Source organism: Burkholderia sp. AU33545 (genome assembly GCF_020419685.1).
Lineage (GTDB): Bacteria > Pseudomonadota > Gammaproteobacteria > Burkholderiales > Burkholderiaceae > Burkholderia > Burkholderia diffusa.
This window is the reverse complement of sequence record NZ_JAIZRQ010000003.1, coordinates 461374-692059: the sequence shown is the minus strand read 5'-3', so window position 1 is coordinate 692059 and position 230686 is coordinate 461374. Positions and strand designations below refer to the sequence as shown.

185 protein-coding genes and 5 pseudogenes (2 of these 190 running past the window's edge) are annotated in these 230686 nt (G+C 67.1%); 90 read left to right on the top strand and 100 right to left on the bottom strand.

All coding sequences use genetic code 11. The features are described from left to right. A pseudogene (locus LGM71_RS13105) lies at positions 1-256 on the top strand (LysR family transcriptional regulator) (it extends 725 nt beyond the left edge of the window). 67 nt (positions 257-323) lie between these two features. On the opposite strand, the gene LGM71_RS13100 reads toward LGM71_RS13105, so the two are convergent. Next, complete coding sequence (locus tag LGM71_RS13100) at positions 324-1655, bottom strand: acyl-CoA dehydrogenase family protein (RefSeq protein WP_226115049.1); 1332 nt, start codon at positions 1653-1655, stop codon at positions 324-326. A 435-nt stretch (positions 1656-2090) separates the two neighbouring features. Between LGM71_RS13100 and LGM71_RS13095 the strand changes: the two genes are divergently transcribed. From LGM71_RS13095 to LGM71_RS13060, 8 genes are all read left to right on the top strand, one after another. After that, positions 2091-3176: an LLM class flavin-dependent oxidoreductase gene (locus LGM71_RS13095; protein ID WP_151051935.1), complete on the top strand. Its 1086-nt coding sequence runs from the start codon at positions 2091-2093 to the stop codon at positions 3174-3176. A 20-nt stretch (positions 3177-3196) separates the two neighbouring features. After that, on the top strand, positions 3197-4042 hold the full coding sequence (locus tag LGM71_RS13090) for a class II aldolase/adducin family protein (RefSeq protein ID WP_151051937.1): 846 nt from the start codon (positions 3197-3199) through the stop codon (positions 4040-4042). 36 nt (positions 4043-4078) lie between these two features. Then, positions 4079-5113: an ABC transporter substrate-binding protein gene (locus LGM71_RS13085; protein ID WP_226115048.1), complete on the top strand. Its 1035-nt coding sequence runs from the start codon at positions 4079-4081 to the stop codon at positions 5111-5113. A 4-nt stretch (positions 5114-5117) separates the two neighbouring features. After that, positions 5118-6212: an ABC transporter permease gene (locus LGM71_RS13080; protein ID WP_226115047.1), complete on the top strand. Its 1095-nt coding sequence runs from the start codon at positions 5118-5120 to the stop codon at positions 6210-6212. Next, the gene (locus tag LGM71_RS13075) at positions 6206-7030 is read left to right on the top strand and encodes an ABC transporter ATP-binding protein (RefSeq protein WP_226115046.1); all 825 of its coding nucleotides are present in this window, start codon (positions 6206-6208) and stop codon (positions 7028-7030) included. The genes LGM71_RS13080 and LGM71_RS13075 overlap by 7 nt, the downstream gene beginning before the upstream one ends. A 50-nt stretch (positions 7031-7080) precedes the next feature. Beyond that, entirely contained in the window at positions 7081-8262 is a 1182-nt protein-coding gene (locus tag LGM71_RS13070; RefSeq protein ID WP_226115045.1) for a c-type cytochrome, read from the top strand. A gap of 38 nt (positions 8263-8300) precedes the next feature. Next, on the top strand, positions 8301-9260 hold the full coding sequence (locus LGM71_RS13065) for an ABC transporter substrate-binding protein (protein WP_124900716.1): 960 nt from the start codon (positions 8301-8303) through the stop codon (positions 9258-9260). A gap of 97 nt (positions 9261-9357) precedes the next feature. Next, entirely contained in the window at positions 9358-10224 is an 867-nt protein-coding gene (locus LGM71_RS13060; protein ID WP_226115044.1) for an MOSC domain-containing protein, read from the top strand. Positions 10225-10312: 88 nt separating this feature from the next. Here LGM71_RS13060 and LGM71_RS13055 read toward each other — a convergent pair whose 3' ends face one another. Together LGM71_RS13055 and LGM71_RS13050 are read right to left on the bottom strand one after the other, a co-directional pair. After that, entirely contained in the window at positions 10313-11710 is a 1398-nt protein-coding gene (locus LGM71_RS13055; RefSeq protein ID WP_226115153.1) for a sensor histidine kinase, read from the bottom strand. 127 nt (positions 11711-11837) lie between these two features. Then, a complete protein-coding gene (locus LGM71_RS13050) occupies positions 11838-12512 on the bottom strand; it encodes a response regulator (RefSeq protein ID WP_059599296.1) in 675 nt (224 codons plus the stop codon). Between the two features lie 125 nt (positions 12513-12637). Between LGM71_RS13050 and LGM71_RS13045 the strand changes: the two genes are divergently transcribed. The 4 genes from LGM71_RS13045 to LGM71_RS13030 all read left to right on the top strand — a co-directional run bounded on the left by LGM71_RS13045 (position 12638) and on the right by LGM71_RS13030 (position 17891). Further along, the gene (locus tag LGM71_RS13045; RefSeq protein ID WP_059599295.1) at positions 12638-13738 is read left to right on the top strand and encodes an ABC transporter substrate-binding protein; all 1101 of its coding nucleotides are present in this window, start codon (positions 12638-12640) and stop codon (positions 13736-13738) included. A 108-nt stretch (positions 13739-13846) separates the two neighbouring features. Further along, positions 13847-15619 (top strand): ABC transporter permease, encoded by a 1773-nt coding sequence (locus LGM71_RS13040; protein WP_059679647.1) that lies wholly within the window; start codon positions 13847-13849, stop codon positions 15617-15619. Continuing rightward, entirely contained in the window at positions 15612-16679 is a 1068-nt protein-coding gene (locus tag LGM71_RS13035) for an ABC transporter ATP-binding protein (protein WP_226115043.1), read from the top strand. Before LGM71_RS13040 ends, LGM71_RS13035 begins: the two co-directional genes overlap by 8 nt. Before the next feature lie 138 nt (positions 16680-16817). Further along, the gene (locus LGM71_RS13030; protein ID WP_059599292.1) at positions 16818-17891 is read left to right on the top strand and encodes a porin; all 1074 of its coding nucleotides are present in this window, start codon (positions 16818-16820) and stop codon (positions 17889-17891) included. 306 nt (positions 17892-18197) lie between these two features. Here LGM71_RS13030 and LGM71_RS13020 read toward each other — a convergent pair whose 3' ends face one another. Then, positions 18198-18449, bottom strand: coding sequence for a hypothetical protein (locus LGM71_RS13020; protein WP_124900711.1), 252 nt, complete (start codon positions 18447-18449; stop codon positions 18198-18200). A gap of 95 nt (positions 18450-18544) precedes the next feature. On the opposite strand from LGM71_RS13020, the gene LGM71_RS13015 reads away from it, so the two are divergent. Beyond that, positions 18545-19336, top strand: coding sequence for an AraC family transcriptional regulator (locus LGM71_RS13015; protein ID WP_226115042.1), 792 nt, complete (start codon positions 18545-18547; stop codon positions 19334-19336). Between the two features lie 80 nt (positions 19337-19416). Here the strand turns inward: LGM71_RS13015 and hpaI are convergent, their stop codons facing one another. The 7 genes from hpaI to LGM71_RS12980 form a co-directional block, all read right to left on the bottom strand. After that, positions 19417-20223 carry a 4-hydroxy-2-oxoheptanedioate aldolase gene (gene hpaI, locus LGM71_RS13010; protein ID WP_226115041.1) on the bottom strand — a complete coding sequence of 269 codons (807 nt, stop codon included), beginning with the start codon at positions 20221-20223 and terminating at the stop codon, positions 19417-19419. 10 nt (positions 20224-20233) lie between these two features. Beyond that, positions 20234-21037, bottom strand: coding sequence for a 2-oxo-hept-4-ene-1,7-dioate hydratase (hpaH, locus tag LGM71_RS13005; RefSeq protein ID WP_059599288.1), 804 nt, complete (start codon positions 21035-21037; stop codon positions 20234-20236). A 20-nt stretch (positions 21038-21057) separates the two neighbouring features. Further along, positions 21058-21450, bottom strand: a complete 393-nt coding sequence (locus LGM71_RS13000; RefSeq protein ID WP_226115040.1) for a 5-carboxymethyl-2-hydroxymuconate Delta-isomerase — start codon at positions 21448-21450, stop codon at positions 21058-21060. 29 nt (positions 21451-21479) lie between these two features. Further along, complete coding sequence (hpaD, locus tag LGM71_RS12995) at positions 21480-22328, bottom strand: 3,4-dihydroxyphenylacetate 2,3-dioxygenase (protein ID WP_124900709.1); 849 nt, start codon at positions 22326-22328, stop codon at positions 21480-21482. 64 nt (positions 22329-22392) lie between these two features. Then, positions 22393-23856 carry a 5-carboxymethyl-2-hydroxymuconate semialdehyde dehydrogenase gene (gene hpaE / locus LGM71_RS12990; protein WP_059599285.1) on the bottom strand — a complete coding sequence of 488 codons (1464 nt, stop codon included), beginning with the start codon at positions 23854-23856 and terminating at the stop codon, positions 22393-22395. A gap of 26 nt (positions 23857-23882) precedes the next feature. Continuing rightward, a complete protein-coding gene (locus LGM71_RS12985) occupies positions 23883-24647 on the bottom strand; it encodes a fumarylacetoacetate hydrolase family protein (protein WP_226115039.1) in 765 nt (254 codons plus the stop codon). Further along, a complete protein-coding gene (locus LGM71_RS12980; RefSeq protein WP_226115038.1) occupies positions 24644-25333 on the bottom strand; it encodes a fumarylacetoacetate hydrolase family protein in 690 nt (229 codons plus the stop codon). Before LGM71_RS12980 ends, LGM71_RS12985 begins: the two co-directional genes overlap by 4 nt. A gap of 160 nt (positions 25334-25493) precedes the next feature. Between LGM71_RS12980 and hpaR the strand changes: the two genes are divergently transcribed. After that, the gene (gene hpaR / locus LGM71_RS12975; protein ID WP_059599282.1) at positions 25494-25934 is read left to right on the top strand and encodes a homoprotocatechuate degradation operon regulator HpaR; all 441 of its coding nucleotides are present in this window, start codon (positions 25494-25496) and stop codon (positions 25932-25934) included. A 78-nt stretch (positions 25935-26012) separates the two neighbouring features. Here the strand turns inward: hpaR and LGM71_RS12970 are convergent, their stop codons facing one another. Further along, positions 26013-27212 (bottom strand): SDR family oxidoreductase, encoded by a 1200-nt coding sequence (locus tag LGM71_RS12970; RefSeq protein WP_124623699.1) that lies wholly within the window; start codon positions 27210-27212, stop codon positions 26013-26015. Between the two features lie 649 nt (positions 27213-27861). Here LGM71_RS12970 and LGM71_RS12965 point away from each other — a divergent pair. Both LGM71_RS12965 and LGM71_RS12960 read left to right on the top strand, forming a co-directional pair. After that, the gene (locus LGM71_RS12965; RefSeq protein ID WP_124900705.1) at positions 27862-28209 is read left to right on the top strand and encodes a DUF3564 family protein; all 348 of its coding nucleotides are present in this window, start codon (positions 27862-27864) and stop codon (positions 28207-28209) included. A gap of 375 nt (positions 28210-28584) precedes the next feature. Then, entirely contained in the window at positions 28585-30477 is a 1893-nt protein-coding gene (locus LGM71_RS12960) for a peptidoglycan D,D-transpeptidase FtsI family protein (protein WP_226115037.1), read from the top strand. 130 nt (positions 30478-30607) lie between these two features. On the opposite strand, the gene LGM71_RS12955 is transcribed toward LGM71_RS12960, so the two are convergent. The 4 genes from LGM71_RS12955 to LGM71_RS12940 form a co-directional block, all read right to left on the bottom strand. Next, a complete protein-coding gene (locus LGM71_RS12955; protein WP_174906663.1) occupies positions 30608-32329 on the bottom strand; it encodes a cation:proton antiporter in 1722 nt (573 codons plus the stop codon). Between the two features lie 208 nt (positions 32330-32537). Continuing rightward, positions 32538-33962 carry a cytochrome c gene (locus tag LGM71_RS12950; protein ID WP_226115036.1) on the bottom strand — a complete coding sequence of 475 codons (1425 nt, stop codon included), beginning with the start codon at positions 33960-33962 and terminating at the stop codon, positions 32538-32540. Beyond that, positions 33959-35737 (bottom strand): GMC family oxidoreductase, encoded by a 1779-nt coding sequence (locus tag LGM71_RS12945; protein ID WP_226115035.1) that lies wholly within the window; start codon positions 35735-35737, stop codon positions 33959-33961. Before LGM71_RS12945 ends, LGM71_RS12950 begins: the two co-directional genes overlap by 4 nt. Continuing rightward, positions 35737-36474, bottom strand: coding sequence for a gluconate 2-dehydrogenase subunit 3 family protein (locus LGM71_RS12940; RefSeq protein ID WP_124623685.1), 738 nt, complete (start codon positions 36472-36474; stop codon positions 35737-35739). The genes LGM71_RS12945 and LGM71_RS12940 overlap by 1 nt, the downstream gene beginning before the upstream one ends. Before the next feature lie 6 nt (positions 36475-36480). On the opposite strand from LGM71_RS12940, the gene LGM71_RS12935 reads away from it, so the two are divergent. Next, positions 36481-36840: a hypothetical protein gene (locus LGM71_RS12935; RefSeq protein ID WP_226115034.1), complete on the top strand. Its 360-nt coding sequence runs from the start codon at positions 36481-36483 to the stop codon at positions 36838-36840. Positions 36841-37074: 234 nt separating this feature from the next. On the opposite strand, the gene LGM71_RS12930 is transcribed toward LGM71_RS12935, so the two are convergent. Further along, positions 37075-37488 carry a DUF3995 domain-containing protein gene (locus LGM71_RS12930; protein ID WP_226115033.1) on the bottom strand — a complete coding sequence of 138 codons (414 nt, stop codon included), beginning with the start codon at positions 37486-37488 and terminating at the stop codon, positions 37075-37077. Positions 37489-37811: 323 nt separating this feature from the next. On the opposite strand from LGM71_RS12930, the gene ald reads away from it, so the two are divergent. Next, complete coding sequence (gene ald, locus LGM71_RS12925; protein ID WP_059599332.1) at positions 37812-38927, top strand: alanine dehydrogenase; 1116 nt, start codon at positions 37812-37814, stop codon at positions 38925-38927. Between the two features lie 15 nt (positions 38928-38942). Here ald and polX read toward each other — a convergent pair whose 3' ends face one another. After that, positions 38943-40709 carry a DNA polymerase/3'-5' exonuclease PolX gene (gene polX, locus LGM71_RS12920; protein ID WP_226115032.1) on the bottom strand — a complete coding sequence of 589 codons (1767 nt, stop codon included), beginning with the start codon at positions 40707-40709 and terminating at the stop codon, positions 38943-38945. A gap of 169 nt (positions 40710-40878) precedes the next feature. Next, positions 40879-41271: a TraR/DksA family transcriptional regulator gene (locus tag LGM71_RS12915; RefSeq protein WP_226115031.1), complete on the bottom strand. Its 393-nt coding sequence runs from the start codon at positions 41269-41271 to the stop codon at positions 40879-40881. A 343-nt stretch (positions 41272-41614) separates the two neighbouring features. Between LGM71_RS12915 and LGM71_RS12910 the strand changes: the two genes are divergently transcribed. Further along, positions 41615-41788 (top strand): hypothetical protein, encoded by a 174-nt coding sequence (locus LGM71_RS12910; RefSeq protein ID WP_170296460.1) that lies wholly within the window; start codon positions 41615-41617, stop codon positions 41786-41788. Positions 41789-41870: 82 nt separating this feature from the next. On the opposite strand, the gene LGM71_RS12905 is transcribed toward LGM71_RS12910, so the two are convergent. Both LGM71_RS12905 and LGM71_RS12900 read right to left on the bottom strand, forming a co-directional pair. Next, positions 41871-43262 (bottom strand): undecaprenyl-phosphate glucose phosphotransferase, encoded by a 1392-nt coding sequence (locus tag LGM71_RS12905; protein WP_226115030.1) that lies wholly within the window; start codon positions 43260-43262, stop codon positions 41871-41873. Positions 43263-43294: 32 nt separating this feature from the next. Then, entirely contained in the window at positions 43295-44077 is a 783-nt protein-coding gene (locus tag LGM71_RS12900) for a Crp/Fnr family transcriptional regulator (protein WP_226115029.1), read from the bottom strand. A gap of 915 nt (positions 44078-44992) precedes the next feature. Here LGM71_RS12900 and LGM71_RS12895 point away from each other — a divergent pair. The 6 genes from LGM71_RS12895 (at position 44993) to LGM71_RS12870 (ending at position 51879) form a co-directional block, all read left to right on the top strand. After that, positions 44993-45775 carry a Crp/Fnr family transcriptional regulator gene (locus LGM71_RS12895; protein ID WP_174906653.1) on the top strand — a complete coding sequence of 261 codons (783 nt, stop codon included), beginning with the start codon at positions 44993-44995 and terminating at the stop codon, positions 45773-45775. Positions 45776-45943: 168 nt separating this feature from the next. Further along, positions 45944-46195 (top strand): acyl carrier protein, encoded by a 252-nt coding sequence (locus LGM71_RS12890; RefSeq protein ID WP_047903457.1) that lies wholly within the window; start codon positions 45944-45946, stop codon positions 46193-46195. Beyond that, positions 46192-47388: an acyl-CoA dehydrogenase family protein gene (locus LGM71_RS12885; RefSeq protein ID WP_226115028.1), complete on the top strand. Its 1197-nt coding sequence runs from the start codon at positions 46192-46194 to the stop codon at positions 47386-47388. Before LGM71_RS12890 ends, LGM71_RS12885 begins: the two co-directional genes overlap by 4 nt. Beyond that, entirely contained in the window at positions 47385-48356 is a 972-nt protein-coding gene (locus LGM71_RS12880; protein ID WP_059599267.1) for an amino acid--[acyl-carrier-protein] ligase, read from the top strand. The genes LGM71_RS12885 and LGM71_RS12880 overlap by 4 nt, the downstream gene beginning before the upstream one ends. Further along, complete coding sequence (locus tag LGM71_RS12875; protein ID WP_059599266.1) at positions 48353-49408, top strand: DUF1839 family protein; 1056 nt, start codon at positions 48353-48355, stop codon at positions 49406-49408. Before LGM71_RS12880 ends, LGM71_RS12875 begins: the two co-directional genes overlap by 4 nt. After that, entirely contained in the window at positions 49408-51879 is a 2472-nt protein-coding gene (locus LGM71_RS12870) for a glycoside hydrolase family 2 protein (RefSeq protein ID WP_226115027.1), read from the top strand. The genes LGM71_RS12875 and LGM71_RS12870 overlap by 1 nt, the downstream gene beginning before the upstream one ends. Positions 51880-51923: 44 nt before the next feature. Here LGM71_RS12870 and LGM71_RS12865 read toward each other — a convergent pair whose 3' ends face one another. Next, positions 51924-53315 carry a sigma-54 dependent transcriptional regulator gene (locus LGM71_RS12865; protein WP_059599264.1) on the bottom strand — a complete coding sequence of 464 codons (1392 nt, stop codon included), beginning with the start codon at positions 53313-53315 and terminating at the stop codon, positions 51924-51926. Between the two features lie 1298 nt (positions 53316-54613). Between LGM71_RS12865 and LGM71_RS12860 the strand changes: the two genes are divergently transcribed. Further along, positions 54614-55198 (top strand): drug:proton antiporter, encoded by a 585-nt coding sequence (locus LGM71_RS12860; protein ID WP_124900895.1) that lies wholly within the window; start codon positions 54614-54616, stop codon positions 55196-55198. Next, a complete protein-coding gene (locus tag LGM71_RS12855; protein ID WP_226115026.1) occupies positions 55195-56769 on the top strand; it encodes a mannose-1-phosphate guanylyltransferase/mannose-6-phosphate isomerase in 1575 nt (524 codons plus the stop codon). Before LGM71_RS12860 ends, LGM71_RS12855 begins: the two co-directional genes overlap by 4 nt. Before the next feature lie 114 nt (positions 56770-56883). On the opposite strand, the gene LGM71_RS12850 is transcribed toward LGM71_RS12855, so the two are convergent. Then, positions 56884-58173: a nitrous oxide reductase family maturation protein NosD gene (locus tag LGM71_RS12850; protein ID WP_226115025.1), complete on the bottom strand. Its 1290-nt coding sequence runs from the start codon at positions 58171-58173 to the stop codon at positions 56884-56886. 428 nt (positions 58174-58601) lie between these two features. Here LGM71_RS12850 and LGM71_RS12845 point away from each other — a divergent pair, with 428 nt between their 5' ends. The 3 genes from LGM71_RS12845 to LGM71_RS12835 all read left to right on the top strand — a co-directional run bounded on the left by LGM71_RS12845 (position 58602) and on the right by LGM71_RS12835 (position 62366). Next, positions 58602-59651 (top strand): glycosyltransferase family 2 protein, encoded by a 1050-nt coding sequence (locus LGM71_RS12845; RefSeq protein WP_226115024.1) that lies wholly within the window; start codon positions 58602-58604, stop codon positions 59649-59651. A gap of 459 nt (positions 59652-60110) precedes the next feature. Further along, positions 60111-61259, top strand: coding sequence for a glycosyltransferase (locus LGM71_RS12840; RefSeq protein ID WP_226115023.1), 1149 nt, complete (start codon positions 60111-60113; stop codon positions 61257-61259). A gap of 27 nt (positions 61260-61286) precedes the next feature. After that, entirely contained in the window at positions 61287-62366 is a 1080-nt protein-coding gene (locus LGM71_RS12835; protein ID WP_124900681.1) for a glycosyltransferase family 4 protein, read from the top strand. 140 nt (positions 62367-62506) lie between these two features. Here the strand turns inward: LGM71_RS12835 and LGM71_RS12830 are convergent, their stop codons facing one another. The 4 genes from LGM71_RS12830 to LGM71_RS12815 form a co-directional block, all read right to left on the bottom strand. Continuing rightward, positions 62507-63676 (bottom strand): acyltransferase family protein, encoded by a 1170-nt coding sequence (locus tag LGM71_RS12830; RefSeq protein ID WP_226115022.1) that lies wholly within the window; start codon positions 63674-63676, stop codon positions 62507-62509. A gap of 87 nt (positions 63677-63763) precedes the next feature. Next, positions 63764-65104: an oligosaccharide repeat unit polymerase gene (locus LGM71_RS12825; RefSeq protein WP_413226876.1), complete on the bottom strand. Its 1341-nt coding sequence runs from the start codon at positions 65102-65104 to the stop codon at positions 63764-63766. Continuing rightward, entirely contained in the window at positions 65101-67374 is a 2274-nt protein-coding gene (locus tag LGM71_RS12820; RefSeq protein WP_226115021.1) for a polysaccharide biosynthesis tyrosine autokinase, read from the bottom strand. The genes LGM71_RS12825 and LGM71_RS12820 overlap by 4 nt, the downstream gene beginning before the upstream one ends. Positions 67375-67432: 58 nt before the next feature. Continuing rightward, on the bottom strand, positions 67433-68659 hold the full coding sequence (locus LGM71_RS12815) for a polysaccharide biosynthesis/export family protein (protein WP_226115020.1): 1227 nt from the start codon (positions 68657-68659) through the stop codon (positions 67433-67435). Positions 68660-68786: 127 nt separating this feature from the next. On the opposite strand from LGM71_RS12815, the gene LGM71_RS12810 reads away from it, so the two are divergent. Beyond that, entirely contained in the window at positions 68787-69206 is a 420-nt protein-coding gene (locus LGM71_RS12810; protein WP_226115019.1) for a hypothetical protein, read from the top strand. Positions 69207-69367: 161 nt separating this feature from the next. Here the strand turns inward: LGM71_RS12810 and LGM71_RS12805 are convergent, their stop codons facing one another. After that, positions 69368-71224, bottom strand: coding sequence for a serine aminopeptidase domain-containing protein (locus LGM71_RS12805; protein WP_226115018.1), 1857 nt, complete (start codon positions 71222-71224; stop codon positions 69368-69370). Between the two features lie 579 nt (positions 71225-71803). On the opposite strand from LGM71_RS12805, the gene LGM71_RS12800 reads away from it, so the two are divergent. Further along, the gene (locus LGM71_RS12800) at positions 71804-73063 is read left to right on the top strand and encodes an oligosaccharide flippase family protein (protein ID WP_151048812.1); all 1260 of its coding nucleotides are present in this window, start codon (positions 71804-71806) and stop codon (positions 73061-73063) included. A 500-nt stretch (positions 73064-73563) separates the two neighbouring features. Then, positions 73564-75765, top strand: coding sequence for a glycoside hydrolase family 3 C-terminal domain-containing protein (locus LGM71_RS12795; RefSeq protein WP_226115017.1), 2202 nt, complete (start codon positions 73564-73566; stop codon positions 75763-75765). 273 nt (positions 75766-76038) lie between these two features. On the opposite strand, the pseudogene LGM71_RS33160 reads toward LGM71_RS12795, so the two are convergent. After that, positions 76039-76278: pseudogene (locus LGM71_RS33160) on the bottom strand (DUF4865 family protein); the annotation flags it as partial. A 222-nt stretch (positions 76279-76500) separates the two neighbouring features. Here LGM71_RS33160 and LGM71_RS12785 point away from each other — a divergent pair. Then, positions 76501-77106 carry an IMPACT family protein gene (locus tag LGM71_RS12785; RefSeq protein WP_264160507.1) on the top strand — a complete coding sequence of 202 codons (606 nt, stop codon included), beginning with the start codon at positions 76501-76503 and terminating at the stop codon, positions 77104-77106. Positions 77107-77200: 94 nt separating this feature from the next. Here the strand turns inward: LGM71_RS12785 and ppk2 are convergent, their stop codons facing one another. Further along, a complete protein-coding gene (ppk2, locus tag LGM71_RS12780; protein ID WP_059599253.1) occupies positions 77201-78151 on the bottom strand; it encodes a polyphosphate kinase 2 in 951 nt (316 codons plus the stop codon). Positions 78152-78367: 216 nt separating this feature from the next. Here ppk2 and LGM71_RS12775 point away from each other — a divergent pair. After that, positions 78368-78727, top strand: a pseudogene (locus tag LGM71_RS12775) (hypothetical protein); the annotation flags it as partial. A gap of 74 nt (positions 78728-78801) precedes the next feature. On the opposite strand, the gene ggt reads toward LGM71_RS12775, so the two are convergent. Then, complete coding sequence (gene ggt, locus LGM71_RS12770) at positions 78802-80523, bottom strand: gamma-glutamyltransferase (RefSeq protein WP_226115016.1); 1722 nt, start codon at positions 80521-80523, stop codon at positions 78802-78804. A 398-nt stretch (positions 80524-80921) separates the two neighbouring features. Here ggt and LGM71_RS12765 point away from each other — a divergent pair, with 398 nt between their 5' ends. The 3 genes from LGM71_RS12765 (at position 80922) to LGM71_RS12755 (ending at position 87624) form a co-directional block, all read left to right on the top strand. Further along, positions 80922-81446, top strand: a complete 525-nt coding sequence (locus LGM71_RS12765) for a metal-dependent hydrolase (protein ID WP_059599250.1) — start codon at positions 80922-80924, stop codon at positions 81444-81446. A gap of 272 nt (positions 81447-81718) precedes the next feature. Then, positions 81719-86218 carry a DEAD/DEAH box helicase gene (locus LGM71_RS12760; protein WP_226115015.1) on the top strand — a complete coding sequence of 1500 codons (4500 nt, stop codon included), beginning with the start codon at positions 81719-81721 and terminating at the stop codon, positions 86216-86218. Positions 86219-86349: 131 nt separating this feature from the next. Continuing rightward, positions 86350-87624 carry an APC family permease gene (locus LGM71_RS12755; RefSeq protein WP_226115014.1) on the top strand — a complete coding sequence of 425 codons (1275 nt, stop codon included), beginning with the start codon at positions 86350-86352 and terminating at the stop codon, positions 87622-87624. Positions 87625-87708: 84 nt separating this feature from the next. On the opposite strand, the gene LGM71_RS12750 is transcribed toward LGM71_RS12755, so the two are convergent. From LGM71_RS12750 to LGM71_RS12735, 4 genes and pseudogenes are all read right to left on the bottom strand, one after another. Further along, complete coding sequence (locus LGM71_RS12750; RefSeq protein ID WP_059466239.1) at positions 87709-88005, bottom strand: XRE family transcriptional regulator; 297 nt, start codon at positions 88003-88005, stop codon at positions 87709-87711. Positions 88006-88075: 70 nt separating this feature from the next. Further along, positions 88076-88435: a type II toxin-antitoxin system RelE/ParE family toxin gene (locus LGM71_RS12745; protein ID WP_059598893.1), complete on the bottom strand. Its 360-nt coding sequence runs from the start codon at positions 88433-88435 to the stop codon at positions 88076-88078. 134 nt (positions 88436-88569) lie between these two features. Next, a complete protein-coding gene (pcaQ, locus tag LGM71_RS12740; RefSeq protein ID WP_226115013.1) occupies positions 88570-89556 on the bottom strand; it encodes a pca operon transcription factor PcaQ in 987 nt (328 codons plus the stop codon). 77 nt (positions 89557-89633) lie between these two features. Further along, a pseudogene (locus LGM71_RS12735) lies at positions 89634-89735 on the bottom strand (transcriptional regulator); the annotation flags it as partial. On the opposite strand from LGM71_RS12735, the pseudogene LGM71_RS33290 reads away from it, so the two are divergent. The 3 genes and pseudogenes from LGM71_RS33290 to pcaG form a co-directional block, all read left to right on the top strand. After that, positions 89719-89982: pseudogene (locus LGM71_RS33290) on the top strand (hypothetical protein); the annotation flags it as partial. The pseudogenes LGM71_RS12735 and LGM71_RS33290 sit on opposite strands and share 17 nt — an antisense overlap. 291 nt (positions 89983-90273) lie before the next feature. Further along, positions 90274-90981 (top strand): protocatechuate 3,4-dioxygenase subunit beta, encoded by a 708-nt coding sequence (pcaH, locus tag LGM71_RS12725; protein WP_059525082.1) that lies wholly within the window; start codon positions 90274-90276, stop codon positions 90979-90981. 3 nt (positions 90982-90984) lie between these two features. Further along, positions 90985-91578 (top strand): protocatechuate 3,4-dioxygenase subunit alpha, encoded by a 594-nt coding sequence (pcaG, locus tag LGM71_RS12720; protein WP_226115012.1) that lies wholly within the window; start codon positions 90985-90987, stop codon positions 91576-91578. Positions 91579-92040: 462 nt separating this feature from the next. Here the strand turns inward: pcaG and LGM71_RS12715 are convergent, their stop codons facing one another. From LGM71_RS12715 to LGM71_RS12675, 9 genes are all read right to left on the bottom strand, one after another. After that, the gene (locus tag LGM71_RS12715; protein WP_226115011.1) at positions 92041-92820 is read right to left on the bottom strand and encodes an AraC family transcriptional regulator; all 780 of its coding nucleotides are present in this window, start codon (positions 92818-92820) and stop codon (positions 92041-92043) included. Positions 92821-93047: 227 nt separating this feature from the next. After that, the gene (locus LGM71_RS12710) at positions 93048-93875 is read right to left on the bottom strand and encodes a M55 family metallopeptidase (protein ID WP_151048900.1); all 828 of its coding nucleotides are present in this window, start codon (positions 93873-93875) and stop codon (positions 93048-93050) included. Further along, positions 93872-94954 (bottom strand): P1 family peptidase, encoded by a 1083-nt coding sequence (locus LGM71_RS12705; RefSeq protein WP_226115010.1) that lies wholly within the window; start codon positions 94952-94954, stop codon positions 93872-93874. Before LGM71_RS12705 ends, LGM71_RS12710 begins: the two co-directional genes overlap by 4 nt. Continuing rightward, positions 94954-95847, bottom strand: a complete 894-nt coding sequence (gene gsiD, locus LGM71_RS12700; protein WP_059598882.1) for a glutathione ABC transporter permease GsiD — start codon at positions 95845-95847, stop codon at positions 94954-94956. Before gsiD ends, LGM71_RS12705 begins: the two co-directional genes overlap by 1 nt. Positions 95848-95854: 7 nt before the next feature. After that, on the bottom strand, positions 95855-96775 hold the full coding sequence (gene gsiC / locus LGM71_RS12695) for a glutathione ABC transporter permease GsiC (RefSeq protein ID WP_124628683.1): 921 nt from the start codon (positions 96773-96775) through the stop codon (positions 95855-95857). A 67-nt stretch (positions 96776-96842) separates the two neighbouring features. Then, the gene (gene gsiB / locus LGM71_RS12690) at positions 96843-98405 is read right to left on the bottom strand and encodes a glutathione ABC transporter substrate-binding protein GsiB (protein WP_124628685.1); all 1563 of its coding nucleotides are present in this window, start codon (positions 98403-98405) and stop codon (positions 96843-96845) included. 129 nt (positions 98406-98534) lie between these two features. Then, positions 98535-100448 carry a dipeptide ABC transporter ATP-binding protein gene (locus LGM71_RS12685; protein ID WP_226115009.1) on the bottom strand — a complete coding sequence of 638 codons (1914 nt, stop codon included), beginning with the start codon at positions 100446-100448 and terminating at the stop codon, positions 98535-98537. A gap of 27 nt (positions 100449-100475) precedes the next feature. Further along, on the bottom strand, positions 100476-101462 hold the full coding sequence (locus tag LGM71_RS12680; RefSeq protein ID WP_059598879.1) for an isoaspartyl peptidase/L-asparaginase family protein: 987 nt from the start codon (positions 101460-101462) through the stop codon (positions 100476-100478). After that, positions 101459-102409, bottom strand: coding sequence for a MurR/RpiR family transcriptional regulator (locus LGM71_RS12675; RefSeq protein WP_226115008.1), 951 nt, complete (start codon positions 102407-102409; stop codon positions 101459-101461). Before LGM71_RS12675 ends, LGM71_RS12680 begins: the two co-directional genes overlap by 4 nt. Positions 102410-102859: 450 nt before the next feature. Here LGM71_RS12675 and LGM71_RS12670 point away from each other — a divergent pair, with 450 nt between their 5' ends. From LGM71_RS12670 to LGM71_RS12650, 5 genes are all read left to right on the top strand, one after another. Continuing rightward, positions 102860-104131 (top strand): MFS transporter, encoded by a 1272-nt coding sequence (locus LGM71_RS12670; RefSeq protein WP_059598877.1) that lies wholly within the window; start codon positions 102860-102862, stop codon positions 104129-104131. Positions 104132-104158: 27 nt separating this feature from the next. Beyond that, the gene (locus LGM71_RS12665; RefSeq protein WP_226115007.1) at positions 104159-106579 is read left to right on the top strand and encodes a glycoside hydrolase family 31 protein; all 2421 of its coding nucleotides are present in this window, start codon (positions 104159-104161) and stop codon (positions 106577-106579) included. Positions 106580-106699: 120 nt separating this feature from the next. Further along, on the top strand, positions 106700-107887 hold the full coding sequence (locus LGM71_RS12660) for a porin (protein WP_059679084.1): 1188 nt from the start codon (positions 106700-106702) through the stop codon (positions 107885-107887). A 283-nt stretch (positions 107888-108170) separates the two neighbouring features. Then, positions 108171-110192, top strand: a complete 2022-nt coding sequence (locus tag LGM71_RS12655; RefSeq protein WP_226115006.1) for a BCCT family transporter — start codon at positions 108171-108173, stop codon at positions 110190-110192. Positions 110193-110250: 58 nt separating this feature from the next. Beyond that, on the top strand, positions 110251-110562 hold the full coding sequence (locus LGM71_RS12650; protein WP_226115005.1) for a hypothetical protein: 312 nt from the start codon (positions 110251-110253) through the stop codon (positions 110560-110562). Between the two features lie 90 nt (positions 110563-110652). Here the strand turns inward: LGM71_RS12650 and LGM71_RS12645 are convergent, their stop codons facing one another. Next, positions 110653-111501: a class I SAM-dependent methyltransferase gene (locus LGM71_RS12645; RefSeq protein WP_226115004.1), complete on the bottom strand. Its 849-nt coding sequence runs from the start codon at positions 111499-111501 to the stop codon at positions 110653-110655. A gap of 181 nt (positions 111502-111682) precedes the next feature. Here LGM71_RS12645 and LGM71_RS12640 point away from each other — a divergent pair, with 181 nt between their 5' ends. The 3 genes from LGM71_RS12640 to LGM71_RS12630 all read left to right on the top strand — a co-directional run bounded on the left by LGM71_RS12640 (position 111683) and on the right by LGM71_RS12630 (position 115016). Then, positions 111683-113146, top strand: a complete 1464-nt coding sequence (locus tag LGM71_RS12640) for a metallophosphoesterase family protein (RefSeq protein WP_226115003.1) — start codon at positions 111683-111685, stop codon at positions 113144-113146. A gap of 56 nt (positions 113147-113202) precedes the next feature. Then, positions 113203-114642: a cytochrome-c peroxidase gene (locus LGM71_RS12635; protein WP_413226878.1), complete on the top strand. Its 1440-nt coding sequence runs from the start codon at positions 113203-113205 to the stop codon at positions 114640-114642. Between the two features lie 98 nt (positions 114643-114740). Next, complete coding sequence (locus LGM71_RS12630; RefSeq protein ID WP_057928306.1) at positions 114741-115016, top strand: hypothetical protein; 276 nt, start codon at positions 114741-114743, stop codon at positions 115014-115016. Between the two features lie 144 nt (positions 115017-115160). Here the strand turns inward: LGM71_RS12630 and LGM71_RS12625 are convergent, their stop codons facing one another. Further along, positions 115161-116654, bottom strand: a complete 1494-nt coding sequence (locus LGM71_RS12625; RefSeq protein WP_413226875.1) for a PLP-dependent aminotransferase family protein — start codon at positions 116652-116654, stop codon at positions 115161-115163. A gap of 194 nt (positions 116655-116848) precedes the next feature. Here LGM71_RS12625 and LGM71_RS12620 point away from each other — a divergent pair, with 194 nt between their 5' ends. Further along, complete coding sequence (locus LGM71_RS12620) at positions 116849-117199, top strand: hypothetical protein (RefSeq protein WP_226115001.1); 351 nt, start codon at positions 116849-116851, stop codon at positions 117197-117199. Positions 117200-117343: 144 nt separating this feature from the next. Here the strand turns inward: LGM71_RS12620 and LGM71_RS12615 are convergent, their stop codons facing one another. The 8 genes from LGM71_RS12615 to gtdA form a co-directional block, all read right to left on the bottom strand. Beyond that, positions 117344-117766, bottom strand: a complete 423-nt coding sequence (locus LGM71_RS12615) for a DUF6691 family protein (protein ID WP_124628712.1) — start codon at positions 117764-117766, stop codon at positions 117344-117346. A gap of 1 nt (position 117767) precedes the next feature. Continuing rightward, positions 117768-118202 (bottom strand): YeeE/YedE family protein, encoded by a 435-nt coding sequence (locus LGM71_RS12610; protein ID WP_226115000.1) that lies wholly within the window; start codon positions 118200-118202, stop codon positions 117768-117770. Next, positions 118192-118542, bottom strand: a complete 351-nt coding sequence (locus LGM71_RS12605; RefSeq protein WP_124628716.1) for an ArsR/SmtB family transcription factor — start codon at positions 118540-118542, stop codon at positions 118192-118194. Before LGM71_RS12605 ends, LGM71_RS12610 begins: the two co-directional genes overlap by 11 nt. Positions 118543-118664: 122 nt before the next feature. After that, a complete protein-coding gene (locus LGM71_RS12600) occupies positions 118665-120026 on the bottom strand; it encodes an MFS transporter (RefSeq protein ID WP_226114999.1) in 1362 nt (453 codons plus the stop codon). Positions 120027-120102: 76 nt separating this feature from the next. Continuing rightward, positions 120103-121311, bottom strand: coding sequence for a 3-hydroxybenzoate 6-monooxygenase (locus LGM71_RS12595; protein WP_226114998.1), 1209 nt, complete (start codon positions 121309-121311; stop codon positions 120103-120105). A 19-nt stretch (positions 121312-121330) separates the two neighbouring features. Continuing rightward, positions 121331-121972: a maleylacetoacetate isomerase gene (gene maiA, locus LGM71_RS12590; protein ID WP_226114997.1), complete on the bottom strand. Its 642-nt coding sequence runs from the start codon at positions 121970-121972 to the stop codon at positions 121331-121333. A gap of 34 nt (positions 121973-122006) precedes the next feature. Further along, entirely contained in the window at positions 122007-122705 is a 699-nt protein-coding gene (locus tag LGM71_RS12585) for a fumarylacetoacetate hydrolase family protein (RefSeq protein ID WP_226114996.1), read from the bottom strand. 108 nt (positions 122706-122813) lie between these two features. After that, the gene (gtdA, locus tag LGM71_RS12580) at positions 122814-123860 is read right to left on the bottom strand and encodes a gentisate 1,2-dioxygenase (RefSeq protein ID WP_226114995.1); all 1047 of its coding nucleotides are present in this window, start codon (positions 123858-123860) and stop codon (positions 122814-122816) included. A gap of 164 nt (positions 123861-124024) precedes the next feature. Here gtdA and LGM71_RS12575 point away from each other — a divergent pair, with 164 nt between their 5' ends. Beyond that, positions 124025-124969, top strand: a complete 945-nt coding sequence (locus tag LGM71_RS12575) for a LysR substrate-binding domain-containing protein (protein WP_059607839.1) — start codon at positions 124025-124027, stop codon at positions 124967-124969. 46 nt (positions 124970-125015) lie between these two features. Here the strand turns inward: LGM71_RS12575 and LGM71_RS12570 are convergent, their stop codons facing one another. Genes LGM71_RS12570 through LGM71_RS12555 form a run of 4 tightly spaced genes read right to left on the bottom strand, consistent with a single transcriptional unit; the run spans position 125016 to position 128570 of the window. Continuing rightward, positions 125016-126284 (bottom strand): FAD/NAD(P)-binding oxidoreductase, encoded by a 1269-nt coding sequence (locus LGM71_RS12570; RefSeq protein ID WP_226114994.1) that lies wholly within the window; start codon positions 126282-126284, stop codon positions 125016-125018. Next, positions 126281-126514, bottom strand: coding sequence for a 2Fe-2S iron-sulfur cluster-binding protein (locus LGM71_RS12565; protein ID WP_011658575.1), 234 nt, complete (start codon positions 126512-126514; stop codon positions 126281-126283). The genes LGM71_RS12570 and LGM71_RS12565 overlap by 4 nt, the downstream gene beginning before the upstream one ends. Further along, positions 126511-127641 (bottom strand): NAD(P)/FAD-dependent oxidoreductase, encoded by a 1131-nt coding sequence (locus tag LGM71_RS12560; RefSeq protein ID WP_151051760.1) that lies wholly within the window; start codon positions 127639-127641, stop codon positions 126511-126513. Before LGM71_RS12560 ends, LGM71_RS12565 begins: the two co-directional genes overlap by 4 nt. Next, the gene (locus LGM71_RS12555) at positions 127638-128570 is read right to left on the bottom strand and encodes a 4-hydroxyproline epimerase (protein WP_226115150.1); all 933 of its coding nucleotides are present in this window, start codon (positions 128568-128570) and stop codon (positions 127638-127640) included. The genes LGM71_RS12560 and LGM71_RS12555 overlap by 4 nt, the downstream gene beginning before the upstream one ends. Positions 128571-128818: 248 nt before the next feature. Here LGM71_RS12555 and LGM71_RS33155 point away from each other — a divergent pair, with 248 nt between their 5' ends. The 5 genes from LGM71_RS33155 to ilvD all read left to right on the top strand — a co-directional run bounded on the left by LGM71_RS33155 (position 128819) and on the right by ilvD (position 135608). Then, entirely contained in the window at positions 128819-128941 is a 123-nt protein-coding gene (locus tag LGM71_RS33155) for a hypothetical protein (protein ID WP_257792068.1), read from the top strand. A 237-nt stretch (positions 128942-129178) separates the two neighbouring features. Continuing rightward, positions 129179-130804, top strand: coding sequence for an APC family permease (locus LGM71_RS12550; protein ID WP_059607834.1), 1626 nt, complete (start codon positions 129179-129181; stop codon positions 130802-130804). A gap of 71 nt (positions 130805-130875) precedes the next feature. Next, the gene (locus LGM71_RS12545; protein ID WP_226114993.1) at positions 130876-132468 is read left to right on the top strand and encodes an aldehyde dehydrogenase (NADP(+)); all 1593 of its coding nucleotides are present in this window, start codon (positions 130876-130878) and stop codon (positions 132466-132468) included. Continuing rightward, entirely contained in the window at positions 132461-133483 is a 1023-nt protein-coding gene (locus LGM71_RS12540; protein WP_226114992.1) for an Ldh family oxidoreductase, read from the top strand. The genes LGM71_RS12545 and LGM71_RS12540 overlap by 8 nt, the downstream gene beginning before the upstream one ends. Before the next feature lie 265 nt (positions 133484-133748). Further along, complete coding sequence (ilvD, locus tag LGM71_RS12535) at positions 133749-135608, top strand: dihydroxy-acid dehydratase (RefSeq protein WP_174906604.1); 1860 nt, start codon at positions 133749-133751, stop codon at positions 135606-135608. A gap of 116 nt (positions 135609-135724) precedes the next feature. Here ilvD and LGM71_RS12530 read toward each other — a convergent pair whose 3' ends face one another. Then, positions 135725-136543, bottom strand: coding sequence for an SH3 domain-containing protein (locus tag LGM71_RS12530; RefSeq protein WP_226114991.1), 819 nt, complete (start codon positions 136541-136543; stop codon positions 135725-135727). Positions 136544-136576: 33 nt separating this feature from the next. After that, positions 136577-137002 carry a hypothetical protein gene (locus LGM71_RS12525; RefSeq protein WP_226114990.1) on the bottom strand — a complete coding sequence of 142 codons (426 nt, stop codon included), beginning with the start codon at positions 137000-137002 and terminating at the stop codon, positions 136577-136579. A gap of 309 nt (positions 137003-137311) precedes the next feature. Here LGM71_RS12525 and LGM71_RS12520 point away from each other — a divergent pair, with 309 nt between their 5' ends. Beyond that, the gene (locus LGM71_RS12520; RefSeq protein WP_226114989.1) at positions 137312-138874 is read left to right on the top strand and encodes a sigma-70 family RNA polymerase sigma factor; all 1563 of its coding nucleotides are present in this window, start codon (positions 137312-137314) and stop codon (positions 138872-138874) included. 186 nt (positions 138875-139060) lie between these two features. Continuing rightward, positions 139061-139939, top strand: a complete 879-nt coding sequence (locus LGM71_RS12515) for a helix-hairpin-helix domain-containing protein (RefSeq protein WP_059607829.1) — start codon at positions 139061-139063, stop codon at positions 139937-139939. An 87-nt stretch (positions 139940-140026) separates the two neighbouring features. Here the strand turns inward: LGM71_RS12515 and LGM71_RS12510 are convergent, their stop codons facing one another. Together LGM71_RS12510 and LGM71_RS12505 are read right to left on the bottom strand one after the other, a co-directional pair. Further along, positions 140027-140452 (bottom strand): helix-turn-helix domain-containing protein, encoded by a 426-nt coding sequence (locus tag LGM71_RS12510; protein ID WP_124628742.1) that lies wholly within the window; start codon positions 140450-140452, stop codon positions 140027-140029. Between the two features lie 172 nt (positions 140453-140624). After that, complete coding sequence (locus tag LGM71_RS12505) at positions 140625-141065, bottom strand: MarR family winged helix-turn-helix transcriptional regulator (protein ID WP_059466290.1); 441 nt, start codon at positions 141063-141065, stop codon at positions 140625-140627. 134 nt (positions 141066-141199) lie between these two features. On the opposite strand from LGM71_RS12505, the gene LGM71_RS12500 reads away from it, so the two are divergent. Beyond that, positions 141200-142735 carry an MDR family MFS transporter gene (locus LGM71_RS12500; protein WP_226114988.1) on the top strand — a complete coding sequence of 512 codons (1536 nt, stop codon included), beginning with the start codon at positions 141200-141202 and terminating at the stop codon, positions 142733-142735. Between the two features lie 37 nt (positions 142736-142772). On the opposite strand, the gene LGM71_RS12495 is transcribed toward LGM71_RS12500, so the two are convergent. Next, positions 142773-144287 carry an acetyl-CoA hydrolase/transferase family protein gene (locus LGM71_RS12495; protein ID WP_059607826.1) on the bottom strand — a complete coding sequence of 505 codons (1515 nt, stop codon included), beginning with the start codon at positions 144285-144287 and terminating at the stop codon, positions 142773-142775. Between the two features lie 626 nt (positions 144288-144913). Here LGM71_RS12495 and LGM71_RS12490 point away from each other — a divergent pair. The 8 genes from LGM71_RS12490 to LGM71_RS12455 all read left to right on the top strand — a co-directional run bounded on the left by LGM71_RS12490 (position 144914) and on the right by LGM71_RS12455 (position 155139). Then, positions 144914-145681, top strand: a complete 768-nt coding sequence (locus LGM71_RS12490) for a CDP-alcohol phosphatidyltransferase family protein (protein ID WP_226115149.1) — start codon at positions 144914-144916, stop codon at positions 145679-145681. After that, a complete protein-coding gene (locus tag LGM71_RS12485; protein ID WP_226114987.1) occupies positions 145678-146487 on the top strand; it encodes a 2OG-Fe(II) oxygenase in 810 nt (269 codons plus the stop codon). Before LGM71_RS12490 ends, LGM71_RS12485 begins: the two co-directional genes overlap by 4 nt. Then, positions 146484-147485, top strand: a complete 1002-nt coding sequence (locus LGM71_RS12480) for an HpnL family protein (RefSeq protein ID WP_124900600.1) — start codon at positions 146484-146486, stop codon at positions 147483-147485. Before LGM71_RS12485 ends, LGM71_RS12480 begins: the two co-directional genes overlap by 4 nt. A gap of 36 nt (positions 147486-147521) precedes the next feature. Beyond that, on the top strand, positions 147522-148289 hold the full coding sequence (locus tag LGM71_RS12475) for an NTP transferase domain-containing protein (RefSeq protein ID WP_226114986.1): 768 nt from the start codon (positions 147522-147524) through the stop codon (positions 148287-148289). Next, complete coding sequence (gene aepX / locus LGM71_RS12470) at positions 148286-149971, top strand: phosphoenolpyruvate mutase (protein ID WP_226114985.1); 1686 nt, start codon at positions 148286-148288, stop codon at positions 149969-149971. Before LGM71_RS12475 ends, aepX begins: the two co-directional genes overlap by 4 nt. Further along, positions 149968-151149, top strand: a complete 1182-nt coding sequence (gene aepY, locus LGM71_RS12465; protein WP_124628754.1) for a phosphonopyruvate decarboxylase — start codon at positions 149968-149970, stop codon at positions 151147-151149. The genes aepX and aepY overlap by 4 nt, the downstream gene beginning before the upstream one ends. Beyond that, positions 151149-152213 carry a 2-aminoethylphosphonate aminotransferase gene (locus tag LGM71_RS12460; protein WP_226114984.1) on the top strand — a complete coding sequence of 355 codons (1065 nt, stop codon included), beginning with the start codon at positions 151149-151151 and terminating at the stop codon, positions 152211-152213. Before aepY ends, LGM71_RS12460 begins: the two co-directional genes overlap by 1 nt. Positions 152214-152625: 412 nt before the next feature. After that, the gene (locus LGM71_RS12455) at positions 152626-155139 is read left to right on the top strand and encodes an EAL domain-containing protein (RefSeq protein ID WP_226114983.1); all 2514 of its coding nucleotides are present in this window, start codon (positions 152626-152628) and stop codon (positions 155137-155139) included. Positions 155140-155178: 39 nt separating this feature from the next. Here the strand turns inward: LGM71_RS12455 and LGM71_RS12450 are convergent, their stop codons facing one another. Beyond that, positions 155179-155562 (bottom strand): hypothetical protein, encoded by a 384-nt coding sequence (locus LGM71_RS12450; RefSeq protein WP_059684678.1) that lies wholly within the window; start codon positions 155560-155562, stop codon positions 155179-155181. 767 nt (positions 155563-156329) lie between these two features. On the opposite strand from LGM71_RS12450, the gene LGM71_RS12445 reads away from it, so the two are divergent. Both LGM71_RS12445 and LGM71_RS12440 read left to right on the top strand, forming a co-directional pair. After that, complete coding sequence (locus LGM71_RS12445) at positions 156330-157823, top strand: TIR domain-containing protein (protein WP_226114982.1); 1494 nt, start codon at positions 156330-156332, stop codon at positions 157821-157823. A 270-nt stretch (positions 157824-158093) separates the two neighbouring features. Further along, complete coding sequence (locus LGM71_RS12440) at positions 158094-158909, top strand: multidrug ABC transporter ATPase (protein WP_226114981.1); 816 nt, start codon at positions 158094-158096, stop codon at positions 158907-158909. A 28-nt stretch (positions 158910-158937) separates the two neighbouring features. On the opposite strand, the gene LGM71_RS12435 is transcribed toward LGM71_RS12440, so the two are convergent. Next, positions 158938-160089 carry an acyltransferase family protein gene (locus LGM71_RS12435; RefSeq protein ID WP_226114980.1) on the bottom strand — a complete coding sequence of 384 codons (1152 nt, stop codon included), beginning with the start codon at positions 160087-160089 and terminating at the stop codon, positions 158938-158940. 354 nt (positions 160090-160443) lie between these two features. Here LGM71_RS12435 and pip point away from each other — a divergent pair, with 354 nt between their 5' ends. Beyond that, positions 160444-161376 carry a prolyl aminopeptidase gene (gene pip / locus LGM71_RS12430; RefSeq protein ID WP_226114979.1) on the top strand — a complete coding sequence of 311 codons (933 nt, stop codon included), beginning with the start codon at positions 160444-160446 and terminating at the stop codon, positions 161374-161376. A 59-nt stretch (positions 161377-161435) separates the two neighbouring features. On the opposite strand, the gene LGM71_RS12425 is transcribed toward pip, so the two are convergent. From LGM71_RS12425 to LGM71_RS12395, 7 genes are all read right to left on the bottom strand, one after another. Then, positions 161436-161708 (bottom strand): hypothetical protein, encoded by a 273-nt coding sequence (locus LGM71_RS12425; protein WP_059607812.1) that lies wholly within the window; start codon positions 161706-161708, stop codon positions 161436-161438. A gap of 197 nt (positions 161709-161905) precedes the next feature. Next, positions 161906-162946, bottom strand: coding sequence for a transglutaminase family protein (locus LGM71_RS12420; RefSeq protein ID WP_124628768.1), 1041 nt, complete (start codon positions 162944-162946; stop codon positions 161906-161908). After that, positions 162940-165546 (bottom strand): circularly permuted type 2 ATP-grasp protein, encoded by a 2607-nt coding sequence (locus tag LGM71_RS12415; RefSeq protein ID WP_226115148.1) that lies wholly within the window; start codon positions 165544-165546, stop codon positions 162940-162942. Before LGM71_RS12415 ends, LGM71_RS12420 begins: the two co-directional genes overlap by 7 nt. A 203-nt stretch (positions 165547-165749) precedes the next feature. Next, on the bottom strand, positions 165750-169184 hold the full coding sequence (locus LGM71_RS12410; protein ID WP_226114978.1) for a DUF2126 domain-containing protein: 3435 nt from the start codon (positions 169182-169184) through the stop codon (positions 165750-165752). 93 nt (positions 169185-169277) lie between these two features. Next, the gene (locus LGM71_RS12405) at positions 169278-170252 is read right to left on the bottom strand and encodes a transglutaminase family protein (RefSeq protein WP_059607809.1); all 975 of its coding nucleotides are present in this window, start codon (positions 170250-170252) and stop codon (positions 169278-169280) included. An 8-nt stretch (positions 170253-170260) separates the two neighbouring features. Further along, the gene (locus tag LGM71_RS12400; protein ID WP_151052104.1) at positions 170261-171202 is read right to left on the bottom strand and encodes an alpha-E domain-containing protein; all 942 of its coding nucleotides are present in this window, start codon (positions 171200-171202) and stop codon (positions 170261-170263) included. Between the two features lie 64 nt (positions 171203-171266). Next, a complete protein-coding gene (locus tag LGM71_RS12395) occupies positions 171267-172682 on the bottom strand; it encodes a circularly permuted type 2 ATP-grasp protein (RefSeq protein WP_059679130.1) in 1416 nt (471 codons plus the stop codon). Between the two features lie 793 nt (positions 172683-173475). Between LGM71_RS12395 and LGM71_RS12390 the strand changes: the two genes are divergently transcribed. From LGM71_RS12390 to LGM71_RS12345, 10 genes are all read left to right on the top strand, one after another. Next, a complete protein-coding gene (locus LGM71_RS12390) occupies positions 173476-174453 on the top strand; it encodes a LysR substrate-binding domain-containing protein (protein ID WP_124628774.1) in 978 nt (325 codons plus the stop codon). 651 nt (positions 174454-175104) lie between these two features. Further along, positions 175105-175527, top strand: coding sequence for a hypothetical protein (locus tag LGM71_RS12385; RefSeq protein WP_124628277.1), 423 nt, complete (start codon positions 175105-175107; stop codon positions 175525-175527). A gap of 75 nt (positions 175528-175602) precedes the next feature. Beyond that, a complete protein-coding gene (locus LGM71_RS12380; RefSeq protein ID WP_226114977.1) occupies positions 175603-176340 on the top strand; it encodes a hypothetical protein in 738 nt (245 codons plus the stop codon). A 55-nt stretch (positions 176341-176395) separates the two neighbouring features. Then, entirely contained in the window at positions 176396-179203 is a 2808-nt protein-coding gene (gene pgaA, locus LGM71_RS12375; RefSeq protein WP_226114976.1) for a poly-beta-1,6 N-acetyl-D-glucosamine export porin PgaA, read from the top strand. Positions 179204-179217: 14 nt separating this feature from the next. Beyond that, positions 179218-181311 (top strand): poly-beta-1,6-N-acetyl-D-glucosamine N-deacetylase PgaB, encoded by a 2094-nt coding sequence (pgaB, locus tag LGM71_RS12370; RefSeq protein WP_226114975.1) that lies wholly within the window; start codon positions 179218-179220, stop codon positions 181309-181311. Next, positions 181308-182579 (top strand): poly-beta-1,6-N-acetyl-D-glucosamine synthase, encoded by a 1272-nt coding sequence (pgaC, locus tag LGM71_RS12365; RefSeq protein WP_124900570.1) that lies wholly within the window; start codon positions 181308-181310, stop codon positions 182577-182579. Before pgaB ends, pgaC begins: the two co-directional genes overlap by 4 nt. Continuing rightward, the gene (locus LGM71_RS12360) at positions 182557-183045 is read left to right on the top strand and encodes a Biofilm PGA synthesis auxiliary protein PgaD (RefSeq protein ID WP_226114974.1); all 489 of its coding nucleotides are present in this window, start codon (positions 182557-182559) and stop codon (positions 183043-183045) included. The genes pgaC and LGM71_RS12360 overlap by 23 nt, the downstream gene beginning before the upstream one ends. Positions 183046-183163: 118 nt before the next feature. Next, entirely contained in the window at positions 183164-184987 is a 1824-nt protein-coding gene (gene glmS, locus LGM71_RS12355) for a glutamine--fructose-6-phosphate transaminase (isomerizing) (RefSeq protein WP_151050335.1), read from the top strand. Beyond that, a complete protein-coding gene (locus LGM71_RS12350) occupies positions 184987-186285 on the top strand; it encodes a hypothetical protein (RefSeq protein WP_226115147.1) in 1299 nt (432 codons plus the stop codon). Before glmS ends, LGM71_RS12350 begins: the two co-directional genes overlap by 1 nt. A 261-nt stretch (positions 186286-186546) precedes the next feature. After that, positions 186547-187383, top strand: coding sequence for a c-type cytochrome (locus LGM71_RS12345; protein WP_226114973.1), 837 nt, complete (start codon positions 186547-186549; stop codon positions 187381-187383). A 117-nt stretch (positions 187384-187500) separates the two neighbouring features. On the opposite strand, the gene LGM71_RS12340 is transcribed toward LGM71_RS12345, so the two are convergent. From LGM71_RS12340 to LGM71_RS12325, 4 genes are all read right to left on the bottom strand, one after another. Continuing rightward, the gene (locus tag LGM71_RS12340) at positions 187501-188310 is read right to left on the bottom strand and encodes a DUF6708 domain-containing protein (RefSeq protein WP_226114972.1); all 810 of its coding nucleotides are present in this window, start codon (positions 188308-188310) and stop codon (positions 187501-187503) included. 250 nt (positions 188311-188560) lie between these two features. Continuing rightward, positions 188561-189397 (bottom strand): DUF6708 domain-containing protein, encoded by an 837-nt coding sequence (locus tag LGM71_RS12335; RefSeq protein WP_226114971.1) that lies wholly within the window; start codon positions 189395-189397, stop codon positions 188561-188563. A 250-nt stretch (positions 189398-189647) separates the two neighbouring features. Next, on the bottom strand, positions 189648-190472 hold the full coding sequence (locus tag LGM71_RS12330; protein ID WP_226114970.1) for a DUF6708 domain-containing protein: 825 nt from the start codon (positions 190470-190472) through the stop codon (positions 189648-189650). Continuing rightward, positions 190472-193660 carry a T6SS effector BTH_I2691 family protein gene (locus LGM71_RS12325; RefSeq protein ID WP_226114969.1) on the bottom strand — a complete coding sequence of 1063 codons (3189 nt, stop codon included), beginning with the start codon at positions 193658-193660 and terminating at the stop codon, positions 190472-190474. The genes LGM71_RS12330 and LGM71_RS12325 overlap by 1 nt, the downstream gene beginning before the upstream one ends. An 866-nt stretch (positions 193661-194526) precedes the next feature. On the opposite strand from LGM71_RS12325, the gene LGM71_RS12320 reads away from it, so the two are divergent. After that, positions 194527-195006 (top strand): GNAT family N-acetyltransferase, encoded by a 480-nt coding sequence (locus tag LGM71_RS12320; protein WP_226114968.1) that lies wholly within the window; start codon positions 194527-194529, stop codon positions 195004-195006. A gap of 27 nt (positions 195007-195033) precedes the next feature. On the opposite strand, the gene LGM71_RS12315 is transcribed toward LGM71_RS12320, so the two are convergent. Genes LGM71_RS12315 through LGM71_RS12305 form a run of 3 tightly spaced genes read right to left on the bottom strand, consistent with a single transcriptional unit; the run spans position 195034 to position 198000 of the window. After that, complete coding sequence (locus LGM71_RS12315) at positions 195034-196284, bottom strand: Zn-dependent hydrolase (protein WP_226114967.1); 1251 nt, start codon at positions 196282-196284, stop codon at positions 195034-195036. Beyond that, positions 196277-196816, bottom strand: a complete 540-nt coding sequence (locus LGM71_RS12310) for an L-2-amino-thiazoline-4-carboxylic acid hydrolase (protein WP_226114966.1) — start codon at positions 196814-196816, stop codon at positions 196277-196279. The genes LGM71_RS12315 and LGM71_RS12310 overlap by 8 nt, the downstream gene beginning before the upstream one ends. Before the next feature lie 17 nt (positions 196817-196833). Then, complete coding sequence (locus LGM71_RS12305) at positions 196834-198000, bottom strand: branched-chain amino acid ABC transporter substrate-binding protein (protein ID WP_226114965.1); 1167 nt, start codon at positions 197998-198000, stop codon at positions 196834-196836. A 177-nt stretch (positions 198001-198177) separates the two neighbouring features. On the opposite strand from LGM71_RS12305, the gene LGM71_RS12300 reads away from it, so the two are divergent. After that, on the top strand, positions 198178-199071 hold the full coding sequence (locus tag LGM71_RS12300) for a LysR substrate-binding domain-containing protein (protein ID WP_226114964.1): 894 nt from the start codon (positions 198178-198180) through the stop codon (positions 199069-199071). A 215-nt stretch (positions 199072-199286) separates the two neighbouring features. On the opposite strand, the gene LGM71_RS12295 is transcribed toward LGM71_RS12300, so the two are convergent. From LGM71_RS12295 to LGM71_RS12285, 3 genes are read right to left on the bottom strand one after another with little or no spacing between them, the layout of a single operon-like run. Beyond that, a complete protein-coding gene (locus LGM71_RS12295; protein ID WP_226114963.1) occupies positions 199287-199988 on the bottom strand; it encodes an aspartate/glutamate racemase family protein in 702 nt (233 codons plus the stop codon). 10 nt (positions 199989-199998) lie between these two features. Next, positions 199999-201303 (bottom strand): dicarboxylate/amino acid:cation symporter, encoded by a 1305-nt coding sequence (locus LGM71_RS12290; protein WP_124900556.1) that lies wholly within the window; start codon positions 201301-201303, stop codon positions 199999-200001. 1 nt (position 201304) lies between these two features. Further along, positions 201305-202261, bottom strand: coding sequence for an ABC transporter substrate-binding protein (locus tag LGM71_RS12285; RefSeq protein WP_226114962.1), 957 nt, complete (start codon positions 202259-202261; stop codon positions 201305-201307). Between the two features lie 320 nt (positions 202262-202581). On the opposite strand from LGM71_RS12285, the gene ahpC reads away from it, so the two are divergent. Both ahpC and ahpF read left to right on the top strand, forming a co-directional pair. Beyond that, positions 202582-203145 (top strand): alkyl hydroperoxide reductase subunit C, encoded by a 564-nt coding sequence (gene ahpC, locus LGM71_RS12280; RefSeq protein WP_059607791.1) that lies wholly within the window; start codon positions 202582-202584, stop codon positions 203143-203145. A gap of 125 nt (positions 203146-203270) precedes the next feature. Continuing rightward, entirely contained in the window at positions 203271-204869 is a 1599-nt protein-coding gene (gene ahpF / locus LGM71_RS12275; protein WP_226114961.1) for an alkyl hydroperoxide reductase subunit F, read from the top strand. Positions 204870-204983: 114 nt separating this feature from the next. Here the strand turns inward: ahpF and LGM71_RS12270 are convergent, their stop codons facing one another. From LGM71_RS12270 to LGM71_RS12235, 8 genes are all read right to left on the bottom strand, one after another. Next, positions 204984-205796 (bottom strand): extensin, encoded by an 813-nt coding sequence (locus tag LGM71_RS12270; RefSeq protein ID WP_226114960.1) that lies wholly within the window; start codon positions 205794-205796, stop codon positions 204984-204986. Positions 205797-206219: 423 nt separating this feature from the next. Then, entirely contained in the window at positions 206220-206774 is a 555-nt protein-coding gene (locus LGM71_RS12265) for a carboxymuconolactone decarboxylase family protein (protein WP_059679148.1), read from the bottom strand. Between the two features lie 25 nt (positions 206775-206799). Beyond that, the gene (locus LGM71_RS12260) at positions 206800-208134 is read right to left on the bottom strand and encodes an aspartate aminotransferase family protein (RefSeq protein WP_226114959.1); all 1335 of its coding nucleotides are present in this window, start codon (positions 208132-208134) and stop codon (positions 206800-206802) included. Between the two features lie 15 nt (positions 208135-208149). Then, a complete protein-coding gene (locus tag LGM71_RS12255) occupies positions 208150-209199 on the bottom strand; it encodes a C45 family autoproteolytic acyltransferase/hydolase (RefSeq protein WP_226114958.1) in 1050 nt (349 codons plus the stop codon). A gap of 20 nt (positions 209200-209219) precedes the next feature. Then, positions 209220-209948 carry a glutamine ABC transporter ATP-binding protein GlnQ gene (gene glnQ / locus LGM71_RS12250; RefSeq protein ID WP_059237091.1) on the bottom strand — a complete coding sequence of 243 codons (729 nt, stop codon included), beginning with the start codon at positions 209946-209948 and terminating at the stop codon, positions 209220-209222. Next, the gene (gene glnP, locus LGM71_RS12245; RefSeq protein WP_174919890.1) at positions 209945-210652 is read right to left on the bottom strand and encodes a glutamine ABC transporter permease GlnP; all 708 of its coding nucleotides are present in this window, start codon (positions 210650-210652) and stop codon (positions 209945-209947) included. The genes glnQ and glnP overlap by 4 nt, the downstream gene beginning before the upstream one ends. 15 nt (positions 210653-210667) lie before the next feature. Next, a complete protein-coding gene (gene glnH, locus LGM71_RS12240) occupies positions 210668-211420 on the bottom strand; it encodes a glutamine ABC transporter substrate-binding protein GlnH (RefSeq protein ID WP_059507215.1) in 753 nt (250 codons plus the stop codon). 673 nt (positions 211421-212093) lie between these two features. Continuing rightward, positions 212094-212465, bottom strand: coding sequence for an MAPEG family protein (locus LGM71_RS12235; protein ID WP_175815064.1), 372 nt, complete (start codon positions 212463-212465; stop codon positions 212094-212096). Between the two features lie 303 nt (positions 212466-212768). Here LGM71_RS12235 and alr point away from each other — a divergent pair, with 303 nt between their 5' ends. Next, complete coding sequence (alr, locus tag LGM71_RS12230) at positions 212769-213890, top strand: alanine racemase (RefSeq protein ID WP_226114957.1); 1122 nt, start codon at positions 212769-212771, stop codon at positions 213888-213890. Between the two features lie 168 nt (positions 213891-214058). Here the strand turns inward: alr and LGM71_RS12225 are convergent, their stop codons facing one another. From LGM71_RS12225 to LGM71_RS12200, 6 genes are all read right to left on the bottom strand, one after another. After that, positions 214059-214853 carry an enoyl-CoA hydratase gene (locus tag LGM71_RS12225; protein ID WP_059607781.1) on the bottom strand — a complete coding sequence of 265 codons (795 nt, stop codon included), beginning with the start codon at positions 214851-214853 and terminating at the stop codon, positions 214059-214061. Between the two features lie 232 nt (positions 214854-215085). Continuing rightward, positions 215086-215451, bottom strand: coding sequence for a response regulator (locus LGM71_RS12220; RefSeq protein ID WP_059607780.1), 366 nt, complete (start codon positions 215449-215451; stop codon positions 215086-215088). Positions 215452-215492: 41 nt separating this feature from the next. Next, positions 215493-216461 carry a chemotaxis protein CheX gene (locus LGM71_RS12215; protein ID WP_226114956.1) on the bottom strand — a complete coding sequence of 323 codons (969 nt, stop codon included), beginning with the start codon at positions 216459-216461 and terminating at the stop codon, positions 215493-215495. A gap of 22 nt (positions 216462-216483) precedes the next feature. Further along, a complete protein-coding gene (locus LGM71_RS12210; RefSeq protein WP_226114955.1) occupies positions 216484-217068 on the bottom strand; it encodes a hypothetical protein in 585 nt (194 codons plus the stop codon). Next, a complete protein-coding gene (locus tag LGM71_RS12205) occupies positions 217065-217805 on the bottom strand; it encodes a methyl-accepting chemotaxis protein (protein WP_175815056.1) in 741 nt (246 codons plus the stop codon). The genes LGM71_RS12210 and LGM71_RS12205 overlap by 4 nt, the downstream gene beginning before the upstream one ends. A 2-nt stretch (positions 217806-217807) precedes the next feature. Continuing rightward, the gene (locus LGM71_RS12200; RefSeq protein ID WP_226114954.1) at positions 217808-220201 is read right to left on the bottom strand and encodes an MCP four helix bundle domain-containing protein; all 2394 of its coding nucleotides are present in this window, start codon (positions 220199-220201) and stop codon (positions 217808-217810) included. Between the two features lie 57 nt (positions 220202-220258). Between LGM71_RS12200 and LGM71_RS12195 the strand changes: the two genes are divergently transcribed. Together LGM71_RS12195 and LGM71_RS12190 are read left to right on the top strand one after the other, a co-directional pair. Further along, positions 220259-220471, top strand: a complete 213-nt coding sequence (locus LGM71_RS12195; RefSeq protein ID WP_226114953.1) for a hypothetical protein — start codon at positions 220259-220261, stop codon at positions 220469-220471. A gap of 218 nt (positions 220472-220689) precedes the next feature. Then, positions 220690-221379, top strand: coding sequence for an alpha/beta hydrolase (locus tag LGM71_RS12190; protein ID WP_226114952.1), 690 nt, complete (start codon positions 220690-220692; stop codon positions 221377-221379). 33 nt (positions 221380-221412) lie between these two features. Here the strand turns inward: LGM71_RS12190 and LGM71_RS12185 are convergent, their stop codons facing one another. After that, entirely contained in the window at positions 221413-222918 is a 1506-nt protein-coding gene (locus LGM71_RS12185; protein ID WP_226114951.1) for an amino acid permease, read from the bottom strand. A 113-nt stretch (positions 222919-223031) separates the two neighbouring features. Beyond that, positions 223032-224438 (bottom strand): aspartate ammonia-lyase, encoded by a 1407-nt coding sequence (aspA, locus tag LGM71_RS12180; protein ID WP_124900526.1) that lies wholly within the window; start codon positions 224436-224438, stop codon positions 223032-223034. A 154-nt stretch (positions 224439-224592) separates the two neighbouring features. Here aspA and LGM71_RS12175 point away from each other — a divergent pair, with 154 nt between their 5' ends. Beyond that, a complete protein-coding gene (locus LGM71_RS12175; RefSeq protein WP_226114950.1) occupies positions 224593-225567 on the top strand; it encodes a LysR family transcriptional regulator in 975 nt (324 codons plus the stop codon). An 81-nt stretch (positions 225568-225648) separates the two neighbouring features. Here LGM71_RS12175 and LGM71_RS12170 read toward each other — a convergent pair whose 3' ends face one another. Beyond that, entirely contained in the window at positions 225649-226713 is a 1065-nt protein-coding gene (locus LGM71_RS12170) for an asparaginase (protein ID WP_226114949.1), read from the bottom strand. Positions 226714-227036: 323 nt separating this feature from the next. On the opposite strand from LGM71_RS12170, the gene LGM71_RS12165 reads away from it, so the two are divergent. Then, a complete protein-coding gene (locus LGM71_RS12165) occupies positions 227037-229274 on the top strand; it encodes a TonB-dependent receptor (protein ID WP_226114948.1) in 2238 nt (745 codons plus the stop codon). Positions 229275-229319: 45 nt separating this feature from the next. Here LGM71_RS12165 and phnY read toward each other — a convergent pair whose 3' ends face one another. Next, a protein-coding gene (gene phnY, locus LGM71_RS12160) for a phosphonoacetaldehyde dehydrogenase (protein ID WP_226114947.1) crosses the window boundary here: on the bottom strand, positions 229320-230686 show its 3' portion. 88 nt of this gene lie beyond the right edge of the window; the window shows 1367 of its 1455 coding nt (coding positions 89-1455); its start codon lies off the right edge, out of view; its stop codon occupies positions 229320-229322.

The following is a 230686-nucleotide window of genomic DNA, read 5'->3' as shown; positions in this document are numbered from 1 at the left end:
TCGCGACCTGCAGTTGCAGAGCGTCGCGAACGGCATCGGCATCGGGCTGATGCCGATGCCGCTCGTCGAAGGCAGCCCGCTGCGCGATGCGGTCGACATCGTGCCGCTCGCCGATTTCAAGCCGCAGATCGATCTGTGGCTGCTGCACCGGCAGGACGCCGCACGCTTCGCGGCGCCGCTCGCGACCGTGGGCGCGCATGCGCGCGCGGCATTCGCACTGCCCGCGGATGCCGCCGCGCACGACGAAGCCGCTTGAGCTTGACCAAGGAGTGCGACGCCGGCACCGCGGTGTCCCGTTTGCGCCGACCGTCATGCGGCCCCGCTCACGCACCGCTTCGACCGGAAACCGGTGCGCCGCGTGACGTCCCGCCAGCCTCCGCGCTGGCGTTCTCGGTTGCGCTTCGCGCCGCGGCGTCGAGCGCGGCACGCCCGGCGGCGACCGCGATCGCATCGTCCTGCGGCGTATGCACGCGGCTGCACAGCACGTCGCGATAATGACGTTCGAGCGGATTGTGGCGGCTCAGCCCGTGATTGCCCGACAGCTTCAACGCGTGCTCGACCGTGCGGATCGCCTGCTCCGTCACGGTTCGCTTGACGAGGCCGCTCGTCGTCACCGTCGGTGCGTCGCCCGCATCGGTGCGCGCGATGTGCTCGTCGAGCAGCACGCGGTTCGTGTGCAACCACCCTTCGATCTCGCCGACGGCCTCCTGCATGCGCGGCAGCGTCGCGAGCGGAGCCCCTAGCCCGCTCGGCGCGCGTGTCGTCGCGAACTCGAGCAGCCAGTCGCGTGACGCGCGCGCCACCGCATCGTAGAGACTGCCGAGCAACGCGACCATCCACGCCTGCTGGTCAGCCTGCGCGTCGATATCCGCATGGCTCGCGGCCGATACGGCCCACGCATCGGGCGCGCGCACGTCCACCGCATGATCGGCTGGCAGCCGCACGTCGTCGAACACGACCTCGTGGCTGCCCGATGCGCGCAGGCCCAGGTGGTTCCAGCTTTCGATCACGCGGATGCCTGCGTCGTCCTCCACATCGCGCTCGCGCGGCACGAGGAATACGCCGACACGCGGCTCGGGTTCGTCGGTGCGTGCCCATACGGCGAGCCAGCGCAGCGCCGGAATGCCGGTGCTGTACAGCTTGTGGCCGGACAGCCGCCAGCCGTCGCCGTCGCGACGCGCAATCGTTTCGGGCAGGCCGCCGCGCGACGGCGAACCGAGCGCCGGTTCGACGCGCAACGCGTTGATCAGCGCGCCTTCAGCCACCGCACTGTCGAACACCGCACGCCGCACGTGCGCGGGCCAGCGGTTGTCCGCACGGCCGAGCGCGCGATGCTGCAGATACGTCATCGTCAGCACCAGCGCAGTCGCGGGATCGGCGCGCGCGACGGCGGCCACGATCCGGCTCGCCTGCGCCAGCGTCGCGCCCGCGCCGCCATGCTCGCGCGGCACGACCTGCGCGATCAGCCCGGCGCGATGCAGTCGCGCGAAGTTCTCGTGCGGGAAGCGGCCGTCGACGTCGTTGCGGGCGGCGTCCGCGGCGAGTTCGGGAGCAAGACGCTCGAGCAGCGCCGCGACGCGCGCATCGTCGGCAGGCAGATGGCGCAGCGACGATTGCGGCGGTAGCGGCGAGGAAGCAGCAAGTCTGGCGGACATCGGTACGGGTTCCCTCGGTGACTGGATAGCGGGGTAGCTGGGTAACGCAACAGCGGCAATGGCGGAGATCGATTGGAGGATGGCGTGGCGGCGCATGACGCCTGCGGCGATCGGTTGCGCACTCGCGTGCCGGTTCGCGGACGTTTGCCGCGAATGCGCACGCACGCATCGGCATTCGAACCGGACCGCACATCCCGGACCGCATGCGGATCCGGTTCCTGCCCGGCGCAACCGCCCCGCCCGGCACGCCCCTTTCAACACCATCGCGAGCCCACAGCGTATGCGCAATGCACACGCGGCCAAACCATGCAAATCTGATATTCAATTCGGGATTGATTATTTCCATTCCGCATGATCCCGGCGGTAATCTGCGCTCCATTCCCCCCCGCCGGCCGTTGCTGGCCGCGTGGGGCCGTCCTTGCATCGGAGACCCAGATGAGCGTCGAATTCATCGGCATGATCCAGAGCCAGAAGCAGTCGGAAATCCATCCGCCCGCCGGCCCCGTCGTCGACCCCGATTACGTGCGCGACTTCGCCCGCGCACATGAAACGGCCGGCTTCGACCGGATCCTCGTCCCGCACCACTCGACCGGCCCGTCCGCGACGCTGACGATCGCGTTCGCCGCCGCCGCGACCGAGCGCATCCACTTCATGCTCGCGCATCGGCCGGGCTTCACCGCGCCGACGCTCGCCGCGCGGCAGATCGCGACGCTAGATCAGTTCAGCCGCGGCCGGCTCGCCGTGCACTTCATCTCCGGCGGCTCGGACAGCGAGCAGCAGCGCGACGGCGACTTCCTCGACCACGACGCGCGCTACGCACGCACCGACGAATATCTCGGCATCCTGCGCCGCATCTGGACCGAAACGCAGCCGTTCGATCACGACGGCGCGCACTACCGCTTCACGCAGGGCTTTTCGGAGGTGAAGCCGTTTCAGCAGCCGCACGTGCCGATCTACTTCGGCGGCGCCTCGGAAGCGGCGCTGGAAGTCGCCGGCAAGCACGCGGACGTCTATGCGCTGTGGGGCGAATCGCTCGACCAGGTGCGCGACCTGACGACCCGCGTGCGCGCCGAAGCCGCGAAGCACGGCCGGCAGGTGCGCTTCTCCGTGTCGTTCCGGCCGATCCTCGCGGCGACCGAAGACGAAGCATGGGCGCGCGCGCACCGGATCCTCGACGAAACGCGCCGCGTGCGCGAAGCAGCCGGCCTCGGCACCGGCGGCCCGCAGCAAAGCGAAGGCGCGCGGCGCCTGCTTGCCGCGGCCGAACGCGGCTCGCGCGTCGACAAGCGGCTGTGGACCGAGATCGCGAAGCTCACCGGCGCACGCTCGAATTCGACCGCGCTGGTCGGCACGCCCGAACAGGTCGCCGACGCGCTGCTCGACTACTACGACCTCGGCGTGACGACGTTCCTGATCCGCGGCTTCGATCCGCTCGAAGACGCAATCGACTACGGTCGCGAACTGATTCCGCGCGTGCGCAGCGCCGTCGCGGCACGCGACGCGGCACGCCGCGCGGCCTGACCCAAAGGGAGACGCCGACCATGTCCGCCGTCCTGGCTTCGTCATCGCCCGCACGCACCGCGTCGGGCCTCGTCCTCGCCGACACGCCGCGCCAGCATTTCTGGTTCGACCCGCCCGCGCCGCGCGTCGACGTCGCCGCCGAGCGCCGCCACCGGCAGGAGCGGCTCGCGGCCGCGTTCCGCCTGTTCGCGCGCTTCGGTTTCGCGTCGGGCCTCGCCGGCCACATCACCGCGCGCGACCCCGAACTGCCCGACCACTTCTGGGTAAATCCGCTCGGCGTGCATTTCTCGCGGATCAAGGTATCGGACCTGCTGCTCGTCAACGCACGCGGTGAAACCGCGATCGGCAACCGGCCGCTGAACAAGGCCGCGTTCGCGATCCACGCGGCGATTCACGACGCGCATCCGCACATCGTCGCCGCCGCGCACACGCATTCGACCTACGGCAAGGCATGGTCGACGCTCGGCCGCCCGCTCGATCCACTGACGCAGGACGCGTGCGTGTTCTACGAGGATCACGCGCTGTTCGACGACTTCACGGGCATGGTCGTCGACACGAGCGAAGGCGCACGGATCGCGGGCGCGCTCGCGAAGCCCGACGGCACCACGCACAAGGGCGTGATCCTGAAGAACCACGGCATCCTGACGGCTGGCCCGACGGTCGAGGCCGCCGCGTGGTGGTACATCGCGCTCGACAACGCCGCGCACACGCAGTTGCTGGCCGAAGCGGCCGGCGCGCCGCAACCGATCGACCACGCGACCGCGCGACACACGCACGGCCAGATCGGTGGCCCCGACGGCGCATTGCACGCGTTCGACAGCCTGTTCGCAGGCGTCGTCGCCGATGAACCCGACCTGCTCGACTGAACGCCCTTGCGCACGACCGGAACCGGAGACCACACGATGACCGATACCACCGCCCCCGCGCCGACCGGCGCCCATGACGACAAGCGCCGCCGGCTGCTGCGCGCGGCCGGCGCCGCCGCGCTCGCCGCGCCGGCGATCACGCTGGGCCGCAACGCATGGTCCGCGCCGCCGCTGAAGAAGCTCACGTTCGCGTGGAACCAGAACGCGTTCTGCCTGACGCCGATCGTCGTCGCGCAGGAGAACGGCTTCTTCGAGAAGAACGGACTGAAGGTCGAGCTGATCAATTACAGCGGATCGACCGATCAGTTGCTCGAATCGATCGCGACCGGCAAGGCCGACGCGGCGGTCGGGATGATCCACCGCTGGCTGAAGCCGCTCGAAGCCGGCTTCGACGTGAAGATCATCGGCAGCTCGCACGGCGGCTGCGTGCGGCTGCTCGGCGCGAAGGCGGCCGGCGTGACGACGCTGCAGGCGCTGAAGGGCAAGACGGTCGGCGTCAGCGATCTCGCGGCGCCCGGCAAGCACTTCTTCTCGATCCTGCTCGCGAAGAACGGCATCGATCCCGAACGCGACATCACTTGGCGGCAGTATCCGGCCGATCTGCTCGGCGTCGCGGTCGACAAGGGCGAGATCCAGGCGATCGCCGACGGCGACCCGAATCTCTATCTCCTCGAGAAGCGCAGCAACGGCGCGTATACGGAACTTGCGACGAACCTGTCCGGCGAATACGCGCGCAAGGTGTGCTGCGTGATCGGCGCGCGCGGCGACCTCGTGCGCAACGACCGGCCGGCGGCCGCCGCACTCGCGCGCTCGATCGTGCAGGCAACCGAATACACGCACGACAACCCGAATGAAGCCGCGAAGGCGTTCGCGAAGTATTCGCCGAAGATCAATCCCGAAGACCTGCGCAAGCTGTACGCGACGCTGACCTACACGCACCACCCGACCAACGTCGACCTGCAGCAGGAAATCGCGTTCTACGCGGACGATTTCCGCCGGATCAGCGTGCTGAAGAAGAGCACCGACCCGCAGCGCTTCGCACATCAGGTCTATGCGAACGTGCTGGGGTGACGCGATGTCGACGATCGAACACGCGTCCGCCGCGCGAACGGCATCCGCAACGAACAGCACCGCCACCGCGATGGCCACGCCCCGCGCAGCATGCACGGCTTGCGACGCGACGCTCGCGGCCGAAGCCCGCCGCGCGCGTACCTGGCCGACCGGCATCGTCGCGGCGCTCGCGTGGGCCGCGCTCGGCGCGGTGACTTACGTGTGGCCGAACCGCGTCGTCGGTTTCACCGACTGGGCATACACCGACACGTTCGGCATCGCCGCGTGGGCGATCGCCGCGCTGCTGCTGGTCGCCGCGACGCTTGGCCATCGCGTGCCGGCCACGCGCCTGCGGCTTGCACGCGTGCGCCCGGCCGGCCCGTGGCTCGTCGCACTGCCGCTCGTGCTTGCCGCGTGGGAAATCGTCACGGCCAAGACCGGCTGGCTGCCGACGCCGTTCTTCGCGCCGCCGCAGGCCTTGATCGAGGTCTACGTCGACGACTGGCCGCGCCTCGCCGGCAGCGCCGCCAATACGCTGAAGCTGCTTTCGCTCGGGTTCGCGTACGGCGTGGCGGTCGGGTTCGCGGTCGGCGTATCGATCGGCTGGTCGCGTCGCATCGGCTACTGGGTGCATCCGGTGCTGCGCGTGCTCGGCCCGGTGCCGGCCACCGCGCTGCTGCCGCTCACGTTCTACTTCTTCCCGACGAGCTATTCGGCCGCTGCGTTCCTGATCGCGCTGTCGACCGGCTTCCCGGTCGCGGTGCTGACGTGGTCGGGGGTCGCGAGCGTGAACCGGCAGTACTACGACGTCGCGCGCACGCTCGGCGCGAACGCGCGCTTCCTGGTGCTGCGCGTCGCGATTCCCGCCGCGCTGCCGCATGTGTTCGTCGGCATCTTCATGGGGCTGAGCGCATCGTTCACGGTGCTCGTCGTCGCCGAGATGATGGGCGTCAAGTCGGGGCTCGGCTGGTACCTGAGCTGGGCGCAGGGCTGGGCATCGTACGTGAACATGTATGCGGCGCTGATCGTGATGGCGCTGCTGTTTTCCGGGCTGATCGCGCTGCTGTTCGCGGTGCGCGACCGTGTGCTCGCATGGCAGAAAGGAACCGTCAAATGGTGAGCGCCGCCGCTCTCGAATCGTCCGTCTCCACGGCACCCGTCACGCCCGATGCCACGACGGCGCGCGGCGCGCGCATCGACATCCGCCGCGTGAGCCATGCGTTTGACGGCCCCGGCGGCCCGCTGCCGGTGCTCGACGACGTCACGCTGTCGGTCGCGGCCGGCGAATTCGTCGCGCTGCTCGGCCCGAGCGGCTGCGGAAAATCGACGCTGCTGCGGCTCGTCGCGGGCCTCGACGCCGCGCGACAAGGCGCAATCGTGCAGGACGGCGTGCCGATCGAAAGGCCCGATCCGTCGCGCATCGTCGTGTTCCAGGATCCGACGCTCTACCCGTGGCGCCGCGTGCGCGCGAACGTCGCGCTCGGCCTCGAGGCGCGTGGCGTGACGCGCACCGCGCAGCATCGCGTCGACGATGCGCTCGCGCGCGTCGGACTTCAGGAATTCTCGAACGTGTTTCCGCATCAGCTGTCGGGCGGGATGGCGCAGCGTGTCGCGCTCGCCCGCGCACTCGTCAACGATCCGCGCCTGCTGATCCTCGACGAGCCGCTCGGCAAGCTCGATTCGCTGACGCGGTTGACGATGCAGGCCGAATTGACCGCGCTGTGGCAACGCGACGGGTTCTCCGCGCTGCTCGTCACGCACGATGTCGAGGAAGCGCTGTTTCTCGCGCAGCGCGTGATCGTGTTCGGGCCGCGTCCCGCACGGATCGTCGCGGAACTGCGTGTCGACCTGCCCTATCCGCGCCATCGCGGCGACCCGCGTCTCGCCGAACTGCGCCACGAAGCGCTGCGGCATCTCGGACTCGATTCGAGCTGGTAGATGCCGGGTGCCGCCAGCGGGATGGCCCGCGCACGGCAAAGGCCGCGCCGATGAATGCACCGCCGTTCGCCGACTGGGCGCTCGTGTTCCTGCAACTGCTGTATCGCGCGCCGATCGCGTTCGCCCGGGCACTGCATGCGGCCGGCCTGACCGGGGACGCCGACGGACAGGCCGCGTGGCCCTGGGCGCATCGGATCGCGCTTGAAACGCTGCGCATCGATGCCGGGCTCACGCGACAGCTTGCGTTCGCCTGCGCGGCAACCGCGCTCGCCGTGGCGCTGGCGTGCATCGCGCTCGTTTCGCGCAAGTGGCGAGCGGCGTCGGCAATCGCCGCAGTGGCCGTCGCGTGGTTCGCGCCGTGGCCACCGGCGTCGCTGTGGCTCGCGCCCGCGGTGCCGACCAGTTTCCAGCTCAACGCCGCGCCGCTTTCCGTCGCGAACATGATGCGCGGTGCGCACCTGTATGCGCGGCATTGCGCGGCGTGTCACGGCGCGGACGGCCGCGGCGAAGGACCGCTCGCGGCAACGCTCGCGCATTGGCCGCCGACCTTCGCGGGCGCGCTGCTTGCCCGCCGGCTCGAAGGCGAACTGTACTGGCGCGTGCGGCACGGTACGCACGACGCGCGCGGCGCGTCGTCGATGCCGGGCTTTGCCGCGACGCTCGGCCCCGGCGACACGTGGGCCGTGCTCGCTTACCTGAAGGCGCTGTCGGCCGGCAGCGGCGCGCAGGCGGAAGGTGCATGGCCCGTGCCCGTTCCGCTGCCAGCGCTCGACGTGCGTTGCGGCAGCGCCGCGCCGCAGCCGCTCGAGCGCTGGCGCGAAGGCCAGCGCGTGCGCATCGTTGCGCTCGCGCCGGGCAGCGCGCCGCCGACGGAGGATCCGCGCTGGCAGACGCTGCTCGTCATCGCCGGCGACACGCCCGCGCCACCGGCAACCGGCTCGCGCGCGAACTGCGTCGCGTCGACGCCCGGTGCATGGCAAGCGTTCGCGACGATCGCCGGCGTGTCGCCCGCGACGTTCGGCGGCACGCAACTGCTTGCCGACCGGCGCGGCTGGCTGCGGGCGCGCGCGTTGCCTGGCAGCGCGGGCTGGTCGGCCGACGATTTGTTGTGCCGCTCGGACGCGACCGCACGGCCTTCCGCCGCCCCCGCGAACGTCGATCCGCTGACCGCGCTGCTGCTGCGTGTGGACGCTGAACCGGTGCGCGACGTGCAGGCCGGGCTTGCGCATTGAATCTCTGAACCGTTTCCTCCAATCGACCGAACTTCACGATGAATCCGACCCGACGCCACTTCCTCGCGCAAGCGAGCGCCCTCGCCGCCGCCACCGTCGGCGTGGCTCCGACCGCATTGCACGCGCAATCGGGAACGCGACCGCTGCTGCGTGCCGGCGACCAAAAGGGCGGGCTGCGCGCGCTGCTCGAAGCAGCCGGCGAACTGAACGGCCTCGCTTACGACATCGCATGGACCGAATTCCCGGCCGCCGCGCCACTGGCCGAAGCGCTGAACGCGGCGGCCGTCGACTGCGGACCGATCGGCGACGCGCCGGTGATCTTCGCGCTCGCATCGGGTGCGCGCATCAAGGTGATCGGCGCGAACCGGTCCGACCCGTACGGCACCGCCTTGCTCGTGCGGCCCGATGCGACGCTGAAGGACGCCGCCGACCTGAAAGGCAAGCGCATCGGCACCACGCGCGGCTCGATCGGCCATTTCGTCACGCTGAAGGCGCTCGAAGCCGCAGCCCTGCCGCCCGATGCCGTATCGTTCCGCTTCCTGCCGCCGGCCGACACGATGCTTGCGCTCGCAACCGGTTCGATCGACGCGTGGGCGACGTGGGAACCCTATACCGCGCTCGCCGAAACGAGCGGCCGCGCACGCGTGCTCGTCAACGGCCGCGGCCTGTGGTCGGGCCTCAGCTACGTCGCGGCAACCGACGCGGCGATCGCATCGAAGCGCGACGTGCTGCGCGACTTCCTGCAACGCGTCGTGCGCGCGCAGGCCTGGTCGTACCGGCACGTCGACGCGTATTCCGCGACGCTCGCGCGCATCGTCGGCATCCCGCCGGCTGCCGCGAAGCTGCAGTTCGAGCGCCGCAACACGCGGTGGCTGCCGATCGACGCGACGGTGATCGCCGGGCAACAACGCACGGCCGACTTCTACCTGAAGGCCGGGCTGCTGCGCCAGCCGCTCGACGTGCGCACGACCTTCGACCTCGGCTTTCCGCTGGCGTGACCGGCCGCGCGGCGCGGCGGCCTGCAACCGCCCAAACGGCTTTCGCATGATCTGGCACAATCGCGATTCGACCATCCCGCCTTCGTCAGCCAGCGTCATGCCAGCCATCTCCGAACTCTTCGTCTATCCGATCAAATCCTGCGCCGGCATCGCGCTGTCGCGCGCACAGCTGCTCGAAACGGGCCTCGCGTACGACCGCCACTGGCTGATCACCACCCCGGACGGGATGATGATCACGCAGCGCACGCACCCGCGCCTCGCGCTGATCCGCACCGCGCTCGAGCACGATGCGCTGGTGCTGAATGCGCCGGGCATGCCCGAGATCCGTACGCCGCTCGACGGCGATGCAACACCCGCCACGCCGAAGATGGCCGCGACCGTCTGGCGCGACACCGTCGACGCGATCGACACGGGCGCCGAGACGGCCGCGTGGCTCACCGAATTCCTCGGCATGCCGTTGAAGCTCGCGCGCTTCGGTGCCGAGTCGCGCCGTGGCTGCAACCGCAAATGGACCGGCGACATCGATACGCACACGCAGTTCGCGGACGGCTACCCGCTGCTCGTGATCGGCCAGTCGTCGCTCGACGACCTGAACGCGAAGCTCGTCGCGAAAGGCGCGCCGGCGATTCCGATGAACCGCTTCCGCCCGAACATCGTCGTGTCGGATCTCGATGCGTACGAAGAGGATTTCGTCGAGCATCTCGACGCGGAAGGTGCGACGCGCGTGCGGTTGCGCCTCGTGAAGCTGTGCACGCGCTGCCCGATGCCGACGATCGACCAGATGACCGGCGCGCCGGATCCGGCATGGCCGCACGAGCCGACCGACACGATGCAGACCTATCGCGCGCATCCGAACTACGACGACGCGCTGACATTCGGCATCAACGCAATCGTCGTCGAAGGCGCGGGCGCGTGGCTCGAAGTCGGGCAGTCGCTCGAAGCGGAGATCGGGTTCGGCGACTGAGGGGACCGGTCGAAGCGGCGGACGGCATATCGTTTCCGTCGCCGCCCTCCGCCGCCATTCACCTCGGTTGCGTCGATCGCCGCGACTGCTACTGCGCCGCCCGAACCGTCGGCAGCATCACCGTCACGATCAGCCCGCCGCCCGCCGCATCGGAGAGCGTCACGCTGCCCTGATGCACGCGCGCGATTTCCCGCACGATCGACAACCCGAGCCCGGTGCCTTCGACCGTCTGCGTCTTGCTGCCACGATGGAAGCGCTCGAACACCGCGTCGCGCTCACCCGCCGGAATGCCCGGCCCGTTGTCGATCACGTCGAGCCGCGCGTGCTCGCCGTCGCGCGACACGCGCACCGTGATTACCGCGCGGTCGCCCGAATAACGGATCGCGTTGTCGATCAGGTTGCCGATCATTTCGCCGAGCAGGTCCGGTTGACCGTGCACGTCGACGTCGGCCTCGTGCTCGAAGCCGAGATCGATGTCGCGCGCCCGCGCCACCGGCGACCAGTCGAGCGTCACGCTGCGCGCCAGCCGATGCAACGCGACCGGCTGGTGCGCGACCGCAAGGCCGCTGTCCGAATCGAGCCGCGACAGCGACAGCAGTTGCTGGATGATCTTCGCGGCCTGCCGCACCGCGCCGTTCACGCGCCGCAAGTGCACGTTCACGCGCGGCTGCTCGTCCGGCCGCAATGCCAGTTCGACGCCGGCCTGCACCGCCGCGAGCGGCGTCTTCAGCTGATGGGCCGCGTCCGCGAAGAAACGCCGCCGCGCGACCTGCATCTGCTGCGTGCGGCCGATGTACTGGTTGATCGACTCGACGAGCGGCGCGAGCTCGCTCGGCATGCCGCCGGTGTCGAGCGGCGTCGGATCGCCGTCGGTACGCGCGGCGACCTTCGCGGACAACCGGTTCAATGGCCGCAGCCCGCGCCCGACGCCGAGCCACACGATCCCGAGCGCGAGCACGACAAGCAGTCCTTCCTGCAGCAGCGAGCCCATCAGGATTTCGCGCGCGAGCGCCTGGCGTCCCTCGATCGTTTCGCCGACCATCACCCACACGATGCGCGTCTGCGCGGTCGGCACGTCGTGCACCGGCACACGCAACGCGGCCATGCGCAGCTGCTCGCCGCGATAGACGACGTTGTAATAGCGCGTGACGAACAGCGCGCCGTCACCCGGCGGCAGCGGCAGGTCCGGATAGCCGGTGATCGTGTGCCCGTTGTCCTCGCGGATCAGGTAGTAGATCTTGCCGCCGTCGCCCGACTCGAACATCTCGAGCGCGAGATACGGCAGGTCGACCTCGATCTCACCGTCGTTGAGCCGGACGCCTTCGCGGATCGACTTCAGCGACGACGACAGCGTGCGGTCGAACGCGACGTGCGCGGCGCTCATCGCGCGCTGGTACGTGAGCCACGAGTCGAGCGCGAGCAGCCCGAGCAGCGGCAGCAGCAGCCACAGCGCGACTTGCGTGCGCAGGTTCGGTCGGCGGATCATCATGTCTCCCGCCGGGCCGCCCCAGGCACGGCATGCGCCCCCCCGGAAGGCAGCGGACGCGTCGATCCGGCATTGCGCTTCAGCGCGCACTCCGGTCCCGTGCAAAGCCAGCGAGCGTGGGATGGGTTCATCCGGCGGCCTTCGCTTCGAGCAGATACCCGAGCCCCCGCAGCGTGACGATCGCGACGCCGGTGTTTTCCAGCTTCTTGCGCAGCCGGTACACGTAGATCTCGATCGCGTCCGCGTTGACCGACTCGTCGAGCCCGAAGATTTTCTCCGACAGCGTCTCCTTGTTGATCGCGCGACCGTTGCGCAGGATCAGCACCTCCAGCACCGAGCGCTCGCGCGGCGTGAGCGGCAGCGCTTCGCCGGCGAGATGGAAGCTGCGGTCGATACTGTCATACGAAAGCGGCCCGCATGCGACCCGCGAATGCTCGTGGCCGAGGCTGCGCCGGATCAGCGCGCGGGCACGCGCCTCCAGCTCGGTCAGTTCGAACGGCTTCGCGAGATAGTCGTCGGCCCCGAGATCGAGCCCCTTCACGCGGTCCTCGACCGAGCCGTGCGCGGTCAGGATCAGCACCGGCACGGGATTGCGGCGCGCGCGCAACCGCCGCAGCACCTCGAGCCCGTCGAGCTTCGGCAGCCCGAGATCGAGGATCACCAGCGCGTAGTCCTGCGTGCGCAGCACGTGATCCGCCGCCTCCCCGTCCGCCATGTGATCGACCGCGAAGCGCGCGGCGCTCAGCGCGTCGTTCAGCGACTGCGCCAGGTTCGGGTTGTCTTCTACGAGCAGCACACGCATGGGGACCTCGGGAAATCCATGACACAAAGGACGCTATTGTGAACCGAAATGAAAGCAGGCTGAAAGTGCCTCGCAATTAACATCCGCGTCACTCGAACAACACACACGCATCACTGGAGGAAGACATGCCGTTTGCACCGAAGCAGCTCACCGCCGCGCTGGCGATCGTCCTGGGCACCGCCGCCGGCGCCGCCGTCGCGCAGGTCCCGGCCGGGTATCCGGGTAACTACCAAGGCGTCGTCGACGCCGCGAAGAAGGAAGGCAAGCTGATCGTCTACTCGACGACTGACACGGGCCTCGTGCGCCCGCTGATCAAGGACTTCGAAAGCCTGTACGGCGTGAAGGTCGAATACAACGACATGAACAGCACCGAGCTGTACAACCGCTACATCAGCGAGAACGCGGCGAGCAGCACGAGTGCCGACGTGCTGTGGAGCTCGGCGATGGACCTGCAGGTCAAGCTCGTCAACGACGGCCTGATGGCGTCGTACGATTCGCCCGAAAGCGCGAACGTGCCGCAATGGGCGCAATACCAGAAGCAGGCGTACGGCACGACGTTCGAGCCGCTCGCGATCGTCTACAACAAGCGCCTGATCCCCGAGAACGAGGTGCCGAAGACGCGCGCCGACCTGATCAAGCTGCTCACCACGCAGGCCGACAAGTTCAAGGGCAAGGTCACGACCTACGACATCGAAAAGTCGGGCGTCGGCTTCAACTACCTGACGCAGGACGCGCACGTGAACGAGAAGGTCACGTGGGAGCTCGTGAAGGCGATCGGCGCGACCGGCCCGAAGCTGCAGTCGAGCACCGGCGCGATGATGGAGCGCATTTCGTCCGGAGAGAACCTGATCGGCTACAACATCATCGGCTCGTATGCGTACGCGAAGGCGAAGAAGGACAAGTCGATCGGCTACGTGTTTCCGAAGGACTACACACAAGTCGTGAGCCGCCTGGCTACGATCTCGAAGAAGGCGAAGAACCCGAACGCCGCGAAGCTGTGGGTCGACTACCTGCTGTCGCAGCGCGGCCAGACGCTGATCGCGAATCAGGCGAACCTGTACGCGATCCGTGCGGACGTGACCGGCGAAACGTCGGCCGCGAGCCTCACGAAGGAACTCGGCGATTCGCTGAAGCCGATCCAGATCGGCACCGGCCTGCTCGTCTATCTCGACCAGTCGAAGCGGCTTGCGTTCCTGAAGCAATGGCAGCAGGCGATCAAGCGCTGATCCGCTGAGCAGCTGACCACGGGGCGCCCGCGGCGCATCGCGCGGGCGCCCCCTTCCCCTTACCGACTTCCTAGAGGCGGCCATCCGGATGGCCGCAGGGGCGAACTCATGCTTTCAACCAGCACACGGGCAACGGCGCCGGCCGTTCCGCCCACCACCGGCCCGGGCGGCGCGATCCCCGCGCTGCCGGCCAACAGCCTGCAGCCGCTCGCCGGCATGCTGCGCTGGATCGTCGTCGCGGTGCTCACCGTCGCGGTCGCGCTGCCGCTCGGCTTCATCCTGTTCCAGAGCCTGTTGTCCGCGCCGTTCTTCGACGCGAACAAGACGCTCGGCATCGAGGGTTTCCGCTTCATCTTCACCGACCCGGACTTCTGGTCGGCCGTAAAGAACTCGTTCATCATCGCCGGCGGGATGCTGTTCATCTCGATCCCGCTCGGCGGCATTCTCGCGTTCCTGATGGTACGCACCGACCTGCCCGGCCGCCGCTGGCTCGAACCGCTGCTGCTCACGCCCGTGTTCGTGTCGCCGATGGTGCTCGCGTTCGGCTACGTGGTCGCCGCCGGCCCGGTCGGCTTCTACTCGGTGTGGTTCAAGGAACTGTTCGGGGTGCAGAACGTACCCTGGAACGTCTACTCGATCTTCGCGATCACGGTGATCGTCGGCCTCACGCACGTTCCGCACGTTTACCTGTACTCGTCGGCCGCGCTGCGCAACCTCGGCTCGGACGTCGAGGAAGCCGCGCGCGTGACGGGTGCCCGCCCGTTCCGCGTCGCGCTCGACGTGAGCCTGCCGATGACGATGCCCGCACTGCTGTTCGCCGGCGTGCTCGTGTTCTTCCTCGGCTTCGAGGTGTTCGGGCTGCCGCTCGTGCTGGGCGATCCAGAAGGCCACCTCGTGCTCGCGACCTACCTGTACAAGCTGACCAACAAGCTCGGCGTGCCGTCGTATCACCTGATGGCCGCGGTCGCGGTGTGCATCGTCGCGATCACGTTCCCGCTCGTGCTGCTGCAGCGCCGCCTGCTGAAGACCGCGAACCGTTTCGTCACCGTGAAGGGCAAGGCCGGCCGCGCGACGGTGCTGCCGCTCGGCGTATGGCGCTGGGTTGCGCTCGCGATCGTCGCGCTGTGGCTGATGCTGACGGTGATCGTGCCGATCTCGGGCATCGTGTTGCGCGCATTCGTGACCAACTGGGGCGAAGGCGTCGCGCTCGCCGAAGTGCTGACGCTGTCGAACTTCATCGAGCTGTTCGAGCAGGACAACCTCGTGCGCGCGATCATCAACACGCTCGGCATCGGCGTGATCGGCGGCGCGCTCGCGATCGGCTTCTACTCGCTCGTCGCGTTCGCCGGCCATCGCCGCCCCGACTGGGCGACCAAGCTGCTCGACTACCTCGTGCTGCTGCCGCGTGCGGTGCCCGGCCTGCTCGCCGGTCTCGCGTTCCTTTGGATCTTCCTGTTCGTCCCGGGCCTGCGCGAGCTGAAGAACTCGATGTGGAGCATCTGGATCGCGTACACGGTCGTGTGGCTCGCATACGGGATGCGGCTCATTCAAAGCGCGCTGCTGCAGGTCGGCCCCGAGCTCGAGGAAGCCGGCCGCAGCGTCGGCGCGACGCGCAGCCGCGTGTCGCTCGACGTGACGCTGCCGCTCGTGCGTTTCGGCCTGCTCGCCGCGTGGCTCCTGATCTTCATGATCTTCGAGCGCGAATACTCGACCGCCGTCTACTTGCTGTCGCCCGGCACCGAAGTGATCGGCGCGCTGCTCGTGTCGCTATGGGCGACCGGCGCCGTCGACCAGGTTGCCGCGCTCTCTGTCATCAACATCGCGATGGTCGGCGCCGGTCTCGGCGTGGCCCTGCGCTTCGGAGTGAAACTTCATGGATAAGCTCATCGTCGACGACCTGCATCTCAGCTACGGCGCCAACCCGATCCTCAAGGGCGTGTCGTTCGAACTGAAGGCTGGCGAAGTCGTGTGCCTGCTCGGCGCATCGGGAAGCGGCAAGACCACGCTGCTGCGCGCGGTGGCCGGCCTCGAACAGCCGTCCGACGGCCGCATCCAGCTCGACGACCGCGTGTTCTTCGACGGCGCGCAGCGCGTCGATCTGCCGGTCGAACAGCGTTCGCTCGGCCTCGTGTTCCAGTCGTACGCGCTGTGGCCGCATCGCACCGTGGCCGAGAACGTCGGCTACGGGCTCAAGCTGCGCCGCGTGGCGCCCGCCGAACAGAAGCGCCGCGTGCAGACCGCGCTCGACCAGCTCGGCCTCGGCCATCTCGCTGAACGCTTTCCGCATCAGCTGTCGGGCGGCCAGCAGCAGCGCGTCGCGATCGCACGCGCGCTCGTCTACAACCCGCCGGTGATTCTGCTCGACGAGCCGCTGTCGAACCTCGACGCGAAGCTGCGCGAGGAAGCGCGTGCATGGCTGCGCGAGCTGATCGTGTCGCTCGGGCTGTCGGCGCTCTGCGTGACCCACGACCAGACCGAGGCGATGGCGATGTCCGACCGCATCCTGCTGCTGCGCAACGGCCGCATCGAACAGGAAGGCACGCCGGCCGAGCTCTACGGCGCGCCGCGCTCGCTTTACACGGCCGAGTTCATGGGCAGCAACAACCGCATCGACGCACGCGTCGCCGCCGTCGACGGCGAACGTGTGACGCTCGCCGGCGACGGCTGGGAACTGCAGGCGCTGGCCCGCGACGCGTTCGCACCGGGCCAGGACGTGCAGGCCGTGATCCGCCTCGAACGCGTGCAGGTCGCCGACGGCCCGGGCGCGAACCGGCTGCAGGCCGATCTCGTCACGTCGATGTATCTCGGCGATCGCTGGGAATACCTGTTCCATTGCGGCGAAATGCGCCTGCGCGCGTTCGGCCACGTGCCGCGCGCGGCCGGCAAGCACTGGATCGAATTCCCGACCAACGACTGCTGGGCGTTCGCGAAAGCGGACTGACCCGCGCGGCGGCCTGCGCGCCGTCGCGCACGTCGAGCAAGGCAATGACCGGCTGGCCCGGCGAACGCTTTCCGGCGTTGGCCGCGACCGCGTCACACCCGTTTCACCCAACCCACAATAAACCAGGAGACACCGTCAATGAAATTTCGTGCAGCACTCCTCACCAGCTCGGCCGCCGCGGCCTGCATCGCCGCGCCGGCCGTGCACGCGCAGTCGTCGGTCACGATGTACGGGATCATGGATGCCGGCATCGAATACACGAACCATGCGGCACCGGAAGGCGGCAGTTCCGTCAAGCTGAAGTCGGGCAACAAGAATACGTCGCGCTGGGGCCTGCGCGGCGTCGAGGATCTCGGCGGCGGGCTGAAAGCCGTGTTCCGCCTCGAAAGCGGCATCGATCTCGCGAACGGAGCGTTCGACGACGGCCCCGACTCGATCTTCGCGCGCCGCGCGACGGTCGGCCTGAAAGGAAAATGGGGCGAGCTGACGCTCGGCCGCAACTACACCGTCACCTACGACTACATGCTGCCGTTCGACCCGATGGGTTACGCGCAGAACTACTCGTGGGCGACGTCGTCGATGGCGACGGGTGGCCGCAAGGACGGCATGTTCACGCGCTCGTCGAACGCGGTGCGCTACGACGGTGAATTCAGCGGCGTGAAGTTCGGCGCGATGTACGGCTTCGGCAACGTGCCGGGCAGCGTGAAGACCAGCTCGAAATACGACTTCGCGCTCGGCTACGAGACCGGCCCGTTCGCGGCAGTGCTGACGTTCGACCGGCAGAACGGCGCGGCCGACAGCGTCACGCCGGCCGATACCGTCAACTACATCCAGGGCATCCACGCGGGCCTGAGCTACGACTTCGGCAACCTTAAAACGATGGCCGGCTATCGCAACTACAAGCGCACGTTTCGCACCACTGCGGCGAACCAGTTGAGCGACACGTACTGGGTCGGCGGGTCGTACCAGTTCACACCGACGTTCTCGCTGATCGCCGCTGTCTATCACCAGAACGTCAAGGGCGGCAGCGATGCAGATCCGACGTTGGTGTCGGTGCGCGCGAATTACGCGCTGTCGAAGCGCACGGTGCTGTATGCGGCAGGCGCGTTTGCGATCGCGAAGCATGACCAGAAGGTCGGCGTTTCGCGCGATTTCGCGGGCTACGGCACGACGCAGGTCGGCGTGACGGCCGGGATTCAGCAGCGGTTCTGAGTCTGACGGCGGGCGGCGGCGCAGACGTTGCGCGCCGCGTCGCCGGGCCTCGACTGGCCGCCCCGCCCCTGGTTGTTGCACGAAACGCAGCCGGCGGTCATCGGGCGTCGCTTTCTCCGCGGCAACCAGCAGCGCCTGCGCGCTGCTCCCCCACAGACAGTCGAGCACGACATCCGCGCCTGTGCGGAAATGTGGCGCGAGCGCCCGCGCCGAGCAATGACGGGGCGCTCGCCGGCGCCCGTTACGACTGCTGCTTTCACCGTGGCTCCTTCAATCGGGGATCTCGATCGACGGTTCCGGTGCGCGTCAGCGTGCGTTCAGCCACGCGCGCAGCGCCGGATCGCGAACTTCCAGCACGTCGAACAGGCCAAGCGCGCGTAAGGCGGGCAATGCATCGATCGTGTCGACTTCCGCGCGCGCCCGGTCGGCGGGCGCGGCGTTCGGGTCGGTCAGCACCCGCGCGTTAACCAGGAACGCACCAACCGTGCCCTTGCGGATCGTCGTTCCGTCGGCCTCGATCCGGTCGGCATGGTCGGGAAGCATCTGTTCGGCTCGCATCGTGTCGTACTCCGGTTGTCATCGATGGCCGCAGTGTAGGCGCGCGAATCCGGCCGATCTCCGGTATAACGGCCATTCGATACCGATATCCGGCCATGTCCGATCCACTCCTGCCCGCCCGATTCGTCACGTCCGACGACGGCCCGTTCGTCGTCGCTGCCGTCATGTCGCAACGCGACCCGCGCGTGACGCCATCCCACTCGCATGCGCGCGGGCAGCTCGTCGGCGCGCTGAGCGGGCTGCTGACGATCGGCCTCGACGATCAGGACTGGGTCGTGCCGGCGATCCATGCGATCTGGATTCCGCCGCACTGCCGGCATTCGTTGCGTTCGTTCGGGCCGATTGCCGGCTGGTCGGCGTTCGTCGCCGAAGCGCGCTGCGCGGTACTGCCGGGCACCCCGCGCGCGATCCGCACGACGCCGCTGCTGCGCGAAGCCGTGCAGCGCGCGGCGAGTTGGGGGAATGCGGACCTGGATGCCGCGCAGACGCGGATCGCCGATGTGATCCTCGATGAAATCGCGTCGTCGGAGGTCGAGGCGCTGGGGCTGGTGCGGCCGCGGGATCCGCAGCTGATGAGGATCACCGATGCGCTTGCCGCGGATCTCGCGGACAACCGGCGGCTCGAGGAATGGGCCGAATGGGCCGGGATCAGCGCGCGGACGATGAGCCGTCGCTTCGTCGCGGAGACGGGGCTCACGTTCGCCCGGTGGCGTCAGCAGGCCAGGCTGCTGCGGGCGCTGGAGAGCATTGCCGACGGCGTGCCGGTGACGACGATCGCGCTCGATCTCGGGTACGACAATGTGAGCGCGTTCATCGACATGTTCAAGCGTGCGTTGGGGACGACGCCGGGGAGGTATATGGAAACAGGGCGACGCGGAGACGAATGAGCGCGGCCCTTGGCAAATGGGAAACCATGGGACGGAAGGCAAGCGTCCGGTAGACTGAAAACGCCTGCCGCCGTCATTCGTCAATACGTCCCATCCCCCTTCTTCGCCGCCTCGCCGCCGTTCCCCTTGAATCGCGCCGCCAGTCGCTCCGCACTCCGCGACAGCAGCGTTGTATCCACGCCGACCGCAACAAACAACGCCCCAGCTTCGAGGTACCGACGCGCCGCCGCCTCGTCCGCGCTGAGAATGCCCGGCGCCTTCCCTGCCGCCTTGATCGCCCGGATCGCGCCGTCGATCGCAGCCTGCACATCGGGATGCCCCGGATTGCCGAGATGCCCGAGATCGGCAGCGAGGTCCGCCGGCCCGATGAACACGCCATCGACGCCGTCGACCCGCGCAATCGCGTCGATCGCATCGAGCCCGGCGCGCGTCTCGACCTGTACGAGCACGGCCATCTCGTCGTTCGCGCGATGCAGGTAGTCCCCAACGCGATTCCAACGCGACGCGCGCGCAAGCGCACTGCCGACCCCGCGAATCCCGTGCGGAGGATAACGCGTCGCGGCCACCGCCGCGCACGCTTCATCGGCACTCTGCACCATCGGCACGAGTAAGGTCTGCGCGCCGAGGTCGAGCACCTGCTTGACGATCACCGGATCGTTCCACGGCACCCGCACGACCGCATGTGACGGATACGGCGCGATCGCCTGCAACTGCGCGAGAATCGTCGGCACCGTGTTCGGCGCATGCTCGCCGTCGATCAGCAGCCAGTCGAACCCTGCGCCGGCGACGACTTCGGCGCTGTACGGATTCGCGAGCCCGAGCCACAGCCCGATCTGCGCATCGCCGCGCGCGAGCGCGCGCTTGAAGACATTCGGCGGAATCTGCATCGCGCGCCCCTCACTCGAAATGGCACTGGATCGTCCCGAGCGGACCGTAGTCGACGCTGAACGTGTCGCCCGGCCGCGCCGCGCACGGTCGCGTGAACGAGCCGCCCAGCACGATCTGCCCCGGCTCGAGCGCGACGCCGAAACGCGCCAGCCGATTGGCGAGCCACGCGACGCCATTGGCCGGATGGTTCAACACGCCGGCCGCGACCCCCGTTTCCTCGACCACGCCGTTGCGCGACATGATCGCCGCGACCCAGCGCAGGTCGACGTCCTGCGGCCGCACCGGGCGCCCGCCGATCACGACGCCCGCATTGGCCGCGTTGTCGGCGATCGTGTCGAACACCTTGCGCGGCCGCTTCGTGTCGGGGTCGATCGATTGGCTGCGTGCGTCGATGATCTCGAGCGCGGGCACCACGTAGTCGACCGCGTCGTACACGTCGAAGATCGTGCAGTTCGGGCCGGCAAGCCGCTTGCCGAGCACGAATGCGAGTTCGACCTCGACGCGCGGCACGATGAAGCGCCCGGTCGGAATCGTGCCGCCGTCGTCGAAGAACATGTCGTCGAGCAGCGCACCGTAATCGGGTTCGTCGATCTGCGACGTGTTCTGCATCGCCTTCGACGTAAGGCCGATCTTGTGCCCTTTCAGCGTGCGGCCTTCCGCAAGCTTGAGGTTCACCCACGCGCGCTGGATCGCATAGGCGTCGTCGATCGTGATGTCGGGATGGTCGAGCGAGATCTGGCGGATCTGCGTGCGCGCGCGCTCGGCGTCGTGCAGGCGTCGGGCGAGCTGATCGATGAGGGCAGGTTCGAGCATGGTCGGATCGGGAATGGGGTTCAGCCGGCCCGCTTGTAGCGGGCATGGATGTTGTTGTGCTTGTACGAGCCGCTTTCGCTGAACTCGGTGAGCTCCATCGACAACGCGAGGTAACGTTTAGCGTACAGTTCGGCGAAATGCGCCTTGATCGCGTCGAACAAGGCGTCGCACGCGGCCTTCTTGATTTCGTCGCTGCGACCCGAGCCGATCTTCAGCGTTACGTGGACGAACGCGTCGTCCTCGGTGCCGTCCGCGACGCAGTAGTCCTGCAGCTCGATCGCACGCGAGCGGATGCCGCCCGTAGGGAACACGCCGCCCTGCGCGATCAGCGTCGCGTTGATCGTGCGCAGCAGCGCGGGAATGCGCGCGTCGTCGCGGATGTTCGCGGTGTACTCGACGACGATGTGTGGCATGGCAACGCTCCTGATAGGTGATGAGGCGCTCAGGCGAGCGGGAAGATCGCGTTGATCTGCCCGGTGCCGGAGCTCGCGAAATAGTCGGTGACGATCTCGACGGGCTTGTCGTAGCGATCCCAGCCGAGCAGGCCGAGCAGCATCGCCGTGTCGTGCATGCCGCCTTCGCCGTGGCAATGCGTGTTGTATTCGGGCAGCATCGCGCAGAAGGTCCTGAAATCGCCCTGCTTCCACAGCTCGACCACGCGCAGGTCGACCTGCCGGAAGAATTCGCGGCTGATCTGGTGGATCGATTCCTCGGGGCTGCCGTTGTCATTGAAGCGGTGCGACAGCGAACCGCTCGCGAGGAATGCGACATTCGAATCGCTCTTGCCGATCGCCTCGAGCAGCGCCTCGCCGAAGCGCCGGCTTTCGTCGAGCGTGTGCCACATGCACCAGCCCGCGATCGACACGACCTTGAAGTGCTGGTCGCCGTTCATGTAGCGCATCGGCACGAGCGTGCCGTATTCGAGTTCGAGGCTGTCGATCTCGTGCGCACGCGTCGCGATGCCGCGCGCGCTGGCCGTCTCGGCGATCAGGCGGCCGAGCGCCGGGTTGCCCGGATACGCGTACTCCATGTCGCGGATGAAATGCGGCAGTTCGTTGCTGGTATACGTGCCCGCGAACCGCGCATTGCAGTTCACGTGATACCCGGCGTTGACGAGCCAGTGCACGTCCGACACGACGATCGTGTCGACGCCGAGCGCGCGGCAGCGCTCACCGATCAACTGATGGCCGCGGATCGCCGCTTCGCGGCAGCCATGATGCCTGCCGGGCAACTCCGACAGGTACATCGACGGCACGTGCGTGATCTTCGCGGCGAGGGACAGTTTGCCCATCGTTAAGTCTCCGTATCGTTCTGGCGTTCTGGCGGTATTCCTGCGGCGAAACGACCCGCGCCAGTTACACGCCCCAGCGGGGAATGTGATGCGAACCCATCGAGATGCACACGTTCTTGATCTCCGCGAACACCTCGAAGCTGTACTCGCCGCCCTCGCGGCCGGTGCCCGACTCCTTCACCCCGCCGAACGGCTGGCGCAGGTCGCGCACGTTCTGGCTGTTCACGAACACCATCCCGGCCTCGATACCGCGCGCGAGGCGATGCACCTTGCCGACGTCCTGCGTCCAGATGTACGACGCGAGCCCGTAGGACGTGTCGTTGGCGAGCCGCAGACCTTCTTCCTCGTCCTCGAACGGGATCAGGCACGCGACCGGTCCGAAGATTTCCTCTTGCGCGATGCGCATCCGGTTGTCGACGTCCGCGAACACGGTCGGGCGCACGAAGTTGCCGTTGCGCAGATGCTCGGCGAGACCGGCCGGCTTGTCCGCGCCGCCTGCCACCACGCGCGCGCCTTCCTGCTCGCCGATCCGGATATACCCGGTCACCTTCTCCCAGTGCTGGCGCGTGATCATCGCGCCGAGCTGCGTCGCCGGGTCGGACGGGTCGCCGACCACCAGGTTGTTCGCGCGGCGCGCGAATTCCTGCACGAAGCGATCGTAGATCGTGCGCTGCACGAAGATCCGCGAGCCTGCGGTACAACGCTCGCCGTTGATCGAGAAGATCGTGAACAGCGACGCGTCGAGCGCGCGGTCGAAATCGGCATCGTCGAAAATCAGCACCGGCGACTTGCCGCCAAGCTCCATCGAATACTTCTTCAGGCCCGCGCGCTCCATGATCCGCTTGCCCGTGACCGTGCCGCCCGTAAACGACACCGCGCGCACGTCCGGATGGCGCACCAGCGCGTCGCCTGCGGTCGCGCCGTAGCCCTGCACGACGTTCAGCACACCCGGCGGAATGCCAGCCTCGAGCGCGAGCCGGCCGAGCTGGTCGGCCGTCAGCGGCGACAGCTCCGACATCTTCAGCACGGCCGTGTTGCCGAGCGCGAGACACGGCGCCGTCTTCCACGTCGCGGTCATGAACGGCACGTTCCACGGTGACACCAGCGCGCACACGCCGACCGGCTGGTACAGCGTGTAGTTCAGCATCTGGTCGTCGACCGGATACGTGCGGCCGTTCATCTGCACGCACACTTCCGCGAAGAAGTTGAAGTTCTCGGACGCGCGCGGAATCAGCTGCTTGCTCGTCTGTGCGATCGGCAGGCCCGTGTCCTGCGTCTCGAGCGCGGCGAGCATCGGCACGTTCTTCTCGATCAGCTCGCCGAGCTTGCGCATCAGCTTCGCGCGCTCCTTGGCGGGTGTGTTCGCCCATTTCGGGAACGCTTCCTTCGCCGCGCGCACGGCCGCGTCGACTTCGGCTTCGCCGGCCGATGCGACGTCGGTGATCACGTCGCCCGTCGCGGGATTCAGCGTCGTGAAGGTCTCGCGGCTCTCGACTTCGCGGCCGTCGATCCAGTGCTTGATGGTCATGTGCTCTCCTTCCTTGGGCGACGGGCTCAGCCGGCGCGATAGTAGTCTGCTTCGCCGATGATCGTGTTTACGAGCCGGCCGATCCCTTCGATTTCGGTCACCACCTCGTCGCCCGGCTTCGTGTCGGCCAACCCTTCCGGCGTGCCGGTCAGGATCAGGTCGCCCGGCGAGAGCGTCATGAAACCGCTGATGTGCTCGATCAGCGCGGGTACGTCGAAGATCATGTCGCGCGTGCTGCCGCGCTGCGTCTCCCGGCCGTTCACCGTCGTGCGCAGCGTGAGGCCGCCCGCATCGCCGATCTCGTCGCGGCTGACGAGCCAGGGCCCGAGCGGCGTGCAGGTGTCGCGGTTCTTCACGCGCAGGTTCGGGCGGTAGTAGTTTTCGAGGTAATCGCGGATCGCGTAGTCGTTCGCGACCGTGTAGCCGGCAACGTAGTCGATTGCCCGCGCCCGGCTCACGTTGCGCGCCGGGCGGCCGATCACGACGGCCAGCTCGCACTCGTAGTGCATGTGCGTCGCGTCCGCCGGGCGCACGGTGCGCGACCGATGACCGATGAACGTGTTCGGCCCCTTCAGGAAAATCAGCGGCTCGCTCGGTGCCTTGAACGCGAGTTCCTTCGCGTGGTCCGCGTAGTTGAGGCCGAGCGCGAACGTCGTGCGCGGCGCGACGGGCGGCAGCCACGTCACCGCGTCCTCGGCGATCACGCGCCCCGTGTCGAGGCGGATCGCGCCGTCGCTGGCCGGTTCGGCCGCATGCAGTGCGCCGTTGTAGATCACGCGCGCCGTCTTCATCGTGCTTCCTCCGCAATCAACGTATGCCGCAACGTGCCGATGCCGGCAGCGGTAATCTCCACCACGCTTCCCGCGCGGGCAAGCGGTGCGCCACCCGCGACGCCGAGCAGCAGCACGTCGCCCGCGTCGAACGACATGAACGCCGTCACGTCGGCAATCAGCTCGCGCACCGGGCGGATCAGTGTGGCGGTCGATGCGGACACCGCGGTGCTGCCGTCGATCCGTACCGTCAGGCCGATCGCGTCGATGTCGCCGAGCGCAGCAGCCGGCACGATCGCCGGGCCCAACGGGCAGAAACCGTCGCGACATTTGAAGCGCACGGCCGGACGGTAGTAATCGCGGTGCGGAACCGACACGTCGCTCGCGAGCGTGTAGCCGTGCACGTAGTCGAGCGCCTGCGCGGCCGGCACGCGCGTCGCACGCCGCGAGAACACGACGGCCACCGACGCGCCGATCTCCAACGCATCGATGCCCGCCGGCACCACGACGGCCGCGCCGTCGGCCGCATGCGTGTTGGCCGGTTTGATGTAAAGGATCGGTGCCTGCGGCGGACGGCCGTAAGGCGGCGCGTGAACGGCGTCGCCGAGCGCGTCGAGTGCGGCGCGCTCGTTGAGCAGCGCACCGTAGACGGTACCGATGGCGACCGGCAGCGGCAGTGCCGCGGCGGTCATGCAGGACAGCTCCATGCGTCATTCCCCTGCCGCGCGTCGCGGCGCATCGTCAATACTTAACATCTTAAGTAAACAATCGAACGCTCGCAACCTCGATTACCCTGACACACGAAATTCATTCCCACCGGCTGTTAAGATTGATGCGTCCCCGTCCTCTGCCCCTCTACCCACCCCGATGAACCGTACGCTCGACCATCGCAACCTGGCCATGCTGCTGCTCGAGGCCCGCGAAACGCTGATGTGCCTGTTCCGGCCCATTCTCAAGGAATTCGCGCTGACCGAACAGCAATGGCGGATCATTCGCGTGCTCGACGGCGAGCCGGCGCACGCGCTCGAAGCGGGACAGATCGCGCGCCGCTGCTGCATCCTGAGCCCAAGCCTCACGGGCGTGCTGGAACGCATGGAGCGCGACGGCCTGATTACGCGCACCCGCGCGCAGGAAGATCAGCGCAGGCTGCTGGTGAGCCTGACGCCGCAAAGCAGGAAACTGGTCACGGAAATCGGTCCGCGCATCGACGAGCAATATCGTCAGCTTGAAGCGCGTTTCGGCCAGGACGGCCTGGACGACATCTACCGGGCGCTCGACCGGCTGATCGAACTCGGCAGCGCGTCGTAGGGCCTGCCGCCGCCGGACCGCCGCGAGCGGCGACGAACCGGCCCCCGGGAATCGGCAGGCCCCGCATCGCGCGGGCCGTCAGTGCAGCGCGCCGCGCATCAGTTCTGTCACCGCGACGCCGCGCGACGTGCGCATGCATTCCTCGACGTAATCGATGAACGGCAGCGGCTCGAAATCGATTTCGTCGCGCACGCGGTGGTTGTCGAACACGCGATCGACCATCGCGAACTCCGCGCACCGCTGCAACGCGCGGCCGATCACGCGTTCGAGCGCCGGATCGGACCGCCCGAGCACATCGCGCACCACGAGCGGCAGTTCGGCCGGCGCACAGGCCGCGTAGCGCGGCGCGCCCGTCATGCCGGCCGCCTCGTCCATCGCGCGCACGATCTGCGCGACCTGCGGCGCCTCGTCGCCGGCCGACACGTGGTACACGTCGTGCATCAGCGTCGGCTTCACGGCCAGCAGCATCGTCGCGCGCGCGACATCGTCGACCGACACGATGTCGATGCGCGTCATCGGCCGCGCGGTAAAGCGCCGCGCCGCGTGCGCGACGCGGAACATCCAGAACGAATTCGGTGCGGGCCGCGTGCCGAGCACCGTATGACCGACGACGTGCGACGGACGCACGACGACGAGCGGCAGCCCGAGCGCGCGCAGGCGCTGCTCCGTTTCGGCCTTCGCTTGCAGGTAGTCCGCCGCGAGCACCGCGCCGTGCAACCCGTCGCCGCCCTGCGCCGCGTCGCCCGCCGACGCCTCGTACACGATCCCGCCGCGGCCCGCGTGCGCATAGGCGGTGCCGACGTACACGAAACGCTGCAGCTGCGGCGCGTGCGCGAACCGCTCGGCAAAGCGCAGCGAATCGGCGATGTCGGCCTGCAGGTGCGAACCGTCGGCCGGCGACGCATGGCCCGCGCAATGGATCACGTGCGTCGCGCCGGCGAGACGCGACGCGTCGGTGCCCTGCCACACGTCGCCGAGCGCACCGACGACCACGTTCGCGTCGCCGAGACGCGATGCCCAGTACGGCGCGAGCCCCGCGCGCAACGCCGCTTCGCGCAAACGCGCGACCGCGTGGGCGCGATGCTCCGCACGAACGACACACACGATGCGCTCGAGCAACCCGGCGTTGACGAGCGCCGTCAGCACGGTGCTGCCGATGAAGCCGGTGGCGCCGGTGAGCACCAGCCGTCCGACGTTGGCCGCCGCAACCGGTGCGCTGGCCGGCGACACGAGGCTCGTGCGCCAGTTGAGCGACAACGCGGTTTTCCAGATCAGCACGATAGTCTCCTTCGAAGAATCGGCCGGACGCCGCGGCCGCCCCGGATCGCGGAGCGGCGCACGGCTGTCGGCCGGGCCGGGGCCGACGCTCGCCCCGGTTATCCCGATCGGGCTGCGGCCCGCGATCGCGTCGATCGCGTCTCTGGCACGAGGCGGCGGCGGCCCGCCACGGACAGGCGTCCGCGGCGCAGGATCGGAAGATCCAAGTGTGGGGCCTGATCGCCCGCAAGTCTGTCCTGAAAGTTTCGTGAAAGTGTGCGGATTTGTATGCGAAATGTCGGAGTGTGTCGTACCGGCCGGGCAGTCAAATCATCGAAACGTCCGGTCGGGCAGCATGCGAGGGCTTCCGTGGCAGGACGGCCGATGCGCGTCGGGCCCTCGCTTCGACGCGACACTTCGACGCGGCCTCTCCCGGGTCATCGCATGTCCGGGACACGCCAGGTTCCGGTCGCGGCGCGCGGATCATGCTGCGCTTGCGTTTGCGCGCTCCGTCACGATCGTGGCGGATCGTCAGACGTCGTTTCATCGGGAAACGCCTATTGGTGCAATTCGGATTTATTGCGGATTATCACTTGCGTTTCACGGCAGTCTATCTAGACTGGTCAAACCAAAACGGTCGAATGTGTCATTTTTTTCAGGAGACGATCCAATGCGCCTCACTATTCGGATTAATGGCAGCGAGTCGGCAACCCGTCACTCCTTCGCGGTGCTCTGGGTCGATACCGATGAGGGGCTGTGGTCACGCGAGGCACACCAGGGGATCGATCTTCCGAGCTGGGGCAAGGTCCGGGACGTGGAAGGCGCAATGGCCCTCTGCGCGGCCGACAGCGGGAATGCCGTATGCCAGTTGAAGGGGCTGTCGTTCAGCGCGACGCAGCGCGAGCAAGGTCCGGCTGTGCTCGCCGGCGAGCACCCCGACGGCGCATGGCGTCTGCAGGCGGTCGATCGTTCCACGGCGGAGTCGGAATATCATGAATTTATTTCCGTCGCGCGATAGGTATTTTTGACGGCAATCCTCTGCGGTTTTCGGGTTTATTCCAGTTTCCGCGATATTCATTTAGATATTCACGAATAACGGCGCCTCTCTTCGAGGCGCCTTTTTATTTTCCGGACCCTTAATTAATCGGGGCCGGGTTAATCGAACCGCGGCGGCGGTAACGCTCCGCCCATCCCTCCCGGCTCCGTCGGCACAACTACGTCAGGCCGCATTTGCCATTTCGCCGCGCTCCCCTTCTTCGGACCGTGCCCGGACGGAAACGCAAACCTTTTATGGGGCCGAAACATACTTTCCTCACATGATGTTTACTCATTTATTACAATCGCATTATTCCAACTGACTTGCCGCCGTCCGGCGGCCCGACCCGGCCCTTGCATGAGCGCGAAAAAGAAGACCCATCCCGCCGATCCATACGCCGCCGCGACCAAGCATCCGATGCTCGCGTCGCGCCTGCCGATGTGGCGCTCGAAGCTGGTCGTGATCATGGTGTCCCTCGGTTTCGCCGCGCTGATCGGACGCGCCTTCTGGGTGCAGGTCGCGAACCAGGATTTCTACGTCGGGCAAGGCCAGAAGCGCTACCAGCGCACGATCGAGCTCGACGCGATGCGCGGGCGCATCGTCGACCGCAACGGCGCGATGCTCGCGGTCAGCCTGTCGACGTATGAAATCTGGGCGAATCCGAAACAGGTCGCCGAAATCGACTATCCGCAGATCGCGAAGCTGCTCGACATGCCGCTCGCGGAAGTGAAGCGCCGCCTGCGCAACGACCGCACGTTCGTGCTGCTCAAGCGGCAGATCGACGCCGACACCGCGAGCCGGCTCGACAAGCTCGAGATCGACGGCATCACGCAGATCGCCGACTCGAAGCGCTTCTATCCGGAGGGCGAATCGGCCGCGCACGTAGTCGGCTTCACCAACGTCGAGGACAAGGGCCAGGAAGGCGTCGAGCTCGCGGCGAACGGGCGGCTGTCGGGTACCTCCGGGCAGCGCGAGGTGATCCGCGACCGGCTCGGCCGCATCGTGTCCGACACGCGTCCGCTCGTGCCCGCGCAGCACGGCGCGACGATCGAACTGACGATCGACCGGCGGATCCAGCAGCTCGCGTTCAGCCAGCTCAAGGCCGCAGTGCTCGAGAACAACGCAATAGCCGGCAGCGTGGTCGTGCTCGACGCGCAGAACGGCGAAATCCTCGCGCTCGCGAACTACCCGACCTTCGACCCGAACGACCGCGCCCGGCTGACGGGCCAGCAGCTGCGCAACCGCGCGGTGATCGACACGTTCGAGCCGGGTTCGACGATCAAGCCGCTCGTCGTCGCGCTGTCGATCGACGAGCGCAAGGTCACGCCGAACACGATCATCAACACATCGCCCGGCACCTACAAGATCGGCCCGGCCGTGATCCACGACACGTCGAACCACGGCTCGCTGACCGTCTCGCAGGCGCTGCAGAAGTCGAGCAACGTCGCGCTCGCGAAGCTGGCGCTGAACCTGCCCGCCGAAACGATCTGGAACAAGTACCAGGAATACGGGATCGGCCGCGCGCCGGAGCTGACATTCCCGGGCGTCGCGTCGGGCCGCCTGCGCGGCTACAAGCGCTGGCGGCCGATCGAGCAGGCGACGATGGCGTACGGCTACGGGCTGTCGATGTCGCTGCTGCAGATCGCGCAGACCTACACCGCCTACGCGGGCGACGGCACGCTGCACCCGGTGTCGCTGCTGAAGAACGGCTCCGACCCGCAGACGATCAATGCCCATCGCGGCCACCGCGTGACGTCGCCGCAAACCGCGGCGGCGATCCGCGCGATGCTCGAGTCGGCCGTCGGCGAAGGCGGCACGGGGCGCCGCGCGCGCGTCGACGGCTACCGGATCGGCGGCAAGACGGGCACGGCGCGCAAGCAGGTCGGCGCGACCTATGCGAAGGGCAAGTACCGCGCATTGTTCGCGGGGATGGCGCCGATGAGCAACCCGCGCCTGATCGTCGCGGTGATGATCGACGAGCCACGCGGCAAGGGCTATTACGGCGGCACGGTGGCCGGCCCGGTGTTCTCGTCGGTCACGAGCGGCTCGCTGCAGTTGCTCGGCGTGCCGCCCGACGCACCGGTCGAGCCGACGCCGAATGCGCCGGTCAAGGCCGCACCGCAGAAGACCGTCGCGGCGCCGAAGACCACGGCGCAATCGAAGACGGCGGGCGAGCAGAAAGCATCGGCCCCCGTGAAAACGGCCGCGCAATCCGGCGCGGCCGTACCGGCGAAGGCGGCGGCAGGCTGAAGCCGCCAGGGCGCACTCGGCGCCGCGCGAGGCGAAAAGGTCGACTGTTCGCTGTGCCGAATTCCCGGCACGCCCGCTTTCCGCTGGCCGACACTATCCCGCCACCCGCGCGACCCCGGCCGCGCGACCGTCAGTGCGCGTGCGCATCCGCCACCGGCTTCACCATCCTGCCGAGCACGTGCTCGGTCATTCCGCGCGCGAGTTCGCTCTCGCCCATGAATACGGTGCCGACACCCTCGCTCGACAGCAACGCGGCCTCGTCGCTGCTGTTCGTGCACAGCACGACCTCCAGCATCGGGTTCAGTGTGCGCGAGATCTCGACGATCTGCCGCACGTCGAATACGTCCGGCAGCGTGACGACCAGCATCCCGGCGCGCGCGATATGCGCCTGCACGAGCACGACCGGCTCGATCGCGTCGCCCGACACGGCGGCGACGCCGTCCGCGCGCAGCTTTTCGACGAGCTCGCGATTCTGCTCGACGACGACATACGCGATGCCGCGCTCGTCCAGCGCATGCGCGATCCGCGTGCCGACCTTGCCGTAGCCGACGATCACGACCTGCCCGGTCAGGTGCGTCTGCGGCGTGGACATCGGCAGCGCGGCGAGCGGATCGTCGCGTGCCTCGAGCTTGCGCGCGAACGCCGAATGCTTGCGGATCCACGCGAGCGCCGGATCGATCATCGCGAACAGCAGCGTGTTCATCGCGATCGAGATCAGCGCGACCGCGAGGATCAGGCTCTGCCCTTCGGCCGACAGCAGCCCGAGCGCGCGACCGAGCCCCGCGAGAATGAACGAGAATTCGCCGATCTGCGCGAGGCCCGCGCCGACCGTCAGCGCGGTGTTCAGCGGATAGCGGAATGCGATCACGAGCGCGACCGCCGCGAGCGTCTTGCCGATCAGGACGATCGCCGCGACTTCGATCACGTGCAGCGGCTCGGTGAGCAGCACCGTCGGATCGAACAGCATCCCGACCGAAATGAAGAACAGCACCGAGAACGCGTCGCGCAGCGGCAGCGTCTCGTCGGCCGCGCGCCGGCTGAACTCCGACTCGCGCATCATCATCCCGGCGAAGAACGCGCCGAGCGCGAACGACACGTCGAAGAGCTTCGCCGCGCCGAACGCGATGCCGACCGCCGCGGCGATCATGCACAGCGTGAACAGCTCGCGCGAACCGGTGCGCGCGACGAGCCACAGGATGCGCGGGAACACGCGCTTGCCGACCACGAGCATCAGTGCGATGAACGCGGCGACCTTCAGCATCGTGACGCCGAGCGTGCCCCACACGCTACCGCCGGCCGCGTGCGCATCGCCGGGCGGCGTGCCGCCGAGCAGCCCCGCGACGGGCGGCAGCAGCACGAGCACCAGCACCATCACGAGATCCTCGACGACGAGCCAGCCGACCGCAATGCGCCCATTCACCGTCTCGACGAGGCCGCGCCCCTCGAGCGCCCGCAGCAGCACGACCGTGCTCGCGACCGACAGCGCGAGCCCGAACACGAGCGCCGCACCGAGGCTCCAGCCCCACGTGAGCGCGAGCCCGCCGCCGAGCAACGTTGCGACGGTAATCTGGACGACGGCCCCCGGCAGTGCGATCTTGCGCACCGCGAGCAGATCGCCGAGCGAGAAATGCAGGCCGACACCGAACATCAGCAGCATCACGCCGACTTCCGCGAGCTGCTGCGCGAGCGACAGGTCGCCGACGAAACCGGGCGTGCCGGGGCCGATCACGATCCCGGCGAGCAGATAGCCGACGAGCGGCGGCATTTTCAGCAGTGACGCGAGGTAACCGAAGATCATCGCGAGACCGAAACCGGCCGCGAGCAACGCAATCAGGCTAACGTCATGAGGCATCCCCCCTCCCGAGTTCTTGTAACTATTTAGTAAGGTTCAAGAATGGAAGGATAAGGGATGAGATGGAAAAATGGCGGGCCACCGCGAAAAATTCACGCGGTGGCCCGCCATTGCGGGGGTACTACCCCGGGCAGCCGGAACGCGCCCCACGCGCCGGCCGGCGGCGCGGCGGATCGATCGGGCGGCGACCGGCGTCCCGCCGCGTGCGTCAGCGCGACGCCTGCGGGAACCGCGCGCCCGGCGGCGGCTCCGGCCGCGTCGACGGCGTGCTCTTGCGCACCTTCGCGACCTGCGCGGCCGTGATCGCCGTGCCCATATTGCCCCAGCTCGTGCGCACGAAGTTCGACACGTCCGCGACTTCCTGGTCCGACAGGCGCCAGCCGAACGGGGGCATCGTGAAGGTCGACGGTGCAGTGTGCGTCCCCTGCAGCGCGCTGCCCTCCAGCACGACGTGGATCAGCGACGTCGGATCCTCGCCCTGCACGACCGGGTTGCCGGCGAGCGCCGGGAACACGCGCGTGTAGCCGTGGCCGTCGCTGCGGTGGCACGCCATGCAGTTGTCACGATAGACGGCGGCGCCCGGCTTGCTCGCGTCGCCGGTCTGCAGCGCCTTCGCCGCGGCCGCGTCGTACATGTGCGGCTGCTCGCCCTGCGCGCGCGGCGGCAGCGTCTTGAGGTAGCGCGCGATCGCGGTCAGGTCGTTGTCGCTCAAGTGCTGCATGCTGTGGCCGACCACGTCCGTCATCCCGCCGAACGCGGCCGTGCGCAGCGTGCGGCCGGTCTTCAGGAACTGCACGATCTCGGATTCGCTCCACGTGCCGAGCCCGGTGCGCGGCTCGCCGCGCAGGCTCGTCGGCACCCAGCCGTCGATCGCCGCGCCGCCGGCCAGGAAGTCGAGGCCGCCCGCATCGGTCAGCGCGCGCTCCTGCATCGTCGCCGCACGCGGCGTGTGGCACGCGCCGCAATGACCGAGACCCTGCACGAGATACGCGCCGCGCGCGACCACCGGATCGGTGTACGACGCCGCATCGAACGGCTTCGGCGCCGGCGCGAACATCTTGCGCCAGAACATCAGCGGCCAGCGCATCGACAGGGGCCAAACGATGTCGACCGCGCGGTTCTCGCGTTCGACCGGCGTGACGCCGTGCATGAAGTACGCATACAGCGCCTTCACGTCGTCGTCGCTCAGGCGCGCGTAGGACGGGTACGGCATCGCCGGGTACATCGTGTCGCCGTTCTTGCGGACGCCCTCGCGCACCGCGCGAGTGAAGTCGTCGAGCGTCCAGCCGCCGAGGCCCGTCTTCGGGTCCGGCGTGATGTTGGTCGAATAGATCGCGCCGATCGGCGTGTCGAACTTCAGCCCGCCCGCGAACGGCTTGCCGCCGCTCGCAGTGTGGCATGCGATGCAGTCGCCCGCGCGGGCAAGATATTCGCCTCGCTTGACGAGGTTCGCGTCGGCCGATTGTGCCGCCGGTGCCGCCGTCGGGCCCGAAGCCGCAGCCGGCCCCGCCGGTTGCGCGAAGGCCGCCCCGCCCGCGAGACCGATCGCCGCCCATGCCGTGCCGATCGCCAGTGCGCGCCGCAGCGGGGAAATTCGGCGCGCGGCGTTGTGGTGGTTCACTGTCCTCTTCATGCGGTCACCAGCGGAGCGGGATTTTTCAGGTATTGCTCGCGGATCGCGCGTGCCGACCAGTAGGCCAGCGCCGCGATGATCCCGGTCGGGTTGTAGCCGATGCCTTGCGGCAGCGCCGACGCGCCCATCACGAACACGTTGTGCACGTCCCAGCATTGCAGGTAGCGGTTCAGCACGCTCGTCTTCGGATCGGTGCCCATGATCGCGCCGCCCACCAGGTGCGTCGTCTGGTATGCGCGCGAATCGAAGTGCTTGCCGAACTCGCGCGTCGACACGCCGATCGCCTTCGGCCCCATCGCCTCCGCGATCTTCTTCATCTGCCCGGTCACGTACTGCGCCATCTTGATGTCGTTGTCCTTCCAGTCGAAGGTCATCCGCAAGAGCGGCTGGCCGTACGAATCGCGATAGGTCGGATCGAGGTCGAGGTAGACATCGCGGTACGACATGTTCGTGCCGTGCGCATCCATCGAGATCGTGTGCGCATAGTTGTCCTTCACGGCCTTCTTCCACGCGGCGCCCCATTGCGGCGTGCCCGGCGGCGTCGCAATGCCGCTGATCGGCTTCACGCCGGCCTGGTTCACCCAAAGCGGCGAACCGCCGACGAAGCCGAGCGGGCCATGGTCGAAGTTGTCCGCGTTGAAGTCGTCCACCGCGACGCCGTTGCCGCCCGCGCCGATGAACGGGTTCGTGAAGGTGTCCTTGTCGAAGAACGCCTTGATCGTCGACAGGTTCTGGTACGCGAAATTGCGGCCCACCACGCCTTCGCCCGAGATCGGGTCGTACGGCTTGCCGATACCCGACAGCAGCAGCAGGTGCACGTTGTGATACTGGAACGCCGCGACGATCACGAGATCGGCCGGCTGGTGCACTTCACGGCCGGCCGGGTCGACGTAGGTGACACCCGTCGCACGCTTCTTCGTGTCGTCGAGGTCCACGCGCAACACGTGGCACTTCGAGCGCAGCTCGAAGTTCGGCGCCTGCTTCAGCGCCGGCAGGATGTTCAGGTTCGGCGACGCCTTCGAGTACATGTAGCACGCGTAGCCGCTGCAGTAGCCGCAGAAGTTGCAGGGGCCCATCTGCACGCCGTACGGGTTGGTGTATGGGCCCGACGTATTCGCCGACGGCAGCCGGTACGGATGCAGGCCGAGCGACTTGGCCGCGTCGAAGAAGCGCTGCGCCGAATAGGTGTTGAACTGCGCGGGCAGCGGGAAGTTGTCGCTGCGGTTCGCTTCGAACACGTTGCCGTCGCCGACCACCTTGCCGCCGACCTTGTACGCCTGCCCCGACGTGCCGAACACCTTCTCGGCGAAGTCGAAATGCGGCTCGAGCTCGTCGTAGGTCACGCCCGTGTCCTGGATCGTCATCCCTTCCGGGATGAACTTCTTGCCGTAGCGCTCTTCGTAGTGGCTGCGCAGGCGCAGCTCTTCCGGCGTGATCCGGAAATGCACGCCCGACCAGTGCAGCCCCGCGCCGCCGACGCCCTCGCCCGGCAGGAACGCGGCGAGCTGCCGGTACGGCAGCGCGGTGTCCTGCACGCCGTGGCGGATCGACACGGTCGTCTTCGACAGGTCGAGGAAGAGCTTCTTGCGGACGTTGTAGGTCAGCTCGTCGATCGTGTTCGGATACGCGCCGTCCGGGTAGGTGTCGCGATACTCGCCGCGCTCGAGCGCGACGACGTTCAGGCCCGCTTCGGTCAGTTCCTTCGCGAGAATCGCGCCCGTCCAGCCGAAGCCGACGATCACCGCATCGACATGCGGCTTTTTCTCTGCGGCCATCAGCTGCGCTCCCCGTTGATCGAGACGGGGCCGTACGGGTACGGCTTGCCGTTCTGGTTGACGAAATCCATGAAGTCGGCGCGCGCGCCCGGAAAACCGATCATCTTCCACGCGGCCATGTCGTGATTGCCGCCGTGCACCGGATCGCAGAAGTAGCCTTCGCGCGTGTTCTGCAGCAACTGGCCGAAGAACACGGCGGACGGCACGTCGTCGATCTGCGCGCCGCCTTTTTCGAGTGCGCCGAGCACGGTGTCGCGAGTCGGCGCGTCGAGATCGGCGAACACCTTGCCATGGGCCTTTTCGCAATAGCGGTTGACCGCCGCGATGCCGAGCCGGTAGATGTCGCGTGGCACGAGCTTGAGCTGGTAGCCGAGCTCGGGCACGCCCTGCTGGAACGGCCCCTGCATGTACCACGTCGCGCCGTGTGCGTACGGGGTTTCCATCTGGCGGTCGATGAATTCGGGCACGCCGGATTCGAGCGCGCCGGGGCCTTCGGCGTCGGCCGGGATCAACCGGTCGACGGCGGCCTGGACGAACGCCCACTCCTTCGCATCGAAGAAGGTCGGCTTGTACGGCGCGCGTTCGCCGCCGGCCGGCGCGGTGGAGGCATTGCCGGCCGTGGTCGAGGACGACGACGAGCGCAGGTCGCAACCGGCGACCGACGCGATCGGCACGAGCGCGACCGACGTGCGCAGGAAGCGGCGACGCGAATTGGGTTTGTCGGGTGGCGTGGACATGGTCGGATGGTGATCGTTGTGGAACGTGGTTCGGGGCCCGCATTCCGCATGCGGCATGCCCGGCACGGCAGCCTTGCCGCACGCGGCCGGCCGTCCTGTTCTAGCGGCGTTGCGAACAACCTCGATGCGGGCGCACGCCACGCGCTGCGCGGTGGCGCCGTCATGCAGCCGCGCAGCGCGCCGGTTCCGGCGCGCTGCGGGTTCGACCTCTTTGCGGGTCTGATCATCGGGCAGATACCGGCTTACCGCCCGCATCTGCCCTTCATCGCCATGGCCCTGTTCAACTTAGACGCCGCGCTTGCCGACGGCAAGCGCATCGTGCACGACCCTCATTCCGGGCCCGACGACAAACGCCGCGAATTATAAATGGAACCGGTTCCATTTCCAAAGGGTTCAATGCAATTCATTACATCGAAAACCGCAACAATGAGGAAATCGTTTTCCGGAATGTGCAAGAGCCGTGGCGCGGGTCGTGTCGACGCTCACCACGGTGGCGCGATGCGCGGGCTTCGCCCACTCCGCGCGTTCGATCGCGACGCCGCGACGGGCGTCAGGGCGCCGCGCGCTGCAAACTGGCTGCCGCGCCAGGCGCGGCGCTCATCACGACCACAGCATCGACGCGATCGACAACGAGAGCGCCACGCACAGCGGCGAGTAACACAGGCTGTCCATCTGCGCGAAACGCGACCCGCGCACCCGCTTGAAGAAGCCGACGTAGCGGAAATCGCCGACCGCGCGCACCGCAAAGATCAATGCGAGCGCAACGATCGCGAGCGCGATCGCGCCGGGATACAGGTTCGGCCACAGCCAGCCGGCGCGCGACGCCACCGCGCATGCGCCGGCCAGCAACGCCGTCGCGACGGCGAGCGTGCCGAGCATGGTCGGCCGCAGGAGCGGTACCCCATCCTGTTCCGGAATGGCCGCACGCTTGCCGAACCGTCCGCCGAACGCCCAGTAGACTTGAACGATTGCAATCGCACAAAGCGTCGGCACGCTGAAATACGCGCCGCTCATCTCGGTAAGGTTCCTTGTCTCATCGTATCGTGATCCAGCCGGAACGGCTCCGGCAGCACGCGGCTCCGTTCCGCGCAACACGAGACGATACCCAAACCACGTGCCGCATGCATTGCGACGTCCGGTCGCAATACGCCACGCCGCGTGCTGCGATGCAATGCGCGCGCACCGTCGCACCGGCCGCCGCTTGACTTCCCTCCGGGCACCACTACCCTTTTATTCCAGTACGGCACTCGAACCGTGCATGCGCAGCGGTCGCATACGTGCCGTTCGCCGGCGCGCTCGGGCACGACAACAATGACGAATACCCATGGAGGCGACTCATGCTGATCGGTGTGCCGAAGGAGATCAAGAATCACGAGTACCGCGTCGGCCTCACGCCGGCCGGCACACGCGAACTCACGCGTCATGGCCATGGCGTGCTCGTGCAGCGCGGCGCGGGCACCGCGATCGGTCTGCACGACGACGACTACACGGCCGCAGGCGCGACATTGTGCGACGACGCGCGCGACGTCTTCGCGCGCGCCGACATGATCATCAAGGTCAAGGAGCCGCAGGCGGCCGAGTGCGCGATGCTGCGGCGCGGACAGATTCTTTATACGTATCTGCATCTCGCGCCCGATCCCCAGCAGGCGGCCGCGCTGGTGAAGTCCGGCGCGGTGTGCATCGCGTACGAGACCGTGACGGGCCCCGGCGGCGGGCTGCCACTGCTCGCGCCGATGAGCGAGGTCGCGGGACGCATGTCGATCCAGGTCGCGGCGACGCACCTCGAAAGCCCGCGGGGCGGCCGCGGCGTGCTGATGGCCGGCGTGCCCGGCGTGCCGGCCGCGCACGTCGTGGTGCTCGGCGCAGGCGTGGTGGGCACCGGTGCGCTGCAGATGGCGGTCGGCCTCGGCGCACGCGTCACCGTGCTCGACACGAACGTGGGCCGGCTGCGCCAGCTCGACCTGGTCTTCGCGAACCGGATCGCGACCGTCTGTTCGAACGCGCACACGATCGACGAAGCCGTGCGCGACGCCGACGTCGTGATCGGCGCGGTGCTCGTGCCGGGCGCGTCGGCGCCGCGGCTCGTCACGCGCGACATGATCGCGACGATGCGCACGGGTGCCGTCGTCGTCGACGTCGCGATCGACCAGGGCGGCTGCTTCGAGACATCGCATGCAACGACACATGCGCAGCCGACCTTCGTCGTCGACGGCGTCGTGCACTACTGCGTCGCGAACATGCCCGGCGCGGTCGCGCGCACGTCGACGTTCGCGTTGAACAATGCGACGCTCGGCCATGCGCTCGCGCTCGCCGACAAGGGCTGGAAACGCGCGATGGCCGACGATCCCCATCTGCGCGCGGGCCTCAACGTGTGCGACGGCCGCATCACCTACGAGGCCGTCGCGCTGGCGCTCGGCCTGCCGTACGTGCCAGCGGAAGACGTGCTGGCCTGACTTCGGCGTGCGCCGTCACGCGCCCTTCGGGCGGCCGCGCTTCGACGCCCCGCTCGCGTGCATCGTGCGCGCCAGCAGCGGCCGCAGTTGCGCGAGCGTGCGCGTGTTGAGCACGTCGTGCCGCGTGAGCCAACCACGCCGCGCCTGGCCGATACCGTATCCGAGGTTGTCCAGATCGTCGGCGCAACGTGCGTCCGAGCCGATCGCCACGGCGACACCGGCTTTCGCGGCCTCGCGGCACCAGACGTCCGGCAGATCGAGCCGTCGCGGGTCGCCATCGAGTTCGACGAAGCAGCGGCGCGCGGCGGCTGCGGCGAGCACACGCGGCACGTCGAGTTCGCATGCGTCGCGTTCGCCGAGCAGCCGGCCGGTCGGATGCGCGAGGATCGTGAAATACGGATGATCCATCGCACGCAGGATTCGCCCGGTCTGCGCGTCGCCTGTCAGGTCGAAGCCGTCGCGCACCGCGCCGACGACGAGGTCGAGGCGCCCAAGCACGTCGTCGGGCACGTCGAGACTGCCGTCTTCGCGAATGCCGGCCTCGACGCCCTTCAACAGCACGAAGTCGTCGAATGACGCGTTGAGGCGGTCGATCTCGTCGATCTGCCGCACGAGCCAGTCGCCATCGGCTCGGCCACCTTGCGTATCCGGTGCGCGATCGGTGACGGCCAGATACGCGAGCCCGCGGGCCCGGGCCGCATCCGCCATTGCGCGCAGGCTGTCGCGCCCGGCCGACGCCTTGGTATGCGCATGCAGATCGCCATGAACGTGCCTGCGCTCGACCAGCGCCGGCAGCGTGCCCGCGCGCGACGCGTCGATCTCGCCGCGGTCCTCGCGCAACTCGGGCGGCACCCAGTGAAGACCGATCGCCTCGTAGACGGATGCCTCCGTCGCGCCCGCGATCCGCTCGTCGCCGCGGAATACGCCGTATTCGTTGATCTTCAGGCCGCCGGCCTGCGCGATCCTGCGCAGGGCGATGTTGTGCGCCTTCGATCCCGTGAAATAGACGAGCGCGGCACCGAACGCGTCGGCATCGACGACGCGCAGGTCCACCTGCAGCCCGTTGCCGAGCATGACGCCCGAACGCGTCTTGCCGTTCGCGAGTACGCGCGCGACTTCACCGTAGCCGACGAACGCATCGGCCACCGCGGCCGGATCGCGCGCCGTCACGAGGATGTCGAGGTCGCCGACCGTCTCGCGGTTGCGGCGAAAACTGCCCGCCGGCACCGCTTCCCCGACGCCGGCCACCTTGCGCAGACGCTCGAGCAACGGCATCAGCGATTGCGCGGCATCCGGCAGCAGGAAGCGTTGCGGCTCGCGCTTCAGGCGGTCGTCGATCGCGTCGAGGAGATGGGCTTCGGTCTTCGCGCCGAAACCCGGCAGCGCGCGCACGTGCCCGCTCTTCGCTTCGACGCGTAGCTGTTCGAGCGACTCGACGTGCAGTGCGTCATGCAGCGCCTTGACTCGTTTCGCGCCGAGCCCCGGCACGTCGAGCAGTTCGACGATCGCGCGCGGCAGCGCATGGCGTAGCGTTTGCTGCAGTTCGCAGGTGCCGGTCGAGGCGATCTCGCGCAGCTTAGCCGCGAGATCGGCACCGATCGATGGAATCCGGCCGAGATCGCCGCCGCTCGCGAGCATCGCCGGAATGTCGCGCCCGTAATCGGCAATCGTCCGTGCCGCGTTGCGATAGGCGCGCACCCTGAACGGGTTGGCGCCCTGGATCTCGAGCATATCGGCGATTTCGGCGAAGACGGCCGCACACTCGGCATTGTGGATCGGCATGGTCGGCGTGGCTCCCTCCCACGTGGATGGCGCCGTGCGCTGGTGCGGCGGCCTCTGCCCGCCCGGCGCCGCATGTCGACGACGGCGGGCGCCCGTTGATCATCCTGCACCGATTGCCCGTGTCATGTCGCGCGACGCATGCGGCCTGCGCGGCTCCTGCGCCGATACATCAGAGCGATGCGCGCGGCGTCGTCGCGTAGCGACGCTCGTACAGGGACTGGCAATGCGTGCAACGCTCGGCAGTCGGGCGCGCGAGCAGCCGCTCGTAGCCGACCGGCGCATCGCAATCGATGCATTCGCCGTAGCTGCCGTCGCGGATGCGCTGCTGCGCGCGCCCGATCGCACGCAACTCGGCCAGCTTCATCCCGATCAGCGCGTGATCCATGTCGACGAACAGATCGGCGTTCGCCTCGTCGCCCTCGTCCGGCGCCGCGCCGGCGAGCTCCGCATAGGACTCCGACGCGCGCTGGTCCTCGCTCGTGCGGATGTTCGCCCGCAACGCCAGCTCGCTCTCGGTCAGGCGCCGCTGCAGCGTCTGCCGTTGTTCTCGATCGAGCGCCATCGCCGTCTCTCCTTTTCCGGGTTCCGCGCAAAGCGCATGCGGCGCGCGGTTGTCGCGCCGGTGCGCGGCGGGCCGGAACGCCCGGCTCGCCGCGCCCGGATGCGCGCCCGGCCGCACGAAGCGCCGGACGCATTCGACGCAGCATAAACCCAATGCACACGCATGTGTTGACCGTCGTCAGCGGCCGCACCATGCGCGCGAAAAACCGGGGACCGACGCGATAATCCGGCACGCCCGCATTCGTCTGACGCAGCCGCCGTTGAGGTCGATCAATCCCCTGTAAAAAGTTGCGACATAGATTGAAAGCATGCGCGGTGAATCCGCGGTTTTCCGGGAGAACGTCATGTTGTTCGGCGTCGTCATCTGGGTGGCCCTTGCGGCCCTGTTCCCGACGATGGTCGTGCCGACGATCCAGCACGCCATCCAGCCGTCGAGCGCGCAAGCCGCGCCCGATGCCAGCCCCGCCGTCACGCCCACCGCGTCGCCGGCGGCCGCTCAGCCGCCGTCGGACGGTTGACGCGCGGTTTCAGGTGCGCCGTTGCGTGGAGCATCGCATCGACGACGAAGGAACCGCGCATAATACTTCGCAATCCTGTTCATCAAAATGCATTACGCCCGACGAAGCCACGAACGACCGTCATCAGGATGATCTTCATGTCGAACCAGAAGCTCCAGTTCTGCATGTAGAACAGATCGAACTTCACACGCGCGGCCATCGCCTCGACCTTGCGCGTCTCGCCGCGATAGCCGTTCACCTGCGCCCACCCGGTGATCCCCGGCCGTACGCGATAGCGATACATGTAGCAGTCGACCAGTTGCCGGTAGAAGTCGTCGTGTTCGATCGCATGCGGACGCGGGCCGACCACCGACATCTGGCCGAACAACACGTTGAAGAACTGGGGCAGCTCGTCGAGCGACGTGCGCCGCAGGAACGCGCCGACAGGCGTGATGCGCGCGTCGTTGCGCGACGCCTGCCGCACGACACCGGGCTGTGCGCGATGCTCGCGCATCGTCCTGAACTTGAGGATATGAAACTCGCGACCGTCGGCACCCTTGCGGCGCTGCCTGAACAAGACAGGGCCCGGCGACGACAGCTTCACGGCGACCGCCAGCGCCGCAAGCAGCGGCAGCAGCGGGATCAGCACGGCGACCGCGAACATCCGGTCGAACGCGAACTTCGCCCACAGTTCCGGCGCGGAACGCGGCGTGGTCGCGAGGTTGATTGCCGGCATGCCGAGCACATCGGTCGCGGATCGCTCGACGACCGCCATCTGCCGCACGTCAGGCAACAGTCGCAACTCGACGAACTCGTCGCGCAATTCGCGCACGATGCGCTGAATGCGCGACTCGTGCGACATCGGCAGCGTGAGCCACACTTCGTCGATCTCGCCGCCGCGGATCATGCGCCGCAGCGCGCCCCAGTCGCCGATCACCGGGACGCCGCCGATTCCGTCGGCGGCTGCCGAGGCCGGCGCGTCGTCGTCGAACACGCAGGCCGCCGCGAACGGGCCGGCAGGCTCGCGCTGCATGCGCTCGATCGCCACCCGTCCGTAAGCGGTCGCGCCGACGATCGCGACCCGCCGCTGCCGCGCGCGCGGATCGCCCCGCCTGATCGCCAGCGCGCACAGTGCCAGCCTGCCAAGCAGCAGTGCCGCGTCGCCGGACAGCACCGTCCGCGCAATCCAGCGCGTCGTGACCGTGCCGCCGCGGTTCATGATCCACATCGTGCCAGCCACCGTCAGCATGCCCGCGCACACAACGGCGATCATCGTGCGCGTCAGCACGGTGCCGCTGTCATGCGACGATGCCGCGCTGCGCAACAAGCGCACACTGCGCGGCAACAGCGCAACCGTCAACGCGCACAGCAATGCAATCGCGCCGCGCTGAGCGTCCGACAGATCGCGCCATGCGAGTCCCATCACCGCCTGCGCGGAGAGCGCGCCTGCCAGCACGAGCGCGGCATCGGCCGCGGCAATCGCGGCGCGCCGCATCGTATTCGCTCCACCCGCCATCGCATGCATCGTCACGCACCGTGCGCGGGGAATCCGCCGTGCACGTCGTACATGCGCGGTCGCACCGGCATCGATCGCACGCCGGCACGCGTGCCGAGCAGCCGGCGATAGTCCGCACGAATCAGCTCGTAGCACTCGCACGCCTGGCGCTCGAGGCTGTCGCGATCGAGCACCGTGATGCGGCCGCGACGCTGACGAATCAGCCCGGCTTCCTGCAGGTTGCCGGCTGCTTCCGTCACCCCCTCGCGACGCACGCCGAGCATGTTCGCGATCGTCTGCTGCGTGACGGTCAGTTCGTCGCCGTCGATCCGGTCATGCGCGAGCAGCAGCCAGCGGCTCAACTGCTCGCTGACCGAGTGATGGCGGTTGCACAACGCGCTGCGCGAAATCTGCGCCATCATCGCCTGGCAGTAGTTCAACAACAGCCGATACGTCGCCGGCGAACGTTCGAATTCCGCGCGCATCACGCAGGTCGGCACACGGTAGGCCATCCCGCCGATACGGACTTCGATGCGGTTCGATACCGAGGTGCCGCCGACGAGCGTCGCCAGGCCGACCACACCTTCGCGGCCGACCACGGCAACCTCGACCATCGCGCCGTCTTCCATCAGGTGCTGCACCGACATCATGGCGGTCGTCGGGAAATGCAGATGGCGCATCGGTTCCCCGACACGGTCGAGCATGCCGGCCTTGATCCTGACCAGTTCGAGGTGCGGTGCGATGGCACGGATGCTGTCCTCAGGGAGGGCATCGAGGATGGCATTCGCCGAGTAGCTCGAGTGAAGATGAAGCATGTCTGTATCCCATTTGTCTTCCGCGCCGCATGCAGCTGCGTCGGCGGAACTCGTTATCGTGATGCGCGTCCGGATGGCGACGCGGGTTGCGGCCCACAACCCTCCACCCAATCGACCTGCGGCTTCACGCCGCCGGATCGAATCGGGCGTCCCGTTTCGATGCGCCCATCTCAATAAGCGATTTACGTGCCAATACCCGCCTCATCCTTAATATATAAATGACCAGCGATTTAGCCCCGCCGAATTACCAACTGAAAACTGTCAAAAGCGTCTCATTTTCGGACACCCTCTGCCACAGTGGAGACAGGAAGCGATTCGACTGATCAATGATCACCGAGTGCGCGGCGGCGCCAGCAGCGGCGCGCGAAGCTTATCGTTCAAATACTTACGGGCCGTTTTCAATTGTTTCCGTGATGTCTCGCATGGCGCCTGGGCGGTTCACGGCACCTCGAATGATCGTTTGAAACTGTCTCAAATATGAATCGACACATTAATTTACGGCTTTGTAAGCGAACGCACATAAAAGATGTAACCACATGATTTAATTGATAAATTTACAACTTCAATCCCGATTGTCAAATAATGCTAGATGCATTCTTAATGTTTTACATGTACGATACCCGTCACTTCTCGATTGATTCCGGATCGACATCGAATTCTCGACTTATCCGTCGATCCATATCAACGCGATTAACTCTTCAGAGCATGATCTTCAAATCCATATAACATTTTCATTTACGTTGAATCGTCAAACTTTGTGAAGTGACGTAGTGCGCAATTTATCGAATTCAATTGCGTGCTAGCCTTTTCCCGCCATCGTCATTCGAATTTCGACGAACACAAATCCGCACGCGCGTGCTAAATCCCCGGGGATGCCGCCGCGCGACGTGCGACCGCCCCCTACGAGGATGCGCCGTGACCCACCAGGCCAATGACGCCGTCGCCCACGCGAACGGCATGATCGAGCTCTCCCACAGCTTCGACGCCAACCGGTTCCTCGCGGCCCTCGACCGCGAGGAACGCGCCACGCTGATTGCCAATCTTCAGCTCGTTCACCTGAAATCGGGCCAGGTGCTGTGCGAGCCCGGCGAAACGCTCGCCGCGGTTTACCTGCCCGTCACGACGGCGATTTCGCTGCAGTACGTTTCGTCCGGCGGCATGACGCTGGAAGTTGCCGAGATCGGCAGCGAGAGCGTCGTATGCGACGACGTGATCGGCGGCAGCGGCCGGATGCCGTGCCGTGCCGTCGCATGTCGCGACGGCTTCGTCTACCGGCTGGACCGACGCATCTTCGCCGCCGCTTTCGATGCGTCGCCGGTGATTCGCCATCTGGTGTTTGTCTGCGTGCGGCTGCTGATGGCCCAGGTATCGCAGATCACGTTCTGCAGCCGCCATCACGTGCTCAAACATCAGTTATGCAGATGGTTCCTGCTTGCCTACGACCGGTCGCGCAGCATCGAGATCCAGGTCACCCACAGCATGCTCGCGCAGATGCTCGGCGTGCGGCGCGAGACGGTCACGGACGCAGCCGGCGAGATTCAGAAACTCGGCCTGATTCGACAGTACCGGAGCTCGATCGAGCTTGCCGATCTTGCGGGCCTCGAGAAAATGTCGTGCGGCTGCCGCGCAATCGTGCGCGACGAGATGAAGCGCATCCTGTCGGCCGACTCGAGCGTGACCGCCGCGGCACGCGCGTGATGCGCACGCCGTTTCGGCGCACGCGTGCGATCCGAGTCAGCCGATTGTAGGGTGGCGTACAGAACGCCGTGCTTGCGAATGGTCTACTGATGCCGGACTGCCGGGGGGATGTCAGCGCGCTGCGCGCGTCCGACCGTGCGGACGACATCACACACGCCGGAGCAGCACGTGAAAAACGAAATCAGAACCATCCTCAAGCACGTTGCCCACCTCGAAGCCGCGATCGATTCGATCGGTGACGGGGACGACCTCTACGAAGCGGGCCTCTCCTCGCTCGACACGATCCAGTTGATGCTCGCGATCGAGAAGCAGTTCAACATCGAGATTCCCGACGAGATGCTGAACCGCAATCTGTTCCGCAGCATCGACGCGCTCGCGGACACGATCGCTACGCTGCAACGCTCCGAGCATTCCGCATGAGCGCGCTGCTTCCCGAACTCGCGGCCGACGACGATGCACGCCGGCTCGACGAGGCCGCGCGCGCGGTCGCGCAAATCGCCGCCCAGCACGCGGATGCGGTCGATCGCGACGCGCGCTGCCCCGTCGAAGCGATCGAGGCCATGCGCGCGCGCCGCCTGCTGAGCGCAATGGTCCCGGCCCACCTCGGCGGCGCCGGCGCATCGCTGGCCGACATCGTATCGGCATGCTCGATCCTCGGCCAGGCCTGCGCATCGTCGGCGATGGTGTTCGCGATGCACCAGATCCAGGTCGCCTGCATCGTCAATCACGCTGCCGACCAGGGCTGGCACAAGCTGTTCCTGCAGCAGCTCGTGCGCCATCAGTGGCTGCTCGCGTCGGCGACGTCGGAAGACGGCGTCGGCGGCAACCTGCGCGCGAGCCAGTGCGCGCTCGCGACCAACGGCGGCGAATTCCGGCTGCACAAGTCCGCTCCGACGATCTCGTACGGCGACTATGCGGACGGTATCCTCGCGACCGCGCGGCGCGACGCCGACGCGCCGGCTTCCGACCAGGTGCTCGTTACCCTGCTGCGCGACGGCTATACGCTCACGCGCCGCGGCGAATGGGACACGCTCGGCATGCGCGGAACGTGCAGCAACGGCTTCGTGCTCGACGCACACGGCGCGACCGAGCAATGCCTGCCCGTGCCGTTCGCGCAGATCGCCGAACAGACGATGGTGCCGGTTTCGCACATCCTGTGGGCGGCGGTGTGGATCGGCGTGGCCGGCGATGCGTTCCATCGCGCGCATCAGTTCTTCCGCGCGCAGGCGCGCCAGACTGACGGCGCGCCGTCGCCCGCGTCGCGGCGCATCGCCGAATCGCTTGCGCTGATGCAGGCGATGCAGGCCCGCGTCGACAACGTACTGCGCCTCTATGCCAGCGCGTCGCCCCGCTCGTGGTCGGCCGGCATGGCCTGGGCTGCCGAGATCAACACGCTGAAGACCTATGTGTCGTCGACCGCGCTCGAAGTCGCACAGCAGGCAATGATGATCTGCGGGATGGCCGGCTACAAGCACGGCACGCCGTTCAGCATCGGCCGCCATCTGCGCGACCTGCACGCGGCGCCGCTGATGATCAGCAACGACCGCATTGCCGCCAATACCGCGAGCTTGCTGCTCGCATTGCGTCCCGCGACGCTGGAGATCCATTCGTGAACGACCGCCTGTCCGTGCCCTCCGCCGCCACCCCGTCCGACGCGCCGCTCGACCGCGCGGGCGTCAATCCGCTGCGCGACGAGCTGATCGATGCGGGCCTGCTCGTGTCGACCGGCATCCAGGGCCTGTTCGGCCGCAGCGAACGGTTCGAGCGCGTCGTCGAGGCGCTCGACGCCTTCGTCACGCGCCTCGGCGCCGACCAGCAGGCCGAAGTGCTGCGCTTTCCGCCGGCGATGAGCCGCACCGAATTCGAGCGCAGCGAATACATGAAGAGCTTCCCGCAACTCGCGGGCAGCGTGCACGCGTTCTGCGGCGACGAACAGCGTCACCAGCGCGTGCTGCAGTGCCTCGACCGCGGCGAGGACTGGACCGAAAGCCAGAAGCCGACTTACGTCGTGATGACGCCGGCCGCCTGCTACCCGGTCTATCCGGTCGTCGCGCGCGCGGGTGCACTGCCTGACCACGGCCGCATCGTCGACGTGTTTTCGTATTGCTTCCGCCACGAGCCGTCGCTCGACCCGACCCGCATGCAGTTGTTCCGGATGCGTGAATACGTGCAGATCGGCACGCCCGAGCAGATCGTCGCGTTCCGCGCGACGTGGATGGAGCGCGGCACGCGGATGATCGAGGCGCTGCGCCTGCCGAACGCGATCGATCTCGCGAACGATCCGTTCTTCGGGCGCGGCGGCAAGATCGTCGCGAACAGCCAGCGCGAGCAGAACCTGAAGTTCGAGCTTCTGATCCCGATCGAGCACGACGATCGCCAGACCGCGTGCCTGAGCTTCAACTACCACATGGATCACTTCGGGTTGCTGTGGGACATCCGCACTGCAACGGGCGACGTCGCGCACACGGGCTGTGTCGGCTTCGGCCTCGAGCGGCTGACGCTCGCGCTGTTCCGTCATCATGGTTTCGACATCGACGCATGGCCTGCCGACGTTCGCGACGTGCTGTGGGGTACGCGATGAAATTCGTGTCCCGCGACGGCGAGGATGCGTCGTTCGAGGACGTGCGCCACCGCGCACGCCACTACCGGCCGCACCCGCTGCACAGTCAGGAGATGGTCTGGAAGCAGACCAACTGCTACGTCGACATGTGGCTCGAGGTGCTCCGGTGGTGGGGCCTCAATCCGTACGCGGCACTGCCGTTTACGATCGCACTCGATTTCGAGGGCGACCAGTTCACGTTCTTCAAGTTTCCGCACGACGAACTGGAGCGACTTTACGGAATCGTCGTACAGGAACACTCCATCTACGAGCCGCTCGACCAGCACATCGAGACGCAGGTCGCGCGCGGTCACCTGATGATCGTCGAAGTCGACGCATGGTTCCTGCCGGACACGCGCGGCAGCAGCTACCGCACGCAGCATACGAAGACGACGATCGGTATCGACGCGATCGATCGCACGCGCCGCCAGATCGGCTACTTCCACAACAGCGGCTATTACGTGGCCGAGGATATCGACTACGACGGCCTCGTCGGCGGCGGTTCGCCGATGCCGCTGCCGCCGTACGTCGAGTGCGCGAAGCGGCGTTTCGCGCCGCTTGACGAGCGCGCACTGTGCGAAGCCTCGCTCGCGTCGCTGCAGCGCCATCTGCGCCGCCTGCCGGTCGTCAATCCGGTCACGATGTTCCGGCGCCAGTTGCAGATCGATGCGAAATCACTCGCCGTCTCCCCGCTCGAACGGTTCCACGCGTACTCGTTCAATTCGGTGCGGCAACTCGGCGCGAACTTCGAACTGTTCGGCCACTACGCGCGCTGGCTGCAGGCAAGTGGCTGCGTCGGACCGTTCGCCGAGATTCGCATCGCCTGCGACCGCATCGCGTCCGAGGCGATGGTGCTTGAGTTCCGGCTGGCGCGGGCCTGCGCGCGCGGCAAGGAAGAGCGCGGCGACGCGACGCTCGAAGCGATCGAAGCGGCTTACGCCGACCTGATCGACTGCGCGCGGCAGATCACCCCGCCGCTTCAGCACGCGGCACCCGTTCGCGGCGACGCGGCCCCCGTGCCGCTGATGCGGTGATGCGCGCTCCAGCCGCGCTCGCGTGGTCGATGCTCGCCACGGCCGCGGGCGCCGCGCGCGGGCCACTCGATCTTCCCGCCGACGGCTGGGTCGCCGCCCCCGTCCCCGGCACGGTCGCGCAAGCGCTCGCGCTGGCCGGACGGCCCGACGACACGGCGTCGCTCGCCGAGCGCGACCACTGGTATCGCGTCGAACTGCATGGGCACGGGCCGCGCGTGTTGCGCTTTCACGGCCTCGCGACACTCGCCGAAGCATGGCTCGACGACACGCCGATCCTGCGCTCGGACAGCATGTTCGTCGCGCACGACGTGCCCGTGTCGCTCGACGGCACGCATCGGCTGACCGTCTGCTTCCGCGCCCTCGCGCCGCACCTGCGCGACGTGCGCGCACCGCGGCGTGCACGCTGGCGCACGCGCCTGGCCGAACCGGCGACGCTGCGCACCGTTCGCACGTCGCTGCTCGGGCACATGCCCGGCTGGTTTCCGCGCTGCGTGCCGACCGGACCGTGGCGGCCCGTCGACGTCCTCGATCCGGCCGACGGCCCCGTTCTCGTTCATTGCGACCTGCATGCGCGCATCGACGGCGACACCGGCTGGCTCGACGCGGAACTCGCGTTCGCCCGACCGCTGCCCGAGGCGTTCACGGCCCGGCTGTCGTGCGGCGAGCACCACGCGACACTCGAGCGCAGCGGCGTCAGCCGCCTGCACGCGAGCGTCGCGGTGCCGAACGTGCGCCGCTGGTGGCCGCACACGCACGGCGAACCGGTGCTCTATGACGTCGCATTACACATCGGCGCCGACCGACGATCGCTCGGCGCGACAGGCTTTCGCACGATCGAGCAGGACGCGGGCGACGACGGCAAAGGGTTCGGCGTGCGCGTGAACGGCGTACGCGTGTTCGCGCGCGGTGCTTGCTGGAGCAGCGCCGCGCCGCTCGCACTGCACGCGGACGACGCAACCTATGGCCGGCTGCTCGGACACGCGCGCGACGCAGGCTTCAACATGATTCGCGTCGGCGGAACGATGGCGTACGAGGCCGACGCATTCCACGCGTGGTGCGACCGGCTCGGACTGCTGGTCTGGCATGACTTCATGTTCGCGAACTTCGACTACGCGCTCGACGATCACGCGTTCGCGGACGCCGTCGATCGCGAAGTCGAACAGTTCCTCACGCGCCACCGTGCGTCGCCATCGCTCGCGGTGCTGTGCGGCGGCAGCGAGATCGCGCAGCAGGCCGCGATGTCGGGGCTCGGGCCGAAACAGCGCTTCCTCGCACTGACCGCCGAGCGCCTCGCCGGCCATGTGGCCAAGCGACGGCCCGACGCGCTTTACGTCCCCGACTCGCCCGACGGCGGCGTGCTGCCGTTCATGCCGCGCGAACGCGTATCGCACTACTATGGCGTCGGCGCGTACCTTCGCCCGCTCGACGACGCGCGTCGCGCCGACGTGCGCTTCGCAAGCGAATGCCTCGCGTTCGCGAACGTGCCGTGCGATGCGATGCTCGCAAGCCTCGGCTGGCCGGGCGTACACGAGCCGCGCTGGAAAGCGGCCGTGCCGCGCGATCCCGGCACGTCGTGGGATTTCGACGATATTCGCGATCACTATCTGCAGACGTTGTACGACGTGGCACCCGACCGCCTGCGGCGCGAGGACCCGTCGCGTTACTTCGAGCTGTCGCGCGCGGTAATCGCGGACCTGATGCGGGACACGTTCTCGGAATGGCGGCGCACCGGCTCACGCTGCGCGGGTGCGCTCGTCTGGCAGTTCCAGGACGTGATGGCGGGCGCCGGATGGGGCTTGCTCGATGCGACGCATCGGCCGAAATCGGCATGGTATGCGCTGCGCCAGGTACTTCAACCGGTGCAGGTCCTGCTCGTCGACGAAGGGCTGAACGGGCTCGACGTGCACGTGATCAACGAGCGGCCGGCGCCGCTGTCGGCAGCCGTCGAGCTGGTCGCGCTGCGCGACGGCCGCACGCCGGTCGCGCGGGCCGGCGGGCCGCTCCGGATCGCCGCGCACGGCACGGTGCGGCTCGATTCGGCCGAATTGCTCGGCCGCTTCTTCGACTGGACCTACGCGTATCGCTTCGGCCCGTGCGAGCACGATACCGTCGTCGCGACGCTGCGCGCCGAGGACGGCACGCTGCTGTCGCAGGCCTTCTACTTCCCGTCCCGCACGCACCCGGCCGTGTTCGCCCGCCGCGAACCCGGCATCGAGGCATGCGTGTCGCGCACCGGCGACACGTGGCACGTCGACATCGACACGCGCCACGTCGCGCGTCACGTGCAGATCGACGCACCGGGCTTCGTGCCGCGCGACGACTGGTTCGATCTCGCGCCCGGCACGCCGGCACGCGTCGCGCTCGTGCCGCAGGATAACGCCGGCGACCATCCGGCCGCCGGCGCGCCACCGACCGTCGAGATCCGCGCGGTCAACGCCGCACGCATCGTGCGCGCCGCGTTGGCCGGCTGACGCGACCGGACCACACACACGGTCGCACGGCCGCGCCGCACACGTCAGTCCGACGATCCCGTGCCGCGCGGCCGCTCGATTCCGTACGCTTCCATCCAGCGATAGAGTGTTGCACGCGACACACCGAGCTCGCGCGCGGAAGCGGCGACGCGTCCGCGCGTGCGCAGCAGCGCGGATTCGATCGCTTCACGTTCGATCGACTTGCGGATATCGGCAACGGACGGCGACGCGGCGTCGAGACAGTATTCGAGCTCGAGGTCCTGCGCGGTGATCAGGCGCCCTTCCGTCATCACGACCGCGCGCCGCACGCGGTTGATCAGTTCGCGGACATTGCCCGGCCAGTCGTGCTTGTAGAGCGCCGTGATCGCATCCGTCGAGAAGCCGCGCACACGATGGCGCGCGTCGCCACGAAAGCGTTCCAGCATGTGATGGGCGAGCAGCTCGATGTCCTTGCCGCGCGCACGCAGCGGCGGCTGATCGATGCGCATCACGCACAGACGGTGGAACAAGTCCGCGCGGAAACGCCCTTCTTCCATCGCTTCGCGCAGGTCGACGTGGGTCGCGGAGACGATCCGCACGTCGACCGGCACCGGATCGCTGCCGCCGAGGCGATGAATCGCGCCCTCCTGCAGGAAGCGCAGCAGGCTCGCCTGGCTCTCGTGCGGCAGGTCGCCGATTTCGTCGAGCAGCAACGTGCCGCCGTTCGCGGCCTCGACGTAGCCGATCCTGCGTGCGTTCGCGCCGGTAAACGCCCCGCGCTCGTAGCCGAACAGTTCCGATTGCAGCAGGTGGGGCGGGATCGCACCGCAGTTGACCGCGACGAACGGGCCGTTGCGCCGTTCCGAATGACGATGGATCGCGACGGCCGTCAGCTCCTTGCCGGTTCCCGTTTCGCCGAACACGAACACCGGTGCGTCGGTGCGCGCGAAGCGCCGCACCGTATCGAACAGCCGCAGCATCGCGCTACAGGTGCCGACGATGCCGTGCTCCCGCGATTCGAGGGCTTCGCGATCGCGCGCGAACAGGCATTCCATTCCGTACGCATGGCCGACCGTATCGGCGATTCTCTGGTGCGACGCGGGTAACGTGATGTAGTCGAAGCAATAGTCGCGCAACAGTGCGCGCACGTTCGGCGAGGCCGTCTGGCCGGTTTCGACGAGCGCGACCCATACGACATCGCGCATCGACGCGCAAGTCGACGCGATGCTGCCGATCGCGTCGGCGTGGCCGCCGCTCAGGTCGAGGATGCCGCAGGTGATTTCGCCGGAGGTGTCGCGCAATTCGTTTGCGTGTGCAACGACCGTCACTTTCCAGTCGCGCCGAGCAAGCTCCTTGCGCAGCATGACGGACGGCGACTGGGTCCAGTAAATCAGAGGACGCTGCACGGTAGTCCTCCCCCCGCCTGCGCTGTTATCGCGCGCTATTGGCATATTCATAACGAACCATCACTTTCTCCACTCCGCGAATCGTTCGCGTGCGCTGCGGTCGGCGGCGCATGGCCGCCTGTCCCTACTGCGTTTCCGCAGCTTTGGCGAAGATCGAAACTGCACAAGGCGAGAGCCCCCGGAGGTCGAGCCGGATGTTATCCGGCCTCGTTGTCATCGAACTCGAAGGGAACGCGCGGCCACGGGAGCCGAGGCGTTCCGGCTTTCATGCGACGCGCCGTCAGGCGGAGCACGTCGGCAAACGGAAATTTCGTCCGCATTTGCGTCGCGTCGTACACGACAGTCGCGCCCGATGCTGAACCGGATGGCCGCCAACCCGCTTCCGGAATGGTGACCTCATTTCATCTGCTCCTGAATTTACACCCCGTATCGAGATGGCCTTGTTACCAAAAGATAAATAACAATTCAGGCCATTACGCTGCCGCTCCGCCGTCGCGGCGCGCATTTAGCGACTCAGATTTGATTATCTACGACCATTCCTGTCAATCAGTGGCAAATCCCACTTTTCTGCAAGATCGGTGCCTCCCATTGCCCGCGATTCTCGCCTGAATCGCACCAAAAGTCCGGACAACATGTTTCGTGCGTCGGTAATCACGCGTCCAGCGCGACGCCGGCGTGACACATCGAACGCGGGTGAACCGGGCGCGCCCGTTACAACATCGTAACGAAGCGGCCGGCCGGATCGTCCGTCTCCTGTCGCGATGCAGCATGAGGTCCATGCCTGTCGCGCCATCTCCCGTCGCTGCCGGCATGCCGATGCGACAGGCTCGGCGCTGGCGCAAGCCCGCGCGCAGCGCCAAAAGAGTTGGGCAACGCGGAATGGCAAGTATGCGCGTGTTGGCCGGCGCGGCGAAATGATCGCGGCCAGATGAAGGATGCGCGCACCGCGAGGAAATCGGCGACGCGATAGACGGTGGCGTGCGAGCGACAGCCGATCGCGATGCGCGACCTGCCCGCCATGAACGATCTCAATCTTCAAGCAAGGCCCCCGGTCCTTCAATCTCGTTCGATGCGGACGACCTCGCTGCGCGTTTCGCAGCGGGCCGTCGCGATGCGTCAATTATGGGAAAGCCGCCATACGGCCACCGTGTGCTACCGCACATTGCCCCGATCGCGGCACGCCTTGCGCAGCCGGCATCGGCCCGGCGAAACAGGAGTAACGGGAGCGTGAGTACGCTTTCGAACAGACCGCCGCGCGCCGCATCCGCATCATGGATATCGTCGGGCCGCACGCAACGAACGCGTTGATGCGGCCCGGCGTGCTGAAGGCTTCACACGAGGACGGCATCATGGAATGGCATTGTTGTGAATTCGAACATCTGAGCGCCATCGATCTCTACGCAATCCTGCGCTCGCGAAACGCGGTGCTGGTGGTCGAGGACGCGTACACGCATCTCGACATCGACGGCAAGGATGCGCATGCGCTGCACGTGTTCGCGTGCATGCACAGGGGCGACACGACGGAAGTCGTCGCCTACGCGCGCGTGCTCCCCGGCGACGACGCGGATCCGGACGTCGTGATCGACAAGGTACTGACGAGCGAGGCATGTCGCGACGACAGCACCCTCGAGCAACTGATGCAGCGCGCGCTCACGGCCGCGCAAGCCGCATGGCCCGACGTGTCCGTGCGCACGCACGTGCCCGCACAGCGCCAGGCTTTCTACAAGCGTTTCGGATTCCGCAAGGCTTACGGCCCCTATCTGGAACAGGGTGTGCCGTTCGTCGGTCTCGTCCGGCCGGCAGGCCGCGCCGCCGGCGCGCTGCGCCAGCTCCTGTCGCGGAGCCTCTCCGCGCCGCGATCGCGAGACGAGGACGCGCGCGTCGACGGCTGCGCACACAACCGGCTGTCCGCCGATACCGGAGTCAATCGATGAGCGCCACCCTTCGCCCGGTTCCCGAACCGGAGCTGCCCTGCATCCTGCCCGTCATTCTCGCCGGCGGTTCGGGCACGCGCCTCTGGCCGTTGTCGCGAGAGCAGTATCCGAAGCAGTTGATCGAGCTGACCTCGAACGAATCGCCGCTGTCGTCGACCGCGCGCCGCCTGAACGGCATCGCGAACGCGGTACTCGGCGACACACTGCTGCTGGTATGCGGTGAACAGCATCGCATCATGAGCGCCGCTCAGGTGCTCGGGCGCGCGGCGCCTCCCCGTATCCTGCTCGAACCGGCCGCGCGCAATACGGCACCTGCGCTGACGCTCGCGGCGCTCGACGCCAGCGCGCTTGCGGACGACCCCATCCTCGTGGTCATGCCGGCCGATCATGTGATCGGTGACGTCGCCGCATTCCAGGAAACGATCGGACGCGCGGCGCGCTACGCACAGGAAGGCGCGATCGTCACCCTCGGCGTGCTGCCGCGCCGCGCGGAAACCGGCTACGGGTACATCCAGGTCGGCGAACCGCGCGCCGGGCGCCTCGGCGGACAAGGCGGCCATGCAATCGGGCGGTTCGTCGAGAAACCGAACGCCGCCCTCGCCGAACGCTACCTGCATTCGGGCGATTATTGGTGGAACAGCGGAATTTTCATCACGCGCGCATCGATCTGGCTGAAGGCGATCGGCGCGCTCGCACCCGACATCCATGCGGCCTGCGACGCGGCATGGCGCGCGGGCACCGCCGAGGACCCGTTCTTCCGAATCGACGCGGCGGCTTTCGACGCCTGTCCGTCCGATTCGATCGACTATGCGGTCATGGAACGCCTGGCGCAGAGCCCCGAACTCGGCATCGAAGGCATCGTGGTCCCGCTTTCCGCGGGCTGGTCGGACGTCGGCACCTGGGATGCGATCTGGGAAATCATGCCGAAGGACGATCAGGGCAACGTCGCGCGCGGCCCGATCGTGTTCGAGGATACGCAGGACAGTTTCGTGCGCTCGGAAGGCCGGCTGATCGCGTGCGTCGGGATGAAGGACGTCGTCGTGATCGAGACGCCCGATGCGGTGCTGGTCGCGAACAAGCACGACGTGCAGCGCGTGAAGAACATCGTCGCGCGCCTGAAGACCGAGCAGCGCCCGCAGGCAAGCGAACACCGCAAGGTGCAGCGGCCGTGGGGACACTACGATTCGATCGATCTCGGCGAGCGGTTCCAGGTGAAGCGGATCGTCGTCGAGCCCGGCAAGCGGCTGTCGCTGCAGATGCACTATCACCGTGCCGAGCACTGGATCGTCGTGCGCGGTACCGCGAAGGTCACGCGCGGCGACGAAACCTTTCTGCTCAGCGAGAACGAATCGACCTACATCGCCGTCGGCGAGGTCCACCGTCTCGAGAATCCCGGCCGGATTCCGCTCGAGATCATCGAGGTGCAGTCGGGTGACTATCTCGGCGAAGACGATATCGTGCGGTTCGACGATCTGTATGGGCGGCCGGTTGTCGAGACCGCCCCGCAGCGCGCGTCGCTCGCCTCGCGCGAACCGGACGAGGAAGTCGCGGAACGCGGCGTCATCCGGTAGGCGCGTGCCGATCGCGGCGGCGCACTCGACGATGACGAGCGCCGCCGCGCGATCAAGCGACGGCGGTCCGTTCACCGCGTGCCGCCGCAAACCGGCGTCCCACGCGACGCACCATCAGTCGATTCCGCCTTGCGACCAGCGTGCCTGCCTGACGGACTCGCGCACGCGCGGCAACAACGACGTATCCGCGCCGACCGCGTCACTCGCGGCCGACAGTGACTGAAGCGCGGCCGCACACGGCGTGCCCTTCGCTCGCCCTCCCGATGCCGTCGTCGGCCGGCCGGCCGCGCAATCGTGCGCAGGGTCGATCCGGACCGGCATTCCGCCGATCTCCGACAGTTGGTTGTCCGCAATACGTACGCCGGACACGTTTCCCCACAGACGAATGCCGTCGAATCGCGCGTGCGATACGCGGTTGCCGATCACGGTCACGCGCGAAACCGAACCCGACCACGTGCTGACCTCGATCGCCGCCTGCTGTGTGATCGGGCGCGGATCGGGCCGCCCCGTCGCGGTCTGGATATCCGCGATCGAGTTGCGCTCGATGCGGATGTCGGACGAGCCGGCGGTGCGGTTGCTGTCTTCCTGCGCGACGAGAATCCCCGAGCTCACCTGCACGTTGCGCACGATGTTGTTCGAGATGGTGACGTTCGCACCGCCGACCACCGTGATGCCCCGGCCCCACGGATTGCCCTCCAGCGAGTTGCCGGTAATCAGCACGTTACGCGTCAGCACGCCTTCCGCCAGGTAACTCACCACGGCGATCATGTCGTCGCCGGTGCCGCGCACGACGTTGCCTTGCACGAGCACGTTGTGCGAGCCGTGCGTCATGTGAATGCCGTCCGCCAGCGTCGACAGCACCTCGTTGCCGACGATCGCGACGTCCGCGCCGCCGAACACGAAGATGCCGGCTCCGGCGCCGCCGTCGACCACGTTGTCGAGCACCTGCACGCCGCGCCCCGTTACCTCGACCTTCGTCGACGCGGGCGTCGTGAGCCGCGTCGTGCCGGTTCCCGCGAGCCGGAAGCCGACGAGTGTCGTACCGTCGCCGCGCATCTCGATCGTCTGGTCGTCGGGAGTTGTCGCGATCAGCGTCGCGCCGTAGCCCGACAACACCACATTCGGCTGCCGCACGACCAGCGAGCGGCCGATCACGTACCGCCCCGGCGCGAATATCAGTCGCTGGCCCGGCTGCAATGCGTCCAGCGCACGTTGCAGCGTGTCGGTCTGATCCCCCGCGTCCGCGGCGGGACGAACGTACGCATCCGGTACGTTCGCATGAAGCGCGCCCGGTGCGGGTGTACCGACTGCCGCCACGGCACTACCCGGCCACGCCGGGCCGCCTGCCATGCACATGCCGGCGATCGCCGCGCATGCGAGAAACGGGCTTTGCGATCTACGCATATCGAATCTGCTCCCTCGAATGACTTCGTGCGCGTCGGCTGGCGCACCCGAACACGGCATGCCGGCCTGGTTGCCTGCCCGTGATACCGCCAAAAGCGGGCGATAAGATACGTTCGATTAGACCATTCGAAACAGCCGGGTTTCGGTGCGTCAACAGACCAATGCACCCCGCTCTCGCGGCGCGATCTCGCGTGCCGTTGACCATCGCGCTTCTCTTGAAGCGAATCGCAGAACGGTAGGCTCGCGAACCGACTGCCGATCGACGACGCGTATCATGGCCATCACGCGACGCGACCGTGCTACGGCATCGCCCAAAGGCACCGGCCGCACCCGATCCGGCGTCGTGGTCCCGACGTGCAGTGCGCCCGGGAGAGCACCACGCGCGCCGCACCCGGATCGCCCGCCCTTCGCTCGTTCAGCACCCGTTCATGACCGACCTGACCATCGCAATCTGCAACTACAATCATGGCGCGTACCTGCGCGACGCGATCGATTCGGCGCTCGCACAGACCGCCCACGATGTACGCGTGCTGGTTGTCGACGACGGCTCCACCGACGATTCGTGCGACATCATTCGCTCGTACGGCGAGCGCGTGACGGCGGTGTTTCAGGAGAATCGCGGTCAGGTCGCCGCATACAACCGCGCGCTCGAGCACGTCACGACGCGCTACGTCATTCTGCTCGACGCGGACGACCTGCTCTATGACGACGCAGCGACCCGCGTGCTGGCAGCGTTCGCGTCCGGCGATTTCGTGAAGGTGCATTTCCGGCTCGACGTGATCGCACGGGACGGTGCGATGACCGGGGCGAGCGTGCCGCAGTCAGCCGTCGACACCGATTGCGGCCGCCTGCTGCGCGCGGGCTGGCTGTACCCGTCGCCGCCCGCATCGGGCAACGCATATCGGGTCGATGCGCTCAAGCGCATCTTTCCGGTGCCCGTCACCCCGGACAACCTGCATGGCGCCGACTTCTACGCGATCTACGGCATCGCGTTGCTCGGCAACGTGCACATGATCGACGCAACGCTCGGCGGCTATCGCGTGCATCAGCAGCCGGATACGCGCCCGGCCGACGGCACGCCAGCCCTTGCCCTCACCAATTCGGAAGACGCCGCGACAGGCGCGCAGAAGGCTGAACGCCGGTGGTCGACGCTGCGCATGATCGCCGGCACGCGGCTGCACGAGGCGTTACCGATCGCGCCGCTCGACTTCGCGATCGAAAAGGCCCGCTTCGCCAGCACCCTATATCACGCGCCGCTCGTGCGGCGCTGGCGCTGGTTCCTGTGCGAATCCGGGCGCTACTGGCAAACCGTGCTCCGCAATCCGTTCTGGGGTCCTGCCAAGAAGGTAGCCGTCGCCGGGCTGTCACTCGCGTGCCTGCTGCCGTCAGCAACGCTCAGCAACCGCGCGATTCGCTACATCTCCAACCCTCTCGCACGCGTGCGCAAGTCACCCGGTCGTCGCGCCGACGCTCGATAGCAGCGCGGGACCCGCGCTTCCGGCGCCGAATCGCGCCTTCGGTAAGCCATCGCACCCAGTGGGTCGCGCATGCGCTGCACAATGATCCGGACCAGTGGATTCACGCGCACTGACCGGATTTCGCCGCGTTCTCGTCTCCAGTCGTCGTAGTCGAACGCCGGCATCCGATGTTCCGAGGAATCTCGCCGCCACGTAGAACGCGACACGGATGCTTCGTGCTGCATCGTGTTCGGTGCGCGCCGGCAACGTCTACCCGATGTTGCATCGGCTGAAATCACCGGGCCGCCTCGCCAGCTCACACATGCGACCGCGACAGCAGGATCCAATGGCCAAGACTGCCATGCATTTATCAATCAGGAATGCATAGTTTAACGAACCGGACACCGAGACCACACGATTTTCAGGCTGCTCATCGTCACGATGGGCGATGAACGTGCGATCGGATCGCTGGACCCGAAGATGACCAAAGAAAAGATCGTTCATATTGCCGAGGCATTTGGCGGCGGCGTGCTGTCGATGCTGACCCATCTCGCGAACCATGCCGCGGCAACCGGTGTCGACGTGACGGTGCTGCATTCGATCCGACCGGAAACCCCGACCGATTTTTCAACGCTGTTCCTGCCCGACGTGAAGCTCACGTACGTCGACATGGCGCGCGAGGTGAGCATCAAACAGGACCTGCGGAGCTTGCGTTCGCTGGTCCGTAACCTGCGCGACTGCAAGCCGACCGCGATTCATCTGCACTCGTCGAAGGCCGGCGTGCTGGGGCGAGTCGCCGCCCGGATCGCCGCCCCGGATGCGAGGGTCCTCTACTCGCCGCACGGACTCTCGTTCCTGCGCCGCGACGTATCGCGCATGAAGCAGTACGCCTACCTGAACTTCGAACGCATCGCGGCGCATATCGGCGGAACCATCGTCGCGTGCTCGGGCAGCGAACTCGCCGAGATCAGGGAAAAGGTCCGGGCGAAGTCGGCGGTCCTGGTGGAAAACGGCGTGAATGCGGCGGAGATTCCACCGCGTCGAACGCGCGACGATCACAAGGTCGTCATCGGGATGAGCGGTCGGGCGTCGTTCCAGAAGAATCATGAAGCATTCGTACGCCTCGCCGACGAGCTGCATGGCGCGGACGTCGAGTTTCTCTGGATCGGCGGCGACGCCGCCGAGATTCCGGATCCCGTCCAGCGCCGCACCGTCGTCTGCAGCGGCTGGGTAACTCGCGCTCGTGCGCTCGCGCTGACATCGGAACTGGACATCTACGTCCAGACTTCCCGCTGGGAAGGCATGCCGGTCGCGCTGATCGAAGCGCAGGTCGCCGGCATACCGGCCGTGGTGACGGACGTCGTGGGCAATCGCGACGTGGTGATTCACGGCGTGACCGGCTACGTCGCGTCGAACGCCGACGAGATGACCGCATATCTGAGCCTGCTCCGCGAGGACCGGCAGCTTCGCGAGGAAATGGGTGCGGCTGCCCGGCAGCGGGCGATTCAGCGATTTTCGATGAACGCGATCTTCCGTCAGTGGCACGGCCTTTACGGACTCGACACCGACGAGCCGCGTGTCGACACGCGCGACTTCAAGCCGGTTGTACCGGATCACGTCAAAGCCTGATTCCGATTTCGACATTCCCTTATCGACATGACCGCTTTCAAGAAATCGAAGCAACTCGTATACAACGGACGATTCACGACGCAGAAAACAACCGGCGTGCAACGCGTCGCGCGCGAACTGATCGCCGCACTGATCAAGTTTCAGCCGCAGGAGCCGGTGACCGTGCTGGTGCCGCCGCAGCCCGGCGTCGAGATAAGCGGCGCGAAGACGGTCAAGGTGGGGTTTTACAAGGGCGTGGTCTGGGAGCAACTGGTTCTCCCGTTGTTCGCGCGCCGCGGCTGCATCGTCAATCTCAGCAATTCGGCATCCATTTTCATCGGCAACCAGATCATCTACATGCACGACGCGGCGGTGTTCGACACGCCCGCGCATTTCTCCCGGCCGTTTCGCATGTGGTACCGGATCATGTTCTGGATTCTCGCGCGAACCTCCGTTTGCGTGCTGACCAACTCCAGTTTCTCGCGGGATCGCCTCGCGCATCACTGCGGCGTTTCCGCCGACAAGATCAGCGTCGTGCCACTTGGTGCGGACCATCTCGATGCCCTGGAACCGGACACGAGCGTGCTCGACAAGCACGCGCTGACGCCGGACCGGTTCGTGCTCGCGGTCAGCAGCATGAACCCTACCAAGAACTTCGGCCGGCTGATCGCGGCGTTCCGGCAGATCAACGATCCGTCCGTCGATCTCGTGATCGTCGGTATGCAAAACACCACCGTGTTCGGCAAGCAGGATCATCTCTCGGCGGCCGAACCGAACATCAAGTACGTGGGCTACATCAGCGACGAGCAACTGAAGGCGCTATACCAGAACGCGGCTTGCTTCCTTTACCCGTCGATCTATGAAGGCTTCGGGATACCGCCGCTCGAGGCGATGCGATATGGCTGTCCGGCGGTCGTCGGCAAATCGGCCGCACTGCCGGAAGTCTGTGCCGATGCGGCGCTGTACTGCGATCCGTATTCGCAGGACGATATCGCGCAGAAGTTGCGGAGCCTGCTCGATTCCGCTGAACTCAGGGCCGAGCTCAAACGTAAAGGAAGCCTGCACGCCGAGAAATATCGCTGGAGCCGAAGTGCCGAGATGATGAAGGAGATCTTCGAGTCACTGTAGGGCGATCGCGGCGTGTGGTCATCGGGAAAGGAACGGATCGACACGCCCTGCCCTCATGCGCTGCCCGGCGCCCCGGCCGAGACTCATGGTTTCATGCAGTCGCGCCACCGGCGGCCGGCACACTTGGCAAATCGGCACAGTTACGCGACGTTGACCGTGCTGCCGGCCGCTGCCCGTCGATTACCGAACAGGCGCTTGCCGAGATACGACCTGATCGGCTCCTCGACGAATTTCGCGAGGACGGCGGCGGCGACGATCGAAACGCCCGCGGCAAGAATCGCCGTTCTGACGACGTGGATGTCGCCATGCGGGGCATAAGCGAACACCAGCCTTCCGATCGGATAATGCACGCAATAGAGCGGGTACGAGATCCAGCCGAGGAATGCACTGATACGTGCAATCACCTTGCCGCTCGGAGCCAGCATGGCGCCCCGATAAACCAGCGCAGGCGCGATAAACATCAGCACGGCAAGCGCGTAGATTCCCTTGATCGACGTCGGAAACACGACCATCAGCAGGAAAGCGACAAACAGCATGTAGTCGTTCCTGACGAGCCCGGCGACAAACCAGTGCGGCCTGACCGGGAGCCCGGCGTCGTGCATCTTCCCAATCGCAACGCCCAGCAGGAACCCGTAGCCGACCCTGAAGAATCCGCCGATGAAGTTATCGGCCGACCACCCCTGATTCAGGATGACGGTCAGCTTGTCGTTGTCGAGGCCCACGAGCCACCCATACACGACGAAAGCGCCGAGACATGCATACGCCAGTCGCAGGAGATTCCGCGCATTCATCCTGAACGCCGCGATCAGGACGACACTCGCGAACAGCTCGAAGAACAGCGACCATGCAGGCGGATTCAGAGGAAACACCCCTGGGTCATCGACTGCCGGCAAGCCGTGATTCGCCGCGCCGACGAAGCCCGACACGGAGAAACGACCGAGATACGGAACGAGAAAATAGTTCTGCCCGGAAGCTGCGGCCAGGTTACCGAACGAAAACGCCGCCGACGAGTGGATACGCATGACGACGAGGCTCACGAGTCCGATCGTGAGCCCGATGCATATCATCGGATACAGGCGTATCACTCGTCGCTTCAAATACTCGCCCCACCACGATTCCTGACGCAGTCTTTCGCCGTAAGCCTGCGTCAGGATGAATCCACTCAGCATGAAAAAAACGTCCACCGAAAGATACGCGCTCTGCAGTATCGGAATCGGCAGATCCTGAAGGAAATGCATGAACATCACGCTGATTGCCGCAATGCCGCGCAACCCGTCCAGAATTTCAAACTTCTGCTTGTGAATAGCCATGAAAAGTGGTGGCTCCGGGAAATATTGGTTTTGGGACCCGGCAATCTACAAAGTGGTCGCATGCCCCGTACCGCACGACCCTTGCTGTTATCGCGACAACACTGGATCGATGTCCGCGGCGCGATTCTCGCGTGCCCGAGCCTTGGCGAACCAGTGGAATACGGCGATCAGCAGTACGACCGGCACGAAGTTCCGTCCGCTGAACAGGTTCGGGGTCCGCATGATTTCCATGACCGACACGAACAGTACCGCGTGTGCGCAGCACCAGAACCCGTTCCCGCTCCGCCAGCCCGCATAACTGCGGCCGACCACCCACCCGAGCACGAGTGCGTCGAGCAAACCGAACCAGCCCCACTCGTAGAAGTGAACGAAAATCCCCGACGGATTATTGAACTCCGGATCGGCGTAGCCGTTCAGGAACAGGTTGATGCTGTCTCCCGAGTCGAGCCACGGCTGCAACGTCGCGCCGATGACGGGGAAGCGCAGCAACCAGTCGAACGTGAACATCGGGTGGCCCTGGTCCCAGCCCAGCACACTCAGTATTCCCGCGCCGTTGTTCAACGACGTCGAGTAATACAGGCCGAGCCGTTCGAGCGCGAAATCAAACAGGTTGTCGTAGATGTTGACGTAATAGGCTTCCCACGACCGGTTGTACTCGTTCGCGATGAACAGCCCGAACAGCAGCGGGATCGCCGCATACGGGCCGAACATCAACAACCGCGAATACCTGCCGCCGAGCCGGAATCGCACGACCATGAGCGCAAGCGGCATCACCATTTCGATCAGCGCAAGCCGCTCGGCGAAGATGAAGCTGCGCAGCAGCGTCAGCACCGCGAGCACGGCAAAGTAGATCTTGTAGCGATTCAGCCCCTTTACCGGTTTCCTGAACACGTAGAAATACAGGACAACGTACGGTGCGGTCGCCTGCGTGAACGTGCTGAGGCCCGTGATTCGCCCTTTCAGATCAAGCATGTCATATGCATTCGCTTCACCCCGGACGAACGCGACCAGCAGTGCAGGATGCGTGACGATGCCGCTCAGCAACAAGGCATAGCCGAACAACGCAAGAGCGAACACGAAATCGAGCACGCGAGGCGACAGTTCGACGGCGGCAGGCGGCGGCCCTCGTCGCGTGCGCGCTTCGGTCGTCGCGAGCCATGCCGCTGCCATCACCACCATCAGGAACAGCGCGCCGACGAACGTGTAGTAGCCGTCGAAGTAGATCCGCGCGATCGACTTCTGATCTCCCAGCAGGCTGAGCGACAGCAATCCGTACAACGGCAGGATGAACATCAGCACGAGGCGCGCCGGATCTTCCCACCAATAGCCCGTATAGCCGCCCGCGGCATCGCGCACGCGCGCCATCCTGCGCATCGTCGCGGGGCGCTGTCGCGGCCCGCCCCCTGCGCCGCCCGCTCGCCGGTTCATGACACCCGTTCCACCCGTTGCCGCGGCGCGATCACCCCCGCATACCCGGACGCGGCCTGATGCGTGTTCGTATCCGTATAGCCGTAGTCGTACCGTCCCGGCGCGCCCTTGTAATCGTTCAGGACCACGCCGCGCACGTCGATATGCGCGTGTTCGAGCCGTCGCGCGCTTTCGTCGAGCTCGGCGAGCGTAGTCACGCCGCTGCGCGCGACGAGGAACACGGTTCCCGCGAGGCGGCCGAGCACCAGCGCATCGGCCACCGGCAGCAACGGCGGTCCGTCGATCACGACCATGTCGTAGCGCGATGCGAGCTGCTCGATCAGTTCGGCGAGCGCGGGCTGCAGCAGCAGTTCGCCCGGATCGGGCACGACGCTGCCCATCGCGATGAAATCGAGACCCGGCACGACGCCGCGCTTGATCGCCTCGTCGAGACTGTGGGTGCCTGCCACCACGTCGGACAGGCCCGGTGCGCGGCTGTAGCGGAACCGCTCGTGCAGCGATCCCTTGCGCAGGTCGGCATCGATCAGCAGGACGCGTCGCTTCGCCGCGCCGACGAGCGACGCGATATTCGCGGCGACGAACGACTTGCCGACACCCGTCGTCGGCCCGGAGATCAGCACGACGGGATTCGACGCGTCCGGCATCGACAGTTGCAGCGCCGCGCGGAAATTGCGCAGGCTTTCGAGCGCCGCGTCCTGCACGGCAACCGGCGGAACCGGCGCGCTCGCGCCGCGCCGTCCGGCCTTCGGGCGCAACTCCGCTTGCGCCGCGACCGGGCTGTGCGGCACGGTCGCGAACACGGGCAGCCCCGTCGTCCATTCGATTTCCTCGGCATCGCCGATCGTGCCGACGATCCGCTGCCGGACGACCACGATCGCCGCGCCTGCCAGCAGGCCCACCAGCAGCAGGGCGATCACGGCGACCCCGCGATGCGGGCCGATCGGCTGCTCGGCGACCTTCGCCGTATCGACGATCCGCACGGTGCCGGTCTTGCTGGCCCGCGCGAGGATCATCTGCTGGCGCGTATTGAGCAGGTTCGTGTACAGCGCGGTGTCGACCGCCACATCGCGCTGCAGCTGCAGCACGCCCTGTTCAACGGCAGGCAGTTGCTGAATCTGCTTGCGCGTCGTGTCGAGCGAACGCTGCGCGTCGGAGAGCTGGGCATCGACGGCCACCACGGCCGGATGCTTCGGCATGAAGCGCGTCAGCAATTCCTCGCGCCGCTGCTGCAGCGTCTGCACGCGCGTCTCGATGTCGACCGACTGCTGGCGCAACGCCAGCGCCTCGTCGCTCGTATTGACCGTCCCGTGCGAGGCCCTGAATGCGTTGAAGCGGCTTTCCGCCTTTTCGAGCTGCGCCTTGAGCTGCGGCAACTGGGCGTCCATGAAGCGGATCAGCTTGTCGGCCGCCTCGGACTTGCGCTGCGTGTTCTGCGCGAGGTACGCGTCGCCGATCGCGTTCAGCACACGGCTGTCGTGCACGGGATCGGTGCCGTCGAGCGTCACGCCGACCATGTTCGACTGCTTGCCGCGCTCCGAGATCAACGCGTTCTTCTGCAGCCAGGCCGTCGCCTCCTCGTCGCTGTAGCGCGTCAGGTCGAAGCGTGCGCCGGGCTTGCCGGCCACGCCGCGAACGAAGATGTCGAGTGGCCCCTGCGCCGTCTCGACATGCAGCGGCTGCCCGATGCGCCCCTGCCATGCCGGGCCGGTTCGGCCGAACCAGCCGGTCCGTTGCAGCGTGTAGGCGCCGTCGTCACCGACGGTCAGTGCGAACCGCTTGCCGAGCAGGCGCTTGGGCACGTCGAAGGTCGGCACGTCGATGCGTTCGGCGCCGTACACGTAGCCGCCCGGCAACGGCGACGACACCCCGTCGGCCGCGTTCACGAACCGCCAGCCGATCAGCGGCAGATAGTGCGGCCGTGCGTCGACGGCCAGATTGGTGCTGTCGATCGCGCGATCGAGCACCGCGCGGGATTTCAGCACTTCGATCTCGGTCGACGCGTCCGTCTTCAGGTCGAACACCGACGACGGATCGCCGGTCGGCGACGTCGATTTCGAGTCGGTCGGGCTTTGCTCGACCTGGAACAGGATGTCGGTCCGGTAGACGGGGGCCGCACACAGCGCATACACGGCGCCGATGAACGCGCCCGCGAGCGCGGTACAGAGGATCAGGCGCCGGCCGCCGTAGAGCATGCCCCAGTAGCGGCGCACCGGATAGGACGGCCGCAGGGCGGGCCCGCTGTGCGGGTCGGGCAGGGTCGAAGAAGTCATACGGCATCAGTCCCGTAGGCGCGACGCGCGGTCGCGATGACGAAATGGGTCACGAGTGTCACGGCGAAATCGCCTTGGCCGTCAGCGCTCCCTGCGCGGACGACGGAATCAGCAGGTTGACGACGCGGCTCCAGCGCACCAGCGGCGACGCATCGACGAACACGACGTCGCGACGCTCGAGCGGGAACTGGTCGGCCAGCGCGAACGACGCGGGCGAACTGCCGTCGAGGTGGTACACCCGCGGACGGTTGTCCGGGCCGCGACGCACGACGAACACCTGGCGCGCGTCCGACGTGTACTGGCTCGCGCCGCCCGTGTCGCCGAGTGCTTCGCCGAGGCTCATCCGGCCGTCGGTCAGCGTCAGCGTCGCGGGCCGCGACACCTCGCCGAGCACGAACACCTTCGCGTCGCTCGCCGCGCGCACGCGCACGAGATCGCCGTCGCGCAGCAGGATGTTCGACGGGTTGACGCCCGCGGCGATCAGCGCCGGCAGGCTCACGTTCACGGTCTTGTCGCCGCGCGTGACCGAGACCTGCGAACGGTCGGCCGTCGGGGTGAAGCCGCCCGCGCGGTCGATCGCCTCGGGCAGCGTCATCGGCATGTCGTTGACGATCTGCAGGCCCGGCGTGCGCACCTCGCCATCGAGATAGACACGCTTGCTGCGATAGGTCTGCACGCGCAGCGCGATCTGCGGCTTGCGCACGTATTCGCCGAGCCGCTTCGTCAGCAGCGCGCGCGCCTGCGCCTCGGTCAACCCTGCCACGTGCACGAGTCCCGCATACGCGAACTGCACGTTGCCGTTGGCGTCGACCGTGTAGCCGGTCGCAACCGAACTGGCACCGACACCGTCGCCGCCGCCCGTCGTCTGCGTCGTCGGCAGGTTCAATTCGGGGTGGTCCCACACGACGATGCCGAGCACGTCGCCGGGGCCGATCGCGTATGGCTTCGGCTTGGCGAACAGCTGGCGGATTTCCGCGTCGACATTGGCATGCTGCCCCGCATGCTGTTGCGCGACGAATGCCGGCGTGATTTCGATCAGCTCCTCGCTCGACACGTTCTGTACGCCGTCGAGGCCACCCGCGCCCGACGCATCGGCGCTCACGCGCGCATTCGCGTCACGGTCGGCAGGCGCCCGATACGTCATGCCCGGCGACAGCGCACATGCGCTCAACGCGCACGCGGCCGCCGCGATCGCCATGCGCGACAGCCACGGTGCGCGACGGGTGCCGGCCACGCGTGGCCGCGGCGTCCCTGGCGTCGATTCGGGTTGCGTAGTGATTGACATCGTGCCCTTCCAAAACTGTGTGGTAACCCGCCGAACGCGGCGAGTTCCGGCATTACGCTTGCCGGCGCGGCTCGCATCGCGGTGCCGCGCCTCCCTCTACACCGCACGTCATTCCGTACGATTCGTCATGAACTGCTCTTCGTCGCTTTCGTCACTCGTCTGCATCGTCTCGGCCGGCATTGCCTGCGCCGTCAATGCGCAGACGTTGCCCGCCGTCCCGGCCGACGCGCCGGTGTTCGCATCGTCGGCGGGGCTTCCGCCGGCACCGCTGCAACGTTCCGCGCAAGCCGCCGCGACAAGCGACGCCGCCGATCCCGCTGCAACCGCCTCCGGGGCCGCGACGCCCGCCTTCGGGCGTCCCGCCGCCAGCGCAACCGTCCAGCCCGACACGCGCGCCCGTGGCATGCTGCGTCGGCCGCTCGTGCCGGGGCGGCCGCATCGCCCGCAAGTGGTCAGCGCACCCGCCGCCGACGTATGGCGCAGCGACAGGTTGTACGAGTCGCCCTACGCGAAGTCGCCCTATGAGCAACCGGGCGATCCGGACTGACGCATCCCGGCCGGTCATGCCGCGGCGTGACCGGCGATGACCGATACGGGATTGGACACCACGGCGAACGGCGCGTCTGTGAGGGACCCCACCGAACGCCGATCTTCATAGGTAACGGGGATCGCACCCCGAAGCGCCCGATGCGTGCGACGCAGCACGCATCACGACCGCCCGACCGACACGCTCGCGTACGATCGCGCGGCCGCGTCGGGTGCGGCCGGATCGGCGACGCGCGCGACCGGCCGGGCCGAGTCGCGGCCCAGCGCCTGCATGCACAGGTCGATCACGATGTCCGTGCCCACCGCGCCGTACACCGCATGGTCGACCTGCGGCTCGAGGTGCAGACGCACGTGACGCGAGCGCCGGAACGCGCACTCGATTGCGCCGAAGTGCCGCCGGACATCGTCGATGCCGGGATCGAGCGCGCCGTACACCAGCGTCGTCCATACATTGCGCTGCGCAAGCGCGTGCATCACGCCGCGTGGCGTGCCGATGCCCGGCTTCCAGCCGACGCGCGCGGCGAGTTCCTTCGCCGGCACGCTGACCCGCGCGATCGCATTCGCGGCCACTGCCCGCACGATCGGCCGAAGGTCGCGCCGTTCCCGCAGAAGACGCTTCCACTTCTGCCAGTCGCGCACCGACAGCCAGTAGCCGCGCACCGAGTTGTTCCGCTGCTTCTGCACCGACTCGAGCGAGAGCCCGGCCGGCCAGACGAAGCGGGCAAGATTGATCGCGATCACGCCGCCGAGCGACGGCGTCTTCACGGCCGCATGCAACGCGGCATAGGCGCCGGAACAAATGCCGGCCGCGGCGACCTCCGGGTGACCGAGGGCGCGCAGCCAGTCCGCGGCAGCGGCAACGTCGTCGCTCGACTGCGCCGAATACACGACGCCCGACTGATCGTCCAGCGCAGCGGGCCCGCTATCGCCGACGCCATGCACATCGATCCGCAGCGTCGTCACGCCGGCGCGTGCCAGCGTGCGCGCGAGGCGCACGCTGAAGCGCCCTTCGCCGCTGCGCGGATTCGTCGACGTGTTCGCGATCACGACAGCCGGCCCCACCGGATTCGCCGGCCGCGTGTCGGCGGGACGGCACAGCACGCCGACCAGCCGGTCCGGACCGACCGCGACGACCTGCTCGGTCATGTCGTGCAAGTCGAGCGCGACGGCCGATTCGCCATTCCACGTCGGATCCGCTCGCGACGGGGTCTCGACGCCAGTCGACCTACCCGGCGCGCGTTCGGCGATCCAGTTCGCGAGCGTGTCGATCGCCGCGAGCGGCAAGCGCGAGCGCGTGCCGTCCTGCATCGTCGTCGGCCATTCGCGGAACGGATCGCTCGCCACGTCCACGCCGCGCTCGAGCAACGCTTCACGCAATGCCGGCCCGTCGCCCTGATCCGGCTGGATCAGCAACATCGCGCCGGGCAACGTCGGCGCGTCGCGCACGACGTCGCACAGATCGACCGCCTTCAGCGCCTCGACGAAATCGGCGGGAAAGCGATGCCCGAGCACGTTCATGCACGGTTCGTCGCGATGCGCGACGCGAATTGCAGGCGACGTGGTATCGAGCCACTGGCGATGCACGAACGACAGCTCGCGCAGATAGGTGCGGCCGCGCACCACCGGTGCCAGCGCCACCACCGCGTCGACGTACGGCGCCGGGCGCGGGCCGACACCCGCGGCGGCCAGCATCGCGAACAGCGCGCCTGCGCGGATTCCGACCAGCGTCAGCGCGGTGACGCCAGCCTGATCGCGCAGCAGGTCGATCGCATCGTGAATGCTGGCGATGCTCGCGGCATGCCGACCGGCGTCGCGATCGTCGCCCGCCGAGTCGCCGGTGCACGGATAGCTGAATCGCAATACCGTGACGCCCTCGTGGGCCAGCCGCTCAGCGATCGCCCGCATGAGCTTGTGCGTCCACGAAGCCTCGTGACCCAGCGATTCGCACAGGATCACGCCTTGTTTCGTCTGTCCTTCGTGCAGCCACCCCACGCAGCTGCCGAACGTTATCGGCTTCAATCGGTACTCCTCGGATCGGTATTTGTTATCGGACGCGGACGCGCGTTCCGGCGGCTCCACCAGAATCGGCCACTCCACGATCATGTGACTGCGCTACCAGGCACGGCCTTCTGGCAACGGACCTTCGCCGCGCCCCTGCGCGACTTGTTCGACCTTCGCGATGCGTTGTCCTGGTCCCGCTGCCGGGGACGGCAGGTTGCCGGCCTGAGTCGTCGTCAAGCCTTTCCGCCACGAACCAAAACAGTCGTTCGATTAGAGCACTCGGCCCGAGTGTTCTTCGGTGCGCCAGCTTACAAATGCATTCATCACTGCAGCGATACAACGAGGCCCGCGCTGTCGCGATTCGCGCCGCCCATGCGTACCGAATCCTCGAAAGGTAGGCTCGCGAACACAGTCGTCCCGCTCGGCCCGTATCATGACCGCCATACGATGTGGCCGTGTCCGGCATCGCCGGACGAAGCCGGCGCCAGCCGGAACGGGCCGCGAACCCACGCAGCCGGGTCAGCGCCGACCGGCCGCGCGAGCGCACGGCGGCCCACACGCCGCCGCCCAGCGACACCCACGGCGCCGACCAAGCGAATGTCAAACCTCAAGAAGAATTTCCTGCTGCTGCTGACGCTGCAGATTTCGATGTATGCGGTGCCGCTGCTGATCGCACCGTTGCTCACGCATGCGCTCGGCCCGGAAGGCTACGGGCAGCTCGCGTTTTCGCTGGCGGTCATCGCGTACCTCACCAACTGCACGAGCTACAGTTTCGACCTGACCGCCACGCCGCGCATCGCGCTCGCCCGCGACGACCGTGCAGAACGCTCCCGCATCTTCTGGGCGACGCTGTATGCGCAGATCGGCATCGCGGTGATCTGTTTCATCGCGCTGGTCGGGCTGATCGTCCTCGTCGGCCGCTTCGGCGAGGACCGCGACCTGCTGCTGATCGGCTTCGGGATGGTGGCCGGCGTGGCGTTCACGCCGGGCTGGTATTTCCAGGGCATGGAGAAGTTGCGCGCGCTGAGCGTGATCCTGTTCATCGGCCGCATCCTGAGCCTGCCCGCGATGTTCGCGCTCGTGCACAGCCCGGCCGACATCGACCGCGCGATGATCGTCAACGCCGCCGTCCCGACGCTTTCCGCGCTCGTGCTGGCCGTCTATCTGTATGCCCAGCGCGAAATCGACTTCGTTCGCGTCGGCTTCGCCGACATCGCCGAATCGCTGAAAGGCGGCTGGCAGGTGTTCCTCGCATCAACGTCGATCGCGTTCTATGCGTCGACCAACACCGTGCTGCTCGGCTTCGTGTCGGGCAACGTCGCGGCCGGCTATTTCGCCGCCGGCGACAAGCTGATCCGCGCTGCGCTCAGCATGCTCCAGCCGCTGAAGGCTGCCACCTATCCGCGCATCAGCTATCTGATGCGGCATGCGCGAAACGACGCGTTTTCCTTCCTGCGCAAGCTGTTCGTCGTGCAGGTCGCGATGGTGCTCGGTATCTCGCTCGCGATCTTCTTCGGCGCGCCGCTCGCCGTGCGCATCCTGTACGGGCCTTCGTACGAACCGACGGTCCTGGTTCTGCGGTGGATGGCCTTCGTTCCATTCATGGCCGGGATGACCGACCTCTTCGGTGTGCAGACGATGCTGCCGCTCGGGATGAAGTCCGAATTCACGCGAGTGCTCATGTCATCGGGCATTCTGAACATCGTACTCGTGCCGGTGCTCGCGAAGTACTTCGCCGAAGTGGGCGCCGCCGCCGCCGTGCTGACGGCCGAGGCTGCCGTCGCCGCGGCGCTTGCAACCGTCGTCTATCGCGCCGGCATACCGATGCCCGGCAGTCCCGTCGCGCGGCGCGGCTAGCGCACCGTTCGTGCCACCCCGATTCCCCCCGAGGCGGCCGGAATCCGACGGCATTCCGTTCGATGCGCGCGCAACGAACCGCATCGCGCGGGCACGCACCTCCGCACCCACCTCCTCGCCAGACCCTCGCGCGCAGGTACTTCTTACTCCGCCGCACACGCCGGATCGGGAACGATGACCGTCTTTTCCCACGCCAAGCAATCGCATCGAAAAAAGATCGTACGTATCGGTAGAAACACCGATGCTGTAGTCAAACTACATTCGTACGATTGGTCGCTGCAGAGAATCGCTACATCCGATTCGGCAGTGTCTGACGGTCCGCGTCGCCGTCCGCGTTGTTCGATCGGGCCCAACCGGCCGTAACGATTCCCCGCCTGGCCTGGCATGCCGACGCGCAACCACCCTGCATCGCCAGCCGAATGCGTCCGGTGCGAATCCACCGGGCGTGCGCAGCTCCAGACATCATCCGAACAACGAGCAATACGATCATGGAGAGCAACATGCGGGACACACTCTGGCCGGCCGCCGTGCTGGCGGCGACCCTCTGCACCAGCGCCTATGCAGGCAACGCCGATTTCAATTCACAGGGCGACGCGGCCGACGCGTTCGCGTCTTCCGCCGTGCAGCGGCGCGCCGACCTCCTCGTGCGCAAGATGACGCTCGACGAGAAACTGCAGTTCATCCATTCGCAATACGAAATGTCGAAGGTGCCGAGCGGCGGCGCCGGCTACATCCAGGGTGTGCCCCGACTCGGCATTCCCGATCTCAACATGGTCGACTCGGCGACCGGCTCCGGCAGCACGTCGCTCGCGAGCACGACCTTCCCCGCGACGATCGCCGTCGCCGCGAGCTGGGATCGCCGCTTGTCGTACGACTACGGCAAGCAGGTCGCGATTCAGTTGCGCGCGCAAGGGTTCGGCATGGGTCTCGGCGGCGGCACCAACCTCGCGCGCGAGCCGCGCGGCGGCCGGCTGTTCGAGTATCTCGGCGAGGATCCGCTGCTCGCCGGCGACCTGCTCGCGGAGCGCACGCTCGCGACGCAGCGGCAGAAGGTCATCGCGACCATCAAGCACTATGCCGGCAACGAACAGGAGCATGTCCGGATGGGCGGCAACACGCAGATCGACGAGCGCACACTGCGCGAACTCTACCTGCTGCCGTTCGAGATCGCCGCGAAACGCGGGCAGCCCGGCAGCGTGATGTGCAGCTACAACCGCCTGAACGGCACGTACGCCTGCGAAAACAATCACCTGCTGAACGACGTGCTGAAGAACGAATGGGGCTTCCAGGGCCAGGTGCAATCCGACTGGGGCGCGACGCACAGCACGGCGGCCGCGATCAACGCCGGGCTCGACGAGGAAGAGGACGTCGGCCCGTCGGTCTACCTGACGCCAGCCGCCGTCAAGCAGGCAATCTCGAACGGCTCCGTGTCGACCGCCCGCCTCGACGACATGGTGCGCCGCAAGCTGGCCGTGATGATTCGCGTCGGTGTGATGGACGATCCGGCCAAGGGCGGCGGCGCGATCGATTTCGCGGCCGCGAACCGGTTCGCTCAGGGGGTCGCCGAGCAGTCGATCGTACTGCTGAAGAATGACGGCAACCAGTTGCCGCTGGCGGCCGCGGCGTTGTCGCGCATCGCCGTGATCGGCGGCCACGCCGACACGGCCGTGCTGTCGGGCGGCGGCTCGGGCAACACGCGCGATCCCGTGACGGGTTCATTCGCGGGCTGCGGCGGGCTGACGTTCGGGTCGTCGACGGGTTGCAGCTGGTGGCGCAATCCATGGCTCAAGGTCGACGTGCCGATTGTCGCGGCGATCCGCGCGCTCGCGCCGGCGGCACAGGTCACGTTCGCGGGCAACAGCGACCAGCAGTCGCCGTTCCGCGCGTACACGCAGCAGGAAATCGACCAGGCCGCGGCGCTCGCGGGCCGCTCGGATGTCGCGATCGTCGTGGTCGCGCAGCCGGCCGGCGAGGACTTCGGCGATCTGCAAAGCCTGAGCCTCGCGAACCCGTCGAACCAGGATGCGCTCGTCGAAGCCGTCGCGCGTGCGAATCCGCACACGATCGTCGTCGTCCAGAGCGGCAATCCGGTGCTGATGCCGTGGAAGGACAACGTGTCGGCGATCGTCGAGGCGTGGTATCCCGGCGAGGGCGGCGGCAAGGCCATCGCGAACGTGCTGTTCGGCGCGGTCAATCCGTCCGGCAAGCTGCCCGTCACGTTCCCGGCGCGCGACCAGGATTCGCCGACGTGGGGGCAAAACGGCGCGTTCGAGAACGATCCCGTCTATGCGGAGAAGCTGAACATGGGCTACCGCTGGTACGACGCGCGCAACATCAAGCCGATGTTCGAATTCGGCTATGGGCTGTCGTACACGCACTTCGCGTATTCGGGCCTGTCGGTGTCGCGGCAACGGGACGGTTCCTTGAGCGTCGCGTTTACCGTGCGCAATGACGGTCGCGTCGCCGGCGCGGAAACGCCGCAGGTCTATCTCGGCGTGCCGTACAAGGACGAACCGCCGAAGCGGCTGGTCGGCTGGGAAAAGATCCGGCTGAATCCGGGTGAGGCGCGGCATGTACGCGTGACCGTGTCGCCGCGGATGCAGAGCGTGTGGGACACGTCGCGCAACGGATGGAAGGTCGTGCCGGGCGGGACGGTGTATGTGGGCGCATCGTCGCGCGATATCCGGCTGCAGGGGAGCTGAGCCGCGGAAGTGATCGGAAGCGCCGCGCTCGTCAGTTGCGGCGCTTCCGCTTTCCGTACGCCGGGCACTCGCGCGCCCGACTGCAGCTTCCGCTATCGAAGCACCAGCGCCAGCAGCGTCGCGAGCGCGACGATCGACGCCACCACGTCCGCCAGATGCGCGGCAACCGCATCGGCACTCGCTCCGTTCGGGCGTCTCCAGCAACGGCCGCGGGAGATGCAGCACCTGATACACGGTGCCTGCGCCGCCGTCCTCCGGCTCGGGCTCCGACACGTGCGCCCGCGTCACCTTCCAGTGCGCCGGCTCGATGCTGACGGCGGTCGCCAAGACCCCCGGCTGAGCCGCCGGTTCGCGATTGCATGCAATCTCCCGTGCAAATGTCGCTTCGAGATCGGCATCCGCAGCGATGTCGACGGTCTCGAGTCGAACGAAGCCCGCCGTCGATGCACGCCCCTTGCGCGCGTCGAGCGCAACCTGGACCTCGATCGACGGCCGTCCGAAGCTGTCCGTCACGACCCGGAAGCCATTGTCCGTGCCGAATCCCGCTCCCTTTTCGGTGCGCGTCGCGAGAGGTTTCACCGCCGTCGCGCCCGCTCGCGGTATCCTTCGTCTGACGCCGCCGCGTGGCCGTCCCGTTCATCGGCCAGCCACGCGCATGCCGAACCATGCACCGCGTTCACCTCGGCCGCGACGGAAAGCGCCCGCAATGCGGGCAAGCCATTGCATGCCCCGTGCATGCCGACGACGATCAACGTGACTTACACCTTATCCGCTTCCCGTACAACCGAACTCGAAATCCGCAAGAGCCGCTTCATCGCATTCGCGATCCCCGTCGAGGACCGCGAAGCCGCAATGCAGGCGTTGCAGCGCCTGCGCGACGAGCACCCGACGGCCACCCACGTGTGCTGGGCGCTGCTTGCCGGCGGCCAGTCCGGCATGTCCGACGACGGCGAGCCGTCGGGCACCGCCGGCAGGCCGATCCTCGAAGTGCTGCGTCATCACGATCTCGACGGCGTGCTCGGCGCGGTCGTCCGCTACTACGGCGGCGTGAAGCTCGGTGCGGGCGGCCTGGTGCGCGCCTATACGGATGCGATCGCCTCGGCGCTGCTCGATGCCGAGCGCGTCGAACGCATTCGCCACGCGCGGTTCGCGATCGAAATCGGCTACCCGGACGAGGCACGCGTGCGCCGCTGGATCGAGCAGGCGGGTTACGAGCTGGTGGACAGCGCGTACGGGATGACGGTGAGGCTCGTGATCAAGCTGCCGGAAACGGCCGAGGCGGCGGCCAAGGCCGAGCTGTTCGATTTGACACAGGGGCGCTCAGGCTTCCCCGACCTGTGAAATTCCGGCAACCGAGCCGCATTCCCGATCCGGGGATGACGCGCGCCGCATTGCACGGCGCGCCTCAGTGGTCGACCCAGCCGGCCCGAACCGCTCAATAGACGTCAGGGACGATCATGCTGTCCGGCGTCGGACGGCGAATGTAGTCCTCATGGTGCTCGCGCTGCGGCAGATCGATCGTCGGCCGCGGCACCTCGTGATACGGCACCTGGGTCAGCAGGTGGTGGATGCAGTTCAATCGCGCGCGCTTCTTGTCGACCGCCTGTACGACCCACCACGGCGCCTCGGGAATATGCGTGCGCAGCATCATCTCTTCCTTCGCGGCCGTATACGCTTCCCAGCGACGGCGGCTCTCGAGGTCCATCGGGCTCAGCTTCCACTGCTTCAGCGGATCCTCGATCCGGCTCTGGAAGCGCAGCTCCTGCTCGTGGTCGGTGATCGAGAACCAGTACTTGACGATCTGGATCCCGCTACGCACGAGCATTTTCTCGAACTCGGGCACCGAGCGGAAAAACTCCTCGTATTCATCGTCGGTGCAGAAATTCATCACGCGCTCGACACCCGCGCGGTTGTACCAGCTGCGATCGAACAGCACGATTTCGCCGCCGGCCGGCAGATGCGCGACATAGCGCTGGAAATACCATTGCGTGCGTTCGCGGTTGCTCGGTGCCGGGAGCGCCGCCACGCGGCACACGCGCGGGTTCAGGCGCTGCGTGATGCGCTTGATCGCGCCGCCCTTGCCTGCCGCGTCGCGCCCCTCGAAAATCACGACGAGCCGGTGCCCCGTGCTCACGACCCAATCCTGCAGCTTCACGAGTTCGCCCTGCAGCCGGAACAGCTCGCGGAAATACTGCTTGCGCGCTTCCCGGCGCTCCGCCGAGAACAGCAGATCCTCGTCGTTGTCGAAGCGGCGGTCGTCGAGCTCCATTTCGAGTTCTTCGTCGTACGCGTCGACGAGGTCTTCCTCGAAACGGCGCCGGCGCGAATCAAGCGATGCCGTATCGGTGAAGTTGTCGGTCTCGGTGCGGGAATCGTTATCGTCCATGCGGCCTCCTTCCTTCAATTGACGCAGCCAAACTCCGCCATTATCCCAGTGTCTCGCGTCAAATTGATGAAAAAGGGGCCGATCCGCCCCTCAGAAGCGGAATCCGAGCGGCACGCTCGCCAGGACCGGGTTCGCGGAAATGTTGAAGGTATTGGGCGCCAGCGTCCGGTTCGGCTGGCCGAATGTCAAGCGTGGTCTTCGTATGTAACGGGATAAGCCGAACACGTGACCGAGCCGTATCGCAACCGGCTGCGCGAAGTCGAGGAGCAATTCAGCACCGATCACCGCGAGGCGCTGTCCGCGCTCGAATCAGTCGGCATGCGCATGCGTGCGCTGCAGCAATCGCTGCAGGCGGCGCGGCTCGCAGACGACGCGTCGATGAAAGCGCGCCTGGTCCGCTACAGCACGACGTACGAAACGCTGAGCCTGCGGCGCGACATCTCGGGCATCCGGCAGAAGCTGTTCGATCGCCATCTCGATGTGCTCAAGCTGCAGTTGACGCTGAAAAGCGTGCGCGGCACGCTCGACGAGCCGTCGCTGATCGCGGTGGACAGCTTCCTCGAAAGCAACGCGGCGAACGACCGGGGCCGAGCGTCAGGCGACACGCAGCGGCACGACCGCCGCGGCGGTCGCGCATCCGGCCGCCTTCGTCAGTGAATGATCCGCGTAACCCCGCGTCCGCGCGGATCGGCCATCGCCTCCGGCGTCTTGCCGTCGATCTTGATCACCTGGATGTCGCCGCTGAAGTCCTGCCCCTTCAGCGTGTAGCCGCGAGCCTCGATCTGCTTCGCGAGTTCGCCTTCGATCGGGTGGTACGGCTCCCAGAAGATCGTGTTCGGCGGCAGCAGCTGGTGATGGAAACGCATCGCGCCGACGGCTTCCTTCAACGGCATCTTGAAGTCGTAGATGTTGTTGATCACCTGGAAGATCGACGTGAAGATCCGCGAGCCGCCCGGCGTGCCGATCACGAGCGACACCTTGCCATTCTTCGTCATGATCGTCGGCGACATCGACGACAGCGGGCGCTTCTTCGGCTCGATTGCATTCGCATCGCTGCCGACCACGCCGAACATGTTCGCGACGCCCGGCTTCGCGGAGAAGTCGTCCATCTCGTCGTTCAGCACGATGCCGGTGCCGTCGGCGATCACGCCCGAGCCGAAATAGCCGTTGATCGTGTACGTGTTCGACACCGCGTTGCCCCATTTGTCGACGACCGAGAAGTGCGTCGTTTCAGCCTTCTCCGGCATCGTCGTGCCGAGGCCCGGCTGCACGCTCTTCGTATCCGACGGCTCCTTCGGGTTGACTTCGGCCGCCCGCTTCGCAATGTATGCGTCGTCGGTCAGCTGTGAGATCGGCACCTTGTAGAAGTCGGGATCACCGAGATACTGCGCGCGATCGGCGAACACGCGCTTCTCGATTTCTGCGACGAGGTGGATGTACTGCGGCGAGTTGAGCTTCACGCCCTCGAAGTCCTGCTTGAGGTCCGCCTTCATCTTCAGCAGCTGCACGAGGCCGATGCCGCCCGAGCTCGGCGGCGGCGCGGTAATCACGTCATAGCCGTTCCACTTCGCCTGCACCGGCTGGCGCCACACCGCACGGTATTGCGCGAGATCCTCGGTGGTGATCAGCCCGTTGCCGTCGCCGGTCTTCATCGATGCGGCGATCAGCTCGGCCGTCTTCCCCTTGTAGAAACCTTCCGCGCCGTCGTTCGCGATGCGCGTGAGCACGTCGGCGAGATCCGGCTGCTTGAAGTTCACGCCGGCCTTCAGCCCGGAGAAATATTTGTCGAAGTTGGTCTTGCCGCCGAACTCCTTCGATGCGTCTACACCGCGCTGCGCGAGCTGTTCGTCGACGATGAAGCCGTCGCGCGCATAGTGGATCGCCGGCGCGAGCACCTGCTTCCATTTCAGCTTGCCGAAGCGCTTCTGCGCTTCCCACATGCCCGCAACCGTGCCCGGCACGCCGACCGCGCGCGGGCCATACAGGCTCATGCCCTTGACGACGTTACCGTCCTTGTCGAGATACATGTCCTTCGTCGCGGCGAGTGGGGCACGCTCGCGGTAGTCGATGAAGTATGGCTTGCCGTCCTTGTAGATCGTCATGAAGCCGCCGCCGCCGATGTTGCCGGCTTCCGGATACGTGACGGCGAGCGTGAACGCGATCGCGACGGCCGCGTCGATCGCGTTGCCGCCTTCCTTGAAGATCCGCTCCGCGGCGTCCGCGCTGTACTTGTCGGCCACGGCGACCGCCGCGCTCGTCAGGACCGCCGGCTGCGGGCCCTTCGCATAGGCCGGCGCGTTCGGCAGGAAACCGAAGCCGGCCACCGTCGCAAGCACGACAGCGGATGATTTGAAGCGATTCAGCATAGCCATTGCATGTCTCCCATGTGGATCTCCTTCAGGCAGGAAAGGCACCTGTTCCGCTCACGACCGCCGGCATGCCGACGGCCATCTCCGGTTTCGTAGTATAGGGGGACAAAAAGGGTCGAACACATGACGTGCAACGAAAGCGCATGCGTTGTGCGCGCGTGGTCACGTCGAGGTGTCAAAACAGGCCGGTGGATCGGTCGAAATTGCACGCGATACGCAGCATCACGCAGCGCACAAAACCGAAAGTTGCGAACTGCGCGGCACGCCGCGCAGTCCGTGCAAAAAAATCTGCAAACATCGCTCCCACTGCAACGGACGATCTGCGAAGATAGCGCCCCGCTTTCGCGCCGCATCATTTTTTTCTTGCACGCGCAGCTTCACGTTTCTTCGTCTCGCTTCCTATGGCATCACACAATGCGCATCATGCGTCCGGCTTCGCGGCCGGCGTCGCCGCCGCCGTCCTCGTCGCACAAACCGGCGCCACGGGCCCGTGGCATTTGGGCATGTTCGCCGCATTCGCGGCGGGCGTCGCGGGCGGCACCGCGCCCGACTGGCTCGAAGTCGCCTGGTGGACCCGCAAGCGCCGCTTGTGGATCACGCACCGCACCGTCACGCATTGGGGCATCGGCTGGATCGCGCTGCTCGCACTCGGGTGGCACGGGCTCATCCATCATCCGCATCCGCTGTGGGCCGCGCCGCTGTTCGGCTTCGCGTGCGGCGGCGTGATGCATCTGCTCGCCGACTGGCCGAATCCGCTCGGCGTGCCGTGGATCTGGCGGCGCCATTCACTGAACCTGTGGAACAGCGGGCATTGCGACCTGATCGTCGTGGCCGCCGCATGGGGCGGCACGCTGTGGCTCGCGCAGTCGCTGTGGACGCGTGCACCGCTGCTCGAACACTGGCTTGGCTGGTTGCATCGCGTTTAGTTGCGTGTAGTCGCGTGCAGTTGCGTGTGGCCGCTGATCGAGCCGCGCAACCGCACGTCGAACGCGACGCCCTCCTCTCGCCGATCCGGCACCCGCGGCCGAACGGGTGCCGTTCCGCGCGCCTGTCTGTTGAAATACCGACACCGCACCTCATCTGAATCTCCGGCGCGCGCGTTCCCCCGCCCGCCGTGCCCGGCACGCACACGCGACGTCTGGCACACTGACGATTCGTGCGCGCCGCCCACGCGCTCGCACCCCAATTCAACGCTCCGATGGACGTCACCGCTACCCGCCCTGCCGCCAGTGCGCTCGACGTGTTCCACCCGGCCGTCGCCGCGTGGTTCCGGCGCACGTTCGCCGCGCCCACCGGCGCGCAGGCGCTCGCGTGGCCGCACATCAAGGCCGGCCGGTCGACGCTTGTCGCCGCGCCGACCGGCTCCGGCAAGACGCTCACCGGATTTCTGTGCGCGCTCGACGACCTCGTGCGCGATGCGCTCGCGCACGACGGCGCGCTGCCCGACGCGACGCTCGTCGTCTATGTGTCGCCGCTGAAGGCGCTGTCGAACGACATCCACGTGAACCTCGATGCGCCGCTCGCCGGCATCGCCGAGTCGCTCGCGCAGCTCGGCCTGCCGGTGCCGGCGATCCGCACCGCCGTGCGCACCGGCGACACCACGCAGGCCGAACGCGCGGCGCTGCGCAAGCGCGCGCCGCACATCCTCGTGACGACGCCGGAGTCGCTGTACGTGCTGCTGTCGTCCACGTCGGGGCGGCAGATGCTGTCGAACGTGCGTTCGGTGATCGTCGACGAGATTCACGCACTGGCATCGTCCAAGCGCGGCAGCCACCTCGCGTTGTCGCTCGAACGCCTCGACGCATTGACCGGCCGCGCGCTGCCGCGCATCGGGTTGTCGGCCACGCAGAAACCGATCGACGCGGTCGCGCGTTTCCTGGTCGGCGGCCCGGCCGACGCGCCGCGCGACTGCACGATCGTCGACACGGGCCACACGCGCGAGCGCGACCTCGCGCTCGAACTGCCGAACGTGCCGCTCGAACCGGTGATGGCGACCGACGTGTGGGAACAGGTGTACGACCGCATCGCCGCGCTCGCGGCCGCGCATCGCACGACGCTCGTGTTCGTGAACACGCGGCGCACCGCGGAGCGCATGGCGCGCCATCTCGCCGACCGTCTCGGCAAGGACGCAATCGCGGCGCATCACGGCAGTCTCGCGAAGGAGCATCGCTTCGAAGCCGAACAGCGGCTCAAGCGCGGCGAATTGAAACTGCTCGTCGCGACCGCGTCGCTCGAACTCGGCATCGACATCGGCGACGTCGATCTCGTGTGCCAGGTCGGTTCACCGCGCGGGATCGCGCCGTTCCTGCAGCGCGTCGGCCGCTCGGGTCACCATGTCGGCGGCGTGCCGAAGGGCCGCCTGTTCCCGCTGTCGCGCGACGAGCTGGTCGAATGCGCGGCGCTGCTCGACTGCGTGCAACGCGGCGAGCTCGACGCATTGCGGATTCCCGAAGCGCCGCTCGACGTGCTCGCGCAGCAGATCGTCGCCGAAGTCGCCTGCGCGGAATGGCAGGAGGACGCGCTGTACGCGAGCTTCACGCGCGCCGCGCCCTATGCACGCTTGTCGCGGGAACGCTTCGACGACGTGATGAAGATGCTCGCGGAAGGCTTCACGAGCCGGCGCGGCGTGCGCGGCGCGTATCTGCATCGCGACGTGGTCGGTGGCACGGTGCGCGGGCGCCGCAACGCGATGATGACCGCGACGACGTCGGGCGGCACGATTCCCGACATGGCCGACTACGCGGTGCTGCTGGAACCCCAGGGCATCCAGGTCGGCACGGTCAACGAGGATTTCGCGATCGAGAGCCTCGCGGGCGACGTGTTCCAGCTCGGCAACCAGTCGTACCGGATCATTCGCGTGGAAACGGGCCGCGTGCGTGTCGAGGATGCGCAAGGCCAGTCGCCGAGCATTCCGTTCTGGCTCGGCGAGGCGCCCGGGCGCAGCGACGAATTGTCGGCGGCGGTCGGCCGGCTGCGCGCGCGGCTCGACGGGCTGTTCGCCGAAGGCGATCGGCCCGCGAAGGCCGGTGAACGCAAGCACACGAGCGGCGACGCGGCCGGCAAGACGGGCACGCGCGGCAACGCCAGGCAAGCGGCACAAGCCCGTGCCGCCGCCGATTCGCCCAACGATGCCGTCGGCACCGCGATCGAACCGGCCGAAAGCCGTCTCGCGCCGGCGCTGCGCTGGCTCGTCGACGATCTACATCTGTCTCCCGATGCGGCCCGCCAGATCGTCGACTACCTCGCGCGCACGCGCGCGGCGCTCGGCGCACTGCCGACGCAGGACACGCTCGTGATGGAGCGCTTCTTCGACGAATCGGGCGGCACGCAGCTGGTGATCCATTCACCGTTCGGCAGCCGCATCAACCGCGCGTGGGGGCTCGCGCTGCGCAAGCGCTTCTGCCGCAGTTTCAACTTCGAGCTGCAGGCGGCCGCGACCGACGACGCGATCATTCTGTCGCTGTCGCTCGCGCACAGCTTCGCGCTCGACGAAGTGTGGCGCTACCTCCGCTCGGCCAGCGCCGAGCATGTGCTGGTCCAGGCGCTGCTCGACGCACCGATGTTCGGCGTGCGCTGGCGCTGGAACGCGACGACCGCGCTCGCGCTGCCGCGCTTCACCGGCGGCCGGCGCACCGCGCCGCAGCTGCAGCGGATGAAGAGCGAGGACCTGCTCGCGACCGTGTTCCCCGACCAGGTCGCGTGCCTCGAGAACATCGTCGGCGAACGCGAGATCCCGCATCATCCGCTCGTCGACCAGACGCTCGACGATTGCCTGCACGACGCGATGGATACCGACGGCTGGCTCGCGCTGCTGCGCCGGATCGAAAGCGGCGCGATCGAGCTGATCGCGCGCGACCTGCCCGCGCCGTCGCCGCTGGCGGCCGAGATCCTGAACGCGAAGCCCTATGCGTTCCTCGACGACGCGCCGCTCGAGGAGCGCCGCACGCAGGCCGTGCAGTCGCGCCGCTGGAGCGATCCCGAATCGGCCGACGATCTCGGCGCGCTCGACGCCGACGCGATCAACGCGGTGCGCGACGAAGCATGGCCGCTCGTGCGCGATGCCGACGAAATGCACGACGCACTGCTCACGCTCGCCTGCGTCGCCGACAGCGAAGCGCGCGCGCACGAAGGCTGGCCCGAGCGGCTCGCGGAACTGGCCGAACGCCGGCGCGCGACGAAACTCGTCACGCCGGACGACGCAGCGGTGTGGGTGCCGGTCGAACGGCTGGTCTGCATGCGCGCGCTGCACCCCGACGCACGCGTCGCGCCCGCGCTGAAGGTGCCCGCCGCCTGCGCGCAACCATGGGAAGCCGATGCCGCGCTCGTCGATGTGATCCGCGCGCGGCTGACCGGCTTCGGGCCGCTGATGCTCGACGCGATCGCACGGCCACTCGGCCTGCCGTCCGCGCAGGTCGCGACCGCGCTTGCGGCACTGGAGCGCGAAGGCTACGTGATGCGCGGCCGCTTCACACCAGGCGCGACGACCGACGAATGGTGCGAACGCCACCTGCTCGCCCGCATTCATCGCTACACGGTCAAGCGGCTGCGCCGCGAGATCGAACCGGTCGAGCGCGCCGATTTCATGCGCTTCCTGTTCCACTGGCAGCACCTGACGCCCGACACGCGCGGCACGGGCCGCGACGCGCTCGCGGCCGTCGTCGCGCAGCTCGAAGGCTACGAAGCCGCGGCGAGCGCATGGGAAGACGCGCTGCTGCCCGCGCGCCTGACCGACTACACGGCAGGCGGCCTCGACGAGCTGTGCCGCTCCGGCAAGCTCGTGTGGACCCGAATCGGCGCGCCGGCCCGCGCGGCCGGCGCCCCCGTGAAAACGACGCCAGTCGTGCTGCTGCCGCGCCGCCACCTCGGTGCATGGCAGGCGCTGCGCGACGCGGACCCGCAACCGGCGCTGTCCGCGCGCGCGACGCAGGTGCGTGACGCACTCGCCAAACACGGTGCGATGTTCTTCGACGCGCTGCTCGACGAACTGCACATGCTGCCCGTCGAACTCGAACAGGCGCTCGGCGAACTCGTGTCGGCCGGCCTCGTGAATGCGGACAGCTTCGCCGGGCTGCGCGCGCTGTTGAAGCCCGCGGTCAAGCGCAGCGCGACGTATGCGCCGCGCACGCGACGCGGCGGCGCGCTGATCGGCGGGATGGACGACGCCGGCCGCTGGGCGCTCGTGCAACGCGCCTCGGCACCGGACGATGCGCCCGCACCGAAGCGCGGCCCGGCCGCGACCGATCCCGACGCACTCGAACATATCGCCTGGACGCTGCTGCGCCGCTACGGCGTGGTGTTCTGGCGGCTGCTCGAACGCGAGGCCGACTGGCTGCCGAGCTGGCGCGAACTCGTGCGCGTGCTGCAACGTCTCGAAGCGCGCGGCGAGATTCGCGGCGGACGCTTCGTCGCGGGGCTCGCGGGCGAGCAGTTCGCGCTGCCGGAAGCGATCCCGATCCTGCGCGAACTGCGTCGCCAACCGGGCGACGGGCAGTACGTGTGCGTGACGGGCGCCGATCCGCTGAACCTGGCCGGCACGTTGTTGCCCGGGGACAAGGTGCCCGCGCTGGCCGGCAATCGCGTGCTGTTCCGCGATGGCGCGCCGGTCGCGTCGCTCGTATCGGGCACGTTCCACTACGTGCCCGAGCTGCCGCCCGCTGCACGCGAGGATGCGCGGCTGCGGCTCGCTCGCCGCTACTGACATCGGCTGACACGCGGCACGTCGCGGACTACTGAACGCCGTGCCGCATCGCCGCGCCCGTTCGGGTAGCATCGAGCGATTCACCGCGCGGCCGACCGCGCCCAGAACAAGCCTTCCGGAGACTGCCCGTCATGTCCTCGCATGCCGATTCGCCCGCCGCTCATCACGCGGGCTCGCTGACGATTTTCCAGGGTGCCGCGTTGTATATCGGCGCGGTGCTCGGCACCGGTGTCATTGCGTTGCCCGCGCTCGCCGCCGAGGTCGCAGGCCCTGCGTCGCTGCTTGCGTGGGCCGCGCTCGTCGTGCTGTCGGGGCCGCTTGCGGCCACCTTCGCCGCACTCGGCGCGCGCTATCCGGACGCGGGCGGCGTATCGACCTACGCGCGACGCGCGTTCGGGCCGAAGGCCGCGGCGATCGTCGGCTGGTGTTTCTATTTCGCGGTGCCGGCCGGTGCGCCGGCCGCCGCGATGTTCGGTGGCGCGTACGTCGCGGCCGTCACGGGCGGCGGGCATACGACGGTCATCGTCACGGCTGCCGCGCTGATCGGGACGGTGTCGGCCGCGAATGCGTTCGGCGTCACGGTGTCGGGCCGCATGCAGCTGGTGCTGTCGGCGCTGCTCGTCGCGCTGCTGCTGGCCGCCGTGCTCGCATCCGCGCCACATGCGCGCACGGCGAACCTGCATCCGTTCGCGCCGCACGGGTGGCTCGCGGTCGGCCAGGCTGCCGCACTGCTCGTGTGGAGCTTCGCGGGCTGGGAAGCGATCACGCACCTCGCGGCCGAATTTCGCCGACCCGCGCACGACATGCCGCGTTCGGCCGGCATCGCCGTCGTGGTCGTCGGCTTCCTGTATCTGTCGGTCGCGGCCGCGAGCGTGACGGTGCTCGGGCCGTCGGCCGGCGCGTCCGGTGCGCCGCTTGCGGAACTGATCGCGGGCGGCATCGGCGGTCATGCGCAGGTGCTGGCGGCCGCGGCTGCGCTGCTGCTCACGCTCGGCACGATGAATGCGTATTTCGCGGGCACGGCCAAGCTCGGCGCGGCGCTCGGGCGCGACGGCGCACTGCCGGCGTGGCTCGCACAAGGCAGCCAGGTCGGCGGCGTGCCGCGCCGCAGCCTCGGCGTGATCGCGATGCTGGCGGCCGTCGCGCTGGCCGCGACGACGCTCTCGAACGTCGGGCCGAAGCCGCTCGTGCTCGTCACGTCCGGATGCTTCGTGATGGTGTACGGGCTCGGCGCGGCCGCCGCGCTGAAACTGCTGCCGCGCGGCGGCATCGCGTATCGCTGCGCGTGGATTTCGCTCGTCGCCGTCGCCGGGCTGTTCCTGACGACCGGATGGTATTTCCTGTGCCCGCTGCTGCTCGCGGGCGGTGCGCTGCTGTATCTGCGGATGGCCGGACAGCGCACGTGATCGCGCGCCGGTGCCCGTGTGCGGACGAGCGTGCGCCCGTCGCCGCGATGCACCGGCCCGCCGCGCGCCGCTTCGCCCGGCGCGTCAGGCGGGCACGAGTTCGAAGCTGAGCCGTTTGCCGAGCGCGGTGGCGGCGCTCGCGAGCGTCGCGAGCGTGAGGCTCGTATCGGTTTCGTCGAGCAGCCGGTTGAGCGCGGCGCGACTGGTCTTCATCCGCGCGGCCATCGCGGTTTTCGTGATGTGCTGCGCCTTCATTTCCTGCCCGATCTGCCACGCGATCACGCGCTTGATCGCGGTGGCGGTGGCCGCTTCGAGGTGGCCTTCCTCCTCGAGGAATGTGTCGAAGTCGCTGCCGATATGCGGGTTGTTCGTGGTCGTCATGAGTACTCCAGTGCATGGCGTTGCCGGCCGACCCATCGCCGATCTCATGCGGCGGCGCGGCCGGGGGAATTCAGATGGCGCGCGTCAGCGCTTTCAGCCGCGCGACGGTCACGTCGAGATCGTCGGACGGCGTGGCCTGCGACTGCTTGAAGAACGCATGCAGCAGCACCATCGTGTCGCCGACGATCGTGAACAGCACGCGCGCGCTTCGCCGCGGCAGCATCACGCGGATTTCCCAAAGATCCGCCGACATCTTCCGGACCAGCGGCATGCCCAGCGGCCAGCCGAGTTGAACGGTCTTGATCTCTTCGCCGATCATCCTGCGCTCGATCTGCCCGAGCGCCTCCAGCCATTCGCGCACCGGCTCGTTGCCACGCGCGGTGCGGAAGAACCGCACGCCGAGCGTGATCTGAATCTGCTGTCTCGCCATCGTCGTGTCATCGAGCGTATCAAAAACGGTACGATATGCCAAGCATGACGAGGCCCGCTACTGACCGAACGGCTAACGAATGGAGGTGAAACAACGACGGTCGGACACCACCCGCCCACGCCCTGGCCCGTGTCTCAACGCGCGCGGCGAGGCGGCTTGCGCGCGCCGCGGGGCGTGCGACGGGTGAGCGCATCGCCGAACCGCGCCTGCGCGATCTCGCGCACGGCGTCGATCAACGTCCGGGCGACGGGCGACGGTTGCGCATCGGTGCGCAGGATGAGCCCGACCGGCTCGTCGGTGCCTGCGGACGGCAGCGCCAGCCGCGCGAGTGCACCGGCCGACAGGTCGTATTCGGCCGCATAGAGCGGCACGAACCACACGGCGTCGTTCTCGAGCGCAAGCGCGCGCGCGACCGACACCGACAGCACCTCGATGAACGAATCCAGCGGCGGCGCGCCGCATGCGCCGAGCAGTTGCTCGGCCGACTGGCGGATCAGCGTGCCGTACGGCGGGAGCACGACCGGGTAGGACGCGAGTTCGGCAGCCGGCGCGGCGCTCGCCAGCAGCGGATGGCCGGCGCGCACGACCGCGACGAGCGGTTCGTTGTACAGCTGCTCGAACGCAAGCCCGATCATCCGCTCCGGCTCCGACAGGCGCCCGATCGCGCATTCGATCGTCCCGGCCTTCAGGCGCTCGAGCAGCTCGGCATTCGCGGCCGTCGCGATCCGCACCACGATGCGCGGCCAGCGTGCGGTCAGCGCCTTCATCAGCGCGGGTGCGAGCGATGCCGCAACCGTCGGCAGCATGCCGATTTCGAGCGTCGCCGCGGCCGCGCCGCCCTCGCGCGCGAGCAGCCCGACGCCCTGCCGCAGCGCCAGCACGCACGCATTCGCATGCGGGATGAACAGTTGCGCTTCGCGCGTAGGCTGCGCGCCGTGCCGCCCGCGTTCGAACAACTTCACGCCGAGGATCGACTCCAGTTCGGCGATCGTCTTCGACACGGCCGGCTGCGTGATTGACAGGCTTTCGGCCGCTTTCTGCACGCCGCCCAGTTGCGCGACCGCGAGAAAACACTGCAGGTGCCGGAACTTGACGCGGCCGTCGGCGATACGGTTATTCATAACGAGCAGTTATGCGAGTGGCAATGAAATACCATTTTGCATAACTTTCCGGAAAGACCCAAGCATTCGGCGTGGTGTCACGCACGACGCCGCAGCGCGTGGAATCCGGTCGGCTCCCGGATCCGTTTCGCGATCAGCAGAGCCGTGCCGCGCTTCTGCCCGAGCGGTGCCGACGGCGAACGCATCGCGCTGGGCCGCCGCGTCGTGGCACCGAGCACCGACGCGCAGCGCAACGTGCACGCGCTGGCCGAACAGCGGATCGACGCGCGGCTCGGCAGCCGCGTCGACCTGCTGGCGCAGCGCGGGTTCTGCGCGAACTACGTGAGCGAAGTGCTCGGCGCCGACCGCACCGCGACACCGGCCGCACTGCTGCGCACCGGCACGCTATCGCTCGAATTCGACGGAATCGTCTTCGATCCCGCCCGACGGTCACGCCTGACGAACGACGGGCACGCCCGGGAAGGCCGGATAACAACAACGAAACACAAGAAAGCAGCGACGGGCTGGCTGGAGGGCCGTGCCTGGCGTCGTCACCGACGACGCGAAGCCCGATCGCTCTCTCCGCCGGACAGGCGGCCCGTCCGCCGGATTTTCACTGGCGCCGCATAACATAACGAATGGTTATGCAATTCGCTAAAAAAGTTCATTTTTCATAACTTTCCGGATTGACTAAAGTCTTGCCATCCACTTCGCGAAATACCTAACAGGAGACGCCCGATGGATTCCCCCACGATCCTCACGCCGCGCGACTGGCCGTCGCATCCCGCGTATGTCCACCCCGAGTACCGTTCGTCGGTGAAGCGCGGCCCGACGCGCCCGATGATCCCGTTGAAGGAAAAGCTGCGCGACCAGTTCGCGCCCGTCTACGGCGCCGAGGATCTCGGCGCGCTCGACCACGACCTGACGAAGAACGCCGTGAAGAACGGCGAGCCGCTCGGTGAGCGCATCGTCGTCACCGGCCGCGTGCTCGACGAAGGCGGCAAGCCCGTGCGCAACACGCTCGTCGAGGTATGGCAGGCGAACGCGGCCGGCCGCTACGTGCACAAGGTCGACCAGCACGACGCGCCGCTCGACCCGAACTTCCTCGGCGCCGGCCGCTGCATGACCGACGCCGAAGGCCGCTACCGCTTCCTGACGATCAAGCCCGGCGCCTATCCGTGGGGCAACCATCCGAATGCGTGGCGTCCGAATCACATCCATTTCTCGCTGTTCGGCGACTACTTCGGCTCGCGCCTCGTCACGCAGATGTACTTCCCCGGGGACCCGCTGCTCGCGTACGACCCGATCTTCCAGGGCACGCCGGAAGCGGCGCGCGACCGCCTGATCTCGCGCTTCTCGATGGACATCACCGAAGAAGGCTATGCGCTCGGCTACGAATTCGACATCGTGCTGCGCGGCCGCGACGCTACCCCGATGGAGCGCTGAACCATGACGACGCTGAAGCAAACCCCTTCGCAAACGGTCGGCCCGTACTTCGCGTACGGCCTGTGCCCGCAGCAATACGATTACGACCTGAAGAGCCTGTTCACGCCGACGATCGCCACGCCGGAGGCCGAAGGCGAGCACGTGCTCCTGGTCGGACAGGTGTTCGACGGCGACGGCAACGTCGTCAGCGACGCGGTGCTCGAATTCACGCAGGTGGACGCGGCGGGTCGCTATCCCGCGTCGCGTGACGACATCGCGAAGTCCGGTTTCACGGGCTTCGCACGCGTCGGCACGGGCACCGATGTGCAGAACCGCTTCGTGGTACCGACGGTGAAGCCTGGCCGCATCACCGCCGACGAAGCACCGCACGTCAACGTGACCGTGATGATGCGCGGGATCCTGACCCACGCGTTCACCCGCGTGTATTTCGACGACGAAGCTGCCGCGAACGCGGCCGATCCGGTGCTGAACCTGGTGCCGGCCGAACGCCGCTCGACGCTCGTCGCGAAGCGCGACGCGCAACCGGGCCGGCCCGTCGTGTACCGCTTCGACATCCACATGCAGGGGCCGGACGAGACCGTGTTCTTCGACGTGTGACGCGCGAGCCGGCGCCGGCCGGCTGATCGCACCGAACCGCCGCGTGGCGCGATACCAACAGGTATCGCGGCGCGCGGCGGTTTTCGTTTTCGGGGGCCAACATTCGATGCCGCGCCGCAGCACGTCCGGTCAGGATCGTCGAACGCTCGCGGTTGCCTGCTTCGGACCCCGAAATCGAACGTGCGATTAAAACGCATGCTGCGACTGCACATGAATCGTTGGGGCCGCGCGATATCGTTTGTGCGTTATGCGGCGTATGCTTCGCTATCCGCAGCCCACCGATGGAATTGAATCGGATCAAGCAATAATTTCACGACTCGATGCGCGAACATGGCCCACTGGCTGTCTCGCATTTTTTCTAACCGAGTGCCTTTAAGCGCGTCTGACCGAAACCTGGCAGGCGCGTTTTTTTCGTCCATGACCGAAGCACTGCGCCGCGCCCCGCCGCCGTATCGGTTCCGGCTAGCGGCGCGCCTCCAGATACCGGCTCGGCGTTTCGCCGAGAATGCGGCGAAACGCCGACGTAAAGGCGCTCGCGCTCGCATATCCGAGATCGAGCGCGACACGCGTCACCGGCTGCCCGTCGCTCAGCCGTGTAATTGCCGCCAACATGCAGACCTGCTGACGCCACGCGGCAAAACTCATACCGGTCTGCGCGCGGAACAGCCGCGTAAACGTGCGCCGGCTCACGCCTACATCGGTCGCCATCCGGTCGAGATCGGCCGCGATCGACGGCGACGCGAACAGGTGCCGACAGATCTTCCCCAGACGCGCATCGGTCGGCAGCGGCGCGTGCAGCGACAGCCGCGGCATCTGCGCGATTTCCGCGATCAGCAGCGCCATCAGCTTGCCCGCCCGACCGTCGACGTCGTACATCGCCGGCAGGTCGATCGCATCGTCGATCAACTGCCGCAAGAGCGGCGACACCCCATATACGCCGCACTGGTCCGACAGCCCTGCGGCCCGGGCCGCGTCTTCGGACACGAACGCGTTGAGCATCGTGACCGGCCCGGTCATCGTCATTTCGTGCCGCACGCCGGCCGGCACCCAGCACGCGCGCTGCGGCGGCACCAGCCAGCGGCCGTGCGGCGTCGACACGCCGATCGTGCCGCGCGACGCAAACGCGAACTGCCCGCGCCCGTGCGCGCGCTCCGGAAACGTCGTACCCGCCGCGTAGTCGTTGGCGGTCGCCACGACGCTACGCGGAATATGTTCGTAGGGATCCAGCAGCGTATTTCTCAAGGCCCGAATTCCATCATGAGTGACCCGACAGCGAAGGCGGGGCACCTTCGATCGGTCTACGATCCGCTCCACGCTTGCGCGACCGGACGGCCGCGAGACCCGACGGCCGAATCGGCCGGATAGCGACTTCATCGGAGCGGAGATGCCCAATACGTTTCATCTCGTGGGGCACGGACCGACGCGGATTTCAGCGACGAGCTCGCGGTCCGGCATCCGATCGGCACGCATCACCGCAGCATGAACGACATGGCCGACAGGCTGTTCAGCGTGCGCACCACGTGCTCCACCGACGGCCCGTCGAAGCGCAGCGTCACCGCATCGACCCGCTCGAGCGACGGCAGCACGCAGAACAGGTCGGCGAGCGCGGCCGTCTGCACGCGCAGCGTGCAAGCAGCCGGCGCGGGCCGATGCGCACCCGCGCGCCAGCCGGACGACAGCGCGTGCGCGACCGTTTCGCGTGCGGCGGTCGCGATGCGCGCGCAGGACGCTGCCGGCGTGAGCGTGTCGCCGCTCGATGCGCCGCCGGCCGTCTTGACCGTCTCGAAACGCGCGTCCGGAAACAACGGCCGGGTTTCCTCGGCGAACACGTCGTCGCCCGACGCCAGCGCGACGTGCGCGCCATATTCGCGCGCCAGCGCGCCGTACAGCCCAGCTTCGCCGAGCTCGACGCCATTCAGCCACACCTGCGTGAACGCGAAGTTGTTGATGGTGTGCGCAAGCACGCCGCGCGTCTGCGATTTCGCGTGAAAGCCGATCATGAACACGAGGTCGGGCTGCTGTTCGAGGCCCGCCATCATCCCCAGCATGCGCGGCTTGCCGAGCACGACGCGGGCACGGGCATCGAGCCCGTCGGGCAGCAGATTGCGGAAGCCGCCATGCGAATCGTTGACCCAGACGGCCTGCGCGCCGCCGGCGAACGCGCCTTCGATCGCCGCGTTCGCCTCGGCGGTCATCCAGCGGCGCGCACGTTCGTATTCCGGATTGCCGGCACGCGTCTGCTCGATGGCGAACACGCCGGCGACACCCTCGATGTCGGTCGAGATGAGTATCTTCATGAATGGATCGGACGTCCCTCGTTACCTTCGTTGAATAACCGATCGAGATCGGGCACCACGTCGCGCAGCGATTGCCGCACGTGGCCGTCGCGCCCGGTCACGGTCACGGCCTGCAGCAGCGCGTCGGCGATCGCGTGCTCGACGCTCTCGGCCGCGGCCATGAACAGCGGATCGAGCGCCGCATCGGCCACGAGGGCCGGTAGCGCGATGGTCGACGCATCGTGCGCGATCGTGTACGCGGTCGAAAAGGCGAGCGCGATGTCGCCGCTGCCGTGCCCGTAGACCGAACCGGTGCGGGCGAGCCCCGCGCCCGCGCGACGGGCGAGCCGCGACAGTTGCCGCGCGTCGAGCGGCGCATCGGTCGCCAGCAGCAGGATGATCGAGCCTTGCTCCGGCGCCGCCGCCTGCGCGTCCACGGCGGCACGGCGCTGCGCGGCGATGCGCCCGAGCGGCACGCCGCCGAGCGTCAGCATCGGCAGCCGGCCGAAATTCGCGAGCACCAGCGCGCCGACCGTGTACGGCCTGCCGGCCGCGACGGCCACGCGCGACGCGGAGCCGATCCCGCCCTTCAGGTCGAAACACGACATCCCGCGCCCGGCGCCCACCGCGCCACGTGCGAAGTCGCGCGCCGCGGTATTGCAGGCTTCTTCATAATGCGCGGCCGTCACCGCGAACGCCTGGATGTCGTTCAGATAGCCGTCGTTGCACTCGAACACGAGCGGGTTGACGGTCGGCCAGTCGCGGCCGATGTGCGGATTCTTCGCGATCGCCGCGCGGATCTGCGCCTGTGCGACCGCGCCGACGCCGAACGTGTTGGTCAGCGCAATCGGCGTGTCGAGCGTGCCGAGTTCGTCGACCTGCACGAGCCCGACGCTCTTGCCGAAGCCGTTGATCACGGCCGCGCCGGCCGGCACCTTGCTGCGGTAAGGGTCGCCCGGATGCGGCTTCACGACGGTGACGCCCGTCTGCACGTCGCCGGCATCGAGCGTCGCATGGCCGACCGTCACGCCCGGCACGTCGGCAATCGTGCCGCGCGGCCCGGCCGGCAGCGTCGTGCTCCACATCGGAACCGCACGCATCAGCGCCGCTCCAGCTTCGGGTCGAGCGCGTCGCGCAGTCCGTCGCCGAGCAGGTTGAACGCGAGCACGGTCAGGAAGATCGCGAGGCTCGGGAAGACTGCGATGTGCGGCGCCGTCACCATGTCGGCGCGCGCCTCGTTGAGCATCGCGCCCCACTCCGGCGTCGGCGGCTGCGCGCCGAGCCCGAGGAACGACAGGCTCGCGGCCGTGATGATCGACGTGCCGATCCGCATCGTGAAGTACACGACGACCGACGACACGGTGCCCGGCAGAATGTGCCGCATGATGATCGTCCAGTCGGACGCGCCGATGCTGCGCGCGGCTTCCACGTAGGTCATGTGCTTGAGCATCAGCGTGTTGCCGCGCACGAGCCGCGCGAACGCCGGAATGCTGAAGATCGCGACCGCGCAGATCACGTTGACCATCCCGTTGCCGAGGATCGCGACCACGCCGATCGCGAGCAGGATCCCCGGGAACGCGAACAGCACGTCGGCCACGCGCATCGTGATGCGGTCCCACCAGCCTTCGTAGTAGCCCGCGAGCAACCCGAAGAACGTGCCGATGAGCGCGCCGAGCGCGACCGAGAAGAAGCCCGCGGCGAGCGAGATGCGCGTGCCGGTGACGATCCGGCTGAAGATGTCGCGGCCGAGCGAGTCGACGCCGAACCAATGCACGGCCGACGGACCGGCGTTCAGCGCGTCGTAGTCGAAATAGTTCTCCGGATCGAACGGCACGATGTGCGGGCCGACGAATGCGAGCACGACGAGCCCCAGCACGAAACCGCCCGCGACCAGCGCGACGGTCTGCTTGCGGAACTTGCGCCAGAATTCGCGCCACGGCGTGCGGATCGCGCTCGATGCGGCCGACGCCGCGGGCTGGACAGTCGCGTTCATGCGCGCCTCACTTGAACCGGATGGTCGGGTTGATGACCGCGTACAGCACGTCGACGGTCAGGTTGATCAGGATGAATTCGAGCGAGAACAGCAGCACGATCGCCTGGATCACCGGGTAGTCGCGCATCGTCACCGCGTCGACCAGCAGGCGCCCGAGCCCCGGCCAGTTGAACACGGCCTCGACGACGATCGAGCCGCCGAGCAGGAAGCCGAACTGCAGCCCCATCATCGTGACGACCGGGATCATCGCGTTGCGCAGGCAATGCTTGAGCACGACCATCGGCTCGTGCACACCCTTCGCGCGCGCGGTGCGCACGTAGTCCTCGTTGAGCACCTCGACGAACGACGCGCGCGTGAAGCGCGCCATCACGGCCGCGACCGCGGCGCCGAGCGTCAGCGACGGCAGCACGTAGCTCTTCCACGTGCCGTCCGGCACGACGGGCAGCCAGCCGAGCTTCACCGAAAATATCTCCATCAGCAGCATGCCGAGCGCGAACGCCGGAAACGAGATGCCCGAGACCGCGATCGTCATCCCGAGGCGATCGGGCCAGCGGTTGCGCCATACCGCCGACGCGATCCCGATCGCCATCCCGAACGCCGTCGCCCAGACCATGCTGATGAGCGTCAGCAGCAGCGTCGGCATGAAGCGCTCGCCGATCTCGGTCGACACCGGACGCTTGCTGCGCGTCGACGTCCCGAAATCGCCGTGCGCGATCTTCACGAAGAAGTTCGCGAACTGCGCCGGCAGCGGCCGGTCGAGCCCGAGATCGGCGCGCACGAGCGCGACCGTCGCGTCGTCGGCTTCCGGGCCGGCCGCGAGCCGCGCCGGATCGCCCGGCAGCAGGTGCACGAACAGGAACACCAGCACCGCGACGATCGCGAGCGTGGGCAGCAGGCCGAACAGGCGTTTGACGAGAAAATTCAGCATGGGGCACCGATCGAATCAGCGCGCCGGCAGCTCGCGCCGCCGGCGCCGCACAACGGGCGAATCGCCGTCATTTCACCGAGATTTCGTCGAAGTTGAACGAGCCGTCCGGCATCACGTACATGCCGTGCAGGCGCTTGCTGCGCGCATAGACGATCTTCTCCTGCACCAGGAAGATCCACGGCGCGTCGGCCCACACCTGCTTCTGCGCGTCAGCGTACAGGGAGGCCTTCTTCGCTTGGTCGGTCGTCTCGAGCGCCTTCGCGAGATCGTCGTCGACCGCACCGTTCTTGTAGTACGCGGTGTTGTAGAGCTTCGGCGGCGCCGACGTGGACGCGAGCAGCGGCGACAGCGCCCAGTTCGCCTCGCCCGTCGAGGCCGACCAGCCGCTGTAGTACATCCGCACCGGTGCCGTCGCCGGATCCTGCGCGCTCTCGACCTTCGCGACCCGCTCGCCGGCCTCGAGTGCCTGCACCTGCACCTTCACGCCGACCTGCGCGAGCTGCTGCTGGACGAACTGGATCAGCTTCTGCGCCGTCGAATGGTTGTACGCGGACCAGAGCGTCGACTCGAAGCCGTTCGGATACCCGGCCTCCTTCAACAGCGCGCGCGCCTTCGCCGGATCGTACGGCCAGGGCCCGAGCTTGGTCGCGTATTCGACGCCCACCGGGGCGACGCCCGTCTGCGGGGTTGCGTAGCCGGCGAACACGACCTTCGCGAGCGCTTCCTTGTTGACCGCGTAGTTCAGCGCTTCACGCACCTTCGGATTGTCGAACGGCTTCTTCTGCGTGTTCAGCGAGATGTAGCGCTGGATGATCGACGGCCGCTCGATCAGCTCGACCTTCGGATTGCTCTTCAGGTCGGCAGCCTGCTCGAACGGGATCGTGAACGCGAAATCGGCCTCGCCGGTCTTGAGCAACGCGGCGCGCGTGTTGTTGTCGACCACCGGCTTCCAGTCGATCGAATCGACCTTCGGATAGCCCTTCTTCCAGTAGCCGGCAAACTTCTTCACCTTCATGTCGTCGGTCTGCTTCCATTCGACAAACTCGAACGGGCCCGTGCCGACCGGATGCAGCGACACGTCGCGCCCCCACTTCTTCAGCGCGGCCGGCGAAATCATCACCGCCGACGGGTGCGCGAGCGTGTTGATGAACGCGGAGAACGGCTCGCGCAGCGTGAAGCGCACCGTCATCGGATCGACCACCTCGGTCTTCTCGATCACGCGGAACAGCCCGTAACGCTTCAGCTTGTTCGCCGGATCGGTCACGCGGTCGAAGTTCGCCTTCACCGCGTCGGCGTTGAAATCCGTGCCGTCGTGGAACTTCACGCCCGGGCGCAGCTTGACCGTGTAGACCTTCGCATCGGGCGACGCCTGGTAGCTCGTCGCAAGCACGTTGACGAGCTTCATGTCCTTGTCGAAGCCGAACAGCCCTTCGTAGAACGACTTGACGACAGCTTGCGACACCGTGTCGTTCGCGTCATACGGGTCCATCGTCGTGAACGTCGAGTACACGGCGACCACGACGTTCTGTTGCGCGAACGCGGGCACGGCGACCGACAGCGCGAGCGCGCCTGCCCCCGCGGCGAACAACGCGCGCGGACGGAACATCGGGAACGAATGCGACTTGTTCATTTTGTCTGGCTCCTGTGGATGATTCGGTAACGCGTGGTGGAAATCGCGGCGTGACTGCATCCGCTCGGGAAAATGACGCCGTTGCCTGGCGCGTGCGCAGCTGCGGTCCATATCCGACTCGCCGTGCAATCAATACGCGCCGCCGACGCGATGCGTCGCGACGTAATGATCGGGGCCGACCGCAACGAGCGGCGCGACGATCGGCTCGTCGCCGACCGCGCGGATCGGGCTCGGAATCTCGTCCGCCGCGAGCTGGCGCGGCGCATGCCGGCGCGCGGGGTCTGCCACCGGCACCGCGCTCATCAGCTTCCTCGTATAAGGATGCTGCGGCGCCTCGAACACCGCGCGGCGCGGGCCGATCTCGACGATCTGGCCGAGATACATCACCGCGACGCGATGGCTGATGCGCTCGACGACGGCCATGTCGTGCGAGATGAACAGATACGCGACGCCCAGCTCGCGCTGCAGGTCGAGCATCAGGTTCACGATCTGCGCCTGCACGGACACGTCGAGCGCCGACACCGATTCATCGGCGATCACGACCTTCGGATTCAGCGCGAGCGCGCGTGCGATGGCGATCCGCTGACGCTGGCCGCCCGAGAATTCGTGCGGATAGCGGCGTGCCGCCTCCGGCGGCAGGCCGACCTTCTCGAGCAGCCAGTCGACGCGCGCCTGCGCTTCGCGGCCGCTCGCGACGCCGTGTACGAGCAGCGGCTCCATGATCGAGAAACCGACCGTGAGGCGCGGGTTCAGCGACGCGAACGGATCCTGGAAGATGAACTGGATGTTTCGGCGCAGCGCCTGCAGGTCATGGCCCTTCATCGCGCTGATGTCGCGGCCGTCGAATTCGATCGAGCCGCTCTGCGATTCGACGAGGCGCAGCAGCGAGCGGCCGGTGGTCGACTTGCCGCAGCCGGATTCGCCGACGAGCGCGAGCGTCTCGCCCGCGCGCAGCTCGAAGCTCACGCGCTCGACCGCGTGCACGTATTGCGACACGCGGCCGAATACGCCGCTCTTCACCGGAAACCGCGTGACGAGATCGCGCACGCGCAGGATCGGCGGCGCGGCCGGATCGACGTGCGGCTGCCCGGCGACGGGGGCCGCGACCGCGTCGTTCGCGGCAGGTGCCGGCGTGGCCGCGCTCGCGCCGTCCACCTTCAGCAGCGGGAATTTCTCGGGGTTATCGGTACCCTGCATCGAGCCGAGCCGCGGCACGGCCGCGAGCAGCGCACGCGTATAGCGATGCGCGGGCGTCGCGAAAATGCGTTCGGACTCGCCCTCCTCGACCTTCTCGCCGCGATACATCACGAGCACGCGATCGGCCACCTCGGCGACCACGCCCATGTCGTGCGTGATGAAGATCACGCCCATGTTCATTTCGTCCTGCAGGCCGCGGATCAGCTGCAGGATCTGCGCCTGGATCGTCACGTCGAGCGCGGTCGTCGGTTCGTCGGCGATCAGGAGCGCGGGCCGGCACGACAGCGCCATCGCGATCATCACGCGCTGCCGCATCCCGCCGGACAACTGGTGCGGATAGCGCGCGAACACGCGGCGCGCCTCCGGAATGCGCACGAGATCGAGCAGCCGCAACGCTTCCGCGCGGGCTTCGGTCGCGCTCTTCGACTGGTGCAGCGCGATCGCCTCGCTGATCTGGTCGCCGACCGTAAATACCGGGTTCAGCGACGTCATCGGCTCCTGGAAGATCATCGCGATGTCCGCGCCGCGGATCCCGCGCATCGTCGCCGCGCTCGCCTGCACGAGGTCGACGAGCACGCCGCCGCGACGCCGCAACGCGATCCGGCCGCTCGTGATCTCGCCGCCGCCATGCTCGACGAGCCGCATCAGCGCGAGCGACGTGACCGACTTGCCGGAGCCCGACTCGCCGACGATCGCGAGCGTCTCGCCGCGATCGACGTGAAACGACACGTTGCGCACCGCATCGAACGTCGCGTTTTCGCGGCGAAACATGACCGACAGGTCGTCGACGGCGACGACGCGCTGCTCCGGCAGCACCAGCGCGGACGGGGTTCGGCTCGAAGTCATGCGAAGGTCTCCTCGTACGATCCGGAATCAGGCCGCATCGTCGCGATAGATGCCGACCACGGGCGTCTCGCCGACGCGCGCGTAGCCGCGATACATCCCTTCCGTGTTGAACGGCATCGCGACGTTGCCGTGCGCGTCGACCGCGACGATCCCGCCGCGCCCGGCCAGGCGCGACAGCTTGTTCATCACGGCGTCGTGCGCGGCATCGGCGAGCGATGCGCCGCGATAGGCCATCTGCGCGGCCACGTCATGCGCGGTCGCGAGCCGGATGAACATCTCGCCCGTGCCCGTCGCGGATACCGCGCAGGTCGCGTCGTCCGCATAGCAGCCGGCGCCGATGATCGGCGAATCGCCGACGCGGCCGGGCTGCTTGTTCGTGATGCCGCCGGTCGACGTCGCCGCCGCGATATGGCCGTGCACGTCGCACGCGACCGCGCCGACCGTGCCGTGCTTGCGATCGGGATCGAGCGGCTCGGCCGGCTGCCCGGCGCCGAACGCGAAGGTCGCGGCGTCGTGATCGAGCATCGTGCCGGCCGCCGCGCGCGCCTTGACCCACTGTGCATGACGCGCCTCGGTGTCGAAGTAGCCGGGCTCGGCGAGTTCGAGGCCCTGTGCGGCCGCGAACGCGTCGGCGCCCGCGCCTGCCAGCAGCACGTGCTCGCTCGCCTCCATCACGCGCCGTGCGGCGAGCACCGGATTGCGCACGCGGGTCGCGCAGCAGATCGCGCCGGCCGCGAGCGTCGTGCCGTCCATCACCGCCGCGTCGAGTTCGTGTTTGCCTTCGGCCGTATAGACGGCGCCGCGCCCGGCGTTGAACAGCGGACAGTCCTCGAGCAGCCGCACCGCGACGGTGACGGCGTCGAGCGCGCTGCCGCCATCGGCGAGCACCTGTTGCGCGGCCAGCAGGATCGCGGTGAGTTCGGCGCGGTACTGGCGTTCGGTGTCGGTGTCCATCGCATCGCGCAGGATCGTGCCTGCACCGCCATGAATCGCGACGATCGCGGGTGAAGTCATGATTTTTTCGTACCGGAGGAAGAAGGGTTGGCGGCCGGCGGCACCGCTTGCGGGTGGATCAGCCACGGCAACAGGAATTCGGTCATTTCGGCGGCGGACTTCGCGGAGCGGTGCGTGCGCAGCGCGACCGCGTCGATCAGCGCCTCGATCATCGTCAGCACGGCCGCCTCCGACGTGGCCGCGAAACGCCGTTCGGCCTTGACGTACAGATTCAGCGACGCGATCGGTGCAAGCGGCGAACCGGGCCCGTCGGAGATGCCAAGCACGCGCGCGCCGCGCGCGGCCGCGCGGCGGGCCAGCTCGATCGTGTCCTTGACGTAGCGCGGAAACGCGAGCGCGATCACGAGATCGCGCGAGTCGGCCGTATACAGGCGCCGCGCCGCATGCGACGGTCCCCCGAGCAACGCGAGCGACTGCACGTTGTCGTGACACACCGACAATCCGTGTTCCATCAGTCCGGTCAGAAACGCGCTCGAACCGGCGCCGAGAATCAGCACGCGCCGCGCGCCGACGATCGCCTCGACGGCCGCCTCGACGTCGGCCGCATCCAGCTGCGCACGCGTGTTCTCGATGTTCGCGACGGCCTGGTCGAACACCGCGTCGATCCACGCTGCGCCGCGCACGCCCTGCTCTTGTTCCTGCTCCTGCGCGGAACGCAGCCGCTCGACCGGGCCGAGCGTCGCCTCAAAGCCGCGCACGAGCGCCGCGCGCATCGCCGGATAGCCGTCGAAACCCAGCGCCTTCGCGAAGCGGTTCGCGGTCGCGATCGACGCATTCACGGCCTGCGCCAGCTCGTCGATCCGCATCGTCGCCGCGCGAAACGGATTCGCGAGCACGAACTCGCCCATCCGGCGGTGGATTGGCGTCATCCGCGGCATGGCCGAGGCGATGCGCTCCGCGATCGCGGATTCCTCGTGACTGGCATCGTGCGGAACGAGAGACGTCATTGCGAATGGTTTTGCAAGGTTGATGAAAATCAATTTACACAATCTGCCGACCGGAAAAAAATAAATTTTCATCAGGGTTCCCACGCTCCCTGCCGGGCCCGCCTGATGCAATTGGTCGTGCGACGACCGCTCGATCGCCGTCCAGCCGGCATTCGCCGCCCTCGTCGCGCAACGCACCGAGGATCCCGTCCGCGCACCTATCGGGAATACCCCGAGGATGTTCGTTCGAATGCAGATTCACGTTGACCTGATTCGAATTCGAACATAGGATGCTCGAAAATGATCAGTCGTCAGATAACATTGGCTTTCAATAGCAGCGAAATGTTCGATCGAATGCGCCAATTCCGGTAGAAGACAGGTCAATCGGCCGCCCATGAAGATCTGACATCGTACAAATATGACCGCATAAGACGCCCCAGCCGGGCGACTTGCATGGCTCAGGAGACAGCAGTGAAAACAGTCAAGGCGTTGCGCTGGTGGATCATCGTGCTGGTATGTCTCGGCACGATCCTCAACTACCTTGCGCGAAATTCCCTCGCGGTGCTCGCACCGGAACTGAAGCAGGTGTTCGCGATCTCGACGCAGCAATACTCGTATATCGTCGGGGCGTTCCAGATCGGCTATACGATCATGCAGCCGGTATGCGGGTTCATCGTCGACCTGATCGGCCTGCGGGTCGGGTTCGCGCTGTTCGCGATGCTGTGGTCGGTGGTCGGCGTCGCGCACGGCTTCGCGTCCGGCTGGCTGTCGCTCGGCATCCTGCGCGGCTTGCTCGGGCTGTTCGAGGCCGCCGCGATTCCGTCAGGGATGAAGGCCGTCGCCGAATGGTTTCCCGATCGCGAGAAATCCGTCGCGGTCGGCTACTTCAACGCGGGCACGTCGCTCGGCGCCGCGATTGCGCCGCCGCTCGTCGTGTTCCTGTCGATGCGATTCGGCTGGCAATCCGCGTTCATGGTCACCGGCGCGCTCGGCTTCGTGTGGGCCGCGCTCTGGTACACGCAGTACCGGTCGCCGGCCGATCATCCGCGCATCACGTCGCAGGAGCGCACGCTGATCCGCGACGGTCAGGCCACGATGCCGGCCGCGTCGAAGCGCCGGATTCGCGACGTCGTCACCGCGCGTCGTTTCTGGGCGATCGCGCTGCCGCGCTTCTTCGCGGAACCCGCGTGGCAGACCTTCAGTTTCTGGATTCCGCTGTACCTCGCCACCGAACGCCACATGGCGCTCGCGCAGATCGCCGTGTTCGCGTGGATGCCGTTTCTCGCGGCCGATCTCGGCGGCATCGCCGGCGGCTATCTCTCGCCCTACCTCGCGAACCGGTTCAGGCTGCCGCTCGTGTGGTCGCGCGTCGCCGGCGTCGCGCTCGGCGCGGTGCTGATGCTCGGGCCGGCGATGATCGGGCTCGTGTCGTCGCCGTACACGGCCATTGGCCTGTTCTGCGTCGGCGGCTTCGCGCACCAGATGATCTCCGCGCTCGTCAACACGCTGTCGGCCGACGTGTTCGATCCCGAGGAAGTCGGCACCGCCAGCGGCTTTGCGGGCATGGCCGCATGGATCGGCGGGCTCGGCTTCTCGCTGCTGGTCGGCGCGCTCGCCGACAAGATCGGCTACGCACCGCTGTTCGCGTGCCTCGGCCTGTTCGACATCATCGGCGTCACGCTGCTCGCGGTGCTGATCCGCGGGCAGTCGAAGCAGGAACGCCTGCTCGCGCAGCACGCCTGACCTCCGTCTTCACCAGGAATCGCTTTCATGACTTCGCTTCTTCATCCGCCCGTGTTCCACGTCGCCGACCGGCAGGCGAACCGTGTGCTGCTCGCGTCCGACGCGGACGCGACGCTCGAGATCTTCGTGCTCGAGGACGACATCGTGCGCGTGCGCGTGCTGCCCGACGCGACGGCGCGCAACCCGCGCACCTGGACCATCGCGCCGGGCCTCGACGACGTGCCGCTCGAAGGGCGCGACCGTCTCGACCTGAGCGGCTTCGCGCAGCCGGCCTACGACTTCGTCGAAGACGACGGCGGCGTGCGCATCGAAACCGCGCAGATCCGCCTCGCGGTAAGCCGGCAAGGCGGCCATTGCACGTGGTCGATGCGCGGCGCCGACGGCACGTGGCGCGTCGTGCTCGCCGATCGCGCGACGCAGGCGTACAACTTCGGCTGGTGGGACGATCGCGCCTATCACTACGTCGCTCGCGAGCGCGGCGACAAAGTGTTCGGTCTCGGCGAGCGCGCGGGCGACCTCGACCGCACCGGCGCGCGCTTCGAGATGCGCAACATCGACGCGATGGGTTACAGCGCAAAGCACACGGACCCGCTCTACAAGCACATTCCGTTCTATGTCACGTGGTCGCCCGACGCGTGCCAGGGCTTCGGGCTGTTCTACGACACGCTGTCGGATTGCGCGTTCGACATGGGCCGCGAGCTCGACAACTACCACGGGCTCTACCGCTACTTCGTCGCCGAGCACGGCGATCTCGACTACTACTTCATCGCGTCGCCCGACACGCCGCTCACGGCCGCGCGGCGCTTCACGTGGCTCACCGGGCGCCCCGCGCGCACGCCGAAATGGGGGCTCGGCTATTCGGGCTCGACGATGAGCTACACCGACGCGCCGGACGCGCAGCGGCAGATGAACCAGTTCGTCGAGCGGTGCGAATCGCACGACATTCTGTGCGATTCGTTCCACCTGTCGTCGGGCTATACGTCGATCGGCGAGAAGCGCTACGTGTTCAACTGGAACCGCGAGAAGTTTCCCGACGCGAAGGGTTTCGTGAAGCACTACCGCGACCACGGTATCCGCCTGTGCGCGAACATCAAGCCGTGCCTGCTGCGCGACCACCCGGCGTTCGACGACGCCGCGCGGCGCGGGCTGCTGATCCGCTCGGCATCCGGCGAACCGGCATGGGTGCAATTCTGGGACGAGGTTGGCGCGTATCTCGACTTCACGCAACCGGACGCCTACGACTGGTGGCGCGAGCAGGTCACGTCGGCGCTGCTCGACTACGGGATCGAGTCGACGTGGAACGACAACAACGAATACGAGATCTGGTCGCCCGACGCAATCGCGCACGGCTTCGGGCAGCCGTTTCCCGCACGCGAGGCGAAGGTGCTGCAGACGATGCTGATGATGCGCGCGTCGCGCGACGCACAGCGCGCGCATGCGCCGGCGCGGCGGCCGTTCCTCGTGTCGCGCTCCGGCGGCGCGGGCATGCAGCGTTATGTGCAGACCTGGTCCGGCGACAACTACACGTCGTGGGAAACGCTGCGCTACAACCTGAAGATGGGCCTCGGGCTGGCGTTGTCGGGCGTGTCGAACATCGGTCACGACATCGGCGGCTTTTCCGGCCCCGCACCGTCGCCCGAGCTGCTGCTGCGCTGGGTGCAGTTCGGCATCTTCATGCCGCGCTTCAGCATCCATTCGTGGAATGACGACGGAACCGTCAACGAACCGTGGATGTATCCGGAGATCACCGCGCGGATCGCATCGCTGCTCAAGCAGCGCTACCGGCTTCTGCCTTACCTCTATCACCTGCTGTGGCTGTCGACTACGCGCTACGAGCCGGTGCTGCGGCCGACCTTCGGCGACTTCCCCGGCGACCCGCGCTGCTACGACGAATGCGACGACATGATGCTCGGCGACGCGCTGCTGGTCGCGCCGGTCGTCGAGCCGGGCCGCACGGAGCGCGAGGTCTACCTGCCGTCCGGTGCGCGCTGGCTGTGCTGCGCGAGCGCGCAGTCGTTCGACGGCGGCGCAAACGTGACGCTGCCCGCGCCGCTCGACACGCCGGTGATGCTGTTGCGCGAAGGCCGCGTGCTGCCGCTGAACGTCGCCGAGCAACGGTTCGGCGCACGCGCGGACACGCGCGGCTTCCTCGTCGCGCCGCGCGTCGAGGACGGCGTTGCGTATGGCGAATGCGTCGAGGACGACGGCGAAACGGAAGCGTGGCGCGACGGCGAATACGGGCTGTGGCGCGTCGAGACCGGACGCACGGCGTCCGGTGAACTCGGCGTGTCGGTCCGCTGGGATGGCCGCATGAACCGCCCTGCCGGGCGCGTGGAGATCCTGCTGCCGGCATCGCTGCAGTGCGCGCTTGCCGTGCGCGGTGCGTGCGTCGAACACGATGCGCGGGACGGCGCGTGGCGTCGCGTCGTCGTGGCACTCGACGACTGACCGCGCAAGCGCGGGACGACGCCGAACCCTCAGATCGGGCGGGCCGCACACACGGCCCGCCCCTCCACCAAAGAGGAGGCCGATCAGCCTCCCGCCCCTGAAGAGACTTGGAGATCGTCAATGAAAGCATCGCACCACTATTCTGCAATCCTGATTTTATCGGCCGCGTCGCTCGGCGCTTCCGCCGCCCATGCGCAGAGCAGCGTGACGCTGTACGGCGTGGTCGACGATTCGCTCGCGTACGTCAACAACCAGCAGGGCCACTCGAACATTTACATGCGCGACGGCAACCTGTATGCGTCGAAGTTCGGGCTGCGCGGCGACGAGGATCTCGGCGGCGGCACGCACGCGATCTTCGACCTGCAATCCGGCTTCAACCTGAACACCGGCGCGCAAGCCGCCGCCGGCACGATCTTCAACCGCCAGGCCTTCGTCGGGCTGCGCAACGATCATTACGGCACGGTGACGGCCGGCCGCCAGTACACGCCGTACTTCCTGCTGGTCGGCCCGTACGCGTCGAGCAGCTGGCTGACCGGCGCGACGGGCGCGCATCCGGGCGATATCGACGGGCTCGACACGACGATCCGCGTAAACAATTCCGTCACCTACACGTCGCCGACCTTCTCCGGGCTGACCGCGAGCGCGATGTACGCGTTCGGCGGCATCGCCGGCGCGACCGGCAAGGGCAACACGTTCAGCGCCGCGCTGCGCTATGCGAACGGGCCGGTCGGGATCGCGGCCGGCTACCTGCGCATCAACAGCTCGGGCTCGTCGGCGGGCTTCCTCAATCCGGCGACCGCGGCTTCGGGCAGCTTCGCGGTGTCCGTGCTGAACCAGGGCTACCTGACCGCGAAGGCCGTCGAGCAGGTCGCAGCGGCCGGCAACTACACGCTCGGCAACCTGACGATGGGCCTCAACTACTCGAACGTGAAGTACCTGCCCGGCAACGGCTCCGCGTTCACGGACACAGCCGTGTTCAACACCTACGGCGCGCTCGCCGCGTACCGCTTCACGCCGACCTTCTCGGTGGCCGGCGCGTTCGCGTACACGCTCGCGTCGAAGGCGAACGGCGTGTCGGACGCGGCCCGTTACCAGCAGTATTCGCTGAAGGAGTCGTACAGCCTGTCGAAGCGCACGACGCTCTATGCGCTGCAGGCGTACACGCATTCGAGCGGGCGGACGCTCGGCGCGCTGGGTGCCGGCCATATCGTCGACGCGGCGCCGATCGTCGGCGATTCGCAGCAGCTCACGCCGTCGACGACGCACGGCCAGTTCGTCGGCATGGCCGGGATCGCCATGACGTTCTGAACCCGTACGGCTGCGCCTCCCCTGCTCGAGCCCCGGACGATCCGGCATCGTCCGGGGCGCCCGTTGACGTTCGGCGTCGACCTCTTTCGCACGCAGCGCGCAGCGTGCGGGTTTTCGCGATCGCCCCGATACCTTACAATTCGTCAGGTTTATCCCTGCTGCATATCCCTTCATGCAGTCCTGACACCGCGGTACACTCGGCGCACGCCGTATCAGGGTCCGTCGCGCGCCATGCGCGCCGGGCGGCGTCGCGCCTCGTTGCGCCCACAACTGGATGCCAGCCATGCCAGATTCCCGTTCCTCGCCCCGCACGACATTCAAGCCGCAGGTCGTGCTGCCCGCGCTCGCGGTCATCGGTGCACTGCTCGTCGTGTGCGCGCTGCGCCCGAACGAAGCAGGCGCGCTCTTCTCCTCCGGCCAGCAATGGGTCGTCGCGCGCTTCGACTGGTTCTACGTACTCGCCGTCACCACGTTCCTCGTGTTTCTCGTGCTGATCGCGGCAAGCGACTTCGGCAACATCCGGCTCGGCCCCGACGACGCCGAGCCCGAGTTCAGCTTCCTGTCGTGGACAGCCATGCTGTTCGCGGCGGGCATGGGCATCGGCCTCATGTACTTCGGCGTCGGCGAGCCGATGCAGCACTTCCTGAAGCCGCCGACCGTCGACCCCGGCACGCCGGCAGCCGCGCGCGAGGCGATGCTGATGACCTTCTTCCACTGGGGCTTTCATGCGTGGGCGATCTACGGGCTGATGGGGCTCGTGCTCGCATATTTCGGATTCCGCTACAACTTGCCGCTGACGCTGCGCTCCGGCCTGTATCCGGTGCTGCGCGAGCGCGTGAACGGCTGGATCGGCCACGCGGTCGACGCGTTCGCGCTGGTCGGCACGGTCGCGGGCATCGCGACGACGCTCGGCTACGGCGTGATGCAGTTGAGCGCGGGCCTGCATACGGTCGCCGGCTGGGATACGAGCGGCAACGCGTTTCGCATCGGGCTCGTCGTGATCGTCGTGATCCTGGCCGGCGCATCGGCCGCGAGCGGTCTCGACAAGGGCGTGCGGCGGCTGTCCGAGCTGAACCTGCTGCTGGCGTTCCTGTTGCTCGCGTTCGTGGTCGTCGCGGGCCCGACGTCGTTCCTGCTGCGCGCGCTCGGCGACAACATCGGCCAGTACCTGTCGAATCTCGTCGACCTGTCGTTCCGCACCTATGCGTACGCGCCGCCGCGCGAAGAAGGCTGGTTCGGCGGCTGGACGATCCTCTACTGGGCATGGTGGGTATCGTGGTCACCGTTCGTCGGCATGTTCATCGCGCGCATCTCGCGCGGCCGCACGATCCGCCAGTTCGTGATCGGTGTGTTGCTCGTGCCGACTGCATTCAATCTCGTGTGGATGACCGTGTTCGGCAACAGCGCGATCTGGCTCGACACGCATGGCGCGGCCGGCGCGCTCGCGCAAACGGCCGGCAGTGTCGATGCGTTGCTGTTCCGTTTCTTCGATTTCCTGCCGCTTCCGCAGTTGCTGTCGATCGTCGCGATCGTGCTGATCGCGGTGTTCTTCGTCACGTCCGCCGATTCCGGCGCATTCGTGATCGACCAGATCGCGACGCGCGGCAGCGCGCATTCGCCGGTCTGGCAGCGGCTGTTCTGGGCTGCGCTGCTGGGCGTGACGGCGGCCGTGCTACTGGTCGCGGGCGGGCTCGGCGCGCTGCAGGCGATGACGTTGATCGCCGCATTGCCGGTCGCCTTGATCATGCTCGCGCTGTGTTACGGGCTGTGGCGCGGGCTCGCGGCCGATCGCGCGCACTATTCCCAGGACGTCGCGCCCGCGACGAGCTTCTGGACCGGCCAGCACTGGCGCCATCGCCTGACCCACATCCTGCGGCAGACGACCGAAGCCGACGCACGCCAGTTCGTCGCGGAAACCGTCGAGCCCGCGCTGCGCAAGGTCGCCGACGAGTTGCGTTCGAGCGGCGTCGACGCACACGTGCAGCGCGACAGCGACGACGCGGTGCGGCTAACCGTGCCGACCGCGGAACACCGCGATTTCGTCTACGGCGCGCGCGTGACGGCGAAATCCGCGGCGGCCTTCCTGGTACGCGAAGCGGCCGAGCCGGATGCCGAGCGTCCGCACGTGTACGGCATCGTCACGTTCTTCGAGGACGGCCGGCTCGGGTACGACATCGAATATCTGCGCGGCGACGAACTGATCGCTGATGTACTGCGTCAATACGAACGCTACGTCTCGCTCGCGGCCGACCAGCGTACGCATCTGCTGAGCCGCGCGCCGGGACACGCAACGGAGGCCGAATGAATCCGACCTCTGCGTTCCTCTCGTCGAGCCGACGCGTGGCAGCGGACGGAGCCATGCCATGAACAGCCTCCTGAACAATCGCACCGGCGACTTCATCGCGCTCGCGACGCTCGCGGTGCTTTACCTCGGCGGCGTCGGCCTTGCGCTGTGGCGGATCCGCACCGCCGCCCCGCGCGGCAAGGTTTACTGGATCTTCTGCATCGCGCTGCTGGCCGGCGGCGCGATCGCAATCACCGCCAACCTGTCGCCCGTGCCGAACAGCGGCGAGATGCCGCCCGGTTTCGCACTCGGCGTCGAGGCGGTGCTGCTCGGGCTCGCGCTCGTGGCGGCCGGCTGCGCCTGGCTGATGTTGCGTGCGAGGCGCGACTGATACCTGCCTTTTGCACGGCGCCGCAGCCTCGTCACGCATGCACGGCAACACGCATGCGGAACAACGGGCTGCTGCCATTTTCCCGATGCATCATGCAGACGGCGCCCGCGCGGTGACGAGCCAGCACGCCGCGTCGAAGCACAGGTTCGCGCCCTGCACATAGCGCCCGAACGCAGCGCGAACCGTATCGATCACGCGCCGGCGCGTCGCGTCGTCCACCTGACGAAGCGCGAGCCCGACCGGCCCCAGTCGCGCGATGTAGTCGTCCAGCTCGGACACCGGCAACGCGCACGCGATATCGATCGGCTCGATCGCGATGTCGGCCCAGCCGCTGTCCGACAATACCGACGCGATCCGTTGCCGGTCGCCGAACGCGAATTGTCCCGGCGCCCCCGGCTGCCGCGCCGGCATGGCGGGCAGCAATGGCGCCGCAACACGCTCTGCCGTCGTCATGAACGGATTGTCGGCGGCGCCGCGCCATGCGACGAATCGCAGTTGCGCGTTCGGGCGCGCCGCGTGCCGCAGGTTCGCGAAGGCCTGCACCGGATCGTCGAAGAACATCACACCGAAGCGCGACACGATCAGATCGAACTGCCCCGGCGCAAACGCATGCGTCTGCGCATCGGCATGCACGAAGTCGGCATCAACGCCCTCGCGTTCGACGCGTGCCCGTGCAGCGGCGATCATCTGCGCCGAAATATCCAGGCCCGTACAGTGCGCGTGCGCGCCAATCCGCCGTGCGATCGCGAGCGTCACCGCGCCGGTACCGCAGCCGACGTCGAGCACGCTGCTCGAGGACGCCGCCACCGCCCCATCCGCGAGCAATGCCTCGAACGGCTCGAACATCCGGTCGAGCGAGCGCTGCGCGTCGACCCATGCCAGCCCCGACGGGCCATTCCACAGCGCAGACTGCGCTTCGTTTGTCCGGTTTCCATCCATCGTCGATTCTCCTTTTGTCCGCATCGTTGACCGTGATCCGAACTATGCTGCTTCAAGCCGGCTTGAGGTCAAGCCTGCGAACGCGGCACGACTCGCGCGCCGCGTCGGTCTTCGCACCCCATCCTTCACAATTCTTACATTCGCGTTCCGTATCGTTGACGGCTTTCCTACGGTGCCTCCCATGCGACGACTCCTCTCCCGCGCGCTGTTCGTGCGCTGCGCTCCGCTTGTTGCCCTCGCGGCGCTGTCCGCGTGTTCGAATCACATCGATACGCCCGCCGACCCGGCCAGTGCCGCGATCAACGTTCAGGCCGCGTGGGTCGAGATCGGCGATGCGAACCAGGCGATCGCACGCGTGGTCACCAACTACAGCCCCGCGTCCGCGAGCGATCCGCTGTGTCCGCAGCTGTCCGTCGACGGCAAGCTGTCGCGCATGACGCTGCGTGCCGGCGCCGCGACCATCGCGCAACGTCCGACGGCGAGCGCCCCGGCCGACTCGAAACCGTCGAGCTTTCCGGTGTCGGTCTGCGAAGCGATGCTGCCCACCGATGCACAGGCGGCGAGCGTCGCGGGCCGCGCGCTGCCGCTGCCGAAAGCGCAGCCGCAGCGCATCGCGATCATCGCCGACACCGGCTGCCGGATGAAGAAGGCCGACAACGCATGGCAGGCGTGCAACGACGCGACGGTCTGGCCGTTCGACACGATCGCGGCGAGCGTCGCGAAGCTGTCGCCGGACCTCGTGCTGCACGTCGGCGACTATCACTACCGCGAAAACGCGTGCCCGCCCGACATCGCCGGCTGCAAGGACAGCCCGTGGGGCTACGGCTGGGATACGTGGCAGGCCGACCTGTTCCGCCCGGCCGCGCCGCTGTTCGCGAAGGCGCCGTGGGTCGTCGTGCGCGGCAACCACGAGGAATGCGCACGGGCTGGACAGGGCTGGTACCGCTTCCTCGATCCGCACCCGTATTCGGCAGCCCGTTCGTGCGACGATCCGGCCAACGACGACGACGCGAACTACTCGGATCCGTATGCGGTGTCGCTCGGCGGCGGCACGCAAGTGATTGTGTTCGACACCGCAAAGGTCGGCCGCAATCCGCTGAAGACGACCGATGCGCAGTTCCGCATCTATCAGAAGCAGTTCCAGACGGTCGCGTCACTCGCGTCGAAGGCCGGCATGTCGACGACGATCTTCACGAACCACCATCCGATCCTCGCATTCGCGCCGATCGCCGGCAGCACGCCGGCGCCGGGCAACCTCGCGCTGCAGTCGGTGATGGCGAGCCTGAACGCGCAGGCGTACTACCCGCCCGGCATCCAGGTCGCGCTGCACGGGCACGTGCACGATTTCCAGGCGATCAACTTCTCGTCCGGGCATCCGGCGACGATCGTGTCCGGCAACGGCGGGGACAACCTCGACGTCGCGCTGCCCGATCCATTCCCGGCCGGCCTGACGCCCGCGCCGGGCGCCGTGATCGAACGACTGTCACACCACAACAGCTTCGGTTTCCTGATCATGGAGCGACGCGCGGCGCCGGCGACGGGCTGGGTGTTCCATGCGTATTCGGCGGCCGGCAAGCTGCTCGCGTCGTGCGACCAGTCGGGCAACACGCTCGCATGCGACAAGACGGGGTTCATCGCGCCGTGAGTGACGAAGTTCGATTGAGTGATGATCTGACGAATTCGACCGGCCTCCGGCGACGGATGGCCGGCTCGCGGATGCGGACGGTTTCGTCGGCCACCGCTGCCGAGCATCGGGTTTGCGCTTCGGTTCCGGTCGCCGGCGGTGGCCGGACGATACGCGTGCTTGCCGCCGCCCTGCTCGCCGGCGCGGCGCTCGCGGCCCATGCCACACCGTCCGAGACGATCCTTCTTCCCGGTGTGCCGTCGCGCGTCGTCGGCACGATCGGCAACGGCACGCCGCAGGTGACCGGCAAGGTCGACGCGGCGGGCGCCCGTTTCGCGCCCGATCCGACGCTCGTCGCGCTGGGCCGCCGGATCTTCTTCGATCCGCGGCTGTCCGAGCCGCGCGGCATGTCGTGCGCGGGCTGCCACGATCCGGGACGCGCGTTCGCGCCGACATTGTCGGCCGCTTCGCTCGCGGGGCCCGGCGTACCGGAAGGCAGCCGCCACGGGCGCTTCAGCCTGCGCAACGCCCCGTCGCTGCTCTACGTGCGCTACGTGCCGCGCCGCCACTTCTACCAGGATGACGACGCGCCCGCGCCGTCGCCGTTCGGCGGACTCTTCAGCGACGGCCGCGCGGACACGCTCGCCGAACAGATCCGCGGGCCGTTGTTCGATCCGAACGAGATGAACAATCGATCGCCGGCCGCGCTGCTACGCAAGGTCGACGGCACCGAACTGGCGGACGATCTCGCCGCGCGTTTCGGCGCATCGGTGCGGCGCGACCCCGAACAGCTGGTGCGCGCGCTGGGCTCTGCCGTTGAGGCGTATCTGCAGAGCGACGACATGGCGCCGTTCACGTCGCGCTTCGACGCGTACCTGCGCACGCGCAAGCCGCTCGCGCCGGCCGAGATGCGCGGCCTGGCGCTGTTCCGCAATCCTGACAAGGGCAACTGCATGAGTTGCCATACGCTGACGGAGACGTCGAGCCGGCCGGAGCGCTCGCTCTTCACCGATTTCGGCTACGACGCGATCGCGGTGCCGCGCAACCGCGCGCTGCCCGCGAACCGAGATCCGCGCCATTTCGACAACGGCCTGTGCGACACGGCCGCACGGCTGCGCTGGCCCGAGCCGACGCAATGGTGTGGCTATCTGCGTACGCCGGGGCTGCGCAACGTCGCGGTCAAGCAGACGTTCATGCACAACGGCGTGTTCACGACGCTGCGCGACGCGGTCGCGTTCTACAACACGCGCTCGACCGACCCGGGCTACTGGTATCACGGCGCCAGGACGTTCGACGACGTGCCGGCCGCCTATCGCGGCAACATCAACGTCAATTCGACGCCGATGAACCGCCGGCCGGGCATGCAGCCCGCACTCACCGACTCGGAAATCGACGACATCGTCGCGTTCCTCGGCACGCTGACCGACGCGCGCTACGCGAAAATCGTCCCGCCCGCCGCGCCTGCCGCCCGGATTATCGGATCGCCGGCCGCCCGCACACCGGCGCCGATGCGCTGAACGCTGACCGAACGGCCAGGCGGATGCGCGCCCGCTTGCGGCCGCCTCATATACTGTTTATATTTACAGCACTGTATTTATGAACAGTGGGGTGCGCGATGGAACATCTGGTCCGTATCGTCAACGACACCGATCGCCAAGTGCTGGCATGGCTGCGTGCGCAGGTTGGCGACGCCCGCGTCGAGCGCGCGGCGCGCCAGCTCGGGCATACACGCAAGCCTTTCCCGTCGGCGGTATGTCGGTACCTGGGCATGAGCGCGCCGGCCACGCTGCGCCAGGCGGAACGGCCGCGTGCCGCACGCGACTTCTCGGTCGGCGATCGCTACCTGTCGCTGATCCGCCAGCACCTCGCCGCGCATGCGGTCAGCCGATGAAATCGCCGAAATCGTATCGTCGGCGCGTCTCCGCGCGGCGGCCGTCCAGGGTGAACGCGGCGTGCCGGATCGGCCGGCGCGTGCCCCCGTCACGACCGCCCAGCCCGGTAGCCAACGCGCGGGCCCGCTCCACACCTGTCCCGCTTACGCGGCGGCCGCCGCGTCGTGTATCAGCTGGCCGAGCGTTTCGATCGCCGCTTCGTGTGCCGTGTCGAACACCCGCGTGCAGGCAAGCCGGATATACGCGTCAAAGCGGTCGGAGTTCGAAAAGATCGCGCCTGGCGCGATCCTTACCCCGCGTGCCAGCGCCGCATCGAACAATGCTTCGGAACGCACGCCGTCCGGCAACGCGATCCACAGCAGCATGCCGCCGGGCGGCCGGTTCATCCGCGTGCCGGCCGGAAAATGGCGCGCGATCGCATCGATCGTCACATCGCGCTGCACGCGCAGTTGCTCGCGAAACCGGTGCAGGTGGCGATCGAACGCGCCCGAGCCGACGAATTCGGCCGCGACGGCCTGCAGCAATGCGGCGTTGTGCCGGCTGTGCGCGAACTTGAGCATCTTCACGCGCGCATGCCAGCGGCCCGCGCTCATCCAGCCGAGCCGCATCCCGGGCGCCAGCACCTTGTTGAATGACGGGCAATAGATCACCGTGCCGTCACGGTCCCATGCCTTCACGGGCCTCACCACCTGCGGCGCTTCCACGAGCTCGCGATAAGGCTCGTCCTCGATCACGGCCACCCCGCGGCGCGAGCACAGCGCGACCAGCGCGGCCTTGCGTTCGTCGGGCATCACACTGCCGAGCGGGTTCTGCAGATTCGGCACGACGACCACGGCCCGAATGTCCGGGTACGCGGTCAGCGCCACGTCGAGCGCTTCGATCGACAGTCCGGTCGTCGGGCTGGCCGGGATCTCGAGCGCACGCAGCCCGAGGCTTTCGAGCAGCTGGATCAAGCCGAAAAAGGCCGGCGATTCGATCGCGATCGTGTCGCCGGGGCGTGCCACCGCGCGCAGCGCGAGATTCACGGCATCGACGCCGCCGCTCGTCGACATCACGTCGTCCGGCGACACGGCCACGCCGTACGACAGCGCGCGCTTTGCCATCGTCTGCCGGAATTCGGGCGACCCGCCAACCGGCCCCGCGTCGGTCAGCAGCGTCGGCTTGCGCCGCAGCAACCGGATCGCCAGCGTCTGCAGACGCTCGGCCGGATACAGCGTCGCCAGCGCGGACGCGCCGCCGAGATTCAGCGCATCGGGCATCGCATTCGCGCGATCGATCACGCGCGACACGCGTTCATGCAGTCCCGCGAACGGCGGCTCGACGCTCAGCGGCGAGCCGTCGCTTTCCGGCAGCGTATCGAGCACGGCGACCGCGCGCCGCCGCACGAAATAGCCCGAGCGCGGCCGGGCTTCGCACCAGCCTGTATCCTCGAGCCGTCGAAATGCCTGGATCGCGGTCGACAGGCTCACGCCGTGCTGTGCCATGAATGCGCGTACGGACGGCATCCGGTCGCCGGGCGACAGGGTACCCGCCGCGATGATGCGGCGGTAATGCTCGGCGAGTCGTTCGTAAAGCGGCGCGCCGGCCATCGGCAAAGGTGTTCTGAACGAGTCTGTGATGAGCGTCATGCGGGTCATCGTGCCCGCGCGCCCCAGCGCACGCCAGATACAGATTCAGGGGAAACACACCGATACAGAGGATCAAGATCGTCGCCTGCACCGTAACAGATTCCCGTCCCCTGAATCTGTCCTGCCCGCACGCGTTTCCTTAACCTGATTGCACGCTGTCGCCCCGCCGTCGCCGGGCCGCGCAACCAGGAAAAGGACTCGCCATGCGGACGCAAGAGATCCGGCTCGACGCCGGGCAAAGCCACTTTGCGTGGTTCGACAAGGACAGCCAGGTCATCGTGGTCGACGGCGCGCTCGCGGTCACGTTGCGTCACGGCGGGCTCGACTGGTTACCCGATACGCCGCATTACGTTCGCCGCGTGCTCGACGAAGGCGAATGCCTGACGATCGAGACAGCCGGTCACGTGGCATTGTCCGCAGCCGGTGTCGGGCCGGTCGCCGCAACCGTCGCGGAACCCGAGGCTCGGTCCGGCGTGTTCTCGGTGTGGCGCGCATGGCTGCACCGGGTGTCCGGGCAGCTACTCGGCGAGCGGCAAGTGCGCGAGCAACCCTGACGCGGCTGCTCGCGTCATCGCCGATATCGTCATGTGATCGCCGTGTCGCCCCCCCGGCAACGAGCGTGAACTTGTCCCGGCGCCGGCGCCGCGTCGGGTCGACTCGACCGAGCCGACAACTTCGCCCGCAGCAACCCCACCCAGCTACCGCCCCTTCCGCGTGCGCTCGATCCACTCGAACAACGCCATCCCGATCAACATCGCGACGACGAACGCAATGCCCTTGACCGACCCGAGTCCGATCGACACGATTGCCGGCCCCGGGCAGAACCCGGCAAGCCCCCAGCCGATGCCGAACACGGCGCTCCCTGCGACGAGGCGCACGGTAATCGTCCGCACGGTCGGCCACTGGATCGGCAGGCCGAGCAACGTCCGCGTCCGACGCTTCGCCCAAGCGAACGCGAACACGGCAACGCCGATCGCGCCGGCCATCACGAACGCGAGCGACGGATCCCAGCGGCCTGCCAGGTCGAGAAAGCCGAGCACTTTCTGCGGATTGGCCATCCCCGACACGATGAGTCCGGCGCCGAACAGCAGCCCCGCCAGAAACGCGAATCCTGCCTGCATGTCAGCCTCCGATCACGTGCCGTCGCACGAATACGGTCGCAAACCCCGCGACCATGAACACCGCCGTCGCGACGATCGATCGCGCCGCACCACGCGACAGCCCGCAGACGCCGTGACCGCTCGTGCATCCGCCCGCATAGCGCGTACCGATCCCGACCAGCAGGCCGGCCGCCAGCAACTCGCCCCAGCCCGCATCGACCTGCGGCGCCGCGGCGACACCGGCGATACGCATCATCAGCGGCGCGGCGATCAGCCCGGCGACGAATGCGGCACGCCAGTCGCGCTCAGCTGCACCGGCCGTGAACAAGCCGCCGACGATGCCGCTGATCCCGGCGATCCGCCCGTTGAACGCAACGAGCCACGCCGCCGCAAGCCCGATCAGCACACCACCAGCAAGCGACAGCCACGGCGTGAAATGAAGCACATCAAGCTGCATGGCGCGCCCCCTTCGCGGCCGTGCCGCAGAACTGTTCGTACAGCACGCCCATCACCGCGATCACGGCCGGGCTGTCGAGCGAATAGTGGATGTTCTTGCCTTCGCGGCGCGTGCGGACCAATGCGTTGTCCCGCAACACGCCGAGCTGCTGCGACAGCGTCGGCTGGCGGATATCCAGCCGCGCCTCGAGATCGCTCACGCAGCGTTCGCCCTGCGACAGCTCGCACAGCAGCAGCAACCGGTCGGGATTGGACAGCACCTTGAGCAACGCGCATGCCGATTCGGCGGCGGCGCGCATCTGGTCGGGCTGGGGCAGCCCGGTGGAAGGGTCGGCGTTCATGAGGGTGACGGAATACGATTAACGAATCTACATTATATACATTTATATAATGTAGATTCGTGCTTTCGTTCGATGCCGTCAGAGGACGGCGCCATCGGCAATGGCCGCCCCCCCTGCCTCCACTATGCCTGCTCGCCGGCAATTGCCTCGGCTGCCGTCGCGCGCTTCGCGCCAGCCCGGACCGCGCCAAGCACCAGCATCGCGATCCCGGCAATCAGGCACGGCACCGCGACGAATGCGAACGCGGTCGGCAGCGGCAGCCCCATCGCGAGCATCGCGCCGCCCGCCATCGAGCCGACGACGGATCCGCCGCGGCCGATCCCGTTCGCCCAGCTCACGCCTGTGGTCCGGCATTCGGTCGGATAGAACGCGGCCGACAGCGCATTCGCGCCGACCTGCGAGCCCGACACGCAGAAGCCGGCCACGAACACGGCCAGTGCCGCACCCGCCGGCGACGCGGCCAGCACCCCGATCGCCGCGACGAACACGCCCGCCGCCGCATAGCTGCACGCGAGCACGCGATGCGGATCGAAGCGGTCCATCAGCCAGCCGAGCACGATCGCGCCGAGCGTGCCGCCGACCTGGAACATCGCGGTCACGCGCGCGGCCGTCTGCAGCGTCGCGCCGGTCGTGCGCAACAACGTGGGCAGCCAGCTCGACAGCAGGTAGATGACGAGCAGACTCATGAAAAACGTCAGCCACAGCAGCAGCGTGCCGCGCAGCAGGTCGGCGGCGAACAGGCGGCCGAGCGGCGACCCGGCCGGCTTGCCGCGCGGCACGATGAACGACGCGTGCACGAGTTGCGGGGCCGGTGCGATGCGCGCGAGCATCGCCGCGATTCGCTCGCGCGACGCGCCGGTGTTGACGAGGTAGCGCACCGATTCCGGCAGTCGCCACGCGAGCACCGGCAGGAGCAGCAGCGGCGCGGCGCCGCCGACGACGAGCACCGCGCGCCAGCCGTCTCGTTCGATCAGCGACGCGGCCGCGAGCCCGCCGAGCGCCGAGCCGATCGTGAAGCCGCAGAACATCGTGGTGACGAGCAGCGAGCGCCGCCGCGCGGGGCAATACTCGGACGTCAGCGTGATCGCGTTCGGCATCGCGCCGCCGAGCCCGAGGCCCGTCACGAAGCGCCACGCGATCAGTTCGTTCAAGCCGCCCGCACTTGCCGACGCCGCACTCGCGATGCCGAAGCACGCGACACAGGCGAGCAGCAGGCGCTTGCGGCCGAACCGGTCGCCGAACGGCCCGAACACGAGCGCGCCGGCCATCAGCCCGGCGAGCCCCGCGCCGAATACGGGCGCGAGCTGCGCGGGCGACAGCCCCCATTCCGCGCGAATGACCGGAGCGATGAATCCGATCGATGCCGTGTCGAAACCGTCGATCGCGACGATCAGGAAGCACAGCACGACGATCGCGACCTGAAACGGCGCAACGCGATGCCGGTCGATCCATTCGCTGACGTCGATGGACAGCGTATCGGCCATGATGATGTCTCCTCCATGAAGGCGGTCGCGCGCGATGTCGTTGGAATGCGCGCCGCCGGATCCGGGCTGAAGCGCGTCAGGCGACGGTCTTCAGGCAATCTTGCGCGCGCCAGCCGTGCAGCCAGTCGAGCGCGTCGTAGAACTGCGCCTGCGTGCGTCCGACCCACAGCGCGTTGCGCACCTGCCGCTCGACGCCCTTCGCGTGATAGATCCGTCCCATCTCGCGCGCCGAATACAGCACGCGCGCGGTGCGCGGAATCCGCACGTGTTCGTACAGCGCGAACGCGGCCTCGAAGTCGCCATCGGCTCGTGCGACGGCCGCGCCAAGCGTCACCGCATCCTCGAGCGCCTGGCACGCGCCCTGCGCGATGTATTGCGTCATCGGATGGGCGGCGTCGCCGAGCACCGTCGCGCGGCCCGCGCTCCAGCGTTCGACCGGGTCGCGATCGGCGGTCGCCCAGCGCTTCCACGACGTCGGCCGGTCGAGCATCTGCTTCGGCAGCGGATGGATGCCGTCGAAGTACGACAGCACTTCCTCCTTGCTGCCGTCGCGCACGCCCCAGGTTTCCTGCTCGCGGCTGTGGAACGTGACGACGAGGTTGTATTGCCGTCCGCCCCGCAGCGGATAGTGGACGAGATGGCAATGCGGGCCAGCCCACACGACCGGCGCATTGATCTGCAGATCCTTCGGCATGTTGTCGACGTCGACGACCGCGCGGTACACGACGTGCCCCGTCACGCGATGCGCGTCGCCGATCAGCGCCTGCCGGATCGCGGACTTCACGCCGTCGCAGCCGATCACCGCGTCGGCGCGATAACGCTCGCCATGCTGGTCGATCACGGTCACGCCGTTGCCGTCCTGCTCGAACCCGCACACCTGCGTGCTGGTCCGGAATTCGATCAGCGGATGATCCTTGACCGCCTCGTAGATCGACAGGTGGATGTCCGCGCGATGGATCACCGCATACGGGTTGCCGAAGCGCGCGCGATACGCGGCGCCCGTATCGATGCACGCGACTTCCCGCGCATCGACCGCATCCATCAGTTGCAGCCGGTCGGTGAACACCGCGCGCCCGCGCGCGGCCTCGCCGACGCCCAGCGCGTCGAGCGCATTGAACGCGTTCGCGGCGAGCTGGATGCCCGCGCCGATCTCGCCGATTTGCGCGGCCTGTTCGAGCAGCTTCACGCGAATGCCCTGGCGCGCGAGCGCCAGCGCCGTCGCGAGCCCGCCGATGCCGCCGCCGATCACGAGTACGCGTCGGCCTGTCATGTTTGTCTCGCCCATGTCTGTCTCCTCCTTCGTGTTACGCGACGTAGTCCGGTTGCCGCTGTGGCTGCGCCGCTTCGAACGCCGGCTCGCGTCGCGCGTGTTCATGAACCGCGAGGCTGCGCGGATATGCGCTCAGGTCGCAATCCATCCGCAGCGCGTTCGCGACCTGCGGCACGAGGCAGATGTCGGCGAGCGTCGGCGCCGCGCCGAAACACCACGGGCCCGTGCCCGCGCGTGCGAGCAGGCGCTCGGCGCCGGCCATGCCTTCCGCGATCCAGTGCCGGTACCACGCACGCTTCTGCTGCGGCGTGACCTGCAGTTCGCTGTCGAGGTAGCGCAGCACGCGCAGGTTGTTGACCGGATGGATGTCGCACGCGATCAGCGTCGCGAATTCCAGCACGCGTGCGCGCCGCCGCGGTTCCAGCGGAATCAGCCGCGGCGCCGGATGAATCTGGTCGAGGTAGTCGATGATCGCGAGCGACTGGCCGAGACGAAAATCGCCATCGACCAGCGCCGGCACCGACGCCGACGGATTCACCTGCGCGACGTAGCCAGCCTCGCGGTGCTCGCCCGTGCGGATGTTCACGGGCAGCGTGTCGTACGGCAGTCCTTTCAGCGCGAGCGCGATGCGTACCCGATAGGATGTCGAACTGTTGAAGAAGCTATGCAGTTGCACGATGTGACCTTTCGAGGAAATCGAAGAACGCGCTTCAGACCACGCGCACGGCCAATTCGCCGAGACGCTCGACGCCGACCTTCATCACGTCGCCCTTGACCACCGGGCCGACGCCTTCCGGCGTGCCGGTGAAGATCACGTCGCCCGGTTCGAGGCGGAAGAACTTCGACAGGTCGGCCACCGTTTCCGCGACCGACCAGATCAGGTGCGACACGTCGCTCTTCTGCTTCGTCGCGCCGTTGACCGTCAGCCACAGGCCGGCCTGCTCGAAATGACCGACCTCGCTCGCCGGATGCACGGGGCCGATCGGCGCGGAACGGTCGAACGCCTTGCCGATTTCCCACGGACGGCCCATCTCGCGCATCTTCATCTGCAGGTCGCGGCGCGTCATGTCGAGGCCGACGGCATAACCCCACACGTGCTCGAGCGCGCGCTCGAGCGGAATGTCGGAACCGCCCTTGCCGATCACCGCGACGAGTTCAGCTTCGTAGTGATAGTTCTGCGTTTGCGACGGATATGCCAAATCGAGCGTTTCGCCGTAGGCGACCGGCACGATCGAATCGGCCGGCTTGCAAAAGAAGAACGGCGGTTCGCGATCGGGATCGAAGCCCATTTCGCGCGCATGGGCCGCGTAGTTGCGGCCGACGCAGTACACGCGGCGTACCGCGAAACGGGCGTCGCTGCCGGCGACGGGAAGCGCCATCGGCGCTTCGGGCGGGAAAACGTAAGTCATGAACGGCTCCAGCGTAGGCATGAAGGAAGGACCGCGCGCCGCCTTCGCGGCGCATCGGACGAATCGGGGATATCGGGAGAATCGGGCCACTCGGGCCAATCGGCGGCGTCAGTCGCGCGCTTCGCGCAGCAGGTTCAGCGCGGACAGCACCGGCCGGTCGGAATAGCTGAACAGCACGCTGTCGGACGAGGCCGCCAGCCGCAACCGCGCCCATGACGGCGCGACGAAGATGTCGTGCGGCTCGAATGCGAACGCGTCGTCGCCGATGTACGCGGTGCCGCTACCTTCGACGACGCAGTAGATCGTCGCGTCGGTGCTGCGATACGTGCGGCCGTCGAAACCGGCCGGCAGGAACTGCATGAAGGTCGCGATCGTCGGCATCGGCCAGCCGCCCGTCGCGGGATTGACATAGCGCAGCTTCACGCCGTCCCATGCGTCGAGCTCGCCGTTGCGGTACAGCGCGTCAAGGGCCTCGCGGGTGCGTGCATACGGATAGCTGAACACCGGCGACGTCGGCTCGCTCGCGCGATGGCGCACCGGCACCATGTTGTGGCCGAAGCGCGCGAAGCTGTCGCCTTCCGCGCGGCTGACGGGCTGCTCGGCTTCCGGGTAGTTCTCCGCGAAGCCTGCGTCGAGGTGCCCGACCAGCGGGATGTCGAGCCCGTCGAGCCACACGACCGGCTCGCCGCCGTCTTCCGCCGACGGGTTGCCGTGGTCGTGCCAAGCCCACGACGGCGTGATGATGAAGTCGCCCGGATGCATCGTCGTGCGCTCGCCGTTCACCGCGGTCCACGCGCCCTTGCCCTCGATGATGAAGCGCAGCGCCGACTGCGTATGCCGGTGGCTCGGCGCGATCTCGCCCGGCAGGATCAGTTGCAGGCCCGCGTACAGGCTCGGCGTCATGCTCGACTTGCCGGGCAGCCCCGGGTTCTCCAGCACCAGCACGCGGCGCACGGCTTCTTCCGCGCTGATCACGCCGCCGGCCTGCATCACCAGGTCGCGCACCTGCGCGTACTTCCAGATCGCGGCCTGCGCGGCCGGCTGCGGCGCTTTCGGCACGAGGTTGTGCAGCGACTCCCACAACGGCGCGAGGCGCTGTTCGGCGATCCGTGCGTAATAGTCGGCGCGCGACGTATCCGGGTGTCGGCTGGTCATGATGTCTCCTTGGTGCGGCCGATCGCGGTCGGCGCTGTGTCGGGTCGGGGACCGCGTGCTTCGGTCCGTCAGCGCATTTATATTCGACGCAGACATACCCGGTAAAATGGCGAAATCATCTAATCCATATTATTTTTGATATACCTTCCGACACGGAGCACGCGATGGACTGGACCTACCGGCTGCGATTGCGGCACCTCCAGGTGCTGCTGAGCCTGGCCAGCACGGGCAACCTGAGCCAGTCGGCGGCGGCGCTCGCGACCACCCAGCCCGCGCTGTCGAAATGGCTGAAGGAACTGGAAGAAGACGTCGGGCTGCCGCTGTTCGAACGGCACGCGCGCGGCCTGCGGCCGACGGCCTACGGCGATGCGCTGATCGAGCACGCGCGCCGCGTGGAGGCGCAGCTCGACGTCGCGCGCGACGACATGGCCGCGTTGCGTGAAGGCGGCAGCGGCCTGGTCACGATCGGCACGTCGGGCGTCGCGGCGGCCGATACCGTGCCGCTCGCGGTATCGCAGTTGCTGAAGCGGATGCCGCGCGCGCAGGTGCGGCTCGCGGAGAGCACGATGAACCAGCTGATGCCGCAACTCGCGCGCGGCGAACTCGACATCGTCGTCGGCCGCTCGGGCTCAGCGTCCGTCGATCCGCACCTGCACGCCGAAGCGCTGTACGTCGATCCGGTGGTATTCGTCGCGCGGCCCGATCATCCGCTCGTCGGCGCGGCCGCTGTCGGCTGGGACGAGGTGCTGGCCCACTCGTGGATCGTCTGGCCGTCCGGCACACCGGTGCACAACGCGCTGCAGGTCGCGCTGACGGCCGCCGGCCGCGTGCAGCCGCCGCATTGCGTCGAATCGAATTCGTCGATCCTGAACCTCACGCTGCTGAACAACACCGACCTGCTGGGCGTCGCGTCGCATCGTGCCGCGCGGCGCTTCGAGCAACTGAACGCGATCCGCATCCTGCCGATGCGGCTCGAGGGACAAGGTGCGGTGTCGATGTACTGGCATCCGGACAGCGCGAATCGCGCGGCCGTGGCCGCCGCGATCGAGTGCCTGCGTGCCTGTGCGGCGCCGCAGGTGGGTGGATGGGAGAAAGTGAAGGTGGAATGAGCGGCGCGGCGGCCCGGCATGAACCGGGCCGTTTCACCGTGGCGCGTCAGGGGCCGTCGCAGGACACCGTGTCGTCCAGCATCAGCGTGCCGACCCGCGCGGGCACGAGCGGCGTGCGCGGGACTGGTGGCGTCCAGCCGAACAGCGCCTGCGCGGCCGCACCGCACACGCGGCCCTGGCATGCGCCCATTCCGCAGCGCGTCTGCAGCTTCGCGGCCGTCCAGCCCGACGCCGGCGCGACCGCGTCGAAGCGCACGTCCTCGCATCGGCACAGCAGCGTATCGGGCCGCGCGAGCCGGCGGATCGGCTCGCGGATCGCGAAGCGTTCGCGCACCGCGTCCGCGAATCCCTGCCAGCGCGCGCGCTGCGCAAACAGCGCGGCCAGCGGTGCCGTCTGCCCGGTGGCCGCGCAGCCGGCGATCTCGCCTTCGACCATCGCCAGTTCGCTGCCGCCGACACCCGTGCACTCGCCTGCGGCGAAACAGCCGTCGCGGCTCGTGCGCTGGTGCGCGTCGACCACGACCGCGCCGTTCTCGATCCGGCAGCCGAGGTGGCTCGGCAGCACGGTGTTCGGCACGAGGCCAAAACCGCACGCGAGCCGGTCGCAGTCGACCTCGATTTCACGCTCGCCCTGCCGGATCCGCACGCGTTCGAGCCGCTTGTCGCCGAACGCTTCGACGACGTGTGCGCCGGGCCGATAGGCGGCCGTGACGAGCTTCGCGGCCTGCGCGAGTTTCGACGGCCAGCGCCACAACCCCGCGCCGAAACCGGCAACATCGCTCCACGCAGCCTGTTCGAGCACGTGCGACACCTGCGCGCCGGCCTGACGGGCCGTCGCCGCGCTCGCGAGCAGCAGCGGGCCGCTGCCGGCGATCACGGTGCGCTGCCCGCGCACGTCGAGACCGTACTTGATCAGCGCCTGCAGGCCGCCCGCGCCGGTCACGCCCGGCAGCGTCCAGCCGGGGAACGGCAGCAGCAGTTCGCGCGCGCCGCAGCACACGATCAGCGTGCGGAATTCGAGCAGGAACCCGCGCTCGTCGTCCTCCAGCAGCAGCGTGCCCGGCTGCGTCTCGGCGACGATGCGCGTGCCCGCCAGATGCGTGATGTTCGGCTGACGCAGCACGGCAAGGCGTTCCGCCGCGGCCGGCACCGGCATCGCGCCCGCCGCCTGGCGCCAGATCTGCCCGCCCGCGCGCGGGTTGTCGTCGACGATCGCGATCGTCGCGCCGCTTCGTGCGGCGGCCCGCGCGGCCGACAATCCGGCCGGGCCCGCGCCGACGATGGCGACGTCGACGCTGAGTCGTTCCTGTTTCATCGCGTGCGCTCCACCCGCATCCCGTCGCGGCACAGCGTCTGGCAAGCCAGACGACGGCGGCCGTCGATCGTCATCCTGCACTCCTGGCAGATGCCCATACCGCAAAACGGCGCGCGCGCCGCACCCGTGCACGACACGCGCGTCGTGTCGTCGCCGCTCGCCGCGACGGCGGCCGCGACGGTCGCGCCGTCGGCCACCGTCAGCGCGCGGCCGTCCAGATGAATGATCATGAAGAAAGCGCTCCGGCTACGGGGGACGTCGTCAGGAAACGTCCCGGCAAATACGGTTCGATGTCGATGGGCGGCCGTTCGCCGGTCATCAGCGCGGCGACGAGCCGCGCACTGCCCGGCGCGGTCGTCACGCCGAGCCCTTCATGCCCGACCGCGAGCCATACGCCCGGCCGCGCCGGATGCTCGCCGAGCAGCGGCAGACCGTCGGGGCTCGCCGAACGGAAGCCCGTCCATGCGCGAATTCCGTTGAGGTCGGCCAGATCCGGCAAGTACCCGGCCGCGCGGCGCAGCATGCGCGCGAGGACCGGCGGCTCGACGCGCGTGTCCTCGGTGTCGAACTGGCGCGACGAGCCGATCAGCAGTTGGCCGGTGGGCCGCGGCTGGACGTTGAATGCGACCGACGTGCCGTCGCTCGCGTGCGCGCTCGCCGCATAGCCGAGCTCGACGAGCTGGTGCGACACCTGGCCCGGGTAGCGATCGGTGATGAGCAGATGACCCTTCTTCGGGCGCAGCGGCAATTCAGGCAGCAGCGTGCGCGCGGCGACGCCGTTCGCGACGACGACGCGCTCCGCTCGCAGCGTGTCGCCGCTCGCGAGCGTCACGCTCGGGCCGTCGACCGCCACCGCGCAATCGCGCCGCAACGTGATGCCCGGCGCGCGCTGCAACAGCCAGCTCGCGGCGACGGGCGCATAGAGAATCGCGTCGCCGGGGATCTTCAGCGCGCCGCCGAGGCCCGCGCGCAACATCGGCTCCAGCCCCGCGAGCGTCGCCGCGTCGATCAGCTCGCCCGCCACGCCGTGCGCGGCGAGCGTCGCCTGCTTGGTGCGCGCGAGGTCCATCTCATGCGCATCGGCCGCGAGCCACAGCGTGCCGCAGTTGCGGTAAGCGCAGCCTTCGGGCATCTCGCCGGCGAGCGCGCGCCACAATTCGATCGAGTAATGGCTCAGCGCGAGCTCCGCCGCGTTGTCGTCCATCGCGACGAGGTGCCCCATGCCGGCGCCGGTCGCGCCGCCGCTCGCGTCGTCGACGACAAGCACGCGCAGCCCGCGCTGCGCGAGCTCATGCGCACACGCCGCGCCGACGATGCCGGCGCCGATCACGACGACGTCGGTCCGGGTCTCGCTCACGACACGATGCCCCAGCCGAACGGATCGTCTTCCTCGATCAGCAGCGTCGCTTCCGCGCTCAGGTGCGCGCTGCCGCGAATCGTCGGCACGATGCCGCCGTCGGCCTGCGCGTAGCTCGCCTGGAACACGCTGCCGATCACGCTCGCCTGCCGCCACACGACGCCCGGTTCGAGCTTGCCGTCGGCCGCGAGGCACGCGAGCTTCGCGCTCGTGCCGGTGCCGCACGGGGAACGGTCGTACGCATGGCCCGGGCACAGCACGAAGCTGCGGCTGTCGTCCTCGGGATCGTCCGCGAACAGTTCGATATGGTCGATCTCGCCGCCGTTCGCGCCGGTGATGCCCGCGCGTTCGAGCCCTGCACGCACCGCGGACGAATAGGCGGTCAGCGCCGCCACGTTGTCGCCGGCCACGCGCTGGCCGTGATCGCTGATCAGGAAGAACCAGTTGCCGCCCCACGCAATGTCGCCCTTCACGGGACCGTATCCGGGCACATCGACGTCGACGGCCTTCGCATGGCGGTACGCGAGCACGTTGCGCACGCTGACCGACAGGTCATCGTGCAGCGTCGCCTCGATGGTGCCGACCGGCGTTTCGATCTGGTGCACGCCCGGCTCGATGCGGCCCATGTGATGCAGCGTGCGCACGACGCCGATCGTGCCGTGCCCGCACATTCCGAGGTAACCGCTGTTGTTGAAGAAGATCACGCCGGCCGCGGCCTCCGGCGACACGGGTTCGCACAGCAGCGCGCCGACCAGCACATCGCTGCCGCGCGGCTCGAGAATGCATGCGGTGCGATAGCGATCGTGCTCGCGGGCGAGCACGTCGCGGCGCTCGGCCATCGTGCCGTTGCCGAGCGAGGGGAAGCCGGACACGACGAGCCGCGTGGGTTCGCCGCCCGTGTGCGAATCGATGATCTGGATGCGCTTCATCATGAGCCGTCCGAAGTGGGGAAAGGAGCATAGCTTCCTCCGTCACGCGTCCATTCGCTTGTGGCTTTTCGATGAGGACGGCGACGAAATCGGCATAGTCCGGAACGCGTTTCGCGACCCTTGCGGCCACTGTGCCGATTTCGTCATTTTGCTCCGCGATACGGCTCAAGCGTGATGGGTGTTTGCACGGCGATACTGGTTGCACGTCGACGCGCCTGTCGTCGGCCGATACGAAGCAGGAGATTGCAGTGAGCCGAAACGCCATCCAGCTGACCGGAGTTTTCCCCGCCCTCAGCAACCGGTTCGTACCGGGCGCTTCCATCGCTTTCGACGCCGCGCACCGCGCCGAACGGAACCGCGCGAACCGCTGACCGATTTCCCCCCGGCGGTGCGACGGCCTCCCCCCGTCGCATCGCCACTTCCGTGTCCGGCATGGCCGGCACGGGCCCGTTCGCCGCGGCGCCAGCCTGCGCCGCACTTGAACAGGCCCCGGCCCGCCCCGGCGGCCGTTCGAACCGGTCGCACGCCGGCCGGCAGGTGTTGCGCCACGGCTCGTCGGAGCGCGGCGCAAGCCACGCCTGCCCCGATATTTCCCAGGAGACAAACCTATGCCAGGTCAAGGCAACACACACCCGTCCGTCCCGCTTTCCCGCTCCGTGCCCGCCGACGGCGGTCACGGCAAGTTCAAGAAGCAGCTGTCGCTGACCGACCTGACGTTCATCGGCCTCGGTGCAATCTTCGGTTCGGGGTGGCTGTTCGCCGCGAGTCACGTGTCGACGATCGCCGGCCCGGCCGGCATCTTCTCGTGGCTGCTCGGCGGCTTCGCGGTGCTGCTGCTCGGCATCGTCTACTGCGAGCTCGGCGCCGCGCTGCCGCGTGCGGGCGGCGTGGTTCGCTACCCGGTGTTCTCGCACGGCCCCCTGCTCGGCTACCTGATGGGCTTCATCACGCTGATCGCGTTCTCGAGCCTGATCGCGATCGAAGTGGTCGCCGCGCGCCAGTATGCTGCAGCGTGGTTCCCGGGCCTCACCAAGGCGGGATCGAGCGACCCGACGACGATCGGCTGGCTCGTACAGGCCGCGCTACTGTGCTTCTTCTTTTATCTGAACTATTCGAGCGTGAAGACGTTCGCGAAGGCGAACAACATCATCAGCATTTTCAAGTTCATCGTGCCGCTTTCGGTGATCGCGGTGCTGTTCACGTTCTTCAAGCCCGCCAACCTCACCGCGCACGGTTTCGCGCCGTTCGGCATGCCGGGCATCGAGATGGCCGTGTCGGCCGGCGGCATCATCTTCGCGTATCTCGGCCTCACGCCGATCGTGTCGGTCGCGAGCGAAGTGCGGAATCCGCAGCGCACGATCCCGATCGCGCTGATCCTCTCGATCCTCCTGTCCACGCTGATCTACGTGCTGCTGCAGCTCGCGTTCATCGGCAGCATCCCGACCGACATGCTGGCCGCCGGCTGGCACGACGTGAGCAAGGCCTTCTCGCTGCCGTACCGCGACATCGCGCTCGCGCTCGGCGTGGGCTGGCTCGCGGTGATGGTGGTCGCCGACGCGATGATCTCGCCGAGCGGCTGCGGCAACATCTACATGAACGCGACGCCGCGCGTCGTCTACGGCTGGGCGAAGACGGGCACGTTCTTCAAGGTGTTCACGCGCGTCGACGAGGCATCGGGCATCCCGCGTGCGGGCCTGTGGCTCACGTTCGGCCTCGCGATCTTCTGGACCATGCCGTTCCCGTCGTGGGAAGCGCTGATCAACATCGTGTCCGCCGCGCTGGTGCTGAGCTATGCGGTCGCGCCCGTGTCGGTCGCCGCGCTGCGCCGCACCGCGCCCGGCCTGCCGCGGCCGTTCCGCGCGGTGGCGTTCGGCATCACCGGCCCCGCGTCGTTCGTGATCGCCGCGCTGATCGTCTACTGGTCGGGCTGGGGCACGGTGTCCTGGCTGCTCGGCCTGCAGATCGTCATGTTCGTCATCTATCTCGCGTGCCGCCGCTGGGTGCCGACCGCGCACCTGAGCCTCGCCGAGCAGGTGCGTTCGTCCGCGTGGCTGATCGCGTTCTATGCGGCCATGATCGTGCTGTCGTACTTCGGCGGCTTCGGCGGCACGGGCCAGCTCGCGCATCCGTACGACACGGTCGTCGTCGCGGCCGTCGCGCTTGTCATCTATTACTGGGGCGCCAACACCGGCATCCGTTCCGACAAGCTGCAGCTCGACGACGACGAAGACTGACACACCCGCGTTCCCCATTTCACTCCGGCCGGGTGCACCACGCCCGGCCCCGCATTTTCCGAGGAAAACCCATGCAACTCACAGGTCAGCTCCTGATCGGCCAGTCGGCCATCGCCGGACAGAACGGCACCCTTCACGCGATCGCCGCCGCAACCGGCGAACCGCTCGAACCCGCGTTCGGCGGCGCGAGCCAGCACGACCTGGAGACGGCCTGCGCGCTCGCCGACGAAGCCTTCGACACGTTTCGCGAGACGCGCCCCGAGCAGCGCGCCGCGTTCCTCGATGCGATCGGCCGCAACATCATGGCGCTCGGGGACGACCTGATCGAGCGCTGCGTCACCGAAACGGGCCTGCCGCGCGCACGCATCGAAGGCGAACGCGGGCGCACGGTCGGCCAGCTCGCGCTGTTCGCGTCGCTCGTGCGCGACGGCGGTTACGTCGACGCGCGCATCGATCCGGCCCGCCCGGACCGCAAGCCGCTGCCGCGCGTCGACCTGCGCCTGCGCAACGTCGCGATCGGGCCGGTTGCCGTATTCGGCGCGTCGAACTTCCCGCTCGCGTTCTCGGTCGCGGGCGGCGATACCGCGTCGGCACTCGCCGCCGGCTGCCCGGTGATCGTCAAGGCGCATTCCGCGCATCCGGGCACGTCCGAGCTTGTCGGCCGCGCGATCCAGCAGGCCGTGCGCGAATGCGGGCTGCCGGCCGGCGTGTTCTCGCTGCTGTTCGACGCGTCGCGCGAAATCGGCCAGGCGCTCGTCGCCGATCCGCGCATCAAGGCCGTCGGTTTCACCGGCTCGCGCCGCGGCGGCGTCGCGCTGATGAACATCGCCGCCGCGCGCCACGAGCCGATTCCGGTCTATGCGGAAATGAGCTCGATCAACCCGGTGCTGCTGTTCCCGGCCGCGCTCGACGCGCGCCACGACGCGATCGCGCCGCAGTTCGTCGCATCGCTCACCCTCGGCGCCGGCCAGTTCTGCACCAACCCGGGCCTCGTGCTCGCGGTCGACGGCCCGGCGCTGCGCGCGTTCGAAGCCGCGGCGGCCACTGCCGTGCAGGCGAGCGCCGCGCAGACGATGCTGACGCCGCACATCCACGCGAGCTATGCGCAAGGCGTGACCGCGCTGAGCACGCACGACGCGGTCGAACTGCTGGCGCAAGGCATGGAAGGCAGCCGCTACCAGGCGCGCGCGGCGCTGTTCGCGACCTCGGCGGACGCATTCATCGCCCACCCCGAACTGCGCGATGAAGTGTTCGGCCCCGCGTCGCTCATCGTGCGCTGCCCCGATGCCGACACGCTGCACCGCGTGCTGAAATCGCTCGAAGGCCAGTTGACGATCGCCGCGCATCTCGCCGACGGCGACGCCGCGCTGTTCGCCGCGCTGCGCCCGACGCTCGAGCGCAAGGCCGGCCGCATTCTCGTCAACGGCTTCGGCACGGGCGTCGAGGTCGGTCATGCGATGGTGCACGGCGGCCCGTTCCCGGCCACGTCCGACACGCGCACGACGTCGGTCGGCGCACGCGCAATCGAGCGTTTCCTGCGCCCCGTGTCGTACCAGGACGTGCCGGACGCGCTGCTGCCCGACGCCATCCGCAACGACAACCCGCTGAACGTGCCGCAACGCATCGACGGCGTGCCCGCACCGCGGGAAGCGCGCGATGTCTGAGCCGCTCGCCGAAGTCGTCCTGTCGCTCGATGAGGTCCATGCGCTCGCGCTGCGGGTGCTGACGCACCACGGGATGTCCGATGCGCACGCGCGGGCGATCGCGGGTGTGATCACGCAGGGCCAGCGCGACGAGTGCCACTCGCACGGCGTGTACCGGCTGCTCGTGTGCGTGCGCTCGCTGAAGAAGGGCAAGGTCGACCCGCAAGCCGTGCCGACGTTGCGCCGGCTGTCGTCGTCGATCGTCGCGGTCGACGCCCATCGCGGCTTCTCGCTGCTGAGCTTCGAAACCGGCCTGCCGGTGCTCGTCGAGATGGCCAAGCAGCACGGGATCGCCGCGATGGCGATCAACCACTGCTACCACTTCTCGGCGCTGTGGCCCGAGGTCGAGGCGATCGCCGCCGAGGGGCTGGTCGGCATCGCGATGAACCCGAGCCACAGCTGGGTCGCGCCGGAAGGCGGCCGCGAGCCGGTGTTCGGCACGAACCCGATCGCGTTCGCATGGCCGCGCCCGGACGGCGTGCCGTTCGTATTCGATTTCGCGACGAGCGCGATCGCGCGCGGCGACATCGAGCTGCATGCAAAACAGGGCAAGGCGATCCCGCCGCACTGGGCGATCGGCCCCGACGGCCAGCCGACCACCGATCCGAAGGCCGCGCTGCAGGGCGCGATGTGCACGTTCGGCGGGCACAAGGGCTCGGCGCTCGCGGCGATGGTCGAGCTGCTCGGCGGCGCGCTGATCGGCGACATGACGAGCCAGGAGTCGATGGACTTCGACGAAGGCGTCGGCGCGACACCGTGCCACGGCGAGCTCGTGATCGCGTTCGACCCGAAGGTGTTCCTCGGCGACGACCTCGACGCAGGCCTCGCGCGCGGCGAGCGGATGTTCGCGTCGATCACCGGGCAAGGCGCGCGGCTGCCGTCGCAACGGCGCTTCGACGCCCGCGCGCGCAGCATTGCGCACGGCGTGCGGATTCCGAAGGCCTTGTACGACGAAATCCTGACGCTGCTCGACTGACGCACGATTGCGAGGCGCGGCGTCATCGCCGGCAGGACGGGCGATGACGCCGTCGTCCGGTTCGACCGGCGTGTCCCGCGCCCGCATCCTGGCGCCCCACCCGGCGCCCGCTCGCCCGCGCCTGCGGGCGCCGCACGCCCGGCGGCTGTGGGATAATCGTCGGGTTTGCCCAGGGCGCAGCTCAAGAGGTTGTTCGCACGGGCGCGCGAGAGGCCTCTATTCCCGTGCCTCCACCCTTTTCCGCGATATTTCTTCAGCCATCATCATGCCCACATACCGTTCCAAAACCTCCACCGCCGGCCGCAACATGGCAGGTGCGCGCTCGCTGTGGCGCGCCACCGGCATGAAAGACGACGATTTCTCGAAACCGATCATCGCGGTCGTCAACTCGTTCACGCAGTTCGTGCCCGGGCACGTGCACCTGAAGGATCTCGGCCAGCTCGTCGCGCGCGAGATCGAGGCCGCCGGCGGCGTCGCGAAGGAATTCAACACGATCGCGGTCGACGACGGCATCGCGATGGGCCATGACGGCATGCTCTATTCGCTGCCGAGCCGCGACATCATCGCCGACTCGGTCGAGTACATGGTGAACGCGCACTGCGCGGACGCGATGGTGTGCATCTCGAACTGCGACAAGATCACGCCGGGGATGCTGATGGCTGCGATGCGCCTCAACATCCCGGTGATCTTCGTGTCGGGCGGCCCGATGGAAGCCGGCAAGACGCGCCTCGCGAACCCGATCACCAAGACCGTCGAACTGAAGAAGCTCGACCTCGTCGACGCGATGGTGATCGCGGCCGACCAGTCGTATTCGGATGCCGACGTCGCCGAAGTCGAGCGCTCGGCCTGCCCGACCTGCGGCTCGTGCTCGGGCATGTTCACCGCGAACTCGATGAACTGCCTGACCGAAGCGCTCGGCCTGTCGCTGCCCGGCAACGGCACGGTCGTCGCGACGCACGCGGATCGCGAGCAGCTGTTCAAGCGCGCCGGCCGCCGCATCGTCGAGCTGACCCGCCAGCACTACGAGCAGGACGACATGCGCGTGCTGCCGCGCTCGGTCGGCTTCAAGGCGTTCGAGAACGCGATGACGCTCGACATCGCGATGGGGGGTTCGACCAACACGATCCTGCACCTGCTGGCGATCGCGCAGGAAGCCGGCATCGACTTCACGATGAAGGACATCGATCGCCTGTCGCGCATCGTGCCGCAGCTGTGCAAGGTCGCGCCGAACACGAACAAGTACCACATCGAAGACGTGCACCGTGCGGGCGGCATCATGGCGATCCTCGGCGAACTCGAGCGCGCCGGCAAGCTGCACACCGACGTGCCGACCGTGCACGCGCCGACGCTGAAGGATGCGCTCGACCAGTGGGACATCGTCCGCACGGAAGACGAAGCGGTCCGCACGTTCTACCTGGCCGGCCCGGCCGGCATCCCGACGCAGGTCGCGTTCAGCCAGAACACGCGCTGGCCGAGCCTCGACCTCGACCGCGCCGAAGGCTGCATCCGCTCGTACGAGCACGCGTTCTCGAAGGAAGGCGGCCTGGCCGTGCTGACCGGCAACATCGCGCTCGACGGCTGCGTGGTGAAGACGGCCGGCGTCGACGAAAGCATCCTCGTGTTCGAGGGCTCGGCTCACGTGACCGAATCGCAGGACGAAGCGGTCGAGAACATCCTGAACGACAAGGTCAAGGCCGGCGACGTGGTGATCGTGCGCTACGAAGGCCCGAAGGGCGGCCCCGGCATGCAGGAAATGCTGTACCCGACGAGCTACATCAAGTCGAAGGGCCTCGGCAAGGCATGCGCGCTGCTGACGGACGGCCGCTTCTCGGGCGGCACGTCCGGCCTGTCGATCGGTCACTGCTCGCCGGAAGCGGCAGCGGGCGGCGCGATCGGCCTCGTACGCGACGGCGACAGGATCCGCATCGACATCCCGAACCGCACGATCGACGTGCTGGTGTCGGATGAGGAACTCGCGCGTCGCCGCGAAGAGCAGAACGCGAAGGGCTGGAAGCCGGCGCAACCGCGCCCGCGCAAGGTGTCCGCTGCGCTGAAAGCCTATGCGAAGCTGGTGATGTCGGCCGACAAGGGCGCCGTGCGCGACCTGTCGCTGCTCGACGACTGACACCGGTCGACGGGCCGCACGAACGGCCCGCCTGCGTGAACCAGAAGCCGCTCTCCGGAGCGGCTTTTTTTCGTCCGGCGCCGGCCCGAAGCAGCGCCACCCGTGCCGCCAATCGATCAATGACGAAACTCGTCGGTGCCGCCCCATCCGCCTCCACCGCCGCCGCCGCGGTTCCCGCCGCCGCCGTGATTCCCGCCGCTGTTTCCACCGCCTTGCGGCCGTGCGCCGTAACCACCACCGCCGCCCTGCTGGTACGTCGGCGGCGCCATCATCCGCGCCGCGCCCCCGCTGGGGGCGGGCGGCTGCGCCGGCGGCGGCGCGGGCTGACGAGCGCCGGGCATCGGCGCAGGCGCGGGCGCGGCCTGCGGCGCCGGCGCGCGGTTCGGGCCGTTCCAGCCGCCACGCGTGGCCGACGGCCGCGCATCATGCCGCTCCGGTGGCGCACCGCCGGGCGCGCGCTGGATCGGCCCGCCCGGCTGCGGGTGCCCGTAGGCGGGCGGCATCCCGCCGGGGCCGATGCGCGGCTCGGCACGACGCTCCCAGCGGTCGCGATCGTGAAACCACGGCCGATGGCGGTAATAGCGATCCCAGTACGCGCCGATCGCAAACCCGGTCACCGGCACGCCGATGATCGCGCCGTATTCGAGCAACGGCACGTAATTGCCCTGGTACGGATAGTCGAGCTGCTCCGCGTCGATCCAGCCGCGCACGCCCGGCAGCGCGACGTCGCACCACGAGTAGTCGCTCAGGCAACCGAACACGTCCAGCGCGGTGCCGGGCGGAATCTGTGCGACGACCGGATAATCGGGTGCCGGCCCCGCATAGATTTCGGCCGGCGAGTTCGTGTAGGCGCTGCTTTGCGCGTCGGCGACGCCCGGCACCGCGGCGATGCCGAACAGGACGACGCAGAGACTGCGGATGATCGTGTTGCTCATGATGCTCTCCCGCGCGGTGCCACCGCGCGTCATTCAGTGTCGATGGCCCCCGCCCCAATGGCCGCCTCCCCAGTGGCCACCGCCCCACGGACGGTGCCAGTACCCGCCCCGGTAGCCGCCGCCCCAATGCCCCCAGAAACCGAGGCCAATCGAGACGGGCGGCCCATACCAGCCCGGGTAGTACGCGGGATAGTAGGCCGGGTAAGGCACGTAGGCCGGCGCGAGATACACCGGGGCCGGTACGTAGGTGTTATCGTCTGCCGGCGGCGGCATCGCGGGCGTCGGCGGCGCGACCGGTCCGGCGGTTGCCGGCGCCACCGGGATCTCGCGCTGCGACACCGTGGCGGGCACGGGTGCGTAATACGGCGCATAGCCGTATGGGCCGGTGTAATAACAGCCGCTCAGCGCGAGCATGGCCAGCGCCATGACGGCAGGCCGCGCGGCGGGAATCGGGTTCATTCGAGGCTCCGCAGGGAATGGCGCGTCGCCGCGTGGCGCGCGCCTGACTCTAGCTTACGTCCCCTGCATATTTCTGCGGGTTTGATCCGTTACTTTTTGTTTCGCGGCAACGAAGAACGGGGCGCGACCGAGCGGGCATGCCGCATGCTCGCGCGTCAGCCGCACCGGCGTTGAAGTTGGCGCAAATGCCCTCAAGTTGGATATCGAGTCAGGCTGGCCGGCGCGGACGGGCGTTCGCGGCCCCCGGGAGCCTGAAACCCGCGGACTTCGGCCCGCCCAGACAGGAACGCGGCTCGCGCCGCCATCGACATGACTACGCCACGCCCCACGCTTCGGGCGGACACGCCCCTCGATCCGATCATCCAGTTGCTGGCGCTTGCCGGCGAACAGGGTTATCTGACGCACGCCGACCTCGTCGACGCGCTGCCGCCGGAAAGCGACAGCCCCGACGCGCTCGACGTCGTGCGCGCCGCGCTTGCGGACATCGGCATCGCCGTGCTCGACGAACCCGCCGCGCCGGCGCCGTTCGCGGGCGCGGCACCGGTCGACGTCGATCGCGACGCCCTCGACGAGGGCCGCGCGCTGCTCGGCGACCTCGCCCGCGGCACCGGTGCATCGACCGATCCGCTCGCGCTCTACATGCGGCGCATCCATGCGGTGCCGCTGCTCAAGCGCGAGGACGAAATCGTGCTTGCCCGCGAGATCGAAACGGGCCGCCATCAGATCCTGCACGCGCTCGCCGGCTATCCGGCGGCCGTCGAGGCGCTGCTGGCGCGCCATGCCGCAACGCGTTCAACCGGCGCGGCCGCCAACGAAGGCGATGACGTCGACGACGGCGGAGGCGACACGCCGGCACCTGCGCGCTACGACACGCTGTATGACGCGATTGCGGCCGTGCGCCACGCATTGCACGCGCAGGGCTGCCGTTCGGCCGAGTATCGCGACGCGCGTAACCGTCTGGCCGCGCTGCTCGGTTCGCTCGCATGGGTTGCACCGGCCGTCGACGAAGCGAGCCGCGTCTTGCGCGCACTCGCCGCCGCACCTGTCGCAGCCGGGACGGACGGCCCCGCGTGCGCCGACGCCGCGTGCTTCGACCCGGTCGCGCGGCGCGCGCTCGGCGCCGCGCTGAGCGACGGCCAGCAAAAAGTGCGCGACGGTACGCGCGCGATGCTCGAGGCGAACCTGCGCCTCGTGTTGTCGATCGCGCGCAAGTACATGAACCGCGGTGTCGACCTGCCCGATCTCGTGCAGGACGGCTGCCTCGGCCTGATGCGCGCGATCGAGAAATTCGAATACCGGCGCGGCTTCAAGTTCTCGACCTACGCGACCTGGTGGATCCGGCAGGCGGTCGCGCGCGCGGTGGCCGACCGCTCGCGCACGATCCGCGTGCCCGTGCACGTCGGCGACCAGTACCAGCGCGTGCAACGCCATGCGCTGCGCGTGCGCCAGCGCACGGGCCGCCGCGCGACGCCGGCCGAACTCGCCGCAGAGACCGGGCTCGCCGAGGACAAGTTGCGCGCGGTGCTCGCGCTGCCGGCCGAGCCGCTGTCGCTCGACACGCCGCTGCCCGACGCGGATACCGGACTGGTCGACCTGCTCGAGGACCAGGCATCGGCGAGCCCGTTCGAGCGTCTGGCGGACACGCGCATGCGCGAATGCGTGACGTCGCTGCTGCGCTCGGTCACGCCGGCCGAGGCCGACGTGCTGCGCCGGCGGTTCGGCCTCGGCGGTGCCGAACCCGACACCTACGATGCGATCGCGCAGGACGCGGGGATGTCGCGCGAACGTGTGCGGCAGATCGAGAAGCGCGCGCTCGCCACGCTGCGCATGGCCGCGGAGGCCGAGGGCGCGCAGTCGTTCCTCGACGCGTAACGGATCGCACGTTCGTGCCGCACGCCGGCACGAACGTGCGCGGACCGGTCCCGCCCGTGCAACGTTTGCCATTGATGCGCATCAAATTTTGCTCGTCGCTTGCCGTGACAATGTGCTGAAATAACACTTGGACCCGGGGCGTTGCGCGCCGGGTCCATTCCGTTTGCACATATCCAGGCTCCGCACATGCAAACGACCATCGGCCAAACACACGAGGAAAACCGGCAGATCGCGGCCTGCTTGCGCGAGGCCGCGCAGTTGCTTGCCGACCAGGGCGCGAATCCTTATCGGGTGGCCGCCTACCGCGCATCGGCCGATACGATCGAGTCGCTCGAAGACGGTATCCGCACGCGGTTCGACGCGGGCGGCGTCGATGCGCTCGGCGCACTGCCGGAAATCGGCACGGGCGTCGCGCAGGCGATCGCCGAACTGCTGGTGACCGGACGCTGGCGGCTGCTCGACCGGCTGCGCGGCGACGCGGAGCGCACGTCCGCATTCGAAGCCGTGCCGGGCATCGGCCATGCGCTCGCGCTGCGGATTCACGACCAATTGCACATCGATACGCTCGAGGAGCTTGAACGCGCGGCCCGCAGCGGCCGACTCGATGCGATTCCGGGCGTCGGCCCGCGGCGCGCGGCCGGCATCCGCGCGGCGCTCGACGACGTGCTGAGCCGGCGCCGGCGCTGGCAAGGCCACGCGCGCGACGCCAGCCTGGGCACCGAGCCGCCCGTCGAACTGCTGCTTTACATCGACCGCCTGTACCGCAACAAGGCCGCCGCCGGCATCCTGCCCACGCTCGTGTCACGTCGCCTGAACGCGGACGTGAGCATTCAGCCGCCCGTGATGCACATGACGAAAGGCGGCTGGCATTTCACCGCGCTGTGCCCGTATCCCGTGCGGCCGCAGGCGTCCGGTCGCACTGCGGACTGGGTCGCGCTCTACTTCTACGATGCGTTGCAATGCGAGAACCAGCGGACCGTCGTCACCGAAACGCTCGGCTCGCTCGTCGGCAAACGCATCGTGCGCGGACGCGAGATGGAGTGCCGCGTGTATTACGCGGGATGAGTCGCGCGGGACGCCAACCGCGGCAGTACGGCCGCCCCGTGGCACGCTCGAGCGCCCACGCTTCGACAAACCGGACCGCCTGACCGCTTACGCGCCTTCCGCCTTCGTGCGGCGCGCCGGATGACGATGCGCCACGATGCGCAACAGCTTGCGGAACGACGGACACTCGAGATGACTCGGCGCCGGGCAGACGGCCGCGTGCCGCAACGCGTCGCGCACCGCGCCGAGACGGCGGATCGTGCGATCGAGCTCGTCGGCCTTGTCGTCGAGCTTCGCGCGATCGATCGCGGGCCGGCCGTCCGCGCCGAACATCGCGAGGATGTCGTCCAGCGAAAAGCCGGCCTCGCGGCCGAGCGCGATCAGCGCAAGACGCTCCAGCACCGACTCGTCGTACTGGCGCCGCAGCCCGTGACGGCCGTTCGGCGCGATCAATCCCTTTTCCTCGTAGTAGCGCAGCGTCGACGCGGGCAATCCCGAGCGGCGCGCGACTTCGGCGATGTCCAGACGGCTCATGCTCGATCTCAAGTGAACTTGAAGTTGCAACATGGCCGCTCGACTCGTTCGACACAAGCCTGGACCGCCATGACCCCGCCGAAACCGACTCGCGTCCCGACGTCCCGACACGCCGCGTCGCCGCGACCGTTCGGGCTGGCGGCGCTGGGTCGTCGAGCACCGCGCACCACGTTCATTCGCCGCCGCTGTCGATCAGGTTGTGGCGCACGCGCCCGAGCAGGCGCACGAGCGTGTCGCGCTCGTCGCGCGTGAAGCCGCGCAACCCGTCGTCGGTGACAGTGTCGCCCACCTCCAGCATCTGCGGAAAGATGTCACGCGACTTGTCGGTCAGCCGGATCACGAACGCGCGGCGATCGTCGTCGTTCGCGATGCGTTCGATCCACCCGCAGCCTTCCATCCGGTCGAGCAGCCGCGTCAGCGAGATCGGCGTGATCTCGAGCCATTCCGCGAGCCGTGCCTGATTCATCTCGCCCTTCCACGTCAGGTATGCGAGGACGCGGCTTTGCGCGCGCGTCAGTCCGAGGCGCTTCGCGCGTCGGTCGAACAGGCGTCCTTGCAGACGGGCCACATCGGAAATCAGGTAGCCGATCCGGTTCTCGTAAGTCTTGTCCATGCGGCGATTATAGGGGCAGGCCGGGAATCGCCCGCGGCTCGGGTCAAGCGATGAGCACGAATATAATAAGCGTGCTTATAATTCGAGCCATACCGGATCGCCGCCCACGGCGACCGCCCCACGGAGACACCCGCTTGAATCCCGCCGCCGCCGCCGACGCCGCCTCGCCACCCGCCCTCAACCGGCCGATGCTGACCCTGTCGATCATGCTCGCGACGCTGATCCAGACCCTCGACAGCACGATCGCGAACGTCGCGCTGCCGCATATGCAGGGCACGCTGTCCGCGTCGCAGGACGAAATCACCTGGGTGCTGACCTCCTACATCGTCGCCGCGGCGATCGCGACGCCGCTGACCGGCTGGCTTTCCGATCGCCTCAGCATGAAGCGGCTGCTGACGCTCTCAATCGCGGGCTTCACGATCGCGTCCGCGCTGTGCGGGCTGTCCGAGTCGCTCGTGCAGATCGTCGGTGCGCGGCTGCTGCAGGGCGTGTTCGGCGCCGCGCTGGTGCCGCTGTCGCAGTCGATCCTGCTCGACATCAATCCACGCGAGAAACAGGGCCAGGCGATGGCGATCTGGGGGATGGGCGTGATGGTCGGCCCGATCCTCGGCCCGACGCTCGGCGGCTGGCTCACCGACAGCTACAACTGGCGCTGGGTATTCTTCATCAACGTGCCGATCGGCGCGTTCGCGCTGGCCGGCGTGCTGACCTTCCTGCCGGCGCGCGCGCCGCGTCCGCACGTGAAATTCGATGCGTTCGGCTTCGCGACGCTCGCGCTCGCGATCGGCGCGTTCCAGGCGATGCTCGACCGCGGCGAACAGCTCGACTGGTTCGGCTCGTACGAAATCCGCATCGAGGCGCTCGTCGCCGCCCTCGCCTTCGCATTCTTCCTCGTGCATACGGCCACCGTCGGCAAGGCGTCGTTCTTCAAGTCGGAGCTGCTGCGCGACCCGAACTTCGCGACCGGCACGCTGTTCATCTTCGTCGTCGGCGCGGTGCTGTACGCGACGCGCGCGCTGTTGCCGCCGATGCTGCAGAACCTGATGGGCTATCCGGTCGCGACGACGGGCCTCGTCACCGCGCCGAGCGGCGCAGGCACGATGATCGCGATGCTGTTCGTCGGGCGCTTGTTGAAATACGTGGATGCGCGTGCGCTGCTGTTCGCCGGGCTGGCGATTTCCGCGCTCGCGCTGTGGCAGATGATGCAGTACACGATCGTGCTGTCCGAGGCGGACATCGTGTGGCCCGGGGTGGTCCAGGGCTTCGGGCTGGGGCTCGTGTTCGTGCCGCTGAGCGCGCTGTCGTTCTCGACGCTGCAACCGGAGCTGCGCGCGGACGGCACGGCCACCTACAGTCTGATGCGCAACATCGGCAGCAGTATCGGCATCTCGATCGTGCAGACGCTGATGACGCGCAACACGCAGGTCGCGCATGCCGACCTCGCGACCCACATCACGCCGTTCGACCCGGCCGTGCAGGCGATGGCCGGCAGCCACGTCGACATCGCGCTGCTCGACCGCACGATCAACCAGCAGGCCGCGATGATCGCCTACCTGAACGACTTCAAGCTGATGTTCGTCGCGACGCTGCTGATGATCCCGCTGTTGCTGCTGATCCGCCCGCCGCAGAAAACGGCGAGCGCCGACATCGCGCACGCGGCGATGGATTGACGATGCGACGGGCGCATGCCCGCCGCGGGCCGCAACGTCAGGCCTTCATCGTCCCGGTGCGCACGTAGCGTTCGTGCCACGACAGCGCCTCGGCGAGAAGGTGCGGCGTGTGCTTGCCGAAGCTCTCGCGCGACGCGCGCTCGAAGTAGTCCTCGAGCATCGGCCGGTAGTCGGGATGCGCGCAGGTCGCGATGATCTTGCGTGCGCGCTGCTTCGGCGACAGGCCGCGCAGATCGGCGAGCCCCTGCTCGGTGACGACCACCGCGACGTCATGCTCGGTATGGTCGACGTGGCTCGCCATTGGCACGATCCGCGAGATCGCGCCGCCCTTCGCGGTGCTGGCCGACATGAAGCACGACAGGTAGCCGTTGCGGGCGAAGTCGCCCGAGCCGCCGATGCCGTTCTGGATCTTCGTGCCCATCACGTGCGTCGAGTTCACGTTGCCGTAGATGTCGGCTTCGATCATCCCGTTCATCGCGATGCAGCCGAGGCGGCGCACGAGTTCCGGATGGTTGCTGATCTCCTGCGGGCGCAGCAGGATCTTTTCGCGGAACGTCGCGATCTCGTCGGCGAATCGCTGCACGGCGGCCGGGCTCAGCGACAGCGCCGTGGCCGACGCGAAGCTCAGTGTGCCGTCGTCGAGCAGGTCGAGCATGCCGTCCTGGATCACTTCGGTGTACGCGGTCAGGTTCGAGAAGCCAGCCGAGCTCAGTTCCGCGAGCACCGCGTTCGTGATGTTGCCGACGCCCGACTGCAGCGGCAGCAGGTTTTCCGGCAGGCGGCCGCGCTTCACTTCGTGGCGCAGGAAGTCGATCAGCTGATGCGCGATCTGCTTCGACGTGGCGTCCGGCGCGGAAAACGCATTGCTGCGGTCCGGCGCGTCGGTCTCGACGATCGCGACGATTTTCTCCGCCGGGCAGCGCAGGTACGGCTCGCCGATCCGGTCGTCGCTTTTCGTCAGCGGAATCGGCTTGCGGTGCGGCGGCAGCGCGGTGCCGTAATAGACGTCGTGCATGCCGTCGAGACCGAGCGGCTGGCGCGAGTTGACTTCGAGGATCACGTGCTTCGCCTGCTCGAGCCACGTCTTGTTGTTGCCGATCGACGCGGACGGAATCAGCAGCCCGTCCTCGCGGATGCCCGCGACTTCGACGATCGCGACGTCGAGGTCGCCGTACAGCCCGAACCATGCGTATTGCGCGACGTGGCTCAGGTGGACGTCCTGGTAGTCGACTTCACCGGCGTTGATCTTGTCGCGCAGCGTCGGGTCGGACTGGTACGGCAGGCGCATCGAGATGCCGTTGGTGCGGGCGAGCGCGCCGTCGAGTTCCGGCGCGGTCGATGCGCCCGTCAGCACGTTGATCCGGAAGTCCTCGCCGCGCGCGTGGGCCGCGTCGATGTGGGCGGCGAGCGCGGCGGGCACGGCCTTCGGATAGCCCGAGCCGGTGAAGCCGCTCATGGCGACGGTCATGCCGGGACGGATCAGCGCGGCGGCTTCGTCGGCGGTGCGGACGAGCGAACGCAGGGCGGGAGCGAGGATGCGTGAAGAAGACATGGCTGTATATCTGACGCTTTTGGTCTGTCGTTGACGTCGCGGGGGGGTGTCTCCTGAGCGACGCGAAGCCCTTGGGGCCGCGAGGGGCGGCCCGGCACCACGGGCACGGTCGGAGTATCGCAGACGTCATCGCCGCGAAATGTCCGCTGGATGCAAAAGATACTTGCTGAATGCACCGGGTATCGAACGACAGTTCTGTGACAGCCGCAAACGCATGCATCCGAAAGGTGCGCGAAAGCGGACCGCCAGTTTGCCGCGCGAAAATTACGAACGGCTGAACGTCAATCGATCGATACCTTTCCAGATTAGTCACATCAACGCGAAGAATCCGCATGCGATGGCCGGTCGTTGATCGACGCGGCTGATTGTCGCCCGACGCGGCTTTTGCAGGCCTGATGCACATCAACGCTCCGACGCGTGCGAATCGCCGCCAAACCCGCGTGCAAGGCCCGTCCGCCCTTGACAGCCGCGTGATGCGAACCACACTGGATCAGGTAAGGTCCGCCTGTGCGAACGCCGTGTCGCGCATCCGGTTCGCAACCTGCCGATGTCCGGAATGCGCGGTAACACTCCCGTATGTCAGGACATTGGTCGAATAAAAAGCAACAAATTACAATTCCGTATATATTTCGCCGACGGACCAAAGAAAAACCTCTACACGTTCCGAACCGCCCCTGCCGCGCACCTGGGATGCACGGCTCGCGCGCGCGCTCGTCCGGCCGCTGATCGACACGCCCGTTACCCCGAATCACCTCACCACCCTTCGTCTGCTGATCGGCCTCGCCGGTGCCTGGTGCCTTGCGCACGGCGGCTTCGGCTGGAGCAACGCGGGCGCATTCCTGATCGTGCTGTCGAACTTCGTCGACCACACCGACGGCGAACTCGCGCGCATCAGCGGCAAGTCCAGCAAGATCGGTCACTTTTACGACCTCGCGGCCGACGCGCTCGTGACGGTCGCGCTGTTCGTCAGCATGGGCGTCGGCATCGTCGCCCAGGGCGGCCAGATGGCCGCGTCGCCGGTACTGCTCGGCGCGCTGGCCGGCGCAGCCGTCGCGCTGATCTTCTTCCTGCGCATGCGGATCGAATCGATCGCCGGCAAGGCCGGCACCAAGCAGGCGTTCGCCGGCGGCTTCGAGACGGAAGACGTGCTCTACCTGCTGCCGATCGTGACGCTCGTCGACGGCGTCCAGCCGTTCCTGCTCGCGGCATCGATCGGCGCCCCGCTGTTCGCCGCGTGGGTCGTGATCGACTGGTGGCGCATCGTTCGGCGCGGCAACCTTCCGCACGAAAACACCGAGCAGCCCCAGGTTTTCGTGTCCCGCTCGGGGGGCCTGGCGCGCAGCGACAGGTCCGGGGGCGCTCAAAGTTCAACTGAAATCCAGGCTTCCAAATGACTCCTAGCACGCGCGAGGACTCCGTGCTGAGCCCGGCACGCCCCGCGCCTGCGCGCGCGGCAGCGGCCGATCCCGATCGCACCGTGGCCGACTGCGTCGGCCGTCTCGACCTCGCGCGCCTGCGCGGCGACTACACGCGCCAGGGTTCGTTCCTGTATCTCGACGCATTCCTCCCGGTCGACGCGCACGCGAAGCTCGCGGCCGCCGCCCGCGCGATGCAGGCGGGCCTGAACCGCAATTACCTGCCCGGCCACAAGCAGGGCGGCAGCGTGAGCCGGCACACGATCGACGAACAGGCGCCGTACATCGCCGAGCTGTACCGGTCGAAGGCGCTGATCGGTTTCCTCGAGAAGATCACCGGCGACAAGCTGATGCTGTCGCCGGACGACGATCCGCACGCGTACGCGCTGTACTACTACACGAAGCCGGGCGACCACATCGGCTGGCACTACGACACGTCGTACTACGACGGCCGCCGCTACACGCTCCTGATCGGCGTGATCGACGAATCGTCGTGCCGGCTCGACTACGAACTGCATACGCGCAATCCGGACGTGCCCGACGAGCCGGGCTCCGTGCAGATCGCCGACGGCGGCATCGTGCTGTTCGACGGCGACAAGCTGCGCCATCGCGTCACGCCGCTCGGCCAGAACGAGACGCGCGTGTCGCTCACCTTCGAATACGTGACCAACCCCGGCATGCGGCCGTGGAAGCGCTTCATCTCGAACATGAAGGACGCGATCGCGTATTTCGGTTTCCGCCAGGTGTTCAAGCAGCTGGCCACGCGACGGTCGACCGGGTCATGACACGCGCCGGCCTGATCCTGCTGTCCCTTGGAACGGCACTGTTCGTCGCCCTGCTCGCGTGGCAGGGCGTCGGCGCCGTCGCGTCGACGTTTCTCGCGGCCGGCTGGGGCCTCGCGCTCGTCGCGGCATTCCACGTCGTACCGCTCGTGATCGACGCGCTGGCGATCTCGGTGATGTTCCGCCACGGCCAGCCGGGCGCCGAGCTTGGCAACGCGCTGCGCGCGCGCTGGGTCGGCGAATCGGTGAACAGCCTGCTGCCCGCCGGGCAGATCGGCGGCCCGGTGCTGATGGTGCGCCACCTCGCGCAGCGCGGCACACGGATGGCCGATGCAGCCGCCGCGGTCACCGTCAGCACGACGATGCAGGCGCTCGCGCAGATGGCGTTCGCGCTGATCGGCATCGCCACGTTCAGCCTGTATGCGACGCACGAGTCCGTCGCCCACCTGCGCACGCCGGCGCTGATCGCCACCGGCGTGCTCGGCGCCCTCGCCGTCGCGTTCTACGTGGCGCAGCGGCGCGGGCTGTTCGGCCGCGGGCTGCGTCTCGCGTCGAAGTTGCTCGGCCCGCGCGACTGGTCGTCGCTCGCAACCCGCGCGGACGCGATCGACGACGCCGTCGGCGCGCTGTACCGCGATCGTGCGAAGGTTGCGAAGACCTTCGCACTGAGCCTCGTCGGCTGGATCGTCGGCACCGCCGAAGTGTGGCTCGCGCTGCACTTCCTCGGGCACCCGGTGAGCTGGCTCGACGCGCTGCTGCTCGAAAGCGTCGGCCAGGCGATTCGCGGTGCGGCATTCGCGATCCCGGGCTCGCTCGGCGCACAGGAAGGCGGTTACCTGCTGCTCGCCCCGCTGGTCGGCCTGCCGCCCGACGCGGCGCTCGCGCTGTCGCTCGCGAAGCGCGCGCGCGAACTCGCGCTCGGCCTGCCCGGCCTGCTCTATCTGCATTTCAGTGAAAGAAACTGGCAGCGGCGCCGCGCGCCGCAGCCCATCGCCGACTGATCGTTCAGATCCGTCGGCTTTTTGGTTGGAGAACCCATGCGAGCCATCATTCTTGCGGCAGGCCTAGGCTTGCGCCTGCAACAACCGCCCGAGGCGCAATTCCCGAAGTGCCTGCTGCGCTTCGACGACGTGTCGCTGCTCGAGCGCCATCTGCGCGTGCTCGACGCCGCCGGCGTCGATGAAATCGTGCTCGGGCTCGGCTTCCAGTCCGGGAAGGTCGAACAGGAACTCAAGCGCCTCGGCCGCAGCGCCGAGATCGTGCTGAACGAGCGCTACGACCTCGGCAGCGTGCTGACCGTGCACACCGTCGCCGATGCGATGACGCGCGGCGGCGACGTGCTGCTGATGGACGCCGACGTGCTGTACGACGAGAACATCCTGCACGCGCTGGTAGCCGATCCCGACAAGTCGGTGGACCGCCTGCTGATCGATCGCGATTTCGAGACCGGCGACGAGCCCGTCAAGCTGTGCCTGAAGAACGGCGTGCCGGTCGAGCTGCGCAAGCAGCTCGCGGTCGACCTCGAGTACGACACGATCGGCGAGTCGGTCGGCTTCTTCCGCTTCACCGAAGGCACCGCGCGCCGCCTCGCGACGATCGTCGCGGGCTACGTCGACAGCGGCCGCGCGAACATGCCGCACGAGGAAGCCGTGCGTGACCTGCTGCTCGAAGGCGGTCATTCGTTCGACGTCGCCGACGTCACGGGCTCGCCGTGGATCGAGATCGACTTCCCGAACGACGTCGCACGCGCCACACAAGAAATTCTCCCCCTGATTCAACGCACGACCGCAGGAGCCGCACGATGAACGCACGCGAACCCAACTTCTCCGAATCGCGCAGCGCACGCCTGCGCCGCATGCTCGTCAGCAGCGACCTCGAATTCCTGATGGAAGCGCACAACGGCCTGTCGGCACGGATCGTCCGCGAAGCCGGCTTCAAGGGGATCTGGGCATCGGGCCTCGCGATCTCCGCGCAGTTCGGCGTGCGCGACAACAACGAAGCGAGCTGGACGCAGGTCGTCGACGTGCTCGAGTTCATGGCCGACGCGAGCGACCTGCCGATCCTCCTCGACGGCGACACCGGCTACGGCAACTTCAACAACGTGCGCCGCCTCGTGAAGAAGCTGGAGCAGCGCGGCATCGCCGGGGTGTGCATCGAGGACAAGCAGTTCCCGAAGACGAACAGCTTCATCGACGGCGAGCGCCAGCCGCTCGCGGAGATCGACGAGTTCTGCGGCAAGATCAAGGCCGGCAAGGATTCGCAGAGCGATCCCGACTTCTCGATCGTCGCGCGCGTCGAGGCGCTGATCGCGGGCTGGGGGATGGACGAGGCGCTGCGCCGTGCGAACGCGTATGCGGAAGCCGGTGCCGACGCGATCCTGATCCACAGCAAGCTGTCGCGCCCGGACGAGATCCTGCAGTTCGCGCGCGAATGGAGCGGCAAGGCGCCGCTCGTGATCGTGCCGACCAAGTACTACAGCACGCCGACCGACGTGTTCCGCCAGGCCGGTATCAGCACCGTGATCTGGGCGAACCACCTGATCCGTGCGTCGGCATCGGCGATGCAGTCCGTCGCACGCGAAATCCACGAAAACCAGACGCTGATCAACGTCGAGGACCGCGTCGCGTCGGTCAACGAAATCTTCCGCCTGCAGGACGCCGACGAATACTCGGCAGCCGAGCGCATCTACCTGTCGTCGTCGTCGCGCGCGTCGAACGCGGCGATCGTGCTCGCCGCGAGCCGCGGCAAGGGCCTCGAAGCCGTGACCGAGGACAAGCCCAAGGTCATGCTGCCGGTCGCCGGCAAGCCGCTCTTGCGCTGGCTCGTCGACGGCTTCAAGAAGCACGGCGTGAACGACATCACCGTGGTCGGCGGCTATCGCGCCGACGCGATCGACACGTCGGGCATCAAGCTCGTCGTCAACGAGCGCCATGCGCAGACGGGCGAACTCGCGTCGCTCGCATGCGCGGCCGAACGCCTGACGGGCGACACCGTGATCTCGTATGGCGACCTGCTGTTCCGCAGCTACATCCTGCGCGACCTGGCGGAGAGCGAGGCCGAGTTCAGCGTCGTCGTCGATTCGTCGCTCACGGAGACCAACCAGAGCGTGCGCGACTTCGCGCTCTGCTCGGCGGCAGACGATCGCGGGCTGTTCGGCCAGAAGACGTATCTGCAGCGTGTATCGAGCGACGTCGCCGCAGGCACGCCGCACGGCCGCTGGATCGGCCTCTTGAACGTGCGCGGCGCAGGCGTCGATCGCCTGAAGGCGATGCTCGCCACGCTGCAGGCGCGCCCGGATTTCGACACGCTCGACATCCCGTCCCTGCTCAACGAACTGATCGCCGCCGGCGAGAAGATCGAGGTGCAGTACGTGCACGGCCACTGGCGCGGCGTCAACGATCTCGAAGACTTCCGCCGCGCGGGCGACTTCGCGCACGGCCAGACGCCGCTGTCGGAGCCGGGTGTCGGCAACGGGAGCGCGCAATGATCGAAGCGGCCCAGTTCGTCGAGGCCGCACGCGAACGCGGCTTCGACTGGTACGCGGGCGTGCCCTGCTCGTACCTGACGCCGTTCATCAATTACGTGCTGCAGGACCCGACGCTGAATTACGTGTCGGCCGCGAACGAAGGCGATGCGGTCGCGCTGATCGCGGGCGCGACGCTCGGCGGCAAGCGCGGCATTGCGATGATGCAGAACTCGGGGCTCGGCAACGCGGTGAGCCCGCTGACGTCGCTGACCTGGACGTTCCGCCTGCCGCAACTGCTGATCGTCACGTGGCGCGGCCAGCCGGGCGTGGCCGACGAGCCGCAGCACGCGCTGATGGGGCCGATCACGCCGGCGATGCTCGACACGATGGAGATCCCGTGGGAGACGTTCCCGACCGACCCCGAACAGGTCGGCCCGGCACTCGACCGCGCGATCGCGCACATGGACGCAACGGGCCGCCCGTACGCGCTCGTGATGCAGAAAGGCAGCGTCGCGCCGTATGAGCTGAAGGCGAACCCGGCCGCGCAGCCGCGTGCGCATGTCGCCGCGCAATCGTCATCGCGCGCCGAAGCGCCCGCCGCGTGGCCGACCCGTCACGACGCGCTGCAGCGCGTGATCGCGCACACGCCGGTCGATTCGACCGTCGTGCTCGCATCGACCGGCTTCTGCGGCCGCGAACTCTACGCGATCGACGATCGCCCGAACCAGTTGTACATGGTCGGCTCGATGGGTTGCGTGACGCCGCTCGCGCTCGGCCTCGCACTCGCGCGCCCCGACCTGCGTGTCGTTGCGGTCGACGGCGACGGCGCCGCGCTGATGCGCATGGGCGTGTTCGCGACGCTCGGCACCTACGGTCCGTCCAACCTCACGCACGTGCTGCTCGACAACGGCGCACACGAATCGACCGGCGGCCAGGCAACCGTGTCGCGGCATGTGTCGTTCGCGGGCGTCGCGGCCGCGTGTGGCTACGCGTCGGCCGTCGAAGGCGATACGCTCGACGTTCTCGATGCGACGCTCGCGACGCAAGCCGACGGCGTGCAGTTCGTGCGCGTGGCGATCCGCACGGGCGTGCCCGACGGCCTGCCCCGCCCGACCGTCACGCCGGTCGAGGTCAAGACCCGTCTGATGCGGCACATCGGCGCCGCGCAGACCGAAGCCCACGTTGAAGGAGCCCATTGATGCTGCTGCTGAACCCTGGCCCCGTCACGCTCACCGAACGCGTGCGCCGCAGCCTGCTGCAACCCGACCTGTGCCATCGCGAAAGCGAATTCTTCGATCTGCAGGATGAAGCGCGTGCGCGCCTCGTCGCCGCCTACGCGCTCGATCCGGCCGAATGGGCCGCCGTGCTGATGACGGGCTCGGGCACCGCCGCCGTCGAGAGCATGATCGCGGCGCTCGTGCCGCAGGACGGCAATCTTCTCGTGATCGAGAACGGCGTGTACGGCGAGCGCATCACGCAGATCGCGACACAGTACGGAATCGCGCACGACGTGCTGAAGCACGAATGGATGCAGGCACCCGATCTCGCGCAGATCGCCGCGCGTCTCGACGCGGGCGGTTATTCGCACGTCGCGGTGATTCATCACGAAACGACGACCGGCCGGCTGAACGACCTCGGCGCGATCGCCGACGTGTGCCGCGCGCGCGGCGTGAAAATGCTCGTCGACGGCGTCAGCAGCTTCGGCGCCGAAGCGATCGATTTTGCCGGCGGCGTGATCGACGCGGTCGCCGCGACAGCGAACAAGTGCCTGCACGGCGTGCCGGGTGCCGCGTTCGTGATCGTGCGCCGCAGCGCGCTCGCGAAGGCCGCGAGCCGGACCTACTACCTCGACCTCGGCCGTCTGGCGAAGCTGCAGGATCAGCGCAACACGCCGTTCACGCCGTCCGTGCACGCGTATTACGCGCTCGTCGAGGCGCTGCGCGAGTTCGACGAAGCCGGCGGCTGGCGTGCGCGCCATGCGCACTACAAGGCGCTCGCCGACCAGGTGCAGGCCGGGCTCGCGGCGCGCGGAATGCCGCTCGTGCTGCCCGAAGGCGCATCGTCGGTCGTGCTGCGCGCGTATCGGCTGCCGCAGGGCGTCACGTACGAGACGCTGCACGACGGCCTGAAGGCGCGCGGCTTCGTCATTTATGCGGGGCAAGGCGGGCTGTCGAAAGAACTGTTCCGGATTTCGACGATGGGCGCGATTGGCGCGGCCGATGTCGAGCGGTTGCTGGAAGGGTTTACAGCGTTGACGCAATAAGCGTTGCTCCTTCGTCCATCAGAGGCCCGCAAGGGCCTTTTTTGTTGTTCGAGAAGTAGCGGGAGTATCGACCGGCCCCCCTGCCCGCAGCCGTTCGACGCGCCGCCACGCCGCACGGATGTCGTCACGGCACTCAACTCTTGTCCGAACCTGTCGTTAACGCAGGGTGGCTGCCCTTGGGAGGGCGATGCTTTCGCGTCTGGATGCACTGGGCGTGCGACCGCCGAATGTGGTGCCGACGGTCACGGCACCGCGCTCGCCGCATCGAACGACGGGGCAATACCCCGCTTGCGAGTTCGATGAATACGCAACCATTCGAGCGAGCGACATCGGATCTTGCCTGCCGCCGCAGACGAGCCCGCAGGTTGCCGGATCGCAATGCGCCGGCAAGGTTTTTCGTGTTGGTTAGAGAATGTATCCGAACAGTTACGATGTCCCGATTGCGCGCCTGGTCGCGCGTCAGATTCTGTCTTGCGCACCTGACACGCCGGTGCGAGAGGTCGCACGACGCATGTTCGCCGAGCACTGCAGCTCGATCGTCGTGATGCAGGACGACCAGGTCGTCGGGATCTGGACCGAGCACGATGCCCTGTCGGCCGGCGACGATCCGCGCGGGCTCGATCGGCCGGTCGGCGAGGTGATGAGCCATCCGGTGCTGACGCTCGAGGCCAGTACGCCGCTGGGTGAAGCTGCGATGAAGTTCACGCAGTCGGGCGTGCGGCACTTCGTGGTGGTCCGGGATGGCGCCGCGATCGGTGTGCTGACGCAGACCGACGTCGTCGTGAACCAGGGGCCGGAATTCTTCCTCCACCTGAAGCCGATCGAATCGATCTCCGTCCATCCGCCCGTCGTCGTGCCCGAGCATGCCGCGCTGCACGCAGTCATCGCGCAGATGCGCACGCAACAGCTCGATGCGATCCTCGTCGTCTACGGCGACGGCGAGCGCGGCATCCTGACCGAACGGGACGTCGTCCGGCTCCTGGCGGACGGCGGGGCCCAAGGCGCGGTCGGGGCCTTCGCCAGCAGGCCGCTGCAGATGCTGTCCGCCCGGCAGAGTCTGTATGCCGCGCAGCGCTTCATGACCGAGCACAATATGCGCCACGTCGGCATCCAGGACGAGGATGGCAAGCTCACCGGGCTGCTCTGTTTCGCGGACGTGCTGAAGAGCATCGAGCACGAATACGCGAACGAGCTGCGCAGCGCCTTGCGCGAGCGCGACGAAGCGCTGGGTCTCGCCCGCTTCAACCTGCGCATGGCGGATCGGGTGTTCGAATCGGCGCTCGAAGGCATCATGGTGACCGACCGGCATGCGAAGATCGAGCGCGTCAACCGGGCCTTCACGCGCCTGACCGGGTACACCGAGGACGAAGTGATCGGGCGCAACCCGGGCCTGCTGAGTTCAGGGCGCCAGACGCCCGAATTCTACAAGCAGCTGTGGCATTCGCTGACCACCGATGGCCACTGGCAAGGCGAAATCTGGAATCGCCGCAAGACCGGCGAGCTGTTTCTCGAATACCTGACGATCACCAGCATTCGCGACAACGCAGGCGAGATATCCCACTACGCGGCGATCTTTTCCGACATCACGCAGCGGCGCCAGGCAGAGGAACGGCTGGGCTATCTCGCCACGCACGACGTGCTCACCAATCTCGCGAACCGGGCGCTGTTCGAGGAGCGGCTCGCGCACGCGATCGTCCAGGCCAAGCGACTCGGTCGCAAGGTCGCGGTGATGTACCTCGATCTCGACCGCTTCAAGCTGGTCAACGATACGCTCGGCCACAACGCCGGCGATGAGGTGTTGAAGATCGTCGCGGGACGCATCGTCGCGGAAGTGCTCGCGAACGACACTGTGGCACGCATGGGCGGCGACGAATTCGCGCTCGTGCTCGAGGAGTTCGACGACGTCCGCGACGTCGGGCGCATTGCGCGCAAGCTGCTGGACGAAGTGGCGCGGCCCATCGATATCGGCGGTCGCGAGGTCTTCGTCACACCGAGCATCGGCATCAGCATCTATCCGGACGACGGGATCGAGGCGGAGCACTTGATCCTGCTCGCGGACCAGGCGATGTACGGCGCGAAGAGTCGCGGCAGGAACGTGTTCCAGTTCTTCGAGAGCAAGATGACGTCGTCGGCGATCGAGCAGCTGGATATGCTCGGCGAGTTGCACCGCGCGCTCGAGCAAAATGAATTCCGCCTGTTCTACCAGCCGCAATTCGATCTGGCCAGCGGCCGGATCGTCGGCGTGGAGGCGTTGCTGCGCTGGTTGCATCCACGCAGGGGGCTGGTACCGCCGGGTGACTTCATCGGGCTCGCGGAGCGGTCCGCGCTGATCGTCCCGATCGGCCGGTGGGTGCTCCACGAAGCCTGCCGCCAGGCGTGCCGCTGGCTCGACGAGGGCTTCGAGTTCGGACGTGTGGCGGTAAACGTGTCGGCACGGCAATGCCTTACCGACCATTTCCTCAGCGACCTGACGACCATCCTCAGCGAAACCACGTTGCCGACCGAGTGCCTACAGCTCGAGCTGCTCGAAAGCATGGCGATGAACACCCGCGAGGAAATCGGCATCCTGCTGCGCGAACTGGCGATCCGGGGAATCAGCCTGGCGATCGACGATTTCGGGACGGGATATTCGTCGCTGGTGTACCTGAAGGATCTGCCCGTCGATACGCTGAAGATCGATCAGTCGTTCCTCAGGGACTGCGGTTCGGGCAGCACGGACGACGCGATCGTGCGCGCGATCGTTGCGATGGGCCGCGCGCTGGGGCTCGATGTCGTGATGGAGGGCGTAGAGACGGAAAAACAACTGGCCTTCCTGAAGGAGATCGGTTGCCATCAGGGGCAGGGCTTCCTGTTCGCGCGGCCACAGCCCGCCGACCAGTTCGTCGGGATCTTGTCGCACCACAGCGCGAAATTGCTGGTGGAGTGAGCCTTCCCGGCAGCGGGCACATACGGCTGCAAGCAGCGCTCAGAGATCTCCACGCACTTCACCGGTTCCGAGCGCGCTCCGCTGCCGGTTGACTTCCGCCCATAGCTCATCGCTATCGTCATCGCGCAGCAGGACCATGTTGTCCAGCTGATCGTCGGTCACGCCGAAGTATTCCAGGATTTCCCGGCGAACCGCGTCGATGAACTGCGCGTATTCCGGGGTTGCCTGGGCCTGCGCGTGCAGGGCGTCGTATTCTGCATCGTCCGCGCCACCGCCGTGCTCGTCGATGTAGCGCGAGATCCACTGGTCTCGTTCGCGGTCGTAATCGGCTTCGGCGCGCATCGCTTGCACAGCCGTGTAGAAATCCAATTGGGCAAACGCGGCGATCGCCGCCGTTGTCGCCTCGTCGAATGTAGTCGTCATTCCATCTCTCGTGTCAGTCACGGCAAATCATCGCATGGGCCGCATCCGGGCAGGTGCCTCGAATCCGGACCGCGCAAGACGCCGCAGTCGGGGGGCACGCGTTCCAGTGCGCCACGCATCGTGGCCGCCCGAGCAACAGACACGCATTTTGCTGCACCGGAGGTACAGCGAGCAAAACAACTGGGTGCGGCACATCGCAGAACAAGTTTCGAGCGTATCGCCGCAAGCGGCACTCCGGCGTTTAAGCGCCAATGCGGGCGGCGGTCGTGCATGGGTCGTAGTGGCCGAAACGGGCGCTGTCGGATACCTCCCCGATGGTCTGTTACCGGCTCAAAACGACCCGGTGCTGTCGGTCGAGCCGTCGGAGTTGCAAGGGCGGGTGTCGGAATGGGACGGTCATTCCGCACCGTCACCTGAGGGCAAGTCATCGGCCTTAGTTGTCGTTCCTGCCTTCCCAATTCCAGTCGTTCCGCAATGATCGCTTCCTTGGGGACTTCCTTGCGATCTCGAATCCGTGCTGTCGCCCCCTATGCGTGCGCAGGTTGAAACTGTGTTTGCGTAAGCAGGGTGCGAAGGTTCCGGCCCAGATCGGCCGTCGATTCGTTCTTTTTGGAACGCCCTTTTCCACTGAGGTACAAGTACGACCGAGCTAGTATCATTGGACGCCATAATTCGTCATGGTCGCGAGTGGCTGACGCCACATTGGACGATTTCGATAACTAGTAAACTAAAGTAAAATTAATCGACAATTTTAGGACGAGATGCTTATGAAACCGCGAGCTTTTATCGGATCTTCCGTAGAGGGGTTGAACGTTGCGTACGCCGTACAGCAAAACTTAGTTCATCAAGTGGAGACGACTGTATGGGATCAAGGAATATTCCATCTTTCCTCGACCACTATTGAGTCGCTTACCACCGTACTGAATGATGTTGATTTTGGAATTTTCGTCTTTAGCCCCGACGACATTGTTAATATTCGAGGTGAAAGCAGCGCATCTGTTCGAGACAACGTTTTGTTCGAAATGGGCCTATTCATCGGAAAATTGGGCAGAGACCGCGTTTTCTTTCTCGCTCCAGACAATGCGGACATCCGCGTGCCTACTGATTTGCTCGGCGTAACTTCGGGAAAGTTTAACGCCGATCGCCAGGACGGCAGCATGCAAGCAGCAACAGGGCCTGCCTGTCACCAAATACGAACCCAAATTGCTAAGCTCGGCCCATCTAACCCGGAAAAGGTGCAAACGGGTGAGCCGGAGAAGCCAGCTCAAGAGGAGGCTACAGGAAGTTGGTTGTACGCTTTAATAAAGGATGAGTTCGACGAAGCACATAATAAAATAATGGCCGAGATCGATAAATCCGACGAGAACGGAAAGAGCTCCCTGCTTGCATGGTCATTGTATATCCACCTAAAGAAAAATCGGGCTGACGGCGTAGGGGGGCTTCTGAAATTTGCCGCCGAACACCATAAAGACACCAAAATTCAGTCTCTTGTAATGAATTTTTTAACGTGGGAAGAGCACTATGCGGATGCCATCTCACTGCATTCCAAGCTGGACCAGGAAACGTCATCGAATCCCGATGTAATCAAAGCACTTGCGCAATGTCATATCGCGGCCGAACATCCACAAGAGGCCATCGGCCTTCTGACTAGCCAGAACTTCAAGCAAAATCCAGAATATACACTTATTATCGCAAAAATTTATCAAGATGACGAGAAGGTCGATAATGCGATGGACGTATTGTACGAGGCGCTAGAAGCTAACCCGTCACACGAGCAATTGCGCTGTCAATTTGCGATGCTCGCCATGGACAAGAAAATGTGGGCTGTTGCACTTTATCTATTTGCGACGTTGAAATATGATTTCCCTAAAAACTCCGATTATTGGGGCTATTACGGCAACTGCTGTCTGGAACTGGATTTTTACGACGCGGCACTTACATCATATAAACGTGCGGACGAACTTGTGGATCATAAGGCGAGCTGGATTTCTGGAAACATTGGAAACTTGTTTTCTAACAAAGGCTTGCCAACCGAGGCAATTATTCACCTGAAACGAGCAACGACCCTCGATGAGAACTCCCAATACGCCTACGACCGAATGGCGGGTGCTTTAAAGAAAAGAGAGGAAGAGGATAGGCTTCTGCAAAAAGAGAAAGTCAATGGGAAAATTCTATTCCAGAGCTTTGCGGATAATAGACAGAAAGAGGAGTCGGCACGGTTTGCTGAACTCAAAAACCTGTCCTCGGCCGCAAACTCATAGACCATAAGTACAGCGACCTTGGTGACAGAATCGGCGCGCAATACCTTGTGCGGGAGTTCCCTACGACGATTTGCAATCCAACACCCAGACATCATCCGCGGAGCGTATTGCTAAACGGGGTCCGAATGTCTGGTTTGGCCAAATTCCGCGCGTAGCTCGTCCGGCAGGGTCCGGAGTATTGCAGCCACTCCAACGGCAGGGTTTGCAGCTCGTTGAACGGCAGGTTGTGGCCGTTCAACGACATCCACAGCCCCAAAGACCATCCCCCAAATGCCCCCGAGAATCCTCCATTTCGCCCCGCTTCTGGCGCTCGCCGCCTCCCCCCTGGTTCAGGCTGCCGGCGATCAGCCGTGCGACGACGCCGCCGTCATGGCCGTCGCCCGCTGGGCCGGAATCGCGGGCGCCACGCGTGGCGCGGACCAGCAAGTTATCGCATCCGCATGCAAGGTGACGCCGAACGCCCCGCAGACGACGATCGCGGCCATCGCGTTCGATTCGCTGCCGAAGAGCAAGAACCCAGACGACAGCAGCAAGCTGCAGGTCGTCGCGCTCGTCGAGGGCGGCAAGGTCGTCGCGGCCGAGCAGTCGATCGTCGATGAAGATGCCGCCACCGAAGTCGGCCCGAACAGCTATCGCATCGATACCGCGCCGTACCGGCTGTCGCGCGACGTGCGCGCGTTCGGCATCGTCTTCACGAGCAGCGCACGCGGGCCGAGCTGCCCCGATGCGAACGCAAGCGAAGAGCTGACGCTGTGGGTTCGCGAAGGCAATCGCATCCGCCCGGTATTCGGCACCAACCTGTACGGCTGGGTCAGCGTCGAGGGCGACGCGTGCGGCGCCGGCGCGGGCGACGCTCGCAGCGAAGACGCGAAGATGACGATCGCCGTCGAGCAAGCGTCGAGCCACGGCTTCGCCGATTTAACGATCACCGCACACGTCACGGAGACGAAGCGCACAGACGGCAACTACTCGGATACGGGCAAGCGAACCGCACGCACGATCGTCAGATACGACGGCAAGTCGTACGGGATCGACATGTTCCGGACCTTCTGGTATTCACCCGAGGCGCTGAAGCGTTTCAAGTGAAGCCGCAGGCAGCGCACGCCACGCCCGCCTACTCCGCCACCTTCGGCCCGATCGCATCGGTCTGCACCGGCATCCGCAGTGCATCGTCGCGCATGCGTCGCGTCTCGCGCGCGGTGTAGCGATCCTTCAGCCGAAGGAACGGTTTCTCGACGAGGAAATAGCTCGCCGTCGCGGCCAGCAGCGCCCACACGATCCCGAGCGGGAAGGCGTGCGGAACGGCCAGATCCGGATTCGCGAACGGCTGCTGCCACAGATACAGGCTGAACGAGATCGTCCCGACGAACACGACCGGCGCGGCGCACAGCCACCGCGCGCACCAGAACTCGCTGCGGAAATTCAGCACGACGATCACGATCGCGATGAGCGCGGCCTCGAGCGTCACGCCGTAGGTCGCATTCCAGAAGCCACCGAGCCGATGCTCGGCAACGGGCATCCCGAACAGCACGATGAAGACGAGCGCCGTCACGATGCGCGTCTCGCCGCGCCACGAGCGGACCCATGCTTCGATCCGTTCACGGTTGAGCGCCGCGTAGCAGCCGATCAGGATCGGATCGACGCCCGTATGCAGCATCATCCCGAGCTGGCCGCGCAGCGCCGGCGCGACGAAATACGTGAGCGCGCGCACCAGCGGCACGGCCAGGATCAGCGCGGCCAGCCAGCGGGTGCCGCGACGGCGGGTGCCGTACACGAACAGCAGCGGCCAGAACCAGTAGAACTGCTCCTCGAGCGCGAGCGACCAGAAATGGCCGAGATACCACGCGCCGGCCGGATGCAGCGCGTTGTCGCCGGTCAGCCCGAACCACGCCGAGTAGTTCCACAGATGCAGCGCCGCATACAGCCACTGATGGCGATCGACGTCGAGCCAGCCGGCGATGGCGAGCACGCCGACGGTCGCGAGATACACGTAGCAGGCCGGCCAGATCCGTAACGCGCGGCGCACGTAGAACGACGTCAGCGCGATCCCGCCGGTGCGCGCGAATTCCGCGCGCAGCACGTTGGTGATCAGGAAGCCGCTGAGGACGAAGAAGATCAGCACGCCGAGCCGGCCGTCGGCGATCAGCCGCAGCGGCGCGAACCAGCCCGTATAGCCGCCCGGCAGTACGTGCTCCGCATGGCCGACGACGACCATCGTGACCGCGACGGCGCGCAACCCGGTCAGCTGCTTGACGCGATGGTTCATCGGCTCGTTTCCCGTTGGCACGGTGGAGGAACGGTATGAAGGCCGGCGCCCGCGACCGGCTCGCCGATATGTCGCCGGGATTTTGTCTGAAAAATATCGGAACGAAATTGCTTCAAAAAATTTCGGTGCGCCTGTCGGCCGAAATACCGCGCCGCACGCCCGGTGCCGGCCGGCGCACGGCGGCCGGAATGAATGGGCATAATGACAAGCCTTGTCCGGCGGCGGCCGGTCCGATGCAGACACAACGAATCTTGCGGCGCCGCAATATCCGCGACACCGGCGCTGCGGGATTCCGATCGCACACCGGCCCGTGCCTCGTCCGCCCTCCTGCCGACCCTCACCCGGAGCCTGCCTGTGTACCCACCGATCGAACCCTACGCCCACGGCCACCTCGATACCGGCGACGGCCACCGCATCTACTGGGAGCGCTGCGGCAACCCGTCCGGCAAGCCGGCGGTGTTCCTGCATGGCGGCCCGGGCGCCGGCTGCAGCCCCGACCATCGCCGCCTGTTCGATCCCGAGCGCTACGACATTCTGCTGTTCGACCAGCGCGGCTGCGGGCGTTCGACGCCGCACGCGAGCCTCGACAACAACACGACCTGGGACCTGGTGGCCGACATCGAGCGCCTGCGCGAGATGGTGGGCGCGGAACAATGGCTCGTGTTCGGCGGCTCGTGGGGCAGCGCGCTCGCCCTCGCCTATGCGGAAACGCACCCGCAGCGCGTGAGCGCGCTCGTCGTGCGCGGCATCTTCACGATGCGCCGCGCGGAGTTGCTGTGGTACTACCAGGAAGGTGCGTCGTGGCTGTTCCCGGATCTGTGGGAGGAATTCCTCGCGCCGATTCCGGAAGCCGAGCGCGGCGACCTGATGGCCGCGTACCATCGCCGGCTGACGGGCGACGACGAAGCCGCGAAGCTCGAAGCCGCGCGCGCATGGAGCATCTGGGAGGGCCGCACGATCACGCTGCTGCCCGATCCGGCGCTGGCCGCGCACTTCGCGGACGGCCACTACGCGCTCGCGTTCGCGCGAATCGAAAACCACTACTTCGTGAACCGCGGTTTCGTCGAAGAAGGCCAGCTGCTGCGCGACGCGCATCGCCTCGCCGGCATTCCGGGCGTGATCGTGCAAGGCCGCTACGACATCGCGACGCCCGCACGCACCGCGTGGGACCTCGCGAAGGCATGGCCCGACGCGACGTTCGAGATCGTGCCGGACGCCGGGCATGCGTACAACGAACCGGGCATCCTGAAGGCACTGCTCGCCGCGACGGACCGGTTCGCCGCGTAATCTGCCACGCCCAAGCGGCGCGCTGCAGCCGGCAACACCGGCCTGCACGCGCCGTCCGCTCAAAGCGCGGCTTCGACGATCGTCCGGCCGCTGATCGCGCGCTCGACGAGCTGTTCGTCGCCGACCTTGCGGATCGCATCGTCGAGCAATCCTTCCGGCTGCTCGGTCGCCACCTTCAGCAGGCCCGACAGGCCGCGCGCGTCGAGCACCACGAGCGTCTCCATCGAATCCGCGCGGCTCACGAGCACGCGACGGAATGCGGGGCCCGCGCCGAAGCTCGCGCAGAGCGCGATCGTCTCGTTGCCGAGCGTGTAGTCGAAGTTCTTGATCATGTCTGCCGCCGTTGCAAGGGAATGGCCACGCGCGACGGCGCGGCGCCGTGACGTCGACGCACCCGTGCGTGCCGCCGGCGCCGGACCAGGATCCGGTCCGTTCGCCGGCATCCCCATGCTAGGCGGGCAGAATTAACGAAGACTTAAATGCTTGAAAGACCGGCGAGCGCGGCGCCGGCCCGATCATGCCGCGTGGCTTACGGCGTATCGAGCGGCTCGACCGTCACGCCGACCTTCAGCTCCTGATCCGCGCCGCCGCCGCGGATCACGCCGCGCAGCGGCGTCACGTCCGCGTAGTCGCGGCCGATCGACAGCATCACGTAGTCGTCGCCCGGTGCACGGTCGTTGGTCGGATCGAGCTGCAGCCAGCCGTTGTCCTCGGGCCACGCCGGGTCGTACACCTCGACCCATGCGTGCGATGCGTCCGCGCCGATCAATCGCGGCTGCCCGGGCGGCGGCTGCGTCAGCAGATAACCGCTCACGTAACGCGCGGCCAGCCCGAGCGAGCGCAGCGCGCCGATCATCACGTGCGCGAAATCCTGGCAGACGCCCTTGCGCAACCGCAGCGCATCGAGTGCCGACGTCGTGATGTCGGTGCTGTTCGGCGTGTACGCAAAATCGGCGTGCACGCGCCGCATCAGGTCCCATGCGGCCTGCACGAGAGGCCGCTGCGGCGTGAAGCTCGCGGCCGCATACGCGGCGAGTTCGGGATCGCACGCGACGTGCGGCGAAGCAAACACGAATTCGCTCGCCGCGTCGTAAGGCTGCCCCGCGCGGAACCGCAAGCGGTCGCGCACGGCTTCCCATGCAGTCGTGTGTTTGCCGTCGGGATGCGCGATCGCGGGCGGCGGCGCGCCGCGCGCACCGAGCGACCACACGGGCGGCGTCACGCACACCGTACTGCGGCTGCGAACGAGCAGCGCGTCGTGCGGCTGGTTCAGCGCGAACGATGCGCGCGCGTTGCCGAATGCGTCGATTTCCGTGCAGATCGATTCCGGCGCGGGCTCGATGTCGAGCGCGAACGACAGCACCTGCTGGCGCCGCGTCGCGAGCGGTTGCAGACGCGCCTGGTGCTGGGCGGATTCGACGCGTGCGGCGTAGCGGTATTCGGTGTCGTGCGTGACGCGCAGTACGCGGCCGGGCGCCCCAGCGGCCGGCGCGGCCGATGCCGGTGCCGCGGCCTGTCGTCCGTTGCCGGAACCGGCCGGCACCTTCGCCGCGTGTTTCGTCGTCACCATAGCGTCCTGCCCGCCTCACGCACGTGGCTGAAATAGCGCTCGCCGATCCGGTTCGACAGTTCCCACACGGCCTTCGCGGTCGCGTCGAGCGCATCGAGCAGCTTGCCGTGCCGGCCGTCGTCGCCGGTTTCGCACAGCTCGTGCAGCGACCACGCGGGCACGTCCGGAATCGTCTCGGCCAGTTCGGACAGCGCATAGCCCTCGCTGCGCTCGACCTTCGTCAGCCGGCCGCACAGCGCCTGCACGACCCAGCCGAGCGAGCGCGGGTTGTCGGTGTCGAGCACCACGAGCGACAGCAGCGGCGCGACGTCGAAACCGCGCTGGAAACGCGAGCGGAACGTGATCGTGCTGTCGAACAGCTCCAGCACGAGTTCGAAGCCGTCCTGCCGGTGCACCGCGCCTTCGTCGAACGCGAACTTCAGCACGCTGCACAGGAAGTCCAGCCGGTCGATCTGCCGGCCGATCGACAGCAGCCGCCAGCCGTCGTCGCGCGTCATGTTGTCGGTCTGCGCGCCGGTGATCGCGCCGAGCAGCAGCCCCAGCCGCTCGAGCAGCTGCAGCGCCTCGTTGCCGATCTGCTCCTCGGCTTCCGGATGATCGGCGCTGTCGGCGAACAGTTGCGTCGCGTCGTCGATCAGCCGCCACTGATCGCTCGACAGCCGCTCGCGGATCGCGGCGGCGGCCGCGCGCATCCCGAACAGGCACGACGCGATGCCCGAGGTACGGTCCGCGCCGCGCGTCAGCGACGTCGCGAGCGCGTGCTGGAACGCGCGCGGCGCATCGACGGCGTTCGGCGCGTCGGGCGCGATCAGCCCCGTGTCGCGGCACAGCGTGTCGATCAACTCCAGATGCGCGGGACTGTCGACGTCGTCCTCGCCGCGCAGCCGCTCAAGCGCGGCGCGTGCAAGACGCATCAGATTGGTCGCGCGCTCGGTGTAGCGGCCGAGCCAGAACAGGTTCTCGGCCGCGCGGCTCGCGATCGCGCGCGGGCGCTCGACCAGATCGTCGGGGCCGAGACGGGTCTGCAGCAGCGTCGTCGAATCGACGATGCCTTCGGTCATCACCCACGTATCGACGGTGCTGCCGCCGCGCGGCATCGGCGCGTTGAACAGCGTGTCGCGCGTGCCGACTCGCGACAGCCCGCCCGGCAGCAGCCGCCAGCGTTGCGCGCCATCGGCGAGCGCGAAGACGCGCAGCAGCAGCGGCTTCGGCACGATGCGCGCGCCGCCGGCGCCGTCGGGTGCGTCGTGTCCCGGCCAGGTCGGCGCCTGCGACAGCGGCAGGTCGGCCTGCACCGTGTAATGCTCGGGCCGGGCCAGGATTCGCGCACGCCATTCGGCCAGCTGCGCCGGCGTGAGCCGCGCGCCGATCACCGGGTCGAACGCGCCGCCGGCCTGCACGTCGGGCGGATACGACGGCTTCACGATGCTGCGCGCGAGCTGCGGCAGCGCGTCGTCGCAGGCTGCCGCCTCGCCGCACCACCACGAATGCACGGCGGGCAGCGTCAGCGTTTCTCCGAGCAGCCCTTCCGCGAGGCGCGGCATGAAACCGAGCACGCCCGGCGATTCGAGGAAGCCCGAGCCCGGCGCATTCGCGAGCAGCACGTTGCCCGCGCGCACGGCCTGCAGCAGCCCCGGCACGCCGAGCAGCGAATCGGGCCGCAGTTCGAGCGGATCGAGCCATGCGTCGTCGACGCGCCGCAGGATTCCGTGCACGGGTTCGAGCCCGCGCAGCGTCTTCAGAAAGACACGGTTGTCGCGCGCGGTCAGGTCGCCGCCCTCGACGAGCGTGAAGCCGAGGTAGCGCGCGAGATACGCATGCTCGAAGTAGGTCGCGCTGCGCGGCCCCGGCGTCAGCAGCACGATCCGCGAATTCTTCGCGGCCGGGCTGAGCGACTGCATGCTCTGCAGCAGCGCACGGTAGGCGGACGCAAGCCGCTGCACGCGCAGTCCGCGAAACCCGCGCGGAAAGAGCCGCGACACGATCAGCCGGTTTTCGAGCAGGTAGCCGAGCCCGGCCGCGCCCTGCGTGTGCTGCGCGACGATCCGCCACTGGCCGTCCGGGCCGCGCGCGAGATCGAACGCGACGACATGCAGCCACGTATCGCCCGGCACGCGTGCGCCGCGCATCGCGCGCAGGTAGCCGGGATGGCCCGTGACGAGCGCGGGCGGCAACAGCCCGCGCTGCAGGATCGTCTGCGGCCCGTACAGATCGGCCAGCGTGGCGTTGAGCAGCCGCACGCGCTGCAGCACGCCACGCTCGATCGCGACCCAGTCTTCGGGCGTGACGATCAGCGGCAGCAGGTCGAGCGACCACGGGCCGGCCGCGCCGTCGCCGGCGCGCTGCTCGTGCAACTGGTAGAACAGGCCGTTCTCGCGCATGCGCCGATGCAGCGCGTCGGCGCGGCGGTCGAGGTCGGCCACGCCGTCGCTGCCGATCGACGTGAAGAAGCTGCGCCATGCAGGCGCGAGCAGCGGCGCGGTGAGGCCGGCGGCGCTGCCGCGCAGTTCGTCGTAGCGGCCGGCCGCGGCCGGCGCCGCGAGCGCGGCGGCCAGTTCCGCGGCATCCGGCTGCGCGCCGGTATCGAAGAGCGTGGGCATCGCGTCGGCGTCGGCGAGATCGTCGGGGTGAATGGGCGGCACGGTCGGTATCGTTCCGTCGTCAGGGGGCGGACGCGCCCGCGCGCCGCCGCACCGGCGGCCGGGCACGGCGGACGGCCGCGTTCAGCCCGCATCCTAGCACTCCGGCCGGCGCGCCGGGAGGTCGCGAACCGCGCATCGTCGTCCGTCCTTTCATCCGACGATCAAGGCCGTCGCAAATCGAGCGTGAACGGGAATTCGCGGCTCGGCGCGGCGGCCGACACGTCCATCCGCCCCGGCGTGTGCCCCATCGCGACGAAGCGCGCGAGCCGGCGGCTCTCGGCCTCGTACGCGTTGACCGGGAACGTCGCGTAGTTGCGCCCGCCCGGATGCGCGACGTGATACCGGCAGCCGCCGAGCGAGCGTTGCAGCCACGTATCGACGATGTCGAACGTGAGCGGCGCATGCACGCCGATGGTCGGGTGCAGCGCCGACGGCGGCGCCCATGCCTTGTAGCGCACGCCCGCGACATATTCGCCGACGGTGCCGGTCGGCTGCAGCGGCAGCGCGCGGCCGTTGACGGTCACCACGTGGCGGTTGTCGTTCAGCCCGGTCACGCGCACTTCGAGCCGTTCGACCGACGAATCGACGTAGCGCACCGTGCCGCCGGGCGCGCCCTCCTCGCCCATCACGTGCCACGGCTCCAGCGCGCCGCGCAGCGACAGTTGCATCCCGTTCACCGCGATCTGCCCGAACAGCGGGAAACGGAATTCGAAGTGCGGCGCGAACCAGGCCGGGTCGAACGCGAAACCGGCGTCGCGCAGCTCGGCCAGCACGTCGTCGAAATCCATCTTCAGGAACGCGGGCAGCATGAAGCGATCGTGCAGCGCGGTGCCCCAGCGCGTGAGCGGCGTCGTGTACGGCGCGGCCCAGAAGCGCGCGACCAGCGCACGCAGCAGCAGTTGCTGCACGATGCTCATCCGCGCATGCGGCGGCATCTCGAACGCGCGCAGTTCGAGCAGGCCGAGCCGGCCGGTCGACGAATCGGGCGAATACAGCTTGTCGATGCAGAACTCGCTGCGGTGCGTGTTGCCCGTCACGTCGATCAGCAGGTTGCGCAGCACGCGGTCGACGAGCCACGGCGGCATGTCCTGCCCGTACAGCAGCTTGTTGCGCTGGATTTCCGCGAACGCGATGTCGAGCTCGTAGACCTGGTCGTTGCGCGCCTCGTCGACGCGCGGCGCCTGGCTCGTCGGCCCGATGAACAGCCCCGAGAACAGGTACGACAGCGACGGATGGTTGTGCCAGTAAGCGATCAGGCTCGCGAGCAGGTCCGGGCGGCGCAGGAACGGGCTGTCGGCCGGCGTCGCGCCGCCGAGCACGAAGTGGTTGCCGCCGCCCGTGCCGACGTGCCGGCCGTCGACCATGAACTTCTCGCTGGAAAGACGCGACTGCCAGGCGGAGTCGTACAGGAATTCGGTCTGGCCGACGAGTTCGTCGAAGCTCTTCGCCGGGTGGATATTCACCTCGATCACGCCGGGATCGGGCGTGACCTGCAGCAGCTTGAGCCGTGCGTCGCGCGGCGGCGGATAACCTTCGAGCACGAGCTTCACGCCGAGCGCGTGCGCGGTCAACTCGATCGCGGCGAGCAGGTCGAGATAGTCCTCGAGCGCGGCGAGCGGCGGCATGAACAGGTACAGGATGCCATTGCGCACTTCGGCGCACAGCGCGGTACGCGTGATCCACGCGGCCGATTCGAAGCGCTCGGGGCGGCGCTGCGCGTCCGGCGCGCCATGCGCGTGCCGTCCACCCGCAGCCGTGCCGTCGCCGCGCCACTGCATGACCGTTTGCACGGGTGCTTCGCGATGCGCGCCGGCCAGGTAGTGCGGCGCGTCGGCCGTGCCCGCATGACGCGCACGGAACGCGGCCGCGTCCGGCAGCGCGTCGCGCGGCGCGAACGGATCGCGTTCGACCAGGTACGGATAGTCGGCGCCGGCGACCCACGGCAGCGAATCGAGCGGCAGCCGATAGCCCATCGGCGAATCGCCGGGCACGAGGTACATCCGCTCGTCGCGGAAGAACCACGGGCCCGTCTGCCAGCGCGGGCCGTCGAGGCCCGGCCGATCGCGGCCCGGCGCGTCGTCCGTGCGCTTGATCGGCAGCACGTAGCCGACCACGCTGTCGAGCTGCTGCTCGAACACCTTGCGCAGCCGCGCGCGTTCGAGTTCGTCGTCGAGGCGCGAATCGAACGGATCGACGTTGACGGGCAGCCTGCGCTCTCGCCACAGGTAGTACCAGACGTCCTCGTAGCCGGGCCGCACGAATTCGTCGGTCAGCCCGAGGCGCGCGGCCAGCGCGTCGATGAAGCGCTTCGCGTCGTCGGTCGTGCACGCGGACGGCTCGCGCTCGTCGGCGAACAGCGACGGATCGTGCCACACGGGCTGGCCGTCGGCGCGCCAGAAGATCGACAGCGCCCAGCGCGGCAACTGCTCGCCCGGATACCACTTGCCCTGCCCGAAATGCAGGAAGCCGCCTTCGCCATATTCGGCGCGCAGCCGCTGCACGAGTTCGGTCGCGTAGCCGCGCTTGGTCGGGCCAAGCGCATCGGTGTTCCATTCGGCGCCGTCGCGATCGTCGATCGACACGAAGGTCGGCTCGCCGCCCTGGGTGAGCCGCACGTCGCCGGCCGTCAGCGCGCCGTCGACCTGCGCGCCGAGCGTGCGCACGGCGTCCCACTGCGACTCGGTATACGGCTTCGTCACGCGCGGCGATTCGTACACGCGCGTCACCACCATCTCGTGTTCGAACGCGACTTCGCACTCGTCGATCAGCCCTTCGACCGGCGCGGCGCTGGTCGGCTGCGGCGTGCACGCGAGCGGGATGTGCCCTTCGCCGGCGAGCAGGCCCGAGGTCGGATCGAAGCCGATCCAGCCCGCGCCCGGCAGATAGACCTCGCACCACGCGTGCAGGTCGGTGAAGTCGACCGACGTGCCGCTCGGGCCGTCGAGCGCCTTCACGTCGGGCGTGAGCTGGATCAGGTAGCCGGACACGAAGCGCGCGGCGATGCCGAGGTGCCGGCAAAGCTGCACGAGCAGCCACGCGCTGTCGCGGCACGACCCGGATGCGAGTTTCAGCGTCTGCTCGGGCGTCTGCACGCCCGGCTCCATCCGCACGAGATAGCCGATGTCGTGCTGCAGCTGCTGGTTCAGCGCGACGAGGAAGTTCACGGTGCCGGCCGGCGTGCGGTCAACGCCGTCGAGATACGCGCGGAACAGCGGCGCCGCGCTCGTCTGCGGATCGCACGCGAGGTACGGCGCGAGTTCGGTCTTCAGCGCATCGTCATAGTTGAACGGATATTGCTCCGCGCTCGCTTCCAGAAAGAAGTCGAACGGGTTGTACACCGACATCTCGGCAACCAGGTCGATCGTGATCTCGAAGTGTTCGGTGCGTTCCGGAAACACGAGCCGCGCGAGATAGTTCGAGAACGGGTCCTGCTGCCAGTTGATGAAGTGCTGCGCGGGCTCGACCGTCATCGAATACGCGACGATCGGCGTCCGGCAGTGCGGCGCGGGCCGCAGCCGCACGATCTGCGGGCCGAGGTTGACGGGCCGGTCGTAGCGGTAGCGGGTGGTGTGATGCAGCGCGACGTGGATGGGCATGGGAGAGCCGCTCGGTTCGGGTTGGGCCGGCCGCGCGCGCCGCGTCGTCGTCGCTGCGGCGGCACGGCACGGCGGATTCGACGAAGGGGTGCGTCAGACCAGTTCCGGCGACTGCACGACGCTGATCTCGATGCCGACGGTGCTCGCGCCGAGCCCCGTCACCGGCTGCGCGTCGCGAGCGTCGAGGCCGACCGCGATGCGCACGTAGCGCTCGTCCGGGCAGCGGTTCATGAACGGATCGAAGCCGACCCAGCCGAGCCCTTCGACGTAGGCCTCCGCCCACGCATGACCGGCCGGCTGCTGCATCAGCGCGGCGGCCTGCGGCTGCGCGCCGAGCGCCGCCTGCGGCAAGCCCTGCGACTGCGCGGCGTGCGATGCGCCGAGCGCCTGCTGCATGCCGTCGCCGCTCTGCAGCGCGAGCGCCTCCTCTTCCTCGTCGCCCGCCGCGCTCTGCTTCGCGTCGGCGATGCGCTGCATCGCGCTATCGGCGAGCACGTAGCCCGAGATGTAGCGCGCCGGCACCTTCAGTGCACGCGCGGCCGCGATGAACGCATGCGCGTGGTCGCGGCTCGTGCCCTCGCCGCTTTGTAGCGCGGTTTCGGCATCGACTGGCGCGTCGGCCAGGTTCGGCGCGTACGCGATGCGGCCGTGCACTTCCGTCATCAGCCAGTGCAGCGCGTCAAGGCTGTGCGGCTCGATCGGCAGCGCCTGCGTGAGTTCGCGCACGGTGTCGCCGGCCTTCGTGAGCGCGGTCTCGCGCTCGAAGATCCACGGCGGCGCGTAGCCCTCGGGATTGCCGAGAATGCCGGCGCGGTCCTGCGTCTCGACGACGCCGGCCGCGATCACGACGATCTCGTTCTTCGCGCCGCGGTCGTGGCGCACGAGGTCGATCCGGTTGCCGAGCCCGTCCGTGTAGGACAGCGCCGGCTCGACGCCTTCGATCGTGACCTGCCACGCGCGCACCGTCTGCCCGGGGCCCGATTGCGGGCGCAGCCGCAGCCGTTGCAGCGCATGGGTGGCTTGATCGTCGAACTGATAACGCGAGATGTGTCGGATGGCGAGTCGCATGGCAAGTCTCAGTCGAAGTTGTAGGCCTGGGCGATATCGATCCCGAGGCTGTTGTTGCGGCCGATGAAGTCGGTCAGGAACTCGTGCAGGCCGCTCTTGAAGATCCGCTCGACCGAGGTGTCGGACAGCATCTGCAGAATCTTCGTGGCCGTGTCGTGACACGGGTGTGTCACGCCGTAATCCTTCGCGAGCAGATTCAGGCTCGACACCACGCGCCCGTAGCAATAGCGCAGCGAACGCGGCATGCGGCCGTTCAGGATCAGGTAGTCGGCGATGTTCATCGGCTTGTACTGCACGTCGTACACCCAGCGATACGACCGGTGCGCGGCCACGCAGCGCAGGATCGTCTCCCACTGGTAGTTGTCGAGGATCGTGCCGACGTGCGACACCGACGGCAGCAGCAGGTGGTATTTCACGTCGATGATCCGCGCGGTGTTGTCCGCGCGCTCGACGAACGCGCCGATCTGCGCGAAATCGAAGATCTCGTTACGCAGCATCGTGCTGTAGAAGCTGCCGAGGATCAGCGCGGTTTCACGCTTCACTTCGTCGAGCACGGCCGGCAGTCCGCTCTCCGGCACCGGCTGCGCGAGCGCGTGACGCAGCGCGAGCCATGCGCCGTTCACGCTTTCCCATGCCTCGCGGGTGAGCGCCGTGCGCACCATGCGCGCGTTCGAGCGCGCGGCCTCGATGCACGACAGCACGCTCGACGGGTTGTCGCGGTCGCGCAGCAGGTAGTCGGTCACGGTATCGGCGGCATATGCGTCGTACTTCTGACGATAGCCCTCGTCCGCACCCGAGCTGACCAGCACCGACGACCATTCGGCCGGCGCGTCGGACGTGCGCGTGAGCGCCATCCGCAGCCCGGCATCCACGATGCGCGCGATGTTCTCCGCGCGCTCGATATAGCGGTACATCCAGTAGAGACCGCTCGCAGTTCGTCCCAGAAGCATCTCGTGTCCACTCCGTCTTCGTTCGGTTCGCGCGCCGGCTGCGGCGCGCGCGGTCGTGCCCGGCTCAGTCGGCCAGCACCCAGGTGTCCTTGGTGCCGCCGCCCTGGCTCGAGTTGACGACGAGCGATCCCTCCTGCAGCGCCACGCGCGTGAGCCCGCCCGGCGTGATGCGGATCCGGTCCGACACCAGCACGAACGGCCGCAGGTCGACGTGGCGCGGCGCGAGGCCGGCTTCGGTCAGGATCGGCGTCGTGGACAACGCCAGCGTGGGTTGCGCGATGTAGTTCGCGGGACGCGCGCGCAGCTTCGCGGCGAACGCCTCGAGTTCGGCCTTCGATGCACACGGACCGACCAGCATCCCGTAGCCGCCGGAGCCGTGCACTTCCTTCACGACCAGTTCGTCGAGATGCTCGAGCACGTATTTCAGGCTGTCGGCCTCGCCGCAGCGCCAGGTCGGCACGTTCTCCAGCAACGCCTTGCGGCCCGTGTAGAACTCGACGATCTCTGGCATGTACGAGTAGATCGCCTTGTCGTCGGCGATGCCGGTGCCGGGCGCGTTCGCGATCGTGATGTTGCCGGCGCGGTAGACGTCCATGATCCCGGCCACGCCGAGCACCGAATCGGGGCGGAACGTGAGCGGATCGAGGAACGCGTCGTCGACGCGGCGGTACAGCACGTCGATCGGCCGGAAGCCTTCGGTGGTGCGCATCGCGACGCGGCCGTCGACCACCTGCAGGTCGCTGCCCTCGACGAGGTGCACGCCCATCTGGTCGGCGAGGAACGAATGTTCGTAGTACGCGGAGTTGTGGATGCCGGGCGTGAGCACGGCGATGGTCGGGTTGTCGGCGTTGCCGCCCGGCGGGCACACGGCCGCGAGCGACTGCCGCAGCATCTGCGGATAGGTCTCGACCGGGCGCACCTTGACCTGCTGGAACAGCTCGGGGAAGAGCTGCATCATCGTCTCGCGGTTTTCCAGCATGTACGACACGCCCGACGGCGTGCGCGCGTTGTCCTCCAGCACGTAGAACTCGTTCTCGCCGGTGCGCACGATGTCGACGCCGATGATATGCGTGTAAACGTTCCCGGGCGGCCGGAAATCAATCATCTCCGGGATGAACGCCTCGTTGTGCGCGATCAGGTGCTTCGGCACGATGCCGGCGCGCACGATCTCCTGGCGGTGGTAGATGTCGTCGAGGAACGCGTTGAGCGCCATCACGCGCTGCTCGATACCGAGCGACAGCCGGCTCCATTCCGCGCCCGAGATGATCCGCGGCACGATATCGAAAGGTATCAGCCGCTCGGCGGCCTGCGCGTCGCCGTACACGGCGAACGTGATGCCCGTCCTGCGGAACACGCCTTCCGCGTCGTGAGCTTTCTGGGCGAGGCTCGCGGGATTCTGCGTGTCGAGCCACTGCTTGAGGCGCGCGTAAGGCGCCCTCACCATGTCGCCGGATTGCAGCATTTCATCGAATGGCTTCATCGATCTTTTCTCCATCGATCGTTTTCCCCGGCATTGCGCATGCCGGACCGGCGTACTGACTGCCTTGCAAGGAACGTGCCTTGCGATATCCCCTCAGGTTCCCCCCTTTGTCGCGCAGCCGGCACGCCCCCGCGGCATGCCGCACCATGATGGTGCGATGCGCACGACGCAGGACGCGCCAGAGGCGTGCCATGCCCGCGCACGGCCTCTGCTGCACCGCGCCTGTCAAACATAGTTCCCCTGCGTGTCACGACTGTGCAATCTGCACTGCACCATTCCTTCCCCGCCCGGCGCGCCGCCTCGATTACCGCGCTGCCGGCCGGCAGCGGTCCCGCGCCCGCGTCGGCAGGACTTCCCGCCGCCGTGCGGTCGCCCGCGCCCCGCCACCTTCCCGCCCGGTCTTGCCGCACCGCAGCGAAGCGCGACGTGGCGTCGGCGACCCGTTGCGGCGACCCGCCCTGCACCGCGACGGGGATTGCGCCACATCCTTCGGTTGCCCGGGCGGAATAGCGGAAAGGCGAGCCGGCGCGCGCAGGTGCGCGGCCGGCCCTGGGGGGAAGTACCGTCTGCGGCAAGTCGGGCAGTTCGACGCGGTGAACTAACCAGTTAGCCGGGTCCGGCACCTCAACCGTATGTAGCCGTAATACCGCCGACAACGCCCATGCATATTTCGACTGACACCGATCGAAAAAAAACATCGGCTCCGATGCGCGAGGCGCGGTACGCTACAAAACCGGTTCAGTGAAATGGCGCCGCCGCCTTCCGGCGCCGACTATAAAAAGCGAAGATCAACATGGAAGCAAAGTGGCTGGAAGATTTCCTGAGCCTTGCGGATACCAAGAGCTTTTCCCGGGCCGCGCGTCATCGGCACCTCACGCAGTCGGCATTCAGCAGACGAATCGCCGCACTCGAAACATGGATGGATGCGAAGCTGGTCGACCGCAGCATCAACCCGATCACGCTGACGCCGGCCGGACAGATGTTCCGCGGGCTGGCCGCGGACATCCTGCGCAGCATGTATGCGGCACGCAACCTCGTGAACGGCTACGACCAGTTCGCGGCAAGCGACCAGGTCGTGCGCTTCGCCGTCGCGCATACGCTCGTGTTCACACTGTTCCCCGAATGGCTCAAGCAGTTGAACGGCGAAGTCGGCCACGTGACCGCGCGCGTGAACGCGGTGAACGTGCCCGAAGGCGTGCAGCAACTCGTCGAAGGTGAATGCGACCTGCTGCTCGGCTATCACCATCCGCAACTGCCGATCGTGCTCGATCCAAACCACTTCCCGTTCGTCACGCTCGGCGTCGAGCGGATCCTGCCGGTGTCGACGCCCGACGCACGCGGCAAGCCGGTATTCGAACTGCCCGGCACGCCGGACGCGCCGCTGCCGCTCCTCGCGTATTCGTCGGGCGCGTTCCTCGGGAACGTCGTCGAGATGCTGCTGCTGAATGCGTCCGAATCGTATGCGCTGCACCGGTGCTTCGAGACGCACATGTCCGAGGCGTTGAAGGGGATGGTCGTGGCCGGGCACGGCATCGGCTGGCTGCCCGAAAGCTGCGTGGCGAAAGAGCTCGCGGATGGTTCGCTCGTTCGTGCGGGCTCGGCGGACTGGATCACCGAACTCGAGATTCGCCTGTACCGGTCCGCGCGCAAGCGCGGGCTCGCGGCCGAACAGTTGTGGACCTACATCATGAACCGCCCGCGCGTCGCGGCCGAGCAGTCGATCGAGCCGGCCGTGCGCATCGCGCGCCGCAGCGCCGGCGGCAGCCGGTAACGCCCTTCACCGTTCCCTCATCGCCCGACTCGCCGGAGCGCCGCGCGGATGCAATCCGCGCGGCGCTCCCGTATTCCATTTTCGCCATCGCGAACCATTTTATTATCCCGATTCGTCTTCAATATACGTTCCGTACGCTCGATCAATTCCGCAATACTGCCAAACGTTTGCGAATCCGAGTAAATTGCCGACTCATATGACGGAAATACGCCGTTACACATCACATCAAAAGTTTCGATTTTCATGTAACGACATTATCGCCAAAAACGTCATACCAGCCCTTTCGATTTACCTGACCGTACGTTCCATGATTCATCGTGAAGCCTCGATGGCAGAGGCAAGTCTTCCTTTTATCAGTCGTTATTTTTCGGCACAAACTTCGATACCACTTACGTCTTAAGTTTGCGAAATGGTCATCGCGACCGGTGAGCAAATTTCATGTCCGGCAATATCGACTTTGTTCAGTTTCAATTCATTTTGTCGAATTATAACAAATCCTATTTAAATAGGACATTTAAAGCATGTCCCATTCGGGCCACACGCGGTTGTTTGTTCAAAACCCATCGTGTATCAATAGCATGTCGCGAAAAGAACGTCGCCAATTTCAAATCTGAATAAATACGCTCCCAGCGATTTCGGATGGAGGTTGCAATGTCTTCCTCGTTTGAACAGCATGCTCGCCCGCTCTTCGGCATCGCCGTATCCGCACTCTGCATCAATGCCGTGGCACAGACCCAGGCCCCGGCACCCGCGTCCGACCCCGGCTCCGGCCGATACGTGATTTCGTATATTTGCGGCGACGCGCGCATCGACGGTACGGCGCCGCTTCCCCCCGACGGCCGTCCTTACAACCTCGGTGTTTCGTTCGTATCGGGCGCCAGCGGGCAACCGCTGTCGAACGTGCAGGTGCGGCTGCGACGGCATGGACGCGTGCTCGTCGAATTCAAGGCAACGGGGCCACGCTGCCTGTTCAGCGTGCCCGATGCCAGTTATCGGGTCGAAGGGACTTATCAGGGCGCCACCCAGTTCGCGGTCGTCGAAACGGGCGCACTCACCACGCAGTTGCGGTGGTGAACGTCAGTCGAATCCGCGTGGCGCTGGCACGTGCTCGCTTCGTGCATTGCAATCCGTCGAATCGAGGAGGATTGAATGACTCGTGCAGAACGACCGGACGGGTCGCCCAACCGTCAGCCGAAACCTGCCTGGGGCCCCGGAAAGAATGCGGCGCTCAGCATCATTGCGTTTGCCGCGATCTTCGGCGGCTTTGCGTACGTCCAGCGCGACGCGGGAGTCGGCCATGCAACCATGACGCACGACATCGCCGGCATGATCGGCACCGCCGTCGGAAAGTATCGCGAGGCCATCGCGACCGCCACGACCAACGCCTCCGACACGGCGTCGACCATCGCGCAGGCCGAGCCGGTTACACCTGCCGTGCCGGGTACGCGGTATGCGTCGGCAACGCCTGCCGTGTCGGCCGCGGCAGCACCGGCCGTGCCGCCACGAACGATCGCCCGCGCCGCCGCGAAACACCCGCACCCCGCGCACGTGCCGTCCACGACGCTCGCGGCCAGCGGCCGCGCGGCGCGCCCCGGCGACACGCACCGGACGTCGCGTTCGCAGACGCTGGCGCGCACTGAAAAACACACCGACCGCACGCCGCGACGGCAGCCGCAATCGTATATCGCCGATTCGGCGCACATGGAGGCCACCAGCATCACGCACGACGAACTGGAAGGCGCACGCGCACTGGCTCGGGCGCGCTGGTGCGCACGGGTCGACGAATGGAATTGCGTGGAGCAGAACGCGAGCCGCGCGCTCGCCATCGACCCGACGAACAGCGAATCGCGCGCGCTGCTCGGACAAGCGATCCGCAATCGCCTGTGAACCGGGCGTCGCCGGGCGTGCAACCGATGTGATCGTTTCAGAGTGAGGAGACATCGTGGCCAACAATCGTAGACAACAATGCACCATCGCCGCTCCGCCCAACCGGCGGATCCTCCTGCATGCGCCATTGCTGTTGCTGCTCGTTGCGTCCGGCTCGTGCCTTGCCGCCGAAGGCGACGCGGAACCGGGCGGCGCGAGCGAAATCGCCGGCGCCCGCGGCGCGCCGGATGCGCTGTCGCCAGACATGCAACCGACGGCGGCGTCGCTGCAGGTCGCCCAGGGTCGGAGCGCCCTGCCCCCGCAAGCGCCGACGCCCATCGCGCAGGCATCGGATGCGTCGATGCAGATCGCACAGGCGTCGGATGCGCAACCGCAGACGATGCCGACCACGGTCGTGGTGGACCCGGACGTCGCGCAGCCGAGCGAACCGGCGCCGGGCGCGCAGCCGTCGAGCGTGCCGATCCAGATCGCCCAGGCGACCGATACCGCGCCGTCGAGCAGGCCGCCACCGGCCGAACCGATGCCGAGTGCCCCGATGCAGTCGACCCAGGCATCCGACACCACGCCGTCAAACACGCCGGCACCCGTCGCGCAGGCATCGGACGCGCCGATCGGGATCGCGCAGGCCGCGAACCCGCAGCCGCCCGAAACACCCGTGCAAACTACGGCGACAACGTCCGGCACACCTGCGTCCAGTTCATCCGTCCCGGTCGCGCACTCGCCGGAGCCGCCGCAACCTGCGCAGGCCGCAACCACCGCGCCGCCGAATGCGCCGACGCAAACCGCGCAGGCCTCCGGCACCCCGATGCCGGGCTCGCCTGCGCCCGTTACCCAGACACCGGGCTCGCCGCCCCCGTCGTCCCAGGCGCCGAATTCACAGACGCCCGGCGTCCAGCTGCCCGGCGAACCGACGCAACGATCGCAAGGCCCCGACGTCGAAACGCCGAATGCGCAGGCGCCGAACCTGCGTACCGCCGACGTCGCGACCGTGCGCAACGACGTGTTCGGCCTCGCGGCGGGCGGCGGCGCGATCAAGGCGCTCGAAGAAGCGAAGGCACGGCCCGATGCGTTCTCCGCCGTCGACGTCGCACAACTGGAAGAACTGGCGATTCGCCAGCAGGTGCGCGGCGGACGTGACAAATCCCGCTCGATGACGAGTTCCGACCGCTTCGACGGCCTCGACAGCGCGCTGCGCGCGGCGGACGACCTCGACAAGCGGATGCCGGCCACGCCCGATTATTCGCCGGTCAGGACGGCGCTCGCGGGCGACCGCACCGTCGCCCATGCGGCGCGCGGCGACATGAAGACGGCCGTCGCGACGTTCGAGACGATTCCGCCCGACGCGGAGATCTCGATCGACGCGCTGGCGGCCGTCGGCGACGCCTACCTCTACCTGAGCGAACCGGCCAAGGCGAACGCCGTGTACCAGCGCGCGCTGAAGCAGGCAACCGCGGCGCCGACCGACCGCGCGACCCGCGGCTTCCAGTACGGCGCGCGCACGCGTCCGATCGAACTGCGCGAAGGGCTGTTCTGGTCGTACGTCGACCAGGGACGCGCGGCGGACGCGCAGCAGGTGCTCGACGACATCGGCAAGTCGCTGCCGCCGGCCAAGGAGGTGCGCAACTACGGTCCGGAAGAAAGCGACTTTCTGCGCTACTACCGGCTGCGCGCGCAATACCTGATTTACACGGGCCGCGTCGACGAAGGGATCGCCGCGCTCGAGCAGCTCGAGCAGCAGGTGCCGTTCAACGCGGAGGTCCGTGCCGCGCATGCCGACGCGGTGTCGGGCCAGGCGCATCCGCGCCAGGCGATCGCGATGTATCGCGCTTCGCTGACCGACCACCCGGACAGCGTCGAAATGCTGGCGGGCCTCGGCCGCGCGGCGCTCACGGCGGACGACTACGCGACCGCGAAGTACGTCGACCAGACGCTGGACGACGTATTTCCGGACAGCGGCGCCGTGCGCGGTTTCAAGCGCGACTACAAGGCATACCGCAGCCCCGTGTTCACGACCGACCTGAGTTACGAGCACGGCAACAGCGCGCTGGCCGACAACAGCTTCACGTCGGACAGCTATGTGTACTCGCAACCGTTCGGCGACAACTGGCGCGTCTTCTCGCACACGTTCTTCGGCTACGCGCAGACCGACTCCGGCAACGTCAGCCGCACGCGCACGGGTGTCGGCGGCGACTACCGGCACGGGCCGCTCACCGTGCAGGGCGAAGTCACGCGCTCGTTCGGCTCGGACGGCCGAACCGGCGGCCGCGGGTCGATCGCGTACGCGCTGAACGACTACTGGACGGTCAGCGCCGGGCTCGACACCAACGACAACTCGCTGCCGTGGAAGGCGTATGCCGCGCACATCTGGGGCCGCTCCGCGAACGTCTCGGTCGTGTACAGGCAGAACGACCGTCGCGAGGTCAAGCTCAGCTACGGCGTGAGCCGCTACAGCGATTCGAACCTGCACCAGGAGATCTCGGCAACCGCCACGCAGCGCGTGTATACCACCGCCAACCAGCTCGTCAACGTATCGCTGGACCTCGGCACCGACAGCAACACGCGCCACGACGCGCCCTACTTCAGCCCGGGCCGCGACTATGCGGCCGCAGCGACCGTCATGCACCAGCTGACGCTGTGGAAGAAGGGCGACATGGCGCTGCAGCAGCGCGTATCGGTGTCGGGCGGCGTGTACAACGAGCGCGGCTTCGGCACCAGCCCGCTGTGGAGCGCGCGCCTCGAGCACGCGTGGACGTTCAAGCACGACATCACGCTGAGCTATGGCGTCGAGGTCAGCAGCCACGCATACGACGGCCAGCGCGAACGCTCCGAAACCGGCTTCATGTCGGTCAACCTGCCGTTCTAGCAAGGAGATCGCGAATGCAAACCAGACGGACCTTCATGTGCGGATGCCTCGGCACGTTCGCCGCCTGTTCGCTGTTCCCGGGCGTGTCGAACGCCCGGATGATCGACCTGCTGCCGCCGTCCGACCCGGCCGACGGCAAGACGTTTCGCGTGATCTGCATGCATGACGTGCGCGACAACCTGATGGCGTCGTTTTCCTCCGCGTCGGCGATGGTCGACCCGTTCGCGGTCGACACCGGCACGCTGACCGCGATCTTTTCATGGCTGCAGACCAACAACTACCACACCATCACGGTCAGGCAGATCGAGGAATCGCGGCACGGCGGCAAGCCGCTGCCGCCGCGCGCGGTGCTCCTCACGTTCGACGACGGCTACCGCAGCCACTACACGAAAGTGCTGCCGCTGCTCGAACGCTTCAAGTATCCGGCCGTGATGGGCATCGTCACGGCGTGGATCGATGCGCCGCTGGATGCACCGATCCGCATCAGCGACAAGATCCAGGTGCCGCGCGACTACTTCATGTCGTGGGACGAGGTGCAAAAGCTCGGCCAGTCGCACCTCGTCGAACTCGGCTGCCACACCCACAACCTCCATCACGGCGCGGTCGCGAATCCGCAAGGCAACGAATTGCCGGCGACCACGTCCCACCTCTACCTGCAGAACGAGAAGCGCTATGAAACCGACGCCGAATTCGAAGCACGCGTGCACGACGACCTGCAGACATGCGTGCGGCAGATCCGCGAACGCACCGGCATCGTTGCACGCTCGATGGTGTGGCCATACGGCGCGGAAAACCAGCCCGTGCGCAAGATATCGACGTCGCTCGGCATGGACATCCAGTTCAGCCTCGATGCCGGCCCGAATACGCCGGACGTGCCACTGGACCGGCTGAGGCGGATCCTGATGATGTACGACGTCGACATCGGCGGGTTCGAGCGCTCGATGCGCGAGCCGGCGTCCAACCGCGGCGACGTCGACGTGCCCGAGCGCATCGTGCAGGTCGATCTCGACCAGGTCTACGATCCCGATCCCGCGCGGCAGGAGGCGAATCTCGGCAAGCTGGTCGAGCGCATCTACCGGATGCAGCCGAAATCGGTGTACCTGCAGGCCTGTGCCGACCCGAAAGGCACGGGCGTGGCCGAAGCGGTGTATTTCCCGAATCGGCACCTGCCGATGCGCGCCGACCTGTTTTCGCGCGCCGCGTGGCAGCTGAACACGCGCTCCAACGTGCAGGTGTACGCGTGGATGCCGGTGCTCGCGTTCCGGCCGCCGCCGGGCAAGCATCAGGGGCTCGAGGCCGTCAGCGCATACAGCGGCGCGCCGGCCCGCGAGAACGGCACGCGCGTGTTCCGGCTGAGCCCGTTCGATCCGGAGGCACGGCTGATGATCCAGCAGATCTACGAGGATCTCAGCAAGCACGCGTCGTTCAGCGGCATCCTGTTCAGCGACGACGCCGTGCTCGACGACTACGAGGATGCGGGCCGGCATGCGCTGCAGACCTATTCGCAATGGGGGCTGCCGGCCGACGTCGGCAAGATCCGCGAGAACCCCGACCTGATGAAACGCTGGACGCGCCAGAAGTCGCGTTACCTGATCGACCTGACACACCAGCTCGAACAGATCGTGCTGGCGCACCAGAACGTGGGCGACGTGCTGAGCGCGCGCAACATCTTCGCGATGCCGGTGCTCAAGCCCGAGTCGGAAGCGTGGTACGCGCAGAACTACGACGATTTCCTCGCCAACTACGACTACGTCGCGCTGATGGCGATGCCGTACATGGAGCAGGCGAAGGATCCCGAGGGCTGGCTGGACCAGCTCGTGCGCGCCGTCCGTGCGAAGCAGCGCGGCCTGCAGCGCACCGTGTTCGAGCTGCAGTCGTACGACTGGCACGCGCACAAGGACGTGCCGGCCCGCACGCTGCTCGCACAGATGCGGCGGCTGCGCAGCGAGGGCGCGGTGAATTTCGGCTACTACCCGGACAACTTCCTGAACGGCCAGCCGGAGCTCGACGCGATGCGCGACGTGATGTCGCTGAAGTCGCGCCTCGATCCGACCTCGATCAACGCGTTGATGCAGATGCAGCATGCGCAGGGAACCAAAACGCCATGACCACCCACAACATCATTCAGCGCCTGCAGGATTTCGTCTTCTACTATCCGTTCTTCATGTCGTACCTGTGGATGATCGGCGGCGTCGTTCACTACTTCCTGCTCGAGGAAGGCCGCGAGCTGTCGACGCGCACGATCGCGGCGAGCGGCATCCCGAAGATCTCGATCGTCGTGCCGTGCTTCAACGAGGCGGCGAACGCGCGCAGCGTGATCCGCCACCTGAACGCGATGGACTACCCGAACTACGACATCATCGCAGTCAACGACGGCAGCAAGGACCGCACGGGCGAGATCCTCAACGAGCTGGCCGTCGAGATCCCGCGGCTGCTCGTGATCCATCACGCGTGCAACGAAGGCAAGGCTGTCGGGCTCACCACCGCGGCGGCGGTATCGAATGCGGAATACCTGCTCTGCATCGACGGCGACGCGCTGCTCGCGCATGACGCGATCGGCTGGATGCTCGAGCATTTCCTGACGGATCCGGGTGTCGGCGCGGTCACCGGCAACCCACGCATCCGCACGCGCACGTCGCTGCTGGGGCGCATGCAGGTCGGCGAATTCTCGTCGATCGTCGGGCTGATCAAGCGCACGCAGCAGGTGTACGGCCGCATCTTCACTGTGTCGGGCGTGATCACGATGTTCCGCAAGACCGCGCTCGCCGATGTCGGCTACTGGAGCTCTGACATGCTGACCGAGGACATCGACATCAGCTGGAAACTGCAGTGCCGCGACTGGCGCGTCGTGTACGAGCCGCACGCGCTCAGCTGGATCCTGATGCCCGAGACGCTGAAGGGACTCTACCGGCAGCGGCTGCGCTGGGCGAAGGGCGGCATCCAGGTGCTGCTCAAGTACGCAGGCACGCTCGCGCGGCCGACGCAGATGATGATGTGGCCGCTGTTCGTCGAGTATCTGATCGGCATCGCGTGGGCCTATTCGATGTCGTTCATCCTGCTGCTCGCGCTGGTCGACGTCGTCTACCCGCTTCCGCAGGACTGGCATGTGTCGGTGGTGCCGCACTGGCACGGGATGCTGCTGGTCGCGACCTGCATCCTGCAGCTGATCATCGGCAGCATGATCGATCGTCGTTACGACGAAAAACTCCTGATGTATTTCCTTGACACCGTCTGGTACCCCGTCGCGTTCTGGCTGATCAGCATGGTCACCACCGTCGTCGCCCTGCCCGCCGTCGTATTGCGGGGCCGCGGCAAGCGCGCCGTTTGGGTCAGTCCCGACCGAGGCATTCAACATGAAGAACGCACCGATTATTGACCTTTCCCTGCGCGCCCCGAGCGAACTGATCGCCGAACACGGTGGCGTCGTCGGGCCCGTGCTCGTCGCGTGGTTCCGCCTCGTGCGGCCCGCGCTGGTCGGAGGTGTGTGGGCGTCGATCTGCATCTACACGTACCGCTACCTGCTCCCGTTCAACCAGGCCGAGATGCCGATCGAGCAGATCGTGTTCTACGTCACGAGCATCGCGCTGATCGCCGGCACGATCGTCACGTGGCTGATCGCGGGACGCGTCGTGCATCCGCTCGCGTACCGGTTGCGCGCATCGAAGATGCTGCGGCGCTCGGCCAGCGTGAAGATGCGCTCGGTCCCGCCGACCGCGCTCGCGGGCGCCCGCCGGCGCGGCGCGCGGCGCACGACGCGCATTCTCGTCGCGTCGCACGACGCGAACGGCTCGATCTCCGGCATCGAATGGGTAGCCCACGCGGGGCCGCAGCCCCGCGAATAAGTCAGCGGAGACGCGCCGCGCCGGACGCGATGCATGCCGCGCGACGCGACACCGCTCCCGAATTCGCGCCGTCGCGTGTCCCGCGTCGGCCGGCAACTTCCTTTAGACGAGGTGAATCATGTGCGGAATCGTCGGAGCAAGCGGCCTGCACAATCAGGTGCCGCAACTGGTCAATGCACTGAGCCGACTCGAGTATCGCGGCTACGATTCGTGCGGCATCGCCGTGCAGGACGAAGGCCGCCTGCGCAGCGAACGCACGCTGCGGCGCGTGGCGGACCTGCAGGACCGCGTGCTGACGCTGGGCCTCGAAGCGCAGACGTGCATCGCGCACACGCGCTGGGCGACGCACGGCGCGCCGTCGGAAATGAACGCGCATCCGATCATGTCGGGCGACACGATCGCGGTCGTGCACAACGGGATCATCGAAAACCACGATGCGTTGCGCGCCGAACTGAAGGAGCGCGGCTACACGTTTCGCGGCGAGACCGACACCGAGGTGATCGCGCACCTGATCCACAGCCTCTATCGCGACGACCTGTTCGATTCGGTCAGGCATGCCGTCAAGCGGCTGCACGGCGCGTATGCGATCGCGGTGCTGAGCGCGCGCGAGCCCCAGCGCCTCGTCGCCGCGCGCGCCGGCTCGCCGCTCGTGATCGGCATCGGCGCCGAACAGAACTACCTCGCGTCGGACTGCGCGGCGCTCGGCGACCTGACCGACCGCTTCGTCTACCTGGAAGACGGCGACGTCGCGCTGATCACGCCGGACCGCATCGACGTGGTCGACGCGATCGGGAGCGCGGTACAGCGTCCGCTATGCCTGGTCAAGGCGCGCGATAACGACGCCGCGCTCGGCCCGTACCAGCACTTCATGCAGAAGGAGATCTTCGAACAACCGAAGGCGATCGCCGCCACGATCGATGGCATCGACGCGATCTCGCCCGCGCTGTTCGGCGGCAGCGACAGCACGCGTGCGCTGCTGTCGAAGACCCGGAGCGTGCTGCTGCTCGGCTGCGGCACCAGCTACTACGCGGGCCTGACGGCGAAATACTGGCTCGAGGGCATCGCGGGCATTCCGGCGCAGGTCGAGATCGCGAGCGAATACCGCTACCGCGACACCGTGCCCGATCCGCGCACGCTGGTCGTCGGTATTTCGCAGTCCGGCGAAACCGCCGACACCATCGGCGCGATCGAGCGCGCGCGCGCGATGGGCCAGGATCTGTCGATGGCGATCTGCAACGTGGCGACCAGCTCGATCGCGCGCGGCGCGCCACTCAGCTTCCTGACACGCGCCGGCATCGAGCTCGGCGTCGCATCGACCAAGGCGTTCACGACGCAGCTCGTCGCGCTGTTCGTGCTGACGCTGACGCTCGCGCAGCAACGCGGCCGGCTCGATGCGGCGCATGTCGCGATGCACCTGAAGAAACTGCACGAGCTGCCAGCGCGCATCGGTCACGCACTCGCCTTGGAAACGCAGATCATGGGCTGGGCCGCGAAGTTCGCGCGCACCGAGAACGCGCTGTTCCTCGGGCGCGGCATTCACTATCCGATCGCGCTGGAAGGTGCGCTGAAGCTCAAGGAAGTGTCGTACATCCATGCGGAAGGCTATCCGGCCGGCGAACTGAAGCATGGCCCGCTCGCACTCGTCACGAGCGCGATGCCGGTCGTCACGATCGCGCCGGACGACCGCCTTTTCCAGAAGCTGAAGTCCAACATGGCCGAGGTGCGCGCACGCGGCGGACGGCTGTACGTGCTCGCGGGCCATCATCTCGAGATCGACGCCGACCGCGACACGCACCTGATCCGCGTGCGCGAATCGGGCGACGCGCTGTCGCCGATCGTCAACGTGATCCCGTTGCAGCTGCTCGCGTATCACGTCGGGTGCGCGCGCGGCGCCGACGTCGACAAGCCGCGCAACCTCGCGAAATCGGTCACCGTCGAATGATGCAACGGCCGGTCACGACGCAGGTCGCCACCGTGCGCTCGCATGCGGGCGGGCGCGCCGCCTCGTGGCGTGTCGCGACCGTACTCTGCGGCGCGTGTTGCGCCGTCGCGGCACTCACACGCGCGTATGCCGGCACGCCGGCCGTGCACACCGTCACCGTGCAGGCGCCCGCATCGCCACAGGACAGCGGCGACCCGCGGCGCTTCATGCACGGAATCGGCGTGGCCGACGCCGGCGACGGCCGGCGCTGGGTGTTCTTCAGCAGCTCCGGCATCGTGCCGCGCGGCGCGCTGCGCAACGGCAACTGGCCGCACGACGTGTACGTCGGCGAATGGCTGCCGGGCAAGCCGCGTCTGCTGCGCGTCCATCCATTCATCAGCCGTCCGGAAGCGCAGGAGCCCGTGTCGATCGCGCAGAATCCGCGCGGCGACATCTTCGTCACGTTCGAGGACGGCTGGAATACGCCGCAGGAAGTCAGCCAGCGGTATGGCGTCTATCGGCGCGACCTCAAGCCGATCAAGCCCTACCCGAACGACGTCGAGGCGGGCGGTCACTCCGGGCATGTCGCCTCGGTGGGCGAACGCTTCGTCGTGTTCTATTCCGCCGACTGGATTGACGGCGGCGGCGTCGACAACCTCGGCACCGGCAACGGCGTCTACGTGAAAACCTACGATGCCGATGGACGCATGCTGAATCACGTGCCGGTCGCGCCGCACCATCGAGAATGGTGGCCCGTGGTCGCCGGCTCGCCGCACCGCGCGCTGCTCGTCTGGCAGAAATACATCGAGGGCAGCACGGATGCGACGCTCGAATACGCGATGTTCGATCCGGTCACGGCGAAGCTCGACAAGCTCGGGCCGCTGAGCGACGCGATCCAGTACTACGTGTATTCGTCCGCCTACGTGCCGGCGATCGACCGCTTCGTCGTCGTCACGACGACGGCGGACAATCGCGGCGTTGCGACGCTGATCGACCCGGACGGCCGCCGCCTCGCGACGCTCGACTGCCTGCCGGCGTCGGTGCGGGAATCCGGGATCGCCGTCGACGGCACGCATGCGTACGTGCCGACCCGCGACGGACGGCTGCTGACGCTGGCGCTTTCGCCAACCGGCATGTCGGTGAGCGGCGCGCAGCGCTCACCGATTCCGTGGGGCTCGACCGGCATCGCCGGGTTCACGGCACGCGGCGGGACGATGCATTTCGTGTCGCTGACGCCGTCCGGGACGCGCGAGGCCGATTTCGACACGGCACGGGAAACGCCGTTGCCGAAGGCCGACGCGCAGTGTTCGACGCATTGACGGCAACGCGAACGGGTCCGGACCGGCACGAACGCCCCGTGGGACTGAGCCGCCGGCCGAATCGCGCAACGCGATCCCGCACGCGTCGGGCAACTGGATAGCCCCCCGCACGCTGCCACCGGCCGGCGCAATCCCTGCCACTGCGCCGATCCCGCGTCGAAGTCGCCAGCGCCGCGCGTACCGGATAGACTGTCGCCCGATTCCATCCATCGGCCGCGTGCTCGCCCCCTGCCGCCGCCGGTACGCCCCCACGGAGAACGAATGCTGAAGCGCCGGTGGTTTTCGCTGTTGCTGATGACGGTGTGCCTGATCGCGACGCGCGCGTCCGCGCAGGACGCGCTCGAACTCGAGACCGACGGCACGCCTCGAGTGTTGACGCGCCAGGCGCTGCTCGCGCGCGTCGACGCAACGGACATCCACGTGCCGCACGACATTGCGTACCGCCGGCCGATGACGTTCCGCGCGGTGCCGTTCGCCGCCCTGCTCGGCGACACGCCGCTTCCCGCAAACGGCGTGCTCGAAACGCGCGCGGCCGACGGTTTCGCCGCGCAGCTGCCGCTGGATCTCGCGCGCCGCCGTGCGCCGGCCAGCGCCGTCGCGTGGCTCGCGATCGAGGATCCGGCGCATCCGTGGCCGAAGCTGCCCGGCAAGCAGGTCAGCGCAGGGCCGTTCTACCTGGTTTGGCTCGGGCCGGACGCATCGTCGGTGCGCGGCGAGCAGTGGCCGTATCAGATCGTGCGCATCACGATCGAATCGTCGCCGCTCGCGCGCTGGCCGTCGCTCGCCGTCGATCCGGCGCTGCCGGCGAACGATCCGGCCCGTGCGGGCCAGCGCCTGTTCGTCACGCAATGCCTCGCGTGCCATCGCCTCGACGGCGCGGGCAGCAGCCATGCCGGCCCCGACCTGAACGCGCCGATGAATCCGGTCGACTACTTCCAGCCCGCCGCGCTGCGCCGCTACATCCGCAACCCGGCATCGGTGCGCGACTGGCCGGGCCGCGTGATGCCGGCGTTTCCGCCCGATCAGCTGAGCGACCGGGAGCTCGACCAGATCGTCGCGTATCTCGCGTATATGGCGCGGCGCAAGGCGGGCAAATAGTACCCAGATCTTGCGGGTACGTAAGTACCCAACCTCAGCCCATCAACCGCGCACCATTCGTTTCCGGAATATCAGCTTGCCAACCGCGCGTGCGTGGATTGAGTTTGGGTCAGATCGTCACTCCTTCGAAGCCATTACTGGCTCGTGGCAAACCAGATCAGTTGGCGCCGTCCGCGATTCAAGGTCCATCTCTGCGGGCCATTTCACCTTCGGAGCAAGGAGGTACGCAATATTGAGTGTGCGCTCGTTGTCGTGGTCGAACGGCAGATCATCCGATGGAGGCAGCGCAGCGGGCCCCTCTTGCATGTACGTGCAGATATACGCCCACGCCGCTTCACCGTCCCCTTTCGCCCCCAACTGGAACCGATCAATTACCTCGTTCGTGCCGGACTTCACGATCGACAGCACTACACCCCACTTCATCGTATGACCGCCATTGATCGCACCTTGTAGCTGCCAGGCTTCGGCTCGAACGTCGTCCCAGTCATAGGCAACCGCACGAATCGGCCAACGGATGAACGGGTTCCACCACACTACGTCGATTTCGTACGCGTACATCTTCCGGCGCAAGCGGTTGAAGCGTAGTGGCAAATCACGCGGAGGAGAAATATCTAAACGAAGAGTTAAAATGACTCCCCAAATACAAATAAAATCTATAACAATTATCACGACCAACATCAACCAATCGCCATCAAAATCAAAAACATCAATAGTCGATTCAACAAGCATCGGCACAAAAAATATATTAATCAGTAAAAATATCCCCCTAATTCCCACAAATGACCGCGGCAATTCAAGATAGATGTCGTCCAGATGGTTGAACGCATAGCCATCCAGACTTGGCTCCTCATTTGGAATATCATTTTGCTCAGGCAGGTCGGCCTGCCAGCCGCGCGTAGGTGGGTTCAGCTTGGGTCGAATCGTCATTGCAACTAGTTCCGAGTTATTACTTCATAAAAACCGTATTCATTCATGCGGCTCTTATAGGTCAATACCGTGATCGAGAAATTGCTGATTTTTCTATCAGCATCGAGATGAATCCTCCCGTCCACGATTTTCGGATCGTCCCGCTTGCAGGTACAGGAGTGCTGGCCGCCAACGCGCTGAGTTCGCAGTCCGCTTCCCACTAGGGGTGGCCGGGTGTACGCCAGCAGCTCCATGTTTTTCTAATCTGCGGTCAATGCTTGCCCTCCACCACAGAGCAGTCTCCGTTTAGCGGATCGCGACAAGACGACTCCGTTGGCGCCGTCCGCGATTCAAGGTCCATCTCTGCGGGCCATTTCACCTTCGGAGCGAGGAGGTACGCAATATTGAGTGTGCGCTTGTTGTCGTGGTCGAACGGCAGATCATCCGGTGGAGGCAGCGCAGCGGGCCCTTCTTGCATGTACGTGCAGATATACGCCCACGCCGCTTCGCCGTCCCCTTTCGCCCCCAACTGGAACCGATCAATTACTTCGTTCGTGCCGGACTTCACGATCGACAGCACCACACCCCACTTCATCGTATGACCGCCGTTGATCGCACCTTGTTGCTGCCAGGCTTCGGCTCGAACGTCGTCCCAGTCATAGGCAACCGCACGAATCGGCCAACGGATGAACGGGTTCCACCACACTACGTCGATTTCGTACACGTACATCTTCCGGCGCAAGCGGTTGAAGCGTAGTGGAAGATCACGCGGAGGAGAAATATCTAAACGAAGAGTGAAAAGCACCGTCCAAATTGCGACAAAAGCAGCAGCCAATCCGATAAAAAAAATCGCCAAATCGCCGCTGCAATCAGAAAACCCGCCACCCTCAAAAAACAAACATATGTAAGCCGGAACAGCAATAACATTCAGCCAAAACATAACCCCTCGCACCGCCATAAAAGAACGCGGCAATTCAAGATAAACTCCGCCCAGATGATTGAACGCATAGCCATCCAGACTTGGCTCTTCATTTGGAATATCATTCGGCTCAGGCAGATCGGCCTGCCAGCCGCGCGTAGGTGGGTTCAGCTTGGGTCGAGTCGTCATTGCAATTGGTTCTGAGTTACCACTTCATAAAAACCATATTCATCCATACGGTTCTTATCGAACAAGGTCGTGATCGATAAATTGCCAATTTTTCTATCAGCATCGAGATGAATCCTCCCGTCCACGATTTTCGGATCGTCCCGCTTGCAGGTACAGGAGTGCTGGCCGCCAACGCGCTGAGTTCGCGGTCAGCTTTCCCACTAGGGGTGGCCGGCGTTCACCAGCAGATCGATGTATTTCTAATCTGCGGTCAATGCTTGCCCTCCACCACCGAGCAGTCTCCGTATAGCGGATCGCGACAAGACGACTCCGTTGGCGCCGTCCGCGATTCAATGTCCATCTCTGCGGGCCACTTCACCTTCGGAGCAAGGAGGTACGCGATATTGAGTGTGCGCTCGTTGTCGTGGTCACGCGGCAGATCATCCGATGGAGGCAGCGCAGCGGGCCCTTCTTGCATGTATGTGCAGATATACGCCCACGCCGCTTCACCGTCCCCTTTCGCCCCCAACTGGAACCGATCAATTACCTCGTTCGTGCCGGACTTCACGATCGACAGCACCACACCCCACTTCATCGTATGACCGCCATTGATCGCACCATGTAGCAGCCAGGCTTCGGCTCGAACGTCGTCCCAGTCATAGGCAACCGCACGAATCGGCCAACGGATGAACGGGTTCCACCACACTATGTCGATTTCGTACACGTACATCTTCCGGCGCAAGCGGTTGAAACGTAGAGGAAGATCGCGTGGAGGGGATATATCAGAGCGGAGCGTCACAAATACAGACCAAATGAAAATCAACCAACAAGCAATCCAAATAATAAAAGTTTCCGCCCCTCCTCCATATGGCACACCCCACAATAAAGAAACAGAAAATGGCACAAATACAACATTAAATAAAAACATTAGCCCCCTGACCTGAAATAAAGAGCGCGGCAACTCCAAATAAATATCACTTAAATGATTAATAGAACAGCCATCCAGACTTGGCTCCTCATTTTGAATATCGGTTGGCCCTGGTAGGTCTGCCCGCCAGACGCACACGGGATGATTGAGTTTCGGTCGAATCGCCATCAGAGCTGGTCCCGAGACGTAATTTCGGCAAAACCATATTCATCCATATGGTCCTTATAGAATCGGGCCACGATCGATACGTCGTGGATTTTGCTGTCAGCGACCAGATGGATTTTCCCGCTCACGATTTTCAAGTCGTCTGCCTTGGCAAGCTCTGGGGTGTTAGCCGCCAATGTGCTGAGCTCGTAGTCAAATTTCCCGTTAGGGGGCGGCTGGACGCGCGCAAGCGGCTCCATATTTTTTTGGCCCGCGGTCAATACTTGCGCCCCGCCACCACGGCGGGTCACGGTTATGGTATAGGCATAAGCCGAACGTACAGGATCGAAATTCGGGATCACAATACGATAGTTCAATGTATGGTGGCTAGCTGTTATGGTATCGACATCCCCCATACTGCTCACCGTATTCCATGCGGGCTCGAAGCCCACATCGACACTGAACCCCAACAGCGCTGAATTCAAGGCAGCAACGGCGTCGCCTGCCTGCTCCGATGTTTTCCACGAGATCAACTGACCTTTATTTTTTCCGAACACGCATCGCCGCGCCCATAGTTCAACGGGCGTTGCCTCTTGAGATTGCCCTAGTTTGGTAGCGGTATATGCCAAGAGGCCAAGAACGACCGCAATCCCCAATGGGCCAAAACCTAATAGCGGCCCGAGAAAGGCACTACCCATATAGGCTGCAGAAACTCCCACTAAACCTGCACCAATTGAAAAGATCGTTGAGTACATATAGGCTTTTCCGGATGTTTCATCACCGTGCCTTCCTGCTCGCGTCATCATCGTGTAACCCTGCGCTGCATCCACAAACGACAATGCCGCGAACACAATCCCCGTTCCCTTGACCAGCCTCCCACCAACATCCGCCACGTCCTTCAACATCGCCACCGTCGCCCGCGACGCTCCTCCCGCTCTCGCCGCCGTCCTTGCGCCACTCGCAAACGCGTTCAACGACACCCCGACCGTCTCCGTTACAGCCGCCAGTACCCCGACCGATGCCGACCACGCACCGATCGCCGCCTCCGGATACGTCGCCCCCACCTTCGTATTCACATCGTCCAGAGACTTTTTCAAACTGTCATAAGACAGATACAGAGCCACCGCCGAAATCAGCAAGCTCTGTGGCCCCGATCTCCGATGCATCGTTACCGCGGTGTTCCTCGTAAACTTCACCGCATCGACGCTTTTCATCTTCACTGTCCCGAGGAATTTCCTGGCAGCAGGATCAAACGCCTCCACGATCGACACTGATCGCATCGACAGGCTACCGATCGCCAGCGCTTCGCCGATCGGTTTGCTCGCCAGGACTTGCAAGGTCTTATGTACGGATTCGGCGCTGTCCATCGCCCACCCCGTGACCTTGATCACCGTGTTTCTAAGCTTGGGATCAGGGATCGAAATCAAGCCACCCAGCAGCAACGAACGCACTTTCTTGCCGCTGCTCTCTATTCCCTGATGCAGGGTCTCCGACAGCTTCGACATATATTCAGTCAACGTCAGTTCCACCAGGAACCGCGTCGGCAACGTGCGCTCATATAAAAACATGCAGCCGATATTCAAGTTCCGAACCCGCAACGACACGTCGTCGGACAGATTCCTCGACAGGCCGATCGCAGCGCTGTTCACCGCCATCAGCAGTACTCCGGCCGCGTGCTGGATCTTCGCCTGCAGAAATGCTTCGCCGACATCCTTGCTCTCGAACGCGTGGCGAATTGCCGTATACACCTTGCCGGAATCGTTCAGCCCATCGGAATCCGGCAACAGATCGGCGAGGAAGTGTTTGTTCTTCGCCGCCAATGCCTTGTAGACCGGACTGTTCCGATCGTTCAGCCAGATTTCCCACCGCTTTTGCGTCTCGTCAATCAACTGCGGCGGCTTCTTCGGATCCTTCGGATCGAGCTTGGCAGGGGCGCCAGACGGGCCCCCTGCGACACAGTTGGCCAGCATGTTCGCGTATGCATGGCACGATCCCGACTTCAGGTTCTCACCGTCGTAATCGTGCTCGCACTGTCTCATCCAGCTCTCCGACCCGCACCAGACAGCCCAGCGCTTGCCGAACGCATCGATTTGCGCTTCGTAATGCTTGATCGCGTTGTCGTACTCGGTCTGAAACTTCTTGCGCTCCTTCTCGTCGTACACGTCTTCCAGCCGCTGGTGATAATTCTTCGTGTTCTGTCTCGTCACTTGCGCGGCGACCCGATCCACGTTGACAGGCGGTAACGCTGCCTTGCTCGCCAGCACCGGATTCGCATTCCAATCCTTGACCCGTTCTACTTCCGCCTGCGCGGCTGCCTTACCTTCCTGCTGCGCCCATCCCGCCTCTACCTTCTTCAGTTCCAGCAACGCCTGAGACGTAAAGAGCCTGTACTGCCTCATGGGATCGGCCGCGTACTCCCGGAGCGCCCGCATCCAGTAAGCGCGCAGGCTGTTGTATTCCTGCACCATCCCGACCGGATCCTGCAGGACCAACACCGGCACGCCTTTCTGGAATTGATACTTCGCAATGCTCGACGTCACGAACGCCTGCATCGCCGCCGCTCGATGCGCGCGCGCATAAAAGCCGTGCGCACTCTGGAAATCCACCGAATCCGGCACGAACTCCCAGACCTTCGAACTGAGCTCCGTCATCTGAGACAGCCCCATCGCCCTGCTGTCGGCGTCGCTCCCGGCACTCGAGGGATCCGCCTTCAGCTTTGCGATGTCATAAGTCGCAAAGCGCGACATCGGCGACTTGCCGGTTCGATATGCGTCCAGCACTTCCTTCGGCCAGCAATCGTTTGCGAATGCAACCTGCGCTTTCTTGTAGCCGCCCCCAATGTTCAGGAACGCAGCCGCCACTTCGTCGCCGTTGCCGATGCAGCTTTCCGGAAGCGGCGGGATAGCGCCGTCCGCATCGAAAGGAGGCGCTTGCAGTGGGTCGAACTGACGCAGCGCGCCCTGATAGGTCACCTGGTATGCCTGCCAGACCTTCCCGTCGAGCAGCACATACACGTAACCCGCGCGCAGCATGCGCAACCTTTCGTTGAAACCGGACGCTTCCATCGACATCGGACGCTTGCCGAAAATCGGCGTCACCGCGCGGCGCAACGGCAGAACCGGGATACCCGTGCGCTTACACGCCTTGCACGCGCCCGGATTGCATTGCGCAGTCTGCTTCGCGCATTCGTTCAGTTGAGGGGAAACGGCCACTACGAAATCTCCTTATGCCCGGGGCGGATACGATTCGCACCTTCGCCGTGTCGCACATGCTTTCGAATTGATCCCCCAACGGAGATCGGCTGCGCACGGCCCCATCGATCGCATCGCGCACGATCGGGAACCGCTCGAGTTTGGAGTGGACGATCGAACGATGTAGTTCGAAACAGCACATGCCCCGCGGAACCGAACCGTCGGCTAACGGGCACGGCGAACCATCGATCGCCGCGAGCCAGGCCATACCCCGCCAGGAAGCCGTTCCGTCACGCGCTCGTGACAAACACGCCTTCGCGTAGCGATCGAATACGTAGCGTTGCGTGACAGCGCGGTAGCGCCGTGCAACGCGGAAGCCTGATACATCACGCCACGGGCGTGCCTTGATACCCCACTGCAAGAAAACGCCTCTCCATGAAGTATCCAAGTAATAAGTTCTTCGACATACTGACCGGCATCCACTGACAATTTGTCAGATGCTATCTGCAATAAACATCTCAAAATAGCCCTCTGATAGATCGTCGGGAACAGGCACATTCAGTTTTGCCGACCTCGGTCGCCTCCACGCAATGGTCGGAAACGAGCATTCCACGGTGACGGCTTCCGTGGCTCCCCGGATCGTGGCGCGGCTGATCACTCGACGGATTGTTCGCAGACCACACACGCCAGCATGTACGCTCTTCCAATCGAGGAATAGTCGTTGCGCTTTTCCGCGGATGCCAACGTTTGAGAAAATGGAACCGGGGAAGACCCAAAATCCGATGCCAATTTGAAGTGAAGGTGCGAGCGCGATCACCCGTCCCGCCGACAACGAGCATCCCGGGCGGAATGCGCGTCAAGGCATCGTGGTAACAACAGGACGACACATGGCGACACACGACACGCTATTCAGCATTTCGCTGACACAAGCCGAACAGACCTACCCGCTTAGAGCCGCGATCCTGCTGAACGGCAACCTGGACGCTTGCGAACTGCCCGGCGATCACGCGGCGACGACACTACATCTCGCGATACGCAATCCGGCGGGCATCATCGCCGTCGCGTCGTTATGCGAAGAGCGTCGCGACGACGATCCTGCTCACGCCGCGTGGCGACTCAGGGGCATGGCCGTACGGTCCGAGGTTCGCGGATTGGGCTTCGGAAGCCTGCTGGTGCGGATTGCCGTCAGGCACGCGCAAGCGCACGGTGCGGAACTGGTGTGGTACACCGCGCGCGAATCGGCTTACCGGTTCTATGAAAAGCTCGGCTTCGTGTCCGATGGGTCGCAGATGACGATGCCGGGGCGCACCGATACAGCATTCCATGTGATGCGCCTTCGCCTCGATCATCGGCCCACACAGACCTGACATAACCACACCCCTCGCCCGTCGAGATCAGGCTTCCTGCGCGCTCCGCAACACCGCGCGCAGCAGCACGTCGGCGCCCGCCGCCGACCATTCCGGCGTGATCGCCTCGGCCTCGTTATGGCTCAGGCCGTCGACGCACGGCACGAAGATCATGCCGGTCGGCGCGACGCGCGCGATGTAGCACGCGTCGTGACCCGCGCCGGACACGATGTCCATGTGCGGCAGCCCGAGCGCCTGGGCCGCATCGCGCACCGCGTCGATGCAGCGCGGCGCGAACGGCACCGGCGGGTACGTGAAGATCTGCTCGATCCGCGCACCGAGGCCGGCTTCGGCCGCGACGCGCGCCAGTTCCGCACGCAGCGCCGTATCGAGCTCGTCGAGCACCATATCGTCAGGATGACGAAACTCGACCGTGAAGAAGCAGCCGCCCGGCACCGTGTTGCGCGAATTCGGCCGCGCCTCGATCATCCCGACCGTCGCGCGCGCGTGCGGCGCATGGCGACGACCGAGCGCATCGACGAATTCGATCATCCGCGCGGCACCCACCAGCGTGTCGCGCCGGAATTCCATCGGCGTCGTGCCCGCGTGCGCGTCGACGCCCGTCAGCGTCACCTCGTACCAGCGCTGCCCCTGCCCGGCCGTCACGACGCCGATCGTCTTGCCGGCCCGTTCGAGAATCGCGCCCTGTTCGATATGCAGCTCGTACGCCGCATGCACCGGATAGCCGCCGACGGGCTCGGCACCCGCGTAGCCGATTCGCGCGAGTTCCTCGCCGATCGTCCTGCCTGCGCCGTCGGTGCGCGACAGCCCGTATTCGAGCGGATAGACGCCCGCGAACACGCCGGCCGATATCATCGCCGGCGCAAAGCGCGAACCTTCCTCGTTGGTCCAGATCACGACGTCGATCGGGCGCTCGGTCTCGATGCCCGCATCGTTCAGCGCGCGCACGACCTCGAGGCCGCCGAGCACGCCGTAGATGCCGTCGTAGCGGCCGCCGGTCGGCTGCGAATCGGCGTGCGATCCGGTCATGACCGGCGCGGCGTCGGGATTGCGGCCCGCGCGGCGCGCGAACACGTTGCCCATCCGGTCCACGCGCACCGTGCAGCCGGCGTCTTGCGCCCATTGCACGAACAGGTCGCGCGACTCGCGATCGAGGTCGGTCAACGCGAGACGGCAGACGCCGCCCTTCGGCGTCGCGCCGATCTGCGCCATCCGTTCGAGCGACGCCCACAGCCGCGCGCCGTCGACGCGCGGCGCGTCCGCGAGATCGTCACGCATTGCCGGCCTCCGGGGCATCGTCGCGCGGCGCCGCCTGCAACGCATAACGGAAATCGCAGCGCTTGCCGCCCTGCATGATCGTGCTCGTGCGCGTGAGTGCGATGTCCGGCGCATAGCCCTGGATGAAATAGCTGTCGCGCGCGCAGCTCAGCAGGTGGCCGATCTCGCCGAGCCCCATCGCGTGATACATCTCCGCGTAGCTGCAGCGATGCACGTCGTAGTCGTAGTGCGCATCGTCCGCGCGATGCACCTCGACCTCGAGCGCATCGTCCTTCTCCCACAGCACCTGCAGCGCGACGAACGATCGCACGCTCGTGCCGCCGGGCTCCTGCGCGGCAAACGTGCGGCCCGCGTCGACGGCCGCGCCGCGCACGGCTTCCGCGATCACGGCCTGCGCGCGCTCGGCGCCGAATTCGCGCTTCATGATCTCGTAGATCGGCTTGATGATTTCCGCTTCGATGCGGCGCCGCGCGAGGATGCCGAGCCGCGTGTCCTCGGGTGCCGCCGTGGATGCATGTGTCGTGTTGGTCATGGGATTCGTCTCCGTCGTCATTTCGTTGCGGGGTGCGCGCCGCCGAGCACGTCGACGACGGTCCACTTGCCGCCGCGCACCTGGTAGATCGTGAATGCCGGGTCCTTCAGATTGCCTTCGGCGTCGAACGCGACCCGTCCGGTCACGCCGGACCGGTCGATCGCGTGCACGGCCGCGACCAGCTTCGCCGGCTGCGTCGTGCCGGCCTTCTGCGCGGCCGCGATCAGCGTGGCAGCCGCGTCGTACGCGAACGGGGCGTGCAGCTCGATCGGCGCGTGAAAGCGTGCGCGGTACTGCGTGTCGAACGCCTTGCCGCCCGGCATCCGGTCGAGCGGCAAGCCCGGTTCGAGTGCCGTCACGCCGTCGCCGTCCTTGCCCGCGAGCGACAGGAACGTCTGGCTCACGAAGCCGCCCGCGCCGAGCAGCGGCGCGTTCACGCCGAGCTGGCGCATCCGGCGCGCGATCGGCGCGGCCTGCGCGTCGAGCCCGCCGAAGAACACGAGATCCGCGCGCTTGCCCTTGATCGCGGTCAGCACGCCGCTGAAGTCGGTCGTCTTGTCGTTCACGTACTGGCGATCGACGATCGTGCCGCCGTTCGCCTGCACGCCCTTGATGAACTGGTCGGCGAGCCCTGCGCCGAACGACGTGCGATCGTCGATCACCGCGATGCGTTTCGCCTTCAGCGTCTTCACCGCATAGGCGCCGGTGAAGTTACCGCCCGCATCGTCGTGACCCATGATCCGGAAGGCCGTCGCGTAGCCCTGCTGCGTGTACGGGTGGCCGGTGGACGCCGGCGCGATCTGCGGAATGCCCGCATCGCGGTAGATGCGCGACGCCGGCACGCTGCAGCCCGTGTTCCAGTGACCGACGACGCCGATCACGTGCTGGTCGACGAGCTGCTGCGCGACCGCGACGGCCGTGCGCGGATCGGATTGATCGTCCGCCGCGACGAGCTTGTAGACGACCGGCTTGCCGCCGATGCTCGGATGCTTCGCGTTCGCGTCGTCGATCGCAAGCTGCGCGCCGTTCTGCAAGTCCTTGCCGATCCGCGCGGACGGGCCGGTGAGCGGCGCGGCGAGACCGATCAGGATGGTCTGCGGCGCGGACTGCGCGTAGGCGGGAGCGGCGGCGATCAGCGCGGCCGCGGAGAATGCGAGGCCGGCGGGGAGAAAAGCGATTTTCATGTGCGGGGATCGGTGATTTGGCTCAAGACATGAAAAATATTAAATATTCATCATCAGCACCCCAAATACTCAATTGTTGGATGCTTATGCCATTCCCGACACAATAACGTAATTCCCTGTAAATACGGGATATTTTCGTGTTGTGGTTCACCCTGATTTTTCGATAAAATTCGACACATGAAAAATATCGAACAATTGCCTCACGATCCACCGCTACGCGCCGTCCGCGCGTTCGAGGCATTCGCGCGTCTCGGCTCGGTCACCGCGGCGGCGCACGAGCTCGACATCACGCCGTCCGCGGTGAGCCACCAGCTGCAGCTGCTCGAAGCGTTCATCCAGACGCCGCTGACGGTGCGCGAAGGCAGGCTGCTCGCGCTCACCGACGAGGGGCGCGACTACTACCGCTCGATCAGCGCCGCGTTCTCGGTGCTGCGCAGCGCGACGCGCTTCGTGCGCGACCGGTCGTCGCTGCGGCAGATCACGATCAGCCTGATTCCGCTGCTCGGTATCGGCTGGTTCATTCCGCGGCTGCACGCGTTCCTCGCCGACAACACCGATGTCGACGTGACCGTGCTGTATGCGCATCACCGCAACTATCGAAGCGACGCGTCCGACCTGTCGATCCGCTTCGGCACCGGCGACTGGCCCGGCTACCGCTGCGAGCGGCTGCTGCCGGGCGCGATGGTGCCCATGTGCAGCCCGTCGTTCCTGAAACGCCACGGGCCGTTCCGCACACCGGCCGATCTCGCGCGGGCGCCGCTCGTGCACGACGAGGATCGCAGCGCCTGGGTCAACTGGCTGCAGGGCGCCGGCGTGCGGCACGTGTCGCACGCGGTGGGACCGATGTTCGAGGACGGCCAACTGACGCTGAGCGCGGCGCGCGCGGATCTCGGCGCGGCGCTGCTGCGCGCGCCGCTGGTCCAGCGCGAACTGGCGAGCGGCGAACTCGTGAAGCTGTTCGACCACGCGCTCGACGACGGGCGCGACTACTACCTGTGCACGCGCGAGGATTCGGACATGCCGGACGGCGCGAGACGGCTGGCTGAATGGCTCAGGCGGATGGCTGCATAAGCGCGCGGGCCGCTCGCAGGCGGGCCTTCGCACGATTCACAAGGCGCGCCGCATCCGCTTGTCCGATGCGATCGTCCGGGCATCCACGCAAGTGAACCGCCTGCTGCGCGTATCGCGCGACATGTGGGCCATCCCCGTCATCGAACCCGACGTGCGCGCACCCTGTCGGATCTCGCGGGCGCGGTGCGTCGCGCGTACCGCCGCCCGCCGTTGCGTCACACCGCCCGCCCCCATCCGCGCTCGACCGCATGGGCGACCGTCGCGCGCGCCAGCTCCTGCGTGCTGTCGACCAGCGCGAACGGTGCATCGGGCAACGCGCGCGCCGCGATCGGAATTTCCGTGCAGCCCATCACCGCGACGCCCACGTCCCGTCTTGCCAGTGCCTCGAGCGCGCGCGAGAGGCACCGCACGGACGCAGCGATCTTCCCCGCCTTGACCGCCGCAATGCACGCGGCAATATCGCGCTGCGCGGCCACGCCCGGCATCACCGGCTCGAACCCGCGTGCACGCAGTGCCGCCTGGTAAAAGCCCGACACCAGCGTGCCGCCCGTGGCGAGCACCGCGACGCGCCGCACGCCTGCGGGCAACGCGGCCACCGACGCATCGACGATATGCAGAATCGGCGCCGCGCTGTGTTCGCGCAGCGGTGCATACCAGTGATGCGCCGAATTGCACGGAATCGCGATCACGTCGACGCCGCAGCGGTTCAGCAGCGCGATGCCATCGAGCAGCGCCGGCAGCGGATCGGTCCCGCCGTCGATGATCGCGCACGAGCGATCGGGCGTTCGCGTCAGGTTCGCGACGATCATCGGCAGGTGCTCCTGGTCGCAGCGCGCGCGTGTCAGGCAAATCACGCGATGCATGAAGTCGACCGTGGCCAGCGGCCCCATTCCGCCCAGTACGCCGACGAGTGCCATGATGCCTCCTTCACGCGCGCGGCGGCCGCGCGCAGATCGCGGATACGACAGCCGAGTTGCCGATCACCAGCAACAGCGTCCGAAATATTTCGCAAAACGGATCGATCGCCGCGAACAACACCAACGCGGCCTCGAACGGCAGGTGCAGCGCCGCGCACACCATGCCGGCGAGCGACACCGTCACGACGCCCGACGTGCCCGTCGACGCGAATCCGGCGAGCACCGACGCGACCAGCACGACGCAAAGCTCGCCGGGGCCGAGCGACCGTTCGTAGAGTTGTGCGACGAACAGCGTCGCGCTCGCGTAATAAACCATCGGCCCGACGCGCAGCAGCGACACGGCAAGTGGAACGACCAACTCGACGCGCGCGCGGGCAAAGCCGAAGCCGTCGGCCAGGCATTCGATCATGCTCGGCATGCACGCCACGCTGCTGCGCGTGGCGAGCGCCATCGCGAACGGCGTGCGCAACCCGGCGAGCGTCTCGGCCAGCGTCGCGCCCGAGCGCTTCCAGATCACGACGATCGAGGCCGCGATCAGCACGAGCGCGACGACGGCGAACGCGGCGACGAAGCGGACCATCGCCTCGAGCGGCCCGAATCCCGACGTGCCGATCTGTGCGGCGCCGCCGCAGAACAGCACGATCGGCGTCGGATACGCGAGCCAGTGCATGATCTTCTGGCACGTGAAATAGACGGTCTCCAGCGTCTGGCTCAGCGCCGCCGAGATGCTCGCCGGCACGCGTCCCGATGCGAAGCCGAAGAACAGCGAGAACACCAGCGCCTTCAGTGTGTCGCCGCTCGCGAGCGCCGCGAAGAAGTTGCCGGGCACCAGCGCGATCAGCATGTCGGCAAGGCCCGACGACTTCTCCGCGGGATCGGTGCCGTACAGCGTCATCACGGTGTCGCTCGCCGCACCGTCGCTGCCGACCAGCGCGCCGAACGCCTTCAGCGTCGCGTTCGACAGATGCTCGCCCGGCCGCATCGCGACCAGAACGACCGCGCCGACAGCCACGACGAACACCGACGCGCAGCCGAAGATCGCGATCACGCGCATCACGAGATCCGACGCGCTGCCATCGCGCAGCAGTCGCTGCAGGCTGAAGATCACGGCGGCCGTCATGAATGGCAGCGCCGTCATCTTCAGCAGGCCGACGTACACCTGGCCCACGTAGTCGAACTTCGGCGCGGCGGCCGGCCACAGCACGCCGGCCATGATCCCGAGCGCGAGGCTGCCGAACACCGTCAACGGATGGATCGCGAGCGCATGCAGCCGCGCGACGCGGGGCATGATCCTGATGTTCTCGTCCATGTTCATGTCAGCGGCCCATCGCGTCGAGCAAGGATTTCACGTCGAGCCGCCTGCTGCGCTCGGCCAGGAACTGATTGACGAACGCGAGCAGCGTCGGCGTGGACACCGGCACGCCGACGGCAAGCGCGTCGGTGAGGTCGTCGAAGGTCGCGACGCGCAAGCGGATCGGCGCGGTCGGGTCGTCCTGCATCACGAGCTTGATCGCGAGTTCGTCGCGATACACGGCCGTGACCGCGCCGGCGTTCAGTGCGTCGAGCGTCGCCGGCCAGCTCGGGTAGGTACGCACCCGCGCAGCCGGGAAGTCGGTGCGCACGTATTCCGCGTAGGCCGACCCGGCGACGACGCCGATCGTGCCGCGGTAATCGCGCACGACTTCCGGCAGCGGGCGCCCTTTCGCGAGTTCCGCGAAGCTGACGCGGTTGATCAACAGCGCGCGCCGCAGGTTGATGTACGGCGTGCTGAAGCGGACCACCTGCGCACGCGGCAACGTGCGCGACAGCTTGCTGATCGCGACGTCGGCCTGCCCGGTCGCGATCAGCTGAACGACGTCGTCGAAGGTGCGCGCATCGCGGTCGAACTGCACGGACACGCCGAGCTTTTTCGCGAGTTCGTCGGCGAGATCGATGTCGACGCCCGCCAATGCGCCGTTGCGCGACATGAAGAACGGCGGCTGATCGACGCCGAGCACCGCGACGACGAGCGTGCCGCGCGTGACGATGCGGGCGAACTCGGGCGCGAGCAGCCGGCCGTCGGGCATCTGCACGAGCCCGGTCGACGTGGTGGCCGGCGTCGCCGTCGCGGCCGGCGCGGAGGCATCGAGGGCGAGCGCCGGCGCGGCGCACGACACGGTCACGAGTACGCAGGCCGCACCGCGCAAGAGCCGATGCAGGCAGCGCCCCTCGGGAACGATCTCGCGGAACCATGCAGGCAGTGCACGCATCGCGCGTCCGGAAAAGAGATTCATGGCGGCAGTGGGACGGAGAGTGTCTGACGACCGCGCAACCGTTCGTGCCGAACGGGCGCCGGGCCCTTGCGCGGGGTGCGTCGCCGTCGCCCGGCGCCGCGCCCTCCCGCACGCCCAATGTGTCAGAAGCGCCGGCCGGCCGAAATCCGCCGGAAGGCCCGGCCCGGATGGCACGGGCCGGACGGACGGCCCACCGCGACGGGGCCGGAAGCAGATAGAAATTCCCGATGCCGCGGATTAATACAAGCAATTTCACAAGCCAGGGGTGAACCCGGATACTGGCAACACTTCATCAACACCCAAGCAAAGGAACTCGCAAGATGCCGATCATCAACACCCAAATCAAACCGTTCAAGGCAACCGCATACCACAACGGCGATTTCGTGCCCGTGTCCGAAGAGAACTTCAAGGGCAAGTGGTCCGTCGTCGTGTTCTACCCGGCCGACTTCACGTTCGTCTGCCCGACCGAGCTGGGCGACCTCGCCGACCGCTACGCGGAATTCCAGAAGCTGGGTGTCGAAATCTACGGCGTGTCGACCGATACGCACTTCACGCACAAGGCATGGCATGACACGTCGGAGACGATCGGAAAGATCAAGTACCCGATGATCGGCGACCCGACGCTCACGCTGTCGCGCAACTTCGACGTGCTGATCGAGGAAGAAGGGATGGCGCTGCGCGGCACGTTCGTGATCAACCCGGAAGGCGAGATCAAGCTGTGCGAAATCCACGACAATGGCATCGGCCGCGACGCAGGCGAACTGCTGCGCAAGGTGCAGGCCGCGCAATACATCGCAGCACACCCGGGTGAAGTGTGCCCGGCCAAGTGGACGCCGGGTGCGGAGACGCTGACCCCGTCGCTCGACCTGATCGGCAAGATCTGACGATCGCGCCGCGCGCCTCGCACGAGGCGCGCGCGTCACGCGAATGCGGGCCGTTTCGTGCGGCCCGCGTCCTTCTCCGGCACGACGTGCCCGACCAGCATCATCAATACGGAATCCGAAACGCCATGCTCGACGCCAGTCTCAAGAACCAACTGAAGGCGTACCTCGAAAAGATCACGCGCCCGATCGAACTCGTCGCGTCGCTGGATGACAGCGCGAAATCGCAGGAACTGCTTGCGCTGCTGAACGAGATTGCGTCGCTGACGTCGCGCGTGACCGTAACCGAACGCCGCGACGATGCCGAGCGCAAGCCGTCGTTCTCGATCGGCGAACCCGGCAAGCCGGCCGGCATCCGCTTCGCCGGCATCCCGATGGGCCATGAATTCACGTCGCTCGTGCTCGCGCTGCTGCAGACGGGCGGCCATCCGCTCAAGCTCGACGACGACGTGATCGAACAGATCCGCGCGCTCGACGGCGACTACGCGTTCGAGACGTATTTCTCGCTGTCGTGCCAGAACTGCCCGGAAGTCGTGCAGGCGCTGAACGTGATGTCGCTGATCAACCCGCGCATTCGCCACGTCGCGATCGACGGCGCATTGTTCCAGAACGAGGTCGAAGCGCGCCAGATCATGGCCGTGCCGACGATGTTCCTGAATGGCGAATCGTTCGGCCAGGGCCGCAGCAGCGTGAAGGAAATCCTCGCGAAGCTCGACACGGGCGCGAGCGCCCGCGCAGCGAAGTCGCTCGAGAACAAGCCGGTGTTCGACACGCTGATCGTCGGTGGCGGCCCGGCCGGTGCGGCCGCCGCGATCTACTCGGCGCGCAAGGGCATCGCGACGGGCGTCGTCGCCGAGCGCTTCGGCGGCCAGGTGCTCGACACGATGGCGATCGAGAACTTCGTGTCGGTGCAGGAAACGGAGGGACCGAAGTTCGCCACGGCGCTCGAGCAGCACGTGAAGCAGTACGACGTCGACATCATGGACGTGCAACGCGCCGACGCGCTGATTCCGGGCGACGTGCACCAGATCCGCCTCGCGAACGGCGCGGTGCTGAAGGCGAAGACGATCATTCTCGCGACCGGCGCGCGCTGGCGCGAAATCAACGTGCCGGGCGAGCGCGAATACCGCAACCGTGGCGTCGCATACTGCCCCCACTGCGACGGCCCGTTGTTCAAAGGCAAGCGCGTCGCGGTGGTCGGCGGCGGCAACTCGGGCGTCGAGGCCGCGATCGATCTGGCCGGCATCGTGAAGGAAGTCACGCTGATCGAATACGGCGCGCAACTGCGCGCGGACGAAGTGCTGCAGCGCAAGCTGCGCAGCCTGCCGAACGTGACGATCGTCACGCAGGCACAGACGACCGAGCTGACCGGCGACGGCAGCAAGCTGAACGGGCTCGTCTACAAGGATCTGCGTTCGGGTGAAACGAAGCGCGTCGATCTCGAAGGCGTGTTCGTGCAGATCGGCCTCGTGCCCAACACCGAATGGCTGAAAGGCGCGATCGAACTGTCGAAGCATGGCGAGATCGTCGTCGATGCGCGCGGTGCGACGTCGGTGCCGGGCGTGTTTGCCGCCGGCGACGTGACGACGGTGCCGTTCAAGCAGATAGTGATCGCGGTGGGCGAAGGCGCGAAGGCATCGCTCGGCGCGTTCGATCACCTGATCCGGCAAGACGCGACGCCGGCTACCGCCGACGCGCCGCAGGCCGAAGAGGCGATCGCCGCGTAACGCGCGACGCACCACACAGGCTAGTCTCTCTTGGCCCCGCATGCCCTGGTCGGCGTGCGGGGCCCTTTTTCATCCGGCGTCGAGCGGCGCTGCGCGAGCGCGGCCGCTCCGTTCTCACTGAGCCCCGCCGGGCCCGGCACTCGCCGGTGTAGTCGACTTCAAGCTGCTCGACTGCCTGACCAGTTGATCGGTCATCGCGGCGGCAACCGGATTCGCGCCCGTCGACGCGTGCTGTCGATCGGCGCCCGGCGTCGCCACGTATTGCGGCGGCGGCAACGACGGATCGAGCTTTGCCGATTCCCGCACGAGTGCGGCGGTTTCAGGCGTTTCGGATTTCATCGCGGGTGTCGCGGCCGCGTGCCGCTCGAGCCCGTCGCGCTTGCGCGCCGCGCGCTGCGTCGGCTGCTCCGCCTGCTGACTCGGCCGAGCCGCCTGCGTCGCCTGGACCGGCGGTGTCGATTGCACGGGTTGCGCCGCTTGTACCGGTGCCTTCGCCGGCTGGGCGACCTGGGCTTTCGGCGGGGTCGCATCCTCCGGCTCGACGGTCACGACGTGGACGGTCGGCGGCGGCGCACTCGTCTTCGCCGGTGGCGCCGGCGCGGCGACGACCGGCGCGACGGAAGCGGATGCCGGCGCCGCGCTCGTGCGCGCAGAGGCCGCGGATGCCGGCCGACCGGCCGCTGGTTGCGGGACGGCCTCGTCCATATGCGCGGAAGGGACGGCGACCGCCGCAGGCGGCGCGATCGCGCCTTGCGCGGTGTGGCCGTCGTTCGCCGCTGTGACGGCGGCGGCAGGGGTCGCGGAGTCGCCGATGCCGGCCTCCGCGATCGCGCGGTGGTCCGCACGCAGGAGCATCACGTAGCCGGTGCCAGCCGCGGCAACCAGCAGGCCGCCGGCGATCATCAATGTCTTACGGGTACTAGTCATGCTTGCTCACCGATCTTATCGACGTGAACAAGCCATCATACGCGTGCGATCGCGGCTGATCCCGCACGAATACAATTGGTTTCATTGATGTCGACCCCAGAGCGGCGAGGACTTGCAACACCGCGCCGCCCTATCGTCAGACGGTTCGACATCGCGAATCGCACACACGGGCACTTGAATGCACGATTGAGCCCGCCCGTGTGGTCGCCCGCGTCGTTGATGCGTTGCGCGCGGCGATATTTCATCGGACGGCACGGGGGAAACTTCCTGCGCCGAAGTGCAGGCGGTGCGACGTGCGTCGGCAAGACGTCGCGAGGATGCCACTCAGCCTGTGCCAACACGCCAAAAATCCCGTACAGACCGGCTTTTCGACGCAATCGGAACGCGCGCGCGGCGGGCCGCCGACGCACGCGCAAGCGGCGATTATTCCGGAAACGGTAGATCAGTTTGGCCGTCCGCGCGCATACCGAACGTGTTGAGCGTCATCGCCACGAGCGCGTAATAGCCGAGCAGCGCGACGAGGTTCACGACGGTCTCATGGCCGAAACGCGCCTGCGCGCGCGCGAACGTCGCGTCGCTCACGCGCCGCGTGTCATACAGCTCGGTCGCGAACGCATGGATCAGCGCATCGTCGTCCGATTCGAACGCCGGCTCGACGCCACGGCGGATCGCATCGGCCGTGGCGGCCGGCACACCGGCATCGAGCGCGATCGGATGGTGGATGTGCCACTCGGCCTGCGAGCGCCAGCGCGCGGCCGTCACGAGAATCGCGAGCTCCGACAGGCGCAACGGCAAACCCGTGCGATAGCGGCAGAACGCGCCGAGCCGCTGCGCGTGCTGCGCGAGTTCGGGACTCGCGATCCAGCCGAGGAACGGCCCGTTCAGGTTGCCGCGCGGGCCGCTGAGAATGTCGGCGAGCACGGCCTTCTGCTCGTCGGTGGCCGATGCGGGATCGAAGGGAGGCAGTCTGTCGGTCATGGTGAGGATTGGGTGAGGTCGTGGTTCACGCGCCGGCCGATGCGAGCGCCGCATCGATCGCGTCGGACAGCCGTTCGACGATCGTGTCGATCTGCTGCGCGGTGCAGACGAACGGCGGTGCGATCAGGATGTGATCGCCGTGCACGCCGTCGATCGTACCGCCCATCGGATACACCATCAGGCCGCGCTGCATCGCCTCACGCTTGACCGCCGCATGCAGCTTCAGCGTGGGATCGAACGTCGCCTTGCTGTCGCGATCGCGCACGAGCTCGACGCCGACGAACAGCCCGCGGCCGCGCACGTCGCCGACATGCGGATGCGCACCGTAATGCTCGCGCAGCGACGCACGCAGTTGCTCGCCGCGCACCTTCACGTTGTCGAGCAGCTTCTCCTCGGCGATCACGCGCTGCACCTCGAGCGCGGCCGCGCAGGCCGTTGCATGACCGAGATACGTGTGGCCGTGCTGGAAGAAACCCGATCCGTCGACGATCGTCCGGTAGATGCGATCGCTCACCAGCGTCGCGCCGATCGGCTGGTACCCTGCGCCGAGGCCTTTCGCGATCGTCAGCAGGTCGGGCGCGACGCCATCTTCGTCGCACGCGAACAGGTATCCGGTGCGCCCCATCCCCGACATGATTTCGTCGAGGATCAACAGCACGCCGTACTTGTCGCACACCGCGCGAATCTTCTTCAGGTAGGTACGCACCGGCGGCACCGCGCCGGCCGTCGCGCCGACCACCGTTTCCGCGACGAATGCCGCGACGTTTTCCGCACCGAGTTCGACGATCTTCTGCTCCAGCTCGTCAGCCAGGCGCTGCGCATAGGCTTCGTCGGTTTCGCCCGCCTGCTGGTCGCGATACGCGTAGCACGGGCTCACGTGATGGGCTTCGATCAGCAGCGGCAGGAACGGTTCGCGCCGCCATGCGTTGCCGCCGATCGCGAGCGCGCCGAGCGTGTTGCCGTGATAGCTCTGGCGACGTGCGATGAAATGGCGACGCTGCGGCTCGCCCTTCTCGACGAAATACTGGCGCGCCAGCTTCAGTGCGGCTTCGATCGCCTCGGATCCGCCCGACACGAAATACACGTGTTCGAGACCGGCCGGCGCGGCCTCGACGAGCCTGTCGGCCAGCTCTTCCGCCACGTCGGTCGTGAAGAACGACGTATGCGCGTACGGCAGTTGCTGCACCTGCCGCTTGATCGCATCGATCACGCGCTGGTTGCTGTGGCCGAGACACGATACGGCCGCGCCGCCGCACGCGTCGATGTAGCGTTTGCCGGTCGAATCGATGATCTCGATGCCGTCGCCTGCGACGGCGACGGGCAAGGTGGCGCGTGGAGCGCGATGAAAAACGGTCGTCATGCGTTGCCTCATGGATCAGGACGCGCTGCGCGCGTGCGCGGGCGGCACGATGCGCGTCGCGAAGCGCTGCGTGCCGTGCTGGTGAATGGCGAAGTCGATCGCGGTGTCGCGAATCGCGAACACGGCGGTCGCCAGCGTGTTTTCATCGTCGGGGTCGGCCGGATCGTCGCGATAGATCGGCAGCCCTTGCGGTGCGCGGTCGCCGAGCACGCGCAGCAGCGCGGCTTCGTCGATCGCGTCGATGCCCGGCGTCAGCGCATCGACCCGCCGCTGACGATCACCGGACGATTGCGTGACGATCTGCGCTTCGTCCCCGCATCCCGGATGCACGAGATGATTCGCGTGACCGGCAAGACGCGCGACTTCGACGACCGAACAGCGCGCGACGCTCGCCTCGATGCTCAGGAGCCGCGTATCGCCGGTTGCGCCGAGCGTGTGGTGAAAGCCGCTTGCGCGCGCATGCGTGCGCAGCACGTCGGCGGCCGCATCGAGCGACGTCGCGTCGAGCACGGCGCGCGCGAGGATCATCCGCGGCACGCCGGCCGCCGGCGTGCGGATCCGCAAGTTGTTGATCGCCTGCGCGATGCCGGCACGGTTCGCGGCGAACGTATGCCCGGGCAGCGAGCCCGGGTAATAGAAACTGATGAAGCCCGGCTTGCCCTGCGGCTGCACGTCGACCAGCAGACAGCGCTCGCGCAGGTACGGATCGCCGTCCTCGTTGTGCGCGATCCAGCGCGTGCCGTGCGCGTCGCGTCCGGCGAGCGTCGTGCAGCCGTCCGGCGCGTGATGGATCAGTTCGCCGCGGCAGTTCCACAGAAAGACGTCCTCGGCCGGCCAGCCGACGCCTGCCGCGATCCCGTCCAGCTCCGCGACGAGTTCCGGGTACGCGGCCAGCGCGGCCTGCCGCAGCGCGGCCACGAACGGATGGCCGCGCCAGCGGCGAACGGCCTGCCATGCGCTGCTCTGCTGCATGTACGCATCGAACACGGGGCGGGCAAGCTCGCCGAGGCGCACGCCGATGTCGAACGGCGCGCCGGCGATGACGGGAGACAGGGAAAGCGGCATGTCGGATGGTTCAGTTTCGTTCAGGATACGTGTTTCAGGAATTCCTTCAGGCGCGGGGTCGGCGGCCGGTCGATCAGGTCGACCGGATGGCCGTCCTCGGCGATGCCGCCCTGATCCATGAACAGCAACCGCGTGCCGACCCGCTTCGCGAAGCCGATCTCGTGCGTGACGACGATCATCGTCATCCCTTCGGTCGCGAGATCCTGCATCACTTTCAGCACTTCGTGGCGCAATTCCGGATCGAGCGCCGACGTCGGCTCGTCGAACAGCATCAGCCGCGGCCGGATCGCGAGCGCGCGTGCGATCGCGACGCGCTGCTGCTGGCCGCCCGACAGCTCCGACGGGTAATGATTCGCGCGCGATTCGAGGCCGACCTTGTCGAGCAGCGCCATCGCCTGGTCGCGCGCATCGGCACGCGACGCACCGCGCACCTGGATCGGCCCGAACATCACGTTCTCGAGCGCGGTCATCTGCGGAAACAGGTTGAACTGCTGGAACACCATGCCCGCTTCGAGCCGGATGTTGCGGATCGTCGTCGCGTTGCCGCGCACGCTCTGGCCGTCGACCAGCAGCTCGCCGCCGGTGATTTTCTCGAGCGCGTTGATACAGCGCAGCATCGTCGACTTGCCCGAGCCCGACGGACCGATCACGACGACCACCTCGCCCGCGTCGATCTTCAGGTCGATATGCTTCAGCACCGGCACATGGCCGAAGCTCTTCGACACGTTCTGGAATTCGATCATGCTCATAAGATCCGCATCCTCTTTTCGACGAGCCGAAGCGTCAGCGTCATCGCGCCGGTCAGCAGCAGGTAGATGACAGCCACCGCGGTCCAGATCTCGACCGCCTGGAAATTGCCGGCAATGATTTCCTGCCCCTTGCGCGTCAATTCGCCGACGCCGATGACGATGAACAGCGACGTGTCCTTGAGGCTCACGATGCACTGGTTGCCGAGCGGCGGAATCAGGCGCCGGAACGCAAGCGGCCCGACCACCTTCAGCAGCACGCGCGGCATCGACAGGCCCATCGCGAGCCCCGCTTCCGTCAGCCCCTTCGGGATCGACAGCAGCGCGCCGCGCACCACCTCCGCGAGATACGCGCCCGAATTCACCGTGATCGCGATGATCGCGGCCGTCAGGCCGTCGATCCGGATATGCGCGAGCAGCGGCAACGCGAAGTACAGGAACATCACCTGCACGACGATCGGCGTGCCGCGGATCAGTTCAATATAAACCTGTGCGAGCACGTTCATCGCCTTCGGTCCGTATGCGCGGAACATGCCCGCGATCATCCCGACGACGAATCCGCCCACCAGCCCGAAAAATGCGATGAACACCGTCAACCGGACCCCGTCCATCAGGTCCGGCAACGCCGCCCAGATCGCAGACCAATCGAAATTCACGTGTCGCTCCCCGTCCGATTCAAGACCGGCGCGGCCACCCGGCCGCGCCATGCTGTGCCGTCACGCTCACATCTTCGGCGGCTCGGCGCCGAACCACTTCTTGTAGATCTGCGCGTAGCGGCCGTCGGCCCGGATCTTCACGAGCGACGCGTTGACCTTCGGCACGAGCGCGCTGCCCTTCGGGAAACCGATCCCGTACTTGTCGCCGCTGACCGGCTGGCCCGCGACCTTCACCTTGCCCTTGCCCTCGTTGTTCACGAAGAACAGCACGTTCGGCGTGTCGTGCATCGCCGCGTCGACGCGGCCGGCCTCGAGCGCGAGGTACGCCTGGTCGATGTTCGGGAACTGGCGGATCTCCTTCGGCTTCAGGTGCGCCTTGATCCAGTCGATCGTCGCGGTGCCCGTCTTCGCGGCGATCACCTTGCCGTTCAGGTCGTCGATCGACTTGATCGTCGTGTTGTCGGTCTGCACCATCGCTGCCAGGCCGCTGTCGTAGTACGGCGCGGAGAAGTCGATCGCCTTCTTCCGCTCTTCCTTGATGGTCATCCCCGACAGCGCGACGTCGATGTTCTGGGTCTGCAGCGCCGGGATCAGGCCGGCGAAATCCATCGGCTGGATCGTGTATTTCCAGCCTTGGTCCTTTGCGATCTCCGCCCACAAGTCGAGATCGAAGCCGACGTACTTGTCGCCCTGCTTGAACTCGAACGGCATGAACGACGTATCGGTCCCGACGACGAGCGTCTTGGTATCCGCGTGCGCGATGCTGGCGCCGAGCGCGGCAACCACCGCGACGGCTTTCAGGAAGGAACGGCGACTCATGACTTTTCTCCGCATGGTTGAGCGATGTGACCGGCCGGCTGGCCGGGGAACGACGACATCAAGCCGCACCGCAACATGCGATGTTGAATTAAACCGTAGTGCAACAAGTGTTGTCAACACGGATACTACGACAACAAAAAAATACTCAACAGAAAAATGCATTGAGAGAAACCCGAGCCGGACGGACGGGATCGATCGGAGGAAAGGTGTGCGCGGACGGGCGTGCGGCAGCTGCGGCGGGAATGTGCTGCGGGATTGCGCCGCGCGGCGAGGCGGCAATGGCGTGGAAGCGGGGAACGTGTGGGGCGGCCGTCACCGCGGCGGGTGGACGTGTCGCCGTGCCGGCTCGCGCGCGACGACAACGATGGTGTGCGCCGCCGCATGATCGGACGGGCGCACGCCCGGTCATTCGGCGCGACCGGAAGGCCCCTTGCGCACCGACACCGCGGCGATCGTGATGCCGGCCACCGCCGGCGAGGCTCAACGAACGGCGTGTACCGCGAGCGACACCGGCTCCTTCTCGAGCGCGCGCAGGCGCCGCGACGGCCAACCCGCCGTTCCCGCTCGCGAAGATCGTTGCGCCCGCATCCAACGACAGTCACGCGCGCGGCGCGGGCGGTGCAAAGCGAGCCCGCGCGCCAGGCCCGCGCGGGCGCCCCCGTTCATCCTCTCGTCACGGCGCGGCAAAGAACAGCGCGACGACGCAGGCCATCCCCGCGAACCACACGAGCGAGCGCAGCGACGCCCAGTTCAGCAGGTACATCAGCGCATAGACGACGCGAGTCGCGACGAACCCCATCGCGAGCTGGTCGACGTGATGCGCATTCGCGCCGTTGTGCCATGCGACGACCAATGCGGCCGTAAACAGCGCCAGCGCTTCCCAGGCATTCTGGTGCGCTGCCTGCGCCCGCGCGCGCCAGCCTTCGAGCCTCGCCAGGTACTCGCGCGGCGCGTGGTTGTCGTAGCCTTTGCGGGCCTTGGCCAGGAACGTCATCGGGAACGGCAACAGCGCCACGATGAACAGGCAAATCTGGGACGTCGTCATCAAAGTCTCCTCCTTTATGATTACATTGATCAATGACAGGGTCGCGCAGAGCTTAGCATTGCGTCGGGCCGTTCGCGCACCGGTTTTCTAGACGGGAGCCTCGGCAAGGCAGCCTGCCGAACGCTATGGCGGCAAGGATCCGGCGCAACAATTTCCACCAAATCGCCGATAAAAACGTTAATTAAAACTGGTCGAACACCAATAAGATAGCGCTCAACACTGGCTCGGCGCGTTACCGCGCCAGCCTGCTTACCCGCGCCGCGCCGCCGCGCGCGCCGAACGACTTTCGACCCGAGCCCGCCCATGCCCCGTCCCATCGTCGCCCATATCCGTCCCGACGCCGTCCGCCACAACCTCGACTTCATCCGCCGCACCGCCGCGCAATCGCGCGTGTGGGCCGTGGTCAAGGCCAACGCATACGGTCACGGGATCGAGCGGATCTATCCGGGCCTCGCGGCCGCCGACGGCATCGCGCTGCTCGATCTCGACGAAGCCGTGCGCGTGCGGGAGCTCGGCTGGGACAAGCCGGTGCTGCTGCTCGAAGGGATCTTCGAGCCGGCCGACGTCGAACTGGCCGATCGCCACCGGCTGACGGTGGCCGTGCACTGCGACGCGCAGCTCGACCTGCTGATTGCCGCGAAGCCGCGGCAGCCAATCGACATCCAGCTGAAGATGAACTCCGGGATGAACCGCCTCGGCTACCGGCCCGACGCATTCCGCGCCGCGTGGGAACGCGCGGCGGCCGCGCCGTCGATCGGCAAGATCACGCTGATGATGCATTTCGCGAACGCCGACGAAGGCGAAGTCGACTGGCAGCTCGAGCAGTTCGATGCGGCCACGGCAGGGATTCCGGGCGAGCGCTCGACATCGAATTCGGCGGCCGTGCTGTGGCATCCGCGCGCGCATCGCGACTGGGTGCGGCCCGGCACGATCCTGTACGGCGCGTCGCCGACCGGCGCGGCGCGGCACATCGCCGACACGCCGCTGATGGCCGCGATGACGCTGACGAGCAAGATCATCGGTGTGCAGACGATCGCGCCGGAGGAAACGGTCGGTTACGGCCGTCGCTTCAAGGCAGACCAGCCGATGCGGATCGGCGTCGTCGCATGCGGCTACGCGGACGGCTATCCGCGCCACGCGCCGACCGGCACGCCGATCGCGGTGGACGGCGTGATGACGCGCGTCGTCGGCCGCGTGTCGATGGACATGCTGACCGTCGACCTGACGCCGTGCCCGAACGCGGGCATCGGCTCGAGCGTCGAACTGTGGGGCGATCAGGTGAAGGTCGACGACGTCGCGGAAGCCAGCGGCACGATCGGCTACGAGCTGATGTGCGCACTCGCGCTCCGTGTGCCGGTCGTGACCGTGCCGCCCGGCGCGTCGGCGGTGCAGCCGGCGCTACACACGGGCAGCTACGGGCGTTGATCGACGCCGATGCTACGGCGCACTAGCACGCCGCCGCGCATGCCGCTTCACTTGCGGGCCGCCTCGGGCGGCCCGTTTGCGTTCCGGCGGACCGGAAACCCGAGCCGGAAAAAACGCGTTGGCTACGGCTCTTGCGCGCCGCTCGACATGCACATCCGGGGCGTGCGCCTACGAACGCCACACCGGCTCGCGCTTCTCCAGGAACGCATCGATCCCCTCGCCGGCGTCCTCTTCCATCATGTTGCGCGCCATCACGTCGCCCGCAAACGCGTACGCGTCGTCGAGCGGCAGTTCGCGCTGCCGGTAGAACATCTGCTTGCCGTAACGCACGGCCGCCGGGCTCTTCTTGACGATCTCCGCGACCTTGCGCGCGACGGCCGCGTCGAGCGCGTCCTCGGGCACGGCCTCGTTGACGAGCCCCCAGGCAGCAGCCGTCGCCGCATCGACGAAACGCCCGGTGACGAGCATGTCGAACGCGCGCTTCGCCGACACGTTGCGGCTCAATGCGACGGCAGGCGTCGAACAGAACAGCCCCACGTTGATTCCGGATACCGCGAAGCGCGCGGTGTCGGCTGCGACGGCGAGATCGCACGCGGCGACGAGCTGGCAGCCGGCAGCCGTCGCGATGCCGTGCACGCGTGCGATCACCGGCACCGGCAGTGCGCGCATCGCGAGCATCACGCGGCTGCATTGCGCGAACAGCGCGCGGTAGTAATCGAGTTCGGGCCTGGCGCGCATCTGCCGCAGGTCGTGGCCCGCGCAGAACGCCTTGCCCGCTGCGGCGAGCACGACGCAACGCACGTGAGGATCGGCAGCCAGCGAATCGAACGCGTCCTGCAGGCTCGCCAGCATCGCCTCCGACAACGCGTTGAACTGTTGCGGCCGGTTCAGCCGCAGCGTGACGACGCCGTCGCGCACGTCGCGCAACAGGATCGGCTCGGGTGTTTCGTGACGGGATTCCATGATGCTCCGCTCGACGGGGTTCGATCGAGCGCGAACCGGTAGCACGGGCGGCACACGCCCGGATTCGCGATCGACATGATCACGAATCGTCCTCCACATTGCGCGCGGCGTCCAGCGGAGCCGACCGGCCGGCCGGCGAAGCCGGCTCGCACGCCGCCTCCCCGCCAAGCGAAGGCTGCGCCGGCTGCGCGTTGATTGCCGCTTAGCGGTGACGCATCGCCCGCGTGCGCGCTCAGCCCGCGAGCTTCTTCAGCGCGTCGAGCACCGCGTCGCCCTTGAACGGCTTCACGATCCAGCCCTTCACGCCGGCGGCCTTGCCCCGCTCCTTCATCGCCGGACTGCTTTCGGTCGTCAGCATCACGATGTTGACCGACGTGTTCGCCAGTTCGCCGCGGATCTTCTCGACCATCGTCAGGCCGTCCATGTTCGGCATGTTCACGTCGCTGATCACGAGGCGCACGCCGGGCGTCGCCTTGAGCTTCGCGAGCCCGTCCTTGCCGTCCACCGCCGTCGCGACGTCGAGCCCGTGATTGCGCAGGAAACCCGCGACTTCGTCGCGCACCGTGCCCGAATCGTCGACCACCAGAATCTTTGCCATCGTCTTTCCCTTTCGTTGTTGCCGACTTCAACAGTCGATATTCAAAACAGTTCGAGTTCGCCCGATTCGACCATCGGCCCCACGTCCTGCACCAATTCGCGGAAATCCTCCGGCGACCAGCTCAGGCTGAACACGAAGCGCTGGTCGAGCCGCACCGACCGCCCCGAGGCGGGATCGGTCATCCGATACTTGAAGCAGAGTTGCGGACAGTCGCCGCCGAACGAAATGAACTTCTGCTTGTGATTGACGACGAGCGGCACCTGCACCGGATGGCGCGCAAGCGCCTCTGCGTCGCCGAGATAGCGGTTCTTGAACGCGCCCCACACGAGATTGGTCAATTCGCCGAGCATGCTGTTCACGTCGCGGAAATCGGGTGCCCGGCCGTCGTCGCGAGTGCCGCCGATCATGTCGAGCAGCGGCTGCTCGCTCGTCTGCAGCAGCATGTAGCCGCGGCACCACGCGCTTTCCAGCGCGATCAGGCTGAACACCTCGCCGAAGATGATCTGGTCGCGCACGATGCACGGCCTGTCGCACTCGATCGTCATGCCCGGGAACAGGCTGCCGAGACGCGCCTCCGTGATCTCCGCGATGCCGCGCACGAGCGCATTCGGGTAGTCGCGTCCGAACAGATATTCGTCGATCGCGCGCTTGAGCGGTGACAGGTCGTCGGCGACGTAGGCCGCGCACGCAACGCGCGCGAGCGCATCGGGCAGCCCGTCGCGCGACGCGTCGGCTGCATCCGACATGCGGCGCAGGATGATCGGCAGCTCGGGCCGCAGCGCATCGATCTGCGTCGCGATGATCGCGCTCTCGGCCGGCGAGCCGCCGTAGTCCTCGGCGAGCAGGATCGCGCCGAGATCGATGTTCGAGCGCAGCACCTTGAGCAGCCGGTTGCGCCGCACGGTCAGGCCGACCAGGTTGTGCTCGTCGCAGAAGCGCTTGATCGTCGCCGCATGCGCGCGGCTGTCGTCGAGCACGAGCACTTTGCTGACGGGTTGGTCTACGGTCATCTCGCGAAATCCTCTGAATCGGTCAAAACAGTTCGAGCTCGCCGCCCGTGTCCACGCTCGCCGCCTCCGGCACTTGGAAGTCGACCGGCGCGTTCGCGCACACGCACAGCGTCGCGCCGATCCGCACGTCGCCGTCGAGCGTCACGTCGTACGCGGCCACGTGATCGGGGTTCAGCGCCGGCAGGTAGTCGACGCTCGCGCCGCTCAGCAGGTAAGGCGTCGACATCCCGAGATCGGGGAACGGTGCGGTCAGCGCCTGGTTGATCGCGCCGCAGCACAGGTTCGCGACTTCCATGAACGCTTCGGGCAACGGCCGCTGCGTGCTCGCGCCCGGCGCTGCCGCGGCGAAATGGCGGCGCGTCGGATCGTCGTCGCGAAAGCGCAGCGCGAGCAGCAGCCGGAAGTGCAGCGCCGAGATCGTCAGTACGACGACGTATTCGGCGAGCTTCGGCGTCGCCCGCGACCTCGCGCGTGACGGATCGTGCGACGCGTCGTGCGCATCGCCGGCGGCCGGCCGGATCTCGCACGCACCGCCGGACGCGAGCCGCGTGCGCGCCGCGTCGAAGAAGATCCGCTCGAAGCCGGCCCGGGCCTGCGCACTGATCACGCCGTCGCTCCTTCCAGTCGCGCGTGCAACTGCCCGGCCAGCGTCTCGAGCGTCGCGAGCGCGGCCGTGATCATCTTGCCGCCGGCCTGGATGTCCTGGAACGTCGCGGCCGTGACGAGATCGTTGCGATTCAGGCTGTCGCGATAGCTGTTCGACAGTTGCTGCGAACGCGCGGCGAGCCCGCGCACCTCGCTCGCCACGATCGAGAAGCCGCGCCCTGCCGCGCCGGCGCGCGCGGCCTCGATCGACGCGTTCAGCGACACGATCGACACGTGCGCGACGATCGACGACAGCTCCTGGTTCTTCGCCCGCATGTCCTGGTTCTGCGTGGTCAGCGAGATCATCTGCTCGTGCCAGCGCTCGAACGTGCCGGCCAGCCCGCGCAGTCGCGCGGCTTCGTCCGCGAGCTTCGTCGCATGCTGCGACAGCGCGGCGCGCTCGGCCGCGAGCGCCTGCAGCGCGTCGCGCTGCTCGCCGGCGCCAGCCGCCTCGCGCGCCAGCGTTTGCTCGAGCTCCGCCTCGCGGCGTGCCCATGCGTCGGCCGCCTCGGCATGCGCCGCAAGTGCTTCAACGGCACGCGCGTCGGCTGCGCCGAGCGCATCGCGCAATGCGTCCGCTTCGCGCGTCATCGCGGCAACGAGCCGCGCGCGCGCAATGCGACCCACGATCGCGGCGATCACCGCGGCGGCCAGGCCGCCCGCCAGCGCGGCGCCGACCGGAATCATCCACGCTTGCACGATCACTCCGTTGCGTCGACGTTCGCGATGCCGGCGCGGGCCGGCTGCCCCACGTCCTGCACCGCACCTCCGTCCGCCGCGAAACGCGCCGGCAGCGACACGATCGTCTCGAACGCGCGATACGGCGAGCCCGTGCGATCGTCGGTGAAGCGCAGCGCAATGTCGCCGCCGTCGCGCTTCAGGAAGTTGCGCACCGCGTCCATCCCGACGCCGCGCCCCGACACTTCGGTCACCGCACGCGCGGTCGAGAACCCCGGACGGAAGATCAGCTCCGCCACCGCCTCATCGGTCAGCGCGGCTTCGGCGCCGGCGTCGATCCAGCCGCGCTCGCGCGCGATCCCGCGAATCCGGTCGAGCGCGAGGCCGCGGCCGTCGTCGCCGAGCACGAAACGCAACGTGTCATTCTCGACATCGACCGCGATGTCGATCTTGCCGGCCGGCGCCTTGCCGGCGGCGCGCCGCTCTTCCGACGTTTCGATCCCGTGGTCGATCGCGTTGCGCAGCAGATGCATGAACACGTTCTTCAGCGTCGCGCCGATCTCGCTGCGCACGCGGTGGCCGTTGCTGTCGATATGCACGACGGGCGCCGGCTTGCCGAGTTCGGCCGCGAGCGACGGCAGCGATTCGATCACGCCGCCCAGCGCATCGCCGATGCCCTGCGTGCCGAACTGGCTCAGCAGGCGGCGCACCGAATCGCGCGCCGCGCGCCAGTCGCTTGCGTTCGCCGGATCGGCACCGTCGAGCATGCGCAGGCTCTCGCTGATGTGCGCGCGCTCGACCATCAGGTAGTCGGCACCGCCGTGCTGCGCCGCTTCGCCATGGCGGCCGAGCGTGACCGCGTTGATCGTCGCGTAGTGCTCGACCGCCTCGCGCACGCGGGCCAGATCGTCCATCAGCGCATCGCGGTTCCACTCGGGGCCGCCGTCCGCGTGGCGCAGCAATTCGTACGCCTGCTCCGCCTCATGCACGATGTTGGTCAGATGCTGCAGGCTGTACGTGCGCGCATTGCCCTTGATCGTGTGCATGTTGCGGAACAGCGCGGCGACGATCGAGTGATCCGCGCGTTCGTGCTGGCGGATCATCCGCTCGTTCTCGCTGAGGAAACCCTTCGCGCTGTGCACGAAGTCGTGGAACTTGTCCTGGCTGATCGACAGGATCTCGCCGATCATCTCGAGCCGGCGCTGCTGCTCGCCGGCCTGCGCGGTCAGCTCGCGAATCTCGGTCACGTCGCGCACGCACAGCATCAGCCGCACGACCGTGTCGGTCTCATCTGTGATCGCCGACCAGCTCAGGTCGAGCCATTTCTCGCGGCCGTCCGGCATCCGCTTCGCGACTTCGTTGACGAGCAGGTGCTCGTTGAACGCGAAGTTCATGCTGTCCTCGCCGAGGCACGCATGCACGGCCGCGTCGACCTGCGAACGCGCGTCCGAGCCGATGCTCGAATCGTCGAACACGAGCGCCATCAGGTCGCGGCCGGCGATGTCGCTCGTCTCGAAGATGGTCTCGAGGTAAGCCGAATACTCCGCATGCACGACGCCGCCTTCGACGACGGTCAGGATCCCTTGCTGCATGTTCTGCAGCATCGCCTGGATGTCGGCCGTCTTCTGCTTCAGTTGCGCGGCGTTCTCCTGGATCTTCTCGATCATCCCGTTGAACGCGACGATCGAATGACCAATCTCGTCCATCCGGCCCACCGGCACGCGGCGCGTGAAGTCCTGGCTCGTCGCGATCTCGCTCATCGCCGTCTGCATCCCGATCAGCGGGCGCGTGATCTGGCGATACAGCACGAAGCCGAGCGCGGTCAGCAGCACGACCACCGTGCCCGCGACGCCCGCGATCGCGGTCGCCGTCGTCGACAGCATGCCGTTCAGCGCGCGGATCGCGTCGTCCTTCTGCCGGTTCTTCTCGACGCGCAGCGTGTCGACGATGCTCTCGAGCTCGTCGCGATACTGCGCGACGTTCGCGAACAGGTACGCCTGCGCCATCTCGGGCTTGCCGTCGGCTTTCATCTTCACGGTATCGCCGATCGCCGCGAAGTAGTTCGCCGCGCTGTCCTTCGCCTGCTCGACGAGTCCTTGCTGTGCCTGCCCGACCGCCGATTTCGCCTGTGCGTCGAGCGCCGCGCGCAGCGCGGCCTGCTTCGCCTTCAGCTCGTCGCCCGCCTGCGCGGCGGTGTTCGCGTCGGGCGCATACACCAGCGTCATCGTCGCGATCTGGATGTTCTTCACGTCGGCGACGAGATCCGCCGACGCGAGCGCGCTCGGCACGATTCCCTGGGTAACCTGACGCACCTCGGACGCGCTCTTGCGTGTCTGGTACACGGCGTACACGCCGATCGCGGACAGCGCGAAAAACGTCAGGACGACTAGCAGCGTAATGCGATGACGAATGGTCATGAGTACAGCTCCCCGCAGCGATCCGGCTTCGATCGCTCTTTTGTCTATTGAAAGAATGTGAGCGCCGAATTATCGGGGATGGTGTATGACCGTCCGATGACTGAAAATCAATCGGTCGTTGAGGAAATCGCAATGGTCAATTGCGACGAGAAAATCCTAAAGTTTTTCTCGAATCGGCCGTTAACCTCTGGCCTTGAAGGCCCGACGGGCCTGCCTGGCGGCCTCGATAAATCGAATCCGGATATTCATTCTTTTATTTTCGATCCGTAATTCAATCCGGTTGAATACCGGTAAAACGTTTGCGCATTATCTGCGAATCGAATCGGTTATGCACCTTCTGCTGCGCGGCCGGATTCGCGCGCCGCGTCGACATGGTTGAATGGCAGCCGATTCATTCCAGCCAGGAAATAATCAATCGCCATCCGGCGATTCACCTCTCCGGCCGCGCGCTCTAGACTATTGGGTCACTTCCCCACCGGACCCTTGCAATGACCGACGTCCTGCCGCTGACCACCGACTCCGAATCCGGCCTCCAGTACCTGCTGCGCCCGGCCGCCGGCCGCCCGGCGGGCCGCCTGTTGCTGCTGCATGGCGTCGGCGGGAACCAAACCAACCTGCTGAACCTGTCCGGCACGATCGACCCGCGCATCGAAATCGCGTTCGTGCGTGGCCCGCTGACGTTCGGCCCCGGCCAGCACGCGTGGTTTCCTGTGCGCTTCGGCCCGAACGGCCCCGAGATCGATGCGGCCCGCGCGGATGCGAGCCGTGTCCAGCTGATCGCGCTGCTGCGCGCGTTGCGCGCCCGGGGCACCGACAACGAACACGCCGCACTGCCCACCGTGATCGCCGGCTTCAGCCAGGGCGGCATCATGAGCGCGAGCGTCGCGCTCACGTCGCCGGCCGACGTCGCGGCGTTCGCGGTGCTGTGCGGCCGCATCCTGCCGGAGATCGATCCGCTGATCGCATCGCGCGATGCGTTGAGCGCGCTCCACGCGCTGGTGATGCACGGCCGCTTCGACGACAAGCTGCCGGTCGCGTGGGCCGAAACCGCCGACGCGAAGCTGACGGCGCTCGGCGTCGCGCACGACACGCGCCTCTACGACGCCGGCCACGAACTCACGGCGGAGATGGCCGGCGACTTCGGCCGCTGGGTCGGCGCACGCACCGGATTGAACTGAGCGCACGGGCGGTCGACCCGCCCGTGCGTATCGTCAGACGTTGCTCGCCGGATCAACGCCGAGCGGCGCGCCAACGGCATTGGCAGCCGCCGCTTCCCGCGCGGCCCCGCGCCTCGCCAGCTTCCAGCCGACCACGAGCGCGAGCACGACGAGCGGGATCATCCCGACGGTCCACGTGCCGCCCGGGTAATCGAACGCCATCAGCACCAGCACGCTGACCAGGAACCCGAGCGTGAGCCACGACGTGAACGGCGCGCCGGGCATCCGGAACGACACGGGGCTCAGCTCGCCGCGATTGACCGCGCGGCGGAACAGGATCTGGCACATCACGATGAAGCCCCAGGTCGTGATGATCCCGAGCGACGCCATGTTCAGCACGATCTCGAACGCCTGCGCCGGCACGATGTAGTTCAGCGGCACGCCGATCGCATTGACCGCGACCGTGACGAGGATCCCGCCGTACGGCACGCCGCGCGCGTTCATCCGCGACACGAAGCGCGGCGCCGAGCCGCCCATTGCCAGCGAACGCAGCACGCGCCCGGTCGAATAGAGGCCGGAGTTCAGGCTCGACAGCGCGGCGGTCAACACCACGACGTTCATCACCGTGCCGACGTACGGCACGCCGAGCTTGCTGAAGAACGTGACGAACGGGCTTTCGTGCGCGCTGTACGCGGTCCACGGCAGCAGCATCGTCAGCAGCACGACCGAGCCGACGTAGAACAGCGCGATGCGCCACATCACGCTGTTGATCGCCTTCGGCAGCACCTTGCGCGCATCGGCGGTCTCGCCCGCCGCGACGCCGACGAGCTCGATGCTCGCATACGCGAACACGACGCCCTGCACGATCAGCACGGCCGGCAAGATGCCATGCGGAAAGATCCCGCCGTGGTCCGCGATCAGGTGCAGGCCCGGCATCTGCCCGGCGACCGGATGACCGCTCGCGAGAAACACGGCGCCGATCGCGAGGAACAGCGCGAGCGTCCCGACCTTGACGATCGAGAACCAGAACTCCATCTCGCCGAACACCTTCACGCCGATCATGTTCATCACCGACACGATCCCCAGCGCGCCGAGCGCGAACACCCATTGCGGCACGTCGGTGAACACGGCCCAGTACTTCATGTAGATCGCGACCGCGGTGATGTCGACGATGCCGGTGGTCGCCCAGTTCAGGTAGTACATCCAGCCCGCGACGAACGACGCGCGCTCGCCCATGAACTCCCGCGCGTACGACACGAACGAACCGCTGGTCGGCCGGTGCATCACGAGCTCGCCGAGCGCGCGCATGATCAGGAACGCGAACACGCCGCACACGAGATACACGACCGCGAGCGCAGGCCCCGCGCTCTGCAGGCGGCCGCCCGCGCCGAGAAAGAGGCCGGTGCCGATCGCACCGCCCATCGCGATCATCTGCACGTGTCGCGGCTTCAACTTCTGCTCGTAGCCGGACTCGTGGGACGCGAACATCGCATCGCGGTCGGCATGACGGGGATCGGCGCCGCCGGCCGGGTCGACCGGGCGCTCGCTGGCTTGCTTCATGGTATGTCTCCGTTTCTTGATGTGTGTTGATGTGTCGCGCCCGTCGGCAGGACGCTGCGGGAACGGCCGCGCGCGGCCCGCCGGCGGCTTGCGCCCGCGCCGCACGGCCGGAATCAGTACGTGCGCGGGCGGATCAGCGCTTCGGGCTGCAACGCTTCGTCCAGTTGTGCGGCGGTCATCAGCTGGTGATCCAGCACGACCTCGCGGATCGACTTGCCGCTCTCGTGTGCTTCGGCGGCCACGGCAGTCGCGCGCTTGTAGCCGATGTACGGGTTCAGCGCGGTCGCGAGCGCGACCGAGCGCTCCATCGTTTCGCGCAGCCGTTCGGGGTTCGCGGTGATGCCGCTCACGCAGCGGTCCGCGAGCGTCGTGCACGCGGCCGTCAGGTGGCTGAAGCTGTTGAACAGCGCGCTCGCGATCACCGGCTCGAACGCGTTGAGCTGGAGCTGTCCGGCCTCAGCCGCGAAAGTCACCGTCAGGTCGTTGCCGAACACCTCGAACGCGACCTGGTTCACGACCTCCGGAATCACCGGGTTCACCTTGCCCGGCATGATCGACGAGCCGGCCTGCACCGGCGGCAGGTTGATTTCGCCGAACCCCGCGCGCGGGCCGCTCGACAGCAGCCGCAAGTCGTTGCAGATCTTCGACAGCTTGACCGCGATCCGCTTCAGCACGCCGGAGATCTGCACGAACGCGCCGCAGTCCTGCGTCGCCTCGATCAGGTTCGGGGCGGTGCTCAGGTCCAGGCCGGTGATGCGCCGCAGCGCGGCCAGCGCCTTCTCCGCGTACTGCGGATGCGCGGTGATGCCGGTGCCGATCGCAGTCGCGCCGAGATTGATCTCGCGCATCAGCCAGCCGGCTTCCTGCAGGCGCGCGATGTCTTCCGTCACCATCACCGCGTAGGTCGAGAATTCCTGGCCGAGCGTCATCGGCACGGCATCCTGCAATTGCGTGCGGCCGAGCTTCAGGAGGCCCGAGAACGCGTCGGCCTTCTCCGCGAACGCGTCGCGCAGGTGCGCCATCGCGTCGAGCAGATGCTCGACCGCGAAGCAGGTCGCGATCCGGATCGCGGTCGGATAGACGTCGTTCGTGCTCTGAGCAAGATTGACGTGCTCGTTGGGATGCAGGTATTCGTACTGCCCGCGTGCATGCCCCATGATTTCGAGCGCGCGGTTGCAGATCACCTCGTTGGCGTTCATGTTGGTCGACGTGCCGGCCCCACCCTGGATGATGTCGACCACGAACTGATCGTGCAGCCGGCCTTCGCGGATCTCGACACAGGCGGCGGCGATCGCGTCACGATACGCGTCCGGCAGGAGCCCGAGCTCGCAGTTCGCATCGGCCGCGGCTTCCTTCACCGCCGCGAGCGCCATGACGAGGTACGGCAGCGACGCGATCGTGCGCCCCGAAATATTGAAGTTCTCCTTCGCGCGCAGCGTATGGACGCCGTAGTACGCCGAATCCGGAATACTTCGTTTCCCTAAAAGATCTGCCTCGACGCGGAAGCCGTTTTCCGTCATGGTGCCCCTCCTGAATTGTCTCTGCCGTCGCAGGAAACCGGCTGCGTTCACCGCTTCCCCGTGCGACGGGATCGCATTCTATGCCTTTGCATAAAGAACCTCGCTTCTGTATTATCGAAAGCGGTTTTGCGTGTGACGCAACAGCGAGAGACGAATGAAAACAATGACGAGAGATACCGGCGTCGATCACCTCGGCGCGATGCGCGCGTTCGTGCGGGTCGTCGAAATGGGAAGCTTTTCCGCGGTCGCGAAGGAGATGCACGTGTCGACGTCGACGGTCGCGCGCAAGATCACGGCGATCGAGGACGCCCTCGGCGTCGCGCTATTGCATCGCTCGACGCACAGCGTGACGCTGACCGAGGCCGGCCACATCTACCTGGAACGCGCGGTCACGCTGATCGCCGATCTCGACGACACGTTGCGCGTCGTCGCGGAGCTCAATTCACAGCCGAGCGGCCCGCTGAAGCTCACCGCACCGGTCGCGTTCGGTCGCCGTCATCTCGCGCCGCTGATCGCACCGTTTCTCGCGCGCTACCCGACGATCCAGCTCGACGTGCGGCTCACCGACAACCACAACGACCTCGTCGCCGGCGGCTTCGACCTCGACATTCACGAAGGCGAGAACTACCTGGACAACCTGGTCGTGCACCGGCTGTCGCGCAACGACAGCATCCTGTGCGCGACGCCCGGCTACCTCGATCGCAGCGGGCGCCCCGCGACGCCGGACGACCTGCAGCATCACAACTGCCTGCGCTACGTGCACCCCGAGGGCGATCCGCGCTGGGAGCTCGTGCGCGGCGATGCACGGCACAGCGTGCTGCCGGCCGGCAACCTCGTCACCGATCATTCGGAACTGCTGCTGGACGCGACCTGCGCGGGCCTCGGCATCGCCGAATTCGAGATCTGGCTGGTGCGCGACCTGCTCGCGAGCGGCCGGCTCGAAGCCGTGCTGCCGCGCTACCGGCTGCAGAACAAGCTCACGGGCGACTACATCTACATCGCGTATCTGGCGAACCGGCGCAGCTCGGCAAAGCTGCGCGTGCTGAGGGACTTCCTCGCGGAGCATCTCGCGCACATCGGCGAGCTGTCGGCGGTCGAGCTGACGAAGATTCGCGACGCGGGCGCGTAGCGGCTGCCGTCGCGCTGGCCGGCAAGCCAGCACCGATGCCGCACGCACGTCAGGCACGCGGCATCGGCACGACCGCCCCCGTCAGGCCGGCTGCAGTTCGAACGGGAATGTCGCGTGGCCGATCTCGACGCCCTGCGTGTTCAGCATCCGCGGCCGGTGGAACGCAGCGAGCCGCGCGCGCTGCGCGTCCGTGCCGATCCGCAGCCGTTCGAGCAGTTCGCTGACCATCATGTACAGCACGTCGATGTTGCCGTCCTCGATCTTCACCGAGATGCCGAGCGCGCCGTCGGCGCCGAGTTCCCGCGTGCGCGCCGATGCGCGTACGCCGATCCCGTAGCACGCATCCGCGCCGAGCTTGCCGACGACCTGCCCTTCGAAGGCCTCCATCAGCACCGTGCAGTAGCGCCCTTCTCCGGCGACCAGCTCGGGATGGGCCGTCATCGCATGATGAATGCGCGCAAGCGCGCGCACGCGATCGGTCGTCGCCGCACCGCCGGCATCAACCTTATCCGCACCGTCCGCCAGCGATGCATAAAGACGCGCGAGGCGGTCGAGCGGGAATGCCGGCGTCGGCAGGTTGCAGCCGTCGATCGCCCAGTCGACCTCGTCGTCGGGCAGGCCGCACGCATCGGCGACCACCTGCTTTACACGCATCTGCATCGGATGCGCCGGCAGATGGTAGTCGGCAATCGCGGCGCCGATCGCCCGCGCGCCGGCCAGCATTCCGACGTGCTTGCCCGAGCAGTTGCTGCACACGCCGGTCGGCGTGTAGTCGCGCTTGATCCATGACCGGTACACCACGTCCGACAACGGCGCATGGCCGCCGCACCGCAAATCCGACTCCTGCGCGTCGACCTTCGCCAGCATCGCCCGCGTGCGCGCGATGTGCCGCTCCTCGCTGCTGTGCGATGCGCACATCAGCGCGATGTCCGCTTCGTCGAAGCCGAACCGCTCGGGCGCGCCCGTCTCGATCACGGACAGCGCCTGGGCCGGCTTCGCTGCCGAGCGCGCGAGCGTCATCCGGAACGGATCGCCGAGCCGGAACAGCAGCCTGCCGCCTGCATCCACCACCGCCACATCGGCGACGTGCGTGTTCTCGATCGCATTGCCGCGGTACGTCACGACCGCTGCGCGTTGAGTGTCCATCTGTCCTGTCTCCTTCGTCGGGGCCTGATTGCCGGGGCCCGTGCAACCGGTACGGCAGTGTATCGATTCTGCCGCCGGGTCGAGACGGACGCCCCGTGGAAAGCGGTATTGCGCAGCACGCAAAGCCATCGCGCCCGCCACGCAAGCCAGACCGGTTCAGTACAACGACCATTCGATTGTTTACATATCTCGTAATAATTCGTAGAATTGCGATCGCTAACGCGAATCATTTTCATTTACATTGACGTTTTCCGATGTCCCGGGCCTGCCCGCCGGCATCGCGACGACGCATCCGATCACCGATACTTCCGCTGCCTCTCGCCATGCCTGCCCAGTTCAAGACGCGGCCCCGTGCCCTCGTGTCAGCACTGACCTGCTCCGTTTTCCTGACGCCGCTGCTCGCTTCCGCCGAAACCGCTCCCGCACCCGCCTCCCCTGCCGCCCAGCCGGCCGCCGCCGATACGTCGGCGACGCTGCCGACGATCGCGGTCCAGTCGTCCGCGCTGTCGGACTTGCAGGTGAAGCGCTCGCCGTCGTACAAGTTCACCGCGCCGCTGCTCGACACGCCGCGCTCGGTCACGGTGATCCCCGAACAGCTGATCAAGGAAAAGAACGTCACGTCGTTCGCGGATGCGCTGCGTTCGGTGCCGGGCATCACGTTCCTCGGCGGCGACGCCGCCGCGAACCCGTCGGCCGACCGCCCGGTGATCCGCGGCTTCGAATCGCGCAACTCGATCTTCGTCGACGGGATGCGCGACTCGGGGCTGCAGAACCGCGAGACCTTCGCGGTCGAGCAGATCAGCGTGATCAAGGGCCCCGATTCGGTCTATGCGGGCCGCGGCTCGGTCGGCGGCAGCATCGACATCGTCACGAAGACGCCGAAGAACGACGACTTCATCAACAGCAGCATCGGCTTCGGCACCGACGGCTACAAGCGCGCGACGGTCGACGCAAACCGCAAGATCAACGACACGACGGCCGTGCGCCTGAACGTGATGGGTCACGACGCGAACCAGGCCGGCCGCAACGACGTGTACAACAAGCGCTGGGGCGTCGCGCCGTCGATCGTGTTCGGGCTGAACACGCCGACCACGGTCACGGTCAGCTACTACCACATGAACTCGTACGACATGCCGGATTTCAGCGTGCCGTTCCGTTCGACGGGCGGCACGCCGGTGCCGACCGATCGCGGGCAGTTCTTCGGGCTGAACACGCGCGACTACCGCTACGGGCAGACCGACACCGCCGAAGTGCGCGTCGAGCACAAGATCAACGACGACTGGAAGCTGAAGAACACGACGATGTTCGGGCGCTCGACGCTCGACTACGTCGCGACGAATCCGCAGATCCTCGCGTCGAACCCGAACATGCTCGCGCTGCAGGCGAAGAGCGGCAAGTACGCGCTCAACGGCTTCTCGAACCAGACCGAGGTGACCGGCAGCGCCAGCCTGTTCGGCATGAAGCACACGATGACGGCCGGCGTCGAGTTCAGCCACGAACAGGCGCGCTACGAGGGCTACCTCGTGTCGGATTCGGCCGGCCACAACATCCGCTCGGGCGGCCCCTGCTCGGTGGCCGGCAACTGCACGCCGCTCGCAGGCGGCTGGAACCCGAACATGCCGTGGACCGGCAGCATCGTCCTGAACGGCGACAAGAGCTTCCCCGGCCCGACGACGAACACGCGCACCGACACGGTATCCGCGTACATCTTCGATACCGTGAAGCTGTCCGAGCGCTGGCAGTTCAACACCGGGCTGCGCTTCGACCGCTACGACACGACCGGCAAGCAGGCCGGCGTGGCCGACCTGTCGAACACGTCGAACCTGTTCAGCTACCAGTTCGGCCTCGTGTTCAAGCCGGTGACCAACGTGAGCCTGTATGCGTCGTACGGCACGTCGTCGAACCCGCCGGGGTCGAACGGCGGCCTCGGCGGCGGCACCGACCAGATCACCGCGACGAACCAGGACCTCGCACCCGAGCGCTCGCGCAACATCGAGATCGGCGCGAAGTGGGACGTGCTGCAGGACCAGCTGTCGCTCACGTCGGCCCTGTTCCAGACCGACAAGACCAATGCGCGCGTCAGCGACGGCCTTGGTCACACGGTCAACGCGGGCAAGCAACGCGTGCGCGGTTTCGAGTTCGGCTTCGCGGGCAACCTGACACGGAAGTGGCACGTGTTCGGCGGCTACTCGTACCTGAATGCGATCACGACCGACGCGGGCCCCGGCAGCCCGGGCGCATCGGGCCTGCCGATGGTGATGGTGCCGAAGCACAACTTCACGCTGTGGACGAGCTACGACGTGATGCCGAAGCTCACGCTCGGCGCCGGTGCGACGGTGATGAGCCAGACCTACGCGTCGGTATCCGCGACGACGAAGAAATGGACGCCCGGCTACGCGCGCTTCGACGCGGCCGCGACATGGCGCGTGAACAAGACGATGGACGTGCAGCTCAACGTGCAGAACCTGTTCGACAAGAAGTATTACGCGAGCGCCTATCCGATCTACGCGACGTGGGCGCCGGGCCGCTCGGCGATGGTCACGCTCAACTTCTATCAGTAATGCCGGTGGCGGCGGGAGGGTGCGATGCGCCCTTCCCCGCCTCGCTCACCACGGCAGCGAATACGTCTTCACGTTCGTGAAGCTCTTCATCGCCTCCTGCACGCCTTCCTTGTAGCCGAGGCCCGAATCCTTCACGCCGCCGAACGGCGTCAGTTCGAGCCGGTAGCCCGGCACCTCGCGCACGTTCACGCTACCGACTTCCAGCTCGGTGATGAAACGCGTGATGTTGTCGAAGCGGTTCGTGCAGACCGACGACGACAGCGCATAGTCGGTGCTGTTCGACATCCGGATTGCTTCGTCGATGTCGCGAAAGCGCATGATCGGCGACACCGGGCCGAACGTCTCGTACTTCACGAGCGGCATATCGGGTGTCACGCGATCGATCACGGTCGGCGAATACAGCGCGCCGTCGCGCACGTTGCCGACCAGCAGCCGCGCACCGCGCGCGATCGCGTCGTTCACCTGCTGCTCGCAGAACGTCGCGGCCGCCTCGTCGATCACCGTGCCCATGTCCACCGACGGATCGGACGGATTGCCGTACGACCACGCGCGCGTTTTCTCGACGACCAGCTCGGTGAAGCGATCGGCCACCGCCTCGTGCACGAGCATGCGCTTGATCGCGGTGCAGCGCTGCCCCGAGTTCTTGTACGAGCCCGACACGGCGAGCGTGCTCGCTTCGTCGAGATCGGCATCGTCCATCACGATGATCGGATCGTTGCCGCCGAGTTCGAGCACCGCGCGCCGGTAGCCCATTCGCGACGCGATCGACTTGCCGATCGATACGCCGCCGGTAAACGTGATGAGGTCGATCGCCGGGTTCGTGATCAGCTCATCGGCGATCTCCTTCGGGTCACCGGTGAGCACTTGCAGCATCTGCGGCGGCAGGCCGGCTTCATACAGGATGTCCGCAAAGAGGTAGCACGATAGCGGCACCTTCTCCGACGGCTTCACGACGATCCGGTTGTTGGTCGCGACCGACGGCACGACCTTGTGCGCGACCTGGTTCATCGGATGGTTGAACGGCGTAATCGCGGAGATCACGCCGAGCAGCGGTTCGCGCTGCGTGTACACGCGGCGCTTCTTGCCGTGCGGCGTCAGATCGCACGAGAAGATCTGCCCGTCGTCCTTCAGCACTTCGCCCGCGCCGAACGTGAGCACGTCGGCAACGCGCCCGGCTTCGTACGTCGAATCCTTGATGCACAACCCGGCCTCGGCCGTGATCAGCGCCGCGATCTCGGCGGTGCGCGCGCGCACGATGTCGGCCGCGCGGCGCAGGATCGCCGCACGCTCGTGGCGCGTGAACGTCGGCCGGTAGGCACGTGCCACCGCGAACGCGCGCCGCACGTCGTCCAGCGTCGCCTTCGGCACGGTGCCGACGAGCGTTCCGTCGTACGGGTTGCGCACGTCGATGA

What these genes read in the sequence shown, in the direction of transcription:
- LGM71_RS13100 (WP_226115049.1), bottom strand. Translation starts at nt 1,655, where the DNA reads ATGTCCGCCAGACTTGCTGCTTCCTCGCCGCTACCGCCGCAATCGTCG.
- LGM71_RS13095 (WP_151051935.1), top strand. Translation starts at nt 2,091, where the DNA reads ATGAGCGTCGAATTCATCGGCATGATCCAGAGCCAGAAGCAGTCGGAA.
- LGM71_RS13090 (WP_151051937.1), top strand. Translation starts at nt 3,197, where the DNA reads ATGTCCGCCGTCCTGGCTTCGTCATCGCCCGCACGCACCGCGTCGGGC.
- LGM71_RS13085 (WP_226115048.1), top strand. Translation starts at nt 4,079, where the DNA reads ATGACCGATACCACCGCCCCCGCGCCGACCGGCGCCCATGACGACAAG.
- LGM71_RS13080 (WP_226115047.1), top strand. Translation starts at nt 5,118, where the DNA reads ATGTCGACGATCGAACACGCGTCCGCCGCGCGAACGGCATCCGCAACG.
- LGM71_RS13075 (WP_226115046.1), top strand. Translation starts at nt 6,206, where the DNA reads ATGGTGAGCGCCGCCGCTCTCGAATCGTCCGTCTCCACGGCACCCGTC.
- LGM71_RS13070 (WP_226115045.1), top strand. Translation starts at nt 7,081, where the DNA reads ATGAATGCACCGCCGTTCGCCGACTGGGCGCTCGTGTTCCTGCAACTG.
- LGM71_RS13065 (WP_124900716.1), top strand. Translation starts at nt 8,301, where the DNA reads ATGAATCCGACCCGACGCCACTTCCTCGCGCAAGCGAGCGCCCTCGCC.
- LGM71_RS13060 (WP_226115044.1), top strand. Translation starts at nt 9,358, where the DNA reads ATGCCAGCCATCTCCGAACTCTTCGTCTATCCGATCAAATCCTGCGCC.
- LGM71_RS13055 (WP_226115153.1), bottom strand. Translation starts at nt 11,710, where the DNA reads ATGATCCGCCGACCGAACCTGCGCACGCAAGTCGCGCTGTGGCTGCTG.
- LGM71_RS13050 (WP_059599296.1), bottom strand. Translation starts at nt 12,512, where the DNA reads ATGCGTGTGCTGCTCGTAGAAGACAACCCGAACCTGGCGCAGTCGCTG.
- LGM71_RS13045 (WP_059599295.1), top strand. Translation starts at nt 12,638, where the DNA reads ATGCCGTTTGCACCGAAGCAGCTCACCGCCGCGCTGGCGATCGTCCTG.
- LGM71_RS13040 (WP_059679647.1), top strand. Translation starts at nt 13,847, where the DNA reads ATGCTTTCAACCAGCACACGGGCAACGGCGCCGGCCGTTCCGCCCACC.
- LGM71_RS13035 (WP_226115043.1), top strand. Translation starts at nt 15,612, where the DNA reads ATGGATAAGCTCATCGTCGACGACCTGCATCTCAGCTACGGCGCCAAC.
- LGM71_RS13030 (WP_059599292.1), top strand. Translation starts at nt 16,818, where the DNA reads ATGAAATTTCGTGCAGCACTCCTCACCAGCTCGGCCGCCGCGGCCTGC.
- LGM71_RS13020 (WP_124900711.1), bottom strand. Translation starts at nt 18,449, where the DNA reads ATGCGAGCCGAACAGATGCTTCCCGACCATGCCGACCGGATCGAGGCC.
- LGM71_RS13015 (WP_226115042.1), top strand. Translation starts at nt 18,545, where the DNA reads ATGTCCGATCCACTCCTGCCCGCCCGATTCGTCACGTCCGACGACGGC.
- hpaI (WP_226115041.1), bottom strand. Translation starts at nt 20,223, where the DNA reads ATGCAGATTCCGCCGAATGTCTTCAAGCGCGCGCTCGCGCGCGGCGAT.
- hpaH (WP_059599288.1), bottom strand. Translation starts at nt 21,037, where the DNA reads ATGCTCGAACCTGCCCTCATCGATCAGCTCGCCCGACGCCTGCACGAC.
- LGM71_RS13000 (WP_226115040.1), bottom strand. Translation starts at nt 21,450, where the DNA reads ATGCCACACATCGTCGTCGAGTACACCGCGAACATCCGCGACGACGCG.
- hpaD (WP_124900709.1), bottom strand. Translation starts at nt 22,328, where the DNA reads ATGGGCAAACTGTCCCTCGCCGCGAAGATCACGCACGTGCCGTCGATG.
- hpaE (WP_059599285.1), bottom strand. Translation starts at nt 23,856, where the DNA reads ATGACCATCAAGCACTGGATCGACGGCCGCGAAGTCGAGAGCCGCGAG.
- LGM71_RS12985 (WP_226115039.1), bottom strand. Translation starts at nt 24,647, where the DNA reads ATGAAGACGGCGCGCGTGATCTACAACGGCGCACTGCATGCGGCCGAA.
- LGM71_RS12980 (WP_226115038.1), bottom strand. Translation starts at nt 25,333, where the DNA reads ATGGAGCTGTCCTGCATGACCGCCGCGGCACTGCCGCTGCCGGTCGCC.
- hpaR (WP_059599282.1), top strand. Translation starts at nt 25,494, where the DNA reads ATGAACCGTACGCTCGACCATCGCAACCTGGCCATGCTGCTGCTCGAG.
- LGM71_RS12965 (WP_124900705.1), top strand. Translation starts at nt 27,862, where the DNA reads ATGCGCCTCACTATTCGGATTAATGGCAGCGAGTCGGCAACCCGTCAC.
- LGM71_RS12960 (WP_226115037.1), top strand. Translation starts at nt 28,585, where the DNA reads ATGAGCGCGAAAAAGAAGACCCATCCCGCCGATCCATACGCCGCCGCG.
- LGM71_RS12955 (WP_174906663.1), bottom strand. Translation starts at nt 32,329, where the DNA reads ATGCCTCATGACGTTAGCCTGATTGCGTTGCTCGCGGCCGGTTTCGGT.
- LGM71_RS12950 (WP_226115036.1), bottom strand. Translation starts at nt 33,962, where the DNA reads ATGAAGAGGACAGTGAACCACCACAACGCCGCGCGCCGAATTTCCCCG.
- LGM71_RS12945 (WP_226115035.1), bottom strand. Translation starts at nt 35,737, where the DNA reads ATGGCCGCAGAGAAAAAGCCGCATGTCGATGCGGTGATCGTCGGCTTC.
- LGM71_RS12940 (WP_124623685.1), bottom strand. Translation starts at nt 36,474, where the DNA reads ATGTCCACGCCACCCGACAAACCCAATTCGCGTCGCCGCTTCCTGCGC.
- LGM71_RS12935 (WP_226115034.1), top strand. Translation starts at nt 36,481, where the DNA reads ATGGTGATCGTTGTGGAACGTGGTTCGGGGCCCGCATTCCGCATGCGG.
- LGM71_RS12930 (WP_226115033.1), bottom strand. Translation starts at nt 37,488, where the DNA reads ATGAGCGGCGCGTATTTCAGCGTGCCGACGCTTTGTGCGATTGCAATC.
- ald (WP_059599332.1), top strand. Translation starts at nt 37,812, where the DNA reads ATGCTGATCGGTGTGCCGAAGGAGATCAAGAATCACGAGTACCGCGTC.
- polX (WP_226115032.1), bottom strand. Translation starts at nt 40,709, where the DNA reads ATGCCGATCCACAATGCCGAGTGTGCGGCCGTCTTCGCCGAAATCGCC.
- LGM71_RS12915 (WP_226115031.1), bottom strand. Translation starts at nt 41,271, where the DNA reads ATGGCGCTCGATCGAGAACAACGGCAGACGCTGCAGCGGCGCCTGACC.
- LGM71_RS12910 (WP_170296460.1), top strand. Translation starts at nt 41,615, where the DNA reads ATGTTGTTCGGCGTCGTCATCTGGGTGGCCCTTGCGGCCCTGTTCCCG.
- LGM71_RS12905 (WP_226115030.1), bottom strand. Translation starts at nt 43,262, where the DNA reads ATGCGGCGCGCCGCGATTGCCGCGGCCGATGCCGCGCTCGTGCTGGCA.
- LGM71_RS12900 (WP_226115029.1), bottom strand. Translation starts at nt 44,077, where the DNA reads ATGCTTCATCTTCACTCGAGCTACTCGGCGAATGCCATCCTCGATGCC.
- LGM71_RS12885 (WP_226115028.1), top strand. Translation starts at nt 46,192, where the DNA reads ATGAGCGCGCTGCTTCCCGAACTCGCGGCCGACGACGATGCACGCCGG.
- LGM71_RS12875 (WP_059599266.1), top strand. Translation starts at nt 48,353, where the DNA reads ATGAAATTCGTGTCCCGCGACGGCGAGGATGCGTCGTTCGAGGACGTG.
- LGM71_RS12870 (WP_226115027.1), top strand. Translation starts at nt 49,408, where the DNA reads ATGCGCGCTCCAGCCGCGCTCGCGTGGTCGATGCTCGCCACGGCCGCG.
- LGM71_RS12865 (WP_059599264.1), bottom strand. Translation starts at nt 53,315, where the DNA reads ATGAATATGCCAATAGCGCGCGATAACAGCGCAGGCGGGGGGAGGACT.
- LGM71_RS12860 (WP_124900895.1), top strand. Translation starts at nt 54,614, where the DNA reads ATGGAATGGCATTGTTGTGAATTCGAACATCTGAGCGCCATCGATCTC.
- LGM71_RS12855 (WP_226115026.1), top strand. Translation starts at nt 55,195, where the DNA reads ATGAGCGCCACCCTTCGCCCGGTTCCCGAACCGGAGCTGCCCTGCATC.
- LGM71_RS12850 (WP_226115025.1), bottom strand. Translation starts at nt 58,173, where the DNA reads ATGCGTAGATCGCAAAGCCCGTTTCTCGCATGCGCGGCGATCGCCGGC.
- LGM71_RS12845 (WP_226115024.1), top strand. Translation starts at nt 58,602, where the DNA reads ATGACCGACCTGACCATCGCAATCTGCAACTACAATCATGGCGCGTAC.
- LGM71_RS12840 (WP_226115023.1), top strand. Translation starts at nt 60,111, where the DNA reads ATGACCAAAGAAAAGATCGTTCATATTGCCGAGGCATTTGGCGGCGGC.
- LGM71_RS12835 (WP_124900681.1), top strand. Translation starts at nt 61,287, where the DNA reads ATGACCGCTTTCAAGAAATCGAAGCAACTCGTATACAACGGACGATTC.
- LGM71_RS12830 (WP_226115022.1), bottom strand. Translation starts at nt 63,676, where the DNA reads ATGGCTATTCACAAGCAGAAGTTTGAAATTCTGGACGGGTTGCGCGGC.
- LGM71_RS12825 (WP_413226876.1), bottom strand. Translation starts at nt 65,104, where the DNA reads ATGAACCGGCGAGCGGGCGGCGCAGGGGGCGGGCCGCGACAGCGCCCC.
- LGM71_RS12820 (WP_226115021.1), bottom strand. Translation starts at nt 67,374, where the DNA reads ATGACTTCTTCGACCCTGCCCGACCCGCACAGCGGGCCCGCCCTGCGG.
- LGM71_RS12815 (WP_226115020.1), bottom strand. Translation starts at nt 68,659, where the DNA reads ATGTCAATCACTACGCAACCCGAATCGACGCCAGGGACGCCGCGGCCA.
- LGM71_RS12810 (WP_226115019.1), top strand. Translation starts at nt 68,787, where the DNA reads ATGAACTGCTCTTCGTCGCTTTCGTCACTCGTCTGCATCGTCTCGGCC.
- LGM71_RS12800 (WP_151048812.1), top strand. Translation starts at nt 71,804, where the DNA reads ATGTCAAACCTCAAGAAGAATTTCCTGCTGCTGCTGACGCTGCAGATT.
- LGM71_RS12795 (WP_226115017.1), top strand. Translation starts at nt 73,564, where the DNA reads ATGCGGGACACACTCTGGCCGGCCGCCGTGCTGGCGGCGACCCTCTGC.
- LGM71_RS12785 (WP_264160507.1), top strand. Translation starts at nt 76,501, where the DNA reads ATGCCGACGACGATCAACGTGACTTACACCTTATCCGCTTCCCGTACA.
- ppk2 (WP_059599253.1), bottom strand. Translation starts at nt 78,151, where the DNA reads ATGGACGATAACGATTCCCGCACCGAGACCGACAACTTCACCGATACG.
- ggt (WP_226115016.1), bottom strand. Translation starts at nt 80,523, where the DNA reads ATGGCTATGCTGAATCGCTTCAAATCATCCGCTGTCGTGCTTGCGACG.
- LGM71_RS12765 (WP_059599250.1), top strand. Translation starts at nt 80,922, where the DNA reads ATGGCATCACACAATGCGCATCATGCGTCCGGCTTCGCGGCCGGCGTC.
- LGM71_RS12760 (WP_226115015.1), top strand. Translation starts at nt 81,719, where the DNA reads ATGGACGTCACCGCTACCCGCCCTGCCGCCAGTGCGCTCGACGTGTTC.
- LGM71_RS12755 (WP_226115014.1), top strand. Translation starts at nt 86,350, where the DNA reads ATGTCCTCGCATGCCGATTCGCCCGCCGCTCATCACGCGGGCTCGCTG.
- LGM71_RS12750 (WP_059466239.1), bottom strand. Translation starts at nt 88,005, where the DNA reads ATGACGACCACGAACAACCCGCATATCGGCAGCGACTTCGACACATTC.
- LGM71_RS12745 (WP_059598893.1), bottom strand. Translation starts at nt 88,435, where the DNA reads ATGGCGAGACAGCAGATTCAGATCACGCTCGGCGTGCGGTTCTTCCGC.
- pcaQ (WP_226115013.1), bottom strand. Translation starts at nt 89,556, where the DNA reads ATGAATAACCGTATCGCCGACGGCCGCGTCAAGTTCCGGCACCTGCAG.
- pcaH (WP_059525082.1), top strand. Translation starts at nt 90,274, where the DNA reads ATGGATTCCCCCACGATCCTCACGCCGCGCGACTGGCCGTCGCATCCC.
- pcaG (WP_226115012.1), top strand. Translation starts at nt 90,985, where the DNA reads ATGACGACGCTGAAGCAAACCCCTTCGCAAACGGTCGGCCCGTACTTC.
- LGM71_RS12710 (WP_151048900.1), bottom strand. Translation starts at nt 93,875, where the DNA reads ATGAAGATACTCATCTCGACCGACATCGAGGGTGTCGCCGGCGTGTTC.
- LGM71_RS12705 (WP_226115010.1), bottom strand. Translation starts at nt 94,954, where the DNA reads ATGCGTGCGGTTCCGATGTGGAGCACGACGCTGCCGGCCGGGCCGCGC.
- gsiD (WP_059598882.1), bottom strand. Translation starts at nt 95,847, where the DNA reads ATGAACGCGACTGTCCAGCCCGCGGCGTCGGCCGCATCGAGCGCGATC.
- gsiC (WP_124628683.1), bottom strand. Translation starts at nt 96,775, where the DNA reads ATGCTGAATTTTCTCGTCAAACGCCTGTTCGGCCTGCTGCCCACGCTC.
- gsiB (WP_124628685.1), bottom strand. Translation starts at nt 98,405, where the DNA reads ATGAACAAGTCGCATTCGTTCCCGATGTTCCGTCCGCGCGCGTTGTTC.
- LGM71_RS12685 (WP_226115009.1), bottom strand. Translation starts at nt 100,448, where the DNA reads ATGACTTCGAGCCGAACCCCGTCCGCGCTGGTGCTGCCGGAGCAGCGC.
- LGM71_RS12680 (WP_059598879.1), bottom strand. Translation starts at nt 101,462, where the DNA reads ATGACTTCACCCGCGATCGTCGCGATTCATGGCGGTGCAGGCACGATC.
- LGM71_RS12675 (WP_226115008.1), bottom strand. Translation starts at nt 102,409, where the DNA reads ATGACGTCTCTCGTTCCGCACGATGCCAGTCACGAGGAATCCGCGATC.
- LGM71_RS12665 (WP_226115007.1), top strand. Translation starts at nt 104,159, where the DNA reads ATGACTTCGCTTCTTCATCCGCCCGTGTTCCACGTCGCCGACCGGCAG.
- LGM71_RS12660 (WP_059679084.1), top strand. Translation starts at nt 106,700, where the DNA reads ATGAAAGCATCGCACCACTATTCTGCAATCCTGATTTTATCGGCCGCG.
- LGM71_RS12655 (WP_226115006.1), top strand. Translation starts at nt 108,171, where the DNA reads ATGCCAGATTCCCGTTCCTCGCCCCGCACGACATTCAAGCCGCAGGTC.
- LGM71_RS12650 (WP_226115005.1), top strand. Translation starts at nt 110,251, where the DNA reads ATGAACAGCCTCCTGAACAATCGCACCGGCGACTTCATCGCGCTCGCG.
- LGM71_RS12645 (WP_226115004.1), bottom strand. Translation starts at nt 111,501, where the DNA reads ATGGATGGAAACCGGACAAACGAAGCGCAGTCTGCGCTGTGGAATGGC.
- LGM71_RS12640 (WP_226115003.1), top strand. Translation starts at nt 111,683, where the DNA reads ATGCGACGACTCCTCTCCCGCGCGCTGTTCGTGCGCTGCGCTCCGCTT.
- LGM71_RS12635 (WP_413226878.1), top strand. Translation starts at nt 113,203, where the DNA reads ATGGCCGGCTCGCGGATGCGGACGGTTTCGTCGGCCACCGCTGCCGAG.
- LGM71_RS12630 (WP_057928306.1), top strand. Translation starts at nt 114,741, where the DNA reads ATGGAACATCTGGTCCGTATCGTCAACGACACCGATCGCCAAGTGCTG.
- LGM71_RS12625 (WP_413226875.1), bottom strand. Translation starts at nt 116,654, where the DNA reads ATGACCCGCATGACGCTCATCACAGACTCGTTCAGAACACCTTTGCCG.
- LGM71_RS12620 (WP_226115001.1), top strand. Translation starts at nt 116,849, where the DNA reads ATGCGGACGCAAGAGATCCGGCTCGACGCCGGGCAAAGCCACTTTGCG.
- LGM71_RS12615 (WP_124628712.1), bottom strand. Translation starts at nt 117,766, where the DNA reads ATGCAGGCAGGATTCGCGTTTCTGGCGGGGCTGCTGTTCGGCGCCGGA.
- LGM71_RS12610 (WP_226115000.1), bottom strand. Translation starts at nt 118,202, where the DNA reads ATGCAGCTTGATGTGCTTCATTTCACGCCGTGGCTGTCGCTTGCTGGT.
- LGM71_RS12605 (WP_124628716.1), bottom strand. Translation starts at nt 118,542, where the DNA reads ATGAACGCCGACCCTTCCACCGGGCTGCCCCAGCCCGACCAGATGCGC.
- LGM71_RS12600 (WP_226114999.1), bottom strand. Translation starts at nt 120,026, where the DNA reads ATGGCCGATACGCTGTCCATCGACGTCAGCGAATGGATCGACCGGCAT.
- LGM71_RS12595 (WP_226114998.1), bottom strand. Translation starts at nt 121,311, where the DNA reads ATGGGCGAGACAAACATGACAGGCCGACGCGTACTCGTGATCGGCGGC.
- LGM71_RS12585 (WP_226114996.1), bottom strand. Translation starts at nt 122,705, where the DNA reads ATGACTTACGTTTTCCCGCCCGAAGCGCCGATGGCGCTTCCCGTCGCC.
- gtdA (WP_226114995.1), bottom strand. Translation starts at nt 123,860, where the DNA reads ATGACCAGCCGACACCCGGATACGTCGCGCGCCGACTATTACGCACGG.
- LGM71_RS12575 (WP_059607839.1), top strand. Translation starts at nt 124,025, where the DNA reads ATGGACTGGACCTACCGGCTGCGATTGCGGCACCTCCAGGTGCTGCTG.
- LGM71_RS12570 (WP_226114994.1), bottom strand. Translation starts at nt 126,284, where the DNA reads ATGAAACAGGAACGACTCAGCGTCGACGTCGCCATCGTCGGCGCGGGC.
- LGM71_RS12565 (WP_011658575.1), bottom strand. Translation starts at nt 126,514, where the DNA reads ATGATCATTCATCTGGACGGCCGCGCGCTGACGGTGGCCGACGGCGCG.
- LGM71_RS12555 (WP_226115150.1), bottom strand. Translation starts at nt 128,570, where the DNA reads ATGAAGCGCATCCAGATCATCGATTCGCACACGGGCGGCGAACCCACG.
- LGM71_RS12550 (WP_059607834.1), top strand. Translation starts at nt 129,179, where the DNA reads ATGCCAGGTCAAGGCAACACACACCCGTCCGTCCCGCTTTCCCGCTCC.
- LGM71_RS12545 (WP_226114993.1), top strand. Translation starts at nt 130,876, where the DNA reads ATGCAACTCACAGGTCAGCTCCTGATCGGCCAGTCGGCCATCGCCGGA.
- LGM71_RS12540 (WP_226114992.1), top strand. Translation starts at nt 132,461, where the DNA reads ATGTCTGAGCCGCTCGCCGAAGTCGTCCTGTCGCTCGATGAGGTCCAT.
- ilvD (WP_174906604.1), top strand. Translation starts at nt 133,749, where the DNA reads ATGCCCACATACCGTTCCAAAACCTCCACCGCCGGCCGCAACATGGCA.
- LGM71_RS12530 (WP_226114991.1), bottom strand. Translation starts at nt 136,543, where the DNA reads ATGAGCAACACGATCATCCGCAGTCTCTGCGTCGTCCTGTTCGGCATC.
- LGM71_RS12525 (WP_226114990.1), bottom strand. Translation starts at nt 137,002, where the DNA reads ATGAACCCGATTCCCGCCGCGCGGCCTGCCGTCATGGCGCTGGCCATG.
- LGM71_RS12520 (WP_226114989.1), top strand. Translation starts at nt 137,312, where the DNA reads ATGACTACGCCACGCCCCACGCTTCGGGCGGACACGCCCCTCGATCCG.
- LGM71_RS12515 (WP_059607829.1), top strand. Translation starts at nt 139,061, where the DNA reads ATGCAAACGACCATCGGCCAAACACACGAGGAAAACCGGCAGATCGCG.
- LGM71_RS12510 (WP_124628742.1), bottom strand. Translation starts at nt 140,452, where the DNA reads ATGAGCCGTCTGGACATCGCCGAAGTCGCGCGCCGCTCGGGATTGCCC.
- LGM71_RS12505 (WP_059466290.1), bottom strand. Translation starts at nt 141,065, where the DNA reads ATGGACAAGACTTACGAGAACCGGATCGGCTACCTGATTTCCGATGTG.
- LGM71_RS12495 (WP_059607826.1), bottom strand. Translation starts at nt 144,287, where the DNA reads ATGTCTTCTTCACGCATCCTCGCTCCCGCCCTGCGTTCGCTCGTCCGC.
- LGM71_RS12485 (WP_226114987.1), top strand. Translation starts at nt 145,678, where the DNA reads ATGACTCCTAGCACGCGCGAGGACTCCGTGCTGAGCCCGGCACGCCCC.
- LGM71_RS12480 (WP_124900600.1), top strand. Translation starts at nt 146,484, where the DNA reads ATGACACGCGCCGGCCTGATCCTGCTGTCCCTTGGAACGGCACTGTTC.
- LGM71_RS12475 (WP_226114986.1), top strand. Translation starts at nt 147,522, where the DNA reads ATGCGAGCCATCATTCTTGCGGCAGGCCTAGGCTTGCGCCTGCAACAA.
- aepX (WP_226114985.1), top strand. Translation starts at nt 148,286, where the DNA reads ATGAACGCACGCGAACCCAACTTCTCCGAATCGCGCAGCGCACGCCTG.
- aepY (WP_124628754.1), top strand. Translation starts at nt 149,968, where the DNA reads ATGATCGAAGCGGCCCAGTTCGTCGAGGCCGCACGCGAACGCGGCTTC.
- LGM71_RS12460 (WP_226114984.1), top strand. Translation starts at nt 151,149, where the DNA reads ATGCTGCTGCTGAACCCTGGCCCCGTCACGCTCACCGAACGCGTGCGC.
- LGM71_RS12455 (WP_226114983.1), top strand. Translation starts at nt 152,626, where the DNA reads ATGTATCCGAACAGTTACGATGTCCCGATTGCGCGCCTGGTCGCGCGT.
- LGM71_RS12450 (WP_059684678.1), bottom strand. Translation starts at nt 155,562, where the DNA reads ATGACGACTACATTCGACGAGGCGACAACGGCGGCGATCGCCGCGTTT.
- LGM71_RS12445 (WP_226114982.1), top strand. Translation starts at nt 156,330, where the DNA reads ATGAAACCGCGAGCTTTTATCGGATCTTCCGTAGAGGGGTTGAACGTT.
- LGM71_RS12440 (WP_226114981.1), top strand. Translation starts at nt 158,094, where the DNA reads ATGCCCCCGAGAATCCTCCATTTCGCCCCGCTTCTGGCGCTCGCCGCC.
- LGM71_RS12435 (WP_226114980.1), bottom strand. Translation starts at nt 160,089, where the DNA reads ATGAACCATCGCGTCAAGCAGCTGACCGGGTTGCGCGCCGTCGCGGTC.
- LGM71_RS12425 (WP_059607812.1), bottom strand. Translation starts at nt 161,708, where the DNA reads ATGATCAAGAACTTCGACTACACGCTCGGCAACGAGACGATCGCGCTC.
- LGM71_RS12420 (WP_124628768.1), bottom strand. Translation starts at nt 162,946, where the DNA reads ATGGTGACGACGAAACACGCGGCGAAGGTGCCGGCCGGTTCCGGCAAC.
- LGM71_RS12415 (WP_226115148.1), bottom strand. Translation starts at nt 165,546, where the DNA reads ATGCCCACGCTCTTCGATACCGGCGCGCAGCCGGATGCCGCGGAACTG.
- LGM71_RS12410 (WP_226114978.1), bottom strand. Translation starts at nt 169,184, where the DNA reads ATGCCCATCCACGTCGCGCTGCATCACACCACCCGCTACCGCTACGAC.
- LGM71_RS12405 (WP_059607809.1), bottom strand. Translation starts at nt 170,252, where the DNA reads ATGCGACTCGCCATCCGACACATCTCGCGTTATCAGTTCGACGATCAA.
- LGM71_RS12400 (WP_151052104.1), bottom strand. Translation starts at nt 171,202, where the DNA reads ATGCTTCTGGGACGAACTGCGAGCGGTCTCTACTGGATGTACCGCTAT.
- LGM71_RS12395 (WP_059679130.1), bottom strand. Translation starts at nt 172,682, where the DNA reads ATGAAGCCATTCGATGAAATGCTGCAATCCGGCGACATGGTGAGGGCG.
- LGM71_RS12390 (WP_124628774.1), top strand. Translation starts at nt 173,476, where the DNA reads ATGGAAGCAAAGTGGCTGGAAGATTTCCTGAGCCTTGCGGATACCAAG.
- LGM71_RS12385 (WP_124628277.1), top strand. Translation starts at nt 175,105, where the DNA reads ATGTCTTCCTCGTTTGAACAGCATGCTCGCCCGCTCTTCGGCATCGCC.
- LGM71_RS12380 (WP_226114977.1), top strand. Translation starts at nt 175,603, where the DNA reads ATGACTCGTGCAGAACGACCGGACGGGTCGCCCAACCGTCAGCCGAAA.
- pgaB (WP_226114975.1), top strand. Translation starts at nt 179,218, where the DNA reads ATGCAAACCAGACGGACCTTCATGTGCGGATGCCTCGGCACGTTCGCC.
- pgaC (WP_124900570.1), top strand. Translation starts at nt 181,308, where the DNA reads ATGACCACCCACAACATCATTCAGCGCCTGCAGGATTTCGTCTTCTAC.
- LGM71_RS12360 (WP_226114974.1), top strand. Translation starts at nt 182,557, where the DNA reads ATGAAGAACGCACCGATTATTGACCTTTCCCTGCGCGCCCCGAGCGAA.
- glmS (WP_151050335.1), top strand. Translation starts at nt 183,164, where the DNA reads ATGTGCGGAATCGTCGGAGCAAGCGGCCTGCACAATCAGGTGCCGCAA.
- LGM71_RS12350 (WP_226115147.1), top strand. Translation starts at nt 184,987, where the DNA reads ATGCAACGGCCGGTCACGACGCAGGTCGCCACCGTGCGCTCGCATGCG.
- LGM71_RS12345 (WP_226114973.1), top strand. Translation starts at nt 186,547, where the DNA reads ATGCTGAAGCGCCGGTGGTTTTCGCTGTTGCTGATGACGGTGTGCCTG.
- LGM71_RS12340 (WP_226114972.1), bottom strand. Translation starts at nt 188,310, where the DNA reads ATGACGATTCGACCCAAGCTGAACCCACCTACGCGCGGCTGGCAGGCC.
- LGM71_RS12335 (WP_226114971.1), bottom strand. Translation starts at nt 189,397, where the DNA reads ATGACGACTCGACCCAAGCTGAACCCACCTACGCGCGGCTGGCAGGCC.
- LGM71_RS12330 (WP_226114970.1), bottom strand. Translation starts at nt 190,472, where the DNA reads ATGGCGATTCGACCGAAACTCAATCATCCCGTGTGCGTCTGGCGGGCA.
- LGM71_RS12320 (WP_226114968.1), top strand. Translation starts at nt 194,527, where the DNA reads ATGGCGACACACGACACGCTATTCAGCATTTCGCTGACACAAGCCGAA.
- LGM71_RS12315 (WP_226114967.1), bottom strand. Translation starts at nt 196,284, where the DNA reads ATGCGTGACGATCTCGCGGACGCGCCGCGCGTCGACGGCGCGCGGCTG.
- LGM71_RS12310 (WP_226114966.1), bottom strand. Translation starts at nt 196,816, where the DNA reads ATGACCAACACGACACATGCATCCACGGCGGCACCCGAGGACACGCGG.
- LGM71_RS12305 (WP_226114965.1), bottom strand. Translation starts at nt 198,000, where the DNA reads ATGAAAATCGCTTTTCTCCCCGCCGGCCTCGCATTCTCCGCGGCCGCG.
- LGM71_RS12300 (WP_226114964.1), top strand. Translation starts at nt 198,178, where the DNA reads ATGAAAAATATCGAACAATTGCCTCACGATCCACCGCTACGCGCCGTC.
- LGM71_RS12295 (WP_226114963.1), bottom strand. Translation starts at nt 199,988, where the DNA reads ATGGCACTCGTCGGCGTACTGGGCGGAATGGGGCCGCTGGCCACGGTC.
- LGM71_RS12290 (WP_124900556.1), bottom strand. Translation starts at nt 201,303, where the DNA reads ATGAACATGGACGAGAACATCAGGATCATGCCCCGCGTCGCGCGGCTG.
- LGM71_RS12285 (WP_226114962.1), bottom strand. Translation starts at nt 202,261, where the DNA reads ATGAATCTCTTTTCCGGACGCGCGATGCGTGCACTGCCTGCATGGTTC.
- ahpC (WP_059607791.1), top strand. Translation starts at nt 202,582, where the DNA reads ATGCCGATCATCAACACCCAAATCAAACCGTTCAAGGCAACCGCATAC.
- ahpF (WP_226114961.1), top strand. Translation starts at nt 203,271, where the DNA reads ATGCTCGACGCCAGTCTCAAGAACCAACTGAAGGCGTACCTCGAAAAG.
- LGM71_RS12270 (WP_226114960.1), bottom strand. Translation starts at nt 205,796, where the DNA reads ATGACTAGTACCCGTAAGACATTGATGATCGCCGGCGGCCTGCTGGTT.
- LGM71_RS12265 (WP_059679148.1), bottom strand. Translation starts at nt 206,774, where the DNA reads ATGACCGACAGACTGCCTCCCTTCGATCCCGCATCGGCCACCGACGAG.
- LGM71_RS12260 (WP_226114959.1), bottom strand. Translation starts at nt 208,134, where the DNA reads ATGACGACCGTTTTTCATCGCGCTCCACGCGCCACCTTGCCCGTCGCC.
- LGM71_RS12255 (WP_226114958.1), bottom strand. Translation starts at nt 209,199, where the DNA reads ATGCCGCTTTCCCTGTCTCCCGTCATCGCCGGCGCGCCGTTCGACATC.
- glnQ (WP_059237091.1), bottom strand. Translation starts at nt 209,948, where the DNA reads ATGAGCATGATCGAATTCCAGAACGTGTCGAAGAGCTTCGGCCATGTG.
- glnP (WP_174919890.1), bottom strand. Translation starts at nt 210,652, where the DNA reads ATGGCGCGGCCGGGTGGCCGCGCCGGTCTTGAATCGGACGGGGAGCGA.
- glnH (WP_059507215.1), bottom strand. Translation starts at nt 211,420, where the DNA reads ATGAGTCGCCGTTCCTTCCTGAAAGCCGTCGCGGTGGTTGCCGCGCTC.
- LGM71_RS12235 (WP_175815064.1), bottom strand. Translation starts at nt 212,465, where the DNA reads ATGACGACGTCCCAGATTTGCCTGTTCATCGTGGCGCTGTTGCCGTTC.
- alr (WP_226114957.1), top strand. Translation starts at nt 212,769, where the DNA reads ATGCCCCGTCCCATCGTCGCCCATATCCGTCCCGACGCCGTCCGCCAC.
- LGM71_RS12225 (WP_059607781.1), bottom strand. Translation starts at nt 214,853, where the DNA reads ATGGAATCCCGTCACGAAACACCCGAGCCGATCCTGTTGCGCGACGTG.
- LGM71_RS12220 (WP_059607780.1), bottom strand. Translation starts at nt 215,451, where the DNA reads ATGGCAAAGATTCTGGTGGTCGACGATTCGGGCACGGTGCGCGACGAA.
- LGM71_RS12215 (WP_226114956.1), bottom strand. Translation starts at nt 216,461, where the DNA reads ATGACCGTAGACCAACCCGTCAGCAAAGTGCTCGTGCTCGACGACAGC.
- LGM71_RS12200 (WP_226114954.1), bottom strand. Translation starts at nt 220,201, where the DNA reads ATGACCATTCGTCATCGCATTACGCTGCTAGTCGTCCTGACGTTTTTC.
- LGM71_RS12190 (WP_226114952.1), top strand. Translation starts at nt 220,690, where the DNA reads ATGACCGACGTCCTGCCGCTGACCACCGACTCCGAATCCGGCCTCCAG.
- LGM71_RS12185 (WP_226114951.1), bottom strand. Translation starts at nt 222,918, where the DNA reads ATGAAGCAAGCCAGCGAGCGCCCGGTCGACCCGGCCGGCGGCGCCGAT.
- aspA (WP_124900526.1), bottom strand. Translation starts at nt 224,438, where the DNA reads ATGACGGAAAACGGCTTCCGCGTCGAGGCAGATCTTTTAGGGAAACGA.
- LGM71_RS12175 (WP_226114950.1), top strand. Translation starts at nt 224,593, where the DNA reads ATGAAAACAATGACGAGAGATACCGGCGTCGATCACCTCGGCGCGATG.
- LGM71_RS12170 (WP_226114949.1), bottom strand. Translation starts at nt 226,713, where the DNA reads ATGGACACTCAACGCGCAGCGGTCGTGACGTACCGCGGCAATGCGATC.
- LGM71_RS12165 (WP_226114948.1), top strand. Translation starts at nt 227,037, where the DNA reads ATGCCTGCCCAGTTCAAGACGCGGCCCCGTGCCCTCGTGTCAGCACTG.